At 62.9% G+C, this 230,686-nt stretch carries 206 protein-coding genes, 4 tRNA genes and 3 pseudogenes (2 of these 213 running past the window's edge); 112 read left to right on the forward strand and 101 right to left on the reverse strand.

Annotation, left to right across the window (positions count from 1 at the left end):
* On the forward strand, positions 1–103 hold the 3' portion of the coding sequence (locus G8E03_RS03030) for a pyridoxamine 5'-phosphate oxidase family protein (protein WP_166188544.1). 506 nt of this gene lie to the left of the window's left edge; only the last 103 of its 609 coding nucleotides appear in the window; its start codon lies off the left edge, out of view; it ends in the stop codon at positions 101–103.
* On the opposite strand, the gene mutS is transcribed toward G8E03_RS03030, so the two are convergent.
* On the reverse strand, positions 100–2,742 hold the full coding sequence (gene mutS, locus G8E03_RS03035; protein ID WP_166188546.1) for a DNA mismatch repair protein MutS: 2,643 nt from the start codon (positions 2,740–2,742) through the stop codon (positions 100–102). The two genes, G8E03_RS03030 and mutS, sit on opposite strands and share 4 nt — an antisense overlap.
* Positions 2,743–2,860: 118 nt before the next feature.
* Here mutS and G8E03_RS03040 point away from each other — a divergent pair, with 118 nt between their 5' ends.
* Positions 2,861–5,119 (forward strand): NADP-dependent malic enzyme, encoded by a 2,259-nt coding sequence (locus G8E03_RS03040; RefSeq protein ID WP_166188548.1) that lies wholly within the window; start codon positions 2,861–2,863, stop codon positions 5,117–5,119.
* 110 nt (positions 5,120–5,229) lie between these two features.
* Here the strand turns inward: G8E03_RS03040 and dnaJ are convergent, their stop codons facing one another.
* The 3 genes from dnaJ to dnaK form a co-directional block, all read right to left on the reverse strand.
* A complete protein-coding gene (dnaJ, locus tag G8E03_RS03045) occupies positions 5,230–6,384 on the reverse strand; it encodes a molecular chaperone DnaJ (protein ID WP_166188550.1) in 1,155 nt (384 codons plus the stop codon).
* Position 6,385: 1 nt separating this feature from the next.
* The gene (locus G8E03_RS03050) at positions 6,386–7,525 is read right to left on the reverse strand and encodes a glycosyltransferase family 4 protein (protein WP_166188552.1); all 1,140 of its coding nucleotides are present in this window, start codon (positions 7,523–7,525) and stop codon (positions 6,386–6,388) included.
* A 71-nt stretch (positions 7,526–7,596) separates the two neighbouring features.
* Complete coding sequence (dnaK, locus tag G8E03_RS03055) at positions 7,597–9,519, reverse strand: molecular chaperone DnaK (RefSeq protein ID WP_166188554.1); 1,923 nt, start codon at positions 9,517–9,519, stop codon at positions 7,597–7,599.
* A gap of 262 nt (positions 9,520–9,781) precedes the next feature.
* Here dnaK and G8E03_RS03060 point away from each other — a divergent pair, with 262 nt between their 5' ends.
* Positions 9,782–10,435: an alpha-ketoglutarate-dependent dioxygenase AlkB family protein gene (locus tag G8E03_RS03060; protein WP_166188556.1), complete on the forward strand. Its 654-nt coding sequence runs from the start codon at positions 9,782–9,784 to the stop codon at positions 10,433–10,435.
* Between the two features lie 3 nt (positions 10,436–10,438).
* Here the strand turns inward: G8E03_RS03060 and yciA are convergent, their stop codons facing one another.
* Positions 10,439–10,831: an acyl-CoA thioester hydrolase YciA gene (gene yciA / locus G8E03_RS03065; protein ID WP_166188558.1), complete on the reverse strand. Its 393-nt coding sequence runs from the start codon at positions 10,829–10,831 to the stop codon at positions 10,439–10,441.
* A 60-nt stretch (positions 10,832–10,891) separates the two neighbouring features.
* The gene (locus G8E03_RS03070) at positions 10,892–11,743 is read right to left on the reverse strand and encodes a methylated-DNA--[protein]-cysteine S-methyltransferase (RefSeq protein WP_166188560.1); all 852 of its coding nucleotides are present in this window, start codon (positions 11,741–11,743) and stop codon (positions 10,892–10,894) included.
* Between the two features lie 227 nt (positions 11,744–11,970).
* Between G8E03_RS03070 and nth the strand changes: the two genes are divergently transcribed.
* Positions 11,971–12,627 (forward strand): endonuclease III, encoded by a 657-nt coding sequence (gene nth / locus G8E03_RS03075; protein WP_166193796.1) that lies wholly within the window; start codon positions 11,971–11,973, stop codon positions 12,625–12,627.
* Entirely contained in the window at positions 12,611–13,600 is a 990-nt protein-coding gene (locus G8E03_RS03080; protein WP_166188562.1) for an adenosine kinase, read from the forward strand. Before nth ends, G8E03_RS03080 begins: the two co-directional genes overlap by 17 nt.
* Before the next feature lie 48 nt (positions 13,601–13,648).
* Here G8E03_RS03080 and G8E03_RS03085 read toward each other — a convergent pair whose 3' ends face one another.
* The 5 genes from G8E03_RS03085 to G8E03_RS03100 all read right to left on the reverse strand — a co-directional run bounded on the left by G8E03_RS03085 (position 13,649) and on the right by G8E03_RS03100 (position 20,112).
* Positions 13,649–16,795, reverse strand: coding sequence for an efflux RND transporter permease subunit (locus G8E03_RS03085; protein WP_166188564.1), 3,147 nt, complete (start codon positions 16,793–16,795; stop codon positions 13,649–13,651).
* The gene (locus G8E03_RS03090) at positions 16,792–17,982 is read right to left on the reverse strand and encodes an efflux RND transporter periplasmic adaptor subunit (protein WP_240910405.1); all 1,191 of its coding nucleotides are present in this window, start codon (positions 17,980–17,982) and stop codon (positions 16,792–16,794) included. Before G8E03_RS03090 ends, G8E03_RS03085 begins: the two co-directional genes overlap by 4 nt.
* Positions 17,982–18,263 (reverse strand): hypothetical protein, encoded by a 282-nt coding sequence (locus tag G8E03_RS17280; RefSeq protein WP_205793204.1) that lies wholly within the window; start codon positions 18,261–18,263, stop codon positions 17,982–17,984. The genes G8E03_RS03090 and G8E03_RS17280 overlap by 1 nt, the downstream gene beginning before the upstream one ends.
* Positions 18,264–18,335: 72 nt before the next feature.
* Positions 18,336–19,304, reverse strand: a complete 969-nt coding sequence (locus G8E03_RS03095) for a threonine ammonia-lyase (RefSeq protein ID WP_166188568.1) — start codon at positions 19,302–19,304, stop codon at positions 18,336–18,338.
* A gap of 7 nt (positions 19,305–19,311) precedes the next feature.
* Complete coding sequence (locus G8E03_RS03100; protein WP_166188570.1) at positions 19,312–20,112, reverse strand: sulfotransferase family protein; 801 nt, start codon at positions 20,110–20,112, stop codon at positions 19,312–19,314.
* Positions 20,113–20,297: 185 nt separating this feature from the next.
* Between G8E03_RS03100 and G8E03_RS03105 the strand changes: the two genes are divergently transcribed.
* Together G8E03_RS03105 and G8E03_RS03110 are read left to right on the forward strand one after the other, a co-directional pair.
* Positions 20,298–21,803: a DUF5928 domain-containing protein gene (locus tag G8E03_RS03105; RefSeq protein WP_240910406.1), complete on the forward strand. Its 1,506-nt coding sequence runs from the start codon at positions 20,298–20,300 to the stop codon at positions 21,801–21,803.
* Between the two features lie 29 nt (positions 21,804–21,832).
* A complete protein-coding gene (locus tag G8E03_RS03110; RefSeq protein ID WP_166188574.1) occupies positions 21,833–22,222 on the forward strand; it encodes an HIT domain-containing protein in 390 nt (129 codons plus the stop codon).
* Between the two features lie 24 nt (positions 22,223–22,246).
* On the opposite strand, the gene G8E03_RS03115 is transcribed toward G8E03_RS03110, so the two are convergent.
* Entirely contained in the window at positions 22,247–23,194 is a 948-nt protein-coding gene (locus G8E03_RS03115; RefSeq protein WP_166188576.1) for a hypothetical protein, read from the reverse strand.
* Between the two features lie 59 nt (positions 23,195–23,253).
* Here G8E03_RS03115 and G8E03_RS03120 point away from each other — a divergent pair.
* Positions 23,254–23,330: transfer RNA gene (locus G8E03_RS03120), tRNA-Arg, on the forward strand.
* 203 nt (positions 23,331–23,533) lie between these two features.
* Here G8E03_RS03120 and gltB read toward each other — a convergent pair.
* From gltB to G8E03_RS03135, 3 genes are all read right to left on the reverse strand, one after another.
* Positions 23,534–28,063, reverse strand: coding sequence for a glutamate synthase large subunit (gene gltB / locus G8E03_RS03125; RefSeq protein WP_166188578.1), 4,530 nt, complete (start codon positions 28,061–28,063; stop codon positions 23,534–23,536).
* An 11-nt stretch (positions 28,064–28,074) separates the two neighbouring features.
* Positions 28,075–28,500: a GFA family protein gene (locus G8E03_RS03130; RefSeq protein WP_240910407.1), complete on the reverse strand. Its 426-nt coding sequence runs from the start codon at positions 28,498–28,500 to the stop codon at positions 28,075–28,077.
* A 157-nt stretch (positions 28,501–28,657) separates the two neighbouring features.
* Positions 28,658–30,097, reverse strand: coding sequence for an NAD(P)-dependent oxidoreductase (locus G8E03_RS03135; RefSeq protein ID WP_166188580.1), 1,440 nt, complete (start codon positions 30,095–30,097; stop codon positions 28,658–28,660).
* 261 nt (positions 30,098–30,358) lie between these two features.
* On the opposite strand from G8E03_RS03135, the gene G8E03_RS03140 reads away from it, so the two are divergent.
* Complete coding sequence (locus tag G8E03_RS03140; RefSeq protein WP_166188582.1) at positions 30,359–31,159, forward strand: undecaprenyl-diphosphate phosphatase; 801 nt, start codon at positions 30,359–30,361, stop codon at positions 31,157–31,159.
* Here the strand turns inward: G8E03_RS03140 and G8E03_RS03145 are convergent.
* Positions 31,156–32,160: a complex I NDUFA9 subunit family protein gene (locus G8E03_RS03145; protein WP_166188584.1), complete on the reverse strand. Its 1,005-nt coding sequence runs from the start codon at positions 32,158–32,160 to the stop codon at positions 31,156–31,158. The two genes, G8E03_RS03140 and G8E03_RS03145, sit on opposite strands and share 4 nt — an antisense overlap.
* 63 nt (positions 32,161–32,223) lie before the next feature.
* Entirely contained in the window at positions 32,224–32,826 is a 603-nt protein-coding gene (locus G8E03_RS03150) for a LysE/ArgO family amino acid transporter (RefSeq protein ID WP_166188586.1), read from the reverse strand.
* Between the two features lie 195 nt (positions 32,827–33,021).
* Between G8E03_RS03150 and G8E03_RS03155 the strand changes: the two genes are divergently transcribed.
* Positions 33,022–33,108, forward strand: a tRNA-Leu gene (locus G8E03_RS03155).
* A 219-nt stretch (positions 33,109–33,327) separates the two neighbouring features.
* Here G8E03_RS03155 and katG read toward each other — a convergent pair.
* Positions 33,328–35,532, reverse strand: a complete 2,205-nt coding sequence (gene katG, locus G8E03_RS03160) for a catalase/peroxidase HPI (RefSeq protein ID WP_166188588.1) — start codon at positions 35,530–35,532, stop codon at positions 33,328–33,330.
* Between the two features lie 112 nt (positions 35,533–35,644).
* On the opposite strand from katG, the gene G8E03_RS03165 reads away from it, so the two are divergent.
* Positions 35,645–36,538: a LysR substrate-binding domain-containing protein gene (locus G8E03_RS03165; protein ID WP_166188591.1), complete on the forward strand. Its 894-nt coding sequence runs from the start codon at positions 35,645–35,647 to the stop codon at positions 36,536–36,538.
* A 3-nt stretch (positions 36,539–36,541) separates the two neighbouring features.
* On the opposite strand, the gene G8E03_RS03170 is transcribed toward G8E03_RS03165, so the two are convergent.
* Entirely contained in the window at positions 36,542–37,786 is a 1,245-nt protein-coding gene (locus G8E03_RS03170) for an Hsp70 family protein (protein WP_166188593.1), read from the reverse strand.
* Between the two features lie 210 nt (positions 37,787–37,996).
* Here G8E03_RS03170 and G8E03_RS03175 point away from each other — a divergent pair, with 210 nt between their 5' ends.
* The 11 genes from G8E03_RS03175 (at position 37,997) to ptsN (ending at position 47,081) form a co-directional block, all read left to right on the forward strand.
* Positions 37,997–38,839 carry a putative selenate ABC transporter substrate-binding protein gene (locus G8E03_RS03175; RefSeq protein ID WP_166188595.1) on the forward strand — a complete coding sequence of 281 codons (843 nt, stop codon included), beginning with the start codon at positions 37,997–37,999 and terminating at the stop codon, positions 38,837–38,839.
* The gene (locus G8E03_RS03180; RefSeq protein ID WP_166188597.1) at positions 38,839–39,492 is read left to right on the forward strand and encodes an ATP-binding cassette domain-containing protein; all 654 of its coding nucleotides are present in this window, start codon (positions 38,839–38,841) and stop codon (positions 39,490–39,492) included. The genes G8E03_RS03175 and G8E03_RS03180 overlap by 1 nt, the downstream gene beginning before the upstream one ends.
* Positions 39,489–40,982 carry a PhnE/PtxC family ABC transporter permease gene (locus G8E03_RS03185; RefSeq protein ID WP_205793207.1) on the forward strand — a complete coding sequence of 498 codons (1,494 nt, stop codon included), beginning with the start codon at positions 39,489–39,491 and terminating at the stop codon, positions 40,980–40,982. The genes G8E03_RS03180 and G8E03_RS03185 overlap by 4 nt, the downstream gene beginning before the upstream one ends.
* 91 nt (positions 40,983–41,073) lie before the next feature.
* The gene (locus G8E03_RS03190) at positions 41,074–41,685 is read left to right on the forward strand and encodes a ribonuclease D (RefSeq protein WP_166188599.1); all 612 of its coding nucleotides are present in this window, start codon (positions 41,074–41,076) and stop codon (positions 41,683–41,685) included.
* 75 nt (positions 41,686–41,760) lie between these two features.
* Complete coding sequence (locus tag G8E03_RS03195; RefSeq protein ID WP_166188601.1) at positions 41,761–42,714, forward strand: KpsF/GutQ family sugar-phosphate isomerase; 954 nt, start codon at positions 41,761–41,763, stop codon at positions 42,712–42,714.
* Positions 42,715–42,775: 61 nt separating this feature from the next.
* Positions 42,776–43,321: a hypothetical protein gene (locus G8E03_RS03200; protein ID WP_166188603.1), complete on the forward strand. Its 546-nt coding sequence runs from the start codon at positions 42,776–42,778 to the stop codon at positions 43,319–43,321.
* Positions 43,318–43,815, forward strand: a complete 498-nt coding sequence (locus tag G8E03_RS03205; RefSeq protein WP_166188605.1) for an LptA/OstA family protein — start codon at positions 43,318–43,320, stop codon at positions 43,813–43,815. Before G8E03_RS03200 ends, G8E03_RS03205 begins: the two co-directional genes overlap by 4 nt.
* The gene (lptB, locus tag G8E03_RS03210; RefSeq protein ID WP_166188607.1) at positions 43,815–44,546 is read left to right on the forward strand and encodes an LPS export ABC transporter ATP-binding protein; all 732 of its coding nucleotides are present in this window, start codon (positions 43,815–43,817) and stop codon (positions 44,544–44,546) included. Before G8E03_RS03205 ends, lptB begins: the two co-directional genes overlap by 1 nt.
* Before the next feature lie 26 nt (positions 44,547–44,572).
* Complete coding sequence (gene rpoN / locus G8E03_RS03215) at positions 44,573–45,898, forward strand: RNA polymerase factor sigma-54 (protein ID WP_166188609.1); 1,326 nt, start codon at positions 44,573–44,575, stop codon at positions 45,896–45,898.
* Positions 45,899–46,003: 105 nt separating this feature from the next.
* On the forward strand, positions 46,004–46,579 hold the full coding sequence (gene hpf / locus G8E03_RS03220) for a ribosome hibernation-promoting factor, HPF/YfiA family (RefSeq protein WP_166188611.1): 576 nt from the start codon (positions 46,004–46,006) through the stop codon (positions 46,577–46,579).
* Positions 46,580–46,613: 34 nt separating this feature from the next.
* A complete protein-coding gene (gene ptsN / locus G8E03_RS03225) occupies positions 46,614–47,081 on the forward strand; it encodes a PTS IIA-like nitrogen regulatory protein PtsN (protein ID WP_166188614.1) in 468 nt (155 codons plus the stop codon).
* On the opposite strand, the gene G8E03_RS03230 is transcribed toward ptsN, so the two are convergent.
* The 8 genes from G8E03_RS03230 to cysQ are packed head-to-tail and all read right to left on the reverse strand — an operon-like array spanning position 47,082 to position 56,284.
* Entirely contained in the window at positions 47,082–48,587 is a 1,506-nt protein-coding gene (locus G8E03_RS03230; protein ID WP_166188616.1) for a sulfotransferase, read from the reverse strand.
* A complete protein-coding gene (locus G8E03_RS03235; RefSeq protein ID WP_205793209.1) occupies positions 48,587–50,248 on the reverse strand; it encodes a DUF5927 domain-containing protein in 1,662 nt (553 codons plus the stop codon). The genes G8E03_RS03230 and G8E03_RS03235 overlap by 1 nt, the downstream gene beginning before the upstream one ends.
* A 31-nt stretch (positions 50,249–50,279) precedes the next feature.
* The gene (locus G8E03_RS03240) at positions 50,280–51,299 is read right to left on the reverse strand and encodes a glycosyltransferase family 2 protein (protein ID WP_205793211.1); all 1,020 of its coding nucleotides are present in this window, start codon (positions 51,297–51,299) and stop codon (positions 50,280–50,282) included.
* Between the two features lie 9 nt (positions 51,300–51,308).
* Positions 51,309–52,448 carry a glycosyltransferase gene (locus G8E03_RS03245; protein WP_166188621.1) on the reverse strand — a complete coding sequence of 380 codons (1,140 nt, stop codon included), beginning with the start codon at positions 52,446–52,448 and terminating at the stop codon, positions 51,309–51,311.
* A 12-nt stretch (positions 52,449–52,460) separates the two neighbouring features.
* Positions 52,461–53,360, reverse strand: coding sequence for a UTP--glucose-1-phosphate uridylyltransferase GalU (gene galU, locus G8E03_RS03250; RefSeq protein ID WP_166188623.1), 900 nt, complete (start codon positions 53,358–53,360; stop codon positions 52,461–52,463).
* Between the two features lie 56 nt (positions 53,361–53,416).
* Positions 53,417–54,691 carry a glycosyltransferase family 2 protein gene (locus G8E03_RS03255; RefSeq protein WP_166188625.1) on the reverse strand — a complete coding sequence of 425 codons (1,275 nt, stop codon included), beginning with the start codon at positions 54,689–54,691 and terminating at the stop codon, positions 53,417–53,419.
* A 4-nt stretch (positions 54,692–54,695) separates the two neighbouring features.
* The gene (locus tag G8E03_RS03260; protein WP_166188627.1) at positions 54,696–55,496 is read right to left on the reverse strand and encodes a 3-deoxy-manno-octulosonate cytidylyltransferase; all 801 of its coding nucleotides are present in this window, start codon (positions 55,494–55,496) and stop codon (positions 54,696–54,698) included.
* A complete protein-coding gene (gene cysQ, locus G8E03_RS03265) occupies positions 55,496–56,284 on the reverse strand; it encodes a 3'(2'),5'-bisphosphate nucleotidase CysQ (protein ID WP_166188629.1) in 789 nt (262 codons plus the stop codon). Before cysQ ends, G8E03_RS03260 begins: the two co-directional genes overlap by 1 nt.
* Positions 56,285–56,369: 85 nt before the next feature.
* Here cysQ and G8E03_RS03270 point away from each other — a divergent pair, with 85 nt between their 5' ends.
* Positions 56,370–57,188, forward strand: coding sequence for an ABC transporter permease (locus G8E03_RS03270; RefSeq protein WP_166188631.1), 819 nt, complete (start codon positions 56,370–56,372; stop codon positions 57,186–57,188).
* 1 nt (position 57,189) lies between these two features.
* On the opposite strand, the gene G8E03_RS03275 is transcribed toward G8E03_RS03270, so the two are convergent.
* A complete protein-coding gene (locus G8E03_RS03275; RefSeq protein ID WP_166188633.1) occupies positions 57,190–58,095 on the reverse strand; it encodes a LysR family transcriptional regulator in 906 nt (301 codons plus the stop codon).
* Between the two features lie 65 nt (positions 58,096–58,160).
* Positions 58,161–58,745, reverse strand: coding sequence for a transglycosylase SLT domain-containing protein (locus tag G8E03_RS03280; RefSeq protein ID WP_166188636.1), 585 nt, complete (start codon positions 58,743–58,745; stop codon positions 58,161–58,163).
* A gap of 188 nt (positions 58,746–58,933) precedes the next feature.
* On the opposite strand from G8E03_RS03280, the gene hspQ reads away from it, so the two are divergent.
* Both hspQ and G8E03_RS17570 read left to right on the forward strand, forming a co-directional pair.
* A complete protein-coding gene (gene hspQ / locus G8E03_RS03285; RefSeq protein ID WP_166188638.1) occupies positions 58,934–59,260 on the forward strand; it encodes a heat shock protein HspQ in 327 nt (108 codons plus the stop codon).
* Between the two features lie 65 nt (positions 59,261–59,325).
* Complete coding sequence (locus G8E03_RS17570; protein WP_283811448.1) at positions 59,326–59,454, forward strand: hypothetical protein; 129 nt, start codon at positions 59,326–59,328, stop codon at positions 59,452–59,454.
* Between the two features lie 30 nt (positions 59,455–59,484).
* Here G8E03_RS17570 and G8E03_RS03290 read toward each other — a convergent pair whose 3' ends face one another.
* Positions 59,485–61,053 carry a gamma-glutamyltransferase family protein gene (locus tag G8E03_RS03290; protein WP_166188640.1) on the reverse strand — a complete coding sequence of 523 codons (1,569 nt, stop codon included), beginning with the start codon at positions 61,051–61,053 and terminating at the stop codon, positions 59,485–59,487.
* 270 nt (positions 61,054–61,323) lie between these two features.
* Between G8E03_RS03290 and G8E03_RS03295 the strand changes: the two genes are divergently transcribed.
* The gene (locus tag G8E03_RS03295; RefSeq protein WP_166188642.1) at positions 61,324–61,668 is read left to right on the forward strand and encodes a DUF2794 domain-containing protein; all 345 of its coding nucleotides are present in this window, start codon (positions 61,324–61,326) and stop codon (positions 61,666–61,668) included.
* Between the two features lie 35 nt (positions 61,669–61,703).
* Here G8E03_RS03295 and rnr read toward each other — a convergent pair whose 3' ends face one another.
* The 6 genes from rnr to G8E03_RS03325 form a co-directional block, all read right to left on the reverse strand.
* Entirely contained in the window at positions 61,704–63,932 is a 2,229-nt protein-coding gene (rnr, locus tag G8E03_RS03300) for a ribonuclease R (protein WP_166188645.1), read from the reverse strand.
* 88 nt (positions 63,933–64,020) lie between these two features.
* Complete coding sequence (locus G8E03_RS03305; RefSeq protein WP_166188647.1) at positions 64,021–64,518, reverse strand: YciE/YciF ferroxidase family protein; 498 nt, start codon at positions 64,516–64,518, stop codon at positions 64,021–64,023.
* An 88-nt stretch (positions 64,519–64,606) separates the two neighbouring features.
* Positions 64,607–65,341, reverse strand: coding sequence for a hypothetical protein (locus tag G8E03_RS03310; protein ID WP_166188649.1), 735 nt, complete (start codon positions 65,339–65,341; stop codon positions 64,607–64,609).
* A 63-nt stretch (positions 65,342–65,404) separates the two neighbouring features.
* Complete coding sequence (locus G8E03_RS03315) at positions 65,405–66,136, reverse strand: hypothetical protein (RefSeq protein ID WP_166188651.1); 732 nt, start codon at positions 66,134–66,136, stop codon at positions 65,405–65,407.
* A gap of 93 nt (positions 66,137–66,229) precedes the next feature.
* Positions 66,230–69,022: a type I DNA topoisomerase gene (topA, locus tag G8E03_RS03320; protein WP_166188654.1), complete on the reverse strand. Its 2,793-nt coding sequence runs from the start codon at positions 69,020–69,022 to the stop codon at positions 66,230–66,232.
* A 230-nt stretch (positions 69,023–69,252) separates the two neighbouring features.
* Positions 69,253–70,263 (reverse strand): DctP family TRAP transporter solute-binding subunit, encoded by a 1,011-nt coding sequence (locus G8E03_RS03325; RefSeq protein WP_205793213.1) that lies wholly within the window; start codon positions 70,261–70,263, stop codon positions 69,253–69,255.
* Positions 70,264–70,521: 258 nt separating this feature from the next.
* Between G8E03_RS03325 and G8E03_RS03330 the strand changes: the two genes are divergently transcribed.
* The 6 genes from G8E03_RS03330 to G8E03_RS03355 all read left to right on the forward strand — a co-directional run bounded on the left by G8E03_RS03330 (position 70,522) and on the right by G8E03_RS03355 (position 76,793).
* The gene (locus tag G8E03_RS03330) at positions 70,522–71,445 is read left to right on the forward strand and encodes an aspartate carbamoyltransferase catalytic subunit (protein ID WP_166188656.1); all 924 of its coding nucleotides are present in this window, start codon (positions 70,522–70,524) and stop codon (positions 71,443–71,445) included.
* A 106-nt stretch (positions 71,446–71,551) separates the two neighbouring features.
* Positions 71,552–72,109: a hypothetical protein gene (locus tag G8E03_RS03335; RefSeq protein ID WP_166188658.1), complete on the forward strand. Its 558-nt coding sequence runs from the start codon at positions 71,552–71,554 to the stop codon at positions 72,107–72,109.
* Positions 72,106–73,401 (forward strand): dihydroorotase, encoded by a 1,296-nt coding sequence (gene pyrC / locus G8E03_RS03340; RefSeq protein WP_166188660.1) that lies wholly within the window; start codon positions 72,106–72,108, stop codon positions 73,399–73,401. The genes G8E03_RS03335 and pyrC overlap by 4 nt, the downstream gene beginning before the upstream one ends.
* A gap of 17 nt (positions 73,402–73,418) precedes the next feature.
* The gene (plsY, locus tag G8E03_RS03345; RefSeq protein WP_430693251.1) at positions 73,419–74,024 is read left to right on the forward strand and encodes a glycerol-3-phosphate 1-O-acyltransferase PlsY; all 606 of its coding nucleotides are present in this window, start codon (positions 73,419–73,421) and stop codon (positions 74,022–74,024) included.
* A gap of 73 nt (positions 74,025–74,097) precedes the next feature.
* Complete coding sequence (dprA, locus tag G8E03_RS03350) at positions 74,098–75,213, forward strand: DNA-processing protein DprA (protein ID WP_430693234.1); 1,116 nt, start codon at positions 74,098–74,100, stop codon at positions 75,211–75,213.
* Positions 75,214–75,260: 47 nt separating this feature from the next.
* On the forward strand, positions 75,261–76,793 hold the full coding sequence (locus G8E03_RS03355) for an ATP-dependent DNA helicase (RefSeq protein WP_166188664.1): 1,533 nt from the start codon (positions 75,261–75,263) through the stop codon (positions 76,791–76,793).
* A 32-nt stretch (positions 76,794–76,825) separates the two neighbouring features.
* Here G8E03_RS03355 and G8E03_RS03360 read toward each other — a convergent pair whose 3' ends face one another.
* Both G8E03_RS03360 and G8E03_RS03365 read right to left on the reverse strand, forming a co-directional pair.
* Positions 76,826–77,245: a PACE efflux transporter gene (locus tag G8E03_RS03360; RefSeq protein ID WP_166188667.1), complete on the reverse strand. Its 420-nt coding sequence runs from the start codon at positions 77,243–77,245 to the stop codon at positions 76,826–76,828.
* 111 nt (positions 77,246–77,356) lie between these two features.
* Positions 77,357–78,337, reverse strand: coding sequence for an L-threonylcarbamoyladenylate synthase (locus G8E03_RS03365; protein WP_166188669.1), 981 nt, complete (start codon positions 78,335–78,337; stop codon positions 77,357–77,359).
* Between the two features lie 37 nt (positions 78,338–78,374).
* Between G8E03_RS03365 and G8E03_RS03370 the strand changes: the two genes are divergently transcribed.
* From G8E03_RS03370 to G8E03_RS03390, 5 genes are read left to right on the forward strand one after another with little or no spacing between them, the layout of a single operon-like run.
* A complete protein-coding gene (locus G8E03_RS03370) occupies positions 78,375–80,087 on the forward strand; it encodes an acyl-CoA dehydrogenase (RefSeq protein ID WP_166188671.1) in 1,713 nt (570 codons plus the stop codon).
* A 10-nt stretch (positions 80,088–80,097) separates the two neighbouring features.
* The gene (locus G8E03_RS03375) at positions 80,098–80,550 is read left to right on the forward strand and encodes a hypothetical protein (protein WP_166188673.1); all 453 of its coding nucleotides are present in this window, start codon (positions 80,098–80,100) and stop codon (positions 80,548–80,550) included.
* A complete protein-coding gene (locus G8E03_RS03380) occupies positions 80,543–81,577 on the forward strand; it encodes an MBL fold metallo-hydrolase (RefSeq protein ID WP_166188676.1) in 1,035 nt (344 codons plus the stop codon). Before G8E03_RS03375 ends, G8E03_RS03380 begins: the two co-directional genes overlap by 8 nt.
* Positions 81,556–82,002: a DUF6173 family protein gene (locus G8E03_RS03385; protein ID WP_166188678.1), complete on the forward strand. Its 447-nt coding sequence runs from the start codon at positions 81,556–81,558 to the stop codon at positions 82,000–82,002. Before G8E03_RS03380 ends, G8E03_RS03385 begins: the two co-directional genes overlap by 22 nt.
* 55 nt (positions 82,003–82,057) lie before the next feature.
* Positions 82,058–82,204 (forward strand): aa3-type cytochrome c oxidase subunit IV, encoded by a 147-nt coding sequence (locus G8E03_RS03390; RefSeq protein ID WP_166188680.1) that lies wholly within the window; start codon positions 82,058–82,060, stop codon positions 82,202–82,204.
* Between the two features lie 15 nt (positions 82,205–82,219).
* On the opposite strand, the gene G8E03_RS03395 is transcribed toward G8E03_RS03390, so the two are convergent.
* Entirely contained in the window at positions 82,220–82,987 is a 768-nt protein-coding gene (locus G8E03_RS03395) for a metallophosphoesterase family protein (protein WP_240910409.1), read from the reverse strand.
* Between the two features lie 105 nt (positions 82,988–83,092).
* Positions 83,093–83,299, reverse strand: coding sequence for a 30S ribosomal protein S21 (gene rpsU / locus G8E03_RS03400; RefSeq protein WP_166188682.1), 207 nt, complete (start codon positions 83,297–83,299; stop codon positions 83,093–83,095).
* Between the two features lie 126 nt (positions 83,300–83,425).
* Here rpsU and G8E03_RS03405 point away from each other — a divergent pair, with 126 nt between their 5' ends.
* Positions 83,426–84,112 (forward strand): COQ9 family protein, encoded by a 687-nt coding sequence (locus tag G8E03_RS03405; protein WP_166188684.1) that lies wholly within the window; start codon positions 83,426–83,428, stop codon positions 84,110–84,112.
* Here the strand turns inward: G8E03_RS03405 and G8E03_RS03410 are convergent.
* The 4 genes from G8E03_RS03410 to rlmJ form a co-directional block, all read right to left on the reverse strand.
* On the reverse strand, positions 84,102–85,361 hold the full coding sequence (locus G8E03_RS03410; protein WP_166188687.1) for an SAM-dependent methyltransferase: 1,260 nt from the start codon (positions 85,359–85,361) through the stop codon (positions 84,102–84,104). The two genes, G8E03_RS03405 and G8E03_RS03410, sit on opposite strands and share 11 nt — an antisense overlap.
* A 63-nt stretch (positions 85,362–85,424) precedes the next feature.
* Positions 85,425–86,960: a cryptochrome/photolyase family protein gene (locus G8E03_RS03415; protein WP_283811449.1), complete on the reverse strand. Its 1,536-nt coding sequence runs from the start codon at positions 86,958–86,960 to the stop codon at positions 85,425–85,427.
* Complete coding sequence (locus G8E03_RS03420) at positions 86,954–87,640, reverse strand: SDR family NAD(P)-dependent oxidoreductase (protein WP_166193816.1); 687 nt, start codon at positions 87,638–87,640, stop codon at positions 86,954–86,956. The genes G8E03_RS03415 and G8E03_RS03420 overlap by 7 nt, the downstream gene beginning before the upstream one ends.
* Before the next feature lie 39 nt (positions 87,641–87,679).
* Positions 87,680–88,414, reverse strand: a complete 735-nt coding sequence (gene rlmJ / locus G8E03_RS03425) for a 23S rRNA (adenine(2030)-N(6))-methyltransferase RlmJ (protein ID WP_166188691.1) — start codon at positions 88,412–88,414, stop codon at positions 87,680–87,682.
* Between the two features lie 252 nt (positions 88,415–88,666).
* Between rlmJ and rpsD the strand changes: the two genes are divergently transcribed.
* Complete coding sequence (gene rpsD, locus G8E03_RS03430; RefSeq protein WP_166188693.1) at positions 88,667–89,287, forward strand: 30S ribosomal protein S4; 621 nt, start codon at positions 88,667–88,669, stop codon at positions 89,285–89,287.
* 67 nt (positions 89,288–89,354) lie between these two features.
* On the opposite strand, the gene G8E03_RS03435 is transcribed toward rpsD, so the two are convergent.
* The 6 genes from G8E03_RS03435 to G8E03_RS03460 all read right to left on the reverse strand — a co-directional run bounded on the left by G8E03_RS03435 (position 89,355) and on the right by G8E03_RS03460 (position 93,931).
* Complete coding sequence (locus G8E03_RS03435; RefSeq protein ID WP_166188696.1) at positions 89,355–90,125, reverse strand: SDR family NAD(P)-dependent oxidoreductase; 771 nt, start codon at positions 90,123–90,125, stop codon at positions 89,355–89,357.
* A gap of 57 nt (positions 90,126–90,182) precedes the next feature.
* Positions 90,183–91,046: a DUF1206 domain-containing protein gene (locus tag G8E03_RS03440; protein WP_166188699.1), complete on the reverse strand. Its 864-nt coding sequence runs from the start codon at positions 91,044–91,046 to the stop codon at positions 90,183–90,185.
* A gap of 75 nt (positions 91,047–91,121) precedes the next feature.
* Entirely contained in the window at positions 91,122–92,255 is a 1,134-nt protein-coding gene (locus G8E03_RS03445; protein ID WP_283811454.1) for an acyl-CoA dehydrogenase family protein, read from the reverse strand.
* A gap of 40 nt (positions 92,256–92,295) precedes the next feature.
* Positions 92,296–92,682, reverse strand: a complete 387-nt coding sequence (locus G8E03_RS03450; RefSeq protein ID WP_166188704.1) for a rhodanese-like domain-containing protein — start codon at positions 92,680–92,682, stop codon at positions 92,296–92,298.
* Positions 92,679–93,053, reverse strand: a complete 375-nt coding sequence (locus G8E03_RS03455; protein ID WP_166188706.1) for a rhodanese-like domain-containing protein — start codon at positions 93,051–93,053, stop codon at positions 92,679–92,681. Before G8E03_RS03455 ends, G8E03_RS03450 begins: the two co-directional genes overlap by 4 nt.
* A gap of 377 nt (positions 93,054–93,430) precedes the next feature.
* The gene (locus G8E03_RS03460) at positions 93,431–93,931 is read right to left on the reverse strand and encodes a MarR family winged helix-turn-helix transcriptional regulator (RefSeq protein WP_166188709.1); all 501 of its coding nucleotides are present in this window, start codon (positions 93,929–93,931) and stop codon (positions 93,431–93,433) included.
* Positions 93,932–94,195: 264 nt separating this feature from the next.
* On the opposite strand from G8E03_RS03460, the gene ectA reads away from it, so the two are divergent.
* The 4 genes from ectA to G8E03_RS03480 all read left to right on the forward strand — a co-directional run bounded on the left by ectA (position 94,196) and on the right by G8E03_RS03480 (position 98,021).
* A complete protein-coding gene (gene ectA / locus G8E03_RS03465) occupies positions 94,196–94,726 on the forward strand; it encodes a diaminobutyrate acetyltransferase (protein WP_430693252.1) in 531 nt (176 codons plus the stop codon).
* Positions 94,727–94,774: 48 nt separating this feature from the next.
* Positions 94,775–96,061: a diaminobutyrate--2-oxoglutarate transaminase gene (gene ectB, locus G8E03_RS03470; protein ID WP_166188711.1), complete on the forward strand. Its 1,287-nt coding sequence runs from the start codon at positions 94,775–94,777 to the stop codon at positions 96,059–96,061.
* 4 nt (positions 96,062–96,065) lie between these two features.
* Positions 96,066–96,449 (forward strand): ectoine synthase, encoded by a 384-nt coding sequence (locus G8E03_RS03475; RefSeq protein ID WP_166188713.1) that lies wholly within the window; start codon positions 96,066–96,068, stop codon positions 96,447–96,449.
* A 108-nt stretch (positions 96,450–96,557) separates the two neighbouring features.
* Positions 96,558–98,021 carry an aspartate kinase gene (locus G8E03_RS03480; RefSeq protein ID WP_166188715.1) on the forward strand — a complete coding sequence of 488 codons (1,464 nt, stop codon included), beginning with the start codon at positions 96,558–96,560 and terminating at the stop codon, positions 98,019–98,021.
* Between the two features lie 70 nt (positions 98,022–98,091).
* Here the strand turns inward: G8E03_RS03480 and G8E03_RS17670 are convergent.
* Positions 98,092–98,227, reverse strand: a pseudogene (locus G8E03_RS17670) (IS6 family transposase); the annotation flags it as partial.
* 257 nt (positions 98,228–98,484) lie between these two features.
* Positions 98,485–99,654 carry an acetyl-CoA C-acyltransferase gene (locus tag G8E03_RS03485; protein ID WP_166188717.1) on the reverse strand — a complete coding sequence of 390 codons (1,170 nt, stop codon included), beginning with the start codon at positions 99,652–99,654 and terminating at the stop codon, positions 98,485–98,487.
* Positions 99,655–99,903: 249 nt separating this feature from the next.
* Here G8E03_RS03485 and G8E03_RS03490 point away from each other — a divergent pair, with 249 nt between their 5' ends.
* Complete coding sequence (locus tag G8E03_RS03490; RefSeq protein ID WP_166188719.1) at positions 99,904–101,148, forward strand: multidrug effflux MFS transporter; 1,245 nt, start codon at positions 99,904–99,906, stop codon at positions 101,146–101,148.
* Positions 101,149–101,272: 124 nt separating this feature from the next.
* On the opposite strand, the gene ggt is transcribed toward G8E03_RS03490, so the two are convergent.
* Complete coding sequence (gene ggt, locus G8E03_RS03495) at positions 101,273–103,009, reverse strand: gamma-glutamyltransferase (protein WP_166188722.1); 1,737 nt, start codon at positions 103,007–103,009, stop codon at positions 101,273–101,275.
* 186 nt (positions 103,010–103,195) lie between these two features.
* Between ggt and G8E03_RS03500 the strand changes: the two genes are divergently transcribed.
* The 10 genes from G8E03_RS03500 (at position 103,196) to G8E03_RS03545 (ending at position 115,451) form a co-directional block, all read left to right on the forward strand.
* Positions 103,196–104,245, forward strand: coding sequence for a TRAP transporter substrate-binding protein (locus G8E03_RS03500; protein WP_166188725.1), 1,050 nt, complete (start codon positions 103,196–103,198; stop codon positions 104,243–104,245).
* Positions 104,246–104,339: 94 nt separating this feature from the next.
* Positions 104,340–105,176, forward strand: a complete 837-nt coding sequence (locus tag G8E03_RS03505) for a DUF2182 domain-containing protein (RefSeq protein ID WP_166188727.1) — start codon at positions 104,340–104,342, stop codon at positions 105,174–105,176.
* 48 nt (positions 105,177–105,224) lie between these two features.
* Positions 105,225–106,217, forward strand: coding sequence for an acryloyl-CoA reductase (acuI, locus tag G8E03_RS03510; RefSeq protein WP_166188729.1), 993 nt, complete (start codon positions 105,225–105,227; stop codon positions 106,215–106,217).
* Positions 106,218–106,372: 155 nt separating this feature from the next.
* A complete protein-coding gene (locus tag G8E03_RS03515; protein ID WP_166188732.1) occupies positions 106,373–108,019 on the forward strand; it encodes a BCCT family transporter in 1,647 nt (548 codons plus the stop codon).
* 138 nt (positions 108,020–108,157) lie between these two features.
* Positions 108,158–109,384 (forward strand): aminotransferase class V-fold PLP-dependent enzyme, encoded by a 1,227-nt coding sequence (locus tag G8E03_RS03520; RefSeq protein ID WP_166188734.1) that lies wholly within the window; start codon positions 108,158–108,160, stop codon positions 109,382–109,384.
* Positions 109,385–109,462: 78 nt separating this feature from the next.
* A complete protein-coding gene (locus G8E03_RS03525) occupies positions 109,463–110,887 on the forward strand; it encodes a cryptochrome/photolyase family protein (protein ID WP_240910411.1) in 1,425 nt (474 codons plus the stop codon).
* On the forward strand, positions 110,884–112,182 hold the full coding sequence (locus G8E03_RS03530; protein WP_166188737.1) for an NAD(P)/FAD-dependent oxidoreductase: 1,299 nt from the start codon (positions 110,884–110,886) through the stop codon (positions 112,180–112,182). The genes G8E03_RS03525 and G8E03_RS03530 overlap by 4 nt, the downstream gene beginning before the upstream one ends.
* Positions 112,179–112,913: a DUF1365 domain-containing protein gene (locus tag G8E03_RS03535; protein ID WP_166188739.1), complete on the forward strand. Its 735-nt coding sequence runs from the start codon at positions 112,179–112,181 to the stop codon at positions 112,911–112,913. Before G8E03_RS03530 ends, G8E03_RS03535 begins: the two co-directional genes overlap by 4 nt.
* A gap of 43 nt (positions 112,914–112,956) precedes the next feature.
* Positions 112,957–114,162, forward strand: coding sequence for an SAM-dependent methyltransferase (locus G8E03_RS03540; RefSeq protein WP_166188741.1), 1,206 nt, complete (start codon positions 112,957–112,959; stop codon positions 114,160–114,162).
* Positions 114,159–115,451: an MFS transporter gene (locus G8E03_RS03545; protein ID WP_166188743.1), complete on the forward strand. Its 1,293-nt coding sequence runs from the start codon at positions 114,159–114,161 to the stop codon at positions 115,449–115,451. The genes G8E03_RS03540 and G8E03_RS03545 overlap by 4 nt, the downstream gene beginning before the upstream one ends.
* Here the strand turns inward: G8E03_RS03545 and G8E03_RS03550 are convergent.
* Genes G8E03_RS03550 through G8E03_RS03560 form a run of 3 tightly spaced genes read right to left on the reverse strand, consistent with a single transcriptional unit; the run spans position 115,448 to position 117,557 of the window.
* Positions 115,448–116,248, reverse strand: coding sequence for an SDR family NAD(P)-dependent oxidoreductase (locus tag G8E03_RS03550; RefSeq protein ID WP_166188746.1), 801 nt, complete (start codon positions 116,246–116,248; stop codon positions 115,448–115,450). The genes G8E03_RS03545 and G8E03_RS03550 overlap by 4 nt on opposite strands.
* Positions 116,245–116,895 carry a DUF6134 family protein gene (locus G8E03_RS03555; RefSeq protein WP_205793215.1) on the reverse strand — a complete coding sequence of 217 codons (651 nt, stop codon included), beginning with the start codon at positions 116,893–116,895 and terminating at the stop codon, positions 116,245–116,247. The genes G8E03_RS03550 and G8E03_RS03555 overlap by 4 nt, the downstream gene beginning before the upstream one ends.
* Before the next feature lie 20 nt (positions 116,896–116,915).
* Positions 116,916–117,557 (reverse strand): ChrR family anti-sigma-E factor, encoded by a 642-nt coding sequence (locus tag G8E03_RS03560; protein ID WP_166188750.1) that lies wholly within the window; start codon positions 117,555–117,557, stop codon positions 116,916–116,918.
* 134 nt (positions 117,558–117,691) lie between these two features.
* Here G8E03_RS03560 and G8E03_RS03565 point away from each other — a divergent pair, with 134 nt between their 5' ends.
* The 4 genes from G8E03_RS03565 (at position 117,692) to G8E03_RS03580 (ending at position 120,833) form a co-directional block, all read left to right on the forward strand.
* Entirely contained in the window at positions 117,692–118,825 is a 1,134-nt protein-coding gene (locus G8E03_RS03565; protein ID WP_166188753.1) for an NUDIX domain-containing protein, read from the forward strand.
* A 107-nt stretch (positions 118,826–118,932) separates the two neighbouring features.
* Entirely contained in the window at positions 118,933–119,973 is a 1,041-nt protein-coding gene (locus tag G8E03_RS03570; protein WP_166188755.1) for a cysteine synthase A, read from the forward strand.
* Positions 119,970–120,686 carry an alanyl-tRNA editing protein gene (locus G8E03_RS03575; RefSeq protein WP_166188757.1) on the forward strand — a complete coding sequence of 239 codons (717 nt, stop codon included), beginning with the start codon at positions 119,970–119,972 and terminating at the stop codon, positions 120,684–120,686. The genes G8E03_RS03570 and G8E03_RS03575 overlap by 4 nt, the downstream gene beginning before the upstream one ends.
* Positions 120,687–120,743: 57 nt before the next feature.
* Positions 120,744–120,833 (forward strand) — tRNA-Ser (locus G8E03_RS03580).
* A 544-nt stretch (positions 120,834–121,377) separates the two neighbouring features.
* Here the strand turns inward: G8E03_RS03580 and G8E03_RS03585 are convergent.
* Together G8E03_RS03585 and G8E03_RS03595 are read right to left on the reverse strand one after the other, a co-directional pair.
* Positions 121,378–121,818 (reverse strand): c-type cytochrome, encoded by a 441-nt coding sequence (locus tag G8E03_RS03585; RefSeq protein WP_166188760.1) that lies wholly within the window; start codon positions 121,816–121,818, stop codon positions 121,378–121,380.
* A gap of 349 nt (positions 121,819–122,167) precedes the next feature.
* Positions 122,168–122,419, reverse strand: a pseudogene (locus G8E03_RS03595) (IS6 family transposase); the annotation flags it as partial.
* A gap of 168 nt (positions 122,420–122,587) precedes the next feature.
* On the opposite strand from G8E03_RS03595, the gene G8E03_RS03600 reads away from it, so the two are divergent.
* The 5 genes from G8E03_RS03600 to G8E03_RS03620 all read left to right on the forward strand — a co-directional run bounded on the left by G8E03_RS03600 (position 122,588) and on the right by G8E03_RS03620 (position 128,478).
* Entirely contained in the window at positions 122,588–123,475 is an 888-nt protein-coding gene (locus G8E03_RS03600) for an ABC transporter permease (RefSeq protein WP_240910412.1), read from the forward strand.
* Entirely contained in the window at positions 123,472–124,296 is an 825-nt protein-coding gene (locus G8E03_RS03605; RefSeq protein WP_166193828.1) for an ABC transporter ATP-binding protein, read from the forward strand. Before G8E03_RS03600 ends, G8E03_RS03605 begins: the two co-directional genes overlap by 4 nt.
* 98 nt (positions 124,297–124,394) lie before the next feature.
* Positions 124,395–126,107: a DUF1800 domain-containing protein gene (locus tag G8E03_RS03610; RefSeq protein ID WP_240910414.1), complete on the forward strand. Its 1,713-nt coding sequence runs from the start codon at positions 124,395–124,397 to the stop codon at positions 126,105–126,107.
* A gap of 21 nt (positions 126,108–126,128) precedes the next feature.
* Positions 126,129–127,370 carry a DUF1501 domain-containing protein gene (locus tag G8E03_RS03615; protein ID WP_166188765.1) on the forward strand — a complete coding sequence of 414 codons (1,242 nt, stop codon included), beginning with the start codon at positions 126,129–126,131 and terminating at the stop codon, positions 127,368–127,370.
* Positions 127,354–128,478 carry an ABC transporter substrate-binding protein gene (locus G8E03_RS03620; RefSeq protein WP_240910415.1) on the forward strand — a complete coding sequence of 375 codons (1,125 nt, stop codon included), beginning with the start codon at positions 127,354–127,356 and terminating at the stop codon, positions 128,476–128,478. Before G8E03_RS03615 ends, G8E03_RS03620 begins: the two co-directional genes overlap by 17 nt.
* Before the next feature lie 159 nt (positions 128,479–128,637).
* Here the strand turns inward: G8E03_RS03620 and G8E03_RS03625 are convergent.
* Positions 128,638–128,890: pseudogene (locus tag G8E03_RS03625) on the reverse strand (IS6 family transposase); the annotation flags it as partial.
* Between the two features lie 270 nt (positions 128,891–129,160).
* On the opposite strand from G8E03_RS03625, the gene G8E03_RS03630 reads away from it, so the two are divergent.
* From G8E03_RS03630 to G8E03_RS03640, 3 genes are all read left to right on the forward strand, one after another.
* Positions 129,161–131,110, forward strand: a complete 1,950-nt coding sequence (locus G8E03_RS03630; protein ID WP_166188767.1) for an outer membrane protein assembly factor BamB family protein — start codon at positions 129,161–129,163, stop codon at positions 131,108–131,110.
* Between the two features lie 169 nt (positions 131,111–131,279).
* A complete protein-coding gene (locus G8E03_RS03635) occupies positions 131,280–132,146 on the forward strand; it encodes a quinoprotein dehydrogenase-associated putative ABC transporter substrate-binding protein (protein WP_166188769.1) in 867 nt (288 codons plus the stop codon).
* Positions 132,143–133,441, forward strand: coding sequence for an ABC transporter substrate-binding protein (locus G8E03_RS03640; RefSeq protein ID WP_166188771.1), 1,299 nt, complete (start codon positions 132,143–132,145; stop codon positions 133,439–133,441). Before G8E03_RS03635 ends, G8E03_RS03640 begins: the two co-directional genes overlap by 4 nt.
* A gap of 22 nt (positions 133,442–133,463) precedes the next feature.
* On the opposite strand, the gene G8E03_RS03645 is transcribed toward G8E03_RS03640, so the two are convergent.
* Genes G8E03_RS03645 through G8E03_RS03665 form a run of 5 tightly spaced genes read right to left on the reverse strand, consistent with a single transcriptional unit; the run spans position 133,464 to position 138,716 of the window.
* On the reverse strand, positions 133,464–134,297 hold the full coding sequence (locus G8E03_RS03645; RefSeq protein WP_166193834.1) for an ABC transporter permease: 834 nt from the start codon (positions 134,295–134,297) through the stop codon (positions 133,464–133,466).
* A gap of 50 nt (positions 134,298–134,347) precedes the next feature.
* Positions 134,348–135,151, reverse strand: coding sequence for an ABC transporter ATP-binding protein (locus G8E03_RS03650; protein ID WP_166188773.1), 804 nt, complete (start codon positions 135,149–135,151; stop codon positions 134,348–134,350).
* Positions 135,152–135,164: 13 nt separating this feature from the next.
* Positions 135,165–136,232 (reverse strand): hypothetical protein, encoded by a 1,068-nt coding sequence (locus G8E03_RS03655; protein ID WP_166188775.1) that lies wholly within the window; start codon positions 136,230–136,232, stop codon positions 135,165–135,167.
* A 37-nt stretch (positions 136,233–136,269) separates the two neighbouring features.
* On the reverse strand, positions 136,270–137,313 hold the full coding sequence (locus tag G8E03_RS03660) for a beta-propeller fold lactonase family protein (RefSeq protein WP_166188777.1): 1,044 nt from the start codon (positions 137,311–137,313) through the stop codon (positions 136,270–136,272).
* A 29-nt stretch (positions 137,314–137,342) separates the two neighbouring features.
* Positions 137,343–138,716 carry an ABC transporter substrate-binding protein gene (locus tag G8E03_RS03665; RefSeq protein WP_166188780.1) on the reverse strand — a complete coding sequence of 458 codons (1,374 nt, stop codon included), beginning with the start codon at positions 138,714–138,716 and terminating at the stop codon, positions 137,343–137,345.
* A 409-nt stretch (positions 138,717–139,125) separates the two neighbouring features.
* Here G8E03_RS03665 and G8E03_RS03670 point away from each other — a divergent pair, with 409 nt between their 5' ends.
* From G8E03_RS03670 to G8E03_RS03680, 3 genes are read left to right on the forward strand one after another with little or no spacing between them, the layout of a single operon-like run.
* Entirely contained in the window at positions 139,126–141,249 is a 2,124-nt protein-coding gene (locus G8E03_RS03670) for a 4Fe-4S binding protein (protein WP_205793231.1), read from the forward strand.
* A 10-nt stretch (positions 141,250–141,259) separates the two neighbouring features.
* Complete coding sequence (locus G8E03_RS03675) at positions 141,260–142,276, forward strand: FAD:protein FMN transferase (RefSeq protein WP_166188784.1); 1,017 nt, start codon at positions 141,260–141,262, stop codon at positions 142,274–142,276.
* A gap of 47 nt (positions 142,277–142,323) precedes the next feature.
* Positions 142,324–142,578, forward strand: coding sequence for a hypothetical protein (locus tag G8E03_RS03680; protein WP_166188786.1), 255 nt, complete (start codon positions 142,324–142,326; stop codon positions 142,576–142,578).
* 83 nt (positions 142,579–142,661) lie between these two features.
* On the opposite strand, the gene G8E03_RS03685 is transcribed toward G8E03_RS03680, so the two are convergent.
* Positions 142,662–143,840, reverse strand: coding sequence for an NAD(P)/FAD-dependent oxidoreductase (locus G8E03_RS03685; protein WP_166188788.1), 1,179 nt, complete (start codon positions 143,838–143,840; stop codon positions 142,662–142,664).
* Positions 143,841–143,862: 22 nt separating this feature from the next.
* Positions 143,863–146,478, reverse strand: coding sequence for a helix-turn-helix transcriptional regulator (locus tag G8E03_RS03690; protein WP_166188790.1), 2,616 nt, complete (start codon positions 146,476–146,478; stop codon positions 143,863–143,865).
* 206 nt (positions 146,479–146,684) lie between these two features.
* Here G8E03_RS03690 and G8E03_RS03695 point away from each other — a divergent pair, with 206 nt between their 5' ends.
* From G8E03_RS03695 to panC, 7 genes are all read left to right on the forward strand, one after another.
* Positions 146,685–147,896, forward strand: coding sequence for an alkane 1-monooxygenase (locus G8E03_RS03695; RefSeq protein WP_166188792.1), 1,212 nt, complete (start codon positions 146,685–146,687; stop codon positions 147,894–147,896).
* Positions 147,897–148,067: 171 nt separating this feature from the next.
* Positions 148,068–148,616: a rubredoxin gene (locus tag G8E03_RS17645; protein WP_166188795.1), complete on the forward strand. Its 549-nt coding sequence runs from the start codon at positions 148,068–148,070 to the stop codon at positions 148,614–148,616.
* Between the two features lie 10 nt (positions 148,617–148,626).
* A complete protein-coding gene (locus G8E03_RS03705) occupies positions 148,627–150,072 on the forward strand; it encodes an aldehyde dehydrogenase family protein (protein WP_166188797.1) in 1,446 nt (481 codons plus the stop codon).
* 31 nt (positions 150,073–150,103) lie between these two features.
* Positions 150,104–151,732 carry a GMC family oxidoreductase gene (locus G8E03_RS03710; protein WP_166188800.1) on the forward strand — a complete coding sequence of 543 codons (1,629 nt, stop codon included), beginning with the start codon at positions 150,104–150,106 and terminating at the stop codon, positions 151,730–151,732.
* 141 nt (positions 151,733–151,873) lie between these two features.
* A complete protein-coding gene (locus G8E03_RS03715) occupies positions 151,874–153,496 on the forward strand; it encodes a long-chain fatty acid--CoA ligase (RefSeq protein WP_166188802.1) in 1,623 nt (540 codons plus the stop codon).
* 293 nt (positions 153,497–153,789) lie between these two features.
* Positions 153,790–154,617, forward strand: a complete 828-nt coding sequence (panB, locus tag G8E03_RS03720) for a 3-methyl-2-oxobutanoate hydroxymethyltransferase (RefSeq protein WP_166188804.1) — start codon at positions 153,790–153,792, stop codon at positions 154,615–154,617.
* Positions 154,614–155,492, forward strand: coding sequence for a pantoate--beta-alanine ligase (gene panC / locus G8E03_RS03725; protein ID WP_166188806.1), 879 nt, complete (start codon positions 154,614–154,616; stop codon positions 155,490–155,492). The genes panB and panC overlap by 4 nt, the downstream gene beginning before the upstream one ends.
* 178 nt (positions 155,493–155,670) lie before the next feature.
* Here panC and G8E03_RS03730 read toward each other — a convergent pair whose 3' ends face one another.
* A complete protein-coding gene (locus tag G8E03_RS03730; RefSeq protein WP_166188808.1) occupies positions 155,671–157,074 on the reverse strand; it encodes an NAD(P)(+) transhydrogenase (Re/Si-specific) subunit beta in 1,404 nt (467 codons plus the stop codon).
* Between the two features lie 10 nt (positions 157,075–157,084).
* Positions 157,085–158,653, reverse strand: a complete 1,569-nt coding sequence (locus G8E03_RS03735) for a Re/Si-specific NAD(P)(+) transhydrogenase subunit alpha (protein WP_166193837.1) — start codon at positions 158,651–158,653, stop codon at positions 157,085–157,087.
* A 188-nt stretch (positions 158,654–158,841) separates the two neighbouring features.
* On the opposite strand from G8E03_RS03735, the gene mutL reads away from it, so the two are divergent.
* Positions 158,842–160,677 carry a DNA mismatch repair endonuclease MutL gene (gene mutL / locus G8E03_RS03740; protein ID WP_166188810.1) on the forward strand — a complete coding sequence of 612 codons (1,836 nt, stop codon included), beginning with the start codon at positions 158,842–158,844 and terminating at the stop codon, positions 160,675–160,677.
* On the opposite strand, the gene G8E03_RS03745 is transcribed toward mutL, so the two are convergent.
* From G8E03_RS03745 to gloB, 3 genes are all read right to left on the reverse strand, one after another.
* A complete protein-coding gene (locus G8E03_RS03745) occupies positions 160,674–161,288 on the reverse strand; it encodes a DedA family protein (protein ID WP_166188812.1) in 615 nt (204 codons plus the stop codon). The genes mutL and G8E03_RS03745 overlap by 4 nt on opposite strands.
* Positions 161,281–161,688, reverse strand: a complete 408-nt coding sequence (locus G8E03_RS03750) for a hypothetical protein (protein ID WP_166188814.1) — start codon at positions 161,686–161,688, stop codon at positions 161,281–161,283. The genes G8E03_RS03745 and G8E03_RS03750 overlap by 8 nt, the downstream gene beginning before the upstream one ends.
* Before the next feature lie 90 nt (positions 161,689–161,778).
* A complete protein-coding gene (gene gloB / locus G8E03_RS03755; protein ID WP_166188817.1) occupies positions 161,779–162,546 on the reverse strand; it encodes a hydroxyacylglutathione hydrolase in 768 nt (255 codons plus the stop codon).
* Positions 162,547–162,609: 63 nt separating this feature from the next.
* On the opposite strand from gloB, the gene G8E03_RS03760 reads away from it, so the two are divergent.
* The 7 genes from G8E03_RS03760 (at position 162,610) to G8E03_RS03790 (ending at position 168,969) form a co-directional block, all read left to right on the forward strand.
* Positions 162,610–163,377 carry a class I SAM-dependent methyltransferase gene (locus G8E03_RS03760; protein ID WP_166188820.1) on the forward strand — a complete coding sequence of 256 codons (768 nt, stop codon included), beginning with the start codon at positions 162,610–162,612 and terminating at the stop codon, positions 163,375–163,377.
* A 263-nt stretch (positions 163,378–163,640) separates the two neighbouring features.
* Complete coding sequence (locus G8E03_RS03765) at positions 163,641–164,201, forward strand: F0F1 ATP synthase subunit delta (protein WP_166188823.1); 561 nt, start codon at positions 163,641–163,643, stop codon at positions 164,199–164,201.
* On the forward strand, positions 164,201–165,739 hold the full coding sequence (gene atpA / locus G8E03_RS03770) for a F0F1 ATP synthase subunit alpha (protein ID WP_166188825.1): 1,539 nt from the start codon (positions 164,201–164,203) through the stop codon (positions 165,737–165,739). The genes G8E03_RS03765 and atpA overlap by 1 nt, the downstream gene beginning before the upstream one ends.
* A 36-nt stretch (positions 165,740–165,775) precedes the next feature.
* Positions 165,776–166,645 carry a F0F1 ATP synthase subunit gamma gene (locus G8E03_RS03775; protein ID WP_166188827.1) on the forward strand — a complete coding sequence of 290 codons (870 nt, stop codon included), beginning with the start codon at positions 165,776–165,778 and terminating at the stop codon, positions 166,643–166,645.
* Between the two features lie 17 nt (positions 166,646–166,662).
* A complete protein-coding gene (atpD, locus tag G8E03_RS03780) occupies positions 166,663–168,087 on the forward strand; it encodes a F0F1 ATP synthase subunit beta (protein WP_166188829.1) in 1,425 nt (474 codons plus the stop codon).
* Between the two features lie 56 nt (positions 168,088–168,143).
* The gene (gene atpC / locus G8E03_RS03785; RefSeq protein WP_166188831.1) at positions 168,144–168,554 is read left to right on the forward strand and encodes an ATP synthase F1 subunit epsilon; all 411 of its coding nucleotides are present in this window, start codon (positions 168,144–168,146) and stop codon (positions 168,552–168,554) included.
* 64 nt (positions 168,555–168,618) lie between these two features.
* The gene (locus tag G8E03_RS03790) at positions 168,619–168,969 is read left to right on the forward strand and encodes an H-type lectin domain-containing protein (protein ID WP_166188834.1); all 351 of its coding nucleotides are present in this window, start codon (positions 168,619–168,621) and stop codon (positions 168,967–168,969) included.
* A gap of 18 nt (positions 168,970–168,987) precedes the next feature.
* On the opposite strand, the gene G8E03_RS03795 is transcribed toward G8E03_RS03790, so the two are convergent.
* Positions 168,988–169,446 carry a pyridoxamine 5'-phosphate oxidase family protein gene (locus G8E03_RS03795; RefSeq protein WP_166188836.1) on the reverse strand — a complete coding sequence of 153 codons (459 nt, stop codon included), beginning with the start codon at positions 169,444–169,446 and terminating at the stop codon, positions 168,988–168,990.
* Between the two features lie 6 nt (positions 169,447–169,452).
* Entirely contained in the window at positions 169,453–170,472 is a 1,020-nt protein-coding gene (locus G8E03_RS03800) for a ribose-phosphate pyrophosphokinase (RefSeq protein WP_166188838.1), read from the reverse strand.
* 118 nt (positions 170,473–170,590) lie between these two features.
* Between G8E03_RS03800 and G8E03_RS03805 the strand changes: the two genes are divergently transcribed.
* From G8E03_RS03805 to G8E03_RS03815, 3 genes are read left to right on the forward strand one after another with little or no spacing between them, the layout of a single operon-like run.
* Positions 170,591–171,199 (forward strand): 2-hydroxychromene-2-carboxylate isomerase, encoded by a 609-nt coding sequence (locus tag G8E03_RS03805; RefSeq protein ID WP_166188840.1) that lies wholly within the window; start codon positions 170,591–170,593, stop codon positions 171,197–171,199.
* Positions 171,199–171,519 (forward strand): hypothetical protein, encoded by a 321-nt coding sequence (locus G8E03_RS03810; RefSeq protein WP_166188843.1) that lies wholly within the window; start codon positions 171,199–171,201, stop codon positions 171,517–171,519. Before G8E03_RS03805 ends, G8E03_RS03810 begins: the two co-directional genes overlap by 1 nt.
* Positions 171,516–172,295, forward strand: a complete 780-nt coding sequence (locus G8E03_RS03815) for an alpha/beta fold hydrolase (protein ID WP_166188845.1) — start codon at positions 171,516–171,518, stop codon at positions 172,293–172,295. The genes G8E03_RS03810 and G8E03_RS03815 overlap by 4 nt, the downstream gene beginning before the upstream one ends.
* Here the strand turns inward: G8E03_RS03815 and G8E03_RS03820 are convergent.
* The 5 genes from G8E03_RS03820 to G8E03_RS03840 all read right to left on the reverse strand — a co-directional run bounded on the left by G8E03_RS03820 (position 172,292) and on the right by G8E03_RS03840 (position 175,791).
* Positions 172,292–173,320 (reverse strand): threonine aldolase family protein, encoded by a 1,029-nt coding sequence (locus G8E03_RS03820; protein WP_166188847.1) that lies wholly within the window; start codon positions 173,318–173,320, stop codon positions 172,292–172,294. The two genes, G8E03_RS03815 and G8E03_RS03820, sit on opposite strands and share 4 nt — an antisense overlap.
* Complete coding sequence (locus G8E03_RS03825) at positions 173,317–173,763, reverse strand: YcgN family cysteine cluster protein (RefSeq protein WP_166193840.1); 447 nt, start codon at positions 173,761–173,763, stop codon at positions 173,317–173,319. The genes G8E03_RS03820 and G8E03_RS03825 overlap by 4 nt, the downstream gene beginning before the upstream one ends.
* Before the next feature lie 52 nt (positions 173,764–173,815).
* The gene (locus G8E03_RS03830) at positions 173,816–174,721 is read right to left on the reverse strand and encodes a bifunctional riboflavin kinase/FAD synthetase (RefSeq protein ID WP_166188850.1); all 906 of its coding nucleotides are present in this window, start codon (positions 174,719–174,721) and stop codon (positions 173,816–173,818) included.
* Between the two features lie 36 nt (positions 174,722–174,757).
* Complete coding sequence (locus G8E03_RS03835; protein ID WP_166188853.1) at positions 174,758–175,210, reverse strand: MaoC family dehydratase; 453 nt, start codon at positions 175,208–175,210, stop codon at positions 174,758–174,760.
* Between the two features lie 125 nt (positions 175,211–175,335).
* On the reverse strand, positions 175,336–175,791 hold the full coding sequence (locus G8E03_RS03840; protein WP_166188855.1) for a GAF domain-containing protein: 456 nt from the start codon (positions 175,789–175,791) through the stop codon (positions 175,336–175,338).
* A 41-nt stretch (positions 175,792–175,832) separates the two neighbouring features.
* Here G8E03_RS03840 and nadC point away from each other — a divergent pair, with 41 nt between their 5' ends.
* Both nadC and pgi read left to right on the forward strand, forming a co-directional pair.
* On the forward strand, positions 175,833–176,702 hold the full coding sequence (gene nadC / locus G8E03_RS03845; RefSeq protein WP_166188858.1) for a carboxylating nicotinate-nucleotide diphosphorylase: 870 nt from the start codon (positions 175,833–175,835) through the stop codon (positions 176,700–176,702).
* Entirely contained in the window at positions 176,699–178,288 is a 1,590-nt protein-coding gene (gene pgi, locus G8E03_RS03850; RefSeq protein ID WP_166188860.1) for a glucose-6-phosphate isomerase, read from the forward strand. The genes nadC and pgi overlap by 4 nt, the downstream gene beginning before the upstream one ends.
* Here the strand turns inward: pgi and G8E03_RS03855 are convergent.
* Positions 178,276–178,527, reverse strand: a complete 252-nt coding sequence (locus G8E03_RS03855; protein ID WP_166188863.1) for a DUF2061 domain-containing protein — start codon at positions 178,525–178,527, stop codon at positions 178,276–178,278. The two genes, pgi and G8E03_RS03855, sit on opposite strands and share 13 nt — an antisense overlap.
* A 133-nt stretch (positions 178,528–178,660) precedes the next feature.
* Here G8E03_RS03855 and G8E03_RS03860 point away from each other — a divergent pair, with 133 nt between their 5' ends.
* A complete protein-coding gene (locus tag G8E03_RS03860) occupies positions 178,661–179,500 on the forward strand; it encodes a helix-turn-helix domain-containing protein (RefSeq protein WP_166188865.1) in 840 nt (279 codons plus the stop codon).
* 134 nt (positions 179,501–179,634) lie between these two features.
* Here the strand turns inward: G8E03_RS03860 and G8E03_RS03865 are convergent, their stop codons facing one another.
* Both G8E03_RS03865 and G8E03_RS03870 read right to left on the reverse strand, forming a co-directional pair.
* The gene (locus G8E03_RS03865; protein ID WP_166188867.1) at positions 179,635–180,951 is read right to left on the reverse strand and encodes an ammonium transporter; all 1,317 of its coding nucleotides are present in this window, start codon (positions 180,949–180,951) and stop codon (positions 179,635–179,637) included.
* A gap of 43 nt (positions 180,952–180,994) precedes the next feature.
* On the reverse strand, positions 180,995–181,333 hold the full coding sequence (locus G8E03_RS03870; RefSeq protein WP_166188870.1) for a P-II family nitrogen regulator: 339 nt from the start codon (positions 181,331–181,333) through the stop codon (positions 180,995–180,997).
* A gap of 302 nt (positions 181,334–181,635) precedes the next feature.
* Here G8E03_RS03870 and G8E03_RS03875 point away from each other — a divergent pair, with 302 nt between their 5' ends.
* Both G8E03_RS03875 and G8E03_RS03880 read left to right on the forward strand, forming a co-directional pair.
* On the forward strand, positions 181,636–183,684 hold the full coding sequence (locus G8E03_RS03875) for a transglycosylase domain-containing protein (RefSeq protein ID WP_166188872.1): 2,049 nt from the start codon (positions 181,636–181,638) through the stop codon (positions 183,682–183,684).
* Positions 183,685–183,749: 65 nt separating this feature from the next.
* On the forward strand, positions 183,750–185,051 hold the full coding sequence (locus G8E03_RS03880; protein WP_166188875.1) for a lytic murein transglycosylase: 1,302 nt from the start codon (positions 183,750–183,752) through the stop codon (positions 185,049–185,051).
* A 144-nt stretch (positions 185,052–185,195) separates the two neighbouring features.
* On the opposite strand, the gene G8E03_RS03885 is transcribed toward G8E03_RS03880, so the two are convergent.
* Positions 185,196–186,635, reverse strand: coding sequence for an MORN repeat-containing protein (locus G8E03_RS03885; protein ID WP_166188877.1), 1,440 nt, complete (start codon positions 186,633–186,635; stop codon positions 185,196–185,198).
* Positions 186,636–186,880: 245 nt separating this feature from the next.
* Between G8E03_RS03885 and G8E03_RS03890 the strand changes: the two genes are divergently transcribed.
* The 11 genes from G8E03_RS03890 to G8E03_RS03940 all read left to right on the forward strand — a co-directional run bounded on the left by G8E03_RS03890 (position 186,881) and on the right by G8E03_RS03940 (position 196,674).
* Positions 186,881–188,539, forward strand: a complete 1,659-nt coding sequence (locus G8E03_RS03890) for an NAD+ synthase (RefSeq protein ID WP_166188879.1) — start codon at positions 186,881–186,883, stop codon at positions 188,537–188,539.
* Positions 188,536–188,805: a hypothetical protein gene (locus G8E03_RS03895; RefSeq protein WP_166188882.1), complete on the forward strand. Its 270-nt coding sequence runs from the start codon at positions 188,536–188,538 to the stop codon at positions 188,803–188,805. The genes G8E03_RS03890 and G8E03_RS03895 overlap by 4 nt, the downstream gene beginning before the upstream one ends.
* Positions 188,806–188,870: 65 nt before the next feature.
* On the forward strand, positions 188,871–189,878 hold the full coding sequence (locus G8E03_RS03900) for a L,D-transpeptidase family protein (RefSeq protein ID WP_240910416.1): 1,008 nt from the start codon (positions 188,871–188,873) through the stop codon (positions 189,876–189,878).
* Positions 189,875–190,702: an extensin-like domain-containing protein gene (locus G8E03_RS03905; protein WP_166188884.1), complete on the forward strand. Its 828-nt coding sequence runs from the start codon at positions 189,875–189,877 to the stop codon at positions 190,700–190,702. Before G8E03_RS03900 ends, G8E03_RS03905 begins: the two co-directional genes overlap by 4 nt.
* 19 nt (positions 190,703–190,721) lie before the next feature.
* Entirely contained in the window at positions 190,722–191,387 is a 666-nt protein-coding gene (gene mtgA, locus G8E03_RS03910; RefSeq protein WP_166188887.1) for a monofunctional biosynthetic peptidoglycan transglycosylase, read from the forward strand.
* Positions 191,388–191,483: 96 nt separating this feature from the next.
* Positions 191,484–192,149, forward strand: a complete 666-nt coding sequence (fzlA, locus tag G8E03_RS03915; RefSeq protein WP_166188890.1) for an FtsZ-binding protein FzlA — start codon at positions 191,484–191,486, stop codon at positions 192,147–192,149.
* Complete coding sequence (gene queG, locus G8E03_RS03920) at positions 192,149–193,174, forward strand: tRNA epoxyqueuosine(34) reductase QueG (protein ID WP_166188892.1); 1,026 nt, start codon at positions 192,149–192,151, stop codon at positions 193,172–193,174. Before fzlA ends, queG begins: the two co-directional genes overlap by 1 nt.
* Before the next feature lie 52 nt (positions 193,175–193,226).
* The gene (locus tag G8E03_RS03925; protein WP_166188894.1) at positions 193,227–194,084 is read left to right on the forward strand and encodes an SDR family oxidoreductase; all 858 of its coding nucleotides are present in this window, start codon (positions 193,227–193,229) and stop codon (positions 194,082–194,084) included.
* A gap of 51 nt (positions 194,085–194,135) precedes the next feature.
* The gene (locus tag G8E03_RS03930) at positions 194,136–195,140 is read left to right on the forward strand and encodes an LLM class flavin-dependent oxidoreductase (RefSeq protein ID WP_166188896.1); all 1,005 of its coding nucleotides are present in this window, start codon (positions 194,136–194,138) and stop codon (positions 195,138–195,140) included.
* 30 nt (positions 195,141–195,170) lie between these two features.
* Positions 195,171–195,824 (forward strand): spermidine synthase, encoded by a 654-nt coding sequence (locus G8E03_RS03935; RefSeq protein WP_166188898.1) that lies wholly within the window; start codon positions 195,171–195,173, stop codon positions 195,822–195,824.
* 223 nt (positions 195,825–196,047) lie between these two features.
* Positions 196,048–196,674 (forward strand): NYN domain-containing protein, encoded by a 627-nt coding sequence (locus tag G8E03_RS03940; protein ID WP_240910417.1) that lies wholly within the window; start codon positions 196,048–196,050, stop codon positions 196,672–196,674.
* A gap of 105 nt (positions 196,675–196,779) precedes the next feature.
* Here G8E03_RS03940 and ahcY read toward each other — a convergent pair whose 3' ends face one another.
* Positions 196,780–198,171, reverse strand: coding sequence for an adenosylhomocysteinase (ahcY, locus tag G8E03_RS03945; protein WP_166188902.1), 1,392 nt, complete (start codon positions 198,169–198,171; stop codon positions 196,780–196,782).
* A gap of 87 nt (positions 198,172–198,258) precedes the next feature.
* Here ahcY and G8E03_RS03950 point away from each other — a divergent pair, with 87 nt between their 5' ends.
* Both G8E03_RS03950 and G8E03_RS03955 read left to right on the forward strand, forming a co-directional pair.
* Positions 198,259–198,846: an HD domain-containing protein gene (locus tag G8E03_RS03950; RefSeq protein WP_166188904.1), complete on the forward strand. Its 588-nt coding sequence runs from the start codon at positions 198,259–198,261 to the stop codon at positions 198,844–198,846.
* Entirely contained in the window at positions 198,843–199,751 is a 909-nt protein-coding gene (locus G8E03_RS03955; RefSeq protein ID WP_205793233.1) for an NUDIX hydrolase, read from the forward strand. Before G8E03_RS03950 ends, G8E03_RS03955 begins: the two co-directional genes overlap by 4 nt.
* A gap of 34 nt (positions 199,752–199,785) precedes the next feature.
* Here the strand turns inward: G8E03_RS03955 and G8E03_RS03960 are convergent, their stop codons facing one another.
* From G8E03_RS03960 to G8E03_RS03970, 3 genes are all read right to left on the reverse strand, one after another.
* Complete coding sequence (locus G8E03_RS03960; protein ID WP_166188906.1) at positions 199,786–204,990, reverse strand: translocation/assembly module TamB domain-containing protein; 5,205 nt, start codon at positions 204,988–204,990, stop codon at positions 199,786–199,788.
* Positions 204,990–206,786 (reverse strand): autotransporter assembly complex protein TamA, encoded by a 1,797-nt coding sequence (locus tag G8E03_RS03965; protein ID WP_166188908.1) that lies wholly within the window; start codon positions 206,784–206,786, stop codon positions 204,990–204,992. The genes G8E03_RS03960 and G8E03_RS03965 overlap by 1 nt, the downstream gene beginning before the upstream one ends.
* A 195-nt stretch (positions 206,787–206,981) precedes the next feature.
* A complete protein-coding gene (locus G8E03_RS03970; RefSeq protein ID WP_240910418.1) occupies positions 206,982–207,779 on the reverse strand; it encodes a response regulator in 798 nt (265 codons plus the stop codon).
* A 168-nt stretch (positions 207,780–207,947) separates the two neighbouring features.
* Between G8E03_RS03970 and G8E03_RS03975 the strand changes: the two genes are divergently transcribed.
* The 3 genes from G8E03_RS03975 to G8E03_RS03985 are packed head-to-tail and all read left to right on the forward strand — an operon-like array spanning position 207,948 to position 208,831.
* Positions 207,948–208,100, forward strand: a complete 153-nt coding sequence (locus G8E03_RS03975; RefSeq protein ID WP_166188913.1) for a NepR family anti-sigma factor — start codon at positions 207,948–207,950, stop codon at positions 208,098–208,100.
* A complete protein-coding gene (locus G8E03_RS03980; RefSeq protein ID WP_166188915.1) occupies positions 208,093–208,641 on the forward strand; it encodes a sigma-70 family RNA polymerase sigma factor in 549 nt (182 codons plus the stop codon). Before G8E03_RS03975 ends, G8E03_RS03980 begins: the two co-directional genes overlap by 8 nt.
* A 46-nt stretch (positions 208,642–208,687) precedes the next feature.
* Positions 208,688–208,831 carry an entericidin A/B family lipoprotein gene (locus G8E03_RS03985; protein ID WP_166188918.1) on the forward strand — a complete coding sequence of 48 codons (144 nt, stop codon included), beginning with the start codon at positions 208,688–208,690 and terminating at the stop codon, positions 208,829–208,831.
* Between the two features lie 75 nt (positions 208,832–208,906).
* Here the strand turns inward: G8E03_RS03985 and G8E03_RS03990 are convergent, their stop codons facing one another.
* The 6 genes from G8E03_RS03990 to G8E03_RS04015 all read right to left on the reverse strand — a co-directional run bounded on the left by G8E03_RS03990 (position 208,907) and on the right by G8E03_RS04015 (position 215,541).
* Complete coding sequence (locus tag G8E03_RS03990) at positions 208,907–210,256, reverse strand: TRAP transporter large permease (protein ID WP_166188920.1); 1,350 nt, start codon at positions 210,254–210,256, stop codon at positions 208,907–208,909.
* Positions 210,253–210,792 (reverse strand): TRAP transporter small permease, encoded by a 540-nt coding sequence (locus G8E03_RS03995; RefSeq protein WP_166188922.1) that lies wholly within the window; start codon positions 210,790–210,792, stop codon positions 210,253–210,255. The genes G8E03_RS03990 and G8E03_RS03995 overlap by 4 nt, the downstream gene beginning before the upstream one ends.
* Positions 210,793–210,889: 97 nt before the next feature.
* Positions 210,890–211,882 (reverse strand): P1 family peptidase, encoded by a 993-nt coding sequence (locus G8E03_RS04000; protein ID WP_166188924.1) that lies wholly within the window; start codon positions 211,880–211,882, stop codon positions 210,890–210,892.
* A complete protein-coding gene (locus G8E03_RS04005) occupies positions 211,866–212,606 on the reverse strand; it encodes an SDR family oxidoreductase (protein WP_166188926.1) in 741 nt (246 codons plus the stop codon). Before G8E03_RS04005 ends, G8E03_RS04000 begins: the two co-directional genes overlap by 17 nt.
* A gap of 257 nt (positions 212,607–212,863) precedes the next feature.
* Entirely contained in the window at positions 212,864–214,153 is a 1,290-nt protein-coding gene (locus G8E03_RS04010) for an NAD(P)/FAD-dependent oxidoreductase (RefSeq protein WP_166188929.1), read from the reverse strand.
* Positions 214,150–215,541 (reverse strand): aspartate aminotransferase family protein, encoded by a 1,392-nt coding sequence (locus G8E03_RS04015; protein ID WP_166188931.1) that lies wholly within the window; start codon positions 215,539–215,541, stop codon positions 214,150–214,152. The genes G8E03_RS04010 and G8E03_RS04015 overlap by 4 nt, the downstream gene beginning before the upstream one ends.
* 177 nt (positions 215,542–215,718) lie before the next feature.
* Between G8E03_RS04015 and ychF the strand changes: the two genes are divergently transcribed.
* Complete coding sequence (gene ychF / locus G8E03_RS04020) at positions 215,719–216,816, forward strand: redox-regulated ATPase YchF (protein WP_166188933.1); 1,098 nt, start codon at positions 215,719–215,721, stop codon at positions 216,814–216,816.
* A gap of 114 nt (positions 216,817–216,930) precedes the next feature.
* On the opposite strand, the gene G8E03_RS04025 is transcribed toward ychF, so the two are convergent.
* Complete coding sequence (locus G8E03_RS04025; protein ID WP_166188935.1) at positions 216,931–218,070, reverse strand: MFS transporter; 1,140 nt, start codon at positions 218,068–218,070, stop codon at positions 216,931–216,933.
* A 267-nt stretch (positions 218,071–218,337) separates the two neighbouring features.
* Here G8E03_RS04025 and G8E03_RS04030 point away from each other — a divergent pair, with 267 nt between their 5' ends.
* Positions 218,338–218,898, forward strand: coding sequence for a biliverdin-producing heme oxygenase (locus G8E03_RS04030; protein WP_205793241.1), 561 nt, complete (start codon positions 218,338–218,340; stop codon positions 218,896–218,898).
* Positions 218,885–221,443, forward strand: a complete 2,559-nt coding sequence (locus tag G8E03_RS04035; RefSeq protein ID WP_240910419.1) for an HWE histidine kinase domain-containing protein — start codon at positions 218,885–218,887, stop codon at positions 221,441–221,443. Before G8E03_RS04030 ends, G8E03_RS04035 begins: the two co-directional genes overlap by 14 nt.
* A gap of 316 nt (positions 221,444–221,759) precedes the next feature.
* On the opposite strand, the gene G8E03_RS04040 is transcribed toward G8E03_RS04035, so the two are convergent.
* Positions 221,760–222,113, reverse strand: a complete 354-nt coding sequence (locus G8E03_RS04040) for a cupin domain-containing protein (RefSeq protein WP_166188940.1) — start codon at positions 222,111–222,113, stop codon at positions 221,760–221,762.
* A 181-nt stretch (positions 222,114–222,294) separates the two neighbouring features.
* Between G8E03_RS04040 and G8E03_RS17295 the strand changes: the two genes are divergently transcribed.
* Positions 222,295–222,438 carry a hypothetical protein gene (locus G8E03_RS17295; protein WP_205793243.1) on the forward strand — a complete coding sequence of 48 codons (144 nt, stop codon included), beginning with the start codon at positions 222,295–222,297 and terminating at the stop codon, positions 222,436–222,438.
* A 35-nt stretch (positions 222,439–222,473) separates the two neighbouring features.
* Here G8E03_RS17295 and G8E03_RS04045 read toward each other — a convergent pair.
* From G8E03_RS04045 to G8E03_RS04075, 7 genes are all read right to left on the reverse strand, one after another.
* A tRNA-Thr gene (locus G8E03_RS04045) sits at positions 222,474–222,549 on the reverse strand.
* 44 nt (positions 222,550–222,593) lie between these two features.
* On the reverse strand, positions 222,594–224,171 hold the full coding sequence (locus tag G8E03_RS04050) for a heme biosynthesis protein HemY (protein WP_166188942.1): 1,578 nt from the start codon (positions 224,169–224,171) through the stop codon (positions 222,594–222,596).
* A 20-nt stretch (positions 224,172–224,191) separates the two neighbouring features.
* Positions 224,192–225,820, reverse strand: a complete 1,629-nt coding sequence (locus tag G8E03_RS04055; protein WP_166188944.1) for a mitofilin family membrane protein — start codon at positions 225,818–225,820, stop codon at positions 224,192–224,194.
* Positions 225,821–225,890: 70 nt separating this feature from the next.
* Positions 225,891–226,592 (reverse strand): uroporphyrinogen-III synthase, encoded by a 702-nt coding sequence (locus G8E03_RS04060; protein WP_166188947.1) that lies wholly within the window; start codon positions 226,590–226,592, stop codon positions 225,891–225,893.
* 26 nt (positions 226,593–226,618) lie between these two features.
* Positions 226,619–227,545 carry a hydroxymethylbilane synthase gene (hemC, locus tag G8E03_RS04065; RefSeq protein ID WP_166188949.1) on the reverse strand — a complete coding sequence of 309 codons (927 nt, stop codon included), beginning with the start codon at positions 227,543–227,545 and terminating at the stop codon, positions 226,619–226,621.
* A 107-nt stretch (positions 227,546–227,652) separates the two neighbouring features.
* Entirely contained in the window at positions 227,653–229,914 is a 2,262-nt protein-coding gene (gene ptsP / locus G8E03_RS04070; protein ID WP_166188952.1) for a phosphoenolpyruvate--protein phosphotransferase, read from the reverse strand.
* Between the two features lie 216 nt (positions 229,915–230,130).
* Positions 230,131–230,686, reverse strand: the 3' portion of a protein-coding gene (locus tag G8E03_RS04075; RefSeq protein ID WP_166188955.1) for an aspartate kinase. 695 nt of this gene lie beyond the right edge of the window; 556 of the gene's 1,251 nt are visible here — the last part of the coding sequence; its start codon lies off the right edge, out of view; its stop codon occupies positions 230,131–230,133.

The raw sequence follows: 230,686 nt of genomic DNA on the forward strand, positions 1-230,686 counted from the left end.
GGTGCCCACGATGGGCCAGATGATTGCCGACCAGACCGGCACTGACGATCAGCCTGAGAGCGAGGAGCAGATGCTCGCCCGCTATGCCAAGGCGCTGTACTAGGGGGTCTCGTTCGGCATCAGACCCTTGAGTTCATAGATCAGATCCAATGCCTCGCGCGGGCTCAACCCGTCGGGCAGAATGTCCGCCAGCCTGCTTTCGACCCTGGATTCCGTCTTGGCGGGTTGGGGCGCGGGGGCGGGTACGGCGAACAGGGGAAGGTCGTCGATCAGGGTCTTTGTCTTGCCGCCCTGTTCGCGTTCGCCCTTTTCGAGGATGTCCAGAACGCTGCGCGCCCGCTCCACCACGGCAGCGGGCAAACCGGCCAGCCGTGCGACCTGAACGCCATAGGACCGATCCGCTGCGCCCTCACGCACCTCATGCAGGAAAACAACGTTCCCCTCCCACTCACGCACGGCGACGGTGGCGTTGGATACGCCGTCCAGCTTGCCTGACAGGGCTGTCATCTCATGGTAATGCGTGGCGAACAGGGCACGTGCACCGTTGACGTCGTGCAGATGCTCCATCACCGCCCACGCAATGCTGAGGCCGTCATAGGTCGCCGTTCCGCGTCCGATCTCATCCAGAATGACCAGCGCACGCGGGCCGGCCCGGTTCAGGATCGCTGCCGTTTCCACCATCTCCACCATGAAAGTCGACCGGCCCCGCGCCAGATCGTCCGCTGCGCCGACCCGCGAAAACAGCTGATCGACCAAGCCGATATGGGCCGAGGCGGCAGGCACGAACGCGCCGATCTGCGCCAGCAGCGCGATGATCGCGTTTTGCCGCAGCCAGGTCGATTTACCCGCCATGTTCGGACCTGTCAGCAGGACGATGCGCGCCGCCTCGTCCCCCTCCGCGCTCAGATCGCAATCATTGGGAATGAACTCCGGTCCGCCCTGTCGGCGCAGGGCGCGCTCCACCACGGGATGACGCCCGCCGACGATGGCGAAGCTGCGCGACATGTCCAGCACGGGGCGGGTCCAGTCGCTGTCCACGGCCAGTTCCGCCAGCCCTGTCGCTACGTCCAGTTCCGCCAGCGCCCGCGCGGCGGTGTTGATCGCGGCCCCGTCCGCCAGCACGGCCTCACGCATGCGGGCGAACTGTTCCAGTTCCAACTCCAGCGTGCGCGCGCCCGCATTGAGGATGCGCGTTTCCAGTTCGGACAATTCGACAGTGGTGAACCGCACTGCATTCGCCGTGGTCTGACGGTGGATGAAGGTGTCTGACAGCGGTGCGGACAGCATCTTTTCCGCATGGGTGGCGGTCGTTTCGATGAAATAGCCCAGCACGTTGTTATGCTTGATCTTCAACGCGGTGATGCCTGCGATCTCAGCATATTTCGCCTGCATCGAGGCGATGACACCGCGCCCCTCGTCGCGCAGGGTGCGCGCTTCGTCCAGATCGACATCCACGCCCTCGGCCACGAAACCGCCGTCGCGTTTCAGTAAAGGCGGCTCGGCCACCAGCGCGGCGTTCAGCAAATCGGCGCAATCGGGCAGGGTGGCCAGCGCCCGCGCGGCCTGCGCCACCTGATCAGGCAGTTCGCCGCTCAGGGCGTGTGCCACCCGTTCGCCTGCGCGCAACCCGTTTCGGATGGCGGCGAGGTCGCGCGGCCCGCCACGGTCCAGCGCCAGCCGCGTCAGCGCGCGATCCATGTCCGGGGCCTGCCGCAAGGCCTCACGCAAATCGGCGCTCAGCGTGCGATCCTCGACAAAGGCCTGCACCGCATCCAGCCTGCCCCGTATGGTTTCCAGATCGGTTGAGGGGGCGCACAGCCGCGTTTCCAGCAAGCGTGCACCCGCGCCTGTTACCGTACGGTCGATGGCGGTCAGCAGGCTGCCCTCACGCCCACCGCTGAGCGCGTGGGTCAGTTCCAGATTACGCCGGGTCGCAGCGTCGATCTGCATCGCGGCGCCCTGATGCTCCTGCACCGGGGGGCGGATCAGGGGCAGGCGGCCCTTTTGCGTGATGTCCACATAGTCGATCAGCGCGCCGAGCGCCGCAAGCTCCGCCCGGTCGAACTGCCCGAACCCGTCCAGCGAGCCGGTGCCGTAGAGGGTTTCCAACCGGGTTCGCGCGGCCTCACTGTCGAAGCTGGCACGGCCCAGCGGCGTGACGACGGCGGGGTCCTCATCCAGGGCGGGGGGAACCTCGCCCTCCACCACCAGAACCTCACGCGGGCCGGTGCGGGCCAGCATCGGGCCCAACGTCACCAGCGGGCAGCGCGCGACGTGCAGTTCGCCGGTGCTCAGGTCCAGCCAGGCATAGGCCCCGGCATCGCGTACCTGGGCATAAGCGGCCAGATAATTGTGCCGCCGTGCGTCCAGCAGGGTATCCTCGGTCAGGGTGCCGGGCGTGACCAGTCGGACGACCTCACGCTTGACCACAGCCTTGTAGCCGCGTTTCTTCGCCTCCGCCGGGCTTTCCATCTGATCGCAGACGGCGACGCGGAACCCCTTGCGGATCAGGGTCAGCAGATACCCCTCCGCCGCGTGCTGCGGCACGCCGCACATCGCGATGTCCTTTCCTTCGTGCTTGCCACGTTTGGTCAGCGCGATGTCGAGCGCCGCCGCCGCCGCGACCGCATCGTCAAAGAACATCTCGTAGAAATCGCCCATCCGGTAGAACAGCAGCGCATCGGGGTACTGGGCCTTGATCTCCAGAAACTGCGCCATCATCGGCGTCGCGGTATTCGACATTCCGGCCCCCTTCGCTTGGTCGAACTGTCCTAACGTGCCGTCGGAGTGGCGAAAAGCCTTTGTGCGCCCGCCGTGGCCCGCTAAACGTGTCGAAAAGCAAAATTCAAGGGACAGGTGGATGACCAGGAATACACGGATAACGGATGAGGACGCGCTGGCATATCACCTGGCGCCCACGCCGGGTAAGCTGGAGGTTCGCGCCTCTACCGCGATGACGACGCAGCGCGATCTCAGCCTTGCCTATTCGCCCGGCGTTGCCGTCCCGTGCGAGGCGATCGCCAGAGACCCCGCGCTAGCCTATGACTATACCACCAAGGGCAACATGGTCGCCGTTATCTCGAACGGTACGGCGGTTCTGGGGCTGGGCAATCTGGGCGCGCTGGCGTCCAAGCCGGTGATGGAGGGCAAGGCGGTGCTGTTCAAACGCTTCGCCGACGTGAACTCCATCGACCTCGAACTGGATACCGAGGATCCAGAGGCCTTCATCAACGCGGTCAAGCTGATGGGTCCGTCCTTCGGCGGCATCAACCTTGAGGATATCAAGGCCCCCGAATGTTTCATCATCGAGCAGCGGTTGAAGGAGGAGATGGACATTCCCGTCTTTCACGACGACCAGCACGGCACCGCCGTGATATGTGCCGCCGGTCTGATGAACGCGCTGCGGATTTCCGGCAAGAAGATCGAGGATTGCAAGATCGTGCTCAATGGCGCCGGTGCCGCCGGGATCGCCTGTATCGAATTGATCAAGGCGATGGGGGCGCGCCACGACAATTGCATCGCCTGCGACACGAAAGGCGTCATCTATCAGGGTCGGACCGAGGGGATGAACCAATGGAAGAGCGCCCACGCCGCCCATACCGATGACCGCACGTTGAAGGACGCGATGCACGGGGCCGACGTGTTCCTGGGCGTATCGGTCAAGGGTGCCGTAACGGCGGAGATGATCGCCAGCATGGCGCAGAACCCGGTGATCTTCGCCATGGCCAACCCCGACCCGGAAATCACGCCGGAGGAAGCGCATGCCGTGCGGGAGGACGCCATCGTCGCCACCGGGCGGTCGGATTATCCCAATCAGGTCAACAACGTGCTGGGTTTTCCCTACCTGTTTCGCGGTGCGCTCGACATTCACGCCCGTGCCATCAACGATGAGATGAAGATCGCCTGTGCCGAGGCCTTGGCCGATCTGGCGCGGCAGGACGTGCCGGACGAGGTGGCGATGGCCTATGGGCGCAAGCTGCAATTCGGGCGCGATTACATCATCCCCACACCCTTCGACCCGCGCCTGATCCACGTGATCCCCCCGGCCGTGGCCAAGGCGGGAATGGATACGGGCGTCGCGCGACGTCCGATCATCGACATGGACAGCTATGAACTGGCGCTAAAATCCCGGCTGGATCCGACGGCATCGGTGCTCGACGGCCTGTTCAACCGGGCCCGCAGGGCGCAGGCGCGCATGATCTTCGCCGAGGGGGATGACGAACGTGTGGTGCGCGCGGCGCTGACCTATCGCCGCTCCGGCCTCGGGCAGGCGCTGGTGGTCGGACGGCGCGATGAAATCGCCGCCATGCTCGAAGCGTCCGGTCAGCCCGATGCGATTGATGAGATCGAGGTGGTGAACGCGGGCACCGTCGACAATCTGCAGCAGATGGCCGACTACCTGTACGCGCGGCTGCAACGCAAGGGGCTGGACCAGCGCGATTGCTACCGCCTCGCCAGTCGGGACCGGCACGTCTTTGCGGCGCTGATGCTGGCGCATGACATGGCGGACGGCATGGTAACGGGGGCCACGCGGAAAAGCGCGCAGGTCCTGTCGCAGATCGGCCTGGTGTTCGATGCGACTGCGGCGGATGGCGCGGTGGGAATCTCCGCGATCCTGCATAACGGGCGTCTGATCCTGATCGCGGACACGCTGGTTCACGAATGGCCGGAACGTGAGGACCTCGCCAATATCGCGGAGCAGGCCGCGAAGGTTGCCCAGTCGCTGGGTCTGGAACCACGTGTGGCGTTCTGCTCGTTCTCCAATTTCGGCTACCCTGTGTCCGAGCGGGCGGAGAAGATGCACCACGCGGTCGAGGCGCTGGACGCGCGAAATGTCGATTTCGAATATGATGGCGAAATGACCGTGGATGTCGCCCTGAACGCCGACGTGATGCGGCAATACCCATTTTGCCGCCTGTCCGGCCCAGCGAACATCATCGTGGTTCCGGCGCGCCATTCCGCGTCGATCTCCGTCAAGATGATGCAGGAACTGGCGGGTGCTACGGTGATCGGGCCGATCCTCAGCGGGATCGACCGTCAGGTAAAACTGACATCGACCACCGCCACGGTCAGGGACATCCTGCACATGGCGCTGATGGCGGCCTGTCGTGTCGGCTGATCGTCCGGGCGGTGGGCTGTAGCTGCCCCCCTGAAGCAAAGGATCCCTAAAGCGAAAACGCCCGCGCGGGATGCACGGGCGTCTTCAGATTTCGCAAAAGGCGCGGCGGATCAGCCGGTGCCGCGCATCCCGTCCCAGAATCCTTTGACCTTGGACAGGAAGTCCTCGCTGTCCGGGCTGTTCTTGACGCTTTCCGCGTTGAACTCGGACAGCAATTCCTTTTGCCGGGCCGTCAGATTGACCGGCGTTTCCACGGCCAACTCGATATAGAGATCGCCGACACCCTGACCGCGCAGATGCGGCATACCCTTGCTGCGCAGCCGCAACTGCTTGCCCGATTGCACACCGGCGGGGACCTTCACGCGGCTGCGGCCGCCATCCAGATTAGGGGCCTCGATATCGCCGCCCAGGGCCGCAGTCGCCATCGGCACGGGAATCCGGCAGAACAGGTTGACGCCATCGCGTTCGAAAATCGGGTGGCTGGCAACTTCGATGAAGATATAAAGATCGCCCGACGGTCCACCGCGCAGGCCTGCCTCGCCCTCACCAGCCAGACGTATCCGCGTGCCGGTCTCGACCCCCTTGGGGATATTGACGGTCAGCGTGCGTTCCTTCTCGACCCGGCCGGCGCCGCCACAATTGCGACAGGGGTTCTTGATGATCTGGCCGCGGCCTTCACAGGTCGGACATGCCCGCTCGATGGTAAAGAAACCCTGCTGCGCGCGGACCTTTCCCATGCCTGAACAGGTGGGGCAGGTCGCGGGTTCCGCGCCGCCCTCCGCGCCGGTGCCCTCACACACATCACAGGTGGAGGAACCGGGAACGGTGATGCTCGCCTGCTTGCCGGCGAAGGCTTCCTCAAGCGTGATGCGCATGTTGTAGCGCAGATCGGAGCCGCGCGTGGCACGTTGCCCGCCCCGGCCACCGCCGCGCTGCCCGCCCATGAAATCGCCGAAAAGATCGTCGAACACGTCCGAGAACGCGGAGGAGAAGTCCGCCCCGCCCTGCGCGCGACGTCCGCCGCCGCCGCCCATGCCGCCCTCGAAGGCAGCGTGGCCGTAGCGGTCATAGGCGGCCCGCTTCTCAGGATCCTTCAGAACGTCATGCGCTTCGTTCGCCTCCTTGAACAGCCCCTCGGATTTGGGGTTGTCAGGATTGCGGTCGGGGTGATGTTCCATCACCTTCTTCTTGAACGCTTTCTTGATTTCAGCCTCGGTCGCGCCCTTGGACACGCCCAGAACCTCATAATAGTCACGTTTTGACATATCAGGTGTCTTTCCCCTTGAAAGGATCGTTCCGTCCTACCTGCAAGCTGACATCACGGCGAGCTTGAAGTCCTGCAACGGCGAGAATTTCACCGATCTTGTTCTTCCAAAGCGCGGCCTTGCCATGTTCGCGCGCCGCGTTGGAAAATTTCTGTGCGTTGCTGTTGTCGGAAAGTATTTTACGAATGGCCTCGACGATCTCGTCAAGACTGTTGCCGTCTACGATGTATCCGGTTTTATCGGAAATGACTGCCTCGGGGGCGCCACCCTGATTTCCAGTGATGCTGGCCAGGCCGTGCAATGCGGCTTCGAGATAAGTAATCCCGAAACCTTCACGTTCCTGCCCGATCTGCCGACCCGGTTGTGCAAAGAGGTTTGCGGATTCGAACAATGCCGTTTTGCGTCCGCCCTCTACGCGGCCGGTGAAAACGACATGATCGCGAACGCCCAAATCCTCGGTGAGCTTGCTGAGCCTGGCGTGATCTTCTCCATCCCCGGCGATTACCAGTTTGATACTGGGAAATTCCGAGACAAGTTTTGCAATGGCCCGGATCGTTTGATCGTGACCTTTCAGAGGTATAAGGCGCGACAGGGAAAGAATATGCGCGGTTGAGGATCCGAACTGCTTCTCGGCCCAATCCCGGTCATCCTTGCTGGACGGCGCAGGTTCCTGCACGGGAGGGTTTATGACCTGAACAGTTGTGCCTTCCGGGATCATCCCGTCAGCTCTTCTACGTGTTTCATCGGAAACGCATATCAAAGCAGATGCCCACTGCAATGCCGTATGTATACGATCCGATTTCGACGCCTTGAATTCATTCCCATGACCGAAAGTCACAACCGGGCAGAGCAATTTGCGACCAATCGCTTCGACACTTTTCCATGAACACGTGTAGATTGCCTCGACCTTGCCAGATTTTGCCAGGTGACGCAGACGAAGCGCCTTGAGCCTTTGTCTGAGCGGACGCGGGCCGCGAAACCTCTCGATCTTGTAAGGTTGCAGAACATCATCACCGCGACGTCCGTCGGCCAGAACCAGCACCTCGTATCCAGCTGCAACGCATTCAGATGCAAGCCCTGACATGAGGGCTTCGATTCCACCGGATTTGGGGGGAAAGGTCTGCGCTGAAATTACAATCATGATGCTGATCCTGCCTGCAAGAAATACGGCCCGACGTATCGGGCCGCATCTCTATTCACCGCGGAGTGCGATCAGGACGCCTTCTTGTCGTCGTCATCGACATCGGTGTAGTCCGCGTCAACGACATCGTCCTCACCCATTGCATCGTCGGCGGCACGCGGTTCGCTGTCGTCCTCGCCTTCTTTCTCCTGCGCCTTGTAGATGGCTTCACCCAGCTTCATGGCGGATTCGGTCAGGTTCTGCATGGACGACTTGATCTTGCCGGTATTGTCGCCTTCCAGCGCGTCTTTGAGCTGCGCGATGGCAAGCTCGATGGCCTCGACCGTGGTGGAGCTGACCTTGTCCTTGTGCTCCTCCAGCGATTTCTCGGTGGAGTCCATCAGGCTTTCCGCCTGGTTGCGGGCCTCGACCAGTTCGCGGCGTTCCTTGTCGGCCTCCGCGTTCTCCTCGGCCTCGCGGACCATCGCCTCGATGTCCTCATCGGACAGACCGCCGCTCGCCTGAATGGTGATCTTGTGCTCCTTGTTTGTCCCCTTGTCCTTGGCGGAGACGGACACGATGCCGTTGGCGTCGATGTCGAAGGTCACTTCGATCTGCGGCAGACCGCGCGGCGCCGGGGGGATGTCCTCCAGGTTGAACTGGCCCAGGATCTTGTTGTCCGCGGCCATCTCACGCTCACCCTGGAACACCCGGATCGTCACGGCGTTCTGGTTGTCCTCGGCGGTGGAGAAGATCTGCGACTTCTTGGTCGGGATCGTGGTGTTGCGGTCGATCAGGCGGGTGAACACGCCACCCAACGTTTCGATGCCCAGGCTCAGCGGGGTCACGTCGAGCAGGACCACATCCTTGACGTCGCCTTGCAGAACACCGGCCTGAATGGCGGCGCCCATCGCGACAACCTCATCGGGGTTCACACCCTTGTGCGGCTCCTTGCCGAAGAACTTGGTCACTTCCTCGTACACCTTGGGCATACGGGTCATGCCGCCGACCATCACGACCTCGTCGATATCGGAGGTGGTCAGGCCCGCATCCTTCAACGCGGCCTTCAGCGGCTTGATCGAACGGGCGATCAGGTCGGAGACCAGGCTTTCCAGCTTGGCGCGGGTCAGCTTCATGACGAGGTGAACCGGCTGCTTGGTATCCGGGTTCATCGAGATGAACGGCTGGTTGATTTCGGTCTGCGAGGTGGAGGACAGCTCGATCTTCGCCTTCTCCGCCGCTTCCTTCAGACGCTGCAGCGCCAGCTTGTCGCCGCGCAGGTCGATGCCGTTCTCTTTCTTGAACTGATCGGCGAGGTATTCGACGATGCGCATGTCGAAATCTTCACCACCCAGGAACGTGTCGCCGTTGGTGGATTTCACTTCGAACAGGCCTTCGTCGATCTCCAGGATCGAGATGTCGAACGTACCGCCGCCAAGGTCATAGACCGCGATGGTCTTGGAGCCTTCCTTGTCGAGGCCATAGGCCAGCGCCGCCGCGGTCGGTTCGTTGATGATGCGCAGCACTTCGAGGCCCGCGATCTTGCCCGCGTCCTTGGTGGCCTGACGCTGGGCGTCGTTGAAATAGGCGGGAACGGTGATGACGGCCTTTTCGACCTTCTCACCCAGATATTGCTCCGCCGTTTCCTTCATCTTTTGCAGGATGAACGCGGAAACCTGGCTGGGGGAATATTTCTCCCCCCGTGCCTCGACCCACGCGTCGCCGTTCGGCCCCTCGACGATGTCGAAGGGAACCATGCTCTTGTCCTTCTCGACCAGCGGGTCACCGAACTGGCGGCCGATCAGACGCTTGACAGCGAACAGGGTGTTGGAGGGGTTGGTCACGGCCTGCCGCTTCGCAGGCTGGCCCACGAGGCGCTCATCCTCCGTGAAGCCGACCATGGAGGGCGTCGTGCGCGCGCCTTCCGAGTTTTCAATCACTTTCGCCTGGCTGCCATCCATGATGGCGACGCAGGAGTTAGTTGTTCCGAGGTCAATACCGATAACTTTAGACATGTTGAGTCCCTTTTCTTGGCGATTTTGGGGTCCGGGTCCTGCTCGGAGGCCCCCGCTCCCCATCCCTGCCGATCCCGCTTGTGGAACCGACCGTTACTGAACGGTGATATAGGAGCCGCTTCTTGCCGCCGCAACCATCTGGTTTGTATTGTGCATACACATGAGTGCGGGACAGGCGCGGTGACGTGTGTCGAGGTAGTTTGAGCCGCGCGAAACAAACGATCCGAACCTGTGGCGGATCGGCAGATACCGGAGGCCGCACATGGACAGGCCCGCAAAGCTGACGGTTCAGGGGTTCGACATCTACAAGAATGCGCTGTCGCGCCCGCAGCAGGAGGATTTGCGCGACGCGGTGCGTGATATCATTCGCGCCGCCCCCCTGATCCGGCCCGTAACCCCCTCCGGCAAGGCAATGAGCGTTAGGATGAGCGCGGCGGGGCGGCTGGGCTGGATCACCGATCGCGCAGGTTACCGCTATAGCGCGACATATCCCGGTGTGCGGGGCAGGGAACAGGCCGATGGGCAAGCCGGTGAACAAGAGTGGCCGCCGATCCCGGAACAAATCCTGGATATCTGGCATCACATGACAGGCATTGCCCGTACGCCCGATTGCTGCCTCGTGAATTATTACGACACCTCCGCCCGGATGGGGATGCATCAGGACCGGGACGAAGGGGATTTCGACTGGCCCGTGCTGTCGATCTCACTGGGGGATACCGCGACCTTTCGCATGGGCGGGGTGAAGCGCGGCGATCCGACCAGCAGCGTGCGGCTGGAAAGCGGCGATATCGTCGTCATGGGTGGTGCCGCGCGGCTGGCATATCATGGGGTGGACCGGATCCTGCCCGGAACCTCGACCCTGTTGCGCGACGGAGGGCGGATCAACCTGACGCTGCGCGTGGTCGATCATGGCTGAACGTCATTCCTGTGCGGGCAGGGGCCGCTTCTTGCCCGAAATATCGACCGCCACGAAGGTAAAGACGGCCTCCGTCACCTTGAGCACCTCACCGCCGGGCTGTCTGGTCACCCAGACCTCCACCCCGATGCGCATGGAGGTCGTGCCCTCGCGCAGCATATCGGCGTAGATGCTGACCAGATCACCGACATGCACAGGCTTGTGAAAGGTCATCCCCTCCACCGCGACGGTCGTGACACGACCGCGCGCGCGGGTCCGTGCCAGAACCGAGGAGCCGAGGTCCATCTGTCCCATCATCCACCCGCCGAAGATATCTCCGTTTGCGTTGGTGTCCGCCGGCATGGCGAGGGTCTGAAGCGATAGCGTGCCGCTGGGGCAGAGATTTTGTTCCGTCATGACGGCAGAATGCGCATATCGCCGGGTTGGGGCAAGCCCTATACGGGGCCTAGGTAACCCCTATGCAGCGTCATCGCGCGCATCCGCCCGCGCGGATTCCCAGGCCAGCATCGCGCGTTTGACTGGCAAGCCCCAGTGATAGCCGCCCAGCCCGCCGGATTTGCGCATGGCCCGGTGGCAGGGGATCAGCCAACTGATCGGATTGCGCCCCACCGCGGTGCCGACGGCGCGCACGGCTGCGGGGTTGCCGATGGCCTGAGCGATTTGCGAATAGCTGGTCACGTGGCCCGAGGGGATCGACAGCAGCGCCTCCCAGACCTTGATCTGGAACGGCGCGCCGATCAGGTGCAGCCGGGCTTCGCCACCCTGCCCGAATGCGGCGCAGGCCCACCCGGCCACGGTGGTGGGTGCCTCGACGAATGTCGCGGCGGGCCAGCGGGCGCACATATCCTCGAACGCCGCGTCCCGTCCGGTTTCCGCCGCGAAGGCCATGCCGCACAGACCCCGATCGGTTCCCATTGCCAGCACCTCGCCAAAGGGGCTGTCGAACCAGCCGTAATCAATGGTCAGCCCGGCGCCGCCCCGGGCATAGTCCCCCGGGGTCATCGCCTCCCACCGCACGAACAGGTCGTGCAACCGACCCGGCCCCGACAGCCCCGTCTCGAACGTTGTGTCGAGCACGGTAAAACGGTCCTTGAGCAGATGCCGCGCGTGATCCAGCGTCAGATACTGCTGATAGCGTTTGGGGCTGATGCCGACCCAGCGGCTGAACTCCCGCTGGAAATGCGGGGCGCTCAACCCCACGGACGCCGCCACATCGCCCAATGTCGGCTGGTCGAGGCGATTATCCTCGATGTGTTTCAGGGCCCGGGCCATCAGGGCGTATTGCGCGCTGCCGCTCTCTCGTGACATGGGTTTCCCCCTCGTACCGCTGGTTCCTGGACGATCCTCGCACGAAGCACCGACCGCCAGCGACCCGAATCTTGCGGCGGGGCAGGTGGCTCCGCGTGACGTTTCGCCTTTCGGCAGGGGTTCCCCGGCCCGCCGGGCGGTTTTCGTCTCGGCTTGACGTGATATTCATGGCGCAGGGCGGGATTCTGCCTTTGATCGCAAGGGCCGGGCATGGCATGACGGTCGCCATGTCCACGCCACTTACATATTCCCAGATTGTCGAGGTCTTTACCCGGTTCCGCAACGATTGCGCGGAACCGAAGGGAGAATTGGATCACGTCAACGCCTTCACCCTCGTCGTTGCCGTCGCGTTGAGCGCGCAGGCAACCGACAAGGGCGTGAACCGCGCGACGCAGGAATTGTTCCGCATCGCGGACACACCGCAAAAGATGCTCGATCTGGGGGAGGAGGGCGTGACGGAACATATCCGCACCATCGGCCTCTACCGCAACAAGGCGAAGAACGTCATCAAGTTGAGCCGTATCCTCGTCGAGGATTTCGGCGGTGAGGTTCCATCCAGCCGCGCGGCACTGGAATCGCTGCCCGGTGTCGGGCGCAAGACGGCGAACGTGGTGCTGAACATGTGGTTCAAGCATCCCGCGCAGGCGGTCGATACCCATATCTTTCGCGTGGGCAATCGCACGGGTCTGGCCATGGGCAAGGACGTGGTCGCGGTGGAACGCGCGATCGAGGACCGGGTCCCGGCGCAATTCCAGCAACACGCCCATCACTGGCTGATTCTGCACGGACGCTATACCTGCAAGGCGCGCAAGCCTGATTGCGCGCATTGCCTCATCAACGACATATGTACCTTCGAGGACAAGATTTATGACCAAACGCTATGAAGTCGTGGGCATCGGCAACGCCGTTGTCGACGTGATCGCCCAGTCCGACGACAGTTTTCTGGAACACATGGGCATCACCAAGGGCATCATGCAGCTGGTGGAACGGTCACGGGGCGAAACCCTTTACGCCTCGATGGATGATCGGGTTCAGGCGGCGGGCGGTTCGGTGGCGAACACATTGGCGGGTCTGGGTAATATGGGGCGGTCGACGGCCTTTATCGGGCGTGTGCGCGACGATGCGCTGGGCCGGTTCTATGCCGAGGCGATGACGAATGGCGGCACGGATTTTCCCAACGCCCCGGTGGCATCGGGCGATCTGCCGACATCGCGCTCGATGATCTTCGTCAGCCCGGACGGCGAACGCTCGATGAACACCTATCTGGGCATCTCGTCCGAGGTTGGCCCCGACGATGTGGACGAAGACGTGGTGAAGGAGGCGCAGTTTCTGTACCTGGAGGGGTATCTGTTCGACAAGGATCAGGGAAAGGCCGCATTTACCAAGGCTGCACGCGCAGTTCACGCGGCGGGCGGCATGGCGGGCATCGCGCTCAGCGATCCGTTCTGCGTCGATCGGCACCGCGCCGACTTTCAGGCTCTGCTCACCAACGATCTGGACTACGTCATCGGCAATGAGGCTGAATTCAACACGTTATATGAGACGAAGGATCTGGAGGAGACGCTGAAGGCCGCCACCGCCGCCTGCCCGCTGGTCGTGTGCACACGGTCGGGTGACGATGTGATCATCATCCGGGGTGACGAACGGGTCCAGGTTCCGGTGCACCGCGTCGTCCCGGTCGATGCAACGGGCGCGGGCGATCAGTTCGCGGCGGGTTTCCTGAACGGTCTGATCACCGGGCGCAGCCTGCTCGACGCGGGCCGGATGGGATGCATCGCGGCGGCGGAGGTGATCAGCCATATGGGCGCGCGCCCCGAACAGGATCTTCGCCCGCTGTTCGATCAGGCTGGCCTCTGACCTTCGGATTTGACGAAGCCCCCGCCGGACGCGCTGGCGGGGGCTGGATCACTCGGCGGGCACGGCGTGGCCGGACTGACGCTGCGTGCGCCGCCGTGCCCGCCATTCGCCCAAGCGAACGCCCAGCATCAGCATGGCAGGCGTCACGATCAGCGTCAGCACGGTTGCGAACACCAAACCGCCCGCGATGGCGGAGCTTAGCTCCGTCCACCATTGGGTCGAGGGGGCGCCGAACACGATGGAGCGGTTGAAGAAGTCGATATTCACCCCGATCACCATCGGCATCAGGCCGAGCGCCGTGGTCAGTGAGGTCAGAACCACGGGACGCAGACGTTGTGCCCCGGTGCGCAGCAGCGCTTCGCGCGCGGATTGCCCCTCCTTTCGCAGATCGTTGTAGGTGTCGATCAGCACGATATTGTTGTTCACCACGATACCGGCCAGCGCGATCACGCCGATCCCGCCCATGACGACGCCGAACGGGCGCCCGGTGATGATCAGCCCCAGCAAGACCCCCGCGACCGAGAAGACGATCGCGCTCATCACCACCAGCGCCTGATACAGGCTGTTGAACTGGGTAACGAGGATGACCACCATCGCGGCCAGCGCGGCGAAAAATGCGGTTATCAGGAACGCGGCGGCATCGGCCTGATCCTGTGCCTCACCCCCGAAAGTTGCCTCGACGGACGGGGGCAGATCCAGTTGGTCTATGGCCGCTTGCAGTTCGATCACCTGATCGTTGGGCAACAGGCCGGGGGCCACGTCGGCCTCGATCGTGATGACGCGCCGCTGATCGCTGCGGTGGATCGTGCCGGAACGTGGCGCGGGCACGAAATCGACGAAGTTGCCGATGGGGATCAGGCCCGCAGCGGTGGGAATGCGCAGGCTTTCCAACTCCTCCAACGTGCGTTCGTTGGCGGGAAAACGGACCCGGATGTCCACCTCGCCTTCGGCGTCGTCGGGGCGGTATTCAGCGACTTCGATCCCGTTGGTCAGCAGTTGGACGGCCTGACCCAGAAGAGTGATGTCGGCACCGAAGCGGGCGGCCTCGGCCCGGTTCACGTCCAGTTGCCATTCCACGCCGGGAAGCGGGCGATCGTCGGTCACATCGGTAAATCCGCCGACCCGATCCATGGCCTCGCGGATCATGACCACGGCGGCCTGCTGATCCGCGGCGTTGCGCGATATCACGTCCAGCGCAATGGGCTTTCCAGCGCCGGGACCGGCCTGCTGCACGGCATATTGCACGTCTATGCCGGCAATGTCCGCGACAGCATCGCGGATATCCTCACCGATCTGTTCGGCGGTGCGGCGGGTGTCCCATTCGGTGAATTCCAGCTGGATCGTGCCGATCACGTCCTCATCCGTCTGCCCGCCGCCCAGGGTGGATCGGGCATAGACGCTCTGAATCTCGTCAAAGCCGAGCAGGCGATCCTCGACCTGGCGCACCAGCTCATCCCGCTCGTAGATCGAGAAGTTGTCGCGGGAGCGGACCTGAACCTGCGCGAAATCAGGCTCGACCGAGGGGAAGAACGACACGCCGGTGCCGAACTGGCCATAGGCGACGAAGGACGCAACCAATGCGATAAGCGCGAAGATCAGCGTGCGGCCCGGGCGCAGGATCGCCCATTCCAGCGCGGCGACATAGCCGCCGGCCAGACCCTTCATATCGCGCGGATCGCCGGTTTCCGCAGCGGCGAGTTGCGCACGTTGCCGGGGGGATTGCGGTTGCGCCTTGCCGATCAGTCCGCCCAGCACCGGAATGAAGATCAGCGCCATCAGCAGCGAAGCGCCAAGCGTGACAATCACCGTGATCGGCAGGAATTTCATGAACTCACCCACGATGCCGTCCCAGAACAGCAGTGGGAAAAACACGCTGAGCGTGGTCGCGGTCGAGGCGATGATCGGCCACGCCATGCGCTTTGCCGCATGGGAATAGGCCTGGCGCGGGGTATCCCCGGCCAACAGCCGCCTATCGGCCAGTTCGGTTGTGACGATGGCACCGTCAACCAGCATCCCCACAACCAGAATCAGGGAAAACAGCACGACGATATTCATCGTGTAGCCCATCATCCACAGCACCGCGACACCGGCCAGGAACGCGCCGGGGATCGACAGGCCGACAAGGATCGAGGTGCGAATGCCCAGGGCGAAAACGATCACGATCATCACCAGCACCACGGCGGCGATGACGTTGTTTTCCAGATCGCCCAGCATGTCCTCAACCTGCGCGCTTTCGTCCTGCATGTATTCGATGCGGACGGTATCGGGCCAGTCGCGGCTGGACTGCTCGATGACGTCCTTCACCTGTGCGACGGTTTCGATGATGTTGGCGCCGACGCGTTTCTTGATCTCCAGCGCCAGCGCGGGCTGGCCGTCGATGCGGGCGAAGCTGTCGGGGTCGCGGTAGGTGCGGCGCACGGTGGCGATGTCCGCGAAGGTGACGACGGTGGTGCCCCGCACCTTGACCGGCATGTTCAGAACGTCGTCCAGATCCTCGATCAGGCCGGGCACCTTGAGCACCAGACGCCCCGCGCCGGTGTCGATGGCGCCAGCGGCGATCAGGCGGTTGTTGCGACTGATCTGCCCGATCAGTTCCTCGAATGTCAGGTTGTAGGTTTCAAAGACGGTGGGGTCGATGAGGACCTCAAGCAGCTCCTCACGTGTGCCGCCGATATCGACTTCCAGCACACCCTCCAGGGCCTCCATGTCGTCCTGCAAATCCTCGGCTATGCGGATCAGGGTCCGTTCGGGGACGGGGCCGGACAGGATGGTGGTCAGGATCGGAAACAGCGAGGTGTTGACCTCGTTCACGCTGGGTTCGGTGGCGTCCTCGGGCAGGTCGGTCTTGGCGCGGTCCACCGCCTCTCGCACCTTGCTCATGGCCTCTTCGGACTCGAATCCGGGGTCGAATTCCAGCGTGACGGAGGCATAACCCTCGGCCGCGGAGCCAGTCATCTCCTTCAGGCCCTCGATGGAGGACAACTCGGTTTCCAGCGGTTCGACCAGCAGACGCTCACTGTCCTCGGGGCTGATCCCCTCCAGCGTGGTGACGACGTAGATGATGGGGATCGCAACCTCGGGTGAGGATTCCTTGGGAATCGCAACATAGCCCACGGCGCCGATCGTCAGGATGGATATCAGCAGCAGGGCCACCACGCGGGCCCGCCCGAAGGCGGCGGAGATCAGGCTGTTCATTGTACCTCTTCCGCAACGGAGGGCGATACGGGAGCGGCCAGATTGACCTGCGCGATCGCCGCCTCGTCACGTGGATCGACCTGCTCCCCGGCGGAGACGAAGCCCTGACCGATGGTGATGATCGTGGCCTGGTCATCCAGCCCGGACACCCAGATGCCGTCGGTCTGGGCCCGCACGATTTCCACAGGGGTGAAGCCGACCGTATTGTCCTCTTCGAGGGTTTTCACACCCAGAATTCCGTCGGTCCCCAGCGCGAGGACCGCGGGGCTGATGAAATGAGCCGTAGCCTCACCCACAGGCACGCGGATCTGGGCCGAAACACCGGAGGGGATGGCCCCGTCCGGGTTCGCGACCTGAACCTCCGCCCGGAACGTGCGGGTCTGTGCGTCGGCGCTGCCCGACACGTAGGTCACTGTCCCCTCACGGGTTTCCCCGGTAATGAAGCTGACCATCGCTGACTGGTCTGCACGGATACCTGACACTGCCTGCTGCGGCACCTGCACCTCGATTGTCAGGGGATCGGTGTCGATGATGCGGCCGACCTCGGTTCCGGCCTGCACATATTCACCTGGGTCGATGGTCAGATCGTCCAGCAATCCGGGAAAGGGCGCGCGGATCACGGTGTTGTCCAGCCCTTGCTCGACCGTGGCAAGTTGCGCCTGCGCCGTGGCCAGGGCCGCGCGGGCATCGGTCACGCGGTCCTGCGTGGCGACCCCGCGTTCCAGCAGGGACTGCGCGTTTTCCACTTCGCGGGTGGCGCGCTCGATCTCGGCGTTGGCCTGGGTCAACTGGGCGGAGCGTTCGGCGGCGTCGATCCGGGCAATCTCGACCCCGGCATCGACGATCTGGCCCTTCTGCACGCTCAGGCTCTCGATCTCACCCGAGGTTTCGGCGCGGATCATCGTCTCGCGATCGGGCAGGGCCTGCCCTTCGGCCACGAAGAACTGCGTGACCTCCTCCGCGACGGAGGCACGCACGGCGACCGTGGCGGCGCGGCGACCCGCGTCGCGCGCTTCTGGCGCGGCGGCTTCCTCAGCCGGAAAGATGTAGCCGCTGCCCATCCAGGCGATCAGCGCCAGCGTCAGGGCGGTCGCGACCCAGCCTGAAACACCCGACCCGCCCGAGGTTTCAAAATCGAGCGTGTCCGCCGCATCGGATGCGTCGGTCGTCTTGTTCATATCGCTCATTATGCCGAGGCCCCGCCGTTAAGTGACTGTAGTTCTTTAAAGTTCCGTATGACTTGGTTGTGGTTAACGTGAAAGTCAACGAAACGGTTCAGACGAACGGCACGTCCCCGGTCGGATTGCCTGTGGCAGTTGCCCGGGTCATAGGAAAAAAATCGCGAATTCAGAAACTTGCTGAGGCCACGCGCCGCGCAGGGCGGCAGATCCCCGGCCAGTTCCCTGACCAGAGCGGTGCAGCCGAATTGATCGGAGAACGCTCCGCGCGGGTCTGTCTGGATATCCATAGACGTTCAATATGGATTTAACGTTGCTGGATGTAAGTGAGCGCGGTTGAACCTTTCGTGACGTAACGAGGGTCAGTCTGCGTCCAGAATCCTTGCATGGCCCGCGCGCCCGATATTCGATCCGCAGGCGATGACGGCGACCCTCTTTCCGGCCAGTTCCGCGCGCAATGGCCCCGTCAGCGCAGCGAAGGATGCAGCGCAGGCCGGCTCCACCATCAGCGACAAATCGGTATTGAACCGGCGCATCGCCGCGATCAGCTCGGAATCTGGCAGGGTAAGCATCCGGTCCACATGCGCCTGAACGGCGGAGAAGGTCAGCGGCTCCGCCCGCGATGCGGCCAGACTGACGGCGACGGTCTGCACGCTGTCCAGGGTTTGCGGCGATCCCGCCTCGACCGAACGGGTCATGCCCGCGGCACCGACAGGCTCCACCCCGATGACCTGACAAGCGGGGGAGAACAGCTTGACCGCGCGCGACACCCCGGCGATCAGGCCGCCGCCGCCGACGGGAACGATGACCGCATCCAGATCGGGCAGGGCGCAGACGATCTCGTAACCGCAGGTCGCGGCACCCAGCAGCATGTGCGGCGCCTCGAACGGATGCAGCTTGGTGCGGCCCGTCTGGGCGGTCTTTTCATCCAGATAGGCCAGATTGGTGGCGGAGCCGCTGGTCCGCTCGATGGTGGCGCCCAGGTCGGCCACCCGTGCGACGGTCTGCGGGTCTGCGGCCTCCGGCATGATGATCAGCGCGTCGATACCGGCGGCATTCGCGGCCCATGCCACGGCCAGCGCGTGATTGCCCCCGGATGAGGCGATGACCCCTGCCGCGCGCTGCGCATCCGTCATGGTGTCGATGCCCAGCAGCACACCGCGCGATTTGAAGCTGCCGGCCTGCTGGAACAACTCCATCTTCATGAAGACCTGCGCCCCCTCGGGCAGGACATCGGACAGGCGATCGGTGGTCAGTGGCAGGATCGGCGTCGCCACGATCCGCCCGCGCAGCCGTTTTGCCGCCGCGTCGATCTCGTTGAGATCGGGCATCCCGTGCTCACTTCGTGAGGCGCGCGTAAACCTCATCAATGTCGATCTCCTTCACCGGGGGGTTCCGGTTGGGTTCCTTGGCGTATTTGAACAGATTGAAATCGCGCCGATAGATCTCAAGCATGATGAAATTCGACAGGTCGTCGAAATAATCCTCGATCGGGTGGGCCTGCTTGGGGCCGTGTCCGGCGCTCTCGTTAAAGCGGGGCATGGTGTCCACGTCGATCGAATGCCGGGTTTCGACCTGCGACAGCACATGCTTCATGCCGTCGTTGAACCGCTCCGTGGGAAAGATGTAATTGTAGCGCCCGCCATTGCGGATCAGCGTCGAGACATGGCCCGAGCAGGCGGACCAGTGAATGTCCGGGTCCATCGGTTTGCGAAACCGGATGGTGTCGCGCACGAACAGCAGGAACCGCCGGAAACTCTTGATCTGATCGAAATCGCCTTCGACCTCCACCCCGTAGCGCTTGGTCAGCATCGGGACCAGATTGCCGCGATAGCGTTTGCCATTGCGCTGGATGCCTGCGATCTTGTCGAAGAAGCTGGACAGGATGCGGCTGTACGGATTGCGCACGGCGGTGAAAGTGTACAGCTCCCGGCCGGTGACGGCGGCCTCCAGCAGAGGTTGGCTGTCCTCAAGCGCCCATTTGTGGATGCCTGATTTCGCGTCGTGAATATCCCCGTCGAAATATTCGCCGTGATCGGCGTAATACATGATCTGACCCACGGTCGAGCAGGCGCATTTCGGCACCACGCGGTAGATCATCGACTGGCTTTCGGTCATCCATGTTCCGGGAAAGGGCATTCTCGCCTCGCAGGTAAGTCCTCACTTACTTCATTGGAGGCGGCAGAAGTTCAAGTCAAGAAAGCTGAAGCGGTGTCAAAGAGCTTGCCCCGCGCCATGTGTCGTCGCATTGAAGGCATATGGTTCAGATTGCTTATATTCTGCTTTGCCACAAAAACCCCGATGGGGTCATCGCGCAGGCGCGTATGCTCACCGAATTCGGAGATCGCATCGCCATTCACGTGGACAAGAGCGCCCCGCCCGAGGTCTGGAGCACGATTCGAAAGGAGCTGGCAGGCGATCCCAACGTAGTTTTCGCGGACCGGGTCAAATGCGGCTGGGGCGAATGGAGCCTGGTGGTCGCCACGCTCAACGCCTTGCGGATCGCGCGCAAGAGCTGGCCGGACGCCACGCATTTCTACTTCATCTCGGGCGATTGCATGCCAGCGAAATCCCGCGCCTATATCGCCCGGTTCCTAGAGGAGAACGACAAGGATTTCGTCGAGCATCACGACTTTTTCGAAAGCGACTGGATCAAGACCGGGATCAAGAAAGACCGCCTGCACTACCGCCACTATTTCAACGAACGCACGCGAAAGGCGCTGTTTTACGGCTCTCTCAAGCTGCAACGCGCCTTGGGCTTGCAGCGTGGTACGCCGAAGGGGCTGACGATCCATATAGGCTCGCAATGGTGTGTTTTGCGGCGCAAGACCCTGGACCGTGTCCTGAACCTGATCGCGCAACGCCGGGACATACCGAAATTCTTCTCGACCACCTGGATCCCGGATGAGACGTTCTTTCAGACGCTGGTCATGTACGTGACGCCCCGTGATCAGGTGGTCAACCGGACGCTGACATTCCTCGCATTCTCCGATTACGGATTGCCGCTGGTGTTTCACGACGATCACTATGACCTGATCCGAACACAGCCGCATCTGTTCGCGCGGAAGGTGTCCGAAAACGCGCTGAACCTGCGCGATCATCTGCGCGCGCTTTATTCGCAGAAGTTCGACCGCATGGTCACCGCGGATACCGCCGGGGCGCTATATGCCTATGTCACGCAACGTGGCCGGATCGGGCGGCGATATGGTGAGCGGTTCTGGGAACGCGGCGGCAAGATCGGTCGCGACAGCGAAATGCTGGTGGTCGTGTGCAAGAAATACCATGTCGGAAAGCGGTTCATGAACGCGGCCCGCCGCGCTGGCGGCCCGCCTGCTCACGGCTATGTTTTCGATGAGGATTCCGGCGTCCTGCCGCAGCTTGGCGGGATCGAGACCTCGAAACCCAAGCGGGGACGCCACCGCCGGGCGGTGTTGCGAATGCTGCTGGAATATCATGGCACGGATCGCTTGATGATCTGCCTCGACCCTTCGAATTTCGAGGCGCTGCGCGATATCCGCGATGATCAGTGCAGCCTGCGAGTGATGGAGTTGCGCACCCATATCGACGACGAGTACCTTTTGGGACATGCGAAACGTGCCGGGCTGCTGCCCGAGGAGGCCCAGATGGCGGATTCGATCCCCTTGATCCGCACCCTGGACCGGCAATTCAAAGATGACAGCAATGCCCTGCGCGATCTGGGGCTGACGCATCTATATGCGCTCAACCCCGAGGACAGTGCAGATCTGGCCGGCGAGCAGATCGCCCGCTTTCTGGACATCCCGTTCGGGGACGGCCGCGATTTCGCGATCTCCGAATTGACCTTCGACTGAACCGGACCCCATGAAAGAGGAGAGCCACCATGGCCTATACCTATGACGACCAGAACATCTTCGCGAAGATATTGCGCGGTGAAATTCCCAACAAGACGGTGATGGAGACAGAGCATTGCCTCGCGTTCGAGGATATCGCCCCACAGGCCCCGCAGCATGTGCTGGTCATACCCAAAGGGGCCTATGTGACCTTCGACCACTTCGCGGCGGAGGCGAGCGAAGCGGAAATCACCGACTATATCCGCACGCTGGGCAAGGTTGCGCAGCAGATGGGCGTGACGCCGGATGCGGGATCGGGATACCGGATGCTGTCCAATGCCGGACCGGATGGCCATCAGGAGGTGCCGCACCTGCATGTCCACATCTTCGCCGGGGCGTATCTGGGCCAGATGATCGACGTCCCAAGCTCAAAGGACTAACGGACTTCGAGGCGGGCATCGGCCCTAGCGCAGCCAGAGGTCGGCGGCGCGCAGGCGTTTGCGGATGTCCGCCTCATGCGCGGGCAGACCGTCCGCGAACAATGCGCGCGCCGCGGCACCCCCCCCGCGATAGAGCATTCTGTGGAACGGGGGATAGCGTTTGAGCAACTTCTTGACCCGGTTTATCTGCGCGACCTGTTCCAGCCGTGCGATCACAGCGTCGGGTTCGCGGGCATAGGCCAGTGGCAGAGTGCGCCAGTGGCAGGTCGCCGCCCCGTCGAGGCCGGGAACCGCGCGCGGGGCACCGCCCTCGGCCGCGATGACCAGCGGCAGTGCGATCTGATCCAGCCACGGCATCAGCGCCTGTCCCGCCAGCGCCTCACCCGGATCGCTGCGGATCTCCGTCGCATATCTTGCGAACAGCTTGCCGAACCGGCGCGGGCAGGGACCAAAGAACCATCCGGCGTTGTAATAGGGATACCGCTGCCAATCGCCTGGTGGATGGTCGGTATCCTCAATCAACTCTAGGCCGAATCGCGCATGGAGGGCACGCCAGATCTCACCCCTGTCCGGGCCGCCGGGAACAGGGTTCGGCCAACTCGCCGTGCGGCGCAGACTGGCAGCGGGGCGCGCGGTGTCGATCCGGGGCAGGGGGCCCAGGAACAGCGTGTCGGTGTCGAGGAAGAGGAACGGCTCTGCCTCAGGCAAGGCGGCAAGGGCTTCGATCTTGTTGCCATAGGGATAGGCTGCGCCGAAATGCCTGCATTCGAACGGAGTGATCGGTGCGTGGCGTTCCAGCTCCCCCCGGATATCGGGGTCCGCGATGCGCGGATCCGTCGGCCATAACGGGCCGGGTTGCGGCTCCATCAACCACAGTCGCATGTCGGGGGAGGGTACATAGCTGGCGGTCGCCAACAGCGCCTCATAGGCCAGCCGCCCCTCCTGTACCACGATCATCACGTTTAGCGGCATGGTGCCCCCATCAAGAACCGTTGCGCTCTCCTCACGCTTACAGTATGCAGCGGACGGACGCACCCATAGCTCAGCTGGATAGAGCGCTGCCCTCCGAAGGCAGAGGCCTCAGGTTCGAATCCTGATGGGTGCACCAATCATATCATTTCAGTGTATGTTTTGCTCGGTGTGGGATTTTTGCGCAGAAATTCTATCCGATGCCGCTTTTCATAAAGCAGGCTTCAGCCATGGAAATTGCTGATTATTAAAGGCCACTGACACAATGGCACCTGTAAGGGTGCTGTCGTGGGAGGTAGTTCAAAGCAGCATCGCTGCCCCCGTGGCCGGGGGCAGCTGGTTTCATTCCGCCGGGATCGCGTCGGCGCGGTCGCTGAGAGGGGCGGACAAACGGTTCAGCATTTCCTTGGGGCAGACTTGGCGGAACCGGGTGATTTCGTCCGACCAGTTGCGCAGGATCTCCTCGCCCCGGCGCGATCCGGTCTCGATCACGTGCTGCTCGATCAGATCGCGCAGCACGCGTTCCCAATGGGCGCTTTCGACATTCACGGCTATGATACTCTCATCGTTCATGCGCACGTCGAAATCGCCTGCGATGTCATAGATGAAGGCCATGCCGCCGGTCATGCCCGCGCCAAAATTATCCCCGATCGAACCGAGGATGACCGCAACGCCGCCGGTCATGTATTCGCAGCCGTTCGAGCCGCAGCCCTCGATCACCACAGAAGCGCCGGAGTTGCGGACGCAGAACCGCTCACCCGCGCGCCCGTTGGCGAACAACTCGCCGGCCGTGGCACCATACAGCACCGTATTGCCGATGATCGTGTTGCTGGCGGCGTTCAGCGGGCTGCCCAGAACGGGGCGTACCACGATGCGACCGCCCGACAGGCCCTTGCCGACGTAATCATTGGCATCGCCCGAGACCTCAAGCTTCAGCCCCGGTGCCGCGAACGCGCCCAGCGATTGACCGGCGGAGCCTTCCAGCTTCACCGTTAGGTGTCCGCGCTGCAAATCGTTGCGCATCCCGAAGCGCCGCACGATATGCGACGATACGCGGGTGCCCACCGTCCGGTCGGTGTTTTCGACCGAATAGCTCAACTGCATCTTTTCCCCGTCCTTGAAGAACGGCTGCGCGTCGTGGACGATCTTGGCATCCAGGGTGTCCAGCACGGTCTGGCGCGGCTTGTCACGGTCATAGATCGTGCCCCGCTCCTCATCCACCGCGATCAGCATCGGGTTGAGGTCGAGATCGTCCAGATGTGCCGCCCCGCGTGAGACCTGCGTCAGCAGGTCCGCCCGGCCGATCACCTCGTCCAGCGACCGTGCGCCGATGCTGGCCAGCACCTCACGCACTTCCTGCGCGTAGAAGGTGATCAGGTTCACGACCTTGTCCGCGCTGCCGGTGAACTTGCCGCGCAACTCCTCATCCTGCGTACACACGCCGACCGGGCAAGTGTTGGACTGGCACTGACGCACCATGATGCAGCCCATCGCGATCAGGGCGGCGGTGCCGATGCCGTATTCCTCGGCCCCCATCATCGCCGCGATCACGATGTCGCGGCCCGTGCGCAGGCCACCGTCGGTGCGCAGCGTCACGCGGGAGCGCAGGTTGTTCAGGCTCAACACCTGATGCGCCTCGCTGACGCCCATTTCCCACGGCAAACCGGCATGTTTGATCGAGGTTTGCGGCGATGCCCCCGTCCCACCGTTGTGGCCCGAGATCAGGATGACGTCCGCCTTCGCCTTGGCCACACCGGCGGCGATGGTGCCGACGCCGGTCTGTGCCACCAGCTTGACGCAGACCTTGGCATCCGGGTTGATCTGCTTGAGGTCATAGATCAGCTGCGCCAGATCCTCGATCGAATAGATATCGTGGTGCGGGGGGGGGGAGATCAGCATGACGCCGGGGGTGGAGTGGCGCAGCTTGGCGATCATCTCCGTCACCTTGAAGCCGGGCAACTGCCCGCCCTCACCGGGCTTGGCACCCTGCGCGACCTTGATTTCCAGTTCCTGACAATTGTTGAGGTATTCCGCCGTGACACCGAAGCGGCCCGACGCGACCTGCTTGATCTTGGCCGAGGGGTTGTCGCCGTTCGGCTCAGGGCTGAAATGCTTGGGATCCTCGCCTCCCTCACCGGAATCGGATTTCGCGCCGATGCGGTTCATCGCGACGTTCAGGGTCTTGTGCGCCTCGGGCGACAGGGCGCCCAGCGACATGCCTGGCGTCACGAACCGCTTGCGGATGGAGGTGATGCTCTCGACCTCATCCACCGAAATCGGGCTGTTGCCCGGCTGGAAGCCCAGCAGATCGCGCAGGTGGATCGGGGCACGTGCCTGCATGGAGCGGCTGTATTCCTGCCAGATCTTGTAGCTGCCCCGGTCACAGGCGGCTTGCAGCATGTGCATGCCCTGAGCCTCCCACGCATGGGATTCGCCTGACCGGCGCGCCTTGTAGAAGCCGCCCACGGGCAGAATATCCGTGCCGTTGGCATAGGCGCGCGCGTGGATGTCGAGCGCCTTTTGCTGGATGCCGTGGATGCCGATGCCGGAAATGCGCGATGGCATCCCGGGGAAGAATTCCGCGCACATCGCGCGCGACAGACCCACCGCCTCGAAGTTCAGGCCACCGCGATAGGATGAGATGACGGAGATGCCCATCTTCGCCATGATCTTGAGCAAGCCTTGGTTGATCGCCTCGACGAAGCGGTCCATCGCCTGTGACAGCGGGCCGTCCATCAGGCCCCGTTCGATCCGGTCGGCAACGGAGTCCTGCGCCAGCCAGGCGTTGACGGTGGTGGCCCCCGATCCGATCAGCACGGCGAAGTAATGCGGATCGACGCATTCGGCCGATCGCACGTTGATGGAACAGAAGGTCCGCAGACCCTTCGCCGTCAGCCCCGAATGCACGGCGGAGGTGGCGAGGATCATCGGCAGCGCGACATGCTGCTCGTCCACGTTCTCATCCGTCAGGATGATGTGGTTTGCCCCGGCGCGCACGGCCTGCTCCGCCTCGGTCCGCACCCGGTCCAATGCCTCACGCATACCGTCCTTCTGCGCCGCGAACGAACAGTCGATGACAGCGGCGCTGTCCCCGAAATAGGTGAGCATGCTGTCCCAGCGCGCATTGGTCAGAACAGGGCTGTCCAGCGTCAGAATCTCGGCCTGCGCGCCGGTCTGGTCCAGCACGTTCTTGAGGTTGCCGAACCGCGTCTTGAGCGACATCACGCGATGTTCGCGCAGGCTGTCGATCGGCGGGTTCGTGACCTGGCTGAAGTTCTGGCGGAAATAATGGCTCAGCGGGCGGTACTTTTCGGACAGGACCGCCTGTGGCGTGTCGTCGCCCATCGAGCCGAGCGCCTCCTTCCCGTCCTCGACCATTGGATGCAGGATCTGCTCCAGCAACTCGATGTCGTACCCGGCGGAGATCTGGCGCTTGCGCAGATCCTCGCCTGTGCTCAACACGGTTTCCGTCGTGACCTTGGCGATGTCGTCCAGATTGCTGATGCGACCCACCCACTCACCGAAAGGTTGCGAGCCGGCGAGTTCGTCCTTCAGTTCGACATCGTGCAGCAGGATGCCGCGCGCCATGTCCACGCCCAGCATCTGGCCGGGGCCAAGTGCGCCCTTTTCGACGATGTTCATCTCATCCACCGGAACCATGCCGACCTCGGACCCGGCGATGACCATGCCGTCACCCGTCACGACATAGCGCATGGGGCGCAGGCCGTTGCGGTCCAGCCCGGCGCAGACCCAGCGCCCGTCGGTCATGGCCAGCGCGGCGGGGCCGTCCCATGGCTCCATGACGGAGTTGGAGTAGGCGTACATCTCCTCCCACTCCTTCGACATCTTGGTTGCGGTCTTGGACCAGGCCTCGGGCACCAGCATCGTTTTGGCCATTGGGGCATTGCGGCCCGCGCGGACCAGTACCTCGAACACTGCATCCAGCGCCGCGGAATCGGACGAGCCTGCGGCCACGATCGGCTTGATATCCTCGGCCATGTCCCCGAAATAGTTCGAAGCCATGCGGATTTCGTGTGATTTCAACCAGTTGAGGTTGCCCTTCAGCGTGTTGATCTCACCGTTATGGGCCAACATGCGGAACGGCTGGGCCAGCCACCACTGCGGGAAAGTATTGGTGGAATACCGCTGGTGATAGATCGCGAACGCGCTCACGAACCGCTCATCCATCAGATCGGGATAGAACACGGCGACCTGCTCGGCCAACATCATGCCCTTATAAATGATGGAGCGGCACGACAGCGAACAGATGTAGAGCTGCGGGACCTGGGCGGCCATGGCCTCCTTCTCGATCCGGCGGCGGATGACATAAAGCTCACGCTCGAACTCATCCTCGTCCACGCCCTTGGAGTTGGAGATCAGGATTTGTTCGATCTCGGGGCGTGTCGAATTGGCCTTCTCGCCCAGGCACGAGATCTCGACCGGCACGTGCCGCCAGCCATAGATCGTGTAGCCCATGCGCAGGACTTCCGTTTCCACGATGGTACGGCAGCGTTCCTGTGCGGCGAAATTCGTGCGCGGCAGGAAGATTTGCCCGACCGCGATCAACTCTCCCCGGTGGGTGTGACCCGTGCGCTCGATCTGATCCTTGAAGAACTCGACCGGGATTTGCACGTGGATGCCCGCGCCGTCGCCTGTCTTGCCGTCGGCATCGACCGCACCGCGGTGCCAGATCGCCTTGAGCGCGTTGATCCCGTTCTGCACCACCGCGCGGGAGCGGGAGCCGTCTACATTGACGACCAGCCCCACGCCACAGCTGGCGTGCTCTTCCTCGGGCAGGTACATGCCGCGCGCGGCCAGATCAGCGGCGCGTTCTTCGTAGGAAGCGGCCCATTCGGCATCGTAATTTGTCATGGTCATGCTCCTTAAGTGGTCACGCCGTACAGCGCGAGAACCTCGGCCCTGTTCATCAGTTCGCGCGTTCCCGCGAAGGTGAAGGCATCCGGTTTTTCATCAATGAATATTTCGCGGGTCATGTTCAGCCCGTTCGCATCGTCCAACAGGCCGATGGGTATTTCATAGGTGCCGGCATGCGGCACGTCGGCGGTGACGCGATACCACAGGCCGCTGCCGCATTTATCACACCACGCCCGCTCCGCCCAGTCCGAGGACTGGATCGTGCGCACATGTTCCGCGCCTGCAACCGTCAGTTGGTCCTGCGGCACGCTGACCGACAGCAGCGCCGAGCCCGCCCAGCGGCGGCACATCTCGCAATGGCAGGTCCCGTATTCACGCGGCAGTTCGCCGATGGTCAGGACGACAGCCCCGCACATGCACTTTCCCGTCGCCATGTCACCTCTCCTTCCACCCGGTTCCGGGGAACCGTTGAGATTGCGTTTGCGGCCTTGCGTCTGAATGCCTGACCCCGTGTTGTCCGTGCTGCGCCGCCTGTCTGGTGCAGTACAGCTATGGCGCGCTCGCACCGCAACTGTCGAACTGTTCGGTATTCTACTCCGCCGCGACGGGTTTTGACGTTGCGGCAAATTGCGACAGGATCGCCTCCGCCGCCTCACGCCCGTCGCGGATCGCCCAGACAACCAGTGACGCACCGCGCACGATGTCCCCCACCGCATAGACGCCCTTCATGGGGGTTTCATGCGTGCGGAAATCGGCCTTTACCGTGCCCCAGCGGGTGACTTCCAGTTCCGGCTGACCCCACAACGTGGGCAGATCCTCCGGCTCGAAGCCGAGCGCCTTGATGACCAGATCGGCATCCTCGACATAATCGCCGCCGGGGATTTCCTCGGGGCTTTGCCGACCTGTCGCATCCGGCGCGCCGAGGCGCATTTTCGAGACCATGACGCCCTTGACGCTGCCCTCGCCGGTGAACCCCTTGGGCGCGGCGAGCCAGACGAATTCGACGCCTTCTTCCTCGGCGTTCTGGGTTTCGCGCTGGGATCCCGGCATATTGGCCCGGTCGCGCCGGTACAGGCACTTGACGCTGGTGGCCCCCTGACGGATCGCCGTGCGCACGCAGTCCATCGCCGTGTCACCGCCGCCGATCACCACCACGCGCTTGCCCTCGGCGTTCAACTCACCATTCTCGAATTCTGGAACGTGATCGCCCAGCGTGTGCTTGTTCGAGGCGGTCAGATAGTCGAGCGCGCGCACGATTCCGCCCAGACCGGCACCCGGCCCCGCCAGATCGCGGGATTTGTAGACGCCGGTCGCAATGACGACGGCATCATGCTTGTCCTTGATGTCGCTGAACGAAATATCCTCACCGACATTGACGTTCATGCGCAGTTCGACACCACCTTCCGAGAGTTGGGTATTGCGCCGCTCGGTCACGTATTTTTCCAGCTTGAAGCCGGGAATGCCGTAGACCATCAGGCCGCCAGCGCGGTCATAGCGATCATAGACCGTGACCTGCACGCCTGCACGGCGCAGCATGTCCGCTGCGGCCAGGCCCCCCGGACCCGCGCCGATGATCCCGACACTCTCGGTACGTTCCTGCGCAGGCTGGATCGGCTTGACCCAGCCCTTCTCCCACGCGGTGTCGGTGATGTATTTCTCGATGGAGCCGATGGTGACCGTGCCGTGACCGGACTGCTCGATAACGCAGTTCCCCTCACACAGGCGATCCTGCGGGCAGATGCGGCCGCAGATTTCGGGGAAGGTATTGGTGGCCTGGCTGATTTCATATGCCTCGTGCAACCGCCCCTCCGCCGTCAGCTTCAGCCAATCGGGGATGTTGTTGTGCAGCGGGCAATGCGTCTGGCAGAACGGCACGCCACATTGCGAACAGCGCGAGGCTTGCTCTGCGGCCTTCGCATCTGCGAACTGTCGATAGATCTCGTCGAAATCCTCGGTCCGTGCGTCGGCTTCGCGCTTCTCCGGCATCAACCGGGGCACATCGGTGAACTTCAACATCACTTGCTTGGCCATATTCACTTTCCAGTATACTGATCGCGTCATCCTCTCCTGAAGCGGACGCACCTTTCAGGCATTTACGGGGTTAGTATAACAGGGTGATGATAATATAAAGTCATAAGTGCTGACCTTGTGCGAGGATATTTTTCTGAGAGCGGTGCGATAGCGGTGCGATCGCCGTATTAATAGGTCCGAATCGGACCTATACTGTCGATTCACAGGGGGCACGCACCACTATAGCCTAGCGCCGAACCCGATTCGCCGTTTGGAAACCAGATGCCCCTGTTTGACCTTCTGCTTCTGGCCTTGATCCAGGGTATCACCGAATTCCTGCCGATCTCCTCCTCAGGCCATCTGATCCTGCTTCCGGCGCTGATGGGAACGGCGGATCAGGGCGTCACGCTGGATGTCGCGGTGCACATGGGCACGTTGGTGGCCGTCGTCGCGTACTTCCGTTCAGACGTAGCACTGGCCTTGCGCGGTGTGGTCGATGTGTTGCGCGGTCGGTTTCGCACCTCTGCAGCACGACTTGCGCTGACATTGGCCGTCGCCACGGTTCCGGTGGTGATCGCCGGGCTGATCCTGAAGCTGACGGGGTGGAGCGATCAGCTGCGTTCCATCGCGGTGATCGGCTGGGCCATGCTGATTTTCGGAGTCGTTCTCTACTGGGCGGACAGGATCGGCGCACAGCGGCGAAAGGCGGAAAGCTGGACGATCCGCGATGCCCTGATCATGGGTCTGTGGCAGGCGGTCGCGCTGATCCCCGGTACGTCGCGGTCCGGGATTACCATCACGGGCGCACGGTTTCTGGGCTATGATCGTATTGCCGCCGCGCGGCTGTCGATGCTGATGTCGATCCCGACGATCCTGCTGGCGGGCGGGCTGATCGCACTGGATATTCCGCCAGCCAGCCCCGAAATCTGGCGCGACGCGGCCATCGCTGCGGTCTTTGCCGGAGGTGCGGCCCTGATCGCGCTGGCGCTGATGATGCGGTTCCTGCAGACGGTCAGCTATACGCCCTACGTGATCTACCGGATCGTGCTGGGCCTGATCCTGTTGGGCGTGGCCTACATCTAACGCAGGTTTTTCGCCGATTCCAGAATCTCGGAATACTGACCGTACGGACGGTATGGCCACATATAGCTGTCGAGGATTGCATCCATGTCGCGTGGTTTGATGTTCAGATCCGCGAAGGTCTTGACCCCTTCGCCCACGACGTTGTCCTGCCCGAGCTGCCGCACCTGATCCAGCGTCAGGATGGAGTTCGGGATCAGTCCGAAGGTCAGCTTGGACACAAGACCAAACAAGCGCGCCTGGAACCGTGCCGCCCACATCGGGATGGTCAGCAGAACGCGGCGGCGGCGGATGACAGTGACCAGCCGCTGCATCAACTCGCGGAAGGTTTCCACGTCGGGTCCGCCCAGTTCATAGATGCCGGGCGCCGCATCCCCGCGCAGCACGGTCGCTGCGGCCATGGCCACATCGTCCACGAACACCGGCTGGAACCGGCTGGTTCCGCCGATCACGGGCAAGACCGGCACATTGGTCGCCATCCGGGCAAAACGGTTGAAGAACTCGTCTTCGGGGCCGAACACGACCGAGGGGCGCAGGATTGTCGCGTCAGGAAACGCGTTCAGAACGGCGCGTTCGCCCTCCCCCTTGGTGCGGGCATTGGCGCTGTCGGAGCCCGCATCGGCACCGATGGCGGACAGATGAACCAGTTTTTGCACCCCGGCGGCCGCGGCTAGGCGGGCGATGCGTCCGGCCCCCTCGACCTGAACCGTGTCCAGCGTCTGCTTGCCATGGGGGTAGAGGATGCCGACACAGTTCACCACGGCCTGCGCGCCACGGATGGCGGCGGCGGTCGATTCCTCGTCACGGATGTTCGCCTGAACCGGCTGTACCTGCCCGACATTCCCGTAAGTCATGGTGAATATCGCTTCGTTCGGGCGGCGGACCGCAACCCGGACACGCCAGCCTTCCTTCGCCAAGGCCTGCACGATGTAGCGACCGACGAAACCGGACCCGCCAAAGACCGTGACGATCGGGGCCGTGACTAGGGTGGTGTGGCTGCTCATTGCGCGCTCCTGCATCTGTTGCAAACGTGAATACTTGGCGACGCCCCACGCGGCAAGGGTGTATCAGCCCACAAGCAGACCCAATGCGATGGCCCACATGACGATTCCGACCAGCGCATCCAGCACCCGCCAGGCTGATGGACGTGCGAATAACGGTCGCAGCAGCCGCGCGCCGTAGCCAAGGGCAAAGAAGAAGCTGAACGATGCCAGAACCGCGCCCGCGCCGAAGGCCCAGCGATACTGGTCGAACTGAGTCGAAACCGATCCGATCAGCACCAATGTATCGAGATAGACATGCGGGTTGAGCCATGTCAGCGCCAGACACGTCGTGAGGACCGGCCACAACCGCGCAGGCGCCTGCTCGGCAGGCTCCAACCCGTCTGACACATGCAGGGCGGCGTAAAAGCTGCGAAGCCCGTAGGCCAGCAGGAACGCGACGCCGCCATATCGAAACAGAGGCTCGATCCACGGTGCCGCCGATACCAGCGCCCCGAAGCCGCCAACGCCGCCCAGGATCAGCAGCGCATCGGACGCGGCGCAGGTCAGGCAGATAGCAAAGACATGCTCCCCCCGCAGGCCTTGCCTGAGGACGAACGCGTTCTGCGCGCCTATCGCCAGGATCAGACCCAGGCTCAGCCCGTAACCGGCAAGAACGGCTTCGATCATTTCAAATTCCCCCCCGCGGGTAACCTGATAGCCCGACCTTTGGTTGAGAGGAACGGTGAATATTGTCCGCGCGGCCACGCGAAAAATGTCGAAGCCGCGCCGCGCCTCACCTCATCTGCATCCTGAGATGACTTTCTGACGCAAATGCCGTTGACACCCCCCCTGAGCAAGGCTAAACGCCCCTTCACGACACCTGCCCAGGTGGCGGAATTGGTAGACGCGCTGGCTTCAGGTGCCAGTGTTCGAAAGGACGTGGAGGTTCGAGTCCTCTCCTGGGCACCATAAATCGGCCGAGTATCTCGGTGATTTATACGCTTCCTCTATACCCCCCGGAAATGTAGCCGCTTATCAGACCTTGTTCAGGTGGATGGCGTTTCGAACCGTATCGACTGACGGCATGCGACGCGGATCGCGCCATGACAGTCGGTCCCCAGAGTTCGGCATAAAAAACCCCGCCGCGAACCTGCGCGACGGGGTGGGGCAAGGCTTAGTCAGGCCGGTTTACTTCACGTCGAAACGGTCGGCGTTCATCACCTTGGACCACGCCTTCACGAATCGTCCGACGAAACGTTCGGCTTCATGTTCCGCGGCGAAAACCTCCGCTAGGGCGCGCAGTTGCGAGTTCGAGCCGAAGACCAGATCGACACGCGAAGCGTTCCACAGCTTCTGCCCGCTGGTGCGATCATGCCCCTCGAACATCTGCTCATCCTCACCCACCGGCGACCAGACCGTGTTCATCGCCATCAGATTGACGAAGAAATCATTGGTCAGAGTGCCGGGGCGATCGGTGAAGACACCCGTGTCCGAGCCGTCGAAATTCGCACCCAGCGCCCGCATTCCGCCGACCAGCACCGTCATTTCCGGCGCGCTCAGCGTCAGCAGATGCGCCTTGTCGATCAGCAATTCCTCGGTCGGGATCTTGTATTCCTGCTTGATATAGTTGCGGAATCCGTCTGCGATCGGCTCCAGCACGGCGATGGATTCTGCATCCGTCTGCGCATCGGTCGCATCGGTACGGCCGGGGATGAAGGGAATTGTGATCGTTTGCCCGGCAGCCTTGGCCGCGGCCTCGACAGCGGCGTCACCGGCCAGCACGATCAGATCCGCGATGGAGATTTTCACCTCCCCCTGCGCGTTGAACGCCTCACGGATACCTTCGAGCGTGTCCAGCACCTTGGACAGTTGCGCCGGATTGTTGACCTCCCAGTCCTTCATGGGCGCCAGACGGATGCGCGCGCCATTCGCACCACCACGACGGTCCGACACGCGGAAGGTCGAGGCGGAGGCCCAGGCGGTGCCAACCAGTTCCGAGATGCTCAGATCGGAGGCGAGGACCTTTTCCTTGAGGTCCGCCACATCGGCGTCGGAGACCAGCGGGTGATCGACCTCGGGGACCGGATCCTGCCAGATCAGCTCCTCGGACGGAACGAGCGGGCCCAGATACAGGCTTTTCGGGCCCATGTCGCGGTGCGTCAGCTTGAACCATGCGCGGGCGAAGGCATCCGCGAACTTCTGCGGGTTGGCGTGGTAATCGCGGGCGATCGCCTCGTATGCCGGATCGATGCGCAGGGCCATGTCGGCGGTGGTCATCATGATCGGCACCTTGCCGTTGCCATCGACCTGCGGCGCCTTTGCATCCTCGGGCAGGCCCTTGGGCTGCCACTGGTTCGCACCGGCGGGGGATTTCGTCAGCTCCCACTCGTTGCCGAACAGGTGGTCAAAATAGGTCATGTCCCAGGTGATCGGCGTCGGCGTCCACGGCCCCTCGATGCCGGAGGTGATGGTGTGCACGCCCTTGCCGGATTCGAAGGTGGACAGCCAGCCCAGACCCATGTCGTGGATCTTGCCGCCCTCGGGCTCCGCACCCACATGGGACACGTCACCTGCGCCATGCGACTTGCCGAAGGTGTGGCCACCGGCGACCAGTGCAACGGTTTCCTCGTCGTTCATCGCCATGCGCGCGAACGTGTCGCGGATATCGCGGGCCGATGCGGCGGGATCGGGGTTGCCGTCCGGGCCTTCGGGATTGACGTAGATCAGCCCCATCTGCACGGCTGCGAGCGGGTTTTCCAGCTCACGATCGCCGGTATAGCGGGTTCCATCACCGCCGGAGACGGCCAGCCATTCGGTCTCGGCTCCCCAATAGATGTCCTGCTCCGGCTCCCAGATATCCTCACGCCCGCCGGCGAAGCCGAAGGTTTCGAAGCCCATGGTTTCGAGAGCGACATTGCCAGTCAGGATGAACAGGTCGGCCCAGGAGATCTGGTTGCCGTATTTCTGCTTCACCGGCCACAGAAGGCGGCGCGCCTTGTCCAGGTTGCCGTTGTCGGGCCAGGAGTTCAGCGGTGCGAATCGCTGCGTGCCCGAGGTGGACCCGCCGCGCCCGTCCGCCGTGCGGTAGGTTCCGGCAGAGTGCCACGCCATACGGATGAAGAACGGGCCGTAATGGCCGTAATCCGCCGGCCACCAGTCCTGCGAATCCGTCATCAAATCGGCCAGATCGGCACGCAAGGCGTCCAGATCCAGCTTTGCGAATTCCTCGGCGTAGTTGAAATCCGGCTCCATCGGGCTGGCCGCCGGCGTGTTCTGATGCAGGATCCCGATGTTGAGCTGGTTGGGCCACCAGTCCTTGTTCGAGCGGGTTCTGTTGGTGCTGCCATGCATGACCGGGCACCTGTCCAGCCGTGTCAAATCGTTGCCGTCCATTGATACTCTCCCTAAAATCTCCACGGGCCAAACAGCCCGGACAGGAATCATATAGCAGACCTTTTCGATTAGTTTAATTTGCATTTTCTGATTGGCTTCATAGTTTCAGGTTATGAATAATCTTACCCTCAGGCAACTCAGGTATTTTCAGGCGCTGGCGCAACATGGGCATTTTGGCCATGCGGCGGCAATGTGCTCGATCTCGCAACCTGCGATGTCGGTGCAGATCCGCGAGCTTGAGGAAAACCTTGGCGTGACATTGTTCGAACGCTCCGCGCGCAAGGTTCGCCTGACGCCGTTCGGGGATGAACTGGCCGTTCGGGTGCGTGACATCCTGGGCGCGGTGGATGAGCTGGGCGAACTGGCCCGCGCCACTGCGGGCAAGGTGCCGGACCGCTTGCGTATCGGTATCATTCCCACGGTGGCACCCTATCTGTTGCCAGCGATGGTGACGGCGTTGACGCGCCTGAACCCCGCGCTGGACCTGCACGTGCGCGAAACGCAGACGACCGGGTTGTTGCGCGCGCTGGAGCAGGGGGCGCTCGACGCGGCGGTGGTCGCACTTCCCGTTTCGCATCCCGCGTTCACCGAGGTCGCGTTGTGCGAGGAGGACTTCGTCCTGGTGCGCCCGGCGGCGGATGCGGACAAGCCCGTTCCCGATGGCGAGACCCTGCGCCGGATGCGGCTGCTGTTGCTGGAGGAGGGTCACTGCTTTCGCGATCAGGCGCTGGCCTTCTGTGCTGCGCCCGCGAATATGCCCCGCGATGGGCTGGACGGCAGTTCGCTGACCACATTGGTGCAGATGGTCGGTGCGGGGATCGGGGTGACGCTGATCCCGGAAATGGCGATCGGGCTGGAAACCGGCTCCGCCCCGGTCAGCGTCTCCCGTTTCGGGCATCCCGCCCCCAAACGCACGATCGGCCTGATCTGGCGCAGGACCAATCCTCTCGCCACGCAGCTCCACACGATAGCCGAGGTTCTGGGCAGCGTTTCGCGCCGCGATTAGCGGTCAGTCCGCGCGGGCGGTGGCCAGCGCCAATCCATCCACCACTGCGGTGAACGCCTGCGCCCGACGGATTTCGGCGTTCGGGCACAGGGCGCGGGCCTGCTCCTCGACCATCCCCATCAGGCTGGAGCCGCCGACCAGCACCACCGCGCCGATTTCCTCTGGCGCATTGGTGGCCAGTTCGAAGGTGTGCTGCATCGCCTCACGAATGCGGCGGGCGAAGGGGGTCAGCGCTTCGTTCAGCGTGTCGCGGTCAATCGGCGCGGTCAGGCGCGGTTCGATGAATGTCATGTCGATGCCGGAGACCTGACCGGAATTCGCGGCGATCTTGCCCCGCTCCACCGCGAAGGCCAGTTCATGCCCCAACTGTTCGTCGATCACGTCGGCGAGGCGCTGCATCCTGTCGGGCTGCACGGCATCGCGCAGCATGTCCGCCACCTTGCGTTGCGTATCGCGGCTGTACAGGAACGGGATCTTCGACCAAGTTGCGAGGTCGGCATAAATATCGTTGGGAACCGGCAGCAGACCCTTGCCGAAGGTTCGCCGCAGCTCCCCCCCGTGGCCCAGATTGGGCATGGCATGGGACATGGACACGACTTGATCGAAATCCGTGCCGCCCAGCCGTATGCCGTGACTGGCCAGGATATCCACCTGCGTCCCGTCCGTGCGAAAGACCGAGAAGTCGGACGTGCCGCCGCCGATATCGACGATCAGGCCCAGGGTGCCGCTGCGGTTCAGGCTATGGCTGGCCAGGGCCGCGGCCTCCGGCTCGAACAGGAACTGCACGTCCTCGAACCCGGCGGCGTGATAACAGGCGGTCAGATCGGCCTCGGCACGGGCGTCGCGTTGCGGATCGGAGGAGTGGAAATGCACGGGACGCCCGGACAAAGCCCGCGTAAAACTGCGCCCGGTCTGCTCCTCGGCCCGCGATTTGAGCACGCGCAGAAAATCGGTGATGATGCTCGACAAGGTGCGCTGCTTGCCACCCACGGGGCGAAATTCGTTCAGCAGCGATGTGCCGAGCACGCTTTTGAGCGCGCGCATATAGCGCCCTTCGTCCCCGGCGATCAGGGCGCGGGCCGCAGCCTCCCCCAACAGCATGTCGCCCCCCTCGGTGGGAAAGAACACGGCCGTGGGCAGGGTGTCGGCGTCGCCTTCGATGGGCAGGCGCACCGGGGCGCCGTCCACCAGAATGGCGGCTGCCGAATTCGAGGTGCCGAAATCGATTGCTAGCATGTCGTCGGCCATCACGCGGCTCCTGTCGGGGCGAAAGGCGGCGCGGATACCCCAGAGCGTGACCGCGTGCAAGGCCAGAGCGTGGGCGCCTGCAAAGGATGTCTCGCAGGTCTTGGCCGCTTTGGGGTTTAAGCCCAATTGCGACAGGCCTTGCGGCGGGGCGCGCGCCTGTTGCAATACACAAATAGCCGACATCAATCCTATTGGATGGGAAACCCTTTCATGAAACGACTACTGTTCTGCCTCATGCTGCTTGGCGCGCCTGCCGCTGCGCAGACCCTCTATTTCTCCGCCATACCCGATGAGGATGAGACGCGCCTGATCGAACGCTTCGGCGCCGTGGCGGACTATCTGGAGGCGGAGCTGGACGTGGATGTCGAATACGTCCCGGTCAAGAGCTATGCCGCCGCCGTCACCGCCTTTCGCAACGATCAGATCCAGCTGGGCTGGTTTGGCGGCCTGTCGGGCGTGCAGGCCCGCATCGCGGTTCCGGGATCGCGCGCAATCGCGCAGGGCGCGGAGGACCAGACCTTCGTGACCTATTTCATCGCCAACACCGATACAGGATTGCAGCCGAGCGACACATTCCCCGATCTGGCCGGGCGCAGCTTCACCTTCGGGGCGCAGACCTCGACCTCGGGCCGGCTGATGCCGGAATTCTGGATCCGCGAATCCACCGGCCAATCGCCCGAGGCACTGTTCTCGGATGTGGGCTTCTCCGGCGATCACGGGCAGACGCTGCGACTGGTGGCATCGGGTGCCTATGATGTCGGCGCGATGAACTTCACCGTCTATGACCGCGCCGTCGCGGATGGGCTGGCCGAGGTGGATCAGGCCAAGGTGATCTGGCAGACGCCGCCCTATCCCGACTACAACTGGACGATACGTGAGGACGTGGACGCCCGCTTTGGTGAGGGGTTCGCGGACAAGGTTCAGGCCGCCCTGATCGGAATGCAGGATGAGGCGCTGCTCGCCTCCTTCCCGCGTGATGCCTTCATCGCGGCGGACAATGCGCTGTACCAACCGATCGAGGATACGGCGCGCGCGCTCGACATCATCGACTGATGGAGGGTTTGCTCCACCTGCGCGACCGCTCGCTGGGATGGGGGGACCGGACGGTTCTGCCTGACCTGAGCCTTAGCGTTCGACAGGGGGAGCGGGTCGCCCTGCTGGGGCGCAGCGGGGTGGGGAAAAGCACGCTGCTGGCAGCCCTGGCCGATGCCGCCGGGACCGCCGCGCTGGTTCCGCAGGATCACGGCCTGGTCGGTCCGTTGAGCGTGTTTCACAATGTCTGGATGGGGCGGCTGGACGAATTCGGTGCCCTGCGCAATCTGGCGACGCTGGTCTGGCCGCGCGCCGCGCAACGCGCGCAGGTCGAGGAGGTGCTGGACCGCGTGGGTTTGAGCGGTCTGGGCCGCCGGCCCGTGGTCGAACTGTCGGGCGGCCAACGCCAGCGGGTCGCGCTGGCGCGTGCCCTGTTGCGGGGCGGGGCGGTCGTGCTGGCGGATGAGCCTGTCTCCGCACTCGACACGGCGCAGGGGGCCGACCTGTTGGGCGCGGTGGCGGATCGTTTCGACACCGCGGTCGTGGTTCTGCACGATGCGGCGCTGGCCCGCGCATTCGCGACCCGCATCATCGGTCTGCGCGATGGCGCGGTCGTGCTGGACGCGGCCCCGACACAGATCAGCGATGCGGACCTTGCGGACCTTTACCGGTGAAGGCGCGGCACGCCCTTGCCGGTTTCGCCGTTCTGACCGTGTTCGCACTCGCGCTGGGCGATATGAGCGCGCAACGCCCCGATCCATGGCTGACCCTCGCCGCGATGGGGCGCGGCATTCTATCACCCGATTTCGGTGATCTGGCAGGGCTGGCCCAAGCGACTGGGCTGACGCTGGCCTTCGCGTTTTGCGGTGTCGGTCTGGGCGCGGCCGCCGGTCTGGCACTGGCGCCGATCTATGCCCGCGTGCGCGTCCTGTGCGTGTCTGTTCGGGCGGTGCATGAACTGTTCTGGGCGCTGCTGCTGCTCAACATCACCGGCATCTCACCCCTGACCGGCGTTCTGGCGATCGCGCTGCCCTATGCGGGCATCTTCGCCAAGGTCTTCGCCGAATATCTGGAGGAAGCCGACCCGGCGGCGGAGGCGGCGTTGCCCCGCGGCCTGCCCGTCGCGATCCGGCTGATCTGGGTGCGGATCCCGCAATGCCTGCCGCAGATGCGGACCTATACGCTCTACCGACTGGAATGCGGATTGCGCTCATCCGCCGTGCTGGGCTTCGTCGGGTTGCCGACATTGGGGTTCGAACTGGAATCCACCTTTCGCCAGGGCCTGTACGGTGAGGCGGCGGCGGTGCTGCTGATCTTCCTCGCGCTGATCCTGCCGATGCGGCGCTGGGTGATCTGGCGGCTGGTGCCGCTTTACCTGATCGCATCCATCGTGGCACTGGTCCTGGTCGACACACCGCCGATGGGGTCCGGCGCGTTGATGCGGTTCCTGAACGACATCGTGCCTGCGCCCATCCGCACCGGGGCGGATTGGAGCGGATGGCTGCACAAGGTCTTTGTTGAGCAGGCATGGCCGGGGGCGGTGAACACCCTTGTCCTGTCGCAGATCGCGCTGGCCGGGGCGGCGCTGCTGGCGGCGCTGGCGTTCCCGGCGATCGTGCCACGGGTGGCGGGGCGGTTCGGAGCGCTGATCGGTCACGGGGTTCTGGTGGTTCTGCGGTCCATCCCCGAATACATGCTGGCTTTCGTCTTCGTGCAGATTTTCGGGGCGTCGATGCTGCCGGCGGTGCTGGCGCTGGCGCTTCACAACGGGGCGATCATCGCGCATCTGATGGGCCGGCAGGCGGGCGGCGTGACCCTGCGCCCGGATGCGCCAACGGGGCTGACGCTGTGGGCTTGGGAGTTGTTCCCCCGCCTGAACGGCACATTCTGGGCGCTGTGCCTTTATCGGTGGGAGATCATCCTGCGCGAAAGCGCGATCATGGGTCTGCTGGGCATCGCGACGCTGGGTTTCTACATCCAGACCGGCGTTCAGGAACTGCGTCTGGACCGGGTGATCGCCTTGCTGCTGGTCTCGATCCTGCTGACCTTCGCCATAGATCAGGTGTCGCGCGTCCTGCGCCGCCGAATGCATCTGGGCGGCGATCTGCGGGTGGAGGCGACGCGCGGTCGCGGGAAGGGTGACGTCACCCCGCGTGAGGCGTGAAAATTGGCACGTGCCTGTCGCGGCGGAATGCAATATGCCCAAGCGCAACGCGCCGACCATACCATACATACCCGTGTCAATCGGAGGTCCCATGACGATCCACCTGCATCAAAACGATTTGCCCGACGGGCTAGACCTCGGCCCCGTGGTGGCCATCGACAGTGAGACGATGGGCCTGATCCCGCATCGCGACCGCCTGTGCCTGGTGCAATTGTCCAGCGGCGATGGCGATGCGCATCTGGTCCAGATCTCGCAGGATCAGACCACGGCGCCGAACATGGTGGCGATGCTGACGGATCCCGATGTGCTGAAGCTCTTTCATTTCGGCCGGTTCGACATCGCGGTGCTGCTGCACCGGTTCGGGGCCGTGACCGCGCCGATCTATTGCACGAAAATCGCCTCGAAACTGGTGCGCACCTATACGGATCGGCATGGGTTAAAGAACCTGCTTCAGGAATTGCTGAGCGTCGATATCTCGAAACAGCAGCAATCCAGCGACTGGGGCGCTGCGACATTGACCGAGGCGCAAAAGACCTACGCCGCGTCGGATGTGCTGTACCTGCACCAATTGATGGACGCGCTGAACCTGCGGTTGCAGCGTGAGAGACGCATGCAGATGGCGCAGGCCTGTTTCGACTTCCTGCCGACCCGCGCCGCGCTGGATCTGGCCGGGTGGCCCGAAACCGATATCTTCGCGCACTGAAATGAGCCGCCTATTTGTGCACCCCCGCACGGAGCGCGGCTTTACCCCGAAGGGCGGGCCACCTAGATGAGCGTCATGACCGAGACACGACAGATGATAGAGGCAGGCCGCGACGTCCTGCGGATTGAGAGCGCGGCCCTGTCGCAGTTCGCGGATGCGCTGGATGACAGTTTCGCGCAGGCGGTGCAGATTTTGCTGGCGACGCGCGGGCGGATCGTGATCTCGGGCATGGGCAAGTCCGGCCATGTCGCGCGCAAGATGGCGGCGACCTTCGCCTCCACCGGGGCACCGGCGCAGTTCGTGCATCCGGGTGAGGCGAGCCATGGCGATCTGGGCATGGTCACGCCTGCCGACAGCCTGATCGTGCTGAGCAATTCGGGCGAAACGCCGGAGCTGACGGATATTATCGCCCATTCGCGCCGCTTCAAGATTCCGCTGATCGGGGTCGCGAAAAAGCCCGATTCGACGCTGGTCCGGCAATCCGATGTCGCAATTCTGCTGCCCGACGCGGCGGAGGCCTGCCCGAACGGGCTGGCGCCCACGACCTCCACCACGCTCACCCTGGCGCTGGGCGATGCGCTGGCTGTCGCACTGATGAAACAGCGCGATTTCAGCCCCGAGAATTTCCGCGTCTTCCATCCCGGCGGCAAGCTGGGCGCGCGGTTGGTCAAGGTGGGCGACCTGATGCATTCGGGGGAGGAGATGCCGCTGGTCACACGCGACACTCCGATGTCCGAAACCCTGCTGACCATCACGCAAAAGGGCTTCGGCACCGCTGGCGTAATCGAGGATGGCACCCTGATCGGGGTCATCACCGATGGCGATTTGCGGCGCAACATGACCGGCCTGCTGGACCGCACCGCCGGCGATGTGATGAGCGCGGACCCCAAGACCATCGGGGCCGGCGAACTGGCCGAGGCCGCCCTGGCGGAGATGTCGGGCCGGGTCACGACGCTGTTCGTCACTGCGGACGGGGCGCCTGTCGGTATCGTTCATATCCACGACCTGCTGCGCGCCGGGGTGGTCTGAGCCTGTGCGCCGCGGGCCGGGATATACGCGGTTTGTCCGCTACCTCAAGATCGTGCTGCCGATGGCCGCGATCGTCCTGCTCAGCACGATCTTCCTGATTGATCAGGATCGCATCGACTTCGACGAGAATCTGCTCGGTGATCTGCCCGCCGGGCTGGACTTCGATCAGGGCGTGCTGTCGCCACGTCTGGCCGGGGAACTGACAGATGGCACGCCCTATTCGCTGCAGGCGGAATTCGCGGTCCCCAGCACCGACGGCTACCGCCTGCGTGAGGTGACGGCGCGCGTGGAGCGATACGGCGATCCGGTGCAGATGATCGCGGCCGAGGGGGCCTATGCCGGGTCGGACAAACGTCTGATCCTGAGTGGCGGCGTTGACCTGAGCACGCGGGGCGGCGTCCGGCTGACGACGCAAATCGCTGAAATCGGTTTGCAGGATCGGGCGCTGACTCTGCCCGAACCGCTGGACCTGACGGCACCCGGCGCACATTTGCGCGCGAACAGCCTGCGGACCGAGCAGACACCCGCTGGCGATGATATGATTTGGTTTGAGGGGGATGTTCGGCTAAGCATCACCCCGGATCGGTTGGCGGAGGATACGGAATGAACAGACGATTTGCAGGTTCGCTGGTGGCGAGCATGATGTTTGCAGGCATGATCGCGGGTGCCGCGTTCGCCCAAGCGGAGCAGCCATTCTCGACCTTCCAGCACGACAGCTCGCAACCGCTGGAGATCGTGTCGGACCGGCTGGGCATCAGCCAGGCCGCGCAGACAGCGGAATTCGTCGGCAATGTAGAGGTGATCCAGGGCACGCTGACCATGCGCGCCCAGCAGATGACGGTGACCTACGATCAGTCCAGCGGCGATATCCGCCAGTTGATCGCCACCGGCGATGTCCTGCTGTCGAGCGGCAGCGAAGCCGCCGAGGGCCAGCGTGCGAACTACAACGTCGATACGGGGTTCCTGGTGATGGAGGGCGATGTCCTGTTGACCCAGGGGCAAAGCGCGCTCAGCGCCCAGTCGATGCGCATCAACCTCAACGAGGGCACCGGCGAATTTTCGGGCCGCGTCCGCACGGTCTTCGTTCCGCAGTCGCAGTGATGGACGCGGCGCAAGGGCTCCAAGTCCTCAATCTGGGCAAATCCTACAAGAAACGATCCGTCCTGCGTGACATATCGCTCAGCGTGAAGCGGGGCGAGGTCATTGGCCTGCTCGGCCCGAACGGCGCGGGCAAGACGACCTGCTTTTATTCCGTGACCGGACTGGTCACACCGGATGCCGGCACGATCATGATCGACGGCACCGATGCGACCTTCCTGCCGATGTATCGCCGGGCGCGGCTGGGCGTTGGCTATCTGCCGCAGGAGGCGTCGATCTTTCGCGGGCTGTCGGTCGAGGACAATATCCGCGCCATTCTGGAGCTGGTGGAGCCGAAGCCCAAGCGCCGGGAACAGCAGCTGGATGAGTTGCTGGCGGAATTTTCCATCACGCATCTGCGGCGCACACCATCGCTGGCCCTGTCGGGCGGGGAACGTCGGCGGGTGGAAATCGCGCGCTGCCTCGCCTCACGCCCATCCTACGTTCTGCTGGACGAACCCTTCGCCGGGGTCGATCCGATCGCGGTGGGCGAAATCCGCGATCTGGTGCGCCAGCTTCGCGACCGCGGCCTAGGTGTCTTGATCACCGATCACAACGTGCGTGAGACGCTGGAAATCATCGACCGCGCCTATATCCTGCACGATGGGACCGTCCTGATGTCCGGTACGCCTGAGGACGTGGTGGCGGATGAAAACGTGCGCCGGGTCTATCTGGGCGAAGGGTTTCGCCTCTGACCGGGCATCCGTGGTAGAACTGTGTCATGTCGCTGAGCCAACGTCTCGATCTGAAACAGACCCAGCAGTTGCGGATGACACCGCAACTGACGCAAGCCATCGCATTGTTGCAATTGTCGGCCAGCGAACTGCTGAACCGGGTGGCGGAAGAGGTGGACAAGAATCCCATTCTCGATCTGGATCGCTCGCGCCCCGTATCGGGCGGGCTGGCCCCCACGGGCGGCGAGGATTTCGACCGCGCCGCGTCCGTGGCGGAGGCTGTCACCTTGCGCGCGCATCTTCTGTCGCAGCTCGGCGGATTGCGGGCGAAGCGCGATACCCTGTCCCTCGCCATGGCGTTGGTGGATGAGTTGAACGCGGACGGGCGGCTGACCGCCCCGTTGTTCGAGATCGCGGATCGCTACGGCGTGATGGTCGGAAAGGTCGAGCAGGCGTTGGCCCTGGTGCAAAGCTGCGACCCGGCGGGCGTCGGGGCGCGTAGTCTGGGGGAATGCTTTGCCCTGCAGCTGGATGAACGCGGTATGCTCGATCCCGCAATGCGCGAGATTTGCACCAATCTGGCGGATATTGCCGGACCGGGTCGTGCGGACCTGATCGCACGCACCGCGCTGGACAAGGAGGCCTTTGAAGCCCGCCTTGCCTTGCTGCGCGATCTCGATCCCCGTCCGGGTCAGGCATTCGCGCAGGACGCCACCGCCCCCACCGTCGTACCCGATGTGATCGTCCGGCGGCTGGGGCAGGAGCAGGGCGGGGGCTGGCAGGTGGAGCTGAATTCCGAAACCCTGCCGCGTGTGCTGGTCAACGACATCTATGCCAGCGAGGTTTCCGCCAGCGGTGAGGAAGCAGCCCGGTTCATCAGCAACTGCAAGGCCAGCGCAAGTTGGCTGGTGCGCGCACTGGAACAACGCGCGCACTCCATCCTCAAGGTGTCCGAGGCACTGCTGCGTCATCAGCGCGCCTTTTTCGAACAAGGGGAAATCGCCTTGCTGCCCTTGTCGATGGCCACCCTCGCGGAAGGCATTGGCGTGCACGAATCGACGGTCAGCCGCGTCGTTGCGAACAAATACATCACAACGCCCCACGGGATGCGTGAGTTGCGAAGCTTTTTCAGTCAGGGCGTGACCAGCACATCTAGGACTTCTGGCTTCGCCGCCGGGGCCGTCCATGCCCGGCTCAGAAAGCTGATAGCGCAGGAAAATCGCGCGCGCCCTCTCAGCGATGAGGCATTGGTCCTCATTTTAAGAGAAGACGGCGTCGATATTGCACGACGGACCGTTGCGAAATATCGTGACGTTATGGGCATTCCTTCATCGGTTCAGCGTCGCCGTCTCAATTCCGCCACGCGGGGCTGAGGGGCTGGGCGCGGCGCGCATCTGTGCCCGCGGCCTGACACCGAACCGGAAAGGTCCGCCCGCAACCCCGCGCCAATTTCGGCGCGCAAAGAAAGGGGACTACCCATGAGAGTTCAGGTGAGTGGAAAGCAGATTGATGTCGGCGAGGCGATGAGGAGCCACGTTTCCGAACGTATTGAGGAAGTTGCAGGCAAATATGCCGGACGCGCGACCGAGGCGACCGTAACCTTCTCAAAGGATTCTCATGAGTTCAAATGCGATGCCTCCATGCACCTCTCGACGGGTATGACCACCCAGGCGACCGGGCGGGCGAGCGAGATTTATGCAGCCTTCGATTCGACGGCAGACAAGATGGAAAAGCAGCTTCGCCGCTACAAGCGCCGCCTGAAGGACCATCACAAGGATCGCACCGACCCGATCGAGATGATTGGCGCCCCGTCATACGTGCTGGCGAATCCCATGCATGAGGAGGATGACGAACCCGAAAGCCTGCAACCCGTCATCATCGCGGAAACCAAGACTCCGGTCCTGACCCTATCCGTGGGCGAGGCCGTTATGCAGATGGAACTTTGGGGAACGCAGTTTCTGGTCTTCCGCAACACTTCACATGGCGGCGTGAATGTGGTTTACACCCGCGACGACGGAAATATCGGCTGGATAGACCCCAGAACGATGTCCTGAGAATTGTCTTTTGCAATGTGTTACAGGTGTGCTGATGGAGCTGCTGAATATATTGAGCTCTGACGCGGTTCTTGCCGGCCTGAAGGTTGGCAGCAAGAAGCGGCTGTTGCAGGAAATGGCCGCCTTTGCTGCCAGTCATGAGGGCAATCTGTCGGCATCGGAATGTCTGGATGCATTGCAGGAGCGTGAGGCGCTCGGACCTACCGGCATGGGGGGCGGTGTTGCCATCCCCCATGCGCGACTGGAACAACTGGACCGCGTGGTCGGCTATTTCGCCCGTCTGGAAAAACCGGTCGATTTCGACGCGGTGGACGGTCTGCCGGTAAATCTGGTGTTCATGCTGCTGGCGCCGAAGGAAGCGGGAGCCGAGCATCTGCGCGCCCTCGCACGGGTGTCGCGCACACTTCGCGATCCACGCATTTGCGAGAAGCTGCGCTCCACCGACGATACCTCCGCGCTCTATTCCATTCTGACCGAGCCTGCCGCCTCTCGCGCGGCCTGATCAGGCCTTCCTCCAATCGCTGAACCCGAACTGAAGGTAATCGCGCCCATAGGCGGCGCGACATTGTGCCTCGATCTGCGGTGTCCAGATTTCGTCCAGGGGAAACAGATGATCCTGCTCTGACTTGCGCAGAACGCCATTTCTTACGTCACCAAGGGAAAACCGTTTCTTCAGATAAGCCGCCCCCGCGATCAGATCCTCCTCCCGCAATATCAGGCTCAACGTGATGGCGGAGGAAAATCCCTCTATGAACTCGTATTGCGGGGCCCACAATGCATCCACCCGCATCGGGGTGCGGCCTGCCAGATTGGCGCGTAGAAAGTCCAGGAATGCGCCGAAGCTCTCCCTGTGACGCTCCACGTCATAGCCCGAAAGCTCCAGCGCGGCACGATCCGTACTGCCCGCCGCCGGCAGATTCATACCGTAGCGTTCCTGCGCGTGGGTGCGGATGCGCGGAAAGATGTCCTCGTCCTTGCTGCCGAAGAACTTCGTCATGAACACGTCATAGGCCCTGGCCACCGGATGCCGGACACAGGTAAAACAGACATTGCCGGGATGGGTTTGCAGCCAATCCGTCAGCGCCCGGCGATTCTGTGGCGAACCGAACGGGGGGGAAGTTTCCATCATGGTGGCGAACTTGTCCTGCTGTGGATCGCCGCCATCGATTCCGTACAGCCAGCGATGGACCTGTTCGTTCGGCCCACCCGGTATCGCCGCATATAGCAGCGGGGCACGTTGCGTCATGTGCATGAACCGCAGGCCGCCGGCCCGGTCGCTTCTTGCGCCCTCACCGGTCCTGTGAACACCCCCCTCATTGCGAAGCAGGTCGAGCATCTCCGCGTAATTCGCGACCTTCTCCTCCAGCGGGCCGGGGTTCTGGCGCAGGATGCTCGCCTCGACGGAATCCAGACGTTCATCCACCCCCAGCCAGGTGGCGAGACCGTTGAGCACGGCCAGGTCCGAAACGTCACTGTAGTCGATGGCAAAGGCCGTCTGACCGCTGACTTTCAGGCTGTGATTTACGCGCGCGTAGAAACTCTCACTTTGGGCGAGGTAATCACGGTATTCGGCAATGTCGAAGTGGATTCGCGTGCTGCGCCGCGCGCGTTGCTTCATCAGCATCCACTGGTCGGTTTCCTTTGCGATCTTGAGCGAGACGAAACTGTCCAGCGGATTGCGGCGGAGTACGATCTTCGCGGCCGAAGGGTCTTGCAGCACAGCCGATGTCGCCTGCGGGTCGTGCCCGTCAAACAGCCGGAAACCTGAGAGGGTGTCGGGCTTGCCGTTCGCCACCATAGCCTCGATCAATGCCATCGGATCGGCATCCCGCTCAGCCGTGGTCATACCGAAATCGGTTTGGTTTGTAGGACCGTTTATGAAGGCGGGGTTGAACAGCTCCCCATGGCAGGTGATGGAGGGAAACTGGTCCAGACTGCGCTGAAGAAGGTTTGATCCGGTGCGCATCATTCCCAAAATAGCGAAGTAGCGGTACGGAGCGCCTGTCATCAGGCGCTTTCAGGTCGTTTGAACTGACTCACATTCGTATGCGCGGCCTGCTGGTTGGAAATCTGCATCCCCTCGACCGGCATGTTCAGGGCAAGTTCGCCCAAGCCGTGCTCATGCCGCATCGTGGGCAGAGCTTCGACATCCGTCAGTTTCCCGCCCTCGATCATGGCGGCCAGTGCGTTGAGTGGCAGGGCGGGATCGGCCATCACCTCCCCAAGGGTCCAGCTTTGGACGTTTGCGCGAGTCTCCGCTCCCTCGATCTCCTCGATGTGCTTTTTTTCGAGGAGTTTAAGCCGCATCGTACGCCGCCGAAACTGGGCAGAAGTCTCCCCCGGGTTCGGGGTCATGCCGACGGCCCATGCACCCTTGATGAACAGGATGTTTGCGTTCGGATCCTTGAGCAGGAAGGACGCCATCCGCGTGCTGTCCGACACGTGGAACTGAAAGCTTTGCTGCCTGTCGCGCGCGTTCCAGACCAGATTGGTCAGAAACTGTTCTGTATTCCAGTCACGAATGCGGGGATTCGCCACGATACCGCCCGGCATGACACTGGCGTCATCAGCGAATTTCACCGCGTCCTTTGCGAACAAACGATCATGCGCGAGGGGCAACCCCAATGATTTCTGCCATTGTGTGATCCCCTGATAGACGAAATCGAAGCCGTCCAGAACCAGATAGGGCCGCGCGGTCCGGTGCTGCCGTTCAAAGGCCTGTACGGGAAAACGGCTCTGCATCAACAGGCCGGGGCGCCCGAGACAGCGATTTTCACGGCCTTCGTTCACCAGAACCTTCAGAGATCCGCCGCGCGGTCTGCGGGCGGCAGCCATCGGTTCCACCCCACGAAGGTATTTATTGTAGAGGCCGGTCGCCCCGTGCCAGATCTTGCGGGCGAAGAAATGTTCCTCATCCCGCTGCAATAGATGCGCATGATCGTCGTAGAACGTGAACGGTTTTCCCTGCGGATCGAACTCGGTCAGGCACAGCGACCGGTTCACCAGAGTTCGGGAGTGCGTGCGGACCATGGTTTGCACATAGGATTCATCGACGATCCAGCACTTGCGGAAATAGGCGTCCGTCTCCCGCTTCTTCGGATCGTCCAGGATGCGCCGCAAGGTGCCACGCGACAGCGTCCACCATTGTGAGCCGACCGCGATCTGCAAATGGGCGGGAACGGTGCGGTTCACGCGCAGCAGACGCTGGATGTCCACGGCCCGATCGAAAAGCCAACGGTTCGAGCGCCAGCCAAACGGGAAGTACAGGGTGAACCGCTCCTCCGACAGGCCCTCATGCACCCACTCGTCGACGCCGATCAGACGGCTTTCCGCAAAATCGGTATCGGGGTTTGCGGCGAGGTAGGACTTGAGCTTGTCGAGCGACTGGATCGGCAGGCACGAACCGCTGATCAGGCAAACGTGGTCTACATCCTCAAAGGTATCTATCAGCAGGCGCGATGTCTCCATCGCTGTATTGTGAAGAGCGAAGGTGCCCCATTCACATCGCTGCCGGGCCGCGAAGATCGTGCCGGTGTCCGAAAGAGCGGTCTTCAACGCATCGAAATCGCGGGACGGTGTCTGAACATCGACATGGACCACGACGCGACATCCACCCGACGCGAAATGCCGTGCCAACTCCTCCACCCTGTACAGGTGGTGGTGTGCCATGATGCAGATACCTACGGTCACGTCATCCCCTTCAAATCCAGCTTCCGGAGGACATCAATCCGAGCTCCTCAAGTTGTCGCCATCCGGAATATTCAACCGAACCCTCAGTCCAGAACGTGCCCTCGACTGAAATTGTTTCGCGGTAGGCCTGGTATTCACGCCCGCCAGCGTAATGCTGTTTGCGCTCCAGCTCTTCTTCGACCTTCTCCCTCATCAAGCTGAGAAATTTGGCATGAAGAAGGCAGCCTGACGGCTTCTCCCCGCCCCATTCGTCGAAAACCCTGTTCAATCCTCGTGGCAGCAGACTGTGTGTCGAGCTGACGTATACGTAACCCCGTTGCCATTTTACCAATGGAATCTTGTTTAACGCCGGGGCACAGGCGGGTTCGTCGGCAAAAATGTCACGCATTCGCGGCCCCCCCTGGATCCACAGGTTTCCGTGCCGACGATCCCGGCGAATCAGATAATTTCCGCTATCGAACCAGCGCAGTATATCGAACGGATTCTGTCCACTTTTGTAATGCGTTTCTGAAATCGGACCCTTTGAGTACATGTCCAGCAACATGGCACTGAAAGACTTGACGGAAGATGAATCGAGCCAGTCCGTCAGGGCGTTCAGCGGTCTGACATCCGAATTGGGGAAGACGAGGAATTCGTCCACGTCCACCGTCAGCGTCCAGTGATCGTGACCGTATAGCGCCAACAGACCGTTCAGCCAGTCACACCCGAATCTGGATTTGCGGTAGCTGGCACCAGTCTGCCAAAGGGATACATCTGTCTGCTCGCTGAGGTATTCGGCACTGCCATCGGTCGAACCGTTGTCGACGATCAGGAAGTGGCCCACACCCATCTTGCGATAATAATTGAGAAAATACGGCAGCCTCTCGATCTCGTTGCGCAAGGTCGAAAAGAGCAGGATGTCACCGGGCGCGATCATGTCGGTCCGGTCCACGGTGGAGGAAAGCTCCCTGCGTTTGCGGCGTGCGCGCAGTTGCAGGCGACGACGGCGTGCCCGCAGGAACATTCGGTTCAGGATGCTGATAATCTTCATGTAAAAGGGTCACCCGCCCAACATCAGGGCTTTCAACATACGCGCGGATTCGATCCATGGCGACCAAAGAACTGTTGGTTGATTAGTGCTTGGAGAATTTTCCTTCAGACGTCTATCGATTGCAAGGCGCCACGCGTCACTGTTGTTCGGGGCAACATATTCGATGGTGTCGCCGTGAATTTCACGCAGTTCCGGCAGATCGCTCGCCAGAACGGGCAGTCCTCGCACCCGCGCCTCCATTACGGGCAGCCCGTATCCTTCGGCCCGTGAGGGAAACAAAAGCGTGTGTGCGGCGGAAATCTCGGCCGCGATTTGCAGATCCGTGGCCTCTCCGATCTCGGTGACACCGGATGGTCGGGCATCGAGGCGGGCGAAGGTTTCGGCGTTGCGCCAGCCGCGCCGCCCCACGATATGCAGATCCGCCACTGGCGCGAACTGGTCCCAGATATCAAGGATCGTGGCGTGCTCCTTGCGCGGTTCGATCGTGCCGATCATCAGCATGACGGGGCGCGGGCGCGGGTTTCTCTCCATATCAGGCAGGTCGGTGGCGCCCATGGGCAGAACGGCGTGACGCTGCCACTCGTCTCGCGAATAGCGATTGAGCCATTGGGCTTGCCCCGCCCTTGTCAGATGCAAAACCAGATCGGCCTGTCCTGCCGTCAGGCGCATCGTCGTGGCAAATCGAGCCGCCGGGCGGAGGCGGGACCATTCCGGATGGTCGAGAGGTATCAGATCGTGAACCAGAACGGCCAAGCGTCCGCCGCGTGCCTTCCACCGCGCCACTTGTGCTTCATCGGGAAGGGTGTGTCCGACACAGACCAGCCATTGACCGGCATGGGCCGGGCAGGGCAGGTCGCGCGCGCCCCGGCCATAGGTTGCGCGCAACCCGCTCTCACCACGGCGTCGCGCCTCATCGCGCCAGTATTGTAGCCGGGCGATCCGGTCGAGCGGTGCCGGTTGCAGGATGCTTGTGCTGATACGCGGCCCGTCAGCGCTCCAGCACCTTCGACCGCTGCGCACCAATCCGGTGACGGGGCCAAGCTGCGACAGAGCGTTGAACAGCGCGGTTTCGACCCTGTCGATGCCGGTGGGATTTGCATGGTCGCGCCGTGAAAAGCTGCGCGTCAGATCGAACAGGACCGCAACCATGCAGTATCCGCCTTACTTCGCGGTGGAGGACACGGATTCCAGGTCGAGCGTGCTCAGGAAATCGGCGAGTTCCTCTCGCAGATCATTGCGTGAAAGGCCGAACGCCACCGTTGCCTGCAAATACCCTGCCTTTGATCCGCAGTCGAAGCGTTGCCCCTCGAACCGCTGGCCATAAACGCCGTCGGGTCCGTTGATCTCTGCCGCGATCGCATCGGTGAGCTGGATTTCATTGCCCGCCCCGCGTTCCTTGCGGTTGAGGTTCTGCAGGACCCGGGGCGTCAGGATATAGCGACCGATCACCGCCAGGCTCGAAGGCGCGTCCGCGACCGAAGGCTTTTCGACCATCCGGTCGACCTTGGCGCGGGTGCCGTCATCCTCGGACACACCCAGAATGCCGTAGGATGAGACCTTGTCGTTGGGAACATCCATCGCGGCGACGACGTTTCCGCCGGTCTCCACATGCGTATCGACCATGTCGCGCAGACAGCTTCGCCCGCCCTGGATCACGTCATCGGGCAGCAGAACGGCGAAGGGTTCGTCACCGATCAGCCGGCGGGCGCACCAGACGGCATGTCCCAGCCCCAGGGCTTCGCGCTGGCGGACATAGGCGATGGCACCGGAATCCATATTTGTGCGCTGCAACTCTTGCAGCAGATCCGATTTACCCTTGGCTTGCAGGGAGCTTTCCAGTTCGGGTGCGCTGTCGAAATAGTCTTCCAGACTTTGCTTGCCGCGTGCGGTGACGAAGATGAAATCGCTGATGCCCGCGTCGCGAGCCTCGTCGATCGCGTATTGAATCAACGGGCGATCTACAAGGGTCATGATTTCCTTGGGAATCGACTTGGTCGCGGGTAAAAATCGCGTACCGAGTCCTGCCACGGGAAATACGGCCTTCGTCACCTTGCGTTCCATAATCTGCAATCTCTCCGGTTGATACACGTTTATAGTTGTGCGAATTCAGCTTCGCCTCAATGCTGCAACGCATCAATTGCCGAAGTGGTATCAAATTTTCGGACAATCTGCCACTTTCTATCTATCTTGCAAGAAATCTCCGTCCCCGCCGGTTGCTCCAGCTTCAGGACGAATGCATCGCCACGACGGTTTGACACGATCAGATGCGTGTAGTCGCGCAGCGGCGCTGTCCTTGCCACTTCACGTTCCAGCATGGCGGACCAGCGCGGCCACCGGTTGCCGGCGCGGAAGACTCCACCCCTATGATGGAAGTACCCGTCCAGGTGCCATTTCACGCAGAGCGGCCTGTTCAGCCACGTTTGCGTGATCACAGTGACTTCGAATCCATGCAGGCTCAAATCACGGGCAAGGCGTCGCGCGGTCCTACGGCTTAGAATGCGCGGTGCGATGGCGACGCGTATGGAATCGGGCCTCTGGGCGCCGGGGCCGACTACGGAGGGAATGTCAGCGCGCTCGGGGGTGGGAGCGCCAGCCTTCTTCAAGGAAGCTTGCAACGCCTGTAGTCGCGCGGCGACACCACGGCCGGACAGCAGCCCCAGATCGTGCAATCGCAGCAGGCGGCGGCGCTGATCCCGCACGATGTCCTCGGCGTGGTTGTCATCCGGCGAATGGCTGCGCGCGAATGCGGCCACGCTGCGCCCCAGTTGCGCGAACCCCGCGACGGTCGTTCCGGGCCCCCGAATCGCGTTCGATATGGTGGCATGATGGACCACTGCACCGGGGATCCACCGTGTCTGCCATCCTGCGTCGTGCAGTCGGAGCAGCATGTCGGTTTCGTCCAGATAGTAGGCGAACCGCGGATCGAAGCCGCGGATCTCCATAATCGCCTCGCGCCGCAGGGCCATGTTGGTGCCGTTCAACTTGCGAAATGGCCCGTCGGGGGTGTCGCGGCCCCGGCGGTCGAAGCCCATCTCACCCCATTGTTCGCGCACCCCGTCAGGGCCGAGGACCGGGCCGCCGACGGCTCCGATCTCGTCCGTGTCGAACCCGGCGACCAACTGCGACAGCCAGGACGGCTCCGGCACCGCGTCGTCGTCGCAAAAGGCGACGATCTGACCCGTGCTCGCCATCAATCCGGCATTTCGCGCGGTGGCGACGTTCGCTTCGTCATGGCGCAGCCAGTGCACGGACAGGTCGCGTGGGGCCGGGGCGTCGGACACCACGATGATTTCCGGCGTGATGTGACGCTGCCGTTTGAGCGCCTGCAAGGTCAGGCTCAACGACCAGGCACGGCCCCGGTTTGCGACGATGACGCTGACCGAGGGGGTCATGCGCTCAGTCCAGATCGTGATCGCGCAGGATGGCCTCGATCCGTTCGACATCGACGGGGTTGTTCAGCTCCCAGAACGCGCGGCCACGGGCATCGACCTCGACACATTGCACGGGAATGCCGTTTTCCATGAAGCGCAGCTGCTCCAACCCCTCCCATGCTTCCAGCCGCCCCTCGGGCCAGCCGGAATAAGCCGCCAGCGCTGTGGGACGGTAGGCATATACGCCCACATGGTGAAAAACCGGGTTGTCCTCCCCCTCCGCGAAATCACGCCCGGTATAGGGAATGACCTCTTTCGAGAAGTACATCGCCCGGCCCGCCCGGTCGAACACGGCTGTGGTGCCGCCGACACGATCATTGCGCCGATCCTCACGAAACCCTCGCAGGGCCATGGCATCGGTGCGCAGCACGGGGGTGGCCACCTGCATTTCGGGATCGGCCTGCATGGCGCGGATCAGATCCTCGACGAACCAGGCGGGCGTCAGCGGTGCGTCGCCTTGCAGGTTCACCACGATATCGGGGGGCGTGGCCATGGCCGCAACCGCCTCGGCGCACCGCTCCGTCCCATTTCGCGCGGTGGTGGAGGTTATCACGACCTCCGCCCCGAATGCGCGTGCATGATCCGCGATCCGCGCGTCATCCGTCGCGACGGCGACACTGTCCGCCCCGGCCACGGACAGCGCCGCGTCCCAGCTGCGTCGAATCAGTGATTTCGCCTGCCCGGACGCGCCTACCAGCTCGACCAGCGGCTTGCCCGGATAACGGGTGGAGGCATAGCGCGCGGGGATCAGGATCAGGACGGACATTATGCCTCCAGCTTCAGTTCGGCAGGGGCCGCGATGAAGAAGGGGTTTTCGAACCCGGATTTGCCATAGGCCAATGGCGCATGATCATCGAAGCGGACCACCGTGCCACCGGCTCCGCGCAGCACCGCGTCGCCCGCTGCGGTGTCCCATTCCATCGTGCGGCCCAGCCGGGGGTAGAGGTCCGCCTCCCCCGCCGCCACGAGACAGAATTTCAGCGAGGATCCCGCCGCGACCAGCTCATCCACATTGTATTTGGAAATATAGTCGTCGGTCGCCGCATCGCGATGCGACTTGGACGCCACGATCCGCAGCGCGCCCGAGGGGGAGGCGACGTTCATTGGCCTCACCGGACCCGGCTCCACGCCGAACGCGCCGGTTTCCTCGACCGCTTGTCCGGTCGCATCGGTATAGAACAGCCGTCCGACCGCCGGGGCGTAAACGACGCCCCGCGTCGGCACGCCGTTTTCAACCAGTGCGATGTTGACCGTGAATTCACCCCGCCGCTGCACGAATTCCTTCGTTCCGTCCAGCGGATCGACGATGATGAAGGTCGAAACGTTCTGCCCATGCGTGGCGGATTGTTCTTCGGTCACGAGGGCGATGTCCGGGAATGTCGCGCGCAACCCGGCGGAGATCAGGGCATCTGCTGCCTCATCCGCGGCCGTTACCGGGCTTTCGTCGGACTTGGACCGGACGTCGAAATCGTCAGTGCCGTAGATCTCCATGATCGCCATGCCTGCTTCGATGGCAAGCCGACGAAAGGTTGCGGTAACGTTTTCGTAGTCCATGTCATTCATCCTCGTGCATTGCGGGACATTCGGCCCGCTTGTGGTGTATGAGATACCTACAGTCTTCTGACAAGGACCGGACACGATGCCTCGTTTCGAGAAATACCACCGCGCCACGACGTTCTGGGAATCCAGTCTAAGTCTGATCGAGCTGATCTACATCTCCATCGTCCGAGCCTTCCGCACTGCCACGGGTGGATCGTTCCTAGGATTTGCCGGTCTGCTGATGCAACCACTGATCCTGTTCGGGGTGTTCTACCTCATGTTCGAGGTTTTCGGGCGCAGTCCGGTGATCCGCGGTGATTTCCTGTTGTTCATGATGACGGGCATCTTCCTGTACCGCGCCCATATTCAGGCGGTAACGACGCTCAAGGGTGCCAGCCATGCTATCTCGGGCATGATGTTCTACGCCAAGACATCAGCATTGTTGAGCATTCTCGCATCGGCGATCAACCAGCTCTACATAGTCGTGCTGTCGATCATCGCGATCATGGGAACCTCCTACCTGATCCGGGGGGAGCTTGAGGTCTACAATCCGTCGGGCATGTTGCTGCCGTTGTTTCTGGCATGGGCCAGCGGATTGGCGGTCGGATTGATGTTCATGGCGTTTTCACCCCTGGCGCCGAAGTTCATCCCCATGCTTTATCAGATCTACAGGCGCGCCCAGATGATCACGAGCGGCAAGATGTTTGTGGCCAGCACAATTCCCGCCAGTATTCTGCCGTTCTTCACCTGGAACCCGTTGTTCCATGCGATTGACCAGGCGCGCGGGCAGGCCTTCATCAATTATTTACCGAAGAAAACCAGCATAGAATACCCACTATACTTCACGCTGTCGGCGCTTGCTCTCGGCTTCGTTGTCGAGTTTGCGCTGCGCGCGCGTCAGAACTACGGAATGGAATGACCTACCAGATCACGTCGCCTTGTTTCTTGAAATGCGAGGCCATGAACTCGACGAAGGCCCGTAGTTTCGGTTGCGGGAACCGGCCCGGCGGATAAACCGCATAGATTCCCAACTGCGGTTTGCGCACGTTCGGCAATATTTCCACCGTGCGGCCCTGCGTGATGGAATCGCGCAGGATGAATGTCGGGACGGAGGATATCCCCAACCCAGCCTCCACCGCGCGAAGCAGTGATTCGCCATTGTTGACCGTCAGCTTTCCGCCAGCACGCACCTGCTTTTCCACGCCGGTTTCGCTGACCAATCGCCAGAAATTGCCGGTGGACAGGTTCGAGTAGTGCAACAGATCGTGCGCCGCCAGTTCGTCGATGGTTTGGGGCGTTCCGCGTCGGGCCAAGTATTCGGGGGATGCGACCAGCAGGCCGGTCGCCTCACCCAGCTTGCGCGCCCGCAGGCTGGAATCCGGCATGTTCCCGATGCGGATTGCCATGTCGAAACCTTCGGCCACCAATTCCACGAAACGGTCGTCCATCGTCATGTGGATCGAGACGTCCGGGTATTGCAGCAGGAAGGCCGCCACGGCCTCGGACACGTGGGTTGTGCCGAATCCCACAGGCACGGACAGGCGCAATTCGCCGCGCGGTTCGGATTGCATGGCCGATACCATGGCGTCCGCGTCGCCTGCCTCGGACAGGACCCGCCCTGCCTTGTCGTAATAAGCCAGCCCGATTTCCGTCGGGCTGACCCGGCGTGTCGTGCGGTTCAGCAGTCGCGCGCCCAGACGGGCCTCCAGACTGGACACGTGTTTCGAGATCGCGCTTTTGGAAATATTCAGCTTGCGCGCGGCATCGGTGAAGCCACCTTGATCCACTACAGCGATGAACGCTTCCATTTCCGCCAGACGATCCATGCGATGCTCCGTTCATGTACCTGCATCACAAAGGGATCTCCGCACGGATTGTCAACGCGCGTTGATCATGCCGTGCGGCTGGGGCATGCGTTCAGTTGCAGGGCATAGGCGCCGGACATCATCTGAACCTGCGATGCTGCGTTCAGCAGGAACTCCTTTTGCCAGTACGTCCCCTGCGCAAATCCGCGATGCCCCTCGTGATAGGCGAGGTAATGCGCGAAACTGTCGGTGAAGTCCAAACCGTTCTGGCGGCCCGTCTGGGTCATGTACCAACCGACGAAATCCGCCGCGTCGGCAAAATTGTCGCGCCGGGCGTTCCGGTTGCCTGACGAGTCCTTGTACCAATCCCACGTCGCATCAATCGCCTGCGCGTAGCCATAGGCCGACGTCGTGCCCGGACTGGCATGTTGCTGGAACCGGCTTTCCCGCCACATGATCCCCATCATCACCGGCACCGGCGTGCCATAGCGCAGCGAGGCCGTCTCCACGTCCGAGCGCCAGTGCGGACGCTCCGCGAAAATCGCGCAGATGTTGAGTGTGTTGGTGGGCGCATCGCCGCGCTGCGCGACGGAACGATCACGTTCGCCACAGGCGGCCAGAAGGGATAATATCGCGATACCCGCCATGCGGGCGAAGGGGCTGAACCTCATAATCGTCACCTGTAACTGTCACTGCTCGACGAACCCTTTGCGGGTCTCTGCCGGGATCATAGCACGACTTTTGCGAATGCGCGCGGCGATCTTTGTCACGTAACAGCGCGGGGCGTGCCGTGCCGGCCCTGCGCTGGACACTCAGCGGCACAGTGCCTATCACTCGGCTGATTGGAAAGGGTGCGAGCATGGAGATGAAAGTAGCGAAATTCGCGATAGGACAGGTGGTGCGCCACCGGGTCCATCCGTTTCGCGGCGTGATCTTCGATGTGGACCCGGAATTCGCGAACTCCGACGAATGGTGGGAATCGATCCCCGAGGAACATCGTCCTCGCAAGGATCAGCCATTCTATCACCTGTTCGCCGAGAATGAGACGAGCTACTACGTGGCCTACGTCTCCGAACAGAACCTGTTGCAGGATGAGACGGGTGAGCCTGTCGATCATCCCGATGTCGGCGGCATGTTCCACACCCTTGAAAACGGTCGTTACCACATGTGGGGCGGCACGCATTAGGCGTTTACCGAACGCTAAGACATTTGTCGTTTTCTACCGGCGGGGGTGCCGTTGGAGGATGAGCTATGCAAGAAATCTGGTCTGATCTGCGCCGTGCGGAGGGGCTGATCGTATGGTCGGCCCTGATCCTGTTTTCCGTGGGGTTCTGGTTCGGGATCATATCTCTTACGGTACGCCTCATCCTCGCCGATTGACCAATCCGTCCCCCGGCCGGGGCCCTGGGGTCAATATCCCAGGGCGCAACCGTCCTTGCGTGGGTCGCTGGCCCCCTCCAGAACGCCACCGGAGTGGATGCGGATGGCCTGCGCGCCGCCGATCGCCGTTTCGGGGGACACGACATCATGACCCTTGCCGCGCAATGCGTCCCGAACCTCGGGAGCGTAGCCGTTTTCCAGCTCCAACGGTCCCAGCGCGCCAAAGCTGCGGGGCGCATCTATCGCCGTCTGCGGGTCCATGCCGTAATCCACGATATTGGAGATCACACGCGCATGACCGTTGGGCTGATAGGCCCCGCCCATCACGCCGAAGGGCATTTCGACCCGCCCGTTCCTCTTCAGCATCGCGGGGATGATCGTGTGCATGGGCCGCTTGCCCGGCCCGACTTCGTTCGGATGCCCCTCGACCAGCGAAAATCCGGCCCCCCGGTTCTGAAACCCTATGCCGTACCGGGAGGAGGCCAGACCAGACCCGAAACTGTGAAAGATGGAATAGATCAGGCTGACCGCCATGCCGTCACCATCCACGACGGTGATGTAGATCGTATCCTTGTGCACCTGTTCGGACAGCGGCGCGGGGGCCGCCATAACGGAGTCCATGTCGATCAGGGCGGCCAGATCGCGGGCGGTTTGCTCCGACAGCATATGGTCCAGCCGTGTCGTATGACCGGCATCGGCAATGAAGCGATTTCGCGCGTCATAGGCCAGCTTCGCGGCCTCCGCCTCCAGATGGGCGCGGTCCGCGCCGAACGGGTCCATCGCGGCGATATCGAACCCTTCGAGCATCTTGAGAAGCAGAAGCGCCGTCGCGCCGGACCCGTTCGGCGGCAGCTCCACCAGCTCCGCCCCGCGATAGGTGCCCGTCACCGGCTCCACCCAGTCGCAGGCGGTTCCGGCGAAATCCTCCAGCGTGTGGGTGCCGCCCATCGCCCGCAGCGAATCGACCATATCGGCAGCCACGTCCCCCTCGTAGAATCCGGCACGACCCTTCTGGGCGATCTGGCGCAGCACATGGGCCTGACCGGGGGCGCTGAACATCGTTCCGGGCTTCGGCGGCTTGCCGTCGATCAGGAAATGGTTGCGGGCGTCCCCGCTCAGATTGTCGGCCTTGGCCCAATCGTCAGCGACGCGCGGCGCGACGGGAACGCCGGCCTCGAAATAGGGAATCACAGGCTCCAGTATCGCGGCCATCCCCAGTTTGCCCATCGTCTCGGACAGGGTGCAGAACCCGTCCACCGCACCGGGAACGCTGACCGCATCGACCGAATAGACCGGCACGCTGTCGTGCCCCGCGGCCCGCATCGCAGCGGCGGAAATTCCCGCCGGCGCACGACCCGAGGCGTTCAGACCCCGAATCTTCCCCTGATGTGAGACCAGCGCGAACATGTCGCCGCCCAGCCCGGTCATCTGCGGTTCACACAGGCCCAGCAGAACGGCACCCGCGATTGCCGCATCGACGGCGTTTCCACCGCGCTTGAGCGTGTCGATCGCCATGCCGGCGGCCAGCGGGTGCGAGGTTGCGCACATGCCGTTGGTTGCGAATACGGGGGATCTGCCGGGTAGGTGAAAGTCGCGCATGGGCTGCCTCGTTTGGATATTCCACAGGTCGGACCTGCATTCTTGCATCATGCTTATCAAATGTCTGGGAATGTGCGACACACGGAAACGACCCGTATTCAGTTTGGGGGCATGAAATTGAGCCGTCCCGTGTATCACGGATTTAATAGACGTAAAAAAAGTGGCCGGAACGTGGAGGAAATCGTACCCTTTCACGCCAAGATTGCGGCGCGATTGCCTTAATCGCCTTCCGGTGCTTGCCGTGCTGGCAAAAGAGAATAATCTTGAGCCATGAACAGCGTCACACCCATGAACGGCCCGCGCAACCCGGATGAGGTGGTCAGCTATCACCGGACCGAACTGAACGTAATCCTGTCCCTGTACGGCCGAATGGTCGCGGCCGGGGAATGGCGCGACTATGGCATCTCTGCCTTGCGGGACGTGGCTGTCTTCTCCGTCTTTCGCCGTGCGGCCGAATATCCGCTCTACCGGATCGAGAAGCGGCCCAAGCTGGCGCGCGCGCAGGGCATGTATGCGGTGATCGCCATGGACGGCCAGATCCTGAAGCGGGGTCATGACCTGAAAACCGTGCTGCGGGTGCTGGAGCGAAAGCTGATCCGCGCCGTGGACGACTAGCCCCGAAGCATCAGCCCCAGATCAAGCCCGGCAGATCAGGCCCTGCGGGAGCGGTTGCGGCGGATCTTCGATTTCGTCAGCTTGCGCTTGCCGCCGCCCTTGCGCGGGCCGCTCTTGACGCGTGGCATGGCGCGATCCTCGACCGACAGCAATTCGAACAGCAAGCCACCCGTCACGGGAACCGCTTCCTCCAGCCGCACCGTTACCGGCATCCCAAGCCCTATCACCCGGCCCGAACGGTCGCCCATCAGGGTTTGCGTATCGGGGTCGTGGCTCCAGTATTCGTGGCCCAGCCTGCTGATCGGTATCAAGCCGTCGGCACCGGTTTCGTCCAGTTTCACGAACAGGCCGAAACGGGCGACGCCGGCGACCCGGCCCTCGAACTCATTGCCCACCCGCTCCGCCAGATAGGCGGCGAGGTAGCGGTCGGTCGTGTCGCGTTCCGCCAGCATGGATCGCCGCTCGGTCTGGCTGATATGCTCGGCCGTCTCCTCCAGCCTTTCCTCATCCAGCGGGCCGAGCCCGTCATCCCCCCATTTGTGAGCCGAGATCAGCGCCCGGTGCACGATCAGGTCGGCATAGCGCCGGATGGGAGAGGTGAAATGCGCATATCGTGCAAGGCTGAGCCCGAAATGCCCGAAATTTTCCGCCGCGTAATAGGCCTGCATCATCGACCGCAGGACGGAGACGTTGATCATCTCCGCATGTTCCTGACCCGCGCTGTCGTTCAGCAGCGCGTTGAGATGCGCGGTCCTTAGCACCTGTCCCTTGGCCAGCACCATGCCGACGCTGTCCACGACCTCACGTAGCTGGTCCAGCTTCGCGGGGGAGGGTTCCTCATGCACGCGGTACAAGAGCGGGCGCTGCTTGCGTTCCAGCGTTTCGGCGGCGCACACATTCGACAGGATCATGAACTCCTCGATCAGCTTGTGTGCGTCGAACCGGTCGCGGAACGCGACGGAGGTCACTTCGCCCGCGTCGTTCAGGATCACCTTGCGTTCGGGCAGATCCAGATCGAGCGGCGCACGGTGTTCGCGCGCCAGCTTCGTGGCCTCATAGGCGGCCCAGAGCGGGCGCAGCACCCAGTCGAGCAGGGGTTCGGTCCGCTCCGTCACTTGCCCGTCGATCGCGGCCTGCGCCTCCTCATAGCTGAGCGAAGCAGGTGAGCGCATCAGAGCGCGGGTGAAGCGATGCCCGATCTTGCGCCCCTGTGCGTCCAGTTGCATGCGCAGCGCGATACAGGGGCGGTCCACCCCCTCATGCAGGCTGCACAGATCGCCGGACAACTCCTCCGGCAGCATCGGCACGACGCGGTCGGGGAAATAGGTGGAATTGCCGCGCTTGCGCGCCTCCGCATCCAAGGGGGAGCCGGGGGTGACGTAATGCGCCACATCCGCGATGGCGACCCAGACCACATGCCCGCCGGGGTTCTGCGGATCGCTGTCCGCCTCCGCCGCGACGGCGTCGTCGTGATCGCGTGCATCCGACGGGTCGATGGTGATCAGCGGCAGGTGGCGCAGATCCTCGCGCTGGCCCAGGCTGACAGGCTTGGCCTTGATCGCCTGCTTGACCACTTCGTCGGGAAAGGCATCGGGGATTCCATGTTCATGAATGGCGATCAGGCTGACGGATTTTGGGGCGGCGGGGTCGCCCAGCCGGGCGCTGACGCGGGCCTTTGGCAGACCCATCCGGTCGCCGCGCCCGATCTGCTCGCCCTCGACCAGCTCACCGTCACGCGCGCCGTTGCGATCACCGGGTTGGACCACCCATTCGCGGTCGGCCTTCTTGCTGACCGGAACGATGCGCCCGCCGTATTCCTGCTGGCGAAAGATGCCGAGCACCTTTTGCGGGCCGGAGCCAACCTTGCGGATCACCTTGCCGAAATAGCCGTGATCGCCGCGGTCGATCTTGACCAGAACCTGATCGCCCTCTCCGACGGCCTTGTCCCCGCGCCCCGGCGGGATGGAGACGCGCGGCTTCGCATCCTCACTGTCCCATTGCAGCGGTTCGGCCCACAGATCGCCGTCGCTGTCGGGGGCCATGACGCGCAGAACGGCCACGGGCGGCAACTCACCGGCCTTGTGGAACTTCTTGCGGCCCTTCTCGATCAGGCCTGCCTCGGTCATTTCGCGCAGGACACGCTTCAACTCGATCCGGGCATTGCCCTTGATGCCGAACGCGCGGCCGATCTCTCGCTTGCCGCTGGCATTGGGATGCGCGCGGATGAAATCGAGGATCTGCTCTTGGGTGGGGAAATCTTTCATGCAGTTGCCTTAGCATGAAGGGAAAGCGGACACGAGAGCGCCCCGCCCGCGAATTGCGGACGGGGCTATCATTTGATTTGCTGGCGGATCAGGCCGCAGCGGATTTATTGACACTGCCGGTCGCGATCTCGGTCATGTGACGGTCGCCGTCATAGGAGGCGTCCAGACATTTATCGAGTTTCGTGACATCGTCGGTCTGGTCCAGCCGCTTGGCAAATGCCTTGCAGCAGCCATACCCGGCAATGGCGTAGTGGGCCATGCGCTGATATTGCGTGATGATCATCGCATCGCGCACATCATCGTCGGAAAAGTCCTCATCCAGGACATGCGCGTGCACCTCCTTGACCAGACCTTCCATGCCCTTGCAGAACTCATCTGTGGGGTCTTCGCCATGACCCTTGATGATCTCGGACAGGGTGTCCATGCCGTCCTGAATGCCGTCGGAGCCGGCCTTTAGCGCCTTTTTCAATTCATCGTCGGTGGCGGCATCGTGCAGCTTCTGCGTTGCGGCCTTCGATTGTTTGCAGGCGGAATAAATGTCCTGCATCTGGTCGATATAGATATCTTTCAGGGACGAAAATGCCATCGTGAAATCCTCTCGTTGCTTCAATAGCCTTGGACAGAGGAAACGTGCAGATCGGCTGCCAGTTCCGAGACTGGCGATTTTGTCGCGCTCAATAGGTGCGCATCAGATTCATGAAGCGTGACATGCGCGGATTTCGCTTCGCCCTGACCCGCGCGACGTTCAGCGCCCATTGCCGTGTGTTCACGCTGTTTCCGGGGCAACTGCGCAATGGCAGGTGCATCCTCAGCTTCTTCGGCGGGGGGGAGCATTCGTCGAGTTTTTCTGCCACGTAGGCCGCCTCGGACTTTAGCGTCAGTTTCAGCATGGCATTTGCCGAAAACCCCTTTCCGACGGGTGTCAGAAAGACCTCGATCGGAACCGCCGCGCCATAGAGGATGAACGAACGATGCGGCAGGATCAGCGTCAGCCATTGGACAAAATCGTCGGGATTCCGTGCTCTGCCGAAGGCCTGCCGCATCCACGACGCGAAATCTGTCTGGCCAAACCCGATCTTGGCCGACAGTTCGCGGCGGATTTTGGTGTGCAAATTGGGGGCGGTCACCTGGCTCTTGTCGGGCATGCAGGGGCTGTATTCGTGACGCAACCAGCCGGTTGCGCTGACCTGTTTGAGAAAGGCCCGCATCCTGTTCATGGCCTCATCCGGCGATAGCCCCTCCAACTGGGAACAGTCCCAGCGGCCCAGCCGCCGCCAGTGCAGTTGTTGAAATGCCAAGATGCGAAGCTGATCCCCGGTCGCCCCCTTGGGGGTGGTGCGGGGCGGGGTGTAGTCGAAGCGGTAGTCGCTGATTTCGAACGTGGCCCCGCCGATCACGATGTTCGCCATGCCGTTCCCTCCGCTATGGTTGCCGGACCGGCATGGCCCGATCCGCCATCATAGCGCGAAATCCTATAGTCGCCGCAATACTCCCAACAGGCGGCTGAGCTTCGGATCGTTTTGCGCGGTCAGTCGGGCGACATTGATCGACCAACGTTTGGCATTGTCCGTGGTGCCCGCCAGGCCGCGCAGCGGCAGGGCCTGCCGTATCGGTTGCGGCGGGGCGGCGCACTGATCGGTGACATCGACGTGATACATGCCGTCCACCAGAACGTTCAGCATCAGGGTGACACCTTCGGGAAAGCGTGCATCGTCGGGACGCAGGGCGATCATCAGCGGCACCAGGCCCATATGCAGGGTAAAGCTGTAATGCGGCATCAGCTGGCCCAGCCAGGGCACCAGATCGGCGTGGTGGCGTGGCTTTCCGAACGCGGTCGCCGCCCAATCACCGATCTGCGCGCGGGACAGGCCGGTATATTCCTCGATTCGCCGCCAAAGTTCCGTTGAGGCCGCATCGCTCAGCGTGGTTTCCGCATCACCCCGGACCGACACATCGTGCCGCAGCCAGTGCGTCGTGCGGGCCGTCCGGGCAAAGGCCTGCATCGCGTGCATCCGCTCCGCCTCGGGCAGGTTGGCCAGACGGGTGCAGTCCCATCGCCCCATGCCAAAGCGCAACGGCACGCGGATCGCCGCATCCTGCACCGCGCGCGGTTTCATCAGGACGCTGACCGCAGGCGGTACGTTGTGACCGTAGGCAGCCCCGGTAAAGTCGAACGCGCCGGAGCCGATCGTGATGGTCGTCATGCGAAGCCTCCGGCCTGAAACGAGGGCCGCCGCAGCAGCCATAGACCGCATAGATGCGGCGCGGGGCGCTGCGGTCTAGGCAATTTCGCGCTTTCAGTCCTCGTCATCCACCACATCGGCATCCGCCGCCTTCTTCGGCGCGGCTTTGCTGGCGGCGGTTTTCTTCGCGGCAGGTTTCTTTGCTGCGGGCTTCTTCTTGGCTGCGGGCTTTTTCGCGGCGGGTTTCTTGGCGGGGGCTTTCTTCTTGGGCTTGGTCGCGGCCTTCTCGTTGATCCAGACCAGAGCCTGTTCCAGCGTCACCGCTTCGGGTTCCACATCCTTTGGCAGGGTGGCGTTGATCTTCTCCCACTTCACATAAGGGCCGTAACGCCCCTTCATGACGTTGACCGGCCCGCCATCGGGGTGATCGCCCAGTTGTTTCAGCGGTTCGGCCGCCACGCCGCGCCGTCCGGGGTTCAGCTTCTTCTGCTCGATCAGGTCCACCGCCCGGTTCAGGCCGATGGTGTGGACCTCCTCGGGATCGGCCAGGTTGGCGTAGATCTTCTTGGGCTTGTCCTTGGCACCGGCACCTTCGGGCAGGGGTTCGGTCAGCATCACATAGGGGCCGAAGCGCCCGATATTGCTTTCGATATCGCCGCCATCGGGGTGCTTGCCGACGAAACGCGGTAGCGCCAGCAGCGGCAGCGCCATGGCCAGATCGACCTGTTCCAGGTCCGTCCCCTTGGGGATGCTCGCGCGCTTGGGTTTGGGGGCCTCCTCAGTCGGCTCGCCCAACTGCACATAGGGGCCGAAACGCCCGGTGCGCAGCGTGACCGGCACGCCCTCGTCGTCATGGCCCAGCAGCTTTCCGTCGGGTCCGGCAACGTCGCCGCCCTCGACCTCACCTGCCAAGGGGCGGGTATAGCGGCAATCGGGATAGTTCGAGCATCCGATGAACGCGCCGCCCGAGCGGGCCGTGCGCATCGACAGACGGCCCTCACCGCAATTGGGACACAGGCGCGGGTCCGATCCGTCCTCCTTGGCGGGGAACAGATGCGGTTCCAGAACCTCGTTGATCTTTTCCAGCACGGCGGTGATGGACAGGTCCATCGTTTCATCCAGTGCGATTTTGAAATCGGCCCAGAACCGTTCGAGCAGCTTGTGCCAGTCGGCCTCACCGGCGGAGACGTGATCCAGATCCTCCTCCAGCTTGGCGGTGAAATCGTAGCTGACATAGCGACGGAAGAAGTTTTCGAGGAACGCCGTCACCAGCCGCCCCTTATCCTCGGGGATCAGGCGGTTCTTGTCCTTGCGAACGTAGTCGCGGTCCTGAATCGTCGTGACGATGCTGGCATAGGTGGAGGGGCGTCCGATGCCCAGCTCCTCCATCCGCTTGACCAGCGTGGCCTCGGTATAGCGGGGCGGCGGCTGGGTGAAGTGTTGCTGGCCCAGAACGGCACCGTCACCGCCCAGAACCGCGCGCTCCTCACGAACCACACCGCGCGTGCCCTCGGCCACCACCACGGAGTCGGATGTGAGTTTGTCGAATTCGGCGGCGAACTCACCGGATTTCTTCCTAGCGTCCTCACCTTGCGTGATCTGCGGCAGGCGCTTGGCGTCGTCCGCCTCCACGTCGTCGCGGCCCTCCTCATAGACCTTGAGGAAACCGTCAAAGGTCACGACCTGGCCTGTGGCCCGTAAAGTGACCTCACCATCCGAGGATCCGACATCGACCGCGGTCCGCTCCAGCCGGGCGCTTTCCATCTGGCTGGCGATGGTCCGCTTCCAGATCAGATCGTAGAGCTTGCGCTGCTCCGCCTCGACCCCGCCTGGCAGGTCGTCCACCGCCCGCGAAAGCTCGGTCGGACGCACGCATTCATGTGCCTCCTGCGCGTTTTTCGCCTTGTTCTTGTACACGCGCGCACTGCCGGGGACGTAATCCTTGCCATAGCGTTCGCCGATCGCATCGCGCGCGGCGGTCACGGCCTCGGGGGCCATGTCGATCCCGTCGGTCCGCATGTAGGTGATGTAGCCCGCCTCATACAGGCGCTGCGCCACGTTCATCGTCTGCCGCGCACCCCATGAGAATTTGCGGCTCGCCTCCTGCTGAAGCGTGGATGTCATGAACGGGGCGGCGGGGTTGCGCGTCGCGGGCTTGGCCTCGACATTCAGGACCTTCAGATCGCGCGAAGTGATCGCGGCGACCGCCAGTTCGGCGGCCTCACCCGTGGCCAGATCGTAGCGGTCCAGCTTGCGCCCGCCCAGATGGGTCAGCCGGGCCTCATAGGTCTGGGCGCGCGGGTTTTCGAGCATCGCCTTGACGCTCCAGTATTCCCGCGGTTTGAAGGCCTCGATTTCCATCTCGCGCTCAACGATGACGCGCAGGGCGACCGATTGCACACGACCCGCGGATTTCGCGCCGGGCAGCCGGCGCCATAGCACGGGAGACAGCTTGAACCCCACCAGATAATCCAGCGCGCGCCGGGCCAGATATGCCTCCACCAGTTCCATATCGACCTGACGGGGGTTTTTCATCGCCTCGGTGACGGCGGTCTTGGTGATCGCGTTGAACACGACGCGTTCGACCTGGGTGGTTTTCTTGATGGCGCGCCGCTTGGTCAGCGCCTCCTGCAAGTGCCACGAGATCGCCTCCCCCTCCCTGTCGGGGTCGGTCGCGAGGATCAGTTTGTCGTCATCCTTCAGGGCCTCGACGATGGCCTTGATATGTTTTTGCGAGGCGGTGGCCACCTCCCACTTCATCTCGAAATTGTCGTCGGGATCGACCGATCCGTCCTTGGGCGGCAGGTCACGCACATGGCCGTATGAGGCGAGGACGGTGTAGTCCGCACCCAGATACTTGTTGATTGTCTTGGCTTTTGCAGGGCTCTCGACGACGACGACTGGCATTCACTACTCCCCCTCGGACCCCGGGTCCGCGTTGATCCGGGAAAATGGGTGTACGCTTGCCAAGTGTCAACGGGGCAAGAAAACATGGCCCTTATCCAGGTTTGGTTCCGGTCCGGGGCCATGCAGGTTCGTGACAATGTACGAAACCGACCGGGGGCGCGGCTGTGATAGCCCGGCGCGGGAGGGTGTTTCGCCCACGCGCCGGGGGTAAGGTAATTGAGGCGGCGACCCTAGAATCCACCCTCCGCCGCTTCCGCAGCGGCGATCAGGTCGCGCCCGATTGCGTCCTCGAACTGTGTCCAGACCGGCGACAGCGCCGCGATCCAGAGCGCGCGGGTCTCCTCATCCAGAGTGCGGATGCGCACGCCGTCCTGCCGGACACGAATCTTGTTTAACTCCCCCAGCTCGAACGCGAAGCGATTCCGCTCATGCGTCACTTCCAGCAGGATCTGCGCCAGTTCGTCGCGCAGGTCAGGCTCCAGCCCGGCCCACCAGTCCTCCGACGTCACGACCAGATAATCGATGATGCCGTGATTGCTCTCGGTCACGCCGTCCTGAACCGTATGGAAAGACTGGGTATAGATATTGGACCAGGTGTTTTCCTGCCCATCGACCTCGCCGGAGTTCAGGGCGTCGTAGACCGCACTGAACGGCATCGCGATGCCGGTGCCGCCGATCGCCTCCATCTGCGCGTTGATCACGGCGGAGGGCTGGATGCGGAACCGCAGCCCATTCGCGTCCGTCGGCTCGATCAAAGGACGGTTGGCGGAAAACTGCTTCATGCCGTTGTGCCAGAACGCCAGACCCAGAAATCCCTCGTCCAGCATGGATTCCTTCAGCGCCTGACCTGCCTCGGAGTTCTGGAATTCCTCCACCGCCAGAATGTCCTCGAACAGGAACGGCAGGTCGAACAATTGCAGGCTTTCGGTGTAGGCGCCGAATTTTGACAGGGAAGGGGCTGCCATCTCGACCTCGCCGCGCAGCATGGCCGGCAGCACGTCGTCATCGTTGAACAGACTGGAACTGGGATAGACCTCCATGCAGGCGCGCCCATCCAGTTCGTCGTTTACACGCTGCTGCAACAACAGGGCGGCCTCGCCCTTCGGGTGGCCCCGCTCCGCTGTCACATGCGCGAATCGGATGGTCATCTCTCCCGCGTCGCATTGCGCGAACGCCGCATTGGCCGTCAGCGCCAACCCCAGCGCCCCCCCGAGCGCCGTGGCGAACATTGTCAGTCGCATTCGAATTCCTTCCCTGTCTTTCACCGGTCGCCCGGTTCCCCCTCGCGGGTTGTGCCCCGTATCGGGCCATCTCACCATGTTCGTTCAATGTCTTACAACTACACGGGGCGCGTTCTCCAACACTTTCGTCGGTAAAGTTGTGCAATATGTGGCAACCGAGCCGACAAAGCGTCCGAAGCGGCCGGTTTTCCGGGCGCTTGCCCCATCAGGTGCCGCCTGACATAACGCGAGGCAACACGGAACAGAGAGGGATTTGCGATGTTCGATCACCGGCACCTACTGGGAATCGAACATCTGAGCCCGACGGACATTGCCGCCGTCCTGGACCGGGCCGACACATTCGCGACGACGCCCGACAGCCGCGCGGTGCGCCGGGACAGTCTGTCCGGCCTGACCCAGATCAACATGTTCTTCGAGAATTCGACGCGGACCCAGGCCAGCTTCGAGATCGCGGGAAAGCGTCTGGGCGCGGACGTGATGAACATGGCCATGCAGGCGTCGTCCATCAAAAAGGGTGAGACGCTGATCGACACCGCCCTGACGCTCAACGCGATGCACCCCGATCTGCTGGTCGTGCGCCACCCCAATTCCGGCGCGGTGGCCCTGCTGGCGCAAAAGGTAAACTGCGCCGTCATCAATGCCGGCGACGGGCGGCATGAGCATCCCACGCAAGCTCTGCTCGACGCATTGACCATCCGCCGCCGCAAAGGCCGCCTGCAACGCCTGACCGTGGCGATCTGCGGCGACATTGCGCACAGCCGCGTCGCCCGCTCGAACATCATGCTGCTGGGCAAGATGGAAAACCGCGTGCGTCTGGTCGGTCCCAAGACTCTGATGCCCCCGGGGATCGAGAAATTCGGCGTCGAGGTGACGGACGATATGGCCGCAGGGCTGAAGGACGCCGACGTGGTGATGATGCTGCGCCTGCAACGCGAACGCATGGACGGCGGCTTCATCCCGTCCGAGCGGGAATACTACCACCGCTTCGGTCTGGACGCAGCCAAGCTCGCCCACGCCAAACCGGATGCCATCGTCATGCATCCCGGCCCGATGAACCGGGGGGTGGAGATCGACGGAGAAATCGCCGACGACATCAACCGCTCCGTCATTCAGGAACAGGTGGAGATGGGCGTCGCGGTCCGCATGGCCGTGCTGGAACTGCTGGGGGAGGGACGGGGATGAGCGACACGTGCCGTCACTCCCGCCCCAACCACTGTGGCGATCCCTACCCCCGCTCGCGGGGGGAGGAGAGGAGGGGGGCTACCTCTCGATTTAAAGGACAGTTCTAATGATCGAGATCGTGGCGGGCATCGGCATCGCGTTCGTTAGCTCTTTCTTCTCGCTTGTCGTGGCATTTCTGCTCACGATGATAGCCAACTGGCGGCACGATCAGGAACAGCGCCGCCAGCACCGCGCGGCGCTCAATCTGATCGAAATCGAATTGCGGGAGCGTCTTGAGTTGCTTGGCGCGTCCTCGGAATGGGACACCATAATGCGGACAATGAACGCAGACTCCACCGAAAGTGGCACTGCTCCACCCTTCGCCGATGATCTCAGGACACATAGACGTCTCTACGAAAATGCGCTGTCCACAATCGGTCAGTTGCCGGTGTCTCTTTCAAGCCCCATTGCCGCACACTACGAAAGTACGGCGCGCATGCACCGTGATTTCCATGAGTGTTTCAAGTTGAATGGAACACGAGATCAGGCTTTAGACATACTGAAAGAGTACATTTCTGGCGGGCAGGACGTTCTCAATCGAATGGATGAGGCGCGAGATCATTTTCGGGCACTCGGCTTTTGGGACTGGCTTTGGTCTCGACCACGCGCACGGAGCCGAACATGACCCAAACCCTCCTCCACAACGCCCGCCTGATCGACCCTGAGAGCGGCACCGACACCCTCGGCGCGCTTGTCATCGAGGATGGCCGCATTGCCGAAATCCTAACGGAAAACATAAAATTGTCGGATTTCCCCGCGGGGAAGGCCATTGACTGTCGCGGAAAATGCGTGGCCCCCGGCATCGTCGATATCGGGGTGAAGATCTGCGAACCCGGTGAGCGGCACAAGGAATCCTTCCGCTCCGCCGGGCGTGCCGCCGTGCGCGGCGGCGCTACCACCATCGTCATCCGACCGGACACCGATCCCACCATCGACACGCCCGAAATGGTCCGGTTCCAGATCGAGCGTGCCGAGGATGACGCCCCGGTCAACGTCCTGCCCATGGCCGCGCTGACCAAGGGCCGCGCCGGGCGCGAAATGACGGAAATCGGCTTTCTCACCGATGCGGGCGCGGTTGCCTTCACCGATTGCGATGCCGTGGTCACGGATACCAAGGTTCTGAGCCGCGCGCTGACCTATGCCGCCGGTCTGGGGGCGCTGGTGATCGGCCACCCGCAGGAACCGGTGCTGTCACACGGCGCTTGCATGACCTCGGGTCAATATGCCTCGCAACTGGGGCTGCCCGCCGTGTCCCCGCTGGCGGAACGGATGGGGCTGGAGCGTGATCTGGCGCTGGTCGAGGCAACCGGCGTGCGCTGGCATGCGGATCAGATCACCACGGCGGCTGCCCTGCCGGCGCTGCGCCGTGCGCGGGCGGCGGGCTTGCCTGTCACTGCCGGAACCTCGATCCATCATTTGACCCTCAACGAATTCGACGTCGCGGATTACAGGACTTTCTTCAAGGTCAAGCCGCCCCTGCGCGCGGAGGAAGACCGTCTCGCCATCCTGACCGCGCTGGTGGATGGTGAGATCGACATCGTCTGTTCCATGCACACCCCCCAGGATGAGGAATCGAAACGGCTGCCGTTCGAGGAAGCAGCCAGCGGTGCGGTCGGTCTGGAAACCCTGCTGCCTGCCGCGGTGCAACTGGTCCATGGCGGATATCTGGATCTGCCCGAACTCTTCGCCAAGCTGTCGCTGAACCCGGCACGGCTGCTGGGGCTGGATTGCGGGCGCCTGACCCCCGGAGCGCCGGCCGACCTGATCCTGTTCGATCCCGACGTGCCCTACGTGCTCGACCGCTGGTCGCTTGCATCGAAATCGAAAAACACGCCCTATGATCTGCGCCGGATGCAGGGCCGCGTTCTGGCAACCTGGGTCGGCGGAACGCAGGTCTATGCGGAGGAGCGGAAATGACCGCCTGGCTGCCGGATATTCTGGGATTGGAACGGGCGCTGCCGGCGCTGGCCGCCATTTTGGGTGCGGCTTATCTGATCGGCTCCATCCCATTCGGACTGCTCATCACGCGCGCCTTCGGGTTGGGCGATGTGCGCAAGATCGGGTCGGGCAATATCGGCACCACGAACGTCTTGCGCACGGGCAGCAAGAAGGCCGCGGCCCTGACGCTGCTGCTTGATGGGGGCAAGGGCGCTGTGGCAGTGGCGGTGGCCTATGGAATGTACGGAAACCTCGCGGCGCAGATCGCGGCGCTGGGCGCGTTTCTGGGGCACCTCTATCCGGTCTGGTTGCGCTTCAAGGGCGGCAAGGGGGTCGCGACCTTCCTGGGTGTGATGCTGGCCCTGCACTGGCCCGCGGGCCTGCTGGCCTGTGCCACCTGGCTGGCCAGCGCGGTATTGTTCCGCATGTCATCGCTCGCGGCGCTGATCGCGGCGGCGATGGTTCCGGTCTGGCTGTGGCTGACACGGGCGGAGCCGTTCATCTGGCTGTCGCTGTGCCTGGCCGCGCTGATTTTCGTCAAGCACCACGCGAACATCCGCCGGATTGCCACGGGAACCGAACCCCGGATCGGGAAATCCTGAGCGCCGGTGCGCGCCGACAGGCTTAACGACCCATTAACCCGAATCGAGATGAAGTGGCGCGAGGAGATTTGCCTTGCCTGCATTTGCTACGCCCCGGCCTGATCCGGATGACCTGCCCGACCAGGATGAGTTGACCACGCACCTCGCGCTGGCCCGCTCGCCGCGCGTGGGAACCGTGACGTTCCGGCGGTTGATCGCCACCTATGGCTCGACCGCTGCGGCTTTGCATGCCCTGCCGGAACATGCCGCGCGGGGCGGGATGAAGGGGTACCGCCCGGTTGACATGGATCTGGTGCACCGTGAGGTCGAGCAGGCCATGGATGCGGGATCAACACCGCTGATGCTCGACCGCCCCGGCTATCCACAGCGGCTGGTCCATCTGAGCGATGCGCCGATGCTGTTGTGGATGCGCGGCGCGATGCCCGATCCAGTGCGCGCGACCACCGCCATGGTCGGCGCGCGCAACGCCTCGGCGCTGGGCCTGCGGATGGCGCGTACATTGGCGGAGGATCTGGGTGCCTTGAATCACGTCGTCGTCTCAGGTCTGGCGCGTGGCATCGACACCGCCGCGCATGAGGCTTCGCTGGAAACCGGCACCATCGCCGTGATGGCGGGCGGCATCGACACCATCTATCCGGCCCAGAACGCGGATCTGGCGCATCGGATCGCCGCGAACGGCGCCCTGCTGACGGAGGCTCCTCCGGGCCTAGCGCCGATGGCGAAACATTTTCCGCGCCGCAACCGGATCATCGCGGGCCTGTCCGACACCGTCGTGCTGATCGAGGCGGCGGAGCGCTCGGGTTCCCTCATCACCGCCCGCATGGCGTTGGAGCAGGGGCGTGAGGTTATGGCCGTTCCGGGGCATCCGTTCGATGCCCGCGCCGCCGGATGCAACCGGCTGATCCGTGAGGGGGCCGGTCTGGTCCGCAGCGCCGCAGATGTGGTCGAGGCGCTGGAAATGCCCACGCACATGGCTTTCGCGGAGGAACAGGCGACATGGCAGGTGGAACCCGCGGCGGAGGGGACGGCAGACGCGCTGATCGCGCTCCTGTCCCCCGCCCCGGTGGCGGAGGATGAACTGATCCGTCAGGTGGACCGCCCGGCCGGGCAGGTGCTGGCCGCGCTGATCGACATGGAGCTTTCGGGCGCGATCGCGCGGCATCCCGGCGGCATGGTCGCATTGGCCTGACCGGAATTGCTCTGGTGAGCGGCGGGCGCTGTGGGTAGGGTCGGCGCATGACGCTTCCCGTACAATATTCCGACGATCAGGCCGAGGCCTGGGACGCCATCACCGAGCTGCTGCGCGGCGCCGGGGTCGATCTGGTCGAGGGCACCACCGCCCCCGCAGTCGAAAAGGCCAAGCCGGCGGTGCTGGCCGTGATGGGCAAGGCCGGATCGGGCAAGACCCTGCTGCTGGCCGAACTGGTCAAATCCCTGCGCGAACTGGGGTTAGAGACCGTTTCAGGCGATTGGGAGAGCCGTAAACGCGGCGATAAACGCACGCTCGCCATCCTCGCCCCGACGAACAAGGCGGCCAGCGTCCTGCGCAACCGGGGCGTTCCCGCCACCACCATCCACCGCATTATCTACACCCCCGTCTACGATCCCGAATACGAGAAGATCGCGGAATGGCTGGCCGGTGAGGGCGACCGTCCCACGATCGAGGGTCTGACGGAGGAGGCGCTGGACCGCGCCCATGCCTTTTATCAGCAACAGCCCAGCGTACCGGGAGCGTTGGCCGCGGCGGGCTTGCGCGGCTCGGACTTCATCACGGGTTGGAAACGGCGCGACGATCCGCTGGACATCGGCTTCGTCGATGAATCCTCGATGCTCGATGACAAGCAGATGGACGATCTGCGGGAGATTTTCTCAACCCTCGTGCTGTTCGGCGATCCGGCGCAGTTGGCACCTGTGGGACAATCCGGCTCGATGGTGTTCGACGCGCTGCCCGACAGTCGCAAGCGGATGCTCGACCGGGTGCACCGGCAGGCGGCGGACAGTCCGATCCTGGATCTGGCGCATGCCCTTGGCGACCCGGCCCTGCAATTCGAGGATTTCGAGCGAATGATCGAGCAGGCCGCCGCCCGCGACGACCGCGTGGTGGTGGCGCAGCGGGTGGATGCCGAACTGATGTCCCGCTCCCCCGTGCTGGTCTGGCGCAACGCCACGCGCATCCGCCTGATCTCCGCCTTTCGTGCGGCGCACGGGGCCCCGGAATTCGCCCTGCTGCCGGGGGAGCCGTTGATTTGTGACGGCGTGGAACTGCCGCTGAAACACCGCAAGAAACGCATCGATCTGGAGGCGCGGGGCCTGATCAAGGGCGCGCAATGCGTCTTCATGGGCGAGGGGCGCAAGCCGGGATTCTCACGCCTCTACGTCATGGGTGCGGAGGAGCCGCAGGTGAACGCGGCCACCATCATCAAGATCGAAAAGCCGGATCAGGAGGAGCCGTTCATCCCGTCGGCGGCCCGGATGGGTGCGGCCTTCGTCCACGGAGCGGCCTGTACGATCCACAAGGCGCAAGGCTCGCAATGGAGCGACGTTCAGGTCTTCGCGCCGGACCTTTACGGTGCCGCGCGGATGGGGCGGTCAGAGGCTGGCATTCCGCTGTGGAAACGCCTCGCCTATGTGGCGATCACACGGGCGGAGACGCGCCTGCACTGGGTCACGAAATACCGCCTGGCCCGCCCGGCGGAACCGCTGGGCATCGAGGATCTGCGCAATCCCGAACCCTCGGTCCTGACGCTGGAGGCGGAGGCGCCGGAGTGACATCCCGGGGTGACGCCTGGGTCCGGGCCCGTTCAGGCTTCGATCGGAATCGGAAATACCAGATCGTATATCCAATTGAAAATAAACGCATAGATCAGGTAGAATAGGGCGAAGGCCACATCCATCATCAACGCCTGCCAAAGACCTATCTGCAGATACAGCGCGATGACAGGCAGCGTTATCACCAGCAAGCCACCCTCGAAGGCCAGCGCGTGCAGGACGCGGATCGCCAACGTCTTGTGCGTCGTACCGCGTATGTAACGCATGATGCGGTCGAATTGCAGGTTGTAGACGTAGTTCCACAGCGTCGCGATCGTCGCGCAGATCACCGTGACGACGCCGATATCGGCCGCGTGCATCCCAAAGCCGATCGCACCCAGCGGGATTGCCAGGGTGAGGCCCAGAAGTTCGAAGCTGATGGCGTGGCGAATACGGTCGCGGGTGGTGCGCATGATGATCCCCGTCATGTGGCCGGGTCGTCCCGGAACGGTGCCTTGATGGGGAGGTCGTCCTCGCGCCTCATCATGTAGGCAGGGTTGCAGATGTGGCAAGAGGCGCTGGCCCTAGCCTTGCGGCGCTGCCGCCCGGATCAACCGGTCATTGATCGCGGCGCCCAGACCCTGCGTCGGAATGGGCATGACGGCGATGCGCTGGGCGGTGGCGTCCGCCTTTCGCAGCAGCGCGAACAGGTTCGCGGCGGCCTCGACCGGATCTCCGCTGGCGGACAGGGACCATTCAGACGGGCCGTCGCCGAAGCGCAGCAGCACCTCATCCGCCTCCGGCTCCACCACGTTCAGGCGCAATGCCCCGCGTGGGGCGTAGTGGGAGGTCAGCTGGCCGGGGGCCGTGATGTCGCTGCCTTCGTGCAAGGTCACGGGGCGATCCAGCAGCGCCTCGATCCGCTCCACCGCCAGCCCGCCGGGGCGCAGCAGGACCGGAATGTCGCCGTCGAAGCCGAGGATCGTGGATTCCAGCCCGACCGCGCAGGCACCGCCATCCAGAACGGCGGCGATGCGTCCAGACAGGCCGTCCATTACATGCGCGGCGGTCGTCGGGCTGATGCGGCCCGATGGATTGGCGCTGGGCGCGGCGACCGGACGGCCGATTGCGGTCAGCAGAGCTTGTGCGACGGGATGTGCCGGCACCCGCACGGCCAGGGTGTCGAGCCCGGCGGTCACGAGGTCCGACACCTCACCGTGCCGGGGCAGGACCAGCGTCAGCGGGCCGGGCCAGAATGCCTCGGCCAGACGCCGGGCCTGCGGGGTCATCCGCACCAGCGACTCGGCCATTGCCATGTTCGCGACATGGGCGATCAGGGGGTTGAAGGCGGGGCGTCCCTTCGCGGCGTAGACGCCAGCGACGGCGCGGCCATCTGTTGCATCCGCGCCCAGACCGTAAACCGTTTCCGTCGGGAACGCGACGCAGTGCCCCTGCGCCAGCAAACGCGCGGCGGTGGCGATGCCGTCGTCATCTGCGGCGAGCAAACACGTTTCGTATCGCGAAGTGTCGCCGCGTTGTTCTTGTTCATTCGGGATGTTTTGCATAACTTTCTTACAACTCTGACAGTGATGGACTGCTTAAATGACCTATGCCCCCCCGATCCGCGACATGCAATTCACTCTGGACAAGGTGATCGGCGCCGACAGGCTGGCGCAGACCGACCTGTTTGCCGACGCCACCCCCGATACGGTGGAGGCAATCCTGCTGGAGGCAGGCAAACTGTCCGCCGAGGTTCTGGCCCCCGTCAACCGTGACGGCGATTTGACGCCCGCGCGGTTGGAGAACGGCGTGGTGCGCGCCTCTCCCGGATTTGCCGAGGCATACAAGGCCATCGCCGAGGGTGGCTGGGTCGGCATGAACGCGGACCCGGAACATGGCGGTATGGGTCTGCCGATGATCCTGACCACCGCGGTGGGTGAGATGATGAACTCCGCCTGCCTGGCGCTGGCGCTGAACCCGCTGATGACGCAGGGCCAGATCGAGGCGTTGGAGCATCACGCCTCGGATGAGATCAAGGAACTGTACCTGCCCAAGCTGACCTCGGGTGAGTGGACGGGAACCATGAACCTTACCGAGCCGCAGGCCGGGTCGGATGTGGGTGCGCTGCGATCCAAGGCGGAACCCCAGGGCGACGGCACCTACAAGGTGACGGGTCAGAAGGTCTATATCACGTGGGGCGATCACGACGTGGCGGAGAATATCTGCCATCTGGTGCTGGCCCGCCTGCCGGACGGCGTGCCGGGAACCAAGGGGATCAGCCTGTTTCTGGTGCCCAAGTTCCTGCCCGACGAAAACGGCAATCCGGGCGTGGCAAACACGCTCAAACCCATCAGCCTGGAACATAAGCTGGGATTGCACGGCTCCCCCACCGCGGTCATGGAATTCGAGGGCGCGACCGGCTGGATGGTCGGGCCGGAGCATGGCGGCATGGCGGCGATGTTCACGATGATGAACAACGCGCGTCTGGGCGTCGGTGTACAGGGGCTGGGCATCGCGGAAGCTGCCTATCAAAAGGCGCTGGCCTATGCGCAGGACCGTGTGCAGGGCGCCACGATGGTAAGCGATACCAACACGATTCTGGATCACGCCGACGTACGCCGGATGCTGATGCAGATGAAGGCGCTGACCGGGACGGCGCGGGCGATCTGCCTGGACACGGCGTTCAGCCTCGACATGGCGCGGGCCAGCAGCGGCGATGAGGCTGCCAAGTGGAAGGCGCGCGGTGCGTTCCTGACCCCCATCGCCAAGGCGTTCGGCACCGATGTCGGATCCGAGGTCGCCGATCTGGGCATCCAGGTCCATGGCGGCATGGGCTATATTGAGGAAACAGGTGCGGCGCAATATGCCCGCGACGTGCGTGTGACCCGCATTTACGAAGGCACCAACGGCATTCAGGCGATGGATCTGGTGGGGCGCAAACTGATGGATGGCGGCACCGCGGGTGAGGCCTTGCTTGGAGAGATCGAGGCGACGGCGAAGGCCGCGCGCGCCGATTACCCCGATCTGGCAGATGCCTTGCAGGACGCGGGTGAGACGTTGGCCTCGACCATGGATTGGCTTCTCAAGGCGGAGATGAACGACCGATTCGCAGGCTCCGTTCCGTTCCTGCGGGCGTTCGCACTGGTTCTGGGCGGGCATTACCTGCTGCGCGGCGCGATGGCGCAGGACAGCCGCCTGCCGCTGGCGCAATTCCACATCCTGCAACTGATGCCGCAGGCCGCCGCATTGTGCGCTGCGGTTGTGCAAGGGGCCGCGCCGCTTTACGCCCTGGACGCGGAGGCGCTCGCCTCTTGAGGAGGACCCCATGATCGAGGCGCGATATCCCTGCAGCCCGCATATCCGGATGATCGGATTGCTGGCGGGGCTCGGCCTCGTAATGGTTCTGGCGATCTCGTCCCTGCCGAGCGGGGGCGAGGGTGCCGGATTTGCGGCCAAGATATTGCTGCCGATCGTGGCGCTGCTGGTCCTTTGCGGATGGTCCTACCGGCGCGAAAATTCCGACAGCAGGCCCGTCGTGCCGACGCGCGCGGCGATCATCACGCCGCTGAATGCGGTGAGCGCGAAGCGGATCATGCTGCGCTATGCTGACATTGCGAACATGCATGTGATAGGCCTGCGCAATAACACGACCCTGCGGATCCAATATGCCGGCGGGGCCTTGGGCATCCCCCTTGGTGCGATGCCCGACGAAAACACGTTCAAGAGCCCGAGCCACGATCTGGCCGCGCGGATTGAGAAAGCGAAGCCTCATGCCTGATGATATTCCCGTAACCATCAATTTCCCCCATGCCGAACCGCCCGCCCATGGCGAGGTCACGCAGGTGGCTGATGGAATCCTGTGGGCGCGACTTCCGCTGCCCATGGTGCTGAACCACGTCAATATCTACATCCTGGACGATGGTGACGGCTGGACGGTGGTGGACGCCGGCATCGACACCCCCACCGCACGGCAGATATGGGAGCGCCTTTTGTCCGGGCCGCTGGCGGGCAAGCCTGTGCGCCGCGTCGTGCTGACGCATCATCATCCCGACCATGTCGGTTTGGTCGGCTGGTTCCAGCAGCGGGGGGCGGAACTGGTCACGACCCGCACCGCATGGCTGTTTGCGCGGATGCTGACATTGGATGAGCAGGAAACCCTGCCCGAGCAGACGCTGGACTTCTACGCCCGTGCCGGGATGGATGCCGCACGGCTGGACAAGCGCCGCACCGAACGGCCGTTCAACTTCTCCGACTCGGTCCATCCGATGCCTGTCGGGTTCACCCGAATCCAGCAGGGCGACAAGATTCGCATCGGCGGGCGTGACTGGGACATCCATATCGGCAACGGCCACGCGCCCGAGCATGCGACGCTGTGGTCGGGCGACCTGATTCTGGCGGGGGATCAGATCATTCCCGGCATCTCCTCCAATATCGGGGTCTACGCGACGGAGCCGGACGCAGATCCGCTGGGTGAGTGGATCGAGAGCTGCCAGCGGCTCAGCGATCTGGCAACACCCCGACATCTGGCCCTGCCGGGGCACAAGCTGCCGTTTACCGGCGTTCCGGCCCGTTTGCGGCAGTTGATCGACAATCACGAAAATGCGCTGCGGCGCCTGCTGGCCTTCGTCGCGGAGCCGCGTCGCGCGCCGGAATGTTTCCCGCTGCTGTTCAAACGCACCATCGACGACGCGACTTTCGGTCTGGCCCTGGCTGAGACCGTGGCCCACCTGAACCACCTCTGGCATAATGGGGCGGTCACGCGCGAACTGGCGGAGGATGGAGCATGGATCTGGACGGCAAGGTAAACACGACCGCAGAGGCGGCGGAGAATGCCGTGCTCGCCCACGCGGTTCATATCGAGGGGCAGGAGGTCGCTGAAAACTGCGACCGCCCAAACGCGCTGAAGGCGGATGCGGGAAAGTCGCCCGCCCAGTGGGCCTATGAGCGGATCATCAACTATATCCAGAAGTTCGAGGAATTGCTCGACGCCGAGCATGAGGTTGGCTTGGGGTTTGTCGGATCGGACAGCGGCACGCTGACCATTCAGGGAATGGGCTATTTCGCGCCGGACATCATCACATTCTACGGCACCGATGCCGGGGGCAACAAACGTCAGTTGATCCAGCATGTCAGCCAGTTGAGCGTCATGCTGACCGCCGCGCCCAGATTGAAAAGCCCCGCGCAGCGCATCGGGTTCAAGCTGGCCGCCGATCTGGAGGGCAAGGGCTGACTTGCGCGGCGCACCGCATGGTGTATGAAACGAACAGCATTCTAAGGGGAAGAACATGGCCGATCATCACGAACCGCACGAGCATGGCACGATGGACATCACCGCGCAGGAGAAGACCTTCGCCGGATTTCTGACATTCGGAACCCGGCTCACAATCGCGTGCATCGCGGTCCTGATCTTCCTCGCGATTTTCCGCACGTAATCGTTGCCGCCGGGCCTAGCCGCGCGGCAGCAGTGGCCGGATATTGTGGCCGGTCAGGATGCCGGCCTGATCGCCGTCCAGCACCAGACAGGTCAGCCTGTCACCGAACACGGCGCCGGTGTCGATCGCGATGCGGTAGCCGTGATGTTCGGGATCGTCCACCACCGTGTGGCCATGCACCACGGTAAACGGCAGCGTTCCCTGCCAGTCCATCCAGCCCTCGCGAATCCACAGCAGATCCTCGACGGTCTGGTCCTGCGGCGGGCGGGTCGGATCAATTCCTGCGTGGACGAACAGATAATCGCCGATCCGATGTTGCAGCGATAGGCCGGCCACGTAATCCAGATGCGCCTGCGGGATCGCCTGCGCTGCGGCCTCGTGAAATTCCGCCGCACGCTCCAGCCCCAGAACGCCGGGGGGCACGTCCACACCGTAGCTCATCAGGGTTTCCCCGCCGCCGATGCTCGGATGCAGGTAGTGATAACCCTTCTCGCGATACAGCTTGGGATCCTGCCAATCGGGATGGGTCGCGTAGCGCAGGAACATCCGGTCATGGTTGCCCATCAGGTCGATACGGTCCTCGCCTTGGCTGGCGATCAGATAGTCGATGACGCCGCGACTGTCCGGCCCACGGTCGGTATAGTCGCCCAGATGGATGATCCGCACCTCGCGCCCCGGATGTTGCGCGCGGTCGCGGGCGATCCAGTCGTGGACCTCTCGCAGGTTGTCCAGCATGCCGTGAACATCGCCTATGGCATAGATGCGGATACCGTCCGTGTGCATGATCGTTCCCAACAGTCAGAACCAAAATGAAAAGCCCCCGCACCGTGAGGTGCGAGGGCCTGAATGACAACAGTCGGGTGGCACCGACCGGTTGCTTTCATCGTATCAGAGCATGCCTTCGCGCTGAGCCTTTTTACGAGCCAGCTTGCGCGCACGGCGGACGGCCTCGGCCTTCTCACGTGCTCGCTTGATCGACGGTTTCTCGTAATGTTGCTTGAGCTTCATTTCCCGAAACACACCTTCACGCTGAAGCTTTTTCTTCAGGGCGCGGAGGGCCTGATCGACGTTGTTGTCGCGAACCTGTACCTGCACTTGTAGTCACCACCTTCCTAGTAAAATTGCGGAATTGCAGGAATGCGCTAGATAGACCCGCAACAGCGTCTTGTCTACCCTTCGCGGGCCTTCGCGGGGACCGAGACATGCAAGCAGGAGGACGATATGACCGAAAATATGGCGGAACGTCACGATCTGGCCCGGGATGCGGTTCTGGACGCGGCCATGGTCCATGTCCCGTTTGACGGCTGGTCGCAGGAAACAATGCGCCGCGCGATTGCCGATTCGGGGGTGGAGCCGGCATTGGCCGATGCGCTGTTCCCGCGCGGCCCCGTCGATCTGGCGCTGGCGTTTCATTATCGCGGCGACCGGATGCTGGCGGAATGGCTGCCCGAACTACAGGGCGGCATGACGGCGAGGATCACGCAGGCCGTCTGGCATCGGCTGGAACTGGTGGACGGGCAAAAGGAAGCCGTGCGCCGGGGTGCCACGCTGTTCGCCCTGCCCAATCACGCCGCCGATGGCTCACGCGCGATCTGGAACACGGCAGACACGATCTGGACCGGGCTGGGCGATAGCGCCGATGATTACAACTGGTACACGAAGCGTGCGACCCTGTCCGCCGTCCATTCCTCGACGGTGCTGTACTGGCTGGGCGACACGAGCCCGGATCACAGCGCAACGCGGGAGTTTCTGGACCGGCGCATCGCGGATGTGATGTGGGTTGAAAAGACCAAGGCCCGCCTGCGTCAGACCCCGTTGGCGCGGGCCTTCGACATCGGGCCGGGGCGTTTGTTGAGCCGGGTCCGGCCGCCCGTTCCGCGTGCGATGCCCGGTCGGTTCAACCGGTGATGCGTTGCGGTTCGAGGCGCTCCTCCGCCTCTGCCAGCCGTGCTTCGGCCTGCGCGATGTAATCGCGTGTCAGCGGCACGGCGTCCCGCTGGTGGGTGAGTTGTACCTGATAGACGACTTGGCCGCGCCAGCGAAACGCGGCCTCGGACGCGGCGAGGTAGAAATCCCACATCCGGCAGAACCGCTCATCATACAGACGGGCTGCGTCGTCCCAGCGTGCCAGGAATCGCTGACGCCAGTTGCGCAGGGTCATCGCGTAGTGCAGGCGCAGGTTTTCGACATCGGTCATGTATAGCCCCGCACGTTGCGCCGCGGCCGCGATCTGATCGAGGGTCGGGATATATCCGCCGGGAAAGATATACTTGCGGATGAACGGCGCCGTCGGCGCGGGGGGACCCGCGTTGCCGATGGTGTGCAGCAGCATAACGCCATCGGGGCGCAACAGCTCCGCCACCTTGTTGAAAAAGGTGTCGTATTGGCTCTTGCCCACATGCTCGAACATCCCGACGGAGACGATCCGGTCGAAATCACGCTGCAAGCTGCGATAATCCTGCAACTCATACTCCGTCCGGTCGCCATAGCCCAGTTCGGCACTGCGGGCGGTGGCGTAGGCGTGCTGTTCGGTCGAAAGGGTGACGCCCTTGACCCGCGCGCCCGCCGTTCCGGCCAAGTATCGCGCCATGCCACCCCAGCCGCACCCGATGTCGAGCACCTCCAGCCCTTCGCGGCTCAGATGCATCTTGGCGGCGATGTGACGTTTCTTGAGCGTTTGCGCGGTGTCCAGATCGGTGTCAGATGTCGGAAAATAGGCGCAGGAATATTGCCGGTCCTCATCCAGAAACAACTCGTACAGTTCCGTTGAAAGATCGTAGTGATGCGCGACGTTCTGCCGGGCGCGCGTCAGGCCGTTGCGATCCAGCATCCGGTACATCGCGCCACGGGCACGCAGCAATGCGTTGAGCCGGGGGTGCATTTCCTCGACCCGCGCGACATCGGACAGCACCGCGCGCAGCAGATCGTAGATGTCGCCCTCCAACATCTCCAGATCGCCATCCATATAGGCCTCAGCCAGCTTGAGCGAGGGGTCGAGCGCGATGTTGCGTTCCGCCCGCGCATTGACCCGGACGTGCGGGGTGGGGATATCGGAGCGTTCCGTGCCGAACAGGTGGGTTTTTCCGTGCGCGTCGGTTACCCGCAAGGCTTGCGTGCGGACCACGTCATCGACGAGCTTGTGAAGTATGCCGAGCATGGCGGACCTCCGTTACAGACCAATGTCCCGGCAGAGTATCTGAAACCTTTGTCTGGTCCACCCTCAGATTCGCTGAGCTGCGTCCAGCCGGGCCAGAAGGTCGGCGGCACTGGCCCGGCTTTCATCGCGCTTGCCCTCATCCATCCGGTCCCAGGTGCGGTACATCTGCGCCATGCGCGGATTACGCTCGAACCGGTCGCGGTGGCGCAGCAGGAAATCCCAGTAGAGCGGGTTGAACGGACAGCATCCCTCACCCGACTTGCGTGAGACGGAATAGGTGCATCCCTTGCAATGGTCGGACATGCGTTTGATGTAGGCGCCGGATGCGGCATAGGGCTTGGACCCCACGATGCCGCCATCCGCAAACAGGATCATGCCGACGGTGTTTGGTGCCTCGACCCATTCGAAGGCATCGGCATAGACCGCCAGATACCATTCATGCACCTGTTGCGGGTCCAACCCGGCGAGCAGAGCGAAGTTGCCGGTGACCATCAGGCGCTGGATATGGTGGGCATAGGCCTCCTCAATGGTCTGGCAGATGGCGGATTTCATGCAGGCCATGTCCGTCTCGCCCGACCAATAGAACCATGGCAGGTCGCGATTCGCGTTCAGGGCGTTGCGGGCGGCATAGTCCGGTCCTTCGTGGAAATAGACGCCTCTGACGAACTCACGCCAGCCGAGGATCTGGCGGATATAGCCCTCGACCGCGTTCAGTGGGGCGCGGCCCGCACGATACTCCGCCTCCGCCCGCTGGCACAGGTCCAGGGGGTCGAGCAGGCCGATGTTCAGATACGGGCTGAGGATCGAGTGATAGAGGAACTTTTCCCCCTCCAGCATCGCGTCCTGATAATCGCCGAAGCGGGGCAGGGCCTCCGCCATGAACCAGTCGCGCGCGGCCTCGGCCCCGGCGCGAGTGGTGGCGAACCAGAACGGGTGCAGCGTGCCGAAGGTCTTGGGGTACTCACGCGCCACCAGCGCCAGGACCTGCGTCACGACCTCATCGTGCTGGTGGTGCAGGGGTTGGGGCATGAACAGATCGGCCCGGGCCGGTTTGCGGTTGTCGTGGTCGTAGTTCCACTTGCCGCCCTCGGGGTGATCGCCATCCATCAGGATGCCGGTCTTGCGGCGCATCTCACGATAGAAATACTCCATCCGCAGGGTTTTTCGCCCCTCGGCCCACCCGGAAAAATCCGCCTCGGAACAGATGAAGCGCGTGTCGGGATGCTGACGCACAGGCAGCGGCAGATCGTCGAGCATCTGGCGCAACCGCCATTCGCCGGGTGCGGCGGCAATCACCGACTCGGCGCCGTGTTCCTCAGCCCGGCGCAACAATTCACCACCGATGCTGTGCGTGTTGTGCGGATCGTCCAGTGCAGTATAGGCGACGGTCCAGCCATCGCGGCGAAGGTCATCGGCGAAATGGCGCATCGCGGCGAGGATTAGCGCGATTTTCTTGGCATGGTGGGGGACATATGTGCCCTCGGCACGCACCTCCGCCATGACGATGACGTCACGGGATTTGTCAGCTGAATCGAGGGCGCTGAGGTCGGGGCTGAGTTGATCGCCCAGGATCAGGATCAAACGCGGTACGCTCACCACGGCACGACATCCCCGCGCCAGTCGAAGAAGCCGCCCGTGTGGGCGGGGGTCAGCCGGGCCATGGCGTTCGCCAGATTCTCCGCCGCCTCCGCCGCCGGAACGGAGGGGTGGCGGCCAAGATATTTCCGGGTCAGGTCCGATTCCACCGTGCCGGGATGCAGGGCGACCACGACCGCCTCGGGCCGCTTGCGCGATACTTCGATCGCGGCGGTGCGCACGATCTGGTTCAGCGCCGCCTTTGCCGCGCGATAGGCGATCCAGCCGCCGGCGCGGTTGTCCCCGATCGACCCCACACGCGCCGAAAGCGTGGCGAAGAGGGCGGGCCCCCCGTCCGCCAGCAGCGGCACCAGATGTTTCAGCAGCAGGGCAGGACCGGTTGCGTTCAGCGCGAATTGCGCGGCCATGGCTGCGGGGTCGATGGCGGCGATTGTCTTCTCCGGCCCGCGTCCGTCGATTTCCAGCGCGCCCGTCGCATCGAAGATCAGGCGGTAGCCGGGGGTCAGACTCTGCACGGCCGCCGCGATGCTGGCCTCATCCGTCAGATCCAGCCCGCCGGTGGACCGGCTGAGCGTCTCAACCTGCATCACAGGCTGCAACCGTCGTACCAGCGCAGCACCGATGCCGCCGCTGGCCCCCAGGATCAGCGCCCGTCCGCCCCCGTATTTTTCGTCAAAATTCATGGCAGTCAAAATGGGCTGCATGAACGCGCCGCCCAAGTGTCAGACGGTCGCAGGCCCCAGTTCCACACCGGCGGGCAGGTTCACCGCCGCAAGGCCGGAGCCGAGCATCCCCGCGCCGCCCTTCAGGTCGAACGCGATCTCGTGAATGACGGGGTTCAGCGGCGCGATCTCCTCCAGCAGTTCCGCGTGACGCCCGGCGCGCAGGATTGGATACCAGACCATGACGCAGGCCTCGGGCCATTTGCGGCGCAGCAGGTTGCGCATGAACGCCCCCGCCTGCGCATATTCCGTCTTCACCTCGTAGGACGGGTCGATCAGCACCATGCCCGCGCGCGGTTCGGGGGGCGACAGGTCCATCACGCCCTGATAGCCGTCACATCGCTGGATCGCCGCACCGGGCAGCACGTCGCACAGCGCCGCATGTTCGGCGGGGTGCAGTTCCATCAGATGCATCTGATCCTGATCGCGCAGCATCGACGCGGCGAGCCAGGGGGAGCCGGGATAGGCCGTCGGACCGTTCAGGTCGCGCACCAGTTCCAGCGTCTCGGCAAAGGGTTCGCCCGCCAGATCGGTCAGGGCGATCCCCTCCGCCGCCTCACCAGTCTTGCGGCTCTCGGCGCTGGCCAGATCGTAGAGGCCGCGGCCGGAATGCGTCTCCATATAGGTCAGGGGGCGGGGTTTCGCGGTCAGCGCGCGCAGCACGCGTGCCAGGGCCACATGCTTGTGCACGTCCGCAGGGCCGCCGGCGTGATAGGCATGTTGGTAGCTCAGCATCGCAATCTCCAGTTAGGCGGACGTCAGGTCGCGCCGTGCAGGCGGGCGGTTTCGGCGCAGCCCCGGCAGGGTCCGGTTGACTCCACCGTTAGCGTCCGTATAACCCGCCCATCCCGGATTGGCGAACGCCGTTCGGGCCTTGGTGTTTGTGGTCCTCGCAAGAGGAACCCTGTCGCCCGTGTTTCGCAAGATGGACGGGAGAGGAAAGCACCTTTCACATCGCGCATCCGCGCCACAGAAAGGAACCAGATCGTGACCAAACGCACGTCTGCCAAGTACAAGCTCGACCGCCGCATGGGCGAAAACATCTGGGGTCGTCCGAAGTCCCCGGTGAACCGCCGTGAATACGGCCCCGGCCAGCACGGCCAGCGCCGCAAGGGCAAGCTGTCCGATTTCGGCCTTCAGCTGCGCGCCAAGCAGAAATTGAAGGGCTATTACGGCGACCTGACCGAAAAGCAGTTCCGCCGCATCTATGCCGAGGCAGAGCGTCTGCGCGGCGACACCGGTGAAAACCTGATCGGCCTGCTGGAAAGCCGTCTGGATGCCATCGTGTACCGCGCGAAGTGGGTTCCGACCGTCTTCGCCGCACGCCAGTTCGTCAACCACGGCCATGTCACCGTGAACGGCAAGCGGGTCAACATCGCCTCCTACCGCGTCAAGGAAGGCGACGTCGTGCAAATCCGTGAGAAGTCGCGCCAGCTGGCACTCGTCATGGAAGCGATGGGTTCGTCCGAGCGTGACACCCCCGAATATCTCGACTGCGACAACTCCAAGCTGTCCGCCGTGTTCGTGCGCAAGCCCTCGCTGGGTGATGTGCCTTATGCGGTTCAGATGGAACCGAACCTGGTCGTGGAATACTACGCGAAGAACTGATCTTCGCAGACTTGCGATTTCGATGGCCGTGTCCCGCAGGGGGCACGGCCATTTTCGTTTCAGGTGTTCAGCGCGGTGCCATGCGGATCGCGCCGTCCAGCCGCACGACTTCGCCGTTCAACATGGAATTCTGCGCCATATGCGCGACCAGCGCCGCATATTCCGATGGTTTGCCCAAGCGGGCCGGGAATGGCACCTGTGCGCCCAGCGAATCTTGCGCCTCCTGCGGCAGGCTCTCCAACATCGGGGTCAGGAACAGGCCGGGTGCGATGGCATTGACCCGGATGCCGGACCGCGACAGATCCCGCGCCATGGGCAGGGTCATGCCGACGATGCCGCCCTTGGATGCGGAATAGGCGACCTGTCCGATCTGCCCCTCGAATGCCGCAACGGAAGCCGTGTTGACGATCAGGCCGCGCTCACCGTCCGCTGAAATCGGGTCGGCTTGCATCATGCCCGCAGCCGACTGGCTGGCGACGTTGAAGCTGCCCATCAGGTTGACCGCGATCGTCTTTGCGAAGGCATCGGGATCGTGGGACTTGCCGTCGCGGTCCACGGTCTTGATCGCCCAGGCGATGCCCGCGCAGTTGATGCAAATCCGCTCCTGCCCATGGGCATCGCGGGCGTTTTTCAACGCGGCGGTCACGCTGGCGGCGTCGGACACGTCCACGGCGACGAAGGTGCCGCCGATATCGCCTGCGACCTTTTGACCGCGCTCCTCATCGCGATCCAGAATGGCGACGCGCACGCCTTGCTCAGCCAGCGCACGTGCCGTGGCCTCCCCCAGACCGGATGCGCCCCCGGTAACGACGGCGGCGATTGAATTGTCCAGTTTCATAGTGGTCTCCCCTTCATTTTGAGGGGGATTGTTCACACCCCAAGGGGGAAGTCCAGCCTAACCTGTAGCGGTTTTCGCGCCTCTTTTGGCCTTGTCGCCGAACTGTTTCGCCAGACTCTCGATATCGTTGCCGGTGACCTTCGGAATGATACGGTGAGTGGCGTTCACGAAGCAGAACTGTGCGAAACCGAGCAGACCGATACATACCGCGATCACCAGAATCTGGCCGTAGGCTTGCTCATGCAGCCATGAGAATGCTTCACCGACGCCGCCGGCTTTTTCCGGGTCGGCGGTCAGGCCGGCATAGGTGATGAAGCCACCGATCAGGGTGACGATAACCCCCTGCGCCGCGACGCCGGCCCGCAGTATCGGATCCCAGTTGCGGGTGAAGTGGTTAGAGGCGAGCACCTCCCTGTACTTACGCTTCCACGCCTTGTGCAGATAATAGAACCCCGCGCCGATCGTCACCACCCCGGCAACGGCAACCAGTGCCCGCCCGGCTGGCAGGGCCATGACCCCGGATACCGCGTCCGACAGGCCGGAACCGCTGCCACCGTCGCTGAGTTTGAACAGGGCAATGACCGCCAGAATGCCGATCGTCAGATGCAGCGTTCCGGTGACGAGCATTCCTGCCCGCGCGATGATCCCCTTCGCGTCGGTGCCGTAATCCTCCAGATCGTAGGTTGCATCCACGACGCGCCAGACCGCATAGGCCAACATGCCGAGCGCGATCAACACCAGAACCGGAATGCCCCATGCGCTGTCGCGGATCGAGGAAAGCGCCTCAGACGTGCCCTCAGCGCGTCCGCCCGCCCAAACGGTATAGAGCGAGACCCCGGCAACCACGAGGTAGACGATCCCCCGCCCCGCATATCCGGCACGCATTACGGGAATGGACCAACTCAGATCGTCCTTGCTCATCACATCGCTCCTGTCAGAATTGGCAGTATAACCCGACAGAAGCGTGCAGAGTTCCAAGCTGGTCCAAACGACGTGTCAGGACATCTGGCGCGCAATCAGCATTTTCTGGATATCCGAGGTGCCTTCGTAGATCTGGCAGACCCGCACGTCGCGGTAGATCTTCTCGATGCCATATTCGCTGAGATATCCGTAACCGCCCAAGGTCTGGATCGCGGCGGAGCAGACGTTTTCCGCCATCTCGGAGGTGAAGAGCTTGGCCATCGCGGCCTCACGCAGGCAGGGCGTGCCCGCATCCTTCATCCGCGCGGCATTCAGCACCAACTGGCGCCCGGCCTCGATCTGCGTTTCCATATCGGCCAGTCGGAATTGCACCGCCTGATGGTCAAAGATCGCCTTGCCAAAGCTCTGCCGTTCCCGCGCATAGCTCAGCGCCGCGTCGAAGGCTGCCTGTGCCATGCCCACCGCCTGCGCCGCGATGCCGATCCGCCCGGTTTCGAGTGAGGACAGCGCGATGCGGTAGCCTTCGCCCTCCTCCCCGATGCGGTTCTCGAACGGGATTTCCATGTCGTCGAAGGTCAGGGCACAGGTGTCAGATGCTCTTTGGCCCAGCTTCTCCTCGACCTTCGCGACCAGAAAGCCGGGGGTGTCGTTCGCGACATAGAAGGCCGACAGCCCGCGCTTTCCGGCCTCCGGATCCGTGACGGCAAAGATGATCGTCGCCCCACCGATCCGGGCGGAGGAGATGAATTGCTTGGCGCCGTTCACCACGTAGCGGTCGTTATGCTTCACGGCCCGCGTGCGCAGGGCGGAGGCGTCGGAGCCTGCGTGGCTCTCCGTCAAAGCGAAACAGCCGATATGCGCCCCGCGCGCGGCGGGTTTCAGCCACGATTCCTTTTGCGCGTCGCTGGCGAAGCGGTCGAGGATGGCGAGGAACGGCGCGTTGTGCACGCTGACCATGGTGGACACCGCGCCGTCGCCCTTCGCGATCTCCTCCAACGCCAAGGCATAGCTGACGTAATCGGCCCCGACGCCGCCCCATTCCTCGGCTATGGTCATGCCGAGGAAGCCCAGTTCCCCCAGCTCCGCCCGCACTTGCGGCTCGATCTCCGCCGCTGCCTCACGGGCCATGGCACCAGGGGCAAGGCGGTCGCGGGCGAAGGCGCGGGCGGTGTCGCGGATCATGGTCTGGTCGTCGGTCAGCATTTTTATGTCCTGTGGTCAGGTAAGAAGGCGTTCGAATAGTCGGGTATCATCGCTGCGCGATCGGTCCACCTGCTTTTTTCCAGCCTGCGAAACCATCCTCGATATGGGAGACATTTTCGAGCCCCATATCCTGCGCCGCCTTGGCCGCCAGCGCGGATCGCCAGCCCGACGCGCAATAGAACACGAAGCGGTTGCCGGTCTGGAAGGCTTCCTTTGCATAGGGGGAGGCCGGGTCGATCCAGAATTCCAGCATCCCCCGTGTGGCGTGAAATGCGTCGGGGATCATCCCATCGCGGCTCAGCTCACGCGGGTCGCGCAGATCGACGAAGGTGATTCCGGGCTGGCCGTGCAGCGACAGCGCATCGGCGGCGGGCATGTGGGCGACCTGGCTGTTGGCCTCTGCCACCATCTCCGCGACGGGACGGATGCTCATTGTGTCGGCCCGCCGTTTTCCTTCCATTCGCCGAAGCCGTTTTCCATGGCGCGCGCATCGTCCAGCCCCATGGATTTCGCGGTCTGGGCGGCCAACGCGGCGCGACCACCGCTGGCGCAGTAGAATACATAGGTTTTCGATGGGTCCGCGAAGGCGGCCTTGGCTGAGGGCGCGGTCTGATCCACCGCGAATTCCAGCGTTCCACGCGGGATCGCCTCGGCCCCTGCGATGGTGCCCTGCGCGGTTTCGGGCGGTTCGCGCACATCGACGAAGGTCACGTCGTCGCGACCGTGAAGCTTCATCGCGTCAGCGACGCTGATGGTGGGGACGTCCGCCTTGGCGGAGGAAACGCGGTCCTTGAGGCTTGTCATATCGATTTCGTCCTTTCAAATGCGGGCCGTGATCGCCGCTGATAATCCGGTGCGTGCGACCCGGCGGGTTGTAGATCAGCGAGCCAGCAGACGAATGCGCCGCCAAGCTCACTGACCGCTCCCGACAGAATATAGGAGTTCTCCGCTACTCCGACAGGGGGGCTGGAAAGTCGGTTAGGCGTGAACAGAACAGAGGCGGTATTAGTGGGACCCATGCTCATGAGCCCATTCCATCTTAGCAGGTTGTTCAATTTTCCCGGACCATTTCAGACCGCAATCCCTACCAACTGTGGGCAGCATGGCTGATATTCGCCGAAACAATGCGCGGGGATCCGTCGTCCGCACGCCAGTGCTTGGCGATTGCACCTTATGCGGGGTCAATCAGGATGCGGCGAGTCCGGTGCTTGGTTTCTGTGGATCTCGCCCATATCGAGCAAGGGTGATGCATCCAGGGTGGATGCGTTCAGCATGGACACGACCCGTTCCAGCGCAGCGACGATCATCGCTTGTTCCCAGTCTTCCATGGCTTCGAATTCATCAACATATTTCTGTTGCAGCGGATCGGGCATGCCTGCGATCGCGCCCCGGCCGGTGTCGGTCAGCTTGATGTTGGTCTGGCGTCGATCGACATCTGAACGCTGGCGTTCGATCATCGCTTTGGCGCCGAGCCTGTCGAGCAGGGTCGAGACGGTCGCAGCGCTGACTCCGAGCTGTTTGGCGATTTCCGTGGGCGTGGCTGTTTCACAGATCAGCAGGATTTGCAGGACGCGAACCTGCACCGGGGTCAGTCCCGCCGATCTGGCCAGATCGCGACCGTAAAGTTCGGTCGCCCGCAGGATTCGGCGCAAGGCGATGAGGGAAATATCGGTCCGGTCCACCACGCTCTCCTACGCCTGAGTGTCGTAGCAATTTAGGCGTTTCGGGCTGTTTTGCAAGATCGTGAATTCATTAGCGTAGCAAATGGCCGCAGGCGATATGCGGGGCGAAAAGGCGGGGTATCTACGAAATTATAGGCGTAAATAACTGTTTATAAATGATAAAATTATATGAGAAATAATATTCCTTAGCCTAATTGATTTTATGCTGAAGTATCGTATATCTAACCGCCAACGAAGCAGAAGCCGAGGTATCCTGTGTTCGACATTCATAAGATCAAGTCGCGTCACGATGAAGTCCAGTTCCGCAAACCCGACGCCGAGGATGGCGCGCGGATCTGGGAGCTGGTCGCAGCGTGTAAGCCGCTCGACGAGAATTCGATGTATTGCAACCTGATCCAGTGCGATCACTTCCGCGATACCTGCATTCTAGCCGAGCTCGACGGCGTACTTGTCGGCTGGATTTCCGGCTATGTCCTGCCTGGCGATCAAAATACGCTCTTTGTCTGGCAAGTCGCTGTTTCGCCGAAGGCCCGGGGTCTGGGCCTGGCCAAGCGCATGCTGGAACAGCTTCTGGCGCGTGACGAATGCAACGATGTCACCCGGATGCAGACGACCATCACCAAGGACAATGATGCAAGCTGGGCGCTCTTCCGCAGCTTTGCGGAGGCGCAGGACGGTGAACTTGAGCACGAGGCTCACTTCGAGAAAGAGACCCACTTTCAGGGCGAGCAGGACACCGAGCACATGGTGACGATCCAGCTGCCCGAGTCCGACGAGTTGGAGGCTGCGGCCTGAACGTCGCTGCCCGATTCCGGACCGGACACCCATAAAAAGGAAACCGTTATGACGACTGATATTTCAGCCGATAAATCCGTCTTTGCGCGCCGTGAGTCGCAAGTGCGCAGCTATTGCCGCAGCTTCGATGCGGTATTTGACCGCGCGTTGGGCGCGGAACTTTTTGACACCGAGGGCAATAGCTATATCGATTTCCTCTCGGGCTGTTCCTCTCTGAATTACGGCCATAATGACCCGGACATGAAGGCCGCACTGATTGCACATATTACCGGTGACGGCATCGCCCACGCGCTGGACATGTATAGCAGCCCCAAGGCCGAATTTCTGGAGACGTTCGAGCGTCTGATATTGGCCCCGCGCGGCATGGATCACAAGGTGATGATGACCGGCCCTACCGGTACCAATGCTGTCGAGGCAGCGATAAAGCTAGCTCGCAAGGTGACGGGGCGCAGCAACGTGATTTCCTTCACCAACGGGTTTCACGGCATGACGCTGGGCGCGCTGTCGTTGACAGGTAACGTAAGCAAACGCGCTGGCGCTGGCCTGCCGCTCGGCGATGTCACCCACCTGCCTTACGAGGGATCGCTGGGCGAGGATGTGGATACGCTCGCCATGGCCGAGGCCATGCTCGACAACGGCTCCAGCGGGATAGACGCGCCTGCTGCCTTCGTGCTGGAATTGGTGCAGGGCGAGGGCGGGTTGACCGCTGCGTCGCGCACATGGGTCGAAGGTATTGCGCGGCTGGCCAAGAAGCACGGTGCCAAGTTGATCGTCGACGACATTCAGGCTGGCATCGGCCGTGCCGGCAGCTTCTTCAGCTTCGACGAGATGGATATCGAGCCGGACATGATCCCGATGGCGAAATCGCTGTCCGGCTTCGGTCTGCCTTTCGCGCTGACGCTGATCAAGCCCGAATTGGACGTCTGGACCCCGGCCGAGCATAATGGCACGTTCCGGGGCAACACGCATGCATTTGTGACTGCCAAGATCGCGCTGGAAAAATTCTGGTCCGATGATGCGTTCAAGGACGAGATTACCGAAAAGGCGACCGTTCTGACGGACGGCTTGCAGCGCATCGCTGACATGATCCCCGGCGCGCGGCTGAAGGGGCGCGGCATGATGCAGGGTGTCGATGTTGGCAGTGGCGGCCTGGCGGGTGCGATCTGCGCCGAGGCTTTCGTGCGCGGGCTGATCATCGAGACGTCCGGTTCCGAGGACGAGGTCGTTAAGGTCCTGGCCCCGCTGACCACGCCGATGGCGCAGTTCAAGGCAGGCCTGGACACCCTCACTGACGCTGCGTCCAGCTGCGTCGAAACCAAAATTGCAGCGGAGTAACAGCATGATCGTTCGTGATATCAAAGATTTGAAAAACACCGACAAGGACGTGCATGACGCCCAGTGGTCTTCCGTGCGGATGCTGCTGGCGAGTGACGGGATGGGGTTTTCGTTCCATATCACCACGCTGGAGGCTGGTTCGGAGCATACGTTCCACTACAAGAACCACTTTGAAAGCGTCTATTGCATGTCTGGCAGCGGCTCGATCACCGAACTTGCCACGGGCAAGACGCATGCGATCCGGCCCGGCGTCATGTATGCGCTGGATCAGCATGACAAGCATATCCTGCGCGCCGAAGAAGAGCTGGTAATGGCCTGCTGCTTCAACCCGCCGGTGACAGGCAGCGAGGTCCATCAGGCAGACGGCTCTTACGCGGCCGCCGACTGACGATATGCCGACGATATGAATGGCCGGGGCACGCACTGCACAACAGTGGCGCGCGCCACCCGTCCGACCAGAACAAGAGGAGTCCTGGACTATCCGGGGCGGACAACCATGAGCAGAGACACCCATACCGTTGAAAAGATCGGCGGCACCTCGATGAGCCGTTCGGCCGAGCTGCTGCAGCCCCTGCTGCTGAATGATGGCGGCGATCCCTATGGCCGTATCTTTGTCGTGTCGGCCTATGGCGGCATCACCGACATGCTGCTGGAACACAAGAAAACCGGCGAACCCGGCGTCTATGCTCATTTCGCCAATGCCGAAAACGCGCATGGCTGGTCCGACGCGCTGAACCGCGTGGCCAAGGCGATGGGCGACTCGCATTGCAAGGTGCTGAGCGCGCCGGGCGACATTCAGGCGGCAGATGATTTCGTGCGCGAGCGGATCGAGGGCGCGCGGTCGTGTCTGATCGACCTGCAACGCCTGTGTTCCTACGGGCATTTCCGCCTTAGCCAGCATATGGGTATCATCCGCGAACTTTTGGCGGGTCTCGGTGAAAGCCATTCAGCCTATGTAACGACGCTGCTTTTGCGCAGCGCTGGGGTGAACGCCCGTTTCGTCGATCTGAGCGGCTGGCGAGACGACCGCGAGCTCTCGCTGGACGAGCGGATCGAATTCGCGTTTCGCGATGTTGTTTGTGAGCGCGAATTGCCGATCGTGACCGGTTATGCGCAATGCACCGAGAACCTCATGTCGCTATACGATCGCGGCTATTCCGAAGTGACATTCAGCCGTCTGGCCGCCCAGACCGGTGCGGCCGAAGCGATCATTCACAAGGAATTTCACTTATCCTCGGCTGACCCAAAGCTAGTCGGGCTGGAGAACGTCAATAAATTGGGCCACACCAATTATGATGTTGCGGACCAACTGTCGAACATGGGGATGGAGGCGATCCACCCCTCTGCGGCCAAGACCTTGCGACAGGCGGGCATTCCGCTGCGGGTGACAAACGCATTTGAACCCTCTGATCCCGGTACGCTAATCGACGACGCCCCGGCGCAATCCCCGCAGGTGGAGATCCTGACGTCGCTGGATGTCTTTGCGCTTGAGGTGTTCGAACAGGACATGGTCGGCGTCAAAGGCTATGACGCGACAATTCTTCAGATCCTGACCCGGCACAATGTCGATATCGTTTCCAAGACGTCGAATGCCAACTCGATCACACATTACGTCGATGCATCGCCAAAGTTGCTCAAACGCGTCGAAAACGATCTGGCTGTGGAGTATCCGACTGCCTCTGTCACGACTCGCGGGCTTTCCGTCGTGGCGGCGATCGGGCGTGATCTGAGCGGTTTGAATGCACTCGGTCGCGGCTTTGCCGCGCTGGAACGGGCCGATATCGAGTTGGTCGCCGTGCAGCAAGGGCCGCGCAACGTGGACATCCAGTTTGTCACCACCCGTGATGATGCGGATGCCGCCGTCCGGGCCCTGCATCATGCATTGATCGAGCAGGCCAGTGAAAACAGGCGCGCGGTGCGCGGCACGAAGGTCAAGAGAGAGCCTCAGTTGGCGGCCTGATTCATGATCGCGAATGATGGTATTGTCACGTTAGCTCGCTGAGTGCGCGAGTTGGTATGGTGATAGTTGATCAACCGACATTCGCCGCGGATTTCCAAGCTTCGAATGTTTCGAGCGGATAGTGAGAGCTGAGCGCAGGCAGAGAAGCGATTGCAGGTTGCTGACTGCATGGCGACGAAACGCTGCAATCCCCTCGGTGATCGGAAGGAGATTGTTGCGATGGCTCGCCTCGATCAGAGGCCGGATACTTCGCCGGGCATTCTGGCCGTTTCACCGAGCGCATTTTGGACAAAGTCGATCTCTCTATGATTGAGGTGCCGGTTGCCTCCAGTTCAGCTTGCTAAACCTAATGCAACAGGCCCCTGCCACCTGATCGGCCGCCGGGCCGGAGGCCGAGCATCCGCGCAAAGTTGCACAGATGATCAGCCCGGCCCGTTACGGCGGTCAGGCGCGAGGCGCCTTCTCAGTCACGTTCGATGGCCAGGGCGGTGCCCTCACCCCCGCCGATGCAGATCGCGGCGAGCCCGCGTTTCAGGTCGCGTTTTTCCAGTGCATTGAGCAGGGTCACGATGATCCGTGCCCCCGACGCCCCGATGGGGTGGCCCAGCGCACAGGCCCCGCCATTCACGTTGACCTTGTCATGGGGCGCGCCGGTTTCCGCCATGAAGGCCATGGGCACGACGGCGAAGGCCTCGTTTACCTCGAACAGATCCACGTCGTCGATGCTCCACCCCAATCGGTCGAGCACGGCTTTCGTGGCGGGCACGGGCGCGGTGGTGAACCAGCCGGGGGCCTGCGCGTGGCTGGCATGACCCATGATGCGGGCGCGGATGGTCAGGCCACGGGCCTTCGCCTCGGATTCGCGCATCAGCACCAATGCGGCCGCCCCGTCCGAGATGGACGAAGCGTTCGCCGCAGTCACGGTGCCATCCATGCGGAAGGCCGGTTTGAGGGTGGGAATCTTGTCCGGTCGCGCCTTGGCGGGCTGCTCGTCGGCGGCGACGATGCTTTCACCCTTGCGGGTCTGTAGCGTGACGGGCGTGATCTCCCCTTCGAAATCCGCCGCCAGCGCGCGTTCCAGCGAGGCGAGCGCGTAATCGTCCTGCGCCTGGCGGGTGAACTGGAACTTCTCGGCGCAATCCTCGGCGAAGGTGCCCATCAGACGGCCCTTGTCATAGGCATCCTCCAGCCCGTCGAGGAACATGTGGTCGATGGTTTGCCCGTGGCCCAGCCGCGCCCCGCCGCGCATGTTGGGCAGCAGGTAGGGCGCGTTGGTCATGCTCTCCATCCCGCCGGCCACGACAATTTCGCCATTGCCGAGCGCGAGCTGGTCATGTGCCATCATCACGGTTTTCATGCCGGAACCGCACATCTTGTTGAGCGTGGTGGCGGGCACCCCCTCACCCAGACCGGCGGCGAAACCGGCCTGCCGGGCCGGGGCCTGACCCTGACCGGCGGGCAGGACGCAGCCCATCAGCAGTTCATCCACGTCCGCGGGATCGACGGCGCTGCCCGCAAGGGCCGCCGCAATGGCCGCGCCCCCCAGTTGCGAGGCGGTGACAGCCGAAAGCTCACCCTGAAAGCCGCCCATAGGTGTGCGCGATGCGCCGACGATGACGATTGGATCGTTCATGCAAGGTCCCCCGATATGTTTCACCGCTCTTGTGAACGGTCGTTCATATTATTCTGGCATGGCACGATTGCCCGATCAAGTCGGCAACATTGTACCCATACTCTTGGCGGGTCGGTGTCGCGTCCCATATAGGTGACTGAAAGTCTCATACCTTCCATTTCCATGACGACCGCTGCCCGTGCTATTCGGATGGCTTGGCCGCCCAACCCTATATCGGGCCTGTATGGGGCTCGCCCGCCTGGAGATCTCATGGCCGATACCTCGACCCCATCCTATACCCCGCGCAGCCGATGGCTGGACCGGACCACACCGCCCCATATCATAACCCTCGTCCTGATCGCGGGGATCGGTGCGTTGAACATGAACATCTTCCTGCCGTCGTTGCCAACCATGGCCACGTGGTTCACGGCGGATTACGCGACGGTCTCACTGGCGATCTCGGCCTATATGGGGGCGACCGCGCTGTTGCAGATTTTCATCGGGCCGCTGTCGGATCGTTATGGCCGCAGGCCGGTCATGCTGGTTTCGACCGGCGTGTTCGTACTGGCGACGGTCGGGTGCCTGCTGGCGCAGAGCATCGAGACCTTTCTGGCCTTCCGTTTCCTGCAAGCGGTGATCGTAACGGGCATGGTGTTGAGCCGCGCCGTGGTGCGCGACATGGTCGGCCCGGATCGCGCGGCGAGCATGATCGGCTACGTCACCATGGGTACAGCCGTGGTTCCGATGGTCGGGCCGACGCTGGGCGGGCAGCTGGATCTGTATTTCGGTTGGCACGGCAGCGTCGCATTCCTGATCATGGCAGGGGTGGCGATGTACGCGTTGGTCTGGGCCGACATGGGGGAGACAAACCACACGCCATCCGCCTCGTTCGGGGCGCAGTTTCGCGCGTATCCCGAGCTTTTAACCTCACGCAGGTTCTGGGGATACGCGCTGGTCGCGGCGTTCGCGTCGGGGACGTTCTTCACCTTGCTCGGCGGGGGCCCGTTCGTGGCGACGGTCATATTGGGGCTGAATGCGGCGGAGTTCGGGCTGTATTTCGCGCTGATCGCGGTGGGCTACATGGGGGGTAATTTTCTGTCCGGCAGGTTTGCCGCGCGGGTTGGGCTGGACTGGATGATGGTGATCGGCGGTTGCACGGCTGCGGCGGGCACGATCATCGCCATCGTTCTGTTTGGCGCGGGTTTCCTGCATCCTATCGTGCTGTTCGGCCCGATGGTGCTGGTGGGAATGGGCAATGGTCTGACGTTGCCTTCAGCCAATGCGGGCATGGTCAGTGTGCGCCCGCACCTGTCGGGATCCGCATCCGGTCTGGGTGGCGCGCTGATGATCGGAGGGGGCGCCGCCCTGGCGGCGATCGCCGGCGCCTTGCTGAGCGTGGAGAGTGGCGTCTGGCCGTTGTTGCTGATTATGCTGGCCACGGCATTGCTATCGGTGCTGTGCGCGATCTACGTCATTCGCAGAAGCCGCAAGGTCGCACTGCTGCCGGCGGAGTAAGGCACGTCTTCCAGCGGAGTAGAGCACTGTCCGATCAGGTTGGCCGGCTGGAAGACGGATTGAAAACCCCGTTCCCTCGTTCTGCCCGATGCGAAAGGCGGGGCTGTCGCCCCTTCTTCCTACCTCACTCCCCCATGGCGATGCCTTCACGCCGGGGGTCGGCCGCTCCTGTCAGGGTGCCGTCCGGTGCGATGGTGATGATGTGCAGCCCGCTGTTGAGGTTGCGCACATTCGTTTCCTGACCAAAACCCTGCAACCCCTCGATCATTTCGGCGGCGTCGGTGCCTTCCTCCAGATCGGTGGTGCCGTTGCGATTGACGATATGACCGGCATTGATCGCCGATTGCGGGTCCATGCCCATGTCGATCATCCGCACCAGCGATCCGGCCACATAGTTGATGATCCGGCTGCCCCCCGGCGATCCGATCAGGATCGAAGGCTGCCCGTCCGTCAGCACGATGGTCGGCGCCATCGAGGACCGGGGCCGCTTGCCGCCCTCGACACGGTTCGCAACCGGGCCTTCATCGCCCTCGGGCCGGAAGGAGAAGTCGGTCAGCTCGTTGTTGAGAAGGAAGCCATTTGTCATCACCCTGCTGCCGAACCCGGTTTCGATGGTCGTGGTCATTGAGACCATGTCGCCGTAGCGGTCCACGATCACCATGTGCGAGGTGCCGGGAAGGTCGGGGTTCGTGTCCGGCGACCATAGCCGGGTTTCGTCCCAGGTGGGCGTTCCCGCCTGCGCCTGCCCCATGGTGGTGGCCGGGTCGATCAGATCGGCGCGACTGGCCAGATAACCCGGTTCGATCAGTCCTTCGGTCGGCATGGCCACGAAATCGCTGTCGGCCATGTATTTGCCGCGATCCGCGTATGCCAGACGCGCGGCTTCGATATAATGGTGCCAGGCTTCGGCCTGCGACATGCTGGAAAGGTCGAAATTATCGAGGATGCCCAGCATCTGTCCGACGGTCAGCGCACCGCTGGAGGGCGGGCCCATGCCGCAAACCTCATGCGCGCGGTAGAGCACGCAGACAGGCGTCCGCTCCACCACCTCATATGCGGCCATATCGGCCATCGTCAGAATGCCGGGATTGGTTTCTGTGCGCACGGCCTCCACGATGTCACCGGCAATGGCGCCGGTGTAGAACGGGGCGATGCCCTCCGCCGCGATCAGGCGCAGCGTTCGGGCAAGGGCGGGATTGGTCAGCACCTCACCCGCCTGACGTGGGGTGCCGTCCTCGTGAAAGAAATAGGCGGCTGTTTCGGGAAACAGGGCAAGGTCACGATCCGTCGCGCCCGCGATGCTGTCAGCCAGGCGGGGGCTGATCTCGAACCCGGTTTCCGCCGTCTCGATCACCGGCTGGAACAGGTCGGCCCACGGGGTGCGGCCATGCTGCGCGTGCAGCCGGTCGAGCAGGGCGAGCGTTCCAGGCACCCCGACAGAGCGGCCTCCGGTCACGGCATCCCAGAATCCCACCGGCTGACCGTCCTGGCCCAGCCAGTAATCCGGGGTCGCGGCCATGGGGGCCTTCTCTCGCCCGTCCAGTGTCGTCAGGCGCTGTTGCGAGGCGTCCCAGAACACCAGAAACGCACCACCGCCCAGGCCGGAGCTTTGCGGTTCGACCAGATTTAGCATCAGTTGCGTGGCAACGGCGGCATCGGCGGCGGACCCGCCCGCGGCCAGAACATCATAACCCGCCTGCACGGCCAGCGGATTGGCGGCGGCGATCATGAATTCGGATGCGGTCACCGCGCTCTGCTCGGTCAGGGCGGTGGTCCGCTCCGGCTGGGCGGAGGTGTCCTGCGCAGGGGCAATGGCAGGCACGGTAAACATGGTGAAGGCGAGCAGAATCTGTCGGTACATGTCGGAACCTCTCGATTGGTCTGCTGCTAAGATAGCGCGACGCAGCGTCACGTCGTGCGTTTTCTGCAGGCCGCGCCTGTCCGATCCGCTGTGACATTGCGAACGGGGCTTGACGCTGGCGGGCTGCGCGGGGCACGACCCATGCCCGAGGGCCGCCGTGCGAGCGGTCTGCTGGGAGGCAAGAACATGAACGGTTTATTCAAGTCTGTCTGCGCGGGCGCAGTGATCGCGGTGCTGGCCGTGCCCGCCATGGCGCAGGAGGTGACGTTGCGGTTTCAGCACTTCATCTCGAACGAAAGCGCGATCCCGAAATATTTCATGATCCCATGGGGTGCGACGATCGAGGAGGAAAGCGACGGTCGCATTGATTTCGAGCTGTACCCAGCGATGCAACTGGGCGGCGCGCCGCCCGCCCTCTATCAGCAGATCGCGGATGGTGTGATCGACGGCGGGTGGTTCCCACCCGGCTACACCCCCGGACGCTTCCCAAGTGCGGAGGCGCTGCAACTGCCGTTCATGACCACGATGAATGCCGAGGAATCGAGCCGCGCCGCCTGGCGGTATTACACCGAGTTTCTGGAGGAGGAATTCGCAGGGGTAAAGGTTCTGGCCATCCACGTGCACGGACAGGGCGTCGTCCACACGCGCGGCCTGTCGGTCGAAGCGCTGGAGGATATGGCCCGGCTGAAACTGCGCGGTCCATCGCAGCAGGCGAGCGCATTGCTGGAGGCGATGGGCGCCACGCCGATCGGAATGCCGGCCCCCGCCTTCCCCGAGGCTTTAAGCAAGGGTGTGGTCGATGGCGGCGTTATCCCGTGGGAGATCGTCCCCTCGCTGCGGGTGCACGAACTGGCCGATAGCCATACCGAGCTTGGCGGGGACCGTTCACTCTACAACACAGTGTTTGTGTGGGCGATGAACCTCGACAGCTATAATGGCCTGCCGGACGATCTGCGCGCGATCATCGACGCACATTCCGGGCTTGAGGGCTCCGCCTGGGCCGGGCGCGCGGCGAATACCGGTGACATTCCGGGGCGCGAAGCCGCCGTTGCGGCCGGAAATACCATGGTATTGCTGGACGAGGCGGAAACCGCGCGCTGGGCTGCGCTCGCCGATCCGGTGATCGCCGAGTGGATCGAACGGATGGAGAGCCGCGACATGCCCGGCGCCCGGATGGTCGAAAGGGTGCGGGAACTGGTGGCTGAGGAATCGGATCGGGAACACCTGTCGCGTTAAGGCTTCGCTCATGCAATCATGATCGTGTGCACCCCAAGGCAACAGAGACGTGATTTCGATCCGGGGTGTCGCAGGTGAAGGGAAAATTCGGCAAGTGGCGGATATTGAAAACGGGCGCGGTATCGAGTGCATTCTGGTCAGAACCCGAATGGTGGCATGGTTGATGTTCTTCGCCGGATGTCTGGCGGCGTGGTATGTGCTTTTCGTCTGGTCCTCGCATATGCAGGTCGGTTGGCTGGGTTTTCCCGGCATGACGACGCAGATGTCGCTGGATACCGCGACGATTCAGGGAGGATCGTCCGGGCAGGGCGACATGCTCGACATGGACCGGTTCCTGTCGCTGTTTGCGATGTGGATGGTGATGATGGCGGCGATGATGCTGCCGACCTTCGTTCCGACGGCCCGCATCTTCATGGATCTGGTGGAGGCGGAAATCGCGCGGCCGGTGGGGCTTGCCGGGTTGGCCGTCGGTTATACCGGTGTCTGGATGGGTGTGGCCGCACTGTTGGCCGCGGTGCAGACCGGACTGGTGCATATCGGTCTGACCGGCCCCACGGGGCAGAACATGTCGCCGCTGTTTTCTGCCGTATTGCTGATCGTTGCGGGCCTGTACCAATTCACCGAAGCCAAGGACCGGTGCGCCCATCTGTGCCGAAGCCCGATGAGCATGTTCCTGGCGGAATTTCGCCCCGGTCTGCGCGGCGGGATCGGGCTGGGTCTGAAGGCGGGGAAATATTGCGCACTGTGCTGCTGGGGCCTGATCGCGCTCGGCTTTGCCGGGGGCATGATGAGCCTGCTCTGGATGGGACTGGCGGCCGTTCTGATGGTGCTGGAAAAAACGCCGAAGATCGGTCGGTGGTTGACCGCGCCCATCGGGATCGGTCTGGTGGCACTCGGACTGGGGGTCGCGGGACGCGGCTTTCTTGGCTGAGGGCTGAGCAAATCTGAGCCAAAATCTGAGCCAAAAACGGAGGAAGACATGAGTTTCAACGCTTTGGTGGTTCGCAAGGACGACGAGGGAAAGACTTCGGCACAGGTCGAGCAGATCGAACTGGAAGATCTGCCCGCAGGTGAGGTCGTGGTCGCCGTCGAATACTCTACGGTGAACTACAAGGATGGCCTGTGCCTCGGGCCGGGTGGCGGTCTGGTGCGCGACTATCCGCATGTTCCGGGCATCGATCTGGCCGGAACCGTCGAAAGCTCGGACGATGCGCGGTATTCCCCCGGCGACAAGGTGGTTCTGACAGGCTGGCGCGTGGGTGAGAATCGGTGGGGCGGCTATGCGCAAAAGGCACGGGTGAAGGCCGACCATCTGGTGCCGCTGCCCGATGGGTTGAGCACGCGCGACGCGATGGCGGTCGGCACCGCCGGCTTCACGGCAATGCTGGCGGTCATGGCGCTGGAGGATCACGGGCTGAAGCCTGACACCGGCCCGGTTCTGGTCACCGGCGCGGCGGGGGGTGTCGGCTCGGTCGCCACCGCCATTCTGGCCGCGCGCGGGTATGAGGTCGCCGGTGTCACCGGTCGGCCCGAAACCGCGGATTACCTGCGATCGCTGGGCGCAACGCAGATCGTCGCGCGTGAGGAGATCAACGAGACGGTAAAACGCCCGCTGGAGGCTGAAACCTGGGCCGGATGTGTCGATGCCGTCGGCGGTGCAATGCTGGGCCGCGTGCTGGGACAGATGAAATACGGTGCTTCGGTCGCGGCGGTCGGACTGGCCGGCGGTGCGGGTCTGCCCGCCACGGTCGTGCCGTTCCTGCTGCGCGGTGTGAACCTGCTGGGCATCGACAGTGTGATGCAGCCCTATGACAACCGCGTCCGCGCGTGGCAGCGTGTCGCCAGCGATCTGCCAATGGACAAACTGGCGCAGATGATCCAACCGGCGGGACTGGGCGATTTGCCGAAACTTGGCGCGAACATTCTGAAAGGTCAGGTGAAGGGCCGCGTTTTGGTGGACGTGAACGCTTGATTTCGGGACTGGTGACCGGGTCTGGTCACTGGGCCCGATTTGGGGCCTGATTTCGCGGATGGGTCGCAATCTGCGACCTTATGACGTAGGAAGGGGGGTATATCCCCCGGGATGCGACCCGGTAACCCGCGATAATACAGGAGAGATTGGCCCATATGACGGACACGAACACGCACGGCATTCCCGCGCCCGAGGGGGACGCGGACATCATCGACACGGAATATGAAATCGGACAGGACAATATACGGGCCTCGATCGGTCCGTTCGGACTGGACATCCACAATCCGGTATTCCTGATCTCGGGCCTCGCGATCGTGGCGTTCGTGTTCTACACCATCGCGCTGCCGGAACAGGCCGGAGGTGTGTTCAGTGCGATGTTCGATTTCACCACCCAGACATTCGACTGGTTCTTCATCGGCGTGGGCGATCTGGTGGTGCTGTTCGCCCTGCTGCTGATCGTGTCGCCCTATGGCAAGGTCCGTTTGGGCGGGCGTGATGCGGTCGCGGATTACACCTATATCGGCTGGTTCGCGATGCTGTTCGCGGCGGGGATGGGCATCGGCTTGATGTTCTACGGCGTGTCGGAACCGCTGACGCACTTCTCCACCGCTCTGGGTGGTACGGTCAGCGAGGGCGGGTTGCGATCCGACTGGGCGCCGCTGGGCGGGGCCCTGAATGATGAGCCGGGCTCGCTGCGTTTGGGCATGGCGGCGACGATCTATCACTGGGCGCTGCATCCCTGGGCAATCTACGCGACGGTGGCGCTGGCGTTGGCGCTGTTCACCTATAACAAGGGTCTGCCCCTGACGATCCGGTCGGCGTTTTATCCGATCTTTGGTGAGCGTATCTGGGGCTGGTGGGGCCATATCATCGACATCGTGGCGGTGTTCGCTACGCTGTTCGGTCTGGCCACTTCGCTGGGCTTCGGCGCGACGCAGGCCAGTGCGGGTCTCAACGAGCTGTTCGGCATTCCGATGGGCCGCACGACCGAGGTGGTGCTGATCACCCTGATCACGGCGGTCGCGCTGATTTCGGTTCTGCGCGGTCTGGACGGCGGGGTGAAAATCCTGTCGGAGATCAACATGGGTCTGGCCGCGTTGCTGGCGCTGTTCGTGCTGCTGGTCGGACCGACGGTGTTTCTGATCTCGTTCTTCTGGGAGTCGCTGGTCGCCTATGTGCAGTTCCTGCCCGCCCTGTCGAACCCGTTCGGACGAGCCGATGTGAACTACAGCCAGGGCTGGACGGCGTTCTACTGGGCGTGGTGGATCAGCTGGTCGCCCTTTGTCGGCATGTTCATCGCGCGGGTCAGCCGGGGCCGCACGGTGCGCGAATTCGTGATCTGCGTCCTGCTGATCCCCAGCATGGTGTGCGTGATGTGGATGTCGATCTTTGGCGGAACGGCGGTGCATCAGGTGGTCGCGGACGGCTATACCGCAGCGCAGGATGCGGACTTGCCGTTGCAGTTGTTCAGGATGCTGGACGGGTTGCCTCTGGCGTCGATCACGTCGTTCATCGGCATCATTCTGGTGATCGTGTTCTTTGTCACCTCGTCAGATTCCGGGTCGCTGGTGATCGACACGATCACGGCGGGTGGCAAGGTCGATGCCCCGTTGCCGCAGCGGGTGTTCTGGTGCGTGTTCGAAGGCGCGGTCGCGATCGCGCTGCTGATCGGCGGCGGACTGGCGGCGTTGCAATCCATGGTGATCTCCACCGGGTTGCTGTTCACGCTCGTTCTGCTGGCGATGTGCTATTGCATCTTCAAGGGATTGCAGAGCGAGCGGGCAGAACTGAACCAGAAATGATGTGTCGCTGATCTGACTGAGAGGTTGCGGGCGCGAGGTTTCACAACCCCGCGCCCGTTTTCATTTGGCGCGCCCCTCGTCTGGTGGCCGTCGCGAAGCCCAGCTAGGCTACCGCGAAACCGAATGGAGGGATGGTCTATGGCGACGCTGGATTTGGATTTCGTGCGGGCGCAGTTTCCCGCCTTTGCCGACCCCTCACTGCGGGGGCTGGCTCATTTCGAGAATGCCGGCGGCTCGTTCGCCTGTGCGCAGGTCATTGAGCGGCTGACGCGGTTCTATACCTCGCGCAAGTTGCAGCCTTATGGCGATACCGCACCCAGTGCCGCCGGGGGTGCGGAGATGGACGAGGCGCGGTCGCGTCTGGCCGCCATGCTGAACGTCGGTGAGGATGAGATCGCCTTTGGCCCCTCGACCACGCAGAACACCTATGTGCTGGCCAATGCCTTTCGCCAGATGATGCAGCCGGGTGACGCGGTGGTGGTTACCAACCAGGACCATGAGGCCAATTCCGGCCCGTGGCGGCGGCTGGCTGACGAGGGCTTCGAGGTGCGCGAATGGCGCATGAACGCAGAGGGCCATCTGGCGCTGCGCGATCTGGAGGCGTTGCTGGATGATCGGGTGCGGGTGGTCTGCTTCCCCCATTGCTCGAACCTGATCGCGCAGATCAACGACGTGCCCGCCATCGTGGCCAAGGTACATGCCGCAGGTGCGCTGGCCTGTGTCGATGGGGTCAGCTATGCGCCGCACGGCCTGCCCGATATCGGGGCGTTGGGCGCGGACATCTATCTGTTCTCCACCTACAAGACCTACGGCCCGCATCAGGGGATCCTGTGCGCCACCCGCGCCGTGATCGACGCGCTGCCCAATCAAGGGCATTGGTTCAACGCGAAATATCCCGGCAAGCGGCTGACCCCTGCCGGGCCGGACCACGCGCAGATCGCGGCCTGCGCTGGGATCGCCGATTACATCGACGCGCTGTATGCGCACCATTTCGAAGCTGAGCCGCAGGCCGGGCCGGTTGCCCGCGCCGCGCGAGTGCACGATCTGATGCGGGCACGGGAAATGGCGCTGACGGGACCGGTGCTGGAATGCCTTTCCGATCTGGACGTCAGGGTCCTGGGGGCGCTTGACCCGGCAGACAGGGCGCCGACCATCGCGCTGCATCATGCCCGCAAGGGCGCCGATCTGGCGGCTGATCTGGCGACGGACGGGATCATGTGCGGCGGCGGGGATTTCTACGCCGTCCGCTTGTTGGAGGCGATGGGCATCGACCCGGCGCATGGTGTGCTGCGCGTCAGCTTCACCCACTATACCAGCGAAGAGGAAATCGACGGGTTATGCGCGGCCCTGCAGCGGGTTTTGTGAAATCATCGCCGGAAAGGTGATCCGAAGGACGGGGGGCGTCGTAGGAAATACGACACCTTGCGATGGAGATGACCCCCCTTGGCCGATGGCACTGCACATGATGGAAATACCGTAAGGACGGCGATCCTGTGGTTGCGCCGCGATCTGCGTCTGGCGGACCATCCGGCGCTGTGCGCCGCGGCCGAGGCGGGCATCGTGATCCCGGTTTTTATCCGCGATGCACAGGTCGAGGCGATGGGCGCGGCGGCGAAATGGCGTCTGGGCCTGTCACTGGCCGATCTTTCGCAGGCGCTGGCGGCGCGCGGATCGCGGCTGATCCTGCGCTCCGGCCCCCCGGCGGAGGTCTTGCAGACATTGGCGGCGGAGGTCGGCGCGCAGGACGTGCACTGGGCGCGTCTGTATGACGGCGCCTCGGTCGAGCGGGATACCCGCGTCAAGGAGACCCTGCGCGATGCAGGTTTGAGCGTGATCAGCCATCCCGGCCATGTCCTGCACGAACCCTGGACGGTCCAGACGGGCAGCGGCGGCTATTACAAGGTCTTCACCCCCTATTGGAAGAATGTGCGTGAGGTCGCGGTGCCGCAACCGCTGCCGGTGCCGCAGATCGACGCCCCGGCGAACTGGCCGGAAGGCGAGACTCTGGACGACTGGGCGCTGGGTGCCGCGATGCGGCGCGGCGCGGAGGTCGTGGCGCAGCACGTCAATGTTGGTGAAAAGGCAGCGATGGCGCGGTTGGATCGCTTCCTCCAAGACGGGATCGAGGATTATGCGACCGACCGCAACCGCCCCGACCGGGACGGGACTTCTCGCTTGAGCGAGCACTTCACCCTGGGCGAGATCGGCATTCGTACCGTCTGGCACGCGGCCTTGCGCCCCGGCACGGGCGCGGAGACGTTTCGCAAGGAACTGGCCTGGCGCGATTTCGCCTGGCATCTGGTCTATCACACCCCGCATATCGAGGACCGCAACTGGCGCGAGGAATGGCGCGACTTCGCCTGGCGCGAGGACAGCGACGATGCCGAACGCTGGCGTCGGGCCATGACGGGGGAGCCGATCGTCGATGCCGGACTGCGTGAGATGTACGTGACCGGATATATGCACAACCGGGTGCGGATGATTGTCGCCTCCTACCTGACGAAACATCTGTTGACCGATTGGCAAGTGGGCCTAGCCTGGTTCGAGGATTGCCTGATCGACCACGACCCGGCCTCGAACGCGATGGGCTGGCAGTGGGCGGCGGGATCGGGGCCGGACGCCTCGCCCTTCTTTCGTATCTTCAATCCTGAAACCCAGGCCGAGAAGTTCGACCCCGATGGGCGTTATCGTCGAAGGTGGCTGAACCCTGAAACTTCCCCGGATGCTGCCGCGTATTTTCGGGCAATTCCAGACAGCTGGGGCATGTCACCGGACGATCCTTATCCCGATCGCATGATCGGGTTGAAGGAGGGCCGGCAAAGGGCGCTGGACGCCTACGAGACTTACAAGGAAGGGGCGGACACGTGAAAATCGCAATCATCGGCTCAGGCATTTCGGGCATGGGCGCCGCCCTCGCACTCAGCGAAGCGCATGAGGTCACATTGATCGAGGCGGCGGAGCGGTTTGGTGGCCACGCCAATACGGTGGAGGTGGACGGCACGCCCGTGGATACCGGGTTCATCGTCTACAACCACGACAATTATCCGAATCTGACGGGGCTGTTCGCGCATCTGGACGTGCCCACCAAGGAGTCCGACATGTCGTTTGGCATGTCCATGAATGGGGGCAGCACGGAATATGCCTGCGACAACCTGTGGAAGATCTTTGCCCAGCCGACGAACCTGCTGCGGCCGACCTTTCGCAAGGGCGTGCGTGAGATTCTGCGCTTTCACGAGGAAGCCCCCGTCGATCTGGAGGCTGGACGGCTGCGGGGCGTCAGCCTCGGCTCCTATCTGAAGCGCAAGGAATATTCCGACTGGTTGCGCGACAGTTTCCTGTTGCCGATGGGCGGGGCGATCTGGTCCACGCCTGTGGGCGATATGCTGGATTTCCCGGCGGAGAATTTCGTCAATTTCTTTCGCAATCACGAATTGCTCAACGGGAATGGCGCGGGCAAACGCTGGCGGACGGTGGACGGGGGCAGCCGGGAATATGTACGCCGCCTGATCGGGGCGCTGCCGCTGGCCGTCGCGGGGGCGAATGTGGTCGAGATCACGCGCCCCGCCGGGCGGCCGCATCTGCGGTTCGCGGACGGGTCCGAGGCGGCATTCGATCAGGTCGTTCTGGCGACACATGCACCGCAGGCCCGCGCCCTGCTGGCCGACATCGACCCGCAGGAGCGCAGCATTCTGGGGGCGTTCGGGACCTCCTCCAACCGGGCTGTCCTGCATTCGGATCCGGCGCTCATGCCGCGCCGCCGCCGCGTCTGGTCCAGCTGGAATTTCCTCAGCGATGGGGCGCGGGACGGCACGCGCCCGGCACCGATCACCTATTGGATGAACCGTTTGCAGGGGATCGACCGGGCGCAGCCCTTGTTTGTCAGCCTGAATCCGGGGGTGGAGCCGGACCCCGCACTGGTCCATGCGACGTTCGACTATGCGCATCCGCTGTTCACGCAGGCTGCCTTCGACGGGCAGCGCGACATTGACGCGATTCAAGGTCGGGGTGGTGTGTGGTATGCTGGCGCATGGCTGGGTTACGGATTTCACGAGGACGGTTTGCGCGCGGGTCTGCGGGTCGCCGCCGCAATGGGCGCGCAACCCGCATGGCGGGGCGAGGATGCCACCCCGATCCTGTCACCCATGACACAGGCGGCGGAATGAATCCCGCCATCACCCTGTATACCGGGCATGTCATGCACATGCGGTTGCTGCCGAAACGGCACCGGTTCCGCTATCGCGTCTTCTCATGCCTGTTCGATCTGGACCGGATGAGCATGGCGATGCGGGACAGCCGGGTCTGGGGCCGGATCCTGCGCTTCGATGCGAAGGATCACGGCCCGCGGGACGGGTCGGACCTGCGCCCATGGGTCACGCGGATGCTGGCCGATCACGATCTGCCCGCGCCCGCGCGGGTGGAGTTGCTGTGCTTTCCGCGATTGTGGGGCATCGTGTTCAACCCGTTATCGGTCTACTTTTGCCGCGATGCGCAGGATGAGGTTTATGCCACGCTCTACGAGGTGAAAAACACCTATGGCGGGCAGCAGGTCTATGTCCTGCCGGCGCAGGTTCAGGGCGGCGCGATCCGACAGCGGCAGCAGAAGACCTTCTGGGTTTCCCCCTTCATTCCCATGCAGCAGACCTACCGATTCGACGTGCAGCCGCCGGGCGCGCGGTTGTCGCTGCGCATTCGTCAGCATGGCGATGACGGCGAGGTTCTGATCGCCACGCAGACCGGCCATGGACAGATCGCCACCGACCGGGCGCTGTTGCGGGCGGTGGCAACCCATCCGCTGATGACGCTGAAGGTGATCGTGGCGATCCACTGGCAGGCGCTGCGCCTCGCCCTGAAGGGGGTGCGCTTTCTGGGAACCACCGACCCCGCCACCCGATAAACATTCATTTGATTTTTGGATTCAGACTGCCGAAGGTTTCGATATGACGTATTTGACGACGACTTCGGGCCAGACGGGCCTGCCACGCTGGTTCGGACAAGGCTTCGCGATCCTGTCGAACATCCGTGCCGGAACCATCGATACGCATCTTCCCGACGGCCGGATCTTTCGTGCCGAGGGTGCCGAGCAGGGCCCCTATGGCCGGATCGAGGTCAAGGACGGCGCGATGTTCGCCCGTGTCGTGCGTGACGGGGAGCTGGGATTTTCTGAGGCCTTCATGGACGGGCAGTGGGATACGCCCGATTTGCAGGCGCTGCTGGACGTGCTGTTGCTCAACAACGAGCAGATCGGCCGGAATGCGCCGGGGATCGCACTGGTCCGGATGTGGGAGCGGGCGCGCCACTGGATGCGCCGCAATTCGCGCGATCAGGCGCGCAAGAACATCAGTTACCACTACGATCTGGGCAATGAATTCTACGGCCTGTGGCTGGACGACACGATGAGCTATTCCTCCGCCTTGTTCACCCATCCGCAGCAGGCGCTGGAGGCGGCGCAAACCGCGAAATATGCCTCGATGTGCGACGAGCTGGGGGTCAAGCCGGGCGATCATGTTCTGGAAATCGGCTGCGGCTGGGGCGGTTTCGCGGAATACGCGGCGAAGGAACGGGGCGCGAAGGTGACCGGCCTGACCATCAGCCAGCAGCAGCACGATTACGCCGTCGAGCGTATCGCTCGTGCCGGATTGCAGGATCAGGTTGAGATCGCGATGCGCGATTATCGCGATGAAACGGGAACCTATGACGGCATCGCCTCGATCGAGATGTTCGAGGCGGTTGGCGAGCAATACTGGCCGACCTATTTCGACGCCGTGCGCGCCCGGTTGAAACCTGGCGGTCGTGGAACGTTTCAGATCATCACCATTGCCGACAAGCTGTTCCCGGAATACCGCAAGAGCGTCGATTTCGTGCAGAAATACGTCTTTCCCGGCGGAATGCTGCCTTCGGTGTCGGCCCTGCGTGAGCAGTTCGCGCGGGCGGAGTTGAGCGAGGTCGGCAATATCCAGTTCGGGCAGAGCTATTCCGAAACCCTGCGCCGCTGGCATGAGACGTTCAATGCCCGTTGGGATGAGATCGCGGCGCTGGGCTTTGACGATCGGTTCCGCCGCATGTGGAATTTCTATCTGACCAGTTGCGCCGCGACCTTCCGCTACGAGACGACAAATGTCGTCCAGATGACCGTCAGACGGTGAGGGACAAGAGCGGGCTGAGGCGCCGCGCACTGGCTGCCTATGCCGCCCCTGCTCTGCCAATGGCGGCGCTGTACCTGCCTGTCTATGTCTTTCTCGCTCAGTACTGGTCGGGCACGATGGGGGTGTCCGTCGGGGTTATCGGTGCCGTGTTTATTGCGGTGCGATTGCTCGATGCGATCACCGATCCGGTCATGGGTTGGCTGTCGGATCGGGTGACCATAGGGGGATTGCGGCGCAAGCCGTGGTTGCTGTTGGCCCTGCCCGGCATCGGGGTGGCGGTCTGGGCCTTGCTGGTGCCGCCGAACGGGGCCGGGATCGTCTGGTTCGCAGGCTTTCTGGTATTGCTGACCATCTCGTGGACCATGTACCTGACGCCGTATTTCGCATGGGGCGCGGAGTTGACCGGCGATTATGCCGAACGCGCCCGCGTGACCGTCTGGAGGGAGACGGCGGGCCTGCTGGGAACGGTCTGCGCCATGCTGCTTTACGGAACGGCGGAGGCCGGCACCGGATTGCAGCGGATCGCATTGCTGGTGATGATTGGCTTGCCGGTGTTGACCCTGCTTGCGCTGCGCGCGCCAGAGGGGGCTGTCAGACCTGCACCGGGAAGGGAGGCATTGTGGCGGGTGCTGCGCACCGACCCGGTGTTCGGACGGTTGTTGCTGGCCTATCTGCTGAACGGGGCGGCGAATGCGCTGCCCGCGACGCTGTTCCTGTTTTTCGTTGAATTTCGTTTGGGCGACGCGGCGGCGGGGGGACCGCTGCTGATCGCGTATTTCGGGGCTGCGATGCTGGGCGCGCCATTGTGGATCTGGGCGGGCAAGCGGTTCGACAAGCATCGGGTCTGGTGTCTGGCCATGCTCTATGCCTGTGCGATCTTCGCGGTGGCCTTCACGCTGGGACCGGGCGATGTGACGGGATTTGCCGTGATTTGCGTGTTGAGTGGACTTGCACTGGGCGCGGACCTGTCCCTGCCGCCCGCGATGCAGGCCGATGTGGTGGACGTGGACACGCTGCGCAGTGGCGTGGCGCGGACCGGCGCGTTCTTTGCGCTGTGGTCGGTGGCGACCAAGGCCTCCGTCGCGGTGGCGGGGGGCGTGGCGCTGATCGTTCTGGAATGGCAGGGCTTTTCGGCCCAGGGCGGCAATGCGCAGGGTGCGCTGATCTGGCTGGCCGGTCTGTACGCGCTGGCGCCGGTCGCGCTGAAACTGGCGGCGGTGGCGCTGATGTGGCGGTATCCGCTGGGGCGTGAGGTTGCGACGGCCAACCGGGCGCGGATCGAGGGTTAGCTCTTGCGTCGATCCTGGCCGTTCCAGCCCGTCGCCTTTCGCACGGCGGCGATATAGGCGCGGTTGGGAAGCAGGCCGAAGGTCTTGAGCAATATCTCGAACCGGGTGGGGAATGCGATTTCGAATCCCGGTTTGCCCAGGCCCGCGACGATCCGCGCCGCCGCGTCCTGCGGTTGCATCAGGAACGGCATGTCGAATTCATTGACGGCGGTCGCCTCTGTATCGACGAAGCCGGGGTTGATGACGGAAATCCGCACGCCGAGATCTTCGAGATCCATGGCCAGCGCCTCGCAATAGGCGATCAGCGCGGCCTTGGTGCCGGAATAGACCGCTGCGTCTGGCAGCCCGCGATAGCCTGCGACGGAGGCGGTTACGGCCAGATGCCCGGTCCCCTGAGCGATCATCGTCTTCAACACCGGATCGGTACAGTTGGAGACGCCCTCCAGATTGACGCGCCACATTTTCGCAGCGGTGGCTGCATCGAAATCATTGGCACGCATCGGCGTGTAGACCCCAGCGTTCAGCAAGGCGAGCGCGAGGGGACGCTCCGCCGTGATCCGCGCCACGATCTGCGCCATCTGCTCGGCATCGGTGACGTCGCCGGGGGTGGGGATGATACGACCTGCCGGACCCTCCGCCGCCAGGGTGTTCAGGTCGTCCTCGCCCCGCGCGGTGGCGTGGATCGTCCAGCCGGCCTGCGCCAGTTTCAACACCGTCGCGCGCCCGATGCCGCCCGACGCACCCGTCACCCATGCGACACCGTCATCGGGGGTCATGACCTTGGAAAACACACTCATGATTCACTCCAGATTTCGGCAAAGGCTGGGCTGAGACTGTCGGCGATATAGGTGACCTGCGATCCGCGGGCGTCAAACGTGCTGCCGGCCCATTCCCCTGATGCGGTGTAGTGGACTGTGGCGGGAAGCTCCGCCCCCAGCGCATAGGCCGTCGTCGCCACGGTGCCGCCCGATACCGGGTAACTGGCCGTGCCCGTCCGGGTGGCGCGAATGTCGAGCGGGGTGCCGCCCTGCGTGCTGATCCAGACGGGGCGATCCAGAATGGCCGGGTTCCAATAGCTTGTCGTGCCGACGCCTGCATCCGCAGTGCCCGCGAATGCGGAGCCGTCTATGCGAATCACAGACCCGGACCGATCGGCGTTCACGAAGGTCGCATCCCCGTTATTGTCACTGCGCGACCGAATGCTTCGTAACATGCCATTTTGCCAGATTTCGCGGCTCGTCATCTCATAGCGATAGGCGACGAGGCCCAGAACTCGCACCGCGATCGCGATGCTGACATCCACCGTCATCGTATCGCCGGAGCGGCTGATGCTGATGTCGTGGGTTCCAATCTCGCTGCCCGCACGATCCAGACGATAGCGGCGCGACGCCGTCTGCGCCCGGGCCACGGATGGCATGGCCAGGGCGGCAACACCAATGGACATGAGCGTGCGGCGCGACAGGATCATGTGAACAGGTTCAGCGCACGGGAGAACGGGCCGGTGAAGCGCATCTTTCCCGACATCACGATCAGACAGTAACATATTCCGTCTCCCGTAATTCGGGGGCGGTGGTCATGATCGCCGTCCGCCTCCGCGATGTCGCCGCGCCGCAGGACGGTGTCGCCGTCGGTCATTTCACCTGACAGGATCAGGGTCGCTTCCTCACCATGATGGGTGTGTTGCAGCATCCCCGCGCCTGGCCGCGCGCGCAGCAGGGAAACGTCCTCCCCCTCGGAATAGCCTTCGAGAACGTATTCGTGCAGGCCGGGCAGGCGGAACTGCCAGTGCAAATCGTCTACCGGTCGCCCCAGAACGGCGGCCAGGGGGGCAGGCAGGATGCCCAGCGGTTCGGGAGCGGTGTCCTCGGGCTGCTCCGCTTCCAGTGTGTCGAGGCGGGTCAGCGTGCGGTTCAGCGCGTCCTTTGCCAGGGACACGGCGGGCGCGTCGTGCAGCAAGGCCCCCCCGACATCCTGCATCAGGTCGAGCCGCTCCGCGCAATGCGGCGCGATGGCCAGATGGCTTCGCATCAGTAAATCCACGCCCGGCGTCGCGGTGCCGGACGCGAAGGCGGCGAGCATAGCGTCAGAAGGCAGGTGGCTGGTCATTATGCGCACATTCCGGTCGTTTTCTTTACCCCCCTTTTACGTCGTCCCGAGGCGGGTGGATCAACCACAATAACGTTTCGACAAAGTTTTTTGTCTGGGCTATCGCGGGGTCGAACCGAACGAGGACGCCCGCCATGACCCGCCACCTGTTTTTCTACGGCACGCTGCGCGATGCCGAAACGTTCGACACTGTGATGGGACCATACGCGGAGGTCATCGACGCGAGTGAGGCGACGCTGCCCGATCACGCGGTGGTGGAGGTTCTGGGCGAGGATTATCCGGTCATCGTGGCGCGCCAGGGTGCGATGGCGCGAGGTGTACTGGCCTCAAACCTGCCGCAGGGCGCGGTCGAGCGGTTGCGCTATTTCGAGGACGAGTTCGACTATGCGCTGGAAACCCGCACCGTGCACACGGCAGACGGACCACGCGAGGCAGAGGTCTTTTTCGTGCGGGGCGATCATCTGAAAATCGGCGGATCGTGGGATTTCGAAGGATGGGCGCGAAAGCAGCAGGCCGCCTTCGTCGAATGCGCGCGTGAGCTGATGGCGCTGTACGGGCAGGTGCCGGATAAGGATGTGGATCGTATCTGGCCCGGCATCCGCTTTCGCGCCTATGCCCGTGCACGCGCCCGCGCGGAACGCCCCGCCGTGATCCACCGCAGCGGATTGAGCCGCGAGGATGTGGAGGTCGAGCGGATCAAAAGACCCTATGTGGATTATTTCGCTGTCGAGGATCTGCGGCTGAGCCACCGGACCTTCGCCGGTCAAATGCAGGGGCCGATGGATCGGGCGGTTTTCGCCAGCGGCGATGCGGTCGCCGTGCTGCCATGGGACCCGCGCACGGATCGGGTGCTGATGATCGAGCAGTTCCGCCCCGCGCCCCTGGCACGAGGCGCGCAGGTGCCATGGTTGCTGGAGCCGATTGCCGGGCGCATCGACACCATCGAAACCGCCGAACAGACCGCTCGGCGCGAGGCGGAGGAGGAAGCCGGCCTGACCATCGGGCGCATGGACGCCCTGTCGCCCTTCTATTCCAGCCCCGGCTGCCTGACCGAGCAGATGAGCTGCTATATCGCCGAGGCCGACCTGTCGCAGGCGGGTGGTGTGCACGGGCTGGATACGGAGCATGAGGATATTCGTTCGGTTCTGCTGGATGTCGCGGATCTGCGCGATGCTCTGACCTCGGGCGAGGTTGAGAACGGGCCGCTGATCGTTCTGATCCAGCATCTGCTGATCCATCATGATCGTCTGCGGTCCGCCTGGGGGTGAGGTGGGGGCCTCCGGCGGGGATATTTGACGAAAGTGAAAGGTCCGGTGCGCTTGATGGTCGGGCGAGGAGGCTCTAGGTTCTGAGGGCAAAGATTGGGGAGCCTGCCATGCGCAACGTGTACGAAAACCTGCCAGAGAGCATCGGAAACACGCCGCTGATCCGGCTGCGTCAGGCCAGTGAGGCCACCGGATGCGAGATTTGGGGCAAGGCCGAGTTCCTCAACCCCGGCCAGTCGGTCAAGGACCGGCCCGCGCTCTACATGATCCGCGACGCGGTCGCGCGCGGCGATCTGCGGCCCGGCGGCACCATTGTCGAGGGGACGGCGGGCAATACCGGCATCGGGTTGAGCCTGGTGGGCGCGGCGATGGGGTTCCGCTCGGTCATCGTGATTCCCGAAACGCAGAGTCAGGAAAAAAAGGACATGCTGCGGCTGGCCGGCGCGGAGCTGGTCGAGGTGCCTGCCGTGCCCTACAAAAATCCCAACAACTACGTGCGCTATTCCCAGCGTCTGGCCGAGGCGCTGGCCCGGACCGAGCCGAACGGCGCAATCTGGGCCAACCAGTTCGACAACACCGCCAACCGCCAGGCGCATCTGGAAACCACCGGTCCCGAGATCTGGGAGCAGACCGACGGCAAGGTGAACGGCTTCGTATGCTCCGTCGGGTCGGGCGGCACGCTTGCCGGTGTCGGCATGGCGTTGCAGCCCAAGGGCGTGAAGATCGCCATCGCGGATCCGGACGGCTCCGCCCTGTTTGAGTATTACGCGCATGGTGAACTGGCTTCCTCCGGTTCGTCCATAACCGAGGGGATCGGTCAGGGGCGTATCACGGCTAACCTCGAAGGCTTCACCCCGGACATGGCCTTCAACATTCCCGACAGCGAGGCCGTGCCCATCGCGTTCGATCTGTTGGAGCATGAGGGCCTGTGCCTGGGCGGCTCATCCGGCGTGAACGTGGCGGGCGCGATGCGCATGGCGCGTGAGATGGGGCCGGGCCATACCATCGTGACCATCCTGTGCGATTACGGCACACGCTACGGCTCCAAGCTCTACAACCCGGAATTCCTGCGCTCCAAGGAGCTGCCGGTGCCGCATTGGCTGGTCGAAAGCCGTGATGACATTCCCGAGGTGTTCGAGGATGTGACGTGACCGAGCCTCTCTTCCGCGCCGACGCCTATTTGCGCGAAGCCGAGGGCCGGGTCGTGTCGGCAAGCGATGACGGGATCGTACTGGACCGCTCGATCTTCTATCCGACCGGGGGCGGGCAACCCGGCGACGGGGGCGTTCTGGAGTGGGATGGTGGCAGCACGCCCATCACGACCGCCAGCAAGGGCGAGGGGGACGATATCCTCCTGATCCCGGACACGGGGGCCACAATGCCGCCGGTCGGCGCTACGGTGCTGCAATCGCTGGACTGGCAGCGGCGCTATGCCCACATGCGGGTGCACACGGCGCTGCATCTGCTGTCCGTGGTGATTCCCCTGCCGGTGAGCGGCGGCAGTATCGGAACGGAGAAAGGGCGGCTCGATTTCGACATGCCGGACGCGCCCGAGGACAAGCAGGCCTTGCAGGACAGCCTGAACGCGCTGATCGCCGCAGATCACGAAGTAACCGAGGACTGGATCAGTGAGGCGGAGCTGGATGCCAACCCCGAACTGGTCAAGACGATGTCCGTTCAACCGCCGCGCGGTTCGGGACGGGTGCGTCTGATACGGATTGGTGGAACGGTGGAGCAGGTGGACCTACAGCCCTGTGGCGGCACACATGTGCGGCGCACGGCGGAGATCGGACCCGTGCGTTTGGGCAAGGTGGAAAAAAAGGGCCGCCGCAACAGGCGCGTGACTGTGCATCTCGAAGGGTGACAAAGGCCGCGCAAGGCCCTTGCGCTTCGCCGTCGCATCGGTATAACCCGCCCCAACGGACAGGTGGCCGAGTGGTCGAAGGCGCACGCCTGGAAAGCGTGTAGGCGGGAGACCGTCTCCAGGGTTCGAATCCCTGTCTGTCCGCCACAAGCCTTTGTAATCTAGTTGCGTATTCGACAACTTGCGCCACCGGGTCCGATGCGATCCGTGAGGCCAATCGTGAGGTTGAGGGGCTCACCGCTTCAACCCTTCGGACAAAAATCGTTCTCGACGGCCAGCCTCCCAATCTTGGCATGGAGTTCCTTGATTTCTGCTTCTGTCGGCCCTTCCGGCTTGCCGCCACGCGCAAACACATCGGCCATGCCTTCGACAGCCTAACGCTTCCATGTGCTGACCTGGTTCGGATGCACATGATGCTTCGCCGCGATCTCCTGTATGCCTTGTAGCCACGCAACGCTTCCAACGCGGCCTTGGCCTTTAAACTGGTCCGTAAACTTCCGGCACTTCGGCATTCTCGTATCCCTTCAAAGGTCTGGGATACACCTTGGACGACTGTCCAGTTTTTTGGGACCACTTCACCGCTTATTCCGCCGACAGCAAACCTGGATAATGACGCTCGAAACAAAAACGGCCGGCTCATGCCGGCCGACTCCAAAAATGCGTCTGCGCTGCCGATTGGGCGCGAGAACTCTTAGTTCGTCGTGGCTTCCGCCTCGCCTTCGCTCTCAGGTTGCGCCGGGCGACGCATCTCAACCGAGCGCGCTAGGACTATGCCGTACTCGTTATCCCATGAGTTTCGCACATAGGTCGCTATGGCGGCGATCTCCTCGTCCGTTAGCACGGAAGCAAACGGAGGCATGCCGTGGTCCGTCGCTCCGAATAGGATCTGGAAAACCAGCGCCGAGCGGCTCTCTACTTTCGCGTTCTTCAACAGGGCCGGCCCGGCTCCGCCTTCACCATTGTCACCGTGACAGACGGCGCAATAGTCAATGAAAAGCTGTTCGCCTTGTTCAACAAGCGTCGTGAGTGCTTCATCTTGGCTTGTCGCCCCTTCCTGCGCCGAAACCGCGCTGGTTGCCAACATGCCGGCAACCAGAATCGAAGCCAGTTTAGTATTGATCCTATTTTTCATGCACTATCCTCCATCTGCATCTTGGAAATCAGCTTAGATGAGATTTTTGGCTGGCAAAATCGAAAACTCGCCTGCGGCGCGCTCTGCATCCCAAACCGGTTTACTCACATACGATCATGCGCTCTGCAAAGCTCGGCAAAAATGGGCCATTCAAACTGGCTAAGAAATACAGTTGCTAGGCGGTCACATCCCGGCAGGCAGTATGGCTGTTTCTTGAACAGCTCTGGCTTGAGTTTGAACCAGCCCTTTATCGCCTGCAAGGGGTCTTGTTGCCCAAGTCTGATTGAGGCGACTTCGGCGGGCTTTGTCAGCTTATTCTTTCGCGATGTTATCAACTCCGGCGTCACAATCATGCGGTCACTTCAGCAGCATGGTCGGTCCACAGGCTGAACGCACCAGCCCGGGAGTAGCGATAGGATATTGCGGAGAGGCGATGACGTTTCGCACGAAACAAGGTTGCGGTCTGATCCTGAACGGACAGAAATCTCTGTGCTTGGCGCGGAGATTTGAAGTGACCCATGGTCTTTTCTCGTCGTCTTGTGTGTCGATGCGATGCTTCCGATCGGTTGTTCAATCCCTGGTGCGAGCGATGTTCGACGCTTCAGAAACAGTTTGCCGATGCCGTGTATGTATTCTTGCGTGAGATCATCCTGCACGAGTGGAAAAACTTCCGCGTCAGAACCCACGACAACTTTTGGGTTTTGGAGTAGAAGCGGTATAATGCGAAGAAACGGGGGGCGCCAGACACGGTGGCTATGAGAGCAGAGTATTGGAAATCGGTGAACGCGGGCTCGACCGAGTGACACCCAAGTTAGAGTCAGATGCGGCGGCATCGTCCTATGCAGCCGAGGCGAGCGCACGGTCAAAACATCGGGCGCGCCTCAAGGCACGTGGCGTCGTCTGGGCGTCTTGGGTTATCATCGCGATCCTGCTGGTAGTGGGGATGCACGTCTTGAACGCGGCGGCAGGCAATCTCGTCATGCCGCGCCCCGCTGCAGTTTTGCAGCAGGCTATGGTTATGTGGGGAGACGGAACCATCCCCCATGCTCTGGGTGAATCGCTGACCGTCCTGGGACTGGGCTTTCTGCTGGCCTCGACGACCGGGATCTTGGTGGGGATCATCCTTGGCGGGTTCCCGTTCCTGGGGCGGGTCCTGGACCCGTTCGTGAATGCGATGAATTCCACACCTGGGGCGGCGTTCATTCCCCTCATCATCGTCTGGTTCGGACTTTATACCGAGGCAAAGGTGGTGTTGGTGTGGAATGCGGCGGTCTTTCCGATCCTCATCAACACCACCGCCGGGATTGCCAATGCCAATCGTGAACTTACTGAAATGGCGCAATCCTTCGGGGCGGGGCGGCGAGTCCTGTTCTGGCAAGTGATGGTGCCCGACGCGCTGCCGTCAATCTTGAGCGGGCTGCGTATCGGTGCGGCGATCAGTATAGTGGGTACCGTGATCGCCGAGCTTACGATGGCTCAATCGGGGCTGGGCGGCCTTCTGGTTGCGGCGGGCAACCGATTCCAGATGGATCGATATTTCGCGGTGGTGATTGTGCTCATGGTGCTTGGCACTCTCATCACCGGAGCGCTGCGCGTCGCGGAGCGAAGGCTCGCCCGATGGCGATTTTCGTCGCAGGCGGATGGCCGTTCGGAATGACGGAAGCGCTGATTACCATTCGCCAGCTCAGCAAGTCGTTCAAGGACGGGCGGGTCGGGGCGCTTGAGGACATCTCATTCGACATCCGCCCGGGAGAGTTTGTGAGCCTTGTGGGGCCAAGTGGTTGTGGAAAGACGACGCTGTTGCGTCTGATCAACGGGCTGACAACACCGGATTCCGGCGAAGTTCTGATCAGAGGTTGCCCCCCGATGTTCAGTTCCGATATTGCCATGGTGTTTCAGTCCCCCCGCTTGCTGCCGTGGCGGACCATCGCGGGTAATATTGAATTTGTACTGGCCCTGCGCGGCCTGTCGCGACAGGCTCGGTCAGAGCGGGCTATGGCGCTCTTGGGCGCAGTAGGCCTTCGAGATTTCGCTGACGCTCATCCGCACGAGCTTTCGGGAGGGATGCAACAGCGTGTTGGCCTTGCGCGTGCACTGGCGGTTGAACCTGAAGTCCTCCTGATGGATGAACCTTTTGCCGCAGTCGATGCAATGACGCGCGAAACGCTGCGGGGCGAGCTTTTGCGGATGTGGGCGCGGCGTCGGATGGCAATTGTCTTTGTGACCCATGATATTGACGAGGCGATCCTTCTGTCTCAGCGTATCATCCTGCTCAAGCCGCGACCGGGGCGGGTCGACGAGATTATCGATGTGGATCTACCTCAACCGCGCTGGACGGGCGATCACCGTGCGCTCCCCGCTTTTGCCGAACTGAGGCGGCATCTGTGGGATCGCATTTATGCCATGGCGGGCGAGGGTGCTACACTCGAAGAGCTGGCGGGCGCCCTTGACAGCGGAGCGAACCTTACAGACTTATAGTTGACCCCAATCATAAGGATTGAACGACCGCAGATGGCGTAACTGATATCTCTGAGGTTGCGCTTTGACGAGTGGGGGGAGGAGACAGTCTGATGGGGATGCCGCAGATCGAGTCGTTGGACCCGATAGACGACAGTGACTGGACTTCCGAACGCGCTGCGCACCTGTTAGAGCGGGCTGGGTTTGGGGGTACTCCCGACGAGATTGCACGGTTTACTGCAATGACACCGCGCGAAGCTGTGGATGCGATGCTGCAAGGCGGTGATACTCGCAATCTTCCAGAATTCGTGGAATCTGGTCTCTGGGATCCGACACTAAAGAATTTTCCGCCCAGCCGTCCAGCTGCGACGGAACTGGCCGAACGTACCGGCGAGGCGATGGGCGTGAAGGTGAAGCCTGGTGGCTTGCGTCCGCTGCAACCCGTGACGGATCGTTTTTTCTACTGGTTGCGAGCCACGATTCTGGAGACACGCCGCCTGGCCTTCTGGTGGATCGACCGGATGGTGCGCAGCCCTCACCCCTTGCAAGAGAAGATGACGCTGTTCTGGCATGGGCACTTTGCCACCAGTGACGAAAAGGTTCGTGATTACCGCAAGATACGGCAGCAGATCGACATGATGCGTGCGGGCGCTCTGGGTCGTTTTGGCGATCTGCTGGGGGCAGTCTCAAAAGATCCGGCGATGTTGATCTTTTTGGATGCGGCGCAGAATGTGAAGGGTGCGCCGAACGAGAATTTCGGTCGCGAGGTCATGGAGCTGTTCACCATGGGGGTGGGCAATTACACCGAGGATGACATCCGCGAGGCTGCGCGTGCATTTACGGGCTGGGGCAACGACGATCTCAGCTTTTTTTTTGACGCCACCAAACATGACAGTGGGGAAAAGCGGTTTCTGGGGCAGACGGGTCATCTGGACGGCGAAGACATCCTGCGGATCATCCTGAAGCAGGAGCAGACGGCAATCTACATCGCCTCAAAGATCTATCGCTTCTTTGTGCGAACCGAGATTTCGCCAGATCTGGCAGATAGGCTTGGCGCGCTGCTACGCGACAACGACTACCAGATCACGCCTTTTCTGCGCGTTCTGTTTCTGTCCGAGGATTTCCACAGCGCGCCATCGGTGGCGACGCATATCAAGTCGCCCACTGAGTTGATCGTCTCGACCTACCGCAAGCTGGGGGTTGCGGAACTGCCCGGTGTGCCCGATCCGAACGCCGTTGGCAGGACACTGGGGCAGGTGCTACTGTATCCTCCCACGGTGGCCGGTTGGGGCGAGGGGCGGGCCTGGATCACGCCGGGATTGCTGTTCGAGCGGGCCAATTTCGCGCAGTCCGTGCTGTTTGCGGACATGATCAGCTTTGCCGATCCCAATCTGGACCCTGGCACTGTCGTGCAGCGCACCAATCGTAACATCACTGCCGGGATGGAGATCACAGCCGCCACGATGGAGGAGGGCGCCTCGCCCAGCAAGGCGGCGGGCATCCGCGAGACCTACAACACCCGCTATGGCAGCCTTGTGGGCTGGCAGGAGGCGATGCGCCGCGTCAAGCCGACCCCGCGCGGCGCGGCGCAGTTCAACCTGTCGGCGATGGTGGATGCGGCAGGTGCTGCTTCGGCGGCGGACGCTGTCGATGTGCTGGCGGCCAGGTTCTTACGGATTCCCCTTGCCACGCCTGTGCGAGACGCGCTGGTCAGGCTGTTGAAGGACGAACTCGGCACCGACAGCCTCGCTGAAGCAGAGAGCTATATGGAACAACCGCTTCGCCTCGTGGTGCACGGGATCATGAGCGCACCGCAATATCAGATTGCCTGAATTGGCAGAGAAAGGCGTCAGATGGCCAAGACACCGAAGCTGACCAAAAGCGAACGTGAGGGGCTGATCCGAGCCGGTTACGACAGCATTGTGCTCGAGGGGGCAGGGGGGATCAGCACCTCGCCCGTCTGGTCCAAGGTCACCGGCAAGGACACCAGCAATCGTATTCTGGTGATCGTTGAATTGTCGGGCGGCAATGACGGGCTCAACACGGTGATCCCCCATGGCGACGACGCCTATTATCGGGCGCGGCCGCACCTCGCAATCCGCAAGGAAAACCTGATCGGCCTTGATGGTCACTTCGGCTTTCAGCAGACGATGAGCGGGTTTGAGCGCCTGTTTAAAGACGGACAGATGGGCATCATGCACGGCGTCGGCTATGATCAGCCCTCGTTCTCGCATTTCTCGTCCATGGCCTTCTGGCAGACCGGGGCGCCGAACAGTGGCGAGGCTTACGGCTGGCTCGGCCGTCTTGCCGATGCAATCGACCCGACGGGGCATAACCAGAATCTTCTTGTCAACATCGACGATCATCAATCGCTTGCCGTTCGGGCCATGAATCATGTGCCCCTGGTTTTTGATGACCCCGACAAGTTCACCCGTCAGATGCATCATGCCGAGGCCGAAGTGATGGCCTCCCTCGACCGCCGCGACAACAACAGAGAAAACCCCACGCTCAATTACCTGATGGACATCGCGGCAAGCGCCAGCAGCTCCGAGCAGCTGGTGCGCGAAGCCTGGCATTCATACAGAACGCCTGTAGACTATGGCTTGGTCCCCTTCGGTCTGGAACGGGTGGCGGCGCTGATTGCGGCGGATTTCCCCACACAGGTTTATTATGTGCCCTTTCGGAATAACGCCTTCGATACCCATGTCTTCCAGGCGGATACCCATGCGCGGCTGTGGTCCTACACCTCCGACCACATCACCGCTTTCGTCGCCGACATGGAGCGTCAGGGCCGCGGCGACGATGTCGTGGTGATGGTGTTCAGCGAGTTTGGCCGCCGCGTGATCGAAAACACCGGTCATGGCACCGACCACGGCACGGCCGGGCCGGTCTTCATCATCGGCAAGCCGGTGGTCGGGGGCCATTATGGCGCGCCGCCCAGCTTGACTGACCTCGATGACGGCAACCTCAAGTTCACGACTGATTTTCGCCGTATCTATTCGACCCTGATCCGTGGATGGATGGGCCACGACCAGGTTGCTTCTGTTCTGAGCGAGGATTTCATGCCATTTCCGGTCTTTGACCCTGTGGCCTGAGGCCGCCCGTCCCGCAACATGCAGTGCCCCGAACGGTCACAAGGAGATTATTATGCTTAGGTCCACCCTGTCCTCGATCCGCGTTGCTATCCTCACTGGCACTGCCATCATTGCTCTGACCGGCAGCCTTCATGCGCAAGAACGGGAGGTGCTGGATCTCAGTATTGCGACTGCCGCCGATATTGCCAATTTCAACACAACGACCGCCTCGGTCTTCCGCCTCGCCGACGAGTTGGGTTATTTCGAGCGGCACGGGGTGAATGTCACTTTCGTGGCTGTCGACGGCACGCCTCAAGCTGCTGCGGCGCTCTATTCCGGTGCGGTCGACCTGTCCTATATCACCATTGATACTGCCATCCGCCTGCGCGCCGAGAATGACGTGAAGGTGCGCGGGTTCGCCTCCGTTTCAAACGGTATCTCATTTCTGATCGCCGCCCAGACCGATATCACGACGGTCGAGGAACTCGTGGGCCGCAGCTTTGCGATCAACGACTATGGCAGTCTTGATCATGAGCTGACCTCCGCTGTGCTGCGGGCCTACGGAATGAACGCAGAGGAGCCCGCCTATGTTGCAATCGGATCGCCTGATGTGCGCGTTCAGGCGCTGGCGGCCGGTCAGGTGGACGCGACGACCGTATCGTTCGGCACCTATGCTTCGATCGAGACCATAGAGGGCATCCATGTTCTGGTGACGCCCGACGAGTTTACCAGACGCTCCCCGGCGCTTTCAAAGTTTATCGTCGCGCTGGAAAGCACAATCGATGAAAAGGAAGAGGCGATCCAGCGGTTCACCGATGCCATCATCGAAGCCTCGCGCGCCTTGCAGGCCGATCCGGAAGGCTGGGTCGATATGGCTGCTGCTGCGCGACCGGACCTGACGCGCGACAATCTCGAGCGGACTGCGGGTCTCAACGAAACGCGCTGGTGCATCAATGGCTGCATGAATCCGACGGAACTCACAAAGACGATGGATTTCATCTACGCCAACCCCGATTTCGTGGACGTCCCCGTGATTTCGTATGAGGACATCACAGACCTCAGCTTCACCACCCGTGCACTCGAAAAGATGGGTGTCGCCACGGGGCCGGGACTGGATGCAAGAGAGTAAGCGGCTATCCTTGCGCAATCGAGATAAGATTGTGTGAGCAGGCAGGAAGAGTCTTAACGGGACGCGAAGTAGCGGGACTGGCATTGCCACCTGTTGTAGCGTGATTGAGAGAGGCGAATCCCCGGGTTCTCAAGCGGCCATTTCCGCTGCATAGATATTTCAGAGGTCGAAAGCTTCGGCCCTAGCGTGGCGGTAAGAGATTGCGGAGATCCGATAACGTCGGGGGCGGAAGATCGTGTTTGCCTGATCGTGAGAGGCGAGAAACCTCTGTGCCTATGAGGCGATTTGAACCGGCCCATCACTTTCTCGCGCCTTTGTGTAGGCTTGTTCAAACCCTTGTGTGCGCGATGATCCGCGTTCGTGCGAGCTCGTGGATAGGCTTGAAATGGCGGAGCAACTTGTCCGTCACAATGGATAGGCGGCGATTTCGTGTGGGAAGAGGTAACCTTTCAGGCGGAGCATGATGGATGAAGTGCTCATCGAAAACATTTAACCAGCCACGACACCCCAAACAAGTTGCCGATGCCGCTGGCGGCCTTTCTGGAATACTTGCATTTGCAACAACCATCTGCAAAACTTACGCTACGTTGGCGAATAGTCTCAGTTGCCTCACAAAGCTGCAATCAAACGGCGGGGCACGGCGTAGGGAGTTTGCCGCAGCCTATGTGGCAGGGAGGATATTATGACAATAGGGATTCCAAGGCTGCTGAAGACATGCGTGTCTTTGGCGGCAATTGCCTTGGTGGGGGCCGGTGTGGCCAACGCCAATGAAAACGTGCTTACACTTTCCGCTGATCCTGCAAATAACGTGATGCCTAACATCACCTATTCTGGTCAGAACTACAGTCTGCTCGATCAGGTTACCTTGGATAACGTCGATGACCTGCAAGTGGAATGGACATTCCAGCTCGGCGTGTCAGACGAGGCGCAGGCCCCCCCCTTGGTCGTCGGGGACACCATGTATGTGGTGACGCCCAAGCCGAACCGCGTATACGCCCTCGACATCAACGAGCAGGGTGCCATCAAGTGGGAGTTCCGTGCCGACGATTCCAACCTCGATACGATTGTTCCCGTCGCCTGCTGCGGCGCCCAGACCCGCGGCGCCAACTATGCCGAAGGAAAGATTTTCTTTCAGTCCCTTGATGGCCATATCTATGCGCTCGACGCAGAAACGGGCGAACTGGAATGGGACGTGCAGAATACCGACATCGACAACGCTGAAAGCATGGTTGGTAACGGTCTGATCGTCGATAACCTCTACATCACCGGCATGGCCGGTGGCGAGTATGGCGTGCGCGGCTACATCACTGCCTACGATATCGACACCGGCGAAAAGGCTTGGCGCTTCTATAGCATGGGACCGAACGCCGAAGTTGGCATTGGCGACCGGTTCAGCCCGTTCTATGACTTTGACAAGATTGAAGATCCGGCCGAAGCTTCCTGGATGGAGGACAGCTGGAAGAATGGCGGCGGTTCCGTGTGGGGCTATTTTACCTACGATCCCGATGCGAAGTTATTTTACTACGCCACGTCCAACTGCTCCCCGTGGAACCCGGACTACCGTCGTCCTTGGGGAGAAATAGATATCGATGAGACGGGCACCGTCCAGTCCTACCGAAATAATTATTGCGCTTCGATGCTGGCACGTGACGCGACAACAGGCGAGCTGATCTGGGCCTACAATCTCAGCCCACAAGACGCTTGGGACCTCGACGAGCCGAGCGCTCCGGTTCTCGCCGATATCAACATCGACGGCGCTGACCGAAAGACGATCATTCGTGCCGCTCGCAACGGATACTTCTACGTATGGGATCGCCTGACCGGTGAAATCCTGAACGACCCCTGGCCGTTCGTATACCAGAACATCTTCGAGGGCGTGGACACGGAGACCGGTAGCCCGAGGTACAATCGCGATGTGCTGATGTTCACCGACGCCGAGGATCGCCTTAAGTACACCGATGCAAATGCGCTGACCGAAGAGCAGATAGCTCTTCTCGAAGAAGAAGCCGAGCTATATCCCGACGAACCGGTTGACGGTCCTTCGGGCACAGAAGCGGTTGTCTGCCCGACGATTGCAGCTCGTAACTGGGAGAACGATGCCTATTCACCCCAGACCGGCCTGCTTTACACCAGTGTCCAATTTGGCTGCCGCTCCATGCGCGTGGTTGAAGGTCAGTATGCCTACCCGGCAACTGAATCCTACACCTTATTCGAATGGGCCGGTGAGAAATTCTGGCGTGATCGCGAAGGCAATGAGACCGACGTCAAGAACCAGTTGCAGGCCAACGACCCGGTCACCGGCGAGACGGTCTGGAGCATCGACTACGTCCAGCCAACTCAGGATCCGATCATGGCCACGGCGGGCGGCCTGCTATTTGTTGGTGGTGATGACAAGGGTGTCTTCCGCGCCATCAATGCCCAGAACGGCGAAGTGGTCTGGGAATTCCGTACCGGTACGCAGTCATCTGCTTCTCCGGTGACGTTTCTCGGCCCAGATGGCAAGCAACGTATTGCGTTCGTTGCTTCTGCTCGCCCCAACATGATGGCGGTGGCTGCAGACGCAGAGCCCGATTCCGTTAACCGCTATCAGCGCGAAGGCAGCACGCTCTATGTCTTCAAGCTGGCCGACTAGGGTCATCCGGCCCTTGGAGTCTGACTGAATAAGCTCTGTTCGCCCGGCGCGCTTCACACCCGCCGGGCGATTTCGTCAGGCCCAACCGAAATGGGTCTTGCCGATACCAAAATGGCTGACGACTCTTGTGGGACCGCTCTCACGTCATCGAAAGTGAGCCGAAAGACAGATGAACTTTCCAGACCAGTTTCATTCCTGCCGCCCGGCCGGTCGGGCACTCAGGAGGCTCTGCCTTGTCGCCGCGCTAATCGTGGCACAGGTGGCGACGGCGCCATTCGCCGCCGCTTGGGAGATGCGGGTCTGCGCCGACCCCGATTACATGCCCCTGACCAACAGCGCTGAAGAGGGTTACGAAAACAAGATCGCAGCGATCCTGGCAGACGAGCTGGGCGCCGAGCTCACCTACCAGTGGTGGACCCTGACAGCCAGTATGATCCCCGAACAGCTGCGCGAAGGCAATTGCGACATGATGATCGGCGTTCCTGACGGCACTGAAGGTGTCACCCCCACGATTGCCTATTATCGCAGTCCGTATGCATTTGTTTATCGCGAAGGCGAGGGTTACGACATCGCCACGTTCGACGATCCAATACTGGGCGAACTTCGACTGGGCACTACGTCCGAAGGGACCAGTTCGTATCTTGCATTATCGCGGCGCGGACTGCTCAACCGCATTACCTCGAGCTCGGAGGCTTCCGGCAGCAATTCCGCTGCCCGATTCTCCAGTCTTATCGATTCAGTGGCGGGCGGCGAGATCGACGTGGCCGTGCCATGGGGGCCGATCGGAGGTTATTTCGCCGCCTTAAAAGATCCGCCGCTCAAGGTGACTCCAGTCCCCGAATTCGATATTCCTTTCACCCCCATGTACCACTCGATCATCATCGCGGTGCGCTCCGGCGATACGGAGTTGCGCGACCTTCTGGACGATGCGCTGGCGCGCCGTTGGGACGATATCTATGCCGTGCTGGCCCAGTATCACGTACCGACGCTGCCCTTACCGCGTCCTTCCATCTCGATCCAGGAGCCGCAACAATGACAATGATAACCCGGCGCCGTTTCCTCGCCGCCGGCACGAGCGTTGCCGCGGCCGGCCTTTTCACAGGCACGCGCGCAACCGCCGCGCGTGCCCCTGACATCCGCATCGGCACCGTGTTTCCAACCAAGACCGGTGACTCCTTCGTGCGGGCTTCGGTCAACGATTACATTGGCACCGCTGGCCGGATAGGCGCCCTGTTGGCCGAGACTCAGCTTGGAACAGCTGTTGAATCGCAGGGGGCATCTCTCGATGTCCTGTTCACGACGTCGCCCACGGCGGATGTCGCCATCAGAGCCGGGGAGCGCCTGGTCGAGACCGGCAATATTCACGCCCTGGTTGGAGGCGTAGGCGAGGGCCAGGCCCAAGTGCTTGCCGACATCGCCGCGCGCGCTAAAATCCCGTTCTTCAACATCGGGGAAACCTCGGACGCCTTTCGCCGGGAGGCACTGAGCCCATACCTCTTCCACATCGAAGCCAGCGACGCCATGTATCTGGACGCCATGGGACAACTCGCAGCGCGAGAAGGCCTGACACGTTGGATTGTCTCCGCCGGGACCGACGATCACGGCATGGCCCTGGCCGCACGCGCAGAGCGCGCCGCAAGCAAAGCCGGTTGTACGATCGTCAAAAGTTTGGGTGTGCCGCCGGCCATTCCGGTCTATTATTCGCAAGTGGAAGAGATGGCGGAGGTTGAGGCAGACGTCATTTTCGTGCTGGTCGACTATCTGGATCTGTTTCCGCTGATGGTTCAAATGGAAGAGCAGGGCATCACCACACCCGTTCTCAACTTCCCCCACACCATAACCCAGACCCGTGATTTCTTCGCCGCATCCCGCAACCGGCTGCCTGTGCTCAATCCGCAGTACCATTTGGCCCTTTGGGAGGCCACGGATACCCGGGCGGGCGCCGAGGACTTCAACCTTCAGGTGCGCGCGCGTTACGCGGAGCCTGCCGACCCGACCGCCTGGGCGGCCTACCACGCCATCAAGATCATCGTTGACACGGTGCTGGCGACCGGCTCCACCGAAGCCAGCGCCATGATTGCCTATCTGGAGGATCCGGCGACCACCTTTGATCTGGCCAAGGGTCCGGGCGTGTCTTTCCGGCCCTGGGATCATCAGTTGCGGCAGCCACTGGCGGTGGTGGAGGTCGATAATGATGTCGTTTGGCGGGAACGGGAGCTTCCCACGCGCATCGCCATCGGCCGCTACGCCGGCAGCCTGCCAGTGGAACAGCCCGGAAGCGATACAGCTTCGTGGTTGGACAGCCTTGGCGATGGTCCCGAAGAGGATTGATCGTGAAGCCCGCCGGCCCGTTTTATTGCCGTTTGCGCAACATCCGCTCCACAGACCAGGCAGCCAGAACTGCTAGAACCGGAGCAAGGCCAAAGGTTACCGCCAGATCGGCCGCCAGCGGCAGTTGCTCGAAGTTGAGCAGCACATAGCGTAACAGGTCGAGCTGATAGCTGACCGGGTTGATGTAGACCAGCACCTGGATGAAGAACGGCAACTGGACCACCCACCCGCCACCGATGGCGAAGATCCCCAGTTGCCGCAACTCGTCGCGTAGATGGGTCGGGATGTCGAGGAAGCCCACGCCGCCGATGACGCCGCGCAGCGGGAAAATAGAGCCGGACAGGAAATACAGCGGCTGGATGATGCCGTTGGATATGGCTCCGAAGCCCTCGAATGTCTTCATGCGTGACGCGATGATGATGCCGAACGCCGTGAGGGCGATCCCCATGAAAAACATCACGACGAGCGCAGAACCTAGCGCAAGGGGCGTCGTGCGAAGGTCAAGGAACGGGATCAGCAGCAGCGGAATGGCGCCCTGCAGCGTGGCGATGGTTGCGCCCCCAAACAGCTTTCCCAGGGTCACTGACAGCATGGACGCTGGAGAAATGATGACTGAGCGCAGCAGTCCCACCTCCCGGTCCCAGACCAAGGATATGGCGCATTGCAAGGAACTGAACAGGATATTGAGCGTCACCACGCCCGGCAGGATATATTGGGCGTAGCTGTAGCCCTCGATCTCGCGCAACGCGGCTCCCAGACCGTAACCGAGGATTACCAGCCAGAGTAGGGTTCGAGATATTGCCCCAAAGATCTGCGAGCGATCGCGCATGTACCGCAACATCTCTCGCTTCCACATGATACCGATTACGCCCACGTCGATACGCAGGAAGTTCGCTGAATTTTTCCTCACCGGGTAAATTCTCCTCCCTGCCGCGCAAAACTCATCATCCCGTCTCGCCCGGTGGCGCTGTCGTCGAACAGTTGCTTACCGGTGTGGGCGATGAACACATCCTCAAGGCTTGCGGTGGACGACCCCAGCTCCGCGATCAGTGCGGCAGGCGCGCCGGTCGCGATAAGTCGCCCCTTGTCGATGATGGCCACGCGGTGACAGGATTCGGCCTCGATCAGGTTATGGGTGGACATCACCACCGTCATGCCCTGCTCGCGCAGGCTCGTGATACGCTCCCAAAGGTGGCGTCTTCCTTGCGGATCAAGGCCGATCGTCGGCTCGTCAAGCAGCAGCAAGGACGGTTTGTGCATCAGCGCCCGGGCAAGCTCGAGCCGGCGCTTCATACCCCCGGAAAACGTGCGGACGGCACGAGACTGCACGTGGTCGAGTTCGGCCCACTTCAGTGCCCGATCCACCACATTGCCCCGCTCTTTCCTCGGTAGCGCGTAAAGGACCGCGTGGATGTCGAGATTTTCCCGCGCCGTTAGTCGGTCATCGAGTGCAGGATCCTGGAATACCACACCCAAGGCGCGCCTGACCTCGGTCGTATCGGTAACCACGTCATGTCCCATGATAGTTACCCGCCCGGACTGCGGGCGGGTAACCGTCATCAGCATGTTGAGGAAGGTCGTTTTACCGGCGCCATTGGGACCGAGAATGGCAAAAAACTCGCCCTTCTCCACTGTCAGGTTCAGATCGTCCACGGCAACGTGGTCGCCATAGCGATAGCTTACACCCGTGGCGGCGACAGCTGTGCCCACTCCGATACTCCCGTTAGCCGCCCAAGGCGGTTCTCAACTCTATCAAGGTTTCCGTGATTTGCGCACAACTCTCCGCGGCGCTACGCTGTTCTTCTCCTTTTTCTTCCTCCTCCTCGGGGATGCCGGCCGCCTCTGCATCTCTTTCGTCGTCATCGTCGTCAGCACTGATCAGAGCGGCAAACGATGTTCCGGCCTGTTCTTCGGCCTCAGGGGCGAAGAGGCCGGCGACGTCGGCAAGGTGGGCGTCGTAAAGATCGTGCACAGCGTAGATCGTTTCCGCGGCAATCTCGGGCTGCTCGGCATAGGCGGCGCACGCCTCCTTTGTTACCGTGGCCAAGTGGGCCGCCAGGCGGGGCAACTTCCGTCCCGGGTAAAGGTCTGCATTGACCACTGTTTCAAGGATGCCCCCGAGCCGCTGCGAGGGGCTTTCAGCTTCTTCCGGGTTGAGGCCCACCACCGCCACCACCGACTCCGGCGGCTCCGCCTGCGGATAGAGCGTATCAAGTTGGGCAAGCATCTCCTCGCCGTCCTCGAGTTGCTGCGGCGTGGCAGCTGCGGCCACATCGGCCCACAGGGCCTTGACGCGCTGCAGCGCTGCCCAGCCTATGGGATATTCCCAGGGTTCGGCGTTTTCCACAGCCTCCTCGTAGCCTTCGGCAACGCCGCCCTCGGCCAGGAGGAGGTTGATCATCACACCGCCCATAAAGGCATCCGTGTCGCGCACCTCTGCAGGGATTATCGCCGCATATGCCTTGGCCAGCAATTCTCGTGCTGTAGCCACCGCCTCGGTGACATCATTGCCCGCCTCGACAGTTTCCACCACTTCGTCGAGCGCCGCGGCGAGATCGGCGGCAAGGGTCGGATCCTGCTGTTCAAGCGTCCCCTTGAACCGGGCATAGTCAGGGCCGGTCACTCCCTCGATGGTTTCGGCGAGTTCGTCGTCATAGGGTGCCGAAAACTCCGTCGCCAGATCAAGCCGCAAAACCACCGCCTCGATGCCATAGGCCTGGCTCAGGGCAACGGTATGATCATAGAACGGGCTGCTGGCGTATTGTGCGAAGCTGGTGGCCGGCACCAGCATGGATCCCATAGCAAGCACGGGAAAGAGCAAGGCGCGCCTAGTCATTGGCCGGTACCACCCCGATTTCCACCGAATGGGCACCGCGGCCCGCCGGGATATTGTTGATGACCTGCAGCGTCGATGTATCGATCACCGAGACACTATCGGACAGGCCGTTGGCAGTGTAGACTCGCTGGCCATCCGGGGTGATGGCGATGCCCCAGGGGCGCCGCCCCATTCGCTCGGTGATTGTCTCGATCACTTCGTTGCTTTCCGTGTCGATCACATAAACGGCGCTGGTGCCGCCGCCAGCCACATAAAGGCGCTTGCCATCCGGTGCCACCGCCACCTCTACCGGCCGTGAATCGAGTCCCAGATTGATGGTGTCCGTCACCACCTGCTGTTCGGTATCGATCACCGAGATGACGCCGCCAATCTCTGCGGACACATAGGCACGCTTGCCGTCGGTCGAGAATTCCACAACGCGGGGGCGGTTGCCCACCAGCAGGTGCTTCACCACCTTGTTGGCTGCGATATCAATGATGGTGACGGTGTGGGTAGCCTCTGCCGTGACATAGACCCATTTGTTGTCGGGACTGACGGCAACGCCTTCCGCTTCGACGCCGACCCGGTGAACGGCGAACCTCTCGCCCGTGGCCACGTCATATCCAGCGCCCTGTGCCAACGCTTCGAGCGATGCCCAAATCTGCGTGCCATCAGGCGACACGGCGATGCGTTCGGGATTGCCGCCCGCCCGGAACTCGCCGGCAGCTTCGTTGGTCTCGACGTTGACCGCTAGGATCTTGTCTTCTGGCGCTTCGCGTTCGGGGTAGAAGTCACTGACGGACAGATAGATGGTTTCTCCATTTGGCGACACCGCCATGCCGCGCGGCCGAACTTCGCCGGGACGGTCGGAAATGGTGATGGTTTGCACCACCTCATCGGTTGCAGTGTCAATCACGGTGATGTCGGCGCCGAACTCGTTGGCGACATAGACCCGATAGCTGTCCTCCTGTGCCGTTGCCGGCAGTGCCGCCAACAACGCTCCGATTGCCACTCCCACCGATGCGCCAATGCGCTTTCGCCTCGTAGAATGCGTCATTCGTTCCCTCCTGGGTGAAAGTATGGGGGTCAAAGCCGACATTGGCTCTGACCGGGCAGATCGCCGATTTGGTCAAGCCGCTCCACCGGTTCGGTTCCGGGCATATAGATGGCGGGGAGTTCTCCCACCAATTGCCCGAGCAACCGCGTCTCGGTCGCAGCGGGATCGATCTTGCTGAGATAAAGTGGTTGTCGCAACTGGTGATCCCAAGGCCGGAACGAAGTTCCAATCCCCTTCCAGACGTCGAAAACTGAACCAGGCGCCGCCAGGTAGCTCAACACCGGCTCCACTTCCGTGCTGCTGCTGAACATTGCAGACTCGAAGAGAACCTTGATCCCCTGGTAGCCGGCCCAGGCCGCACTCTCCATCGGCTGGTCCCACCGGTCCATGTAGCGGGCATTGAGTTCGCGCGCGCCATAGGCGTCCAGCGTAGGCTCCCAGGCGAGCGCCCGCATGCCCACGCCGAGTACGGGTGCCGCGTCGCGCGACGCGGCGAAAAATGTGCGCGTCTGTGTTTGTGGATGGGGAAAGCCCGTGACCAAGAGGTCGAGATTTCGCTTCTCCAAACGCACCAGGGCGTCGAGCTGATCCTGCGCCGGGGAAAGCAAAACCACCACATCCGCGCCCGAGCCTGCTATGGCGTCCAGGGCGTCGTCCTGGAGGCCCACCCCGGGAGTCAAAACGGCGTGTCCCACCTCGCGTGCGCCGAAATGCCGTTCGCTGAGAGCCCGACCGAGCCTCTCATATTGCGCGGCCGACTCTTCATCCTCGCTCCGGACCACAAACCAGTTGCGCAGACCGGCGCGCACATACCAGCCTGTCAGGGCATCGAGATACATGGCGCTGCTGGGCGCGACGTGGAAGCTGGTCGCAGCACACAGCTCGTTGCGCAGCCGGTCATCGGAGGCAAACAGGTTGACGAAGGGCACGGTATTCTCGTTGGCCCATTGGCTGAGGAGACGGCCTTCTTCGGCATCAAAACCTCCTGCAATGGCAAAGACGTCGCCGCCCGCGAGCAGGTCTTCTGCTGCCGCGATGACATCGGGGCCTTCGGCCTCGGCCGTGACGACCGCGAAATCGATGCCGAACATCGTAGCGTTCTGCGTGAACTCTTCGGTGGCAAGCACCACGCCCTGTTGTGCTGCTTGCGCCACCGCATGGTCGAGCTCTGTGCCCTCGCTCGTGGAGGGAAGAATGACGCCGATATGAATCTGGCTGAGCGGCTCGGTCTGGGCCTGGGCCTGGGCGACAGTCGGGCAGAGCGTCATGCTCAAAGCCGCCAGGGCGCTGCCAAACACCGCACCCTTTCGCACGAAATCAGTGAATCTCTGGAACGCCGAAGATCGGCGCGCATCGGCCTTGACCATCATCACCCCAAGAATAATCGCGGTCGCAGTGGGCAAATTCCCTCCGGGAGGTATGAAGCCCGGCCACTCCAAGCTTCGCGACAGGGACGTTCGGCTCGTCAAACCCCCGCAATGTAATTGTTAAAGTGGATTGCGCAAAATACAACCCACCAGCCAACCTACGACCGCACCCAAGTCGAGCTAACCAAACACTCTCTTTCCTCGGCCATCCTGACTTTTTTCTTGGTCATCCTGACTTTGCCTGCTAGCCATGAAGGGTGAGCCGGGCGGACAGAGAAGCTGTTCGGGTCGGACCGAACCAGTTGTGTATCACCACGATGCCATGGGACACCGACTCGTCCCTAGAGCCGCCCTCAACTAGCAACAAGAGCTGAAGCGCGGCGTTTTCTATGGGCGCAAGGCGGCAGATATGATCTTTCGGAAAGTAAGGTATTGCTCAGCTTTCTTGCTGGCCTGGGTTGCAATTCTGGTGATCGTGCTCGCATCGAGCACGGCTTGGGCGCAAGATGCCCGGCTGCTCGAAGGGCGTGCCAGTCCTGCCCTTGTCCAAGAATTCTTTTCGGATGCCGACCGGTTCGAACCCTCCGAAGGTACGCCGTCGTATACCCGCGTCTTTCGCGGGCAAGAGCAGATTGGTTATCTTTTCTCAACCCTCGACGTGGTGCGCGCGCGCGGCTACTCATCGAGGCCATTCGATGCCATCATCGGTATGGACATGGCCGGCCAACTAACCGGTGCCAGGGTCATCAGACACCACGATCCCTATCTCAGGGGCTTCCCCGACCGGGTCCAGCGGCTTGGCGACTTCTTGGACGCTCATATCGAATATCCTGTCGACGAGGCCACGCCAGCCCCGCTGCCGCCGGACTTCGTGCAGGGCACGACGGTTTCGGCCCGCAACATGCGCGCTGGCATCATGGATGCCGGTCGGGTCATCATGCGCATCAACGATCCGCGCCCGCTGATCACCGAGCCCACGCTCAATCGACTCGATTACGGGTTTCTCGATTGGGACCAGCTCCTCGAAATGGGGGCGGTTTCCGATGAGCTGATCTCTTTCGGCGACATCCGGGAGGCATTCTCGAAGGCGGGCGTTACACCTACCGACCTAGACATCCCCTTCGAGCGGGCGCGCTCGGATAGCGATCGCTATACAGAGCTCGTCGTCGCGCTGGTGACCCCGGCACTCATCGGCCGCAATGTCATTCGCGCCAGCGACTTCGGCGAGTTCGTCGAGCCTGCACCGGACGATGTTGTCATGCTAGCCGTGATGTCGGGAGGATATTACGACTTCCTCGGGACCCAGTACCGCTCCGCCGAAAGCGATCACAAGTTCGATCGTCTCCAACTGGTGCAGGGCGATCTTGCCATCGACTTCTTCGAGAAGGATTTCCAGCGTGTCGGCCAGACCGTGCAACGTGCGGGCGGCCCTATGCTCCGCAACTCGGGTCTGTTCACCATTGCATTGAGTTCCGGCTTCGATCCGCTGGCGCCTTTCGAGATTCGCTATTTCGTGCAGGCGGTTGATGCGGCAGGCGTCGAGCATACGGTGCAATTTCCGGTGTCTTACCAGCTTCCCGAGCAAGCCGTGCTCATGCCCTATGTGGAGCCCTTGCCCCCCTGGGCGGAAGCCTGGCTGGAATCCGGTCTTGAACTCGGCATCCTTGCGGCTGCCCTCACGGTTCTCACCCTGATCTTCGTTTTCCAGCAGCAGCTCGCCCGCAACCGCCAGCTCCATCGCTGGCTAAGGCCTGCGTTCCTCACCTTCACTCTGGTGTGGCTGGGCTGGATCGCCGGTGGGCAACTTTCGATCGTTCATATCGTCAACTACGTGAGGGGGCCGTTTGATGGCGCCGACCTCGGTTTCTACCTTGCCGAGCCGCTGATCGTCGTAATTTCGCTCTATGTTCTGCTCTCCCTGTTCCTGATCGGGCGGGGTGTGTTCTGCGGATGGTTGTGTCCGTTCGGAGCCTTGCAGGAACTGACCTCGAAGATCGCGCGGTTCGTGCGCCTGCCTGTGTGGAATCCATCCCAACAGCAACAACGCTGGATGTGGCTGCCCAAGTACGGCTTGGCCGCCGTCATCATCGGCGCGGCCTTCGTGGCGCCCGAAGCATTGGCTGCTGTCGAAGAGGTCGAACCCTTCAAGACTGCGATCATCTCGGCTTTCACGCGACCATGGCCCTATGTCACCTACGCGGTCGTCTTGCTGGTGATAGGCCTTTTCACCGAGCGGTTCTTCTGCCGCTTCCTGTGCCCCCTTGGCGGGGTGCTGGCGCTGGGGGATCGGTTGCACGTGTTCGAATTTCTCAAGCGCCGACCCGAATGCGGCGTTGGCGGCTGCCACCTGTGCGAACTCTCGTGCCCGGTCAAGGCAATTGAGCGCAGCGGCAAGATCGTCATGGCCGAGTGCTTCCAGTGCCTGGACTGCCAGGTCGAGTACCATGACGATCATCGTTGCCCGCCGTTGGCCAAGACCAGAAAGCAGCGCGAACGGGCCGCAGGGACCAGCGTTCAAAAGCCCCTGGTTCTCAGTCCCAACGGCGCGACGGCGCCGGCAGACGCTTAGAGGAACAGCAATGACCACGCCTGATTTTCCCCCTCCCGTGCACCGTCAGCGTCCCTCCCGGCGCCAAGTGCTCACTATTCTGGCTGGGTCGGCCGCCATACCCCTGGGCGTCGCGGCATTGCGCATGTGGGGTCCGCAGCCCGTGTTTCACTACTGGTATGGCGAGGCTCTCGGAGCCGAGGCCTCGATGCAGCTTTGGCATTCCAATGCGGGCCACGCAAAGCGCACATTGGCGCGTATGGTATCCGAAGTGCTTAGGCTTGAAGCCGTGTTCAGCCTTTACCGGCCCGACAGCGAAATCTCGCGCCTCAACCGCGATGGCGCGCTCGCCGATGCCTCACGGGACATGACCAACGTATTGGAACGGGCCCGTGCCCTTGCAGATGTCAGTGGCGGCGCCTTCGATCCCAGCGTGCAGCCGCTCTGGACCCTATACGAAAATCACTTCAGGCACACCGCCGATCCAGAGGGTCCGCCGCCCGGGCCCTTGGCGGCGGCACGCCGCGTCGTCGACTATCGCAAGATCGATCTCACCGGCCGCAAAGTGCGCTTGGCCTCGCCCCGAATGGGGGTCACCCTCAACGGCATAGCGCAGGGCTACGTGACCGACGTGGTCGCAGACCTCCTGCGCAACGAGGGTTTCGATCATGTCGTGGTGGAACTGGGCGAAACGCGTGTGTTGGGTCCCCACCCTGACGGTCGTCCGTGGCGGGTGGGTTTGAAAGATTCGCAAGGAGGCACTGGGCGAAGCATTGACCTCGTCGACCAGTCATCTGCGACTTCAGGTGGCTATGGCACGGTGTTTGATCCCGCCGGAAAAAACCACCACATTTTCGATCCGGCTACAGGGCTCAGCGCTAACAGTTTGGCCGAGGTCGTGGTGATAGCGCCGCGCGCGATGGACGCCGATGCACTGGCAACCGCAATCTTTGTGGCTGGCGAAGATCGTGCCCCAGCCCTTCTCGCGCTGGCACCCGCGGCTCGAGCCATGCTCACCCGCAAGGATGGAACTGTCGTGAACATCTGATCAAGCGACGCGAAAGCCAGCGGCACGCGGAAAACGGTAACGTTTGAATGGTGATTGACGCGGCATGGGCGGCCTCAAAAGCCAAAGACTGGAAGAAAGCTCGCATGTTCAATGCAACAGTCCCTCTGAACGGCACAACCAAGCTGCCTGTGGGTTTGGGAACCTATTGTGTAGCAATATCGGAGGCAAAGAGAGCGCATATGCCTTTCGGTGATGATGCCGAAGTCTATGCTTTAGCTGTTCTATCCGTCAGTTGGTTTTTCCTGAAAGGCGGCACTGGAAATTCCGGTGCCGCCAGTTGAATGCCCACACAGAGGTAGAGGACCAATTCTGTAAGGAGGCTGTATCCCTTTGGTAGTCTCAGCGTCCCAATTGTGGCTTGTCCTCACTCGGCACTTGTCGAAACCATGGGCGAGATTGCTTTCGCCAGGGCCGCCTGACGCGTGGGAAGGTTCACGACCTCGGCCGCGACAAGGCGGTCGCCGCTTTTCAGGTGCACCTCCAGCGAGAGGGGATCCTGCGACGCATTGCTTCGCACCAGATCGTAACCGGCTGCTATTCCAATGGCCTGAACCTTCATTCCCTTGAGATCGGACCAGAACCGGTGTGGCACAGGGGCGGGACGGTCCTTGTTGCAGATGGCTGCCGCCGCAATCTGCGCCTGCGTGGTTGCATTGTGAACGGTTTCCATGCGCAGTTTTCCAGGCGCGAACTTGCTGTCACTGCGGGCACAATCGCCGATTGCGAATATGCCGGGGTCGGATGTTCGCATATCCTCATCGACGCAAATGCCATTGTCACAGTCCAGCCCCGCGGCTTGGGCCAGCTCGACATTGGGGGCGGCGCCGATGCCTACAAACACCAGATCGGCCTTCACCTCAGCCCCATCGCTAAGATTGACTGAGGAAACGTGGTGATTGTCGGCACCGAACCCTTCGATTTTCCTGTTGAACAGGAATTGGACGCCGGCATCCGTCAGCTTTTGAGTGACGAAATTGGTTGTTGCGGGGGAGGCGACGCGGGCCATGGCGCGTGCGGCAGATTCTATAACCGTAACGGTTTTCCCCATCTCGATCGCGGCGGAGGCCACTTCGAGGCCGATGACACCCGCACCAATGATTGCGATATTGCGACAGTCGGCGCGGGTCAGGGCGCCCCGCAGCTGCGCTGAATCGCCGAGACCTCTGAGATAGTGAACGCCCTTCAGATCCGCATGCATGTCGAGACGGCGCGGCGACGCCCCTGTTGCAAGGATCAGGGTATCGAATTTCGTCGTTTTCCCATCGGAGAAGCGGATCTCCCGCGCGGTCCTGTCGATGCCGACGACCTTTCGCGCCCGCATCAGCTCGATGCGATTGTCCTCGAAAAATCGCAGGGGGCGTATCGGGGTCGGGTTGGGCCTGGCCGGCTCACGCAGCCAGATTTTGGACAGCGGCGGGCGTTGATAGGGCAGCGCGACCTCCTCACCAATCAGCTTTATCGCGCCTTCGTATCCGTTTTTGCGCAAGGCTGCGGCGGCATTCGTGCCGGCGACTCCGTTGCCGATGATGACCGTTGTGTCCATTTTTGTTCCTCCCGGTGGTTTGTTAAATAAGGCCGAGCGACCGTGCGATCAGGACAGCTTCGGTGCGGTTGCCTGCCTTGAGGCCCTGCATGATTTTCCTGAAGTGCCACTTCACCGTGTCTTCGGTGACGTGCAGGCGCGCTGCAATTTCCTTGTTGCTCAGACCGAGCGCCGCGTTTTGCAGGACACCGACCTGTTTCTGGCTGATCGGGGCGGAGCTATCCATGTTTCGGCGCTGATTGCCCGGTTCGTCGTTCACCGGTTTCGCGATCACGGGAATTTCGGCTGCCGTTTTATTGAGCAAAGGTCTCGTCTCCGGGGAAATGACCCGCAGGAAATGGCGCCTGTTTATCAGCGCTCTGAAGCAGCCCAGTTGTTGCGTCATGTGATTGGCTTCGGCAATTCGTTTCAGCGCCTGCTTCTCCTCACCCATCAGGTGAAGCGTGGCCGCCAGGGTATATTGCGCCCGAATTTCCCCGATCTGGTCCCTTACGGCAGTGAAATCCGAAATCGCCTTGCGCGCGTGCCTTTCGGCCAGGCCCAACTTGCGATCACGCAAGAATCTGGAGGCTTGCAGCAACGCGATTTCCGCCTGAATGGCGCGGTTCTGGTTTGCCAGAAATTGCAGGTCTTCGTCCGCCGGTAGGGACTCCTCGGTCAGAGGGGTTCTGGTCCGGGTTCCCATGGCAAAGACTTCGGTGCCCAGCCGAACCAGCATGTCCAGCCGCTTCAGCCCGCGCTCTTTCGCCAGCAGGCGGCACCGCTCCAACAGCAGGAAGGCCCGTGATTTGTCGCCCTGCCGAATATAGATTTCGGCCGCGCTTCGCACGGTGCTCCAGACGACATCTGTCACGCCGAAATGGAGCGCAAAGTTCAAAGCCTCCTGCACGGTGTTTTCGGTGGGTGTGATCGACCCGTCTTCGGCCAGAATCGGAAGCTCCAGCGAGGCGATCATCCCCTTGACGAACGGCGTTCGTTCATAGGCCACGTCCTCGTTTTCCTGTGCGCGCCGAATTTCGTTGCGCGCGCCATGGATGTCGCCGGTCAGCTGCAAGGCCAGAACCTGCGCGGCAGCGAGCCAACCGAACGCGTAGCGCTGACTGACGGCACCGCTCACCACCGTGGCAGAGGCGATGTGATCTGAAAGAAGTGCGAAACGCCTGTCGGAAGCGGCGATGAATGCGCGGCACGTCTCTGCCGCGGCCCGCCCGACAGGGTTGGTCAATCCATAGGTCTCAATCCAGACCGCGCAACGTTCGTCGCTTTCCTTCATCTCATCATGGGTTGCCAGACCAATGGCACGGACCAGTTCAGCCCATCCATTCGGGTCCTCCTGCCCTGTGGGGGCGGAAACCCGGAAGGCCGCCAGTCTGTCGAGCAGATCCTGCGCTTCGTGCGCGCGTTGACTGAAATACAGCACCCAGGCATAGCCGATCGCCACCGAGGGCGACTGAAGCAGCTTGTTGCGGGAGATGCCGGTGAACCAAGTCGTCAACGCCTCTATCTCCCCCTGCCGGAGGGCAAGGTCGAGCAGAGCCTGGTCGGTAAGCCTTTGAGCCCAACTGTGATCATGGGCCCGCAGACCGACCGCGACCACTACGCGGTACTCTCTCCTTCGCCAGTGCCAGAACGCGATGCGTTTGAGAAAATACGAGCGGCGCGCCCCGGTTTTCTCAACGAAGCGATTGCGCAGATACCCTTGCAGGGCGCGGTTCATTTCGTAGCGGTTCGGCTGGTCCACGCTGCTGGTCAACAGCCCGTGGCGGGATGCAAGTTCAGCCAGTTTGTGAGCTGAATCCTCGACCTTGAATACATAGTCGCTGGCTTCGGCGGTGATTTTCTCCAGCCAGGCGGCGTTGACCAGGCAATCGCGAAGCGGCTGCGTGATCTGTGCCAGCACGTCGGTTTCGAAATAGGACTGAATCTCGGGCAGGTGGATGATCGCCTCGCTCGACGTATTCGATTTGCCGGCCAATGCGCAAAGAAGCGGCCAGCCCTCTGTCATGTCGAATATCTCTTCGGCGCGGTCAGCCTCCAGCGGCAGAATTGAGCATGCCTCGTCGAGGGTAAAATTCAACTCGGCCGGGCCGATCATCACCACGTCCGGCAGAACCGACAGGGAAAGCAACTTACCGGGAAAGCGCTGGCTCACCACCAGTCGCGCGGTTTCCGGTGTTTCCAGGGTGAGCGTTTTCAGGAACCTCTGGATCGTGGGGGAATCCGTGACGCCATCCAGACAGATCGTGACGGGCTTTTCGTGATCCAGAAGAAGGTGCAGCGCGACGGTCTTCATACTGCGCCCGCGCGGCTTGCCGGCAAGCTCCCGAGGGGCCAGAACCCCGACGATCGCGCTGGCGATAAGCTCGGTCTCGGACGCACCGTCCTGCCAGAAGGAGGACAGATCCAGATAGATGCAATCCTCGCCACGGTCGATCGCCGTCTGGGCGCACAAGGCCACCTGAACCGATTTGCCAAATCCGCGGGGTGCCCTGAACAGAAGGCATTTCGCGCCGGGATGCCCGGCAAAGTCCAGCCTGTCACGCTTCAGGCAGCCACGGATCAACCTTCGCTGGCGAATGCTCATCCGTTGCAGAAAGCCGGATATATCCTTGGAATCTTCATCGGAGGTCGTGATCATCATTCCCTCCCCGAAGTGATGTATCGTCCGCGTCCTAACTCATAGCTTTACCACACAAATCCCGAAACTACACGAACGTGTAGTTGCGGGGAATCGGGGGCGCGGCGATTGATTTGTGCAATGTCTGACTGCGGGAAAGAACGATGCGGAACGCACGAACTTCCGCCGCCAGACGCAATGATCGCCTTCAAGGGAGGAACAGGCTGATGACGAATCTGAATGAAGCGGGGACGGCTGAGACCGGAACCGGTGAAAAATATGTCGATAAGAAGAGGTACTTCTGGCCTTTGTCCGTATTGTGGCCGGCAACGCCGCTGATCGGACTTTATCTGGTATCGGTAACCGGGTGGAGCATCTGGTACGGTACGGTTCTTATTCTGTGGTATCTGGCGGTGCCGCTGCTGGACGCGATGTTCGGTGAGGACTTTTCCAACCCCCCCGAATCCGCCGTGCCCGATCTTGAGAAGGATCGCTACTACCGTGTGCTCACCTATCTTACAGTGCCCATGCACTACGCGGCCTTGATCGGGTCCTGCTGGTGGGTTGCGACCCAACAGGTCAATGCGCTGGAGTTCATCGTGCTGGCTCTGTCCTTGGGTATTGTCAACGGCTTGGCCCTGAACACCGGGCATGAACTGGGCCACAAAAAGGAAACCTTCGACCGCTGGATGGCCAAGCTGGTTCTGGCCGTCGTCGGGTACGGCCATTTCTTCATCGAGCACAACAAGGGCCACCACCGCGATGTGGCGACCCCGAACGATCCCGCAACATCGAGAATGGGGGAGAGTATCTATTCCTTCTCGACCCGCGAAATTCCCGGTGCTTTCAAACGCGCGTGGGAGCTTGAGGATGTTCGCCTGAAAAGAACCGGCAAAAGCGCCTGGACTCTCGACAACGAGATCCTTCAGCCACTGGTCCTTACTGTGATCCTCTATGCCGGGCTGCTGGCGTTCTTCGGACCGATCATGCTGGTCTTCCTGCCCATTCAAATGGCGTACGGATGGTGGCAGCTCACTTCGGCCAACTACATCGAGCACTATGGCCTGCTGCGTGAAAAGATGCCCAACGGCAAGTACGAGCATCAAAAGCCGTATCATTCGTGGAACTCGAACCACATCATGTCGAACCTGATCCTGTTCCACCTGCAGCGGCACTCGGATCACCACGCGCATCCCACGCGGTCCTATCAATCGTTGCGTGACTTCAAGGACCTGCCGGCACTGCCCTCGGGCTATCCGGGAATGTTCTTCGCGGCCCTGATACCGTCTTGGTTCCGCTCGATCATGGATCACCGCGTCCTGGAATGGGCCAAAGGTGATCTGAGCAAGATCCAGATCGAACCGGGCATGCACGACTATTATGAGCGCAAGTTCGGATCCGTTGCCCCTGCGCAAGCCTCCGCTGTGCCTGCCGAATAAAATTCAGGCACCGCGTTGCACACAGGCGTTGGCCCGGACCGGGCCAGCCCCAACCTGCCGATAGCACCCTGCCCTTACCCGAGGGCAGGGCCGCAGGAAGAACCTACAGAAAAAAAGAACAAGACGCGCATGCTCGCCCCTTGGTGTGCATGGGTAAGGGAGGAATGAACGATGGCGACATATCAATGCCCCGACTGCGGATACACCTATGATGAGAGTCTGGGGCATCCGCATGAAGGTTTCCCGCCGGGAACACCCTGGTCACAAGTGCCCGACGATTTTGCGTGCCCCGATTGCGCTGTGCGCGACAAGCAGGATTTTGTCCTGATCGGCGGCGCAGCGTCGGTGGCGGCTGCGCCCGTTCAGGTCGTTGCTTCCGCGCCGACCCCGGAACCCGCACCCGCCCCTGCGCCAGCCGCCATGGCTGCGGCCCCTGCCGCACCAGCGCCTGCACCCGCCTCGGCTCCGGAGCCCACCCAGGCCCCCGCCCCCGTGGCTGCCCTCTCTGCCGCGCCGCAGCCTGCGCCGGTGGAGCAGTCGGCGGGAACGGCCTATCGCAAATGGCTCTGCATCACCTGCGGTCATATCTATGATGAGGCCGTTGGCGACGAACACGAAGGTTTTCCACCGGGAACGCTGTTCAGCCAGATCCCCGATGATTGGTGCTGCCCCGACTGTGGCGCCACGAAAGAGGATTATGTCCTCTACGAAGAGAAATAGGAGAGTTGGCATGAATCAGATTGCATCATTTCCTGGTAGCACAACCAGCGCGGCAGACATCCGGGCCGCATTTGACGCCCAGACGCGGGCTCAGCTTGCCCGCCGGGCCAGTTTTGACCGCAAGGCGCGCATCGCGCAGCTGGATCGCCTGGCCGAAGCCGTCAAGCGGAACGAGGGCAAGATTATCGCCGCCTGCGCCGCTGATTTTCGCAAACCCGCCGAAGAAGTGAAGTTGACCGAGATCTTTCCCGTCCTTCAGGAAATCCGGCACACCAAGCACCACCTGAAATCGTGGATGCGCGGCAAGCGCGCGCACGCGACACTGGGCGTGCTGGGCACCAAGGGACGGGTTCGCCCCGAGGCCAAGGGTGTCTGCCTGATCATCGCGCCGTGGAATTATCCGGTGAACCTTTCGCTCGGGCCGCTCGTCTCTGCCATCGCGGCGGGCAACAGCGCCATCATCAAGCCGTCCGAGATGACGCCGAATGCGTCGCGGGTCGTGATCGACATCGTGGAGGAAGCCTTTACGCCGGATCTGGTCAAGGTCATCGAAGGCGACGCCGCCGTCTCGCAGGAGCTTCTTTCCCTGCCTTTCGACCACATTTTCTTCACCGGCAGCCCGGCAATCGGCAAGGTCGTCATGCAGGCCGCGGCGAAGAACCTGACATCGGTCACACTGGAGCTTGGCGGCAAGTCGCCCACTATCGTCGGCCCGAATGCCAATATCAAGAAGGCCGCCCGAAACATCGTCTGGGGCAAGTTCGCAAATAATGGGCAGACCTGCATCGCACCGGACCATGTGTATGTGCACCGCGATGTGTCGGCGGATTTCAAGGCGGCAATCCGGTCAGAGATTGGCCGGGTCTATGGAAAGACGCCCGAGGCGCAGAAAACGACGCCCGACTATTGCCGGATCGTGAATGAGCGGCACTTTGACCGGCTTCGCAACCTGATCGAAGATGCCCGCACCAAAGGCGCAAGCATCCTTCAGGGCGGTCAGACCGATGCCAGCCAGAATTTCATCGCCCCGACCCTGATTTCCGAAATCTCGGACGACATGGAAATCACCCGCGAAGAGCTGTTCGGACCGATCCTGCCGATCATCGAATATGTCGATCTGGACAAGGTCATCGACAAGATCAACGCAAACCCCAAGCCGCTGGCCCTTTATATCTTCGACAAGAGCAAGGGTTTCGCGGAACAGATCATTACGCGCACCTCGTCCGGTGCGGTGGGCATCAACCTGACCGTGGTGCATTTCCTGCATCCGAATCTACCATTTGGCGGCGTCAACAACTCCGGCATCGGGGCTGCGCATGGCGAATACGGCTTCAAGGCCTTTTCCCATGAGAAGGCCGTGCTGGAGGAAAAGCATTCCATCACGCACATGCTTTTCCCGCCTTACACGGGGTTTGTACGCCGCCTTATCAATATCGTGGTCCGGGTGCTCGGCTAAGCGCCGCTCCGAACCCACAGGGAGAGAAAAAATGTACGATTATATCATCGTCGGTGCCGGATCCGCCGGTTGCGTGCTGGCCAACCGCCTGTCGGCAGACCCGTCAAAACGCGTCGCGCTTATCGAAGCGGGCCCAAAGGATAAAAACCCGCTGATACACATGCCGCTGGGGATCGCCTTGCTGGCCAACAGCAAGAAACTGAACTGGGCATTCGACACTGAACCGCAGGAGCACCTGAATGGCCGCCAGCTGTTCTGGCCCCGTGGCAAGACGTTGGGCGGCTCATCCTCCATCAACGCCATGGTCTATATTCGGGGGCACAAGGACGATTACGACTATTGGGCGTCGGAGGCAGGCACGGATCTGTGGGGTTGGGACCGCATGACCGAGTTGTTCAAGCGGATCGAGGACAACCACCGCTTCGGGGCAACCGACACCCACGGCAAGGGCGGTGAGCTTTCCGTCAGTGAACTGCAAACCGCAAACCCGCTGAGCCGCGATTTCGTGCAGGCCGGACGCGAACTGCAAATCCCGCATAACGGCGATTTCAACAGCGGCGCTCAGGAGGGCCTGGGCATGTACCAGGTCACGCAAAAGGACGGACGGCGCTGGAGCTCGGCGCAGGCATTTCTGCGGGGCGCTGAATCCCGGGCCAACCTCGAAGTCTTCACCGATGCCCGCGTCACGCGGGTCGTCATGGAGGACAAGACAGCAACCGGTGTCACCTTGCGGATCGGGGGCGACTATCGCCAACTGCGACTGAATGATGGCGGGGAGGTGATCCTGTCCGGCGGGGCCATAAACTCCCCACAGCTACTGCTGCTGTCCGGTATCGGGGATCCCGCAGAAATCAAGCGGCACGGTCTTTCGGTGGTTCACGAGCTTCCCGAGGTTGGCAAGAACCTGGCCGACCATCTGGATGTCACGATCATGCATGCCGCAAGCTCCCGCCGCCCGATCGGTGTGGCGCCCAGCTTTTTGGCGCGTGGCATTGGCGGATTGTTCTCCTACATCTTCAGGCGCAAGGGCTTCATGACGTCGAATGTGGCGGAAAGCGGGGGCTTCATCAAATCGTCGCCCGATCGCGACAGGCCGAACGTGCAGTTTCACTTCCTGCCGACCTATCTGAAGGATCACGGCCGCAAGATCGCTTTCGGCTATGGCTATACCCTGCACATCTGCGATGTCCTGCCCAAAAGCCGGGGTTATATCGGTCTGAAAAGCCCGGATCCGATGGACGATCCGCTGATTCAGCCGAATTATCTGAGCGACCCGGAAGACATGGAAACCATGATCGCCGCATTCAAGGCGGCGCGCAGGATACTCGAAGCTCCGGCAATGTCTGCGCATAGCAAATACGAGGTCCAACCCGGAAAGTCGGTGCAAACCGACGCTGAAATCGCGGCATTCATCCGCGAAGGCGCCGAGACGATCTATCACCCGGTCGGCACCTGCCGGATGGGCGCGGACAAGGAGTCGGTTGTCGATCCCGAACTGAAAGTCCGCGGTGTGTCGGGCCTGCGGGTGGTGGATGCGTCCATCATGCCAAGCCTCGTCGCCGGAAACACCAACGCCCCCACCATGGTCATTGCCGAGAACGCGGCGGAGATCATTCTGGGGCAGGTGCGCGTTCTGGAGCGGAGCCGGTCCGTTGCCTGAGCACAGTGAAAAGCGAAAAAAGACAGAGCCCTGCCACGGATGCGATGGCGTTTGCTGCACGAAACTGCAAGCCGCGACCAGCAGCTTTCAGGCTTTCCAGAACGATCAGACCCAAGACACCGAATCCAATGAGGAAGCCAAATGCGCGGACAAATGATGGCGATGCCACTGACAATCCATTCCCTGATCGACCATGGTGCCCGCTACCATGCAGACACCCAGATCGTGTCAGTGGAAACGGATGGCACGAAGACACGAACGACATGGAAAGGCATTTCCGATCGCGCGCGCAAACTCGGCTCCGCATTGACGAAACTGGGGCTGTTCAAGGGGGATCGCGTGGCGACGGTCGCGTGGAACAATGCGCGGCATCTGGAGTGCTACTTTGGCATTTCGTGCAGCGGCATGGTGTGCCACACGATCAATCCGCGCCTCTTCCCCGAACAGCTTGTCTATATCATCAACCACGCGGAAGACCGGGTCATCTTCTTCGACAAGACGTTCCTGCCAATCATCGCAGGGATCCGGGAGCAGCTGACGACTGTCGACACGTTCGTCCTTATGTCGGAGCATGATGAGGAGGCGGCAAGCAAGATCCCCGGCCTCGTATTTTACGAGGATTTCCTGGCCACTGGGGATGAAAATGCCGATTGGGTGGATGTGGACGAAACCGACGCATCCAGCCTGTGCTATACTTCGGGAACCACGGGAAACCCCAAGGGCGTGCTCTATTCCCATCGGTCCACTGTCCTGCATTCCATGGGCGCGGCGCTGCCCGACACGCTGAACATTTCAGCGCGCGAAGTGATGATGCCGGTCGTTCCGATGTTCCACGTCAACGCCTGGGGCATTCCCTATGCGGCGGCGATGGTCGGGGCGAAGCTGGTGCTGCCGGGGCCAGGTCTGGATGGGGACAGCCTCGCCCGGCTGATCGACGACGAGGGCGTGACGGTGGCACTGGGTGTTCCGACGATCTGGCAAGGGCTGCTTGCCTCGCTGGAGAAGCTCGGGTCCAGCGCCGAGACGCTGAAAAGAACCGTGGTCGGCGGGTCGGCATGCCCGCCTTCGATGATCGCGGAGTTCCGCGACAAATATGGCGCGGAGGTCGTACACGCCTGGGGTATGACCGAAACCTCGCCTCTGGGGACTGCAAACGCCTTGCTTGAGCGTCATGCAGGCATGACCGAGGAAGAGCAGGCGAGAATTCGCGAAAGCCAGGGGCGCCCGCCCTATGGTGTGGAACTCAAGATCGTGGACGACGAAGGCGCCTCCCTGCCCGAGGACGGGTCAGCCCAGGGCAATCTGCGCATACGTGGACACTGGGTCGTGGAGAATTATTTCGGCGCGGAACCCGGTACGACGTTGGAGCCGGACGGATGGTTTGAGACCGGCGATGTGGCCTCGATCGATGCCGATGGGTTCATGACGATCCGGGATCGGTCCAAGGACATCATCAAGTCGGGGGGCGAATGGATCTCCACCGTCGAACTTGAGGGCATCGCCGTTGGTCATCCAGGTATCGCGGATGCCGCCGCCATCGCCGCGCGGCATGAGAAGTGGGACGAACGCCCGATCCTCGTGTCCGTCAGGGCGGCTGAAACGAACGTCTCCGAGGAGGATCTGATCGCCTTCTTCACAGACAAGGTCGCCAAGTGGCAGATCCCCGATGCCGTTGTTTTCGTGGATCAACTGCCGCGAAACGCAACGGGCAAGGTTCTGAAGAACAAGTTGCGGGAGACCTACGGCGACGTGCTTCTGGCGTGACCTGAAAAAGTGCAGGCGAAATTGCAGATCGCATTTTCGCCTGCACGTCGTGGGTGAGGCGACTGCGGCGGCATCGGGTTCCGACCGCTGGTATGGATATTTAAACCCTGGTTTTCAACATGTCGGGCTACATGTGAAAGGCCGCCGCATTCGGCCTGAAGATTCGATCTCGGCCTAGATTTCTGATCTAAACAATATTACGCATCGTCGCCGTCGGCTATAACTAAGTTGCGCTGCACTTGCGCAGTATCGCAAGGGACGATATTTGTTCCCTGCTTCGTCGGAGGACCAGAATGAGCCAATCCGCCCCACAAAAATCCCTCACCGCATCGGATATCCGTGCCCGCAAGGGGGGCAGCCCGCTGGTCTGTCTGACCGCCTATACCACCCCGGTGGCCCAGCTTGCCGATCGGGAATGCGATCTGGTTCTGGTGGGCGACAGCGTCGGCATGGTCTTGCACGGCATGTCCTCGACGTTGAACGTCACGATGGAAATGATGATCATGCATGGCCGCGCGGTGGCGCGCGGGCTGGATCGTGCCCTGATGGTCGTGGACATGCCCTTTGCCAGCTACGAAGAAAGCCCGGCGCAGGCTTTTCGCAACGCGGCCCGGCTGATGGCCGAAACCGGGGCCGGCGCGGTAAAGCTCGAGGGCGGGCGGCACATGGCTGAAACGATCCGCTTCATCGTCGATCGTGGCATTCCGGTGATGGCTCATATCGGCCTGACTCCGCAGGCGGTAAACGCGCTTGGCGGTTACAAGGTACAGGGCAAGGGCAGCGATGCCGACCGGATCCGCGATGACGCGCGTGCGGTGGCAGAGGCTGGGGCCTTCTCGGTCGTTCTGGAAAAGGTGCCTGCCGTATTGGCGGATGAGATCACGGCGGAGATCGCGATTCCCACGGTCGGCATCGGGGCCTCGGCCGGATGCGACGGTCAGATCCTCGTGATCGACGATATGCTGGGCCTCTTCGACGCCTTCAAGCCGAAATTCGTCAAGCGCTACGCCCACCTCGCCGCCGATGCCGCCGGCGCGATCCGGACCTATGCCGAGGAAGTCCGCGCACGCAGCTTCCCCGCCGCCGAACATGTCTTTGTCGATGAAAGGAGCGGTTCGTGAACATCATCCGCACCAAGGCCGAGCTTCGCGCCCTGACCGAAGGCTGGCGGCGCGAGGGAAAGACCATCGGCGTCGTGCCGACCATGGGCGCGTTACATGCCGGGCACCTCAGCTTGGTCGAGGCCGCTTGCGCCGCGACCGACAGAGTGATCGTCACACTGTTCGTAAATCCGAAGCAGTTCAACAGCCCTGAGGATCTGGCGAAATATCCCCGAACCGAACACAGCGACGCGGAAAAACTAGCCCCTTATGGTGCTGACATCCTCTACGTTCCCGATGGCGCGCAGATGTATCCCGAAGGCTTCGCCACCACGGTGTCGGTGACCGGTGTCAGCGAAGCGCTCTGCGGTGCGACGCGGCCGGGGCATTTCGACGGGGTGGCCACGGTGGTGGCAAAACTGCTGTTGCAGACGGATGCCGATCAGGCGTTCTTCGGTGAAAAGGACTATCAGCAATTGCAGGTGGTACGCCGTCTTGCGCAAGACCTTGATCTGAAGACCACAATCGTGGGGTGTCCAACGGTTCGAGAGGACGACGGTTTGGCCATGTCCTCGCGCAACCTTCGGCTAAGCGCGGGCGCGCGTGTCGTCGCACCGATCATCCGCGAAACCCTGTCGCAGGCCGCGATCGAGATCAGCGAAGGCTCCCCCATCGAGACCGCGCTGCAAGGTGCCCGGTCGCGTCTGACAAAGGCGGGTCTGGGGGAGATCGACTACCTGGAGCTTAGAGGCGATCCCGACCTTACGGTGCTGACCACCGCCGACCGGCCTGGCCGGATCTTCGTGGCCGCATGGCTGGACGGAGTGCGGCTCATCGACAATATTCCTGTCCACGCGACAAGCCAGCAAGAGAGGCTTCTGGAACCCGCCGAGTGAGCTTGGCCGGGGCCAGAACTCCAAGGCGATCAACACGGCGAAAGTCCTGCTAATTCGCGCGCGGCGCCCACGAGCACGACCTGAACGTCGGACGTCCGTGCAAACCGCAAACCCACACGTCCGACATGAAAAGGCCCGGCAGTTTCCCGCCGGGCCTTTAGCATAATAAGCGTCGCGATCAGCTGATCCGACCCAGCAGCGCGTCGAGCGAGGCCTTCGCGTCGCCGTAGAACATCCTGCTGTTCTCCTTGAAGAACAGCGGGTTCTCGATGCCGGAATAGCCGGTGCCCTGACCGCGCTTGGAGATGAAGACCTGCTTGGCCTTCCACACCTCCAGAACCGGCATACCGGCGATGGGGGAGTTGGGATCCTCCTGCGCGGCGGGGTTCACGATGTCGTTCGCGCCGATGATCATGACAACGTCCGTATTGGGGAAGTCGTCGTTGATCTCATCCATTTCCAGCACGATGTCGTAGGGCACCTTCGCCTCCGCCAGCAACACGTTCATGTGGCCGGGCAGGCGACCGGCGACGGGGTGGATGGCGAAGCGGACCTCCTTGCCCTGCGCGCGCAGCTTGCGTGTCAATTCACTGACCGCCTGCTGTGCCTGTGCGACGGCGAGGCCATAGCCCGGCACAATGACGATGCTGTCCGCCTCGTCCAGCGCCGCGGCCACATGATCCGCGTCGGTTCCGATCATCTCTCCGTCGATCTCCATCGCGGGGCCGGAGGCACCGCCGAAACCGCCGAGGATCACGGACAGGAAGTTCCGGTTCATCGCCTTGCACATGATATAGCTGAGGATCGCACCCGACGATCCGACCAGCGCGCCCGTGACGATCAGCAGGTCATTGCCCAGCGTGAAGCCGATGGCCGCCGCCGCCCAGCCAGAATAGCTGTTGAGCATCGAGACCACGACCGGCATGTCCGCGCCGCCGATGGCCATCACCAGATGCCAGCCCAGCACGCCCGCCAGAATGGCCACCAGCCACAACTGCCAGGTCGATGCGTCCTGCATCAGGCCTGCGTCGTTCACGCCGTTGGACGCGGCGAAGGAATAGCCGATCAGGATCGACAGCACGACCAGGCCGATGTTGAGGCCATGCCGGAACGGCAGGATCAGCGCCTTGCCGTCGATCTGACCCGCCAGCTTGCCATAGGCCACCACGGACCCGGTGAAGGTCACGGCGCCGATGAAGACGCCGAGGAACACCTCTACCTCCATGATGCCGAACTCGATACCCACCTTCAGCGGCGGGTCGATGATGGTGTTCACGCCGATGAAGACCGCCGCCAGTCCGACGAGCGAGTGCATCGCGGCAACCAGTTGCGGCATCCCGGTCATCTCGACCTTGATGGCGATATAGGAGCCGATGGCCCCGCCGATCAGCAAGGCAGGGATCAGCACCCAGTAATGGCCCGTCGCCTCGGCAAAGAAGGTGGCGACAACGGCCAGCGCCATCCCCACCATGCCGTAGATCACGCCCTTCTTGGAGCTTTCCTGATTGCTCAGCCCCGCCAGCGACAGGATGAAGAGAATTGCCGCGACGACATAGGCCGCGGAGATCAGTCCGGTGTTCATTGTCGTTTCCTCAGCTCTTCTGGAACATGGCGAGCATACGGCGCGTCACCATGAAACCCCCGACGATGTTGATGGAGGCGATCAGCACCGCGATGGCGGCCAGCACGACGGCCCACCCCTCGCCCGAGCCGATTTGCAGCATCGCCCCGATGATGATGATCGACGAAATCGCGTTGGTCACGGCCATCAGCGGCGTGTGCAGCGCCGCCGTCACGGACCAGATCACCTGATAGCCGATGAAGCAGGCCAGCACGAAGACGATGAAATGCGCCATGAAGCTGGCAGGCGCGATGGCCCCGATCAGCAACAGCAGCAGGCCCCCGCCGACCAGTGCCGCCATTTGCATCCGGCCATTCTTGCGCGCGGTGGCGGCTGCCTCCGCCAGCTTTTCCTCGGCGGTCTTTTCGGGAGCCTTGGGTTTTGCGGCCGCGATTGCCTTGGTTTTCGGCGGGGGCGGCGGGAAGGTGATTTCGTTCCCGTGCACCACGGTGGCGCCCCGGATCACGTCGTCCTCCATGTTGTGCACGATCACGCCGTCATTCTCAGGAGTCAGATCGTCCATCATGTGACGGATGTTGGTCGCGTAGAGGGTCGAGGACTGCGTCGCCATGCGGCTGGGCAGATCGGTGTAGCCGATGATCGTGACACCGTTGTCGGATTCGATCTTCTCGTTCTCGACGGTCAGCTCGCAGTTGCCACCACGCTCGGCGGCCAGATCCACGATGACGGAGCCGGGCTTCATCGCCTCGACCATATCCTTGGTCCACAACACCGGCGCATCGCGTCCGGGGATTAGGGCCGTGGTGATGACGATGTCCACGTCCGGTGCCAGCTCACGGAACTTCTGAAGCTGCTTTTCGCGGAATTCAGGTGAGGAGGGAGCCGCGTAGCCGCCGGTCTCCGCGCCATCGGTCTGCTGTTCGTCGAAGTCGAGGAAGACGAATTCCGCGCCCATCGATTCGATTTGCTCGGCCACTTCGGGGCGCACGTCGAAAGCATAGGTGATCGCGCCCATCGAGGTCGCCGCACCGATGGCCGCCAGACCGGCGACACCGGCACCGACCACCAGAACCTTCGCCGGGGGCACCTTGCCCGCCGCGGTGATCTGGCCGGTAAAGAACCGTCCGAAATTGTTCGACGCCTCGACCACGGCGCGGTAGCCGCCGATATTGGCCATGGAGGACAGGGCGTCCATCTTCTGCGCGCGTGAGATTCGCGGCACCATGTCCATCGCGATCACAGTCGCGCCCTTGCCCTTGAGCGTATCCAGAAGCTCGGGGTTCTGAGCCGGCCAGATGAACGAGATGATCGTCTGTCCTGCTCGGATGTATCCGATTTCCGCATCGTCGGGCGCGCGGACCTTGCTGATCACGTCAGCGGCGGCATAGACGGCAGCGGCGTCGGGCAGAACCTCCGCCCCTGCCGCAGTGTAATCGGCGTCGTTGAAGCGGGCAGCCGCGCCGGCACCGGCTTCGATGACGCAGTCGTGTCCGAGTTTGGCCAGGGCAGCGACACTTTGCGGTGTCATTGCCACACGTGCCTCTCCGGGCCAGGTTTCCTTGATCGCGCCGATTTTCATGGGCATGTCTCCTCGCAAGGCTGGGGTGAGAATTATGTGACACGTCATCGCACGATAGGAAAGCCACGAATCCACATGCGACGCAGGAATGCGCAATAATGTGACTGCTTACGTAACGTCAATCTTTGCGATTGTTTCGCGCATGTTCCGGGTGGGCGACTCGCATGAGGAATGCTAGATTTAGTCTCATGACAAATCAGGACCGCAACATAGATGCTGAACGCCGCGCAATTCGGCAGCTCGACCCGACTGAATCCAATCGGATCGCCGCTGGGGAGGTTGTCGAAAGGCCCGCGAGCGCGGTCAAGGAACTGCTGGAAAATGCGCTGGACGCTGGCGCCAGCCGGATTTCGATCGCCGTGGCGGACGGGGGAAAGACGCTGATCCGGGTCACGGATGACGGGCATGGCATCGCGCGGGGGGAATTGGCCCTCGCATTGTGCCGTCATGCCACGTCCAAGCTGGACGGTGACGATCTGGTCAACATCCGCTCGTTCGGGTTTCGGGGTGAGGCGCTGCCCTCCATCGGGGCGGTCGCCCGGTTGCGTCTGTCCAGCCGCGTCGCCGGGGCGGAGGCGTGGGAGATTTCGGTCAATGGCGGTGCCCTTGCCGATCCGGTGCCCTGCACCCTGCGCGGCGGCACGGTGGTGGAGGTGCGCGACCTGTTCCACGCCACGCCCGCACGCCTGAAATTCCTGCGCACCGACCGGGCGGAATTGCAGGCCATATCCGAGGTGGTCAAACGGTTGAGCCTGTCCGCGCCCGCCGTCGCCATATCGCTGCGCGACGTTTCCGGCGGCGGTGAGGGCCGGGTGATCTATTCCGCCGAACGGGCCGATCCCGCCGCGCGGATGGAGGCGGTTCTGGGCCGGGATTTCCGAACCAACGCCATCGAAATCGACGCCGTGCGGCAGGGCATCACCATGACCGGCTTCGCCGCATTGCCGACCTATAGCCGGGGTGCGGCGGTCGCGCAGTTCCTGTTCGTCAACGGGCGGCCCGTGCGTGACAAGCAACTGACCGGTGCGCTGCGCGGTGCCTATTCCGATTTCCTCAGCCGGGACCGGCATCCGGCGGTGTGCCTGTTCCTGACCTGCCCCCCGTCCGAGGTGGACGTGAACGTGCATCCGGCCAAGACGGAGGTCCGCTTTCGTGAACCCGGGCTGGTGCGCGGATTGATCGTGTCCGGTCTGCGACAGGCCCTGGCGGAGGCAGGGCATCGTGCTTCGACCACGGTGGCGGATGCGACGCTGGGCGCGATGCGGCCAGAGGCTGCCGCGCAGCCCCGTATCTATCAGATGGATCGCCCGTCCTTGGGTGACCGGCCCGCCCCCTATTCTGTGCAGCCCGCCCCGACCGGCTTCGCTGACGATGGCAGCGGCTGGGCCGGCGCGCGGACGGAGCCTGCCCCCGCCGTGCCCGATCAGGTTGAGGAAACCCCGGCCTATCCGCTGGGTGTGGCACGGGCGCAGTTGCATGAGAATTACATCGTCGCGCAGACCCCGGACGGCATGGTTCTGGTCGATGCCCATGCCGCGCATGAACGGCTGGTCTACGAGCGGCTGAAGGCGCAGGCGGCGGCGCGATCCGTTCCGTCGCAAGCCTTGCTGATCCCCGATATCGTGGACTTGCCCGCCGATGATCTGGCGCGACTGGCCGATGCACGCGAAACCCTGTCGGCGGTCGGTCTGGATATCGAGGCATTCGGCGCAGGCGCGGTCGCCATCCAGTCGGTCCCGGCCGCGCTGGGACAGGTGGACGGCAAGGCCCTGCTGACGGACATCTGCGACGAGTTGGCGGACCAGGGCACCACCACCCGGATCGCTGACAAGCTGGACGCGATCCTGTCGCGGATCGCCTGCCATGGCTCGGTCCGTACCGGGCGGCGGATGCAGGCGGAGGAGATGAACGCCCTGCTGCGAGAGATGGAGGCGACCCCCCATTCCGGCCAGTGCAACCACGGCCGTCCCACATATGTGGAGCTGAAGATGAAGGACATCGAGAGGCTGTTCGGGCGCAGTTAGAGGCGCCCGGCCCGCGCCTTTGCCTTCGCGCGCAGGACACCCCTGATCCACAGGGTCGCCGCCGCCGCCAGAACCAGCGTCACCACCAGCCCGACGATATCGGTCATGATCTGGGCCACGACGGTCACGTGATCCATGAAGGTGTAACCCAATCCAATATAGACCGTGACCCAGATCACCTCCCCCAGAATATCTCCTACGGTGAAACGCAGCCAGCTCAGCCCGGTCGCGCCCGCGATGAAATTCACCCAAGGTCCCAGCGGCGCAACAGCCCAAGTGGACAGGAAAACCCCCATGCCGCCCCGGCGATCCACCAGATCGGTGGCCCGTTTCAGCACCGCAGCCCGCGTGGGGGATCGTGACAACCGCGCCACCAGCGTCCCGCCGCCGACCCGGCCGATCAGATATCCTGTCTGATCGCCCAGAATGGCCCCGGCCAGCGCGGACAACCCTACAGGCCACGCATCCAGATCGCCCGAGGCGACAAACGCGCCGCCGGTCAGCATCATCAGCGATGTGGGGATCGGCAGGGCGAGACATGACAGAAATGCCGAGGCAAAGATTACATAGATGCCGTAATCCGTTATCAGTTCGACGATCGTTTCAGTCATCCCGGCGCGTCCTGCCGTTGCCTGTTGGCGTATCGCGGGGGGTGCCCTCACGGAATGCGGCGATGGCCGATTGCGCCTCTGCGATGACCTGCTCGACCGGCACGCCGCGAAACTCTGCCAGTTCGGCCAGGGTCATCGGGCCGTCTGGGGGTGGCACCGGTGCATTCAGCGCCTCGAGGATCACGGCAGGCGGCACCCGCCACGACCGCGCGACGTAGCGGGGCGTCATCCAGTCCGCCAGGTCTTGCTCCTGCTGAACCTTGATGGCGCGATCCTGCCAGAACAGCACGGTCCGCACGCCGAAGAAGAATGTCCCCGCCAGCGCCAGCGACAGGATGATCGTCGCGATGGGGGCCGCTGCCCACAATCGGCTGACGAATGCTTGTGCCCTGCTCAACATCGGGGTCTCCGCTACGGGGTCGGTCCAGCTATTTCTACGTTGTCTTCTACGAACGCCCGCGACGGACCCGTCGCGGGCGTTCGCTGGATCCTAGAAATTGTCCTTGCGGTTGCGCACCTCGGTAAAGACCTCGGCATCGGTGGCGTCCGGCATGCCGACGGCGGATTTCACGCTGGCGATATGTGCGCGCAGGAACGGGTTCGTGGCCTTCTCCTCGGCCAACGAAGAAGGGACCGTGGGCATGTTGCGTTGCCGCGCCTCGTCTATGCGCGCGGCCCGCGCGATCAGGTCGTGATTGTCGGCTTCGATGCTGAGCGCGAATTTCGCATTGCTCTGCGTGTATTCGTGACCGGAATAGACGATGGTGCTGTCGGGCATGTTGAGGAATTTCTGCATGGAGGCCCACATCATCGGGCCGTCCCCCTCAAACAGCCGCCCGCATCCCAGCGCCATCAGGCTGTCGGCGGAAAACACCGCATCGGAATCGGGGAAGTGGAACGCGATGTGCCCGACCGTGTGCCCCGATACGTCGAGCACGTGGCCCTCGCTTTCCCCGACGGTGACGGTGTCGCCTTCCTCCACGGCCTGATCCAGCGTCGGCAGGCGGTGGGCGTCGGCCTTGCCGCCGATAACCTTGCAGCCGTATTTGCTGCGCAGTTCCTCCACCCCCTGAATGTGGTCGTCGTGGTGATGGGTCAGCAGGATCATGTCGAGGTCGAGCCCCCGCGCGTCCAGCGCCGCAATCAGGGGTGCGGCTTCGGGTACATCGACGATGGCGACGGTGCCGGTCGCGGCGTCGCGCAGAATGTAGGCGTAGTTGTCCGAAAGACAGGGAACGGTCTGAATGTCGAGGGCCATGGTGCGAGGCTCCTTCCTTGGCTAGTGTCATCTTGAAACTGTGTCATCAGGGCAGATAGCGCAATGCATCTCGATGTCGTCGATTTGAAGGCTTTCTACTATCGCACCCGTCTGGGGCGCGGCGCGCAATCAGCGCTGCAGCGCTGTCTGCGTGGTATGTGGCCCGATGTCAGCGGGCAAAGCGTGGTGGGCTATGGCTTCGCCGCGCCGTTCCTGCGACCCTTCATGGCCGAGGCGGACCGGCTGATGAGCTTCATGCCCGCGCCGCAGGGCGTGATGCCGTGGCCGCCGGGGCTGCCGAATCTCAGCGCGCTGGTGCAGGAGACGCACTGGCCCGCGCAGGCAGGCTCCATCGACCGGATCGTTGTCGCCCACGGGTTGGAAACATGTGAACGCCCCGGCGCCTTGCTGGAGGAGATCTGGCGCGTTCTGGCGCCGGGGGGGCGCGTGATCTTCATCGTGCCGAACCGCACCGGCATGTGGGCGCAGCGCGACGTCACTCCCTTCGGCCACGGGCGGCCCTACAGTTTCGGACAGCTCGACACCCAGCTTCGCGCGCATCGGTTCGAACCGCTGGTACGTGAGGCGGCGTTGTATCTGCCCCCTTCGCACAGGCGCGGCATGTTGCGGATGCAGGGAACGGCGGAGCGGTTAGGCGTGCGGTTGCGCGCGCACCGTCTGGCTGGCGCATTGGTGGTGGAGGCCGTCAAACAGGTTCATGCCCTGCCACGGGGCAAGAAACGCGAGGCCCGCACGACCATCAGCATATTGAGCGGTCTGGGCGTGCCGGAACCGGGTCGCGCGGGGCGAAGTGTTGCGGATTCGCCCTGAATCGCACGCTGCTGCTGTGCAACTGCGACATAAATCACCCGGATTCATGGGGCGAAACTGCGTTATATGACCTGCATTTAGGCTAAGGGTTTGTAGTTGCTGAGAAGTCCAATTGCGGTTCAGGCTTTTGATTATATTGCCCTGTGCGAAATGCTCTGCTATCACCCGCCCAGTTTCATCCGCAGGCCGCCCAACCGGCCGGTCATGAATCACTGCGGCCCGTCGGTCATGCCCGATGGTCTGCTCAAGAATGGGGTGCCCCCTTGGCAACAGCATCCGCCCATGTCTCCGGAATCGCGGGACGCTACGCGACGGCTCTGTTCGAGCTCGCACAGGAAGACGATTCCGTCGCGCAGGTCGAAGCCGACCTGACCGCGATCGAATCCGCATTGGCCGAAAGCGCCGACCTGCGGGAGTTGATCTCCTCGCCGGTCTACAGCCGTACGGACCAGCAAAACGCCATGCGTGCACTGGCGCAGGCCATGTCGCTCGGCAATACGGTCAGCAACGGACTGGAGCTGATGGCTTCGCGCCGTCGCCTATTCGTGCTGCCGGACGTGATCGCCGCCGTAAAGGCGCTGGCCGCCGATGCGCGCGGTGAGGTCACGGCAGAGGTTACATCTGCGACGCCGCTGTCCTCGGAACAGCTCGACGCGCTCTCCGCATCGCTCAAGGCCTCCGTCGGCCGTGACGTGACACTGAACACGACAGTCGATGAGAAGATCATCGGCGGTCTCATCGTCAAGGTAGGCTCGAAGATGATCGACACCTCGATCGCTTCGAAGCTCGCCGCCATGAAAAACGTAATGAAAGAGGTCGGATAATGGCAATCCAAGCCGCGGAAATCTCTGCGATCCTCAAGGACCAGATCAAGAATTTCGGACAGGACGCCGAAGTCGCCGAAGTGGGCCGCGTGCTCAGCGTCGGTGACGGCATCGCGCGTGCGCACGGCCTCGACAACGTCCAGGCGGGCGAAATGGTCGAGTTCCCGGGTGGTATCCGGGGTATGGCGCTGAACCTCGAAATCGACAATGTCGGTATCGTGATCTTCGGCTCCGACTCCAAGATCAAGGAAGGCGACACCGTCAAGCGCACCAAGTCCATCGTGGACGTGCCCGTCGGCAAGGGCCTGCTGGGCCGCGTCGTCGATGCGCTGGGCAACCCGCTGGACGGCAAGGGCCCGATCGAGGCGACCGAGCGTCGCATCGCGGACGTCAAGGCGCCTGGCATCATCCCCCGTAAATCGGTACACGAGCCGATGCTGACGGGCCTCAAGTCCATCGACGCGCTGATCCCCGTCGGTCGTGGCCAGCGTGAGCTGATCATCGGCGACCGCCAGACCGGCAAGTCCGCCGTGGCGCTCGACGCGATCCTGAACCAGAAGTCCTATAACGAGGCGGCTGGCGACGACGAGAGCAAGAAGCTGTACTGCATCTACAACGCCGTGGGTCAGAAGCGATCCACCGTGGCCCAGCTGGTGAAGAAGCTGGAGGAGAACGGCGCGATGGAATATTCCATCGTCGTGGCCTCCACCGCGTCCGAGCCTGCGCCGATGCAGTTCCTCGCCCCCTATTCCGCCACCGCGATGGCCGAGTATTTCCGCGACAACGGCATGCACGGCCTGATCATCTATGATGATCTGTCCAAGCAGGCGGTCGCCTATCGTCAGATGTCCCTGCTTCTGCGTCGCCCGCCGGGCCGTGAAGCGTATCCGGGTGACGTTTTCTACCTGCACTCTCGCCTGCTGGAGCGTTCGGCGAAGCTGAACGAGGACAACGGCGCGGGCTCGCTGACGGCACTGCCGATCATTGAAACGCAGGGCGGCGACGTGTCCGCGTTCATCCCGACCAACGTGATCTCGATCACCGACGGCCAGATTTTCCTTGAGACGGAACTGTTCTACCAGGGCATCCGCCCCGCGGTGAACACCGGTCTGTCGGTTTCGCGCGTCGGCTCCGCCGCACAGACGAAGGCGATGAAGTCGGTTGCAGGCTCGATCAAGCTGGAACTGGCGCAGTACCGCGAAATGGCGGCCTTCGCCCAGTTCGGCTCCGACCTCGACGCGTCCACTCAAAAGCTGCTGAACCGCGGTGCACGTCTGACCGAATTGCTCAAGCAGGCGCAATATTCGCCGCTGACCAATGCGGAGCAGGTCATCGTGATCTATGCCGGTACGAAGGGTTATCTCGATGACCTGGCCGTCAATCAGGTCAAGCCGTTCGAGATGGGTCTTCTGTCGGAACTGCGGAACCACCACGCGGATCTGCTGAACGATATCCGGGACAACGATCGCAAGGTCGCCGGTGATCTGGAAGAAAAGATCAAGTCGGTGCTCGACAGCTTCAAGAAGTCGTTCGCCTGATCCGTCGCAGATAGTTAAGGGAAGGGAGCAAGGCATATGCCGAGCCTCAAGGACCTGAAAATCCGCATCGAATCAGTCAAATCGACGCGGAAGATTACCAAGGCGATGCAGATGGTCGCTGCCGCAAAACTGCGCCGTGCGCAGGAAGCGGCGGAGGCTGCACGCCCCTATGCCGAGCGCATGGAGGCCGTGCTGGGCAACCTGGCTGCGGGCGCGAAGAATTCCGCGTCCGCCCCGATGCTGCTGCGCGGCACCGGGTCCGACCAGACCCATCTGTTGATCGTTGCCACGTCCGAACGTGGTCTGTGCGGTGGTTTCAATACCAACATCGTCAAGCTGGCGCGGACCCATATCCGCAAGCTGCTGGCCGATGGCAAAACCGTCCAGATCATCACGGTCGGAAAAAAGGGGCGGGAGCAATTGCGTCGCGATTACGGTGAACTGATGGTCGATCACGTCGATCTGTCGGGGGTGAAGCGTGTCGGCTACGACAACGCTTCGGAAATTGCCGATGACGTTCTGTCCCGCTTCGCACAGGGTGATTTCGACGTGGCCACGCTGTTCTTCTCGGCCTTCGAGAACGTGATCACCCAGCGCCCGACCGCGCAGCAGATCATCCCGGCCGTGGTCGAGGAGGGTGCCGATAGCGGCGCGCTCTACGATTACGAACCCGAGGAGGACGCGATCCTCGCGGATCTGCTGCCGCGTTCCGTCGCGACGCAGATCTTCACCGCTCTGCTCGAAAACGCCGCCTCCGAACAGGGCGCGCGGATGTCCGCCATGGACAACGCGACGCGCAACGCGGGCGAGATGATCGACGACCTGACCATCCAGTTCAACCGGACACGTCAGGCTGCGATCACCAACGAGCTTATCGAAATCATTTCGGGCGCTGAGGCGCTCTGACGACTGGAGAAACAGACATGGCAAATGCTGTCGGCAAAATCACCCAGGTGATCGGCGCGGTCGTCGACGTTCAATTCGACGACCACCTGCCCGAGATCCTCAACGCATTGACCTGCGACAATAACGGCCAGCGGCTGGTGCTCGAAGTGGCACAGCATCTGGGCGAAAGCACCGTTCGGACCGTGGCGATGGCCGCGACCGAAGGTCTGGTGCGCGGTCAGGAGGTCACCGATACCGGGGCCTCCATCCAGGTTCCCGTGGGTGAAGGCACCCTGGGCCGCATCATGAACGTGGTGGGTGAGCCTGTGGACGAAAAGGGTGAGGTCAACGTGACCGAGTATCGCTCGATCCACGGTGAGGCGCCTACATTCGAGGCACAGTCCACCTCCTCGGACATCCTGGTCACGGGCATCAAGGTGATCGACCTTCTCGCCCCCTATTCCAAGGGTGGTAAGATCGGCCTGTTCGGCGGTGCCGGCGTGGGCAAGACGGTTCTGATTCAGGAGCTGATCAACAACATCGCGAAGGTGCACTCGGGCTATTCCGTGTTCGCCGGCGTGGGGGAGCGGACCCGTGAGGGCAACGATCTCTACTACGAATTCATCGAGTCCGGCGTCATCAACGCCGAAGACCTGACGAAATCCAAGGTGGCACTGGTTTACGGCCAGATGAACGAGCCTCCGGGTGCGCGTATGCGTGTGGCACTGTCCGGCCTGACCATGGCAGAGCAGTTCCGCGACCAGTCGGGCACGGACGTTCTGTTCTTCGTGGACAACATCTTCCGCTTCACGCAGGCCGGTTCCGAGGTGTCCGCACTTCTGGGTCGTATCCCCTCCGCCGTGGGCTATCAGCCGACGCTGGCGACCGATATGGGCCAGATGCAGGAGCGGATCACCTCCACCAAGGCGGGGTCGATTACCTCGGTTCAGGCGATCTACGTGCCTGCGGACGATTTGACCGATCCGGCGCCTGCGACCTCGTTCGCGCACCTCGATGCGACCACGGTTCTGTCGCGTGCGATCTCCGAGCTGGGCATCTATCCTGCGGTTGATCCGCTCGATTCCACCTCGCGTATCCTCGACCCGCAGGTCGTGGGTGAGGAGCACTATCAGGTTGCCGTCGACGTTCAGCAGATGCTTCAGCGGTACAAGTCGCTGCAGGACATCATCGCGATCCTGGGCATGGACGAACTGTCCGAAGAGGACAAGCTGACCGTGACCCGCGCGCGGAAAATCCAGCGCTTTCTGTCGCAGCCCTTCGACGTGGCCGAAGTGTTCACCGGTTCGCCGGGCGTTCAGGTCCCGCTGGAGGACACGATCGCGTCGTTCAAGGCCGTTGTGGCGGGCGAATACGATCACCTGCCCGAGGGTGCGTTCTATATGGTCGGTGGCATCGCGGACGTGATCGCCAAGGCCGAGAAGATGGCCGCCGCCGCGGCCTGATGAACTCTGTCGCGGTTTCGGGGTCAGCCTGAAACCGCACCGAACAGGAGGCTATGATGGCCGATACGATGCAGTTCGATCTCGTCAGCCCCGAGCGGAGCCTCCACTCCGCTCAGGTCACGCGCGTTCAGCTTCACGGTGAAGAGGGCGAGATGACGGTCATGCCGAATCACGTCCCGACACTGACCCTTCTGCGTCCCGGTTTCATGACAGTGCATGAGGGCGGTGAGGTTCACGATTACGTCGTGACCGGCGGTTTCGCAGAAATCGGTCCCGACGGTCTGACCGTGTTGGCAGAGCAGGCATCCCTGCGTGCCGACGTCACGACCGACTGGATCGAACGGGTAATCGACGCGGCCGAGAAGGCAGCACTCGACGCGCCCGCAGACATCCATATCACCATGAACCAGCGCGTGAACCACGCACGGTTTTTGGCGCAGCAATTGGGTATCACGCCCAATATTTGAGCCATGGTGCAGACTACCTAAAAACCCCGTCGATCCGGCGGGGTTTTTTCGTTAAAGCGTTGATATGAGAAGAATTGACACAAATTGGCTGGGCGTCGCGGAAGGGTTCGTGACGATGTTCGATCACTGGTCCGATGCCACGGATATGTGGGACGGTCTGGGGGAGCGTCGGGTGGAAAAACCGGTCGCGTTCGGCGGGGCCTTCGCCTCGATCCCGGTGGTGCATCTGTCGCCCACCCTGATCGACGCCCATTCCGATACCTATCTCAGGCTCAACATTCGGGCGGAGGAGATCAGCGAGACGGGCTTCGTCATGGCGGTCAGCGTCTGGGACGATACGCGCATCGCGCGCCTGGGGATCGACTGGCAGGCGCTGGGGCCGCTGGACGACCCGGATGAGAAATGGGACGTTTGACGGGTCAGCAATCTCGGCTCAGGGCCAGGCCAGATCGGGCCCGCTGCGGAAATACGACACATTGTTGGTGAACATGCTGTCGGGGCGCAACCGTATGAACCGCCCCGCCGGATCGTCGATCCGTGCAATATTATCCACGAACCACTGGTTCCAATCGGACGCCTTGCCCAGATAGCGGTTCAGCAGGCGCCGGAACCGCGCGGGGTCGTTCGGCTCGATGTTGGCGCTGCCGCGCAAGCCGAGGTGCAACAGGATTCCCACCGCCGGATCGAACTCGGTGATCTCTACCGCGCAGGCGGGGCGGGAGGTCAAACGGCGGACGGAACTGCTGTCCTCGCTTCCCAGCATCCACAGGGCGTCATCCTCCCACAGAAACCAGACCGGCGCGTTGCACGGCGTTGCGTCGGACGAAACGCTGGACAGGATCGCCATCAGCGGTCTGGTGAGCAGGACCTGCGGATCAAAAGGTGTCGGCATCGCGCCTCACTTCATCGGATAGAATGCCTCGTAAATCGGGCCGAGGGTGTCCTCATTGAACAGCGATGACACGCTGGATCCGTTCGAGATGTTGAGGATCGCCTGCGCGAACATCGGGCCGATGGGCACGACCCGGATGCGCGGCTCATCCTGCACGGGCTGGGGCTGCTCGATCGAGTCCGTGACGACCAGCGATTTCAGGACCGAACCGGCGATGCGCCCCACGGCGGGGCCGGACAGGACGCCGTGCGAGATATAGGCGTGAACCTCCTTGGCGCCGCCCTCCTGCTGCAACAGTTCGGCGGCTTTGCACAGGGTGCCGGCGGTGTCGCAGATGTCGTCCACGATGATGCAGACGCGATCCTTCACGTCACCGATGATCATCATCTCCTCGATCTCACCGGGTTTGGAGCGCCGTTTGTCCACGATGGCAAGTCCGGCACCGATCCGCTTGGCCAATTCGCGGGCCCGCGCCACACCGCCCACATCGGGGGAGACGACGGTGACCTCGCTCAGGTCGGGGAATTGCTGCTTGATGTCGAGCGCGAAAACCGGGGCGGCATAGAGGTTGTCCACCGGAATGTCGAAGAAGCCCTGAATCTGGCCCGCATGCAGGTCCATCGTCAGAACGCGGTCAACGCCGGCCTGCGCGATCAGGTTTGCCACCAGCTTGGCCGAGATCGGCGTGCGCGCGGCGGTGCGTCGGTCCTGCCGTGCATATCCAAAATAGGGAATCACCGCCGTCACCCGCTGGGCGGAGGATCTGCGCAGCGCATCCGCCATGATCAGCAGTTCCATCAGGTTGTCGTTCGCCGGATTGGACGTGGACTGGATGATGAACATGTCTTCATCGCGGACATTGTCGAAAACCTCGACAAAGATCTCCTTGTCGTTGAACCGTTCGACCCGCGCGTTGGCCAGGTTCACGGGGGCGCCGCGATAGACCGTCATCCGCCGGGCGATGTTGCCGGCCAGCTCCTTGTTCGCGTTTCCGGATATGAGCTTCAGGTTGATGTCGGATTTCATCGGGGCAGTCCTCTTGAACGGCATGGGAAACCTCTGTGGCACGTTATGGGCGGGCAATATCATTGAGTACGCGCTATGCAAAGCCTATCTGAGGAAACGTCACGAATCGGAGCGGCACATGACACAGATCGACTACTACCTCTTCCCCCTTTCGCCCTTTACCTATCTTGCGGGAACGAAACTGGAGGAGATCGCCCAAAAGCACGGCGCCAGCGTGAATTACAAGCCATTCGATCTGTTCCGCGTCTTTGCCGAGCATGGCACCCAGCCGCCGGGAAAGCGTCATCCCTCACGTCAGAGCTACCGTTTGCAGGAAATCGCGCGAATCGCCCGGATGAACAACCTGCCGGTAAATCCCCAGCCGCTGCACTGGCCCACGGACCCCAAGCGCGCCGCGGCGGCGATCATCTACGCGCAGGAATTCGCGCATGAGCATTCCAGAGGAGATGTCGGCAAGCTGAGCTTCGAGATCCTGTCGGCCTGCTGGGCACGGGAGCAAGACATCGCGCGCGAGGACGTGATCGAGACCTGTCTGACCGCCGCGGGCTTCGACGCGGGGATCGCGCAGCGTGACCTGCAATCGGCGCTGGATATCTATGAGCGCAACACGGATGAAGCGTTGGCCGCGAACGTGTTCGGCGCGCCGACCTATGTGCATGGCAACGAGGTGTTCTGGGGACAGGACCGGTTGCCGTATCTGGACGCTCATCTGGCGGTGACGGGCTGATGCGGGGGGATTTTGCAAATGCCGCGACGGGTCTGCGGCAGGGCTGTATCGCGGCCCCGTTGATGCTGGCGGCATGTGCGCCCCTCACGCTTGGGTCGGACAGTCAGGTGGAGCGGGTGCGCAGCGGCATGTCGTTTCGCGATGTGGTGGCCGCGATCGGCCCCGCGCAGGCCTTTGAGCAGACGCGCGACAACCGCCTGATCTGTACCGCGCATATCTATGACGAGACGTCGGAGCCGCGCTGGATTCACGTGGCCTATCAGGAGGCACGCGTTGTACGGGCCAGCGACGGGCATATCGGACCGGAGTGTGAGGCATGATGCTGGGCGGTGCGCAGACCGGACTGCACAAAACCGGATCGTCTGGACCCCGTGTCCTGCTCTCCCACTGCTCGCTGGCGCATTCGGGGGCTTGGCGTGGCATGTTGAGCCATCTGGGTGAGGTCCGGGCCGAGGCTCTAGACCTGCCCGGTCACGGCAAGTCGGACACCGATCACACGCGGCGTCCGCGACGGCAGGCCGCGGATGCGATGCTCGAAGTGCTGGGCGAGGGTCCCGCGCATCTGGTCGGGCACTCGTTCGGTGGCGGCGTCGTTCTGCGCACCGCGCTGGACCGACCCGAGGCCGTGGCCAGCGTCACCCTGATCGAACCGATGATGTTCTATCTGCTGGACGATGACGACCCGGTCGCGATCGCTGAGGAGGCCGCCACGTCGCATTATGTCGATGCCGTCGCCAAAGGGGACGCGGAGCGCGCTGCGAAGGAGTTCATGGCCCTGTGGGGCAGTGGTGTGGCCTGGGATGACATGCCGCAGAGCGTGCGTGACTATTCCGTCGCGCGGATGGATTTCGTTGCTTCCAGCGTTGACGATGTCACCGGGCGCGACAAGGATCAGATCACGCTGGATCAGATCGCCTCGCTGCCTTGCCCGGTGCAGGTGATTGCCGGTGCGCAGACGCGTAATTCCGCCCTCGTCATATGTGAGAAGATCGCCAGCCGGCTCAGCACGCGACCGCATCTGGTGGCGGGCGCGGGGCATATGGTGCCGATCAGCCACCCGGCGGAGGTCGCGGCCCTGATCCGGCAGATGTTCTAGAGCAGGGCGCTGAAGGCGTCGATCTGGTCCTGCGTTGTGGCCCAGTTGCACACGAGGCGCGCGCTCAGCAATTGGTGCGCGTCCCCCTCCAGCGAGGCCTCGGGGATCAGGTAATACTGCGCGCCCGCCGCGTGCAGACGCTGGTGCGCGGCCCGCGACAGGCGGCAGAAGATCTGGTTGCCCTCGACCGGATGTATCAGCGCCTCGGTCCCGATGGCGCTGGCCAGTCGCGCGGCGGCATCGTTGGCCGCGCCCGCCAGTTCGCGCCACAGATCATGCGTCAGATAGGCGTCCATCTGCGCGGCGAGGTAGCGATGCTTGGAAAGCAGATGCCCGCCACGCTTGCGCCGCCGCTCCAGCTCCTGCTGCTTCGTGCCGTCGCGCAGGATCACCGCCTCGACCCCCGGCAATCCGTTCTTGGTTCCGCCGAAAACCACGGCGTCCAGTCCTGTGCGCATCAGCTCCGCCGGGGTATAGCCGCCCGCCACCATCGCGTTGGACAGTCGCGCCCCGTCCAGATGCACCGCCATGCCCGCGCGATGCGCAATCCCGACCACCTCGGCTATTTCGGCTAATGGCCACAGGGTGCCTGCCTCGCTGAGATTGGACAGCGACACGATTGCAGGCGGGACGGAGTGGATGCCGTTGGGCGTTTCAGCAATGGCACGGCTCAACGTTTCCGCCGTGAAGCGGCCATGCGCGCCGTCCATCAGGGTCAGCTTGCCACCGCCGATGAAGAATTCCGGCGCGCCGCCCTCGTCCTCCTCGATATGGGCCTGCCGGTGGCAGTAGATGCGCCCCCAGGGCGGGCATAGGCAAGCCAGCGCCAGTGCATTCGCCGCGGTTCCCGTCGCCGCCAGCACCACCGCCGCGTCAGGCACATCGAACAGCGCGCGCAGGCGATCCGCGACCGATAGGCTCAGCGGATCGTTGCCATAGGGCATGGCATAGCCCTGATCGGCGCGGGTCAGCGCCTCCCACACCTTGGGGTGTGCCGGGCCGGAATTGTCGGAGGCGAAATTCATGAAAGATCCTCCACAATGTGTTCTTCGTATTCTTCCTCATCGACCTCGAATTCCGCAACAGTGCGTCCAGCCATCGAATGGCCGGCCTGTGCGACGCTTTCTGTGTCGCCGGTCATCAGGGGGTGCCAATCGGGGATCGGCTTGCCCTCATGCCGCAGGCGATAGGCGCAGGTCTGCGGCATCCAGTGCGCAATCTGGGGCAGGGTCTCCGCGTCGAGCACGACACAGCCCGGCACCAGTTGCTTTCGCAGGGCGTAGTTGCCGCAGCGACAGGTCGCGGGATCGAACAGGCGGCAGGCGATGTCTGTGTAGGCGACGCCGCCGGTGTCCTCATCCTCCAGCTTCAGCAGGCAGCACTTGCCGCAGCCATCGCACAGCGCCTCCCATTCGGGGCGGGTCAGTGCGTCGAGCGGCAGGGTCCAGAACTTCGGGCGGTGTGTCATGTGGCCGCTATACAGGCCCGGTGTCGATGCCGCCAGTGGGTGCCCCGCCCTGTCAGGACAGAAGCCTGCGCGTTTCTTCGACATCCCGGTGCATCTGGGCGATCAGCGGCTCCATGCCGTCGAATTTCAGTTCCGGACGCTGGAAATGCATGAGGGCAACGGACAGTTCCTCGCCGTAAAGATCACCCGAGAAGTCGAGCAGCATCACCTCCAGATTCGGGGCGTTGTCCCCGAATGTCGGGCGTGAGCCGAGCGAGGCGATGGCGTCGTAGGTTCCGCTGTGCGGGCCGTCGCGAACATCCACCCGGCAGGCATAGATGCCGAAGGCCGGCAGATGCAGCCCGGCCATGGAGATGTTCGCCGTCGGAAATCCCATCTCTCGCCCGCGTTTGAAGCCGTGCTCAACCACGCCCTCGATCCGGTGCCAGTGTCCCAGCATCGCGGCGGCATCGGTGGGCCGACCCTCGCTGAGGGCGGTTCGGATCGCGGTGGAGGAAACCGCGCCGTCCGATCCTTCGAGCAGGGGGGCAATGGTCAGCGCGAACGGTGCCTGTGACAGGGTGTCCGTGCTGCCCTTGCGCGATTTGCCAAAGCGGAAATCGGCACCGACAACCAGATGGGCGATGCCAAGCCGGGCGATCAGCACCTCATCCATGAAGGCTTGCGGAGTGAGGTCGGCCAGCGCCCGGTCGAACGGAATTTCGTATAGGTATTCGACGCCGAGCTTTTCCAGCCGGTGCGCGCGCGAAGTCGCGTTCATCAGCCGGAACGGAGGGGCGTCGGGGGCGAAGACCTCACGCGGGTGCGGCTCGAATGTCACCACGCCCAGCGGCATGTCAGGCCGGCGCGCCAGATCGAGCACGGATTGGTGGCCAAGGTGCAGGCCATCGAAATTGCCCATCGCGACGGAGGCTCCGCGCGCGATTTGAGGCACATCAAGGCTTTGGTAACGCTGCATGTTTTACCCGGATAATGCCGGGCGGACCGGCTGGTCTCAGTCGAATTTCGCGGAAGGTGCCAGCACGATCGCTTCACCCTTGAGGACCACGGTATCGCCCACGCGGGCGGCGCAATCAAGCGTGACACGGCGTTTGGCGTAATCAATGGCCGCGACAGTCACTGTCGCCTCGACATGATCGCCGGGGCGCACGGGGGCCATGAACTTGAGGCTTTGACCCAGATAGACCGTTCCGTGACCGGGCAACTGCTCCCCTATCACGGCCGAAATCAGCCCGGCGGTCAGCATTCCATGGGCGATGCGGCCTTCGAAAATGGTGTCGCGGGCGTAATCCTCATCCAGATGAACGGGGTTGTGATCAGTGCTAAGCGCCGCGAACGCTTCGATTTCTTCCATGCCTATCGTTTTGCCCACGGATCGGGACATGCCGATTTCGAGTTCCTCTATAACGATGGTGCCCTTGGGCAAGTTCGAGCCGTGGTCAAGCATGGGTGCCTCCTGCTGCATCTGCGAAGAGATATAGCATGAAATTCTGCCCACGCAAGAAAAATTCACAAACAATGCGCGCTGCGCAATCTATGGTCGCAGCCAGTTTTCAACCTCCAGCAAGCCAGTCAGGGCAGCGGTCCGAAAACCTCCGCCAGAATCGATTCGAGTGCGTCGCGATCATCCTCGTCAAAGGCATCGGGATCATTGCTGTCCACGTCGAACACCGCGATCAGCCTGCCGGAGGAATAGACCGGGACGACGATTTCGGAGCGGGTGCTGGCGGCGCAGGCAATGTGGCCGGGAAACGCCTCTACGTCCGAGACAAGCTGGGTTTGCCCCGAACGGGCCGCCGCACCGCAGACGCCACGGGAAAACGGGATGACCAGACAGCCGTGCCCGCCCTGATAGGGCCCGATCTTAAGCACATCCGCGCCGACGACCCGGTAAAAGCCGGTCCAGTGAAAATGCGCGAAATGGTGATGCAACTCACACGTCACGGTCGCCATCAGGGCGATGGGGTCGTCTTCCCCTTCACACAGGGACGTGATTGCGGCATGTACTTCGTGATATCTGGGGTGCATCGCGATCTCCTTCGTACTGCCAGACAACATGAGGTGTTTCGATGCGCAAGCCGTACCTGCCCGTTCTGCCCGCGCCCCTGCTGCGCAACGCGGTTGAGGCCGCCTTGCTGGAGGATCTGGGCCAGGCGGGGGATGTAACCTCACTCGCCACGATCGCGCCCGATATCCGGGCCGAGGCTGTGATGAACGTACGGCAGGACGGCATCGTTTCGGGGCTGGACGTGGCGCGCGCGGCCTTCGCGGCGCTGGATGCCAGCACACAGTTCGAGGCGCTGGTCGCGGATGGCGATCGCGTGCAGGCCGGACAGGACATCGCCCGGATCACCGGCAACGGCCGGTCCGTCATGGGGGCGGAACGGGTGGCCCTGAACTTCCTGATGCACATGTCGGGCATCGCCACGCATACCGCGCGTTTCGTGGCCGAATTGCAGGGCACAAATGCGCGGGTCGTGTGCACGCGCAAGACAACACCGGGCCTGCGCGCGTTCGAGAAATACGCCGTGCGCTGCGGCGGCGGAACCTCGCATCGCTACGGTCTGGACGATGCCATCCTCATCAAGGACAACCATATCGCGGTTTGCGGCGGTGTGGCGCAGGCCGTGGCCCGCGCCAAGGGCTATGTCGGGCATCTGATGGCGGTGGAGGTCGAGGTCGATACGCTGGATCAGTTCCGCGCCGCACTGGATGCGGGCGCGACGATCGTGCTGCTCGACAACATGGATACCGATACCCTGCGAGAGGCCGTGGCGATGGGCCGTGGCGCGGTGTTGGAGGCGTCGGGCAATGTCGATCTGAACACCATACGCGCCATCGGCGAAACCGGTGTCGATTATATCTCGACCTCGAAAATCACGATGGCGGCAGGTACGCTGGACATCGGCCTGGATATCAAGCTTGGAGTGAACGGATGAACTGGAATGAACTGAAGGCGACCTTCGGTCCCACCATCGCGGAATTGCAGGATGAGGACCGGTTCCTGGGGTTTTCCGCCACGTTCGACGACATGCTGTTCGATTATTCCCGGACCCAGATGACGGACGATGCCCGTGAGGGCCTGTTCGACATGCTGGAGGAGCGGGAGTTCGAGCTAATCCGCGAGGCGATGTATTCCGGTGAGAAGATCAACGTCACCGAGGGGCGGCGCGTCCTGCACACCGCGCTGCGCATGCCCGAGGGCACCCGGATGATGGCGGATGACGAGGATATCGCCGCGACGGTGCTGGACAGCCGCGCGGCCTGCTATGCCTTTGCCGACGCCGTGCGGGCGGGGGAATACGCCGCCGCCGCCGGGGCGTTCACCGATGTGGTGAATATCGGCATCGGCGGCTCTGACCTCGGCCCCGTTCTGGTGGCCGAGGCGCTGGTCGCGGACATGGACGGGCCGCGCCTGCATTTCGTGTCGAACGTGGACGGTGCCGCGCTGAACCAGGTGTTTCAAACCTGCGATCTGAGCAGGACATTGTTCATCATCGCCTCCAAATCCTTCGGCACGATCGAGACGATGGAAACCGCCAAGATGGCGCTGGCCCGCATGCAGGATGAGGTTGCGGATGCCAGCGTGCATTTCGCCGCCCTGACCACCAAGCCCGACGCGGCGGCGGAGCAGTTCGGCATTCCGGCGCAGCGGTGCTTTGGCTTTGCCGATTGGGTCGGGGGGCGGTTCTCCGTCTGGTCGCCCATCGGATTGCCCCTGATGATCGGGCTGGGCCCGCAGAAATTCGGTGAGTTTCTGGCCGGTGCGCATGAAGTGGACGAGCATTTCCGCACCGCGCCCCTGGGGCAGAACCTGCCGGTGCTGATGGCGTGCGTCGGGGTCTGGCATCGCAATGGCTGTGGGTATCCGACCCGCTGCGTCGTGCCCTATGACACCCGGCTGGCGACGTTGCCGCAATATCTGCAACAGCTCGACATGGAATCCAACGGCAAGCGCGTGACGGTTGAGGGGGATGAGGTCGATGTCGCCACCTCCCCCGTCGTGTGGGGCAGTGCAGGAACCAACGCCCAGCACGCCTATTTCCAGATGCTGCATCAAAGCCCGACGCCGCAACCGCTGGAATTCATGATCGCCGCCAAGCCCGTGGCCGAGGGATTCGAGCATATGCAGAAGATCCTGATCGCCAATTGCTTCGCCCAGTCGCAGGCGCTGGCCTATGGCCGGTCTGAGAAGGAGGCCGAGGATCTGATGATCGAGGGCGGCATGGGCCCGGTCGAGGCGCGCGAACTGGCACCGCATCGCACCTTCCCCGGCAACCGCCCCTCGACCCTGCTGATGTACCGCGAGCTGTCGCCGCGCACCCTGGGCCGGATCATCGCACTGGCCGAGGCGCGCTGCTTTACCGAGGGGGTGTTCTGGGGCGTGAACAGCTTCGACCAATGGGGTGTGGAACTGGGCAAGGTTCTGGCCACCGACATGCTGCCGCATGTGGAGGGGCGATTCTCACCCGATATGGTGGATGAGGCCCTGTCCGGCCCGCTGGCGCATTATCACGGATTGTGAGTCGAGGCCGCACCGGAAACCGATGTGGGGGCGGGGGGCAATCCTCGCCCCCATGCGATTCTGGACCAGATCATCTCGTGCACGAAATACGCGATGAACCCGACCACGCACCCGACGATGGCGATGCCGCCGCCCGCTAGCAGCGATCCGGTAAACAGGAAGCCGATCAGCATCATCGACACCAGTCCGGCGGCTTGCCAGGTTATTGCCTTGGTGAAGAGTCTGATCGTGCTGTCCATGGTGGGTCTCCTTAGTTTCTTCAGGCGTGGGTTTCTTCAGGCACTGGCTATCGCAGCTTCGCCGGGTTGGACATTTGGTGAGTTTGCTGCGTAATCTCTGTAATGCTGTATTTTATCTGCAAAGTGGACCGTAATGGACAAGCGTGAGCGCGCAGCGATCTTCCGCGATAGATTGCATCAGGCGATGCTGCGGGCAGACATAACGAAAAGCGGATTGTCGCGCGCCACGCAGGTGGATCGCTCGACCATCGGGCAACTGCTCAAGGACGATCATCCGCGCCTGCCCAATGCCCAACTGGCGGCCGACGTGGCCGACGTGTTGAGCGTCAGCACCGATTGGCTGCTGGGGCTGACAAACAGGCCGGAAACCCCAGGCGACATTGTCGCCGCCGCGATGTCGTTAAGCCCGGCTGAGCGTAGCTCCGCCGATGCGCAGTTGCTGGAATGGCATCAGGAGGCCGCCGGTTACAAGGTCCGCCACGTTCCCGCGACCCTGCCTGACATATTGAAAACGGAACGCATGTTGCGGTGGGAATATGCCTCCTTCGCGGAACGGCAGACACCCGAGGCCTTCACAGCGATGCGCGACCAGCGCGCTTTGTTGTCGGAGGGGGTGTACGATTACGAAATCGCCATCCCCCTGCATGAGATCGAGGCCTGTGCGGCAGGCACCTCCTATTACCGCGACGCGGACAGGGACATGCGGTTCGAGCAGTTGGAATTCCTCGCCGATCATTGCGAGCGGATGCTGCCGCGATTGCGGATCTTCCTGTTCGACGCACGCAAGGTCTTCAGCTCACCCGTCACGGTCTTCGGGCCGAATCTGGCGGTGGTCTATGTCGGGCAATGCTATCTGGCGTTTCGTGAGGTCGAACGGGTGAAATCCCTGACCGCGCATTTCGACTGGCTGGTGCGGTCGGCAGTGGTGGACGCGCGCGATGTGCCGGGGCATATTCGCGGGCTGATGGCCTGAACTGGCGTTCCGCATGTTCTAATAAAAAAGACCCGACGCTGATGCGCCGGGTCAGTTGGAAATGAACCTCTGGTGAAGTTCACTCGGGGAAAGTTTCCGTGCGGCGGCGCGGGCCGCCGCACGGGCACCGGGGCTTAGCCCTTGGTGAATTCGGGATAGGCTTCCATGCCCATTTCGGTCGCATCGAGGCCTACGATCTCGGATTCCTCATCGACGCGGATGCCCATCGTGACCTTCAGGATTGTCCAGACGATGTAGCTGACGATGAAGACGAACAGACCGATGGAGATGACGCCAATCGCCTGCGTCACGAAGCTGGTCCCGTCATTGGTCAGCGGCACGGCCATGGTGCCCCAGATGCCGGCAATCAGGTGAACCGGGATGGCACCGACCACGTCGTCGATCTTCAGCTTGTCTAGCATCGGAACGGTGAACACCACGATCACGCCACCGATACCGCCAACGATCAGCGCCATGAACAGCGAGGGGGCCAGAGGCTCCGCCGTGATCGACACCAGACCGGCCAGCGCGCCGTTCAGCACCATGGTCAGATCGACCTTGCCATAGACGACTTGCGTCAGGATCAGGGCGACGACCGCACCTGCGGCAGCTGCCATGTTGGTGTTGGCGAAGATGCGCGAGATGTCGGTCACGTCACCCACGGTGCCCATGGCCAGCTGCGAACCGCCGTTGAACCCGAACCAGCCGAGCCACAGGATGAACGTACCCAGCGTTGCCAGCGGCATGTTGGAGCCGAGCATCGGAACCACCCGACCGTCGGGGCCGTACTTGCCGATACGCGGGCCGAGGATCAGTGCACCGGCCAGCGCCGCGAAGCCGCCTGCCGCATGGACCAGCGTCGAGCCTGCGAAGTCGGAGAAGCCCATCTCGCTCAGGAAACCGCCGCCCCACTGCCAGGATGCCTCGATCGGATAGATGAAGCCGGTCAGCACGACCACGAAGATCAGGAACGGCCACAGCTTGATCCGCTCGGCCAATGTGCCGGACACGATCGACGCGGTGGTGGCGCAGAACATCAACTGGAAGAAGAAGTCGGAGCCGACGGAGGCATAGTCGAGCGTCGCATCCGCCGCGGCAAGGCCCACAGGCTCCAACGCGGTGGGGAAGAACGCGCCGACGATACCCGCGACGGTCCAGGCGTCGCCCGGATACATCAGGTTGAACCCGACGAGCCAGTACATGATCGACGCGATGGCGAACAGCGAGATGTTCTTGGTCAGCTGCGTCGTGACGTTCTTGGACCGGACGAGGCCGGCCTCCAGCATCGCGAAGCCCGCGGCCATCCAGAACACCAGAAAGCCGCCGACGAGAAACAGCAGCGTGGTCAGGATATAGGGGCTGGGATCGGCGGCGGCATCCTGTGCCAGCGCGGGCGTGGCGCACAGCAGGGTCGTGGCCCCCGCGACACCGAGTTTAAGCAATTTGGTCATTTCTGTCTGGTCCCTCTTGTAGTCTGGTCAGATCGAATCTGGTTCAGATGGCGTCGGCGCCGGTTTCACCGGTGCGCACGCGAATGGCCTGCTCGACATCGAGCACGAAGATCTTGCCGTCGCCGATCTTGCCGGTCTTGGCGGTGGAGGAGAGGGTTTCGATGGCCCTGTCCGCGATGGAGTCTTCGACCACCATCTCCAACTTCACTTTTGGCACGAAATTCACGACATATTCCGCGCCGCGATAGATTTCGGTGTGTCCCGCCTGGCGGCCGTAGCCTTTGACTTCGGATACCATGAGCCCTTGCACGCCGATGGTGGTGAGCGCCTCGCGCACCTCCTCCAGCTTGAAAGGCTTGATGACGGCGATGATGAGCTTCATTGCGATCCCTCGTTGTTGATCTGTAGTCGTCGGGGATCAATATGCAAGAACCGTGCCAACTTCATCGGAGGCGCTGTTTTGCCTGTGGCCAGCGGAAATCCGCCATCCGGAAACGGCGACGTTCAAATGAACGGCAGAAATCTGCGCAAAAAAACATCAGCAAAAAATTGCCGATCAAAAATTAGGCAAACCGCAAACGCAACTTTGCCGTCCAGAACGGTAAGGACGCCTTCGCAATTCCCAGCGCACGTATTAGGTTGACGAGAACAGGAATTCACACCCTCCCGGATAAACACGGACTTATGAGCAGCAAACAGACCAAGCCTTCGACACGAAAGCGCGCGCGCAAACCCTTTCTGTCCCGCCTGTTCGGAGGTGCGTTCCGGCTGATCGGAAAAATCGTCCTGCGCCTGCTCGGGCTGGTCGCCTTGGCGTCTGCTGTGGTCGTGCTCTATTTCTACATGCAGCTCCCCCCGGCGGAGACATTGCTGGACGGGCGCGAACGCGGCTCGGTCGCCATGCTGGACCGTAACGGCGAGATTTTCGCGTGGCGGGGTGAGCAGGGCGGGGTGGTGAGGGCCTCGCAGATGAGCGATGACCTGATCAACGCGGTCATCGCGACCGAGGACAAGCGGTTCTACAGACATCTGGGCATCAGCCCGCGCGGCATTGTCGGTGCGATCCGCATCAATATGAGCGAGGGGCGCGGGCCGTTGCAGGGGCATGGCGGCTCCACCATCACGCAGCAGGTCGCGAAGCTGGTCTTCCTCAGCGATGAGACGACGTGGCGTCGCAAGATACTGGAGATCCCCTACGCCCTGGCGCTGGAGCTGGCCTATTCGAAGGAGGAGATCCTCTCCATATACATGAACCGGGCTTATCTGGGGGCCTCGGCCAATGGGTTCGAGGCGGCGGCACAACGTTATTTCGGCATCAGTGCCCGGCAGGTGGACGTGCCGCAATCCGCCATGCTTGCAGGATTGCTGACCGCGCCCAGTCGCTTCGCGCCGACGCGCGACCTGTCGCGGGCGCAGAACCGCAGTCAGGTCATCCTGCGGCTGATGCACGATCAGGGCTATATCGACGATACGCAATACGCACAGGCCCGCAACAACCCCGCCGTGTTGAGCGCGGAGGCGCAGCGCCGCGCCGGTGGCTATTTCGCCGATTGGGTGATGGAGGACGGGCCCGAATTTCTGATCGAGGACTCGCGTGAGGATGTGGAGATCGCCACCACCTTCGACCCCGCCATTCAGCGCGGCGCGGAACGGGCCTTGGTCTCCGTCTTTGACGACCTTGTTCGTGACGGGTCCGAGGCGCAGGCGGCCATCGTGGTTCTGAGCGCGGACGGGGCCGTTCGCGGTATGGTCGGCGGGCGCGCAATCGGGGGGGCAGGCACTTTCAACCGGGCGACGCAGGCGTTGCGGCAGCCCGGATCGGCGTTCAAGCCCTTCGTCTACGCCGCCGCGATCGAGGCCGGGATGGACCCCAGCGATCGCATCAACGATGCGCCGCTGACGATCAATATTCCGGGATCGGGCGCGTGGAGCCCGCAGAACTACAGCCGCACCTATCGCGGACCGATTACCCTGAGCGAGGCACTTGCCCGTTCGACCAACACGGTCGCCGTGCGCGTATCCGAGCAGACAGGGCGTGAGAAGGTCATCCAGACCGCGCATGAAATGGGCCTGGACAGCGACCTGACCAACAGCCCTGCACTGGCGCTGGGCGCATCCGAGACGACCTTGCTGGATCTGACGGGGGCCTATGCCACCTTCCTCAACCGGGGACGTCGGGCGGAACCATACGGGCTGACGCAGGTTCGTCTAAGGCATGATGGCGACGTCCTGTTATCCGCCGCGCCCGAACTGGGCCACCGCGCGATCTCGGAGCGGACGGCCGGCTATGTGACTTGGATGATGAGCCAGGTGATCGAGGCACCTTACGGAACCGGCAACCGTGCAGCACTGGGCGACCGGTCTGTCGCGGGAAAGTCCGGCACGACGGACGCGGCGCGCGATGCGTGGTTCATCGGTTTCTCGGGCGATTATGTTGTCGGCGTCTGGATGGGATATGACGACAACACGCCCCTGACGGGTGTGACGGGTGGCGGACTGCCCGCCGAAATTTGGAAGCGGACGATGCAGAACGTGCATGAGGGGTTGCCGCCATCGACCTTGCCCGTGGTGGTGCCCTTTGTGCCGCAAGCGCCCCCACCGACCGCTTCGGTTGGCAATCAGGGTGGCGGCAATCAGGGCGGCGGCCAAATCGAAAGGACGATCCGCCAGGTGGATCAGAACCTGGGTGACGTGGTCGAAGGCTTGCTGCGCGGCCTGCTGGGCGGCAATTGATTTGATAGAGTTATGTATTTCAATGGAGTGACAACATGCGGGCGAACACGGTGCGAGCGACTGGAATGCCTAGGGATATCGTGCGAACGAACGGCTGGCGGATCGCCCTGTTGGCCAGTGCGGCCTTTGTTGCGGGATGCGGCGGGCCAACCGGCAACGCCACAGCGCAAACCTCGGGTGCGGTCATGACAGCCACCCCCCCACAACCGCGTGAGCCGCTGGCGGAGCGTCAGGCGCGAGCGGCATCGTTCGCGCAGTGGCGGGCGGAGTTTCGCACCCGCGCCCTGAACGAGGGCATAACGCCCCAGGTCTTCGACGCGACCATGGCCGGGATCGAGCCGTCGAGCCGGGTCGAGGAACTGGACGGCGCGCAACCGGAATTTGTCCGCCCGATCTGGGAATATCTGGACACCGCCGTTTCGGATACACGCGTCGCCAACGGACAACGTGAAGCTGCGGCCCGCGCCGAAACTCTGCGCGCTATCGAGGCGCGATACGGCACCGACACCCGCGCTTTCCTCGCTATCTGGGGAATGGAGACAGCCTACGGCGCGGTGCGCGGTGATTTCCCGGTGGCGGCTTCACTGGCGACCCTGGCGTTCGAGGGGCGGCGCCGCGACTGGGCGGAGCGGGAGTTGATCGCAACCATGCGCATCGTTCAGGACGGCGACGCGCGGCCTTCGGAACTGGTCGGGTCGTGGGCCGGTGCCATGGGGCACACGCAATTCATGCCGTCGAGCTTCCACGCCTATGCGCAGGATTTTGACGGGGACGGGCGGCGCAACATCTGGGCGGAGGATCCGACCGACGCGCTCGCCTCCGCCGCGCATTACCTGCGGCAGGAGGGGTGGACCCCCGGTCAGCCCTGGGGGATGGAGGTCCGTCTGCCGGACGGTTTCAACTGGACACTGGTCGATCCGAACGTCCGCAGGCCAGCCGTATTCTGGAACGAGGTCGGCGTGCGAACCTATGGCGGCGCGGCACTGCCCGATCACGGCGCGGCGGCACTGCTGGCCCCTGCTGGCGCCGGGGGACCGGTGTTCCTGACCTATCCGAACTTCAACGTGATCAAGCGGTACAACAATTCGGACAGCTATGCCCTGGCGATCGGCTTGCTGGGTGACCGCATCTATGGCGGGCCCGGTGTCCAGGCGAGCTGGCCGCAGGATGTGCTGCCCCTGACGCGCAGCGACCGGCGAGAGGTGCAGCAGCGCCTGACCGCGCTGGGCTATGACACGCAAGGCACGGATGGCCTGATCGGCCCGAACTCACAGGCGGCGATCCGTCGGTTCCAGACGGCGAACGGTCTGGTGCCGGACGGATATGCCTCGGACCGGTTGCTGGCGCAGTTGCGCGCGGCCAGCTGAGCGGTTCACTTTCCCAAAATATCCCCGCCGGAGGCGCATCTTTCAACAAGATGCCTGCGGCGGGATGTTCTGGAACCTTGAGGCATAGCTAGAAACGATAAGGGCCGCCCCGGTCGGGCGGCCCTTTCGCGTCAATCGTGGGGATCAGTTCTGGACGGAAACGCCTGCGGCCTCGGCCTCGTCCACGGTGGCCTGTTCCCCCTCGACCCAATAGCCGTCATAGGTTTCGCCCGAGGCATAGGTCATAAGGCCGCGTCCCTGACGCTGACCGGCGACGAAGAACCCTTCGTACAGGTCGCCGTTGGGATATTTGGCGGTGCCCTGTCCGTCGATTTCGCCAGCGGCCCAACCGCCAACGTATTCGAAGCCGTCTGGCATGGTGATGGTGCCCTCGCCCTCACGCTGCCCGTTCACGAAGGTGCCGGTGTAGATCGTGCCGTCGGCATAGGTGGCCACACCCTCGCCATGGCGCAGCCCATCCTGCCATTCGCCGGCATATTGATAGCCGTCATCATAGGTCATCGTGCCGTAGCCGTGGTTGCGCGCGTTGAGGAACGACCCCTCGTAGACCAGGCCGTTGTCGTATTTCGCGATGCCCTCACCCTCGATCACGCCTTCGCGCCATTCGCCCGAATAGGACGATCCGTCGGGATAGGTGATGGTGCCGGTGCCATGGCTGAGGTCGTTGAGGAATTCGCCCTCGTAGACCGAGCCGTCGGGATAGCGGACGAGGCCCGTACCCTCGATCCGGCCCTCGACCCAGTCGCCCTCGTAGACGTAGCCGTCGATGCCCTGGAACGTGCCGGTGCCATGGCGCAGGTCGCCCGCGAATTCACCTTCGTAGATGTCACCGTTGGCATAGGTCGCGATGCCGGTGCCCTGACGCTGACCATCGACCAGCGTGCCCTCGTAGATGTCGCCATTGGGCTGGGTCAGCACGCCCTCACCGTTGATCTGGTTGTCGGACCATTGCCCGGTATAGCTCAACCCGTCGGGCAGGATCAGGGATCCTTCGCCCTCGCGTATGCCGCGCACGATATCGCCCTCATAGACCGCGCCGTCGGGATAGGTGATCTTTCCGGTGCCGTCCTTGGTGCCATCGACCCAGGTCCCCTCGTAGCGGTACCCGTTGGGAGAGACCATCGTGCCGGTGCCGTGATGCACGGAGTTTTGGAATTCCCCCTCGTAGCGGACTTCGTTGGCATAGACCGCGACGCCGGTGCCCGAAATCACGCTGTCGACCCATTCCCCCTCATATGTGCCGCCGTCCGAGAACACGATGGAGCCCTGACCATGCGGCTGACCGTTGAGGAACTGCCCGGTATAGATCGAGCCATTGGGGAATTGGGCGACGCCGTCCCCCTCGATCTGCCCCTCGACCCAGTTGCCGGTATACTCGTAGCCGTTGGGCAGGCGGTAGGTGCCCTGACCGTGTTGAAGCCCGTCCTTGAACTCCCCCTCATAGACGCCGCCGGTATCGTATTGCTTGGTCTCCACCGATCCGTCGGATTGCGCCTGCGCGGCCATCGTTCCGAATGCGACGAGCCCGAGGCCAAGAGCAAATTGCGAAACCCGTATTTTCATCTGTCATATGCGCGGGATCGACGGATCCCGGCCCCTTTACGATTGTGGCCAGCGTCATCGGCCTGTTGCCCCGGACAGTATGTCCAACGGTGGAACCTGACAACAATGGATTCGGGCAATGTCAGCGCCATTTCAGGGCCATATCCGGATCAGGGCGGCGCACGTGTCGGGCTGCGGACTTGCACGGGCAGGCCCGCACGCGATATGCGGCCCTGTAGATGCGAAATTGCGGGATGGAATGCGACATGGCCGATACGTTCAGACTGACGCTGGCGCAACTGAATCCCGTGGTGGGCGATCTGGCGGGCAACATCGCGCAGGCGCGTCAGGCCCATGCCGCCGGTGCGCGTGCAGGCGCCGATCTGGTCGCGCTGCCCGAGATGTTCGCAACCGGCTATCAAACGATGGATCTGGGCCGCAAACCCGCCTTCGTCGAGGATGTGATGGCGCGGGTCGAGGCGCTGGCGCATGAACTGGCGGGCGGCCCCGCGCTGGGCATCGGCGCGCCCTATGTCGAGGGCACCAACCTCTACAACGCCTACTGGATTCTGGACGGGGGCAAGGTCACCGCCGTCGTCAAGAAGCAGGCGCTGCCCAATGACAGCGTCTTCGATGAGAAACGTGTCTATCACCCGGCTGAGCCACAAGGCCCCGTCGCGATCCGGGGTTGGCGCATAGGCATTCCGATCTGCGAGGACGCCTGGCATGTCGGCCCAACCGAAACGTTGGAGGAATCCGGCGCGGAGATGCTGTTCGTTCCCAACGGCTCCCCCTATCATCGGGCCAAGCATGAACGGCGGATGAACCACATGGTCGCCCGCGTGGTCGAAAGCGGTCTGCCGCTGGCCTATCTGAATATGGTGGGCGGTCAGGACGATCAGGTGTTCGACGGCACGTCCTTCGTGCTGAACCCCGGCGGTGCGCTGGCGGTGCTGATGCCGGCATTCGATGCGGTGGTGCAGACGGTGGAGTTCGCGCGCGGCGCGGACGGCGTGCGCTGCATCAGCGATGACAAGATCACGCTGCCCGGCGATTACGCACTGGATTACCGCGCCATGGTCGAGAGCGTGCGCGACTACTTCGCCAAGACCGGGTTCAAGAAGGCGCTGCTGGGCATGTCCGGCGGTGTCGATTCAGCGCTGACCGCGGCCATTGCCGCCGACGCGCTGGGACCGGACAATGTGCGCTGCGTGATGCTGCCTTCGGAATACACTTCGCCCCATTCGCTGGAGGATGCGGAGGCCTGCGCCAAGGCGCTGGGCTGCCGCTACGACTACGTTCCCATCAATGGCCCCCGCGCCGCCGTGACGGAGGCTCTGGCGCCGCTGTTCGCAGGAACCGAGCCCGGCCTGACGGAGGAGAACATCCAGTCCCGATTGCGCGGCCTGTTGCTGATGGCGCTGTCCAACAAGTTCGGTGAGATGCTGCTGACCACCGGCAACAAGTCCGAGGTCGCGGTGGGCTACGCCACGATCTACGGCGACATGGCGGGCGGCTACAATCCGCTGAAGGACCTGTACAAGATGCGGGTGTTCGACACGTGCCGCTGGCGCAACGCCAACCACGATCCCGCGTGGATGAAGGGCAATGGCGGGGAGGTGATCCCCCCCCGCATCATCGACAAACCACCCAGCGCCGAATTGCGTGAGGATCAGAAGGACGAGGATTCGCTGCCGCCCTACGAAGTGCTCGACGATATCCTGGAACGTCTGATCGAGGGGGAGCAGTCTGTCGGGGATTGCGTCGCCGCCGGGCATGATCTGGAAACGGTCAAGCGGATCGAGAACCTACTCTACATCGCGGAATACAAGCGGTTCCAGTCCGCCCCCGGAACGCGACTGACCACACGGGCCTTCTGGCTGGATCGGCGGTATCCCATCGCGAATCGCTGGCGTTCGGCATGAGGCGGCGCACCCGGATCAGCCTGGCGGTGATCGCGGTTTCGGTTCCGATCGCGGCGCTGGGGTTGATCTGGTGGTCGCGGGAGGCAAATGCGCTGGCGAATGCCTTGTTTCAGGGGTTCGGTTCGATCGCTGTCGTCACGGCCTTTATCGGCATTTTGTTTCCGGTATGCGCACGCTGGGCCCTGCGGGTCGGTGTGACGACCGATCAGGCGCAGCGCAATCCGGTGATCCGGTTCATGGCAGGGTTGGACGACCGCGACCACTGACAGGGATGGATCGTTCAGGACGCTCGGCGCGTTTCATCACGGCATTTCAATGTGATGAGGTTTTCATGCGCCATATTCCCTTGCTCCTGGCATCGCTGACCCCGGTCGGCCCTGTGCTGGCGGCCCCCACCCACACGGCCACTCTACAAGCGGTGACCGCACAGGCCTCGTCGATGCCGGCGACCCCCACGGTGGAGGAGATTGAGGCGGCGCAATTTACGGGCGCGCCCCTGGCCGACGGCCAATCGGCGCTGACGGTCAGGGTGCAGGTTTTGCTGGACCGCGCCGGAATTTCACCCGGTATCATCGACGGCTACAAGGGAGCCATGTCGGAAAGTGCCATCCGTGCTTACGAACACCGTGAGGGGCTGATCGTGGACGGCTTGCTGGATGAGGAAGTCTGGATCGGCCTCGGTGGCAGCATGGCGACCGGGATCACGATGACCTATGTCATCACGCACGAGGATACGCAGATCACGCCTGACCTGCCCGACGATTACGCGCGAAAGGCACAGCTGGACTGGCTGGGGTTCGAGCATGTGGCCGAGGGGATCGCCGAGCGGTTTCACATGGATGAGGATTTCCTGCGCGACCTGAACCCCGATGCGACGTTCACCCAGGGCGAAGCGATTACCGTCGTGGACCCCGGCCCCTCGCTGGAGGAAGAGGTCGCGCGCATCGAGATTTCCGAGCGTCGCCTGCGGGCCTATGATGGGCAGGGTGGGGTGGTAGCCTCCTACCCGGTCGCCGTGGGCTCGCGCACGCTGCCCTCACCCAGTGGTCTGCATAGGGTGGACGCCGTGGCGGTCGAGCCGAACTATACCTACCGCCCCGATGTGAACTTTCAGCAGGACGACAACACCGAACCGTTGATCCTGCCGCCCGGCCCCAATGGCCCGGTGGGACTGGTCTGGATCGACCTGAGCAAGCCGACCTACGGAATCCACGGCACCGCCAGCCCTGCCAAACTGTACGAAGAGGCGTCGCACGGATGTGTCCGGATGACCAATTGGGACGCGCGTGAACTGGCCCATATGGTTGATACCGGTATCGAAGTGGAATTCGTCGAATGATCCGCGTCATCTTGCTGAGCAGCCTTCTGGCCCTGCCTGTCGCGGCGCAGGACCTGGACAATACGCCGCCGCCGGAAACGGCCCCCATGCCCGAACCGCGCCCCGATCCGGAGGACCGCCTGGACGACCTGCTGCCCGAAAACACAGCCCCCCTTTCTGAAAGCCCGCTATCCGAAAGCCTGGCCGATGCCGGGGACAGCGAGGAAGTGGAGGCAGAGGAGCCGCCGCGCGACTTGGGCATGTACCTGCAACTGATGGAGGATAATGCCACCTTCGCGGCCTGCACGGCGCAGCTTGCGTCCCTTGGCACCGTGTTCACTGTAGAGGACGCCGCCATTACCGCCGATGATGCCGATTGCGGTATCGCGCGGCCCGTCATCGTCAGCGAGATCGTTCCGGGGGTCCACTTACGCCCCACCGCGACCGTGCGATGCGAAACAGCGGCGGCCTTGGGACAGTGGGTCGCGCAACACGTGGTTCCGGCGGCAGAGGTTCTGAGCACCCGCAGCAGGCTGACCGCAATGGCCTTAGGGGGCAGCTATACCTGTCGCCGCCGCAACAACCTGCCCACCGGAAAACTGTCCGAACACGCCTTCGGCAACGCGATCGACATCATGTCGTTCCAGTTCGAGGAGGGCGACCCAATCCCGGTTGAGCCGCGCATGGACGACCACACCATCGAGGAGGCCTTCCAACGTGCGGTACGGGCCACGTCCTGCCTGTATTTCACGACCGTTCTGGGACCGGGGGCCAACGCGGCCCATGCCGACCACCTGCATATGGATATCGCACAGCGGAACGGGGGCTATCGCCTCTGCCAGTAAAGGTCGCTAGCAAGAGGTCATGAAACGCCTGTTCCGATTTGTCCTGCGCTGGACGCTGCGCCTGTTCCTGCTCGCTGCCCTCATCGTGATTGCAGGCCGATGGGTCGTGCCTCCGATTACGCATACGCAACTGGTTCAGTGGCGCGCGCAGGGGGGGATGCAGCGCGATTGGGTGGATTTCGAGCGGTCCGGCCCGATGCCCGCCGCCGTCCTCGCGGCGGAGGACGCGCGGTTCTGCACGCATTTCGGGTTGGACATGCAGGCGATCCGCGATGCGATGCAGGATGAACGCCGGCGTGGCGGTTCCACCATCTCTCAGCAAGTGGCCAAGAACGTCTACCTCTGGCAGGACGCAAGCTGGACACGCAAGGGGTTGGAGGCGGCAATCACCCTGCTGATCGAGGCGACATGGCCCAAACGGCGGATCGTCGAGGTCTACCTCAACGTGGCGGAAACGGGACCGGGCGTGTTCGGGGTGGAGGCCGCGGCGCATCACTGGTTCGGCGTGTCCGCCGCCGATCTCAGCCCGACGCAGGCGGCGCGCATCGCAGCGATTCTGCCCGCGCCACGCACCCGTGACCCGGCCCGCCCCTCGGATTTCGTGCGCGACCGGGGCCGTGCCATCGCGGGTGGCGCGGCAACCCTGCGCGCGAATGGCGGTCTGGCGTGCCTGGGGGAAGGGTAAGGGCAAAGATTTCGCGCAGGAATTGCATCGCGGGTGTTGATGCCCCCCCACGGGTGCGGGCATACCTGTGCGCAGTGTCATACCCCGAAAGTCATCATGCGTAGATTGCACCACCTCCCGTTGTCGCCATTCTCCCGCAAGGTCCGGCTCGTGCTCGCTGAAAAGCGTATCGAGGTGGAGCTGGTAGAGGAAAAACCGTGGGAGCGGCGGATGGAATTTCTGCTTCTCAACCCGGCGTCGCAGGTTCCCGTGCTGCAAATCGACGGCCTGACGCTCAGCGATTCCGGCGCGATCTGCGAATATCTGGATGAAACCGTGCCGGAGCCGAAGCTGCTGCCCAACACCCCGGCGGAGCGGGCGGAGGCACGCCGTCTGGCCAACTGGTTTGACGACAAGTTCCATCATGAGGTGACGGTCAATCTGCTCTACGAACGGGTCACGAAAAAGCTCAAGAAATCCGGCTATCCCGAAAGCGCGCGAATCCGCGAGGGGGTGTCGAACATCAAGTTCCACCTGGATTATCTGGATTGGCTGACGGACCAGCGGCGCTGGCTGGCGGGCGATACGCTGACCATCGCGGATTTCGCGGCGGCGGCGCATCTTTCGTGCCTCGATTACGTGGACGATGTGGACTGGGGCCGCTCGGATAACGTCAAGGATTGGTACGCGCGCATCAAGTCGCGTCCGGCCTTTCGCGCGATTCTGGCCGATGCGGTGCCGGGAATGCCACCACCACCGCATTACGCCGATCTGGATTTCTGATGGACGCGGCCCGGATCAGGGCCGAGGCGGAGGCGCAGGGTTTTGCGCGCATGGGCGTGTGCGCGCCGGACGCGATCCCGCAGGCGGCGGGCCGTCTGGGGCAGTTCCTGGCCGAGGATATGCACGGCCAGATGGCCTGGATGGCGGACCGTGCGGAATGGCGCGGCAACCCGGCGACCCTGTGGCCCGAGGCGCGCAGCGTCATCATGCTGGCCGAACCCTATACCCCTGACGTGGACCCGCTTGGCCTGTTGGAGCAGCCGGAAATCGGCGCGATCAGCGTCTATGCCCGCAACAAGGATTACCACGATCTGGTCAAGAAACGGCTAAAGCGTCTGGGCCGCTGGCTGGTCGAGCAATCCGGCTGCCAGATCAAGGTCTTCGTGGACACCGCCCCGGTGATGGAAAAACCGCTGGCGCAGGCGGCGGGGCTGGGATGGCAGGGCAAACACACCAATCTGCTCAGCCGTCAGCTTGGCAACTGGTTCTTCCTCGGCTCGATCTTCACCACGCTGGAACTGGAGCGTGACGCGCCCGAGATCGAGAAATGCGGATCGTGTACCGCCTGCCTTGACATATGTCCGACCAATGCGTTTCCCGCGCCGTTCCGGCTGGATGCGCGGCGTTGCATCTCCTACCTGACGATCGAGCATAAGGGGCCGGTGCCGCTGGACCTGCGCGAAAAGATGGGCAACCGCATCTATGGCTGCGACGATTGCCTGGCCGTGTGTCCGTGGAACAAATTCGCGCAGGACGCGCGCGATGCCGGCTACTGGGCGCGGGTGGAACTGGTGGCACCGCGCCTCGACGATCTGGCCCAACTGACGGATGCGACATTTCGCGAAGTTTTCTCCGGCTCCCCGATCAAGCGGATCGGGCGGGATCGGTTCGTGCGAAACGTGCTCTATGCCATCGGCAATTCCGCCCGCCCCGATCTGCGGCGCTGCGCGCAGGCGCTGACCGACGATCCCGACGCCGCCGTTGCAGACGCCGCCCGCTGGGCCATGCAAAGGTTGTCATCGTGAGATTTCCAGTTATCCCCGGTGGAGGCTCCCCTCCCTGCCACGAGGTGCACCCATGAAAACGCTCCTGTCCATCGGCCACGGATTTTCCGCCCGCGCGCTGGTTCCCCAGCTCGACGGATTTCGCGTCATCGGCACCACCCGGACCGAGGAAAAAGCCGCGGCCCTGCGTGGCGAGGGGCTGGAGGCAGTCGTCTGGCCGGGCACCGATCTGTCGCCACTGATCCTGGGGGCGACGCATATCCTGAGTTCTGTGGCGCCAGGTGACGGCGATCCGGTGCTGGACGCCTATGCCGATACCCTGCGCCACGCCCCGGCGCAGTGGGTGGGCTATCTGTCCACGACGGGGGTCTATGGCGACCGGGGCGGTGACTGGGTGGACGAATCCTCCGCGCTGAAGCCTGCCACGAAACGCGGGCGCGCGCGGGTCAGGGCGGAGGGGGCGTGGGCGGAACTGGGCTTGCCGTTGCATATCTTCCGCCTCGCCGGGATCTACGGCCCCGGTCGCGGCCCGTTTGTCAAGGTTCGCGCCGGCACCGCACGGCGGATCATCAAGCCGGGGCAGGTCTTCTCCCGCATCCATGTCGAGGATATCGCGCAGGTGCTCGCCGCCTCCATCGCGCGGCCCGATCCCGATGCTTGCGAAAGGAGTGCGATCTACAATGTCTGTGACGACGATCCCGCCCCCCCGCAGGAGGTTATCGCCCACGCCGCAAACCTGCTCGACCTGCCCGTGCCCGAAGCTGTGCGGATCGAGGATGCCGAGATGACCCCCATGGCCCGCAGCTTCTACGCTGAGAGCAAGAAGGTGCGGAACGACCGGATCAAGCGCGACCTCGGCGTCGTACTGAAATATCCCGATTATCGCGCCGGCCTCGCTGATCTGTTGGTGCGGGAGGGGGCCGCGCATTGATAGGAGCCCCCGCGTCTCCTATCTGAAGGGAAACCCGGATCGGAGATTTCAATGCACCATTTTTCCCTGCTGGACCTGTCGCCCGTGCCCGAAGGGGACACCATCGCGACCGCCCTGTCCAACACCGTCAAGCTGGCCCAGACGGCGGAGGCCTCGGGCTATCACCGCTTCTGGCTGGCGGAACATCACAATATTCCGGGCATCGCATCGGCTGCCACCTCGGTTGTGATCGGCCATGTCGCAGGCGCGACGCAGACAATTCGCGTGGGGGCCGGGGGCGTCATGCTGCCCAATCACGCGCCGCTGGTCATCGCGGAGCAATTCGGCACGCTGGCCACGCTGTATCCCGACCGCATCGACCTCGGCCTTGGCCGCGCGCCCGGCACCGACATGCCCACCGCGCGGGCGCTGCGGCGTCACATGGCACCGGAGGACAGCTTCCCGCAGGATGTGCAGGAATTGATCGGCTATCTGGGCGACCCGCCCGCCGGGGCGCAGGTGCAGGCCGTTCCGGGGGCGGGGACGCATGTGCCGGTCTGGATCCTCGGCTCCAGCCTGTATGGGGCGCAACTGGCGGCCTATCTGGGGTTGCCCTATGCCTTCGCCTCGCATTTCGCACCCGCGATGCTGGAGCAGGCGTTGGAGACCTACCGCGCGACCTTCCGTCCCTCGGCCACATTGGCGAAACCCTACGCGATGATGGCGGCGGGCGTCTGCGCGGCGGAGACGGACGCGGAGGCGGAGTATCTGCGCTCCTCGCAAATCCTCTCCTTCGCGCGGATGCGCACGGGCCGACCGGGCAGGCTGCCGCGCCCGACGCATGATCTGTCAGAGGTGCCGCCCGCGGTGATGGGGCAGGTGAACCAGATGTTGGGATGTTCCGCCAACGGATCGCGCGAAACGGTCAAGCGGCAACTGGCCACCCTGATCGACACGTTCAAACCGGATGAGTTGATGGTGACGGGCATGATCCACGACCACGCGGCGCGAATCCGCTCGTTCCAGATCGCGGGTGAGGTTCTGGCGGAGTTGCAGGCCCAGTCGCAGGCAGCGTAGACCGGGGCGCATATCTGAAAGGAATGCGCCATGCTGCCTTGGAAACTGCTCGACACCGCCACCACGCCCGAGGGGGAGGTGTTGCGGCTGTTCCAGCGCGGCACGGAATTTTCCATCCGACTGCAGGGCGGGAACGAGTTGATGAACTCGCGCCTGTCCGGGTCTGAGGAGGCGCTGGCGACACTGGCCATGGAGCGGTTGGGGCGCGCGGCCCCACGGGTCCTGATCGGCGGTCTGGGCATGGGCTTCACCCTGCGCGCCCTGCAACAGGTCGCCCCCGACGCGCGGATCGAGGTGGCCGAGATCGTGCCCCAACTGATCCGCTGGGCGACCGAGCATATGCAGCCCGTCTTCGGCGATTGCCTGTCAGGGGTGCAGGTCCGGCTGGGCGACGTCGCCCGCCTCATGGAGGGGGGAGGCTATGACGCGATCCTGCTGGATGTGGACAACGGACCGGACGGCCTGACCCGCGCGGACAATGACGAGTTGTACAGCGAAGCCGGCCTCCACGCGGCCCGCTCCGCCCTCACCCCCGGCGGCGTGCTGGCCATCTGGTCAGCCCATCCCGACAAGCGATTTGCGAAACGGATGCAGGCGGCGGGGTTTGCGGTGGAGGAGATTGGGGTGCGCGCCGGGAGAAAGCGCGGGGCGCGGCATGTGATTTGGGTTGGGGTGAGTAATTAAACAAACAAAAATATTAGTTCAATTGCTGACTGCTATTTTGACTTGATAACAACGCTATATCCTAATGGATTTAGCTGGCAAGTTGGAAAAATAGAGGCTAAAAACAACGAACCCCCAGCCGAAACCAGGGGTGTGCTAGTGGCGTACCACATCGCGTTGATGAAAATAATATAGCCGTAATCTGCGGTGGAATCAAGGGTGATTTTTGAAAATTCGAGCGGGTTTGTATATCGATGGCTTCAATTTATATCACGCGGTTGATGACCTTGGTGAGCCACATCTTAAGTGGGCTGACTACTGGAAATTGGGCGAAATTATTATCCCAAGTCAAACGGAACAGCTGGTAAAAGTTTGTTATTGCACTGCTTATTACCCAGATGATCAGAAAAAATGGCGGCACCAACAATTTGTAAATGCAATGAAAATTAAAGGCGTTGATGTGCAGCTAGGGCACTACGTTCACGAAGATGCAAGTTGCAGGAGCTGTGGTAGTTCATGGAAGAAACCCACTGAAAAAGCTGGTGACATTAATGTGGCTATTCATCTTTTGAGTGATGCGTTCTTGGATAAGGTCGATCATATATATCTTATCACTCAGGATTCTGACCAGTCTGCTACTGCAAAATTATTTAAGGAAAAATTTCCGGAGAAGAAATTCACGACTGTTGCTCCGCCCAACCGAAAGCCATCATCTCATATTGCGAAATACGCAGATGCCAAAATTAAACTTACGCTTGAACATATTGAGAAATGCGTAATGCCAGAGATACTGATTGGCAAACCTCCTGCCAGACGACCAAAAGAATACTCCCCACCTAGTGGTTGGGTTCATCCAGATAAGCGGCCCTAGATGTTTTTATTAAAGACTGTGTAAGAAATCGTAGAGTGCTCTATTTCAGATGTGAGACCCCACCGTTTCCGGCAGGGCCTCCCAATCTTCACCGATACCTGAACCTCAGTATCGATAATGCTCCGGCTTGAACGGCCCATCCGCGCTGACGCCGATATAGCCTGCCTGCTCGTCGCTCAGCTTCGACAATTTCACGCCGATGCGGTCGAGGTGGAGCCTTGCGACCTTCTCATCCAGATGCTTGGGCAGGATGTAGACGCCGGGCTGGTACTCGTCGCCCTTGGTCCACAGCTCGATCTGCGCCAGCACCTGGTTGGTGAAGGACGCGGACATCACGAAGGACGGGTGGCCAGTTGCGTTGCCCAGGTTCAGCAGGCGGCCCTGGGACAGCAGGATGATGCGGGAGCCGGAGGGCATCTCGATCATGTCCACCTGGTCCTTGATGTTGGTCCACTTGTGGTTCTTGAGGGCGGCGACCTGAATCTCGTTGTCGAAGTGCCCGATATTGCCGACGATCGCCATGTCCTTCATCTCACGCATGTGTTCGATGCGGATGACGTCCTTGTTGCCGGTGGTGGTGACGAAGACGTCGGCGGTTTTCACCGCGTCCTCCAGCGTCACGACCTCGAAGCCGTCCATCGCCGCCTGCAAGGCGCAGATCGGATCGACCTCCGTCACCTTGACCCGTGCACCCGCACCGGCCAGCGACGCGGCGGAGCCCTTGCCCACGTCGCCGTAACCGCAGACCACGGCGACCTTGCCCGCCATCATCGTATCGGTCGCGCGGCGGATGCCATCGACCAGGGATTCCTTGCAGCCATATTTGTTGTCGAATTTCGACTTGGTCACGCTGTCGTTTACGTTGATCGCGGGGAAGGGCAGCTGGCCCTTCTTGTGCAGATCGTACAGGCGGTGGACGCCGGTGGTGGTTTCCTCGGACACGCCGACGATGGCGTCGCGCGTCTTGGTGAAGAAGCCGGGGGTCTCGGCCATGCGCTTCTTGATCTGGGCGAAGATTGCCTCCTCCTCCTCCGAGGTGGGAACCTCGATCAGGTCCGTCTCACCCGCTTCGACCCGCGCGCCCAGCAGGACATAGAGCGTGGCGTCGCCGCCATCGTCCAGGATCATGTTCGCGCCTTCGGCAAACATGAAGGACTTGTCGAGGTAATCCCAATGCTCCTCCAGCGTCTGGCCCTTGACCGCGAAGACCGGTGTGCCGCCCGCCGCGATCGCCGCCGCCGCGTGATCCTGCGTCGAGAAGATGTTGCACGAGGCCCAGCGGACATCGGCGCCCAGCTCCACCAGAGTCTCGATCAGAACCGCGGTCTGGATCGTCATGTGCAGCGATCCGACGATGCGCGCACCCTTGAGCGGCTTGCTCTCACCGAACTCGGTGCGGCAGGCCATAAGCCCCGGCATTTCCGTCTCCGCGATGTCGAGTTCCTTGCGCCCGTAATCGGCGAGAGAGATATCCTTGACGACGTAATCGTTGGCCATAACCTGCGGCTCCCTTAATTCATACTTGACGCGCACATAGCAAAAGCGGCCACGTCTCACAATGCAGACGATGCCGCAGGAGGTGATATGACGGAACGGGCTTGGCAACGGATGCTGTCGGGACGCAGGCTGGATCTGCTGGATCCCTCGCCACTGGACGTGGAGATCGAGGATATAGCGCACGGTCTGGCCTTCGTCGCGCGGTGGAACGGACAGACGCGGGGCGAATGGCCCTATTCCGTCGCCGAACATTCCCTGCTGGTAGATGATCTGTTTCATGAGATGAATCCCAAAAGCCCGGCCAGATGGCGGCTGGCGGCCTTGCTGCACGATGCGCCCGAATACGTGATCGGTGACATGATCTCACCCGTGAAATCCGCTGTCGGGCCGGGATACAAGGCGATGGACATGCGGTTGACGGCGGCGGTGCATCAGCGCTTTGGCCTGCCGCCGGTGATCCCGATGACGGTCAAGCAGCGGATCAAGCGGGCCGACAGGATCTCCGCCTGGGCGGAGGCAGTGCGCATCGCGGGCTTCACGAAAGCGGAGGCGAACCGCCTGTTCGGGGCACCGCGTCACAAACCGGCTGAAGCGATCCGCATCGACCTGCGCCCGCCCAGCGTGGTGAAGGATGCCTTTCTGGATCGATTCGCACAGCATATGGCCGCGATGTGAGCCGGGAGATCGAACTGGGCCTCAGCGCCGTGCTGGTCGGCGTGATCGAGGGGGAGCACCGCGCCGTTCCGCATGTGCTGACCCTGCCGGGACCGGAGCTGCCGACGCGGGCCTTTGATCCCGAACGCCACGGCACGTTGGAGATGTCGCTGCGTGACTGGGTCGAAAGCGATACAGGCCATACCCTGTCGCATGTCGAGCAGCTCTACACCTTTGGCGATCGCGCCGGGGGTGAGGGGGCGCATCACGTCTCCATCGGGTATCTGGCCATCGTGCCGGGGCGCGAACGGCTGAAGGGGCAGGACTGGCGCGCCTGGGCGCAGTTCTTCCCGTGGGAGGATCGGCGCGAGGGGGTGCCGCCGACCCTGACCGACCTGTTGGAGCCGCGCCTGCGCCAATGGGCAAATACCTCAAACAAGCGGGACCGGTTGCGGCTGTCCTTCGGGCTGGAGGGGCATCCCTGGCGCGACGAGCTGGTGCTGGAGCGCTACGAACTGCTGTATGAAGCGGGTCTGGTGGCGGAATATTTCAATGATCGCGGGCAGCCTGTTCCGGCAGAGCTCGCAGGCACGGGCCGCCCCATGCCGCGCGATCACCGGCGTATCCTCGCGACCGGCATCGGGCGTCTGCGGGCGAAGCTGAAATACCGTCCCGTCCTGTTCGAGTTGATGCGTGAGACGTTCACCCTGTTTGAATTGCAAAGCGCGGCGGAGGCGGTATCTGGCCAGTTGCTGCACAAGCAGAACTTTCGCAGGATGATGATGCAATCCGGCCTGATCGAGCCGACGGGCGCGCAAACCAGCAGGCGCGGCGGTCGGCCCGCATCCGAATACCGCTTCGCCGCGGAGGCGGAGTGGGAACGACGTGTCAGTCCTGTCCGTTTCGGCGGGGCGCGGGTGCGCTGATCCCGGCAGGCACCGCGCGTTCCGCGCGATGTCCTCAGAAATCGCGGGAATAGCTGATCCCCACCGATGACGATCCCGACCCGGCCGCGATTCGGGCGTCGATCACCACGTTGCGAATGACGTCCAACTCGATCACCACGGTGCTCTCTCCCGATCCGTCCAGTGCGGTTTCCGCGCCGATGAACACGCCCTGGCTCAACGTCTTGCCCACGGTCAGGCTGGAACCGTCACCCCCGCTGCCCGCATCGAGTTGCAGCACATCCACGCCCAGGGCGCCCCGGGCGACGTCGAACGGACCACTGTTGCCGGACAGCAATGTCGCTAGGCCCGATGCGAGTTGCAGCGCCTGACCTGCGTTGAGGCTTTGTTGCGATTGGCCGAACAGAAGTTGGGGCAGAACCTCCTCCTGCGGCAGGGCGGGTTGCGAGGCAAAGTCGATCTGCGGATCGCTGGCGGACCCGGAAATGATGATCTGTCCCGTCAGATCGTCATCGGTACGGCTGAGAACGATGTTCAGGCGCGGGTCGATATTCGCCCCGCCGTCGAAGGTGATGACGCCTTCCTCCAGATCGAAGCTTCGCCCGATAAGCGAGAAGGTGCCGCGCAACCGCTCGATCTGACCAGTGATCCGGGGCGATGCGGCGGTGCCGCGCACGTCCAGCGCCAAGGCCCATTCCGATTCCAGCCCCCGGCCCCGCACGAACAGGCCGTCTGCCGCGCGAACGTCGATGTTCAGGCTGATGGAGGTCGGAGCGCTCCTCTCCTCCTCCTCCTCCGGCTCACCGATGATGTGCACGTCGCCAAGGGTGACGATCTCGGGCGGGGTGGCGTTGACCAGCCGGAATTCGGCCCGATCCACGTTCAGCTCTCCGGCCACGTCAAGCGCCCTGAGCGGCCCGTTGACGCCGACCGTGCCGCTGATCTGCGCGGTCAGGTCATCGCGGCGGATCAGAACGGCGTCCTCCGCCACGAACTCGGACACCAGGGTCAGCGGGCCGTCGCCGGTGTCCAGGTTCAACGTGCCCGACACGAAGCCTTGCCCGCCATCGCTGCCCTGCACGACGAAGCCCAGATTGCCGTTCGGGTCGATATCGCTGATGATTGTCAGTTCCGTCAGGATCAGGCCCAGATCCAGATTCTCGTACCGTCCATCGGACAGTGACACGTTGCCACCAACGCGCGGCGAGGCGAGCGTGCCGTCCACGTCCAGATCCAGCGTGCCGCGGCCAGACAGGATTTGGCCCGGTGCCGGTACGAATGCCCATAACGGGCGCACTTCGCCCGCCCACCGGACCGTCGCGCTGAGCGGTTGATTCATCGCGGGCTGCGGAATCGGGCTGCCCGCACGGGCGACCAGCGGCACCGATGCCTCGATCTGGAAAGGTTCCTCGAAGCCCCCGTTGACGATCACCCCCGCATCCACGACCCGGCCGTTCCAGTCGGCTTCGAAGACGGCATCGACTGTCAGCCCTTCCTCCAGCACGTCGGAGCCTACGAAATTCACCAGCGTTCCGTTCAGCGTGGCACTGGCGCGCGACGGGCGGGTGTCGAACTGCGCTGTCGCGTCCAGACGCCCGGCCACGACGGACACGCCCAGTTCCTCAACCAACGTTTCAAGATCTACCCCGTTCGCCTGCAGCGATCCGACCAGACCGCCCCCGATCAATTGCACGGATCCGGTCAGCATTCCTGCGCCGGGCAGGCGGATCGCGATATCATCGGCTCGCACAGCACCGCCCGCAATGGACAGTTGCAGCGGGCGCTCCAGCGAAATCCGTGCGTCGCCCAACGTCGTGTTCAGCGCGGAGACGCTGACATTTGTCGCCCCGCCCTGCATTGCGACCTGCGCGCGCGTGTCCAGCGTCAGCGGTTTTTCCAGTGCCGTACCCGTAGCCGCAACGCCGACCGTCAGATCCGAGAGGCGACCGTTCGCGTCGATATCCGCCGTTGTGATCTGCGCGGCACCAAGGTCGAGCCCCTCTACCGCCACATCGGCGGCAATACCCGGATCGCCCCCGAGCAGATCGGTAGCGTCGGCTTCGATGCTGGTGCTGGCTGCCGTGATCGCACCGGTTCCGGCACCGTTGAGGTTCAGCGATACAGTCGCATCCTGCCGCCCGCCGCGCGGAGTCAGGGTGATACGCCCCGAACCCGTGCCGTCCAGATCGGCCAGCGGGATCAGCGACAGATCGGCGCGCGACAGATCCAGCGTCGCCTCCGTCAGCAAGGTCGCCAGATCGACATCGGCGCGTCCAGACAGCCGTTGCCCAACCAGCGTGCCGTCGAGGTCGCGCAAGGTCAGCGTTCCGTCCGACAGCGCGATATCAGCCGAGACATCTGTGTTCGCCAGCGTGCCATCGCTGCCGATCAGGGCGATATTCGCCGCGATGTCGTCGCCCAGCACGACCTCATGTTCCAGTGCGATGGTGCCCAGCGGCGTTCCTGCCACGCTCAACCCGCGCACACCGGCCGATCCGTCGATCCGCATCGGTTCGCCCAGCGAGACTGTGCCCTCAGCCCGCAGCACACCGCTGGCCTGAATATCGTAGGCGCGGGCCAGATTGGCGATGTTGGTCGAGCGCAGGGCATAGTCCAGCACCTGCCCGCCCTCACGCGGCGTCAGGGTGCCGCTCAACGCGTCAGAGGTCAGGCCGGCCTCAGCGGTGACCAAAGCGGAATCGGTAATCCGCGCAGTGGCGTCCAGCGTGACGGGGCCGAGGATTTCGGGCGTCAGCCTGTCCAGGCGCAGGCCCGCCATTTCGGCATTCGCGGCGACGGTATAATCGTCGAGCGGGCCGTCCAGGTTCAGCCGAATCTCGGCGGCTGCGATATCGGCAAGCTCACCATAGGCACCGCCGCGCAGGTCCATCTGAACCTCAGCGTCGATCACATCGTCAATGCGCGCGACCTCCGCCGTGAGGGTCAGCGCCCCTTCGAGCGGTTGGCCGAAAGCCTCGGCGAGAGGGGCGAGGCGCGGCACCTCGGCATCCAGCCTGGCCGACAGATCGCCGCCATCAATGGCGTATTGCGCCGCGCCCGTCGCATCCACGGCGCGGCTGGTCAGGTCGATGCGTTGCAGGTCGAGCACTCCGTCCGCGAACAGCAGCTCCGTTTCCAGCCGCACGGGCCCGATGACGTCGGCGGATACGTCCATGGCGCTCAACCGTTCGGCATTCAGCGCACCGCGCACGGTATAGCCCGCCTCGGCCCCGCCCACCACGCTGGCATTCAGGTTCAGCCGATCGGCACGGGCGATGTCAGCGAAGCGCGGCTCCAGCACCTGCGCCGTCGTGGTGGCGGATAGGACACCTTCGGATACCGTTCCCTCGGCCCGCAGATCCAGCCGCCCCGAGGCGTCGATGCCGTAGGCCTGCGCGAACGGTTCCGCCTCCTGGGTCTGGACCCGCGCCTCAAACTGCGCGAGGCCTGTTCCACGCTCCTGCGTGGCGCTCAGATCAACGTCGAGCGGGATGGAGCGCAGGGTGAAACTGTTGAGCGTCAGGGTTTGTGCGCCGAGGGTGGCCTGGCCCTCGATTTCAGCGGGTCCGATCAGACCTGCCTCCAGCTCATCAAGACGCAGCCCGGTGGCGGTGCCGTCCAGATTGATGCTGATATCCTCACCCTGCTGGCCGAGTTCGACCACCAGATCGAAACGCTCCAGATCGGCGGGCGGGCTGCGGAAATCCGCGATGCGCCCGGACAGGCGACCGTCCAGAACGCCCTCGTTGCGCTGTACGCGCCCGATCAGCGCCAGTTCGCCTGTGGCCTCCTGCCCGTAGGACCGGGCAATCGGCGCCACGCTGTCGGTGGACAGATCGATGGACAGGTCGGCATTCTGAAAGGCCAGATCGGTGCGCCCCTCAGCGGAGAAGGAAATCAGCGGGCTGTCCAGACGGGCGGTGTTCAGCTCCACCAGCTCCCCCTCCTGCACCACATCTATGCGCAGGGTCGCCTCGCCCAGCGTGTCGGCATCGACCTGATCCAGCCGCAGACCGGTTCCGGTGCCGTCGGCGGTGAAGCGCAGCCGTTCGTCCAGACGACGGGCGTTCAGGGTCAGGGTTACACGCTCGGCATCGACCAGCGCGGACTGGAAGTCGATCAGCGCGCTCTGCCCCTGTGCGGTCAGGTCATCGGGCGGGCCAGTGACCTGCCCCTCGAAGGTGAACCCCGCGAAGGCCACGCCATCGACCAGGTTGGACAATTCGCGGTTTCCCTCCACCCTGATCGCCAGATCGCTGGCCTGCGTCGTCAGATCGAAACTGCCGGTGCCGTTGAGTTGCAGGGCCGGGCTGTCCAGTTCCAGCGCGTCGATGCGCAGCACGCGATCCGCGCCCTGCACGATCGCGACATCCAGTTCCGCACGCTCACCAGTTACGGCGCGGATGGAGGGGGACATTTCCGGCCCGGGAACCAGGACGAAATCCGCCGTGACACCCAGCGGTTCGACATAGCTGACCACGGCCGCGCCCTCCGCCTCGAACACGTCGTCGGTTTCGGCGTCGAAGGTCAGTTGCCAATTGTCGCGCGGGCCGTTGCCGCTGAGTTGCACGGCACTGGCGCTGTCCTCGGGAAAACCTGCAAGCATGGCGACGACGCCGCCTGCGGATTCACGCGCGACCAGATCCACGCCCAGCGTTTCCGCCGCGAAATCACGCAAATAGATCAGGGCGATTTCCCCGTCGATATCGTCGGTCCGGGTAATGGTCAGTTCCAGTCGCTGCTCGTCACCCTGATCGCGGGCCGAACCCTGACCGTCGAATGTCAGGCTCTGCCCCAGAACGTCGGGTCCGATGCGGATATCCTCCAGCGTCATCTGGTCGAGGATTATCGGAATGGGCGCGCGGGGCCAGTCGAAAGGCGACGGGGTGCCCTGCGTCGGTTGCACGTCCAGCTCGGGCGCCTCGGCGTTGGGCGATGGCGCGCGCTGCATGTCCAGACCGCGAATGATGATCCGTTCCAGATCCAGTTGTCCGCGCAGAATGGCTGAGGAATTCCAATCCACCACCAACTGTTCGATGGTCAGCCAGACGCCGGTGCCGTCGGAGATCTCCACCCCGTTCAGACGGGTCGCGCCCTCGGCGTCCTCGACCAGATCAGCGGTAATCTCGAAACTGCCGGGTGAGGAAATCTGGCTCAGCGCGAATTGCACCAGCCGGTTGTCCAGATCGAAGATCGAGGTCTGGGCCATGGCGGGAAGGTTCAGCGTCAGCCAGATCAGCAGGGTGGTCAGAATACGCATCAAAAGGCCTGCCCGATTGCGAGGTAGAACTGGAACCCGTCCTCATCCGCGTCGGGATCGAGGGGGAAGGCGAAATCGGCCCGTACAGGCCCGATGGGTGAGTAGTACCGCACGCCCAACCCCATGGCCGCGCGCAGATCGTCGAATTCCGGCGACACATTGTCGGAGACCTTCCCTGCCTCGGCAAAAACCACGCCGCCCAGATCGCCCCGGACGGGAAAACGCAATTCGGTTCCGATCTCGACCGCAGACAGACCGCCGCGCGCATCGCCGTTGGAATCCTCGGGGCCCAGCGAGCGGCTGGCGTAGCCACGCACCGATCCGCCGCCCCCGGCGAACAGGCGCCGGGTGATCGGCACGTCGAACACGTCTTCCGCAATGATCGAGCCGATGCGCAGGCGTGAGGCCAGGACGAATGTCTGTTCCTCATTCAGCGGCAAATAGTTCGCGATGCGCCCGTCGATCCGCACGAAGGACACGCTGTCGCCGTCCACCTCCCCCCCGAAGGGTGAGAGGGTCAGCCGCCCGCGAATGCCTTCGCGCGGGTCCAGCGGGTCGCCGGTATTGTCATAGGCCGCGAACAGCGGGAACCCCAGAACGGAGATTTCGGTATCGACGCCATCTTCGACCACGTCGGATACTTCCAGAATGGTGGATGCGCCCGCGCGCCACTCCTCGCTCAACTCCCGCTCCACCCCGGCACCGATGGTGAAGATGTCGCCGCTATAGGCATCCTCGTCGATATTGGCATATTTCGTGGCCAGGGTCAGGACCTGCCCGTCGCGCCCGAATTGCGGGATGCGGAAACTCAGCCCGGCCGAGCTGTTCTCAGTGCCAAGTTCAACCTCGAACAGGCTATTTTCATTGCGGCCCAGCAGATTGCGATGCTCCAGCGAGGCATTCAGGGTGACGCCAACATCCGTGTCGAACCGCAGTCCGACAGTGCCGGTGCGCGGCTTGCGCTCATCCACCGTCACCGTGATCGGCAGGGCGGAGGTACCGGGCGATTCCTCGGGTGGTTCCGCGGTGACGGTGTTGAACAGTTCCGTCCGCACGAGGTCCTGCTGAAATTCCGCGAGGGTCAGCGCATCATAGACCTGACCTGGCTGCCAGGTGATATAGGTGTCGAGATATTCCTCCTCGACCGCGCTCAACCCGACATAGCTGACGGAGCCGAAGGTGTGGGGTTGTCCGGCATCTATGACCGAGCGAACGGTTACGCTGCCATCCGCAGGGTCGGCGACGGCCTCCCGATCGACATAGCGCGCATAGGCGTAGCCCTCACCGCGCAAGGTGGCGATGGCGGCGTCCTCGGCCTCCAGTATCAGGATCGCTTGCGCCCGTTCCCCTATCGGAGACCCCAGTTCGGCGGGTGCGGGCAGGGTCGGCTGGGTGACGCTGCCGTTCAGATCGAAGGCATGTTCGCGCAATTCATAGGCCGTGCCCGGCATGATGATCAGTTCGACATTCAGAACCTCGTCATCTGTGCCGCCGGTCACGACGCGTGTAACTTCGGGGGTGTAGTACCCCTCGGATTGCAGAAGCGATTTCAGCGTGTCGATATCGTTGTCCGCGCGCCGCCGCAGAAAGGCGGGCGAGGCGGCGCCGTCCTCCTGCCGCCGGTAGAGTTGCAGCGTCTCCTCGGCCAGATCGATGACATCCTGTGTCGGGGCGCCGGTCAGCGTGACCGTGTAATCGACGCTTTCCGCGGTCGGAGGCACGACGAAGCCCAGGTCGTCCTTTCCACAGGCGGCAACAGTCAGAACGATCAGCAGGGAGGTCAGAATTCGCAACACCAGGGAACGCTCCGATACATTTGGGTCTGTGATAAACCCTATTCAGATCAACGCTACGATGCACCATCAAACGTGCGAACCCGACTGCTGTGCGGCTACAAGTTCCGCACACATTCGCGTAGGGTCACACCGGCGGAATTTCGCCGGTGTGATTGTCTGCTTGTTATCATCGCAGGTGTTGCGGTTGGCAGAGACCTAGGCCTGTGTTTCGGGCAACATGCGGAAAAACAGCGCCTGGTCGATCAGCACGCGCAGCTTGCGCTCCTCGAACGGTTTGGTGATGACGAAGGCAGGCTCGCGACGTTCCCCCGTCAGCAGGCGCTGGGGATAGGCGGTGATGAAGATCACCGGCATGTCGGCGCCGCTGGCCTCCAGAATCTCGTCCACCGCCTCGATCCCGCTGGACCCATCGGCCAGACGCACATCGGCCAGGATCAGATCCGGCGTCAGGTCGTTCACCGCGGCAATCGCCTCGGCATGGGTGCGCGCGACGGAGATGACATCATGCCCCAACCCCTCCACGATATTGCTGAGGTCCATCGCAATCAGCGGCTCATCCTCGATGATCAGCACGCGCGATCGTTGCTCGCTTTCCAGTTCGGACATGCCGATCTCGACCAGCTCCTGCGCCTCGTCGCTGGAAACGCGCATGATCCGGGCGATGTCGCCATGGCCGAAATCCTCCAGCAAGCGCAGCAGCAGGGCCTCACGCGTGCGCGGGGTCAGGGTGGACAGGCGGCCCTGCATCACGGCCTCCCGCGCGGAGCCTTCGCCGGTATCGCTTGAAACATCCGCCCCGGTGGAGCGCCAGATGCCGCCGAATACCTCGAACAGGGTGCGTTTGGGGTCGCCGCCCTGCTCCATCACGCTGGGATCCGCCAGGATCGCCTCCAGCGTCGCGGCCGCGTAGGCGTCGCCCGCGTGTTGCGATCCGCACAAGGCGCGCGCGTAGCGTCGCAGTTCTGGCAACACCTCACCAATTTTGTCGTTCATGCTCATGTCCGTCCCCCGGAATTCAAGAAGGTTGCGAAGTCAGGCGTTTCCTTTGGAACGAACTGCCCTAACTTGTCGTTGTGAGTGTAGAGCCGTACACGTGGCGGTCAAACATGTAGGCGATAAGAAAAAACGGGACAGGCCGCCATGACGGGACAGGATTCGAAGATGAACAACGACAGCGAGCGGCGGATCGAGGCCAACCTCAAGAAGGTCTACGAGGAAAGCATGAACGAACCCATGTCCGACCAGCTCGCCAACCTCGTCGCGCAACTGCGTGAAAAAGCCCAGCCGGGCAATGGCGGTGCGGCAGATGGCTGATATGACCTTCGAGGAGGGCGTCGTGAACCTGGTTCCCGACCTTCGAGCTTTCGGGCGATCGCTTACCCGCGAACATGCCCGCGCCGACGATCTGGTGCAGGACACCATCGTCAAGGCATTGTCGAACAAGGAAAAATTCAAGGAAGGCACCAACCTGCGTGCCTGGCTTTTCACGATCCTGCGCAACACTTTCTATTCGGGAAAGCGCAAGCAGAAGTGGGAAGTGGAGGACGTTGACGGCGTCTATACCGAACGGTTGAGCGTAAAGCCCGCGCAGGACGGCGTGATGGAGCTTTCGGATTTCCGCAAGGCGTTTGAGACCTTGCCCCCCGATCAAAGGGAAAGCCTGATGCTCGTCGGTGCTGCGGGTATGTCCTATGACGAGGCAGCGGAGATTTGCGATTGCGCCGTGGGGACTGTCAAAAGCCGCGTGAACCGTGCGCGCGCGCGTCTTGCCGATATGCTTCAAATGCGTGAGGATGAACCGGGCCTGACCGATGGCGCAACACTGGCTGCGATGGTCGACATTCGCAGCGCCTGATTTTCAACCAAGACCGAGTTTTTCAACCAAGACCGAGGAGACTAAAATGTCCAAGATCACTGCAACCATCTCCAGCTTCGTTCTGGCCGCCGCCGTTTTGGCAGGCTGCAACACCGTAGCCGGCGCCGGTGAGGATATTCAGCAGGGTGGCAACGCCATCGAGGATGCCGCGCAAGACGCCGCCAACTGAGTTTTCAGGGCTGAGTTTTCCATGGCCGGGCGCACGCCGCCCGGCCATGTCTGCCCCCATATACCCCAGCTCTGACTACATCGCGCGGACCAGCACCAGGCTGAGCCAGGGCGATGCGATCAGTACCGCCACCCGGATCAGATCGCTGATCACGAAGGGCATGACACCGGCATAGGTGCGCCTTATCGGAACCTCCCGCGCCAATGCGTTGATGATGAACAAATTCATCCCCACGGGCGGTGTTATCAGCCCGACCTCCACCACGATCAACACCAGTATCCCGAACCAGATCGCCGTCTCATCAGGGGTCAGCCCGAATTCGAGGCTTTGCACGATGGGGAAGAAAATCGGGATCGTCAGCAAAATCATGCTCAGCGAATCCATGACACAGCCGAAGATCAGATATGTCGCCAGCATCAGAAGCAACACCACCATCGGGCTGAACCCTGCGGTCACCACCCAATCGGCCAGCGCCTGAGGTGTTCGGGTAAAGGCGAGGAAGGTGTTGAACACCTGTGCCCCAAACAGGATGAGGTAGATCATGCCCGTCGCCTGCGCCGCCTCCAGAATGCTGGCGGTAAAGCTGCGCCTGTCCAGGCCGCCGGTCAGCAGACCGTATAATCCCGTCAGAACCGCGCCGACCGCCGCCCCCTCGATCGGGGTGAACAGCGCCTGTCTCCCCGGTTTCAGCCAGTTCCAGTCAGCCGCGATCCCACCGATCACCAGCACGAAGACGGCCACCACCGGCCAGACCCGAACCAGCGATGACCGGCGCACGGCCCATGGCTGGCGCGGCATCCGCTGGGCCGCATCGGGCCGCAGCGCGACATAAATCATGACGACGAGGATATATCCCGCCACCGCCAGCAATCCCGGCAGGATCGCCGCCGCGAACATCTTCTCGATATTCTGTTCGGTCAGAATGGCGTAGATTACCAGAATGATCGAAGGCGGTATCAGGATGCCCAGCGTTCCGCCCGCCGCCAGCACGCCGGTCGCCAGCGCGTCGGAATAGCCGTATCTCTTCATCTCGGGTAGGGCGACCTGCCCCATGGTCGAGGCCGTGGCCAGCGAAGACCCCGAAACCGCGCCGAATCCGGCGCAGGCCCCCACCGCCGCGATCGCGATGCCGCCGGGCCGGTGGCCCAGCCAGTCCGCAGTGGCGCGGAACAACCGTTCGGACATGCCGGATTTCGACGCGAACTGCCCCATCAGCAGGAACAGCGGCACAATGCTGAGCGAGTAGGAGGCGAAGGCGTCCCAAGTCACGCTCTTGAGCAGGTTCATCATCGGATCGGGGGAGCCGCGCAGGATCCACACGCCCACGAAGCCGGTAATCGCCATCGCCGCTGCAATCGGGATGCGTATCGCGATCATGCCCAGCATGGCCACGAAGCCGAGTATGGCAAGCTCCACCCCGCTCATCGCAGTACCTCGTTCAGGGATTGCCAGACGGAATGCAGCGTCACCACCGCGAATAGCCCCGCCCCCAGCGATCCGGCCGTGTAGCCCCACCAGACGGGCAGGTTCAACTCATATGTCGCCTCGACCCAGCAATAGGGCTGGGCGATGCCGGTCATGTTCCACAACCAGCCGAACAGGGGGTCCGACGGGTCGGCACAGAACTTGTCAATCATGCCCGCCCAAAGCTGCCGTGCCATCAGAACCGCGACCGCGCCCAACGCGATGTCGCCCAACAGGCGCAGCGCGGCCTGCACACGCGGGGAAAACCGCTCGACCAGCAGATCGACGGTCACGTGGCCCCGTCTGATCTGGCACCATGGCAGGAAGCTGAACACCGCGATGGCGCAGCCGATCTGGACCAGCTCGAAATCGCCCCGCACCGGGCCCAGCCCGTACCCCGCCAGCGCCCGCCCGATGACGGAAATCACGGTCATTCCCGCAATCCCGGCCAGCACCAGTCCGCCGAGCAGCGCCGCGCCCATGGAAAGGGACCTCATAAACCGGCCAAAACGCCTCTGCGCCTGTGGTGCAAGTGTCGCCATACCCACCTCCCGTCCGTTCGTGCCGCTCAGGGGCCTGAACGGACGGCCTGTGTCAAGTCGTGAGGTCTACCCAGGCCGGCACGATATCGCCGGGCGCGGCACGGGCCGCGTACACGCCCCGTGCTATCGCGCGGGCCAGACAGATCGCTGCGGCATGGCCTAGAAGCAGCGGATCCGCCGCGTCCTTCGCCCCTGTCGCCGCGGCGAAGACCAGATCGCCATCCATCGGCGTATGCGACGGTACGATCGCTCGTGCCATGCCATCATGCGCCGCAACCGCCATGCGGGTGCACCCGGCCTTGTCGAGGGTCGCATCCGTTGCGACAATGGCGATGGTGGTGTTGGCGCGCTCGAAGACCTCCGCCTTGGTGCGGAACGTATCGGCGAGCGAGGGCGGGGCCCCGGTGCCCAATCCGCCGAATTCCTCCCCGATCTCGAACGGGGCCGCCCAGAACCGCCGCCCGTCACTGGTTACATTGCCCAGCGAATTTACCGCCACCACGGCCCCCACGACATGCCCCGAGGGCAATCGAAGTGAGGCCGATCCCAGCCCGCCCTTCAACCGTCCAGCGATGGCACCCGTTCCGGCCCCGGTCGAGCCGAGGGCGAACTCGGCCCCCGCCTGCCGATACGCCATCGCGCCCAGGGCACGATAGGGGTTCACGCTCCACGATTTGTCGCCCCCATTGATCAGATCGAACAGGATCGCGGCGGGCACGATCGGTACGCGCGCCGGTCCGACGCAAAATCCGCGCCCGTCCGCCGCCAGCGCGTCCATCACCCCCGCCCCGGCATCCAGACCGAAGGCAGAGCCCCCCGACAGCACCAGCGCATCGACCGCCTGCACCGATTTGTCCGGCGCCAGCAGGTCCGTCTCCCGCGTGCCGGGGGCACCGCCCATCACATGCACACCGCAGGTCAGCGGCGCATCCCCCAGCAGGACGGTGCAGCCGGTCCGAACGGTGTCGTCCTGCGCGTTGCCGACGCGCAGCCCCTCCACATCGGTGATCAGATTGCGCGGGCCGGGTTCAAATGCAGCGACCACCGTCCACCTCCATCGCGACACCCGTAATCATGCTCGCCTCGTCCGAGGCCAGGAAGCAGGCGGCATTTCCCATATCCTCGGGCGTGGAAAACCGGCCGAGCGGAATGGTGGCGAGGAATTTTGCGCGCATCTCCGGCGTATCCTCCCCCATGAAGCTTTTGAGCAAGGGCGTTTCCCCCGCCACGGGGTTCAACGCGTTGACGCGGATGCCGAACGGGGCCAGCTCGACCGCCATCGCCTTGGTGGCGGTGATGACCCAGCCCTTTGAGGCATTGTACCAGTTGAGGTTGGGGCGCGGGCTGACCCCGGCGGTGGAGGCGACATTGATGAAAACGCCCGATCCACGGATCTTCATATCAGGGACGAAGGCGCGCGCGGTCAGGTAGATCGACTTGACGTTGACCCGCAGAACGCGGTCGAATTCGTCCTCCGTCACCTCCTCCATCGGTTTGGGCAGATGGGTGACGCCTGCATTGTTGATGAGGATATCCGGCGTGCCGAAGATCGCGTGCGCCTCGGTCGCCAGTCGCGCCACGCTGTCCGCCTCACCGATATCGACCTGAATGGCATCGCAGCCCAGTTCGCCCGCGACGGCCTGCGCGGCGTCGCTGTCGATATCCGCGATGATGATCCGGGCCCCCTCGGTTGCGAATTTCCGCGCGATGCCGGCGCCGAAACCGGACGCACCGCCGGTGATGATGGCCGTCTTGTCCTTCAATCGCATGAGCGTGCCCTTCCTGCGTTTCCAAATTTTTCTGCCGACACCGCCTGTCCGTGCCGCGCCTGTGAGTGTCGTGCAGGCTTCATCCCGGTCAGGTCAGCGGCCCGCCCCATGCGGCAGTGGCAATCTGCCCGGTCGGCGGCTGCGTCACGGTGAGCCAATCGTGCGCAGGTCGAAAGGTCAAGTTAACCTTTGCTGGCTCAGACTGTGCGGGCCCAGGCTGCCGGGCAGAGTCGCTTGCCGGCAAGGTTGCTACCCGATCAGAGGCGGTCGCGCAGGGCGTACCAGCTCATCGCGAGGGCCAGCAGCGGTGTGCGCCAGCGGCGCGGTCCGGGAAAGGCACGATGCGCAAGGCGGGCCATCGTGTCGAAGCGGGGACTGTCGCCGGTGATCGCCTCGGCCATCAGCGCGCCGGACAGCGTGGCCAGTGCGACGCCGTGCCCCGAATAGCCCGAGGCGGACATCACCCCGTCCTGCAATCGCCGCAGGTAGGGCAGCCGCGACAGGGTGATCGCCAGCGTTCCGCCCCATGCGTGGGTGATCTTCGCGTCGGCAAGCTGGGGAAAGATCTCGATCATCGGCTTTCGTGCCTTCGCGGCCAGATCGCGGGGAAAGCGGTAGGAATAGCTCTCGCCACCACCGAACAGCATCCGGTTGTCCCGGCTGAGGCGGAAATAGTTCACCACGAACTTGCTGTCGGCCACGGCCTCGTTGTGGGGAATCAGTTCGCGGGCCAGCGCCTCGTCCAGCGGTTCGGTCGCGACGATGTAATTGTTGATCGGCATGACATGGCGCGAAACCTGATCGTCCAGCCCGCCCAGATAGCCATTGCAGGCCAGAACGACGTGATCGGCGGTGATCTGGCCGCCGGGGGTTTGCAGGACGCGGCCATCGCGCGCCGTGACGGGCGTGTTCTCATGTATCGTCACGCCAGCGGTGCGCGCCGCTGTGGCCAGACCCAGCGCGTAGTTCAGCGGATGCAGATGCGCCCCGTCCGGGTCGTGCAGGCCCGAGTAATAAGCCTGCGTTCCCAGCCGTTCGCGCACCGCCCCGGCGTCGAGGTATTGCAGCGCCGTGTCGTAGTGACGGTTCATATGCTCGACATAGGCGCGGGTGCCAGCGGCGTAGCGTTGACGGTGATCGGTATAGGTGATGCCGGGGGTCAGGTCGCAGGGGATCGCGTGCCTGGCAATCAGGGATTTGACCAAGTCGCGCGCGTCCTGCCCGATGGCCCACAGGTCGCGCGCCATGTCGTGGCCCAGGCTTTCCTCCAGCTCGGGCTGGTCGATGCGTTGCCCCGATCCGATCTGCCCGCCATTGCGCCCCGACGCCCCCCATCCGACGCGGTGCGCATCGACCAGAACGACTTGCCGCCCGGCCTGCGCCAGATGCAGCGCCGCGCTGAGCCCGGTATACCCGGCGCCGACCACGGCGACCTCGGTCTGGATGTCGCGGTCCAGCGGCGTGGCAATGGGGCGCGGGACCGCCGTGTCGGCATACCAACTGGGTGGATAGGTCCCCGGAATGTCGTTGGCGTAGAGCAGGTTCACGCGGTGAACGCCCCCTCGGCCTTGGCCGTGGCCATCCCCTCATCCAGGGATTTCCACGCAAGCTCGACCAGGGTGTCGATCTCGGAATCCGCGATGGTCAGCGGCGGCGAGATGATCATCTTGTCGCCCACATGACGCATGACCAGACCATTGGCGAAGCAGCGGTCGCGGGTCATCAGGCCGACCGTCCCCTCATTCGCGAAGGCCGCGCGGGCGGGCGCGTCGGGTGTCAGCTCCAGCGCGCCCATCATGCCGACCATCCGCGCCTCACCCACCATCGGATGATCGGCGAGGGAGGACCATTTTTTCTTCAGATACGGCCCGGTATGGTCGCGAACCCGATCGACGATGCCTTCTTCCTCAAGAATACGGATATTCTCCAACGCGACCGCCGCCGCGACAGGGTGCGAGGAATATGTGTAGCCGTGGTTGAACTCGCCGCCGTCCTCGATGACCTGCGCCACGCTTTCGCGGATGATTGACCCGCCGATGGGCTGATAGCCTGACGACAACCCCTTGGCGATGGTCATGATGTCGGGGTCGATGTCGTAGGTCTGTGAGCCGAACCAGTTGCCTGTCCGCCCGAAGCCGCAGATCACCTCATCCGCGATCAGCAGGATGTCACGCTCCCGGCAGATGCGAGAGATTTCGGGCCAGTAGGTTTCGGGCGGAACGATGACGCCGCCCGCGCCCTGAACGGGTTCCGCGATGAAGGCACCGACATTGTCCTGCCCCAGTTGGTCGATCATCTGGTCGAGTTGCGCGGCGCGGATGCGGCCGAACTCCTCGGGCGAATGATCGCCGCCCTCGGCCCACCAGTGCGGCTGGTCGATATGCACGATATCGGGGATCGGCATCCCGCCCTGTGCGTGCATTCCGGCCATGCCGCCCAGCGATGCCGCCCCCATGGTCGAGCCGTGATAGCCGTTCTTGCGCGCGATGATCGTCCGCTTGTTCGGCTTGCCCATCAACGCCCAGTAATGGCGGACGAGGCGAATGTTGGTGTCGTTCGCCTCGGACCCCGAACCGGCATAGAACACCCGGTTCTTGTCGCCCGGGGCGATCTGCGCCAGCTTCGCGGACAGGGCCACGGCGGGCGGGTGCGTGGTCATGAAGAAGGTGTTGTAGAAGGGAAGCTGCTGCATCTGGCGGGCTGCCACCTCGGCCAGTTCGTGCCGGCCATAGCCGATATTCACGCACCACAGCCCCGCCATACCGTCCAGGATGCGCTTGCCCTCGCTGTCCGTCAGCCAGCAGCCATCGGCCTGTGTGATGACGCGCGCGCCCTTGGCCCGCATCTGGGCGGTGTCCGAAAACGGATGGATGTGATGCGCGGCATCCAGGGCCTGCATTTCCGTGGTGGGGGGGTGGTTGTCCTTGGGTGCCATGCGACTCGCTCCTTTGGCGCGAGAGTGGCGCGGCGCGGCGGCGAAGGAAAGAGGTGGTGAGAGCCCGCGACGCGGATATTTGGCATCACCCCGCGGGAACGGCGCGGCGCGCGGGCTTGACCGACATGGCCACACGGCCTTAGTGAAGCCGGTCATTCCGGGTCAAGGAGCAGGAACATGGGTTTCAAATGTGGTATCGTGGGCCTGCCCAATGTGGGCAAATCGACGCTCTTCAACGCGCTGACGCGCACGGCGGCGGCGCAGGCGGCGAACTTTCCATTCTGTACCATCGAGCCGAATGTCGGTGAGGTTTCGGTGCCCGATGAGCGCCTGAACAAGCTGGCTGCCATCGCGCAATCGAAAAGCGTGATCCCCGCCCGCCTGACCTTCGTGGACATTGCCGGTCTGGTAAAGGGCGCCAGCAAGGGGGAGGGGCTGGGCAACCAGTTCCTGGCCAATATTCGCGAAACCGATGCCATCGCCCACGTGCTGCGCTGTTTCGAGGATGACGACATCACCCATGTGGACGGCCGCGTCGATCCCGTCGCGGATGCCGAGGTGATCGAGACGGAACTGATGCTCGCCGATCTGGAGAGCATCGAGAAGCGGCTTTCCAATCTGCAACGCAAGATCAAGAGCGGCGACAAGGATGCCAAGGCTCAGGTCGAGCTGTTGGCCAAGGCCAAGGCCGCAATCGACGAGGGCCGCCCCGCCCGCACAGTCGAGGTGGACGAGGATGAGCGCAAGGCCTGGGACATGCTGCAACTGCTCAGCGCGAAGCCGGTCCTGTATGTTTGCAATGTGGAGGAATCCTCGGCCGCGCAGGGCAATGCCCAATCCGCCAGGGTGGCGGAAATGGCGGCGGCGCAGGGCGCTGTCTCCGTCGTGATCTCCGCCGCGATCGAGGAGGAGATCAGCCAGCTCGACGATGCGGAGCGTAACGAGTTCCTCGACGATATGGGGTTGGAGGAGGCCGGTCTGGACCGGTTGATCCGCGCGGGCTACGGCCTGCTGAACCTGCAGACATATTTCACCGTCGGGCCGAAGGAAGCGCGCGCCTGGACCATTCACGAGGGCACTAGGGCACCGCAGGCCGCAGGCGTGATCCACGGCGATTTCGAACGCGGCTTCATCCGGGCGGAAACCATTGCCTATGACGATTTCGTGACCCTTGGCGGCGAACAGAAAGCCAAGGAAGCAGGCAAGATGCGCGCCGAGGGAAAGGCCTATACCGTCGCGGATGGCGACGTTCTGCACTTCCTGTTCAATACCTGATCGCGCGACCCGGGTCAGCAAGCCGATATTTGCGACCCGGTGATGGCGAACGCGATGTGGGCAGACGTGGCGAAAACGGCTCCGCGACAAGGCCAGTCGCGGGGTTTGGCCGTCTCAACCGCGATGTGCGACCCTGTGGGACAGCAGCAGGTGCAGCAGGGCGATCACGGCGACCCCCGCGCCGATCAGGCCCAGCGAATCCGGCCCCAGCGCCCCGATCGCCAACGCCCCGATCGAGGAACCGATGGTCGCCCCCAGATAGATCGCCGCCGCGTTCAGGGCCAGACTGACCGTGGGCGGGTTGCCGGACATGCGCACGACGCGCACCTGTTGCCCCGCGACGAAGGACCACCCGGCCACGGCGAACAGGATCATGACGCCCGCCAGCATCCAGTCCGCATAGGGCAGGAAGCTGAAAGCGGGCATGATCGCGATTTGCAACAGACACAGCGTGCCGAGGGTGCGCAGCGGTCCGACCCGGTCCGCCATCCATCCGCCCAGGTAGTTGCCCACGACCGCCCCCAACCCGAACAGGATCAGCAGGAACGTGATGCCGTCACGTTCGTAGCCCATGCGCGATTCCAGCAACGGCGCGATATTGGTGTAGATAACGTAGATTGAGCCCAGAAAGCTGGTGGTGAACCCGATGACCAGCAGCCCGCGCCAGTTTGCCAGCGCCTCACCCAGGCTGTGCAGGCCCGTGACCTCGAACGGCAAGTCGTGGGGCACGAACCGCGCAATGCCCGCTATGCATACGATGCTGAGCACGGCGACAAGCCAGAAGGCCGATTGCCAGCCGAAGGTGTAGCCGATCCACGTGCCCGCCGGCACCCCCAGCACCTGCGCGAAGGTCAGCCCGGCGAACACCGTGGCCATGACCTTGCCCTGTCGTTCCGGCGCGCTGATTGAGGCCGCAACCCCGGCAGTGACCGGCGTGACCATTCCGGCCCCCAGCGCGGACAGTGCCCGTGCGCCGAACAGAACCTGCGCCGTGGGGGCCAGCGCGATCATGATGGCGGACAGGGCGAATATGCCCAGCCCGATCAGCAGGACGTTGCGGCGTGACCGTGCCCCCGTCAGCGCCACCAGAACGGGGGAGCCGATGGCATAGGTAACCGCATAGATCGTCAGGATCAGACCGGATTGCGTTTCATCCAGCCCGAAGGCCTGCCGTATCGGCAACAGCAGCCCGATGGCGACGAACACGCCCATCCCGATGGCAAAGTTGGCCAGCGACAGTATGAAAACGAGCATGCAGCGTATCCTGAGAAGGGCGGGACCGTGAGGAAGGGTAAGCCGAAAGGAAGGGTAGGCCGAGAGAACGTCCGCCAGGGGACCGCAGCTTGACCAGAGGAAGGAACCCTTGGCTACGATGTACGGCGGCTTGTGTCTTCCCCAAAAACATGTGACCGTCCGAGCTATGCAAAAGTGTCCAAGAGTGTCGAGATGGTTCTCTTCTGTTTTTGCGCGGGAAGCACCAGACGTTCGGATATGGCACTCACCTTTGCACCCTCCCAGGATTTGACCGGCAATCTGCGCGACGATCTGCGCCATGCGACCGGACCGGCGCATCTCAGGCTCGACACGCGCATCATGGCGCTGGACGTGGCGACCCGTTCGGGGTTGGTGACGTTCCTGCGGGGCAGCGCCTCGGCGCTTCAGACGCTTGCGCCCGTTCTGGACAGCGTGCCGCTGCCGTCCTGCACCCCGCTGCGTGATGCGATCACGGGCGATCTGTCATATCTGGGCGTGCAGCCCGACCCCCCGCCCGCCGGGGGCCTGCATCTGGACGCGAACGGTGCGCTGGGGGCCTACTACGTTATCGCCGGGTCCAGACTGGGGGCGCAGGTGCTGAAGCGGCATCACGCGAAATCCACCGATCCCTCAATTCTGGGCGCGGACCGCTATCTTACCGCACCAACGGGACTCGGCATGTGGAAGGCTCTGCTATACCAACTGACGGAAATGAATTCCAAAACGAACGGCGCTGCGGTTATTGCCGGGGCGTTGGACGCGTTCGATGTGTATGTCCGGGCCTTCGAGGCGCTGGAGCCGGGGGAAAAGACCCATGACGATGAGTGACGAAAACCTGCAACCGCAAGATGTCGATCTGACGAATTGTGAACGTGAGCCGATCCACCAATTGGGCCATGTGCAGGATTTCGGTTGCTTGATCGCGGTGTCCCACGATTGGAACATCACCCATGTTTCTGACAATGTGGGCCGGTTTTTCGATGTGAACCCGCAAGATATCATCGGTGGCCCGCTGTCGCGGCTGCTGAACCCCACCGCGCTGCATGACATTCGCGGTCGGTTGCAAGTTCTGGCCGGTGCGGACGCGGTTGAGCGGCTCTTCCACCTCGACGTGGCGCAGGCATCGGTTCCCATGGATGTGGCGATCCACATGTCGGGTCGTTCCATCGTGCTGGAGTTCGAGCGCAGCATGACCCGGGGGGCAGGCGATCAGGCCTCGCTCGTGCGGCCGATGATCGACCGGCTGAACGGCGCGCAATCCCCCGCCCAACTGCTCGATCTGGCGGTGCGCAACATGCGGGCGCTGACCGGATTCGACCGGATCATGTTGTACAAGTTCGCTGATGACGATTCGGGTGAGGTCGTGGCCGAGGTCACCCGCCCCGATCTGGAGGCATTCAAAGGTCTGCGCTATCCGGCATCCGACATTCCCAAACAAGCGCGGGCGCTGTACGAACGCTCCCTGCTGCGGATCATCGCGGATGTCGATGGCCCCAGATCGCAGGTCCTGCCTGAGCGTGGACCGGACGGCGCTCCGCTCGACATGTCGATGTCCAGCTTGCGGGCCGTGTCGCCGATCCATCTGGAATATCTGCGCAACATGGGGGTCGGTGCTTCCATGTCCGTTTCCGTGCTGCGGCGGGGCAAGTTGTGGGGGCTGATCGCCTGCCACCACATGAGCCCGCGCACGCTCAGCTACGAAACCCGTTCCGCAGTCGAAATGTTCGGTCTGGTGCTGTCGTTCGTCCTGGACCAGAAGTTGAGCGATGAAGAACAGACCCAGCTTGAGCGCGCGCGCTCCGTTCACGACCAGCTGATGTCGCAGGTCGTTGAGGGCACACCCCTGGCGGAGAATTTCGACGCATTCACCAATGCGATTGCCGATGTGATCCCTTGGGACGGCGCCATCGCCACCATCGGGGGCAGTTTCCAGTCGCGCGGTCTGGCCCCCACAGCCGAGGCTTTCGGAAAACTGCAGCGGTTTCTGAACACCACGCAGGCCAGCTCGATCTACGCCACATCGGAATTGGCGAAGGTCTATCCCGAGGCCGAGGAACTGGGCCCCGATATCGCAGGTATCCTCGCGATTCCGGTTTCGCGCACCCCGCGCGACTATTTCGTCCTGTTCCGGCGCGAAATCGCGCGCACGGTGGTGTGGGCCGGTAACCCGGACAAGCCGGTGACACCCGGTCCCAACGGCGCACGCCTGACCCCGCGCAAGAGCTTCGCCGCCTGGCAGGAGGTCGTGCGCGGCACCAGCCAACCATGGACCGAGGCCGAGTTGCGGGCCGCGGAATCGATGCGCACCACGTTGATCGAGATCATCCTGCGCCTGACCGACAGCGCCTCGCAGGATCGCGACCGTGCCCATGAGCGGCAGGAATTGCTGATAGCGGAACTGAACCACCGCGTCCGTAACATGCTAAATCTGATCCGGGGTCTGATCGCGCAGAGCGCATCGGGCAAGACATCCGTCGCGGATTTCACCGAGGTTCTGGGCGGGCGGGTCTACGCCCTGGCCCGCGCGCACGACCAGTTGACCACAAAACAGTGGGAGCCCGCCTCGTTCCACGGCCTGGTAATGGCCGAGGCGAAGGGATTTCTGGGCGATGAGAGCCGCCTGACAATTGACGGCCCCGACCCCATGCTGCGACCGCTGGCATTCTCGACCCTGGCGCTGGTGATGCATGAGTTGCTGACCAATTCGGTCAAATACGGCGCGTTGAGCGTACCTGCCGGTCGCATCATCATCGACCTGACGCATGAGCAGGACGGCGGCGTCACGATCGTGTGGAAGGAACATGACGGCCCGATCGTGCAGGCGCCCCTGCGCCACGGTTTCGGCACTGCGATCATCGACCGGTCTATTCCACACGAACTGCACGGCCGCGCGCAGATGCGCTACGATCTGACCGGGGTCGAGGCGACGCTGTACATCCCGCAACCGCAGATCGCGACGATCCGCACCGAAATCGGTAGCGACCGCGCCGCACAGGACGCCGTAGCCCGCGATACCCGGCTGGATATCGGCATCGCCATGATCGTCGAGGACAACATGATTATCGGCATGGATGCCGAGGGCATATTGCAGGAACTGGGCGCGAAGGAGGTCTATCTGGTCGGCAACAACGCCGCCGCGCTGGATCTGCTGGGCCGGGTTACGGTCGATGTCGCGCTGCTCGACGTCAACCTCGGCACGGAGACAAGCGCCCCCGTCGCCCGCATGCTGGCGGAACAGGGCGTTCCGTTCATGCTGACCACAGGCTATGGCGAAGTCGGCGCCAAGATGGACGTCAGCGAGGATGTGCCCGTGCTGCAAAAACCGTTCAGCAACGACGCAATCCGCAACGGGCTTCGCAAATTGCTGAGCTGACCGTGGGGTCGGCCCGCCGGATGACGAAATGCGATTGCATCTCAGAGGGGTAGTGGAGCCAAAGTGATCTGGAACGTCGCGTACCTTTGGCTCGTTGCAGTGGGTTTTCTGAATCCTATCAATGAATCGCGTCATGCATTACTGACCCAGACCGGACCTTCACCGAGACCTATCCCTATGAAGTGCGGGAAAAAGCCGACCTTGGATGAACGTGTATCAATGTCCGGTTCGGCGAACCGTTCAGAAAATGGTGGTTTTTGGGAAGATCTGTACAGGCACAGCGAAAATCGGAGGGAGCCCAAAGGTCACGCGGTTCTTACGCGAGCATCCGCTTGGCCGCCGTAGAGACATCCCCAGTATTGGGCGTTCCGGATGGCTCAATCAGAAGCAGGTGCGCTTCCTGCTTCGCAACCGTTCTATGCTCAATTCCTCTTGGAACAACGTAAACTTCCCCGGCACGCAACGTTACCGTTTCGTCCCGCATTTCAATGTCGAGCTCGCCTCGTAAGACAAGGAAAAAATCGTCGGTTTCTTCGTGAACATGCCAATTAAACTCACCCTCAACTTTCACGACCATGATGTCATGGCCATTGAACTCTGAAAGAGTGCGTGGCGACCAATGTTCCTTAAATGTCTCAAGTTTTTCGGCCAGATTGATTGCTTTGCTCATGTTGATTTTCCTATTATTGTTATGATCCTCTTGGTTATGCGTGAGGGCCACCAAGACAGCCTTGCCCGCACAGTCGGGCTTCAATGATGCTCCAAAAACCCTCTTATTTTGGGCCATACGCAAACCACCTCATTGGAGACTATCAAAGGCCCTATTCGAAACCCAAGGCCTTAAGGTCTTGTTGGAGGTTTTTGATCGTCTTGTGACAGCAGACATTCGCTGCGTAGCAGCATCGGTCAAAGAGGGCTCTTTTGAGACCTTCGCCGCGACCGGCGCGAAGGTCAGCTATGCCGTTTCCAAAAAACTGGGCCAGTTGTTGACGTAAATGTCAAAGTCGTCTGACGTTTCACAAGTGAAAAGTGGTGCCGCAGAAGGGATTCGAACCCCCGACCCCATCATTACGAATGATGTGCTCTACCAACTGAGCTACTGCGGCGACGGGCCGTGATTAGCGATTGCGCGTGATCTGCGCAAGAGAAATCAGGCCGATTTCGCGGGTTCCGTTTCCTTGCGCGCGGCGGCGGCGGCCAGATCGGTTTCGTCCATTGCGGCACCGTCGATATCGCCCGTCATCGGATTGGTCTCAGGCGGAACGGTCCCTGTCTCTTCGGCTGTGGACCCTTCAGATACGGAGTGCTCCTCAGACTCAATCGGGGAGCCCTCATCCTGCGCGTCGGAACCGAGAATTCCGGTGATAACGGGCAGCATCGCCGCACTGTCGGTCCGGCTGGCGGAAGGTTGCGACAGTTCGAGCCAGTCGATTGTGTCGAAGGCGTCGCAGTTGGAACAGGTCGCGGACCATTCGGCGTGGGTGGCGCGGCAATTCGTGCAGACCCATTGCGGCCCCTGAGATGCGGTCAGCGCCTTGGCCAGCCAGCCGCGCACGACCTTGTCGTCGGCCCCTTCGCCGCGTTCGACGGCGGCCATGATCGCCAGCGCGCGTGTGGTCGGGGCTGTCGTCGCCAGATCGCCCATTGCACGGCGCGCTGCGGGGAAATCCTCATCCGCGATGGCCAGCTCGGCCTTGAGCATCCTGGTCTCCGGGTGATCGGGATGCGCCTGAAGCAAGGGCTCGAACCGCTTGCGCCGTGCAGAGGGATCCTCATCCGGGACAAGCGCGGCAAAGGCTGCTGCCAGATCGGGGTGCGGCGCGATCTTCCATGTCTTGAGCAAGGTACGCTGCGCGGCGCGGGGGCTGTTGCGATGCAGATGCACGCGCGAGGCGGTGACGGAGGCGGGAACATGTCCGGGCGTCAGGCGGTGCGCCTCAAGCGCGGCATCCCCGGCGGGGCCTGCATCGTCCACGGCGATCCGCTCCCGTGCGGAGGCGAGGGTCAGCATCGCGTCGCGCCGGTTTGCAACGTCACGGGGCAGGGCGCTGGCCTTGACCTGCGCGGCCAGGGTACGGCGCGCGCCGTCCCATTCGGCCTGTTCTGTTTGCAAGGTGAACAGCGTGCTCAGAAGCCCCTCATGCCGGGGCCGGATCGAAAAGGCACGCTCGGCCAGTTTCAGCGCGGTTTCCGTTTCCCCCTTGGCGAGGCGTTGACGCATCAGGCCATGAATGCCCACGAACCGCGTGCGCCCATCGGAGAGCATGGCCTTGTACTGTTCCTCGGCCAGATGCCGCTCACCCGCTTCCTCCGCCGCCTGCGCGGTGACGAGGCGGGTCAGTTCGGGGCGGTCGAGCAGCTTGTCGGCCTTGCGCGCACGGCTCAACGCGTTCTTGCCATCGCCCGAGGCGTTCAGCATCATCGCCTCGGCCAGGGCGTTGAACCCGCGACGTTCCCTGTTGCGGTCGAAAAAGCGCGACAGCGCCGTCTCATCCCCCGTCAGGAACCGCAGCACCGCGATCAGAAGCCCCACGAGTTTCAGCACGATCAGGAAGAGGATCATTGCGATGGCCAGAACGACCAGCACCTCGATCGGCTCGAAGGGATATTCGCGCCCGCCCACGGCGAGGGTCAGACCGCCGTCCTGATCCATCACATAGATCACACCGAAAGCGGCCGCCGTGATGAGAGCGACGAAAAGAATGATTTTGAGCAGGGACCAGAGCATCTAAGCGTTTCCTCGGGAATTCAGTTATCGGCGTCCAGACGTTCGGCCAGGGTGCGGTATGCGGAAAGGGCATCATGACGCGCGCGCAGGTCCGCGGTCCATGACGAGAGAGTTTCGGCAGGGGCGCCGGACAGCTGCTCCGCCTCGGTCAGTGCCGCCTCCAGATTGCCCCGACGCAGACGCGCCTCAACTCGTGAGAGGATGGCGTCGGCATCGTCGCCTTCACGTTCGACCAGCGAGCGTCCAGCAACGCGGGAGCGCAGGAAAGCGCTGGCGCTGGACAGGATGTTGTCGTCCTCACCCGGTGCGATTTCGGCGCGGATGGCCTGACGCGCAACCTCGGGGAAGCTGGTTTCCAGCGCGACCTGGGTCGGCACACCGGTGGGTGCCAGTTCGGGCAGGGGGGCCGGGATCTCGACCTGTTCAGCGAGTTCAGCGAGCGGTTCCTCGAACGGCTCCCCGGTGTCGAGGGCATTTGCCAGCGCGGTCATGGCCGCCTGTTCGGAGGCGACGGCGACCTGCGCCTCGGCCTCGGCCTGCGCGGCGGCGACTTCCTCACGCGCGGTGGCGAGCTGACGTTCCGCCGTGGCGGCAACCTCGTCGATCCGCTGATCCAGTGCCCCGTTGCGCGCGGAAATCGAATCCAGTTCGGCCTGTAGCCCCTCCAGCGCGGCGGTGAAGGCGTCGATCTCGGCCGCGTTCTGGCCGGTGATGCCGCCCTCACCGGCTGCAAGGCCGGTCAGGTCGCTGCGCAGCGACGACATCTCCGCGGTGATGCCCTCCAGCCGGGTTTCGACCTGAGCCAGACGTTCCTCGATTGCGGCACTGTCGGCGGCGGCGACCTGATCGGACAAATCGTTAACCTGTGCGCTGAGCGCGGTGATCGATTCGGCGCTCCGCTGTTCGCTCTCGACCACGGCGGTGTCGATGCGCTCATCCACCCCCTCGGGCGTCAAACCGGTGTCGAGCGTGTCGATCCGGGCGTTCAGCCGGGCCTCCATCTCCTCCACCTGCATTTGCGCGGCCCGCTGGCCGGGGGTCAGCCATTCGGCGACCGGGGCAAGGCCGGATGGCAGGTTGGGTGCGACCTTGGGCCCGCCCCAAAGGATCAGCACCGCACCCGCCACCAGCAGGAACAGCCAGAACAGAACACGCCCCGCGACGGAGCCTGTATCCTCATGATATTCATCATCCGGTGACATGCCGTCGGATGAGGACGCATCAGGCGCGACGTAGCTGGGGCTGGCCGGATCGGAGGTCGAGCGCGCGTTCACATCGGCCGGCGCGCCGCCCCACGGCGTGGTCGCGGCGGCTGCGGTGGCACCGGGAATGACGGAATCAGCGTCATCCTGCGGCGTGTCGTCTGCATCGTCATCAGGGGAACCGTCATCCGCGCTCACGTCGCCGGGGACGGTGTCGCCAGGAACGGTATCCGCCCCGCCCGCGATGATGTCCTCCTGCGTCTCATCGTCCTGCACTTCGTCGTCCGAATTGTCATCGTCCGGGATCACCAGCGGGTCCGTCTTGGCCGGAGGGGTGTCCGGCGTCTCGACCAGTTCGGCATCCTCGACATCGGGCAGATTTGTCTCGGCACCGTCGACCTTGTCGTCGGTATCGTGCTGCTGGTCGGGGCGCTTGGGGTCGGACATGGCAAAAACTCTCGATAGGCGCGGCGGTGGATGCAATTCAAGCTAGGTCAGCCTGCGAAAGCGGCAAGCCTTAACATTGTGCGCTCTTGCGGTGCAGCAACGCAAGCAGACCGTTGGTATCAGGGGTGGGCGACGTTTCCACGCCCTTTGATGCTAACGGGGCCAGAATTCGGGCGGTTGCGGGGCTGATGGCGATCAGGCGCGTCGCGTCCAGCCGCCAGCGATCCGTGCGTTCGGCCAGCAATCGGGCGGCGGTTCGCGGGGAAAAGACCGGGATCGCGTCGATTTCCCCAGCCTCCAACGCATGATGAGCGTCGGGCGACAGCGGGCGCGCTTCCGCCTCATAGACGATGCAGGTGGCGATCTGGCGATCCGGCAACAGGTCTGCCAGTTCAGCGGAGACATGGGTGCCGCGAATGTGCAGCAGGGGGCCGCCGGTTTGGTCACGCAAATGGGGCACCAGCGCGGTGAGTGTCGGGGCCGTCGCGGGGATGGGGAACCCCGCGGCCTGTGCAGCCTGCGCCGTGCGCGCTCCGACGCAAAAGGCCGGCAGGGTGCAGTCGCCGTCCCGCCGCCGCCACCCCGCCACCCCGTTGGTGGAGGTGAACACCACCGCCCGGGCGTGGCCCGTATCCACCACCGGGTTCAGAAACCGGATCTCCAGCAAGGGGGAGGTCAGAACCCCGAAACCGGGCCCCAGCGCCTGCGCGAAATCCTGCGATTGCGCGGTCGGACGGGTCAGCAGAACCCGCGTCGCAGAAGTCCCGGTCACAAAAGGCCCTGTCACAGAAATCCCTGTCACAAAAATCCCGGCCCGGCGCGGCGCAGCAATTCGCGCCCGGCTGCCGCCCCCATCTCCACCGCATCGGCGCAAGGCGCGCGCCATGTGTCGGAATGCGTGATAGAGCCGTCAGGCTTCAGGATTTCGCCGCGCAGGGTCACGTGCCCGTCCTGCATCTGCGCCAGCCCGCCGATGGGCGTGCGGCACGATCCGTCCAGCTCGGCCAGAAAGGCCCGCTCCACCGCGACGACCAGCGCACTGTCGGCGTCGTTCAGCGGGGCGAGCAGGGCGCTTGCCTGCGCGTCGTCCGCCCGCTGTTCGATCGAGATCGCGCCCTGCGCCACGGCGGGCAGCATGGTTTCGGGGGGGATCGGGTTGAGAAGGTCCGTCTGTCCCAGGCGGTTCAGCCCCGCACAGGCCAGCAGGGTCGCAACGGCCAGACCGGCATCCAGCTTGGCCAGCCGGGTCTGCACGTTGCCGCGAAACTCCACGAACCGCAGGTCGGGGCGCCGTGCGGCCATCTGCGCCCGACGCCGGATCGAGGAGGTCCCCACGACCGAACCCTGCGGCAGCGCGTCGAATGTCGCATATTTGCGGGAGATGAAGCTGTCGCGCACGTCCTCACGCGGCAGGAACGTGCTGAGCGTCAGGCCGTCAGGCAAAAGGTTCGCCACGTCCTTGGTCGAATGTACGGCAATGTCGATGCGGCGGTCGATCAGCGCGGCTTCGAGTTCCTTGGTGAACAGGCCCTTGCCGCCGATCTCGCTCAACGGGCGGTCCTGCACGGCGTCGCCGGTGGTCTGAATCACCGTGATGGCGAAGCAATCCTCGGGCAGGGAATGCGCGGTGGCGAGGCGTCCACGCACCTCATGCGCCTGCGCTAGGGCGAGCGGCGATCCACGGGTTCCGATTTTCAGCGGGCTGTCTGGGGTCGGTTCTGTCATGGGGCTATCTAGCCATGTGACGGGTTTTCAGCAAGTGCGACACCGCCCTGCCATGTAGGTGCGGCTGATCGGGTATGGATGCGTTCGGGCGCACCGGCCCCTGCGGATCACAGCGTGATGTTGTTGCGGTACAGCCAATCCTCGATGGCGGGGCGCACGCTTTGCGCGCCGCTGGCGCAGGCGTCGTCTATCACGGCGCGGACCTCATCCAGATCGCAGCGGCGCAGCAGATGCTTGACCGGCCCGATGGAGGCTGGACGCATCGACAGATTGCGCAACCCCATCGCCGACAGGCACAATGCCTCGATCGGGCGGCCGGCATCCTCGCCGCAGAAACTGACCGGCGTGTCGTGGCGGTCGCAACGCTCGACGATCTGGCCGATGAAGGTCAAGTAGCTGACGTTCAGCGTGTCATAGCGGCGCCGGACGCGCTCGTTCTCGCGGTCCGCGGCAAAGAAGAACTGTTTCAGATCGTTGCCCCCGATCGAGACGAAATCGACGATCTCGAAAAATGCGTCGGGCGCGAAGGCCAGGCTGGGCGTCTCCAGCATCGCGCCGACCTCCAGCGATTGCGGCGCGACATGACCCATGGAAACCTCACGCGCGGCCTCATCGAAGACCAGCTTGCGGGCCTCAAGGAATTCGTCGAGCTGTGCGACCATGGGAAACATCACCGACAGCGGACGCCCGTTCGCGCCGCGCAGCAGACTTTGCACCTGCATCCGCATCACCCCGCGCCGGTCGAGGCCGAGGCGGATCGCGCGCCAGCCCATCGCCGGGTTCGGCTCATCCGTGGGGCGCATGTAGGGCAGCACCTTGTCCGAGCCGATGTCCAGCGTGCGAAAAACCACGCGCTTGCCGCGCCCGGAATCCAGAATCCGCGAATAGAGCGCCGCCTGCTCCGCCCGGCGGGGCACCTTGGAGCGGACGAGGAATTGCAACTCGGTGCGGTACAGTCCCACCCCCTCCGCGCCGCTGCTCACCAGCGAGGGCAGATCCGCCATCAGGCCCGCATTCATGTGCAGCGACACAATCGTCCCGCACAGGGCCTGCGCCGGAAGTTCGCGCAGCGTGGCGTATTTTTCCTGCGCTTCGGCGCGCATGGCCATCTTTTCGCGAAAGGCGCTGCGCACGCTGTCCTCGGGGCGCAGATGGACGAACCCGGTGTCGCCGTCGATCAGGATCGGGTCGCCCTCCAGCGCCTCCCGCGTGATGCGTCCGGCTTGCAGAACCAGCGGGATCGCCAGCGCGCGCGCCACGATCACCGCGTGCGAACTGACGGCCCCCTGTTCCAGCACGATACCGCAAAGCCGGTTGCCATAGTCCAGCAGTTCCGCCGGGCCGATATTGCGGGCGACCAGCACCGCATTGTCGGGAATGTCGAACCGGTCGTCGCGCTGCCCCGAAAGCAGTCGCAGCAGGCGATAGGACAGATCGTCCAGATCGTGAAAGCGTTCGCGCAGATAGGGATCGGTCATGTGCGACATGCGTTTGCGAATGCTGGCCTGTTCCTTCTCGACCGAGACCTCGGCGGCCAGACCTTCGCGGATGCCGTCCTCTATCCGGGTGATCCAGCCGCGATCGCGGGCGAACATCGCATAGGTGTGCAGGACCTCGGCCGCCTCGCCCGCCTCATCGACCGCGCCGGTGTCGAGCATCCGGTCCACTTCGCCGTGCAATCTGTGCAGGGCGTCGTGCAGGCGGCGATGTTCGGCCTCGGGGTCGTCGCTGACGGGGTTCGTGATGACGATGTGCGGATCGTGCAGATGGACGACCCCTTCGGCGACCCCCTCCTGCCCCTGGATGCCGCGAAAGAAGACCGGGCTGGAATGGGGCGGGGCAATCCCCCCCAGATCGCCGCTGGAGGTGAAGGCCCCGGCCTCCGCCATTTCGGCGATCACCATCGCCACGACCTCCAGCCCGTGCAGGTCGTCCTCGGAAAATTTGCGGACCGACTTGTTCTGAACGACCAGCACGCCCAGTGATTCGCCAAGCCGCTGGATCGGCACGCCCAGAAAGCCGGAATAGATTTCCTCGCTGGTTTCGGGCATGTAGCGAAACCCCGGGGTGCGCGGCGCATCGGCGGTGTTGACCGCCTGACCGTGTTCCGCGACCCGGCCCACCAGACCCTGGCCGAACCGCATCCGGGTCTGATGCACAGCCTCGGGGTTGAGCCCTTCCGTTGCGCACAACTCCAGCGTGCGTTCGTCGCAACGCAGGTAGATCGAGCACACTTCGGTGTCCATCGTTTCGGCGATCACCCGGACCATGATGTCGAGCCGTTCCTGCCCGCCCTCACGATTGGCGAGAACGTCACGCAGCTTTTGCAGCAACACCCTCGAAGAGGCACCGCGTGTAGGGGTGTTCATCTCGGGCTCACCATACGCTCGTTCTAGTTGTGGGGACTATAGGGCCGCGAATGGATGACGTGAAGGGCGATAAGTCCCGCCAAGTGTAGCCAAAGTCACAGCGCGAGAAATGATCGCCGCGCGGAACGCGCCTATAAATGACCGCACGGAATGCGCCGATATCCGCTGGTTCGGCTGAAGCCCCCGCAGGATCACGGCGAGGGCTTCAGCGAAGGATCACCCGACCTTGTGCAGCTCGAACGTGTCGTGCAGCGCCTGCACGGCCAGCTCCATGTATTTGCGGTCCACCAGGACGGAGACCTTGATCTCGCTCGTCGTGATGACCTTGATGTTCACGCCGTCATTGGCCAGCGCGCGGAACATCTTTCCGGCGACACCGGCATGGGAGCGCATTCCGATGCCGACGATGGAGATCTTGGCGCAATCGGTATCCACCACCAGATCGTCATAGGAGATGGTGCCGGCCGTCTTGCCTGCCTCGACCGCAGCCGTTGCGCGGGCGACGTCATCCACCGGGCAGGAGAAGGTGATGTCGGTATACCCTTCCTCCGAGATGTTCTGGATGATCATGTCCACATTCACGCCCGCATCCGCCAGCGGGCCGAAGACGCTGGCCGCGATGCCGGGGCTGTCGGCCAGGTGCAGCAGGGTGATCTTCGCCTCGTCGCGGCTGTAGGCGACACCGGAGATGACGTTGGATTCCATGATTTCATCCTCATCGCAGACGAGCGTTCCGGGCTCGTCGGAAAAACTGGACCGCACGGCGAGGCGG

The sequence above is a fragment of the Pontivivens nitratireducens genome (assembly GCF_011290545.1).
Lineage (GTDB): Bacteria > Pseudomonadota > Alphaproteobacteria > Rhodobacterales > Rhodobacteraceae > Pontivivens > Pontivivens nitratireducens.

Coding starts and splice junctions, on each gene's coding strand:
- G8E03_RS03950 (WP_166188904.1), top strand. CDS start 198,259: ATGACGGAACGGGCTTGGCAACGGATGCTGTCGGGACGCAGGCTGGAT.
- G8E03_RS03365 (WP_166188669.1), bottom strand. CDS start 78,337: ATGCAAAACATCCCGAATGAACAAGAACAACGCGGCGACACTTCGCGA.
- G8E03_RS03105 (WP_240910406.1), top strand. CDS start 20,298: ATGCTCACCGAATTCGGAGATCGCATCGCCATTCACGTGGACAAGAGC.
- G8E03_RS03330 (WP_166188656.1), top strand. CDS start 70,522: ATGTTCGATCACCGGCACCTACTGGGAATCGAACATCTGAGCCCGACG.
- rlmJ (WP_166188691.1), bottom strand. CDS start 88,414: ATGCTGAGCTACCAACATGCCTATCACGCCGGCGGCCCTGCGGACGTG.
- G8E03_RS03070 (WP_166188560.1), bottom strand. CDS start 11,743: ATGTCACGAGAGAGCGGCAGCGCGCAATACGCCCTGATGGCCCGGGCC.
- galU (WP_166188623.1), bottom strand. CDS start 53,360: ATGGAACGCAAGGTGACGAAGGCCGTATTTCCCGTGGCAGGACTCGGT.
- G8E03_RS03040 (WP_166188548.1), top strand. CDS start 2,861: ATGACCAGGAATACACGGATAACGGATGAGGACGCGCTGGCATATCAC.
- G8E03_RS03520 (WP_166188734.1), top strand. CDS start 108,158: ATGGCGACGCTGGATTTGGATTTCGTGCGGGCGCAGTTTCCCGCCTTT.
- G8E03_RS03835 (WP_166188853.1), bottom strand. CDS start 175,210: ATGCTTGACCACGGCTCGAACTTGCCCAAGGGCACCATCGTTATAGAG.
- rnr (WP_166188645.1), bottom strand. CDS start 63,932: ATGAAAGATTTCCCCACCCAAGAGCAGATCCTCGATTTCATCCGCGCG.
- G8E03_RS03605 (WP_166193828.1), top strand. CDS start 123,472: ATGACGGAAGCGCTGATTACCATTCGCCAGCTCAGCAAGTCGTTCAAG.
- G8E03_RS03695 (WP_166188792.1), top strand. CDS start 146,685: ATGACGAATCTGAATGAAGCGGGGACGGCTGAGACCGGAACCGGTGAA.
- G8E03_RS03685 (WP_166188788.1), bottom strand. CDS start 143,840: ATGGACACAACGGTCATCATCGGCAACGGAGTCGCCGGCACGAATGCC.
- G8E03_RS03290 (WP_166188640.1), bottom strand. CDS start 61,053: ATGCGCGACTTTCACCTACCCGGCAGATCCCCCGTATTCGCAACCAAC.
- G8E03_RS17280 (WP_205793204.1), bottom strand. CDS start 18,263: ATGGATATCCAGACAGACCCGCGCGGAGCGTTCTCCGATCAATTCGGC.
- G8E03_RS03970 (WP_240910418.1), bottom strand. CDS start 207,779: ATGAACGACAAAATTGGTGAGGTGTTGCCAGAACTGCGACGCTACGCG.
- G8E03_RS03100 (WP_166188570.1), bottom strand. CDS start 20,112: ATGCCCTTTCCCGGAACATGGATGACCGAAAGCCAGTCGATGATCTAC.
- hspQ (WP_166188638.1), top strand. CDS start 58,934: ATGGAGATGAAAGTAGCGAAATTCGCGATAGGACAGGTGGTGCGCCAC.
- G8E03_RS04040 (WP_166188940.1), bottom strand. CDS start 222,113: ATGAGCAAAGCAATCAATCTGGCCGAAAAACTTGAGACATTTAAGGAA.
- G8E03_RS03615 (WP_166188765.1), top strand. CDS start 126,129: ATGGCCAAGACACCGAAGCTGACCAAAAGCGAACGTGAGGGGCTGATC.
- G8E03_RS03805 (WP_166188840.1), top strand. CDS start 170,591: ATGACACAGATCGACTACTACCTCTTCCCCCTTTCGCCCTTTACCTAT.
- G8E03_RS03165 (WP_166188591.1), top strand. CDS start 35,645: ATGAATAATCTTACCCTCAGGCAACTCAGGTATTTTCAGGCGCTGGCG.
- G8E03_RS03750 (WP_166188814.1), bottom strand. CDS start 161,688: ATGTTGAGCAGGGCACAAGCATTCGTCAGCCGATTGTGGGCAGCGGCC.
- G8E03_RS03645 (WP_166193834.1), bottom strand. CDS start 134,297: ATGTGGAAGCGAGAGATGTTGCGGTACATGCGCGATCGCTCGCAGATC.
- G8E03_RS04055 (WP_166188944.1), bottom strand. CDS start 225,820: ATGTCCGACCCCAAGCGCCCCGACCAGCAGCACGATACCGACGACAAG.
- G8E03_RS03865 (WP_166188867.1), bottom strand. CDS start 180,951: ATGACCAAATTGCTTAAACTCGGTGTCGCGGGGGCCACGACCCTGCTG.
- G8E03_RS03880 (WP_166188875.1), top strand. CDS start 183,750: ATGCCTAGGGATATCGTGCGAACGAACGGCTGGCGGATCGCCCTGTTG.
- pyrC (WP_166188660.1), top strand. CDS start 72,106: ATGACCCAAACCCTCCTCCACAACGCCCGCCTGATCGACCCTGAGAGC.
- G8E03_RS03150 (WP_166188586.1), bottom strand. CDS start 32,826: ATGATCGAAGCCGTTCTTGCCGGTTACGGGCTGAGCCTGGGTCTGATC.
- atpD (WP_166188829.1), top strand. CDS start 166,663: ATGGCAAATGCTGTCGGCAAAATCACCCAGGTGATCGGCGCGGTCGTC.
- G8E03_RS03385 (WP_166188678.1), top strand. CDS start 81,556: ATGGATCTGGACGGCAAGGTAAACACGACCGCAGAGGCGGCGGAGAAT.
- G8E03_RS03635 (WP_166188769.1), top strand. CDS start 131,280: ATGAACTTTCCAGACCAGTTTCATTCCTGCCGCCCGGCCGGTCGGGCA.
- G8E03_RS03565 (WP_166188753.1), top strand. CDS start 117,692: ATGACCCGCCACCTGTTTTTCTACGGCACGCTGCGCGATGCCGAAACG.
- G8E03_RS03140 (WP_166188582.1), top strand. CDS start 30,359: ATGCCCCTGTTTGACCTTCTGCTTCTGGCCTTGATCCAGGGTATCACC.
- G8E03_RS03180 (WP_166188597.1), top strand. CDS start 38,839: ATGGAGGGTTTGCTCCACCTGCGCGACCGCTCGCTGGGATGGGGGGAC.
- dnaK (WP_166188554.1), bottom strand. CDS start 9,519: ATGTCTAAAGTTATCGGTATTGACCTCGGAACAACTAACTCCTGCGTC.
- G8E03_RS03760 (WP_166188820.1), top strand. CDS start 162,610: ATGCATCTCGATGTCGTCGATTTGAAGGCTTTCTACTATCGCACCCGT.
- G8E03_RS03355 (WP_166188664.1), top strand. CDS start 75,261: ATGACGCTTCCCGTACAATATTCCGACGATCAGGCCGAGGCCTGGGAC.
- G8E03_RS03485 (WP_166188717.1), bottom strand. CDS start 99,654: ATGAACGATCCAATCGTCATCGTCGGCGCATCGCGCACACCTATGGGC.
- G8E03_RS03280 (WP_166188636.1), bottom strand. CDS start 58,745: ATGAGGTTCAGCCCCTTCGCCCGCATGGCGGGTATCGCGATATTATCC.
- ptsP (WP_166188952.1), bottom strand. CDS start 229,914: ATGAACACCCCTACACGCGGTGCCTCTTCGAGGGTGTTGCTGCAAAAG.
- mutL (WP_166188810.1), top strand. CDS start 158,842: ATGACAAATCAGGACCGCAACATAGATGCTGAACGCCGCGCAATTCGG.
- G8E03_RS04050 (WP_166188942.1), bottom strand. CDS start 224,171: ATGCTCTGGTCCCTGCTCAAAATCATTCTTTTCGTCGCTCTCATCACG.
- G8E03_RS04005 (WP_166188926.1), bottom strand. CDS start 212,606: ATGCGATTGAAGGACAAGACGGCCATCATCACCGGCGGTGCGTCCGGT.
- G8E03_RS03820 (WP_166188847.1), bottom strand. CDS start 173,320: ATGAATTTCGCCTCCGACAATTCCGGCCCGGCACACCCCAAGGTGTGG.
- G8E03_RS03710 (WP_166188800.1), top strand. CDS start 150,104: ATGTACGATTATATCATCGTCGGTGCCGGATCCGCCGGTTGCGTGCTG.
- G8E03_RS03175 (WP_166188595.1), top strand. CDS start 37,997: ATGAAACGACTACTGTTCTGCCTCATGCTGCTTGGCGCGCCTGCCGCT.
- G8E03_RS03900 (WP_240910416.1), top strand. CDS start 188,871: ATGCGCCATATTCCCTTGCTCCTGGCATCGCTGACCCCGGTCGGCCCT.
- G8E03_RS03295 (WP_166188642.1), top strand. CDS start 61,324: ATGAACAGCGTCACACCCATGAACGGCCCGCGCAACCCGGATGAGGTG.
- G8E03_RS03630 (WP_166188767.1), top strand. CDS start 129,161: ATGACAATAGGGATTCCAAGGCTGCTGAAGACATGCGTGTCTTTGGCG.
- G8E03_RS03990 (WP_166188920.1), bottom strand. CDS start 210,256: ATGAGCGGGGTGGAGCTTGCCATACTCGGCTTCGTGGCCATGCTGGGC.
- G8E03_RS03500 (WP_166188725.1), top strand. CDS start 103,196: ATGAACGGTTTATTCAAGTCTGTCTGCGCGGGCGCAGTGATCGCGGTG.
- G8E03_RS03895 (WP_166188882.1), top strand. CDS start 188,536: ATGAGGCGGCGCACCCGGATCAGCCTGGCGGTGATCGCGGTTTCGGTT.
- G8E03_RS03130 (WP_240910407.1), bottom strand. CDS start 28,500: ATGGCGACGGGAAAGTGCATGTGCGGGGCTGTCGTCCTGACCATCGGC.
- G8E03_RS03205 (WP_166188605.1), top strand. CDS start 43,318: ATGAACAGACGATTTGCAGGTTCGCTGGTGGCGAGCATGATGTTTGCA.
- atpC (WP_166188831.1), top strand. CDS start 168,144: ATGGCCGATACGATGCAGTTCGATCTCGTCAGCCCCGAGCGGAGCCTC.
- G8E03_RS03715 (WP_166188802.1), top strand. CDS start 151,874: ATGCGCGGACAAATGATGGCGATGCCACTGACAATCCATTCCCTGATC.
- hpf (WP_166188611.1), top strand. CDS start 46,004: ATGAGAGTTCAGGTGAGTGGAAAGCAGATTGATGTCGGCGAGGCGATG.
- G8E03_RS03980 (WP_166188915.1), top strand. CDS start 208,093: ATGGCTGATATGACCTTCGAGGAGGGCGTCGTGAACCTGGTTCCCGAC.
- hemC (WP_166188949.1), bottom strand. CDS start 227,545: ATGACAGAACCGACCCCAGACAGCCCGCTGAAAATCGGAACCCGTGGA.
- acuI (WP_166188729.1), top strand. CDS start 105,225: ATGAGTTTCAACGCTTTGGTGGTTCGCAAGGACGACGAGGGAAAGACT.
- G8E03_RS03190 (WP_166188599.1), top strand. CDS start 41,074: ATGACGATCCACCTGCATCAAAACGATTTGCCCGACGGGCTAGACCTC.
- G8E03_RS03435 (WP_166188696.1), bottom strand. CDS start 90,125: ATGAAACTGGACAATTCAATCGCCGCCGTCGTTACCGGGGGCGCATCC.
- G8E03_RS03795 (WP_166188836.1), bottom strand. CDS start 169,446: ATGCCGACACCTTTTGATCCGCAGGTCCTGCTCACCAGACCGCTGATG.
- G8E03_RS03090 (WP_240910405.1), bottom strand. CDS start 17,982: ATGAGCGATATGAACAAGACGACCGACGCATCCGATGCGGCGGACACG.
- G8E03_RS03860 (WP_166188865.1), top strand. CDS start 178,661: ATGGACAAGCGTGAGCGCGCAGCGATCTTCCGCGATAGATTGCATCAG.
- G8E03_RS03830 (WP_166188850.1), bottom strand. CDS start 174,721: ATGCAGCGTTACCAAAGCCTTGATGTGCCTCAAATCGCGCGCGGAGCC.
- ptsN (WP_166188614.1), top strand. CDS start 46,614: ATGGAGCTGCTGAATATATTGAGCTCTGACGCGGTTCTTGCCGGCCTG.
- G8E03_RS17570 (WP_283811448.1), top strand. CDS start 59,326: ATGCAAGAAATCTGGTCTGATCTGCGCCGTGCGGAGGGGCTGATCGTA.
- G8E03_RS03610 (WP_240910414.1), top strand. CDS start 124,395: ATGCCGCAGATCGAGTCGTTGGACCCGATAGACGACAGTGACTGGACT.
- G8E03_RS03790 (WP_166188834.1), top strand. CDS start 168,619: ATGAGAAGAATTGACACAAATTGGCTGGGCGTCGCGGAAGGGTTCGTG.
- G8E03_RS03315 (WP_166188651.1), bottom strand. CDS start 66,136: ATGACGACCATCACGATCGGCTCCGGCGCGTTCGACTTTACCGGGGCT.
- G8E03_RS03380 (WP_166188676.1), top strand. CDS start 80,543: ATGCCTGATGATATTCCCGTAACCATCAATTTCCCCCATGCCGAACCG.
- G8E03_RS03745 (WP_166188812.1), bottom strand. CDS start 161,288: ATGACTGAAACGATCGTCGAACTGATAACGGATTACGGCATCTATGTA.
- G8E03_RS03810 (WP_166188843.1), top strand. CDS start 171,199: ATGCGGGGGGATTTTGCAAATGCCGCGACGGGTCTGCGGCAGGGCTGT.
- cysQ (WP_166188629.1), bottom strand. CDS start 56,284: ATGGACTACGAAAACGTTACCGCAACCTTTCGTCGGCTTGCCATCGAA.
- G8E03_RS03420 (WP_166193816.1), bottom strand. CDS start 87,640: ATGAATTTTGACGAAAAATACGGGGGCGGACGGGCGCTGATCCTGGGG.
- G8E03_RS03840 (WP_166188855.1), bottom strand. CDS start 175,791: ATGCACCCCAGATATCACGAAGTACATGCCGCAATCACGTCCCTGTGT.
- G8E03_RS03930 (WP_166188896.1), top strand. CDS start 194,136: ATGCACCATTTTTCCCTGCTGGACCTGTCGCCCGTGCCCGAAGGGGAC.
- G8E03_RS03855 (WP_166188863.1), bottom strand. CDS start 178,527: ATGGACAGCACGATCAGACTCTTCACCAAGGCAATAACCTGGCAAGCC.
- G8E03_RS03815 (WP_166188845.1), top strand. CDS start 171,516: ATGATGCTGGGCGGTGCGCAGACCGGACTGCACAAAACCGGATCGTCT.
- G8E03_RS03555 (WP_205793215.1), bottom strand. CDS start 116,895: ATGTCCATTGGTGTTGCCGCCCTGGCCATGCCATCCGTGGCCCGGGCG.
- G8E03_RS03085 (WP_166188564.1), bottom strand. CDS start 16,795: ATGAACAGCCTGATCTCCGCCGCCTTCGGGCGGGCCCGCGTGGTGGCC.
- G8E03_RS04015 (WP_166188931.1), bottom strand. CDS start 215,541: ATGGCACCCAAGGACAACCACCCCCCCACCACGGAAATGCAGGCCCTG.
- G8E03_RS03540 (WP_166188741.1), top strand. CDS start 112,957: ATGACGTATTTGACGACGACTTCGGGCCAGACGGGCCTGCCACGCTGG.
- G8E03_RS17645 (WP_166188795.1), top strand. CDS start 148,068: ATGGCGACATATCAATGCCCCGACTGCGGATACACCTATGATGAGAGT.
- G8E03_RS03260 (WP_166188627.1), bottom strand. CDS start 55,496: ATGTCCGTCCTGATCCTGATCCCCGCGCGCTATGCCTCCACCCGTTAT.
- G8E03_RS03360 (WP_166188667.1), bottom strand. CDS start 77,245: ATGCGCACCACCCGCGACCGTATTCGCCACGCCATCAGCTTCGAACTT.
- G8E03_RS03080 (WP_166188562.1), top strand. CDS start 12,611: ATGACCAAACGCTATGAAGTCGTGGGCATCGGCAACGCCGTTGTCGAC.
- G8E03_RS03680 (WP_166188786.1), top strand. CDS start 142,324: ATGGTGATTGACGCGGCATGGGCGGCCTCAAAAGCCAAAGACTGGAAG.
- G8E03_RS03905 (WP_166188884.1), top strand. CDS start 189,875: ATGATCCGCGTCATCTTGCTGAGCAGCCTTCTGGCCCTGCCTGTCGCG.
- pgi (WP_166188860.1), top strand. CDS start 176,699: ATGAACTGGAATGAACTGAAGGCGACCTTCGGTCCCACCATCGCGGAA.
- G8E03_RS03240 (WP_205793211.1), bottom strand. CDS start 51,299: ATGAAGATTATCAGCATCCTGAACCGAATGTTCCTGCGGGCACGCCGT.
- G8E03_RS03395 (WP_240910409.1), bottom strand. CDS start 82,987: ATGCACACGGACGGTATCCGCATCTATGCCATAGGCGATGTTCACGGC.
- yciA (WP_166188558.1), bottom strand. CDS start 10,831: ATGACGGAACAAAATCTCTGCCCCAGCGGCACGCTATCGCTTCAGACC.
- G8E03_RS03515 (WP_166188732.1), top strand. CDS start 106,373: ATGACGGACACGAACACGCACGGCATTCCCGCGCCCGAGGGGGACGCG.
- G8E03_RS03995 (WP_166188922.1), bottom strand. CDS start 210,792: ATGAGGTCCCTTTCCATGGGCGCGGCGCTGCTCGGCGGACTGGTGCTG.
- G8E03_RS03775 (WP_166188827.1), top strand. CDS start 165,776: ATGCCGAGCCTCAAGGACCTGAAAATCCGCATCGAATCAGTCAAATCG.
- G8E03_RS03170 (WP_166188593.1), bottom strand. CDS start 37,786: ATGGCCGACGACATGCTAGCAATCGATTTCGGCACCTCGAATTCGGCA.
- ectB (WP_166188711.1), top strand. CDS start 94,775: ATGACGACTGATATTTCAGCCGATAAATCCGTCTTTGCGCGCCGTGAG.
- G8E03_RS03730 (WP_166188808.1), bottom strand. CDS start 157,074: ATGAACACCGGACTGATCTCCGCGGCCTATGTCGTCGCGGCAATTCTC.
- G8E03_RS03960 (WP_166188906.1), bottom strand. CDS start 204,990: ATGCGTATTCTGACCACCCTGCTGATCTGGCTGACGCTGAACCTTCCC.
- G8E03_RS03440 (WP_166188699.1), bottom strand. CDS start 91,046: ATGAGCAAGGACGATCTGAGTTGGTCCATTCCCGTAATGCGTGCCGGA.
- G8E03_RS03690 (WP_166188790.1), bottom strand. CDS start 146,478: ATGATCACGACCTCCGATGAAGATTCCAAGGATATATCCGGCTTTCTG.
- mtgA (WP_166188887.1), top strand. CDS start 190,722: ATGAAACGCCTGTTCCGATTTGTCCTGCGCTGGACGCTGCGCCTGTTC.
- G8E03_RS03310 (WP_166188649.1), bottom strand. CDS start 65,341: ATGGCGAACATCGTGATCGGCGGGGCCACGTTCGAAATCAGCGACTAC.
- G8E03_RS03405 (WP_166188684.1), top strand. CDS start 83,426: ATGACCGAAAATATGGCGGAACGTCACGATCTGGCCCGGGATGCGGTT.
- G8E03_RS03875 (WP_166188872.1), top strand. CDS start 181,636: ATGAGCAGCAAACAGACCAAGCCTTCGACACGAAAGCGCGCGCGCAAA.
- G8E03_RS03480 (WP_166188715.1), top strand. CDS start 96,558: ATGAGCAGAGACACCCATACCGTTGAAAAGATCGGCGGCACCTCGATG.
- G8E03_RS03335 (WP_166188658.1), top strand. CDS start 71,552: ATGATCGAGATCGTGGCGGGCATCGGCATCGCGTTCGTTAGCTCTTTC.
- G8E03_RS03455 (WP_166188706.1), bottom strand. CDS start 93,053: ATGACAAGCCTCAAGGACCGCGTTTCCTCCGCCAAGGCGGACGTCCCC.
- gltB (WP_166188578.1), bottom strand. CDS start 28,063: ATGACAAATTACGATGCCGAATGGGCCGCTTCCTACGAAGAACGCGCC.
- G8E03_RS03935 (WP_166188898.1), top strand. CDS start 195,171: ATGCTGCCTTGGAAACTGCTCGACACCGCCACCACGCCCGAGGGGGAG.
- G8E03_RS03450 (WP_166188704.1), bottom strand. CDS start 92,682: ATGAGCATCCGTCCCGTCGCGGAGATGGTGGCAGAGGCCAACAGCCAG.
- G8E03_RS03675 (WP_166188784.1), top strand. CDS start 141,260: ATGACCACGCCTGATTTTCCCCCTCCCGTGCACCGTCAGCGTCCCTCC.
- mutS (WP_166188546.1), bottom strand. CDS start 2,742: ATGTCGAATACCGCGACGCCGATGATGGCGCAGTTTCTGGAGATCAAG.
- lptB (WP_166188607.1), top strand. CDS start 43,815: ATGGACGCGGCGCAAGGGCTCCAAGTCCTCAATCTGGGCAAATCCTAC.
- G8E03_RS03825 (WP_166193840.1), bottom strand. CDS start 173,763: ATGACACACCGCCCGAAGTTCTGGACCCTGCCGCTCGACGCACTGACC.
- dnaJ (WP_166188550.1), bottom strand. CDS start 6,384: ATGTCAAAACGTGACTATTATGAGGTTCTGGGCGTGTCCAAGGGCGCG.
- G8E03_RS03655 (WP_166188775.1), bottom strand. CDS start 136,232: ATGCTGGTGCCGGCCACCAGCTTCGCACAATACGCCAGCAGCCCGTTC.
- ychF (WP_166188933.1), top strand. CDS start 215,719: ATGGGTTTCAAATGTGGTATCGTGGGCCTGCCCAATGTGGGCAAATCG.
- rpoN (WP_166188609.1), top strand. CDS start 44,573: ATGTCGCTGAGCCAACGTCTCGATCTGAAACAGACCCAGCAGTTGCGG.
- G8E03_RS03890 (WP_166188879.1), top strand. CDS start 186,881: ATGGCCGATACGTTCAGACTGACGCTGGCGCAACTGAATCCCGTGGTG.
- G8E03_RS03245 (WP_166188621.1), bottom strand. CDS start 52,448: ATGGTTGCGGTCCTGTTCGATCTGACGCGCAGCTTTTCACGGCGCGAC.
- G8E03_RS03490 (WP_166188719.1), top strand. CDS start 99,904: ATGGCCGATACCTCGACCCCATCCTATACCCCGCGCAGCCGATGGCTG.
- G8E03_RS03060 (WP_166188556.1), top strand. CDS start 9,782: ATGGACAGGCCCGCAAAGCTGACGGTTCAGGGGTTCGACATCTACAAG.
- G8E03_RS03370 (WP_166188671.1), top strand. CDS start 78,375: ATGACCTATGCCCCCCCGATCCGCGACATGCAATTCACTCTGGACAAG.
- topA (WP_166188654.1), bottom strand. CDS start 69,022: ATGCCAGTCGTCGTCGTCGAGAGCCCTGCAAAAGCCAAGACAATCAAC.
- nth (WP_166193796.1), top strand. CDS start 11,971: ATGTCCACGCCACTTACATATTCCCAGATTGTCGAGGTCTTTACCCGG.
- G8E03_RS04035 (WP_240910419.1), top strand. CDS start 218,885: ATGACGATGAGTGACGAAAACCTGCAACCGCAAGATGTCGATCTGACG.
- G8E03_RS03050 (WP_166188552.1), bottom strand. CDS start 7,525: ATGATTGTAATTTCAGCGCAGACCTTTCCCCCCAAATCCGGTGGAATC.
- G8E03_RS03560 (WP_166188750.1), bottom strand. CDS start 117,557: ATGACCAGCCACCTGCCTTCTGACGCTATGCTCGCCGCCTTCGCGTCC.
- G8E03_RS03235 (WP_205793209.1), bottom strand. CDS start 50,248: ATGGCACACCACCACCTGTACAGGGTGGAGGAGTTGGCACGGCATTTC.
- G8E03_RS03230 (WP_166188616.1), bottom strand. CDS start 48,587: ATGACAGGCGCTCCGTACCGCTACTTCGCTATTTTGGGAATGATGCGC.
- G8E03_RS03110 (WP_166188574.1), top strand. CDS start 21,833: ATGGCCTATACCTATGACGACCAGAACATCTTCGCGAAGATATTGCGC.
- fzlA (WP_166188890.1), top strand. CDS start 191,484: ATGCGTAGATTGCACCACCTCCCGTTGTCGCCATTCTCCCGCAAGGTC.
- G8E03_RS03800 (WP_166188838.1), bottom strand. CDS start 170,472: ATGAAATCCGACATCAACCTGAAGCTCATATCCGGAAACGCGAACAAG.
- G8E03_RS03985 (WP_166188918.1), top strand. CDS start 208,688: ATGTCCAAGATCACTGCAACCATCTCCAGCTTCGTTCTGGCCGCCGCC.
- ggt (WP_166188722.1), bottom strand. CDS start 103,009: ATGTACCGACAGATTCTGCTCGCCTTCACCATGTTTACCGTGCCTGCC.
- G8E03_RS03870 (WP_166188870.1), bottom strand. CDS start 181,333: ATGAAGCTCATCATCGCCGTCATCAAGCCTTTCAAGCTGGAGGAGGTG.
- G8E03_RS03410 (WP_166188687.1), bottom strand. CDS start 85,361: ATGCTCGGCATACTTCACAAGCTCGTCGATGACGTGGTCCGCACGCAA.
- G8E03_RS03535 (WP_166188739.1), top strand. CDS start 112,179: ATGAATCCCGCCATCACCCTGTATACCGGGCATGTCATGCACATGCGG.
- G8E03_RS03735 (WP_166193837.1), bottom strand. CDS start 158,653: ATGAAAATCGGCGCGATCAAGGAAACCTGGCCCGGAGAGGCACGTGTG.
- G8E03_RS03115 (WP_166188576.1), bottom strand. CDS start 23,194: ATGCCGCTAAACGTGATGATCGTGGTACAGGAGGGGCGGCTGGCCTAT.
- G8E03_RS03200 (WP_166188603.1), top strand. CDS start 42,776: ATGGCCGCGATCGTCCTGCTCAGCACGATCTTCCTGATTGATCAGGAT.
- G8E03_RS03660 (WP_166188777.1), bottom strand. CDS start 137,313: ATGACGCATTCTACGAGGCGAAAGCGCATTGGCGCATCGGTGGGAGTG.
- G8E03_RS03095 (WP_166188568.1), bottom strand. CDS start 19,304: ATGCCCGATCTCAACGAGATCGACGCGGCGGCAAAACGGCTGCGCGGG.
- gloB (WP_166188817.1), bottom strand. CDS start 162,546: ATGGCCCTCGACATTCAGACCGTTCCCTGTCTTTCGGACAACTACGCC.
- G8E03_RS03325 (WP_205793213.1), bottom strand. CDS start 70,263: ATGCGACTGACAATGTTCGCCACGGCGCTCGGGGGGGCGCTGGGGTTG.
- G8E03_RS03390 (WP_166188680.1), top strand. CDS start 82,058: ATGGCCGATCATCACGAACCGCACGAGCATGGCACGATGGACATCACC.
- G8E03_RS03925 (WP_166188894.1), top strand. CDS start 193,227: ATGAAAACGCTCCTGTCCATCGGCCACGGATTTTCCGCCCGCGCGCTG.
- queG (WP_166188892.1), top strand. CDS start 192,149: ATGGACGCGGCCCGGATCAGGGCCGAGGCGGAGGCGCAGGGTTTTGCG.
- ahcY (WP_166188902.1), bottom strand. CDS start 198,171: ATGGCCAACGATTACGTCGTCAAGGATATCTCTCTCGCCGATTACGGG.
- G8E03_RS03255 (WP_166188625.1), bottom strand. CDS start 54,691: ATGACCCCCTCGGTCAGCGTCATCGTCGCAAACCGGGGCCGTGCCTGG.
- G8E03_RS03475 (WP_166188713.1), top strand. CDS start 96,066: ATGATCGTTCGTGATATCAAAGATTTGAAAAACACCGACAAGGACGTG.
- G8E03_RS03705 (WP_166188797.1), top strand. CDS start 148,627: ATGAATCAGATTGCATCATTTCCTGGTAGCACAACCAGCGCGGCAGAC.
- nadC (WP_166188858.1), top strand. CDS start 175,833: ATGCGCAAGCCGTACCTGCCCGTTCTGCCCGCGCCCCTGCTGCGCAAC.
- G8E03_RS03270 (WP_166188631.1), top strand. CDS start 56,370: ATGCCTCGTTTCGAGAAATACCACCGCGCCACGACGTTCTGGGAATCC.
- G8E03_RS03975 (WP_166188913.1), top strand. CDS start 207,948: ATGAACAACGACAGCGAGCGGCGGATCGAGGCCAACCTCAAGAAGGTC.
- atpA (WP_166188825.1), top strand. CDS start 164,201: ATGGCAATCCAAGCCGCGGAAATCTCTGCGATCCTCAAGGACCAGATC.
- G8E03_RS03885 (WP_166188877.1), bottom strand. CDS start 186,635: ATGAAAATACGGGTTTCGCAATTTGCTCTTGGCCTCGGGCTCGTCGCA.
- G8E03_RS03135 (WP_166188580.1), bottom strand. CDS start 30,097: ATGGCCAAGCAAGTGATGTTGAAGTTCACCGATGTGCCCCGGTTGATG.
- G8E03_RS03550 (WP_166188746.1), bottom strand. CDS start 116,248: ATGAGTGTGTTTTCCAAGGTCATGACCCCCGATGACGGTGTCGCATGG.
- G8E03_RS03570 (WP_166188755.1), top strand. CDS start 118,933: ATGCGCAACGTGTACGAAAACCTGCCAGAGAGCATCGGAAACACGCCG.
- G8E03_RS03305 (WP_166188647.1), bottom strand. CDS start 64,518: ATGGCATTTTCGTCCCTGAAAGATATCTATATCGACCAGATGCAGGAC.
- G8E03_RS03145 (WP_166188584.1), bottom strand. CDS start 32,160: ATGAGCAGCCACACCACCCTAGTCACGGCCCCGATCGTCACGGTCTTT.
- G8E03_RS03195 (WP_166188601.1), top strand. CDS start 41,761: ATGACCGAGACACGACAGATGATAGAGGCAGGCCGCGACGTCCTGCGG.
- G8E03_RS03375 (WP_166188673.1), top strand. CDS start 80,098: ATGATCGAGGCGCGATATCCCTGCAGCCCGCATATCCGGATGATCGGA.
- katG (WP_166188588.1), bottom strand. CDS start 35,532: ATGGACGGCAACGATTTGACACGGCTGGACAGGTGCCCGGTCATGCAT.
- G8E03_RS03275 (WP_166188633.1), bottom strand. CDS start 58,095: ATGGATCGTCTGGCGGAAATGGAAGCGTTCATCGCTGTAGTGGATCAA.
- G8E03_RS03640 (WP_166188771.1), top strand. CDS start 132,143: ATGACAATGATAACCCGGCGCCGTTTCCTCGCCGCCGGCACGAGCGTT.
- G8E03_RS04025 (WP_166188935.1), bottom strand. CDS start 218,070: ATGCTCGTTTTCATACTGTCGCTGGCCAACTTTGCCATCGGGATGGGC.
- G8E03_RS03585 (WP_166188760.1), bottom strand. CDS start 121,818: ATGAAAAATAGGATCAATACTAAACTGGCTTCGATTCTGGTTGCCGGC.
- panB (WP_166188804.1), top strand. CDS start 153,790: ATGAGCCAATCCGCCCCACAAAAATCCCTCACCGCATCGGATATCCGT.